Origin of the sequence: Lysinibacillus sp. FSL P4-0201, from assembly GCF_038593425.1 — a bacterium.
Classification (GTDB): domain Bacteria; phylum Bacillota; class Bacilli; order Bacillales_A; family Planococcaceae; genus Lysinibacillus; species Lysinibacillus capsici.
Genome location: NZ_CP151995.1, coordinates 1 through 230686 on the forward strand (window position 1 = coordinate 1; position 230686 = coordinate 230686).

Consider the following 230686-nt stretch of genomic DNA (forward strand, 5'->3'; position numbering starts at 1 on the left):
TTGGAACATTTAGAAGAACTATGGAACAATGTCCTGGCTCAAGTTGAACAAAAAATTTCTAAACCAAGCTTCGAAACGTGGCTAAAGTCTACAAAGTTACTATCTTACAATGGTAGTGGGTCCACTGTGACAATTGCTGCGCCAAATTCGTTTGCTCGAGACTGGCTTGAAAATCATTATATTCATTTGATTACAGGTATATTAACGGAGCTAACAGGCGAAGACTTGCTTATTAAATTTGTTGTTCAAAAAAACCAGGATTCGGACGATTTTGATTTGCCAGCGCCGATTATCCAAGCAAAAAATAATGAACATCATGATATTTCACCAGGTATGTTAAACCCGAAATATACTTTTGACACGTTTGTTATTGGCTCTGGTAACCGCTTTGCACATGCAGCTTCGCTAGCTGTAGCTGAAGCACCTGCTAAGGCATACAATCCATTCTTTATTTATGGGGGAGTAGGGCTAGGTAAAACGCACTTAATGCACGCTATTGGTCATTATGTATTAGAGCATAATCCAAATGCTAAAGTAGTGTACTTATCATCCGAGAAATTTACAAATGAATTTATTAACTCAATTCGTGATAACAAAGCACTTGATTTTCGCAATAAGTACCGCAACGTGGATGTACTGCTAATTGATGATATTCAATTCCTTGCTGGAAAAGAATCAACTCAAGAAGAATTTTTCCACACTTTTAATACTTTACATGAAGAATCCAAACAAATTGTTATATCAAGTGACCGACCTCCTAAGGAGATCCCAACTTTAGAAGATCGGCTCCGTTCACGTTTCGAGTGGGGGTTAATAACTGATATTGCTCCACCCGATTTGGAAACTCGTATCGCTATTTTGCGTAAAAAAGCAAAAGCAGACGGTCTAGAGGTACCAAATGAAGTAATGCTTTATATTGCGAACCAGATTGACTCCAATATTAGGGAGCTTGAAGGTGCGCTTATTCGCGTCGTTGCCTACTCATCTCTTGTAAACAAAGATATTACAGCGACATTAGCTGCCGAGGCATTGAAGGATATCATTCCAAATTCAAAACCGCGAACAGTGACAATATTAGACATTCAAAATGCAGTAGGGGAACATTTTAGTATACGTTTGGAAGATTTCGCTGCTAAAAAACGTACTAAATTAATTGCTTTTCCACGTCAAATCGCTATGTACTTATCACGCGAGTTGACAGATTTTTCGCTGCCCAAAATTGGCGAAGAATTTGGTGGCCGCGATCATACGACTGTCATCCATGCGCACGAAAAAATATCTTCTATGTTGAAAAATGACGTTCAACTTCAACAAGATGTTAAACAAATTCGTAGTATGCTAGGCAAGTAATTGCTGTGGACAAACTAACTATTTAAACACAAACTTATACACAGTCTATCTACATGTGGATAGACTGATTTTATTCATAAAAATATACTTATCCACAAATCCACAGGGCCTATTACTATATCTTTTTATTTTATATAAATAAATAATATAAATATGTGAGGGAAAACGAATGAAATTTGATATTTTACGTGACCGTTTATTAGAAGGTTTAAATGATGTCATGAAAGCAGTAAGTTCAAAAACAACTATTCCGATTTTAACTGGTATTAAAATTGACGTAACAGAGGAAGGGATCCGCTTAACTGGTAGTGATGCTGATATAACTATTCAAACATTTATTCCAGTAGAAGAAGATGGACAACAAATTATTCACATTACAGAAACAGGTTCAATTGTTGTACAAGCACGTATGTTTAATGAAATCGTACGTAAATTACCAACAAACGATGTTGAAATTCAAGTAACACCAGGTTTCCAAACGCATATTCGTTCAGGGAAATCGGAATTCCATTTAATTGGCTCAGATGCAGCAGAGTATCCTTTATTACCAGAGCTTACAGAAAATCAAAAATTTACTATTCCTGCTGATCTCTTAAAAACAATTATCCGTGAAACAGTATTCGCTGTTGCCACTTCAGAAAGTAGACCCGTGTTGACAGGTGTAAACTGGCAGATCAAAAATGAAACATTAATCTGTGTTGCAACAGATAGTCATCGTTTAGCAAGACGTAAAGTGCAACTCGAAAATTTACCAGAAGTTGAACATAGTGTAGTAATTCCAGGGAAAAGTTTGAATGAATTAAATAAAGTACTTGAAGATTCTACAAATCTTGTCCAAATCGTTATTACAAGTCAGCAAGTATTATTTAAAACTGGTGATGTATTATTCTTCTCTCGCTTACTGGAAGGAAATTATCCTGACACAACTCGTTTAATTCCTGAAGAGTATCAAACAAATGTAACAATTAATGGTAAATCTTTATTACAAGCTATTGACCGTGCATCACTTGTTGCACGAGGAGATCGTAATAATGTTGTCCGTTTTGAAATTTTAGATAACCAAGCAGTTGAGGTTTCTTCTAATTCTCCTGAAATCGGAAAAGTACAAGAAGAAATTCCTGTGGAAGCATTAGAAGGGGAAGGTTTGAAAATCTCATTCAGTGCAAAATATATGATGGAAGCATTAAAAGCAATAGATGGACAAGACGTAGTTATTCAATTTACTGGGGCAATGAGACCGTTTATTTTACGTTCCGTTCATGATGATGCTATTTTACAATTAATTTTACCTGTACGAACTTACTAAAGAATAAACGATCTGTTAAGATAGTCGCTCATTGTGACTATCTTTTTTTACTTATGGCGTAATTTTAGGTATGATAGAGAGATAGACAGTCTGTATTCGGAGGGGAACACACTATGCAGGACATTAAAATTGATGAGGAGTTCATCACGTTAGGGCAACTTTTAAAAATTACTGATGCCATTAGTTCAGGTGGAATGGCCAAGTGGTTTTTACAAGAACATGCTGTATATGTAAATGGAGAAGTAGACGATCGTCGAGGTCGTAAATTACGTAACGGAGATATTGTAAATATTCCTGGATGTGGTCGTTTTCAAATCATTGGACCAACTGGACAATAAATTATGTATATTGAGCAAATAAAACTTACAAATTACCGTAACTATGATGCCTTAGCTTTAAACTTCTCTCCAAAAATTAATGTTTTCATTGGTGAAAATGCACAAGGAAAAACAAATGTTATGGAGTCCATCTATGTTTTAGCAATGGCTAAGTCCCATCGAACAACGAACGATAAAGAATTGATACGTTGGGATTCAGACTATGGTAAAATAGAAGGGGCCGTTAAAAAAAGGCATGGTATTTTACCGATCGAACTTACGATTACAAAGAAAGGTAAAAAGGGCAAGATAAATCATATAGAGCAAAGTCGCCTTAGTCATTATATTGGTCAAATGAATGTCGTTATGTTTGCGCCAGAGGATTTGAACGTTGTAAAGGGAAGTCCGCAAATACGTCGGCGTTTTATTGATATGGAGATTGGGCAAATTTCGCCTGTCTATTTACATGATTTATTAACCTTTCAAAAAGTTTTAAAACAACGTAACCATTTTTTAAAAATGAACCAAGGCAAGTCCATGCCAAATGATGTGATGTATGAGGTCTACAATGAACAATATATTCACGCTGCTACCCAAATTATTCGTAAAAGATTTCAATTTATGGATTTATTGCAAGAGTGGGCGGAACCCATACACGCAGGTATATCGCAAGGTAAGGAAACACTGGTTATAAAATATCGTACGGTAGCTGGTATTGAAAAAGAACACTCTACTAGTGAAATTGAAAATACTTTACATCAAAAATTAATTGAAGCGAGAGAACGTGAATTTGATAGAGGCGTGACATTAGTTGGTCCACACCGAGATGATTTACAATTTTTAGTGAATGGCTATGATGTTCAAACTTATGGTTCACAAGGACAGCAGCGTACTACTGCATTGTCTTTAAAGCTTGCTGAAATTGAATTAATTAAACAAGAAACAAATGAAACACCCATACTACTTTTAGATGATGTTTTATCGGAACTCGATGATTATCGCCAATCGCATTTATTAAATACCATTCAGGGTGAAGTCCAAACCTTTGTTACAACCACAAGTGTGGAAGGAATTCATCATGAAACGATGGAACAGGCTCAACTGTTCCACGTGAAACAAGGTGCGATTGAAAGAAGTTAGCCAGGGTAGTTTTTTAGATTACAAAAAGAATGGTAATAGTCAGCTCGGTTGACTGTTCATTCATTTACACACAATGATGTTATGAAGGAGTAGATGAAAGCCGTGGCTATAGAGAACGAAGGTTTACAAAACCAAGCTTATGAGGCCGATCAGATACAGGTATTAGAAGGTTTAGAAGCAGTACGTAAAAGACCAGGGATGTATATCGGTTCAACTAGCTCTAAAGGGCTTCACCATTTAGTATGGGAAATTGTTGATAATAGTATCGATGAAGCACTTGCAGGATTTTGTACAGATATCAAAGTAACAATTGAAAAAGAAAACTGGATTCGTGTAGAAGATAACGGTCGTGGTATTCCAGTTAGTATTCAAGAAAAAATGGGTAAGCCTGCTGTTGAAGTTATTATGACTGTTTTACATGCTGGTGGTAAATTTGGCGGTGGAGGCTATAAAGTTTCTGGTGGTCTTCATGGAGTTGGAGCATCAGTAGTAAATGCACTTTCTGTTGAAACAATTGTTCAAGTACATCGTGAAGGTCATATCCATGAAATAAAATTTGAACGTGGAAAAACAGTTCAAGAGTTAATGGTTATCGGTGACACAGATCATAATGGTACAACAACGCGTTTTAAAGCTGACCCAGAAATATTTAAAGAAACTACTGTTTATGAATATGATATTTTAGCTCATCGTATTAGAGAATTGGCTTATTTAAATCGTGGTATTAAGATTACGATTGCTGATGAACGTGAAGAAGAGATTCGCTCAACAACATACCATTATGAAGGTGGTATTCGTTCTTATGTTGAGCATTTAAATCAATCTAAAGAGCCAATCCATGATCCAATTGATGTTCTTGGAGAGAAGGATGGCATCACAGTAGAAATTGCTATGCAATATAATGCTGGATTCTCTTCTAATATTTTTTCATTTGCTAATAACATTAATACGTATGAGGGCGGTACACATGAGTCAGGGTTTAAAACAGCCCTTACACGCGTTATTAATGACTATGCACGAAAAAGTGGATTACTAAAAGAATCTGACGCTAATCTTACAGGTGAGGATGTACGAGAAGGGTTAACAGCTATAGTTTCTGTGAAACACCCAGATCCGCAATTTGAAGGACAAACAAAAACAAAGTTAGGGAATTCTGAAGTAAGTCAAATTACCAATTCTTTGTTCTCAGATGGCTTTGAGCGTTTTATGTTAGAAAATCCAACGGTTGCACGAAAGATTGTGGAAAAAGGATTAATGGCAGCCCGTGCTCGTGTAGCTGCGAAAAAAGCACGTGAGTTTACTCGTCGTAAAAATGCCCTCGAAGTATCTAGCTTACCGGGTAAATTAGCTGACTGTTCTTCTACTAACCCAGCTGATTGTGAAATTTATATTGTTGAGGGTGATTCTGCCGGCGGTTCGGCTAAATCTGGACGTGATCGACACTTCCAAGCAATTTTACCTTTACGTGGTAAAATCCTTAACGTTGAGAAAGCTCGTTTAGATAAAATCTTATCTAATGCGGAAATCCGTGCGATGATAACAGCATTCGGCACTGGTATTGGTGAGGAGTTTAATTTAGAGAAAGCTCGTTATCATAAAATCATTATCATGACAGATGCCGATGTCGATGGGGCACATATTCGTACATTACTTTTAACATTCTTCTTCCGTTTCCTTCGACCACTTATAGAAGCAGGCTATATTTATATTGCACAGCCACCACTTTATCAAGTGAAACAAGGTAAACATATTGAGTATTGCTATGATGAAGAGACATTAAAAGAAATTTTAGAACGGCTACCAAAAATGCCAAAGCCAAATGTGCAGCGTTATAAAGGTCTTGGAGAAATGAACGCTGAGCAGCTTTGGGAAACAACAATGGATCCTGAGTACCGCACATTATTACAAGTAGAATTAGATGATGCAATTAAAGCAAACCAAGCATTTGAACGTTTAATGGGCGATGAAGTTGAACCTCGTCGTCAATTTATCGAGGAAAATGCCGTATACGCTAATTTAGATATCTAATTTTTCTTGAGAGGAGGTCTACACTTTGTCAGAACAAGAACGCTCCGGTGTTAAAGGAGTTAATATAACAGAAGAAATTGAAACATCCTTTCTTGATTATGCAATGAGTGTAATTGTATCACGTGCATTACCTGATGTACGTGATGGATTAAAACCAGTTCATCGTCGTATTTTATATGGGATGCAGGAATTAGGTAATACAGCAGATAAAGCCTACAAAAAGTCAGCACGTATCGTTGGGGATGTAATGGGTAAGTACCATCCACATGGTGACTCTTCCATCTATGATGCAATGGTACGTATGGCACAGGATTTTAGCTATCGCTACATGCTTGTTGATGGTCACGGAAACTTCGGTTCTGTTGATGGTGATGGCGCAGCAGCCATGCGTTATACAGAATCACGTATGTCTAAAATAGCAATGGAAATGCTCCGTGATATTAATAAAGATACAATTGACTATACAGATAACTATGATGGATCAGAAAAAGAACCAATAGTTTTACCAAGTCGCTATCCAAATCTTTTAGTCAACGGTGCAGCAGGGATTGCTGTAGGTATGGCAACAAATATTCCACCACATCAATTGGGCGAAACAATTGATGCTGTTATAGCACTTTCTGAAAATCCAGCCATTACGACTGAAGAGCTAATGGAAATCATTCCTGGCCCTGATTTTCCTACTGGTGGATTAATTTTAGGACGTAGTGGTATTCGTAGAGCCTATGAAACTGGTCGAGGTTCCATTATCATCCGTGCGAAAGTGGAAATTGAGCAAAAGGCAAATGGTAAGGAAACTATTCTTATTCATGAATTGCCTTACCAAGTGAATAAGGCTAAGCTTATTGAAAAAATTGCAGAGCTTGTACGTGATAAAAAAATAGATGGAATCACAAATTTACGTGATGAATCAGACCGTCGTGGTATGCGTGTAGTGATTGAAGTTCGTAAAGATGCAAATGCTAATGTTGTACTAAATAATTTATATAAACAAACAGCTATGCAATCTAGCTTCGGTATCAATATGCTATCTTTAGTAAACGGTCAGCCTAAAGTATTAGGCTTAAAAGAAATGCTATACCATTATTTAGAACACCAAAAAGTAATTATTCGTCGTCGTACAGAGTTTGATCTTCGAAAAGCTGAAGACCGCGCTCACATTTTAGAGGGCTTACGAATCGCACTCGATCATATTGATGAAATAATCGCTATTATACGTGGTTCACGTAGTGGTGAAGAAGCAAAACCTCAATTAATGGAACGCTTTAACTTATCGGAGCGTCAGGCTCAAGCTATTTTAGATATGCGCCTCGTTCGATTAAGTGGCTTAGAACGTGAAAAAATTGAAGCAGAATATCAAGAGCTTCAAGTTCTTATAGCTGAATTAAAGGCAATCTTAGCAGATGAAGAGAAAATTGTAGATATTATTCGTACTGAAATCTTAGAGTTGAAAGAACGTTTTAATGATACACGCCGTACTGAGATTACATCAGGTGGAATTGAAATGATTGAGGATGAGGATTTAATTCCTGTTGAAAACTCAGTTGTTACTTTAACACATAATGGCTATATCAAGCGTTTAGCTGCGAATACATATCGTAGTCAAAAGCGTGGTGGTCGTGGTGTACAAGGAATGGGTACAAATGAAGACGACTTTGTAGAGCATCTAATGAATACTTCTACCCACGATACAATTTTATTCTTCACGTCTAAAGGTAAAGTATTTAGAGCAAAAGGATATGAAATTCCTGAGTTCGGTCGTACTGCTAAAGGGTTACCAATCGTAAACTTGCTTAATATAGAAAAAGGCGAAAAAGTAACAGCTATGATTCGTGTTGCGTCGTTTGATGAAGATGCTTACTTTATCTTTACCACAAAAACAGGTATTACAAAACGTACCCCTGTATCACAATTTGCTAACATCCGAACAAATGGTTTAATCGCAATCAGCTTGAGAGAAGACGACGATCTTATTTCGGTACGTCTTACAGATGGAGAGAAACAAGTGATTATTGGTACTCGCGATGGTATGCTCGTTCGTTTCCAAGAAGACGACATTCGATCTATGGGCCGTACAGCTGGTGGTGTTCGAGGCATTAAGCTACGTGATGGTGATGAAGTAGTTGGCATGGAGATTGTTGAACCAGGGCAAGAAATATTAGTAGTAACTGAAAAAGGTTACGGTAAACGTACTTCTGAAGAGGACTATCGTTTACAAAGTCGTGGTGGAGTAGGACTGAAAACTATTCAGATTACAGATAAGAATGGTCCAATGGTGGCTGTAAAAACCGTCGATGGTTCTGAGGATTTAATGCTTATAACTATTAATGGTATGCTTATCCGTATGGATGTAAATGATATTTCATTAATTGGGCGCAGTACGCAAGGTGTACGTTTAATTCGACTAGGAGATGACGAATTGGTTGCAACTGTCGCTAAAGTGGAAAAAGCAGAAGAGTCTTTTGAAGACGAAGAGGAAGTCGAAGAATAATATAATCCGATGACGACATTATTGAATGTCGTCATCGGTTTTTTTACGTAAATAATGAAAAATAAGTAATTATTTTGAATTCCATGATAAAATGATAATACCTTATTTTGAAGCAAGAAATAGTGGAGAGGTGTTCATTCTGTGGAAACTATACATGTTCCAATTTCAGAGCTAGGTGTTGGCAAGGTAATTTCTGAAGATATATTTGCTAATACACAGTATCCGATTATTTTCAAAGATACAATGATTTCTTATGTACACTTGCAAGTTTTTCATGCATTTAATATTTTCACCGTCCCCGTTTATAAAAGTGAAAATGATATGCGTGTAGAAAAGAATGAAAGTGATGTCGAAGTTATAATAGAAGAACTTCCGACTTTTAGGAAAATCTATAATCATTCTGTTGAACAGTTTAAAAAAGAATTTAAAAACTGGGAAGCGGGCGCCAAGGTAGATATTGCAAAGGCCAGAACAATTATTTTACCTTTAGTAGAGATGGTACTAGAAGATCGTACTATTATTTTTGATTTAAATGAGTATTCAAATCCAAAAGACTACCTGTATCATCATTGTGTAGCAACTGGTCTGATTGCCTCAGTTATTGCTCAAAAACTTGGTTATGATAGAGGAACCACTATTCAAGTAGCCATCGGTGGTTTATTGGCTGATTGTGGTATGGCTAAAGTACATCCTCGTATCAGGGATAAGAAGACACCATTAACAGAGCAAGAATATGATGAGATATATAAACACCCGATTTATAGCCATAATATGGTGAAAGATTTGACCATTTTAAAAGAAACGATGAAAGAAGCGATCTTCCAACATCATGAACGTTTAAATGGTAGTGGATATCCGAGGAACGAAAAGATCGCCAATATTTCTATATTTGCACAAATCATTGCTGTTGCAGATGTTTTTCATGCTATGACATGTGAACGAGTATATAGAACGAAACAATCTTCATTTAAAGTAATTGAAATGATTAATGAATCTGAGTTTGGTAAATTTGATATTAAAGTAGTACGTGCATTAATTGATATTGTTGCAGATCTTCCGATAGGTACAATTGTAGAGCTTTCTAATTTAGAACGTGGGGAAGTAATGTTTGTAAATAAATTTGCCCCAACACGACCACTTATTAAATTAATTCATTCAGGGGAAATTTTTGATTTAGGGAAAAATCGCAGTTTTTATATTTCACGTATCATAACTAATTTATAGATAGACGGGGCAAACTATATTATGTGGTTTGCCTTTTTTATTAGGTAAGAGATGTACTCTACGCAAGTGCTAATATAATTTTTTCTTAACAAACACTTCGCAATAATAGTAATCAATTAAATAGTGAGCATTTTAACCATAATTGTTTTTTGAAACATTTATATATTGTATTAAAATATTTTTGGAGAAACTGTTGACTTTGTTTTGGAATCTTGATATTATAAATGAGTCGCCAAGAGGTGACAACGAAATAAACAAAATGAACCTTGAAAACTGAACAAGCAAAACGTAATCAATAAAGTTTTAAGTAGCTAGTTTTGCTAGTGAACGAAACATAATTTTGGACATCAAACATGATGCCAGCAAAACAATTTGAGCTAATCAAATTTCTTTTATGGAGAGTTTGATCCTGGCTCAGGACGAACGCTGGCGGCGTGCCTAATACATGCAAGTCGAGCGAACAGAAAAGGAGCTTGCTCCTTTGACGTTAGCGGCGGACGGGTGAGTAACACGTGGGCAACCTACCCTATAGTTTGGGATAACTCCGGGAAACCGGGGCTAATACCGAATAATCTCTTTTGCTTCATGGTGAAAGACTGAAAGACGGTTTCGGCTGTCGCTATAGGATGGGCCCGCGGCGCATTAGCTAGTTGGTGAGGTAACGGCTCACCAAGGCGACGATGCGTAGCCGACCTGAGAGGGTGATCGGCCACACTGGGACTGAGACACGGCCCAGACTCCTACGGGAGGCAGCAGTAGGGAATCTTCCACAATGGGCGAAAGCCTGATGGAGCAACGCCGCGTGAGTGAAGAAGGTTTTCGGATCGTAAAACTCTGTTGTAAGGGAAGAACAAGTACAGTAGTAACTGGCTGTACCTTGACGGTACCTTATTAGAAAGCCACGGCTAACTACGTGCCAGCAGCCGCGGTAATACGTAGGTGGCAAGCGTTGTCCGGAATTATTGGGCGTAAAGCGCGCGCAGGCGGTCCTTTAAGTCTGATGTGAAAGCCCACGGCTCAACCGTGGAGGGTCATTGGAAACTGGGGGACTTGAGTGCAGAAGAGGAAAGTGGAATTCCAAGTGTAGCGGTGAAATGCGTAGAGATTTGGAGGAACACCAGTGGCGAAGGCGACTTTCTGGTCTGTAACTGACGCTGAGGCGCGAAAGCGTGGGGAGCAAACAGGATTAGATACCCTGGTAGTCCACGCCGTAAACGATGAGTGCTAAGTGTTAGGGGGTTTCCGCCCCTTAGTGCTGCAGCTAACGCATTAAGCACTCCGCCTGGGGAGTACGGTCGCAAGACTGAAACTCAAAGGAATTGACGGGGGCCCGCACAAGCGGTGGAGCATGTGGTTTAATTCGAAGCAACGCGAAGAACCTTACCAGGTCTTGACATCCCGTTGACCACTGTAGAGATATAGTTTCCCCTTCGGGGGCAACGGTGACAGGTGGTGCATGGTTGTCGTCAGCTCGTGTCGTGAGATGTTGGGTTAAGTCCCGCAACGAGCGCAACCCTTGATCTTAGTTGCCATCATTTAGTTGGGCACTCTAAGGTGACTGCCGGTGACAAACCGGAGGAAGGTGGGGATGACGTCAAATCATCATGCCCCTTATGACCTGGGCTACACACGTGCTACAATGGACGATACAAACGGTTGCCAACTCGCGAGAGGGAGCTAATCCGATAAAGTCGTTCTCAGTTCGGATTGTAGGCTGCAACTCGCCTACATGAAGCCGGAATCGCTAGTAATCGCGGATCAGCATGCCGCGGTGAATACGTTCCCGGGCCTTGTACACACCGCCCGTCACACCACGAGAGTTTGTAACACCCGAAGTCGGTGAGGTAACCTTTTGGAGCCAGCCGCCGAAGGTGGGATAGATGATTGGGGTGAAGTCGTAACAAGGTAGCCGTATCGGAAGGTGCGGCTGGATCACCTCCTTTCTAAGGATTATTTCGGAATACAAACCTTGGGTTTGTAAGATTACGTTTTGCGTTCAGTTTTGAAGGTTTATGAAATTTAATAAAACTTCCAAGAGGGCCTATAGCTCAGCTGGTTAGAGCGCACGCCTGATAAGCGTGAGGTCGATGGTTCGAGTCCATTTAGGCCCACCATATATACCTCTTGGGGCCTTAGCTCAGCTGGGAGAGCGCCTGCCTTGCACGCAGGAGGTCAGCGGTTCGATCCCGCTAGGCTCCACCATTTTTTTGTTCTTTGAAAACTGGATAAAACGACATTGAAATTGTAACAAACACATTTATTTTTTAAGTTTTTTTATAGGCTTAATAACTTGGTTAAGTTATTAAGGGCGCACGGCGAATGCCTTGGCACTAGGAGCCGAAGAAGGACGGCACTAACACCGATATGCTTCGGGGAGCTGTAAGTGAGCTTTGATCCGGAGATTTCCGAATGGGGGAACCCACTACGTTTAATCGCGTAGTATCTTGACGTGAATACATAGCGTCTTGAAGGCAGACCCAGGGAACTGAAACATCTAAGTACCTGGAGGAAGAGAAAGAAAAATCGATTCCCTGAGTAGCGGCGAGCGAAACGGGAAGAGCCCAAACCAAGAGGCTTGCCTCTTGGGGTTGTAGGACACTCTATACGGAGTTACAAAAGAGCGAGTTAGATGAAGCGACTTGGAAAGGTCCGCCAGAGCAGGTAAAAGCCCTGTAGTCGAAAGTTCGTTCTCTCCTGAGTGGATCCTGAGTACGGCGGAACACGTGAAATTCCGTCGGAATCCGGGAGGACCATCTCCCAAGGCTAAATACTACCTAGTGACCGATAGTGAACCAGTACCGTGAGGGAAAGGTGAAAAGCACCCCGGAAGGGGAGTGAAAGAGATCCTGAAACCGTGTGCCTACAAGTAGTTAGAGCCCGTTAATGGGTGATAGCGTGCCTTTTGTAGAATGAACCGGCGAGTTACGATTACGTGCAAGGTTAAGCTTTAGAAGGCGGAGCCGCAGCGAAAGCGAGTCTGAATAGGGCGAAATAGTACGTGGTCGTAGACCCGAAACCAGGTGATCTACCCATGTCCAGGGTGAAGGTGAGGTAACACTTACTGGAGGCCCGAACCCACGCACGTTGAAAAGTGCGGGGATGAGGTGTGGGTAGCGGAGAAATTCCAATCGAACTTGGAGATAGCTGGTTCTCTCCGAAATAGCTTTAGGGCTAGCCTCGTGATGAGAATACTGGAGGTAGAGCACTGTTTGGACTAGGGGGCCATCCCGGTTTACCGAATTCAGACAAACTCCGAATGCCAGATATTTATACACGGGAGTCAGACTGCGAGTGATAAGATCCGTAGTCAAAAGGGAAACAGCCCAGACCACCAGCTAAGGTCCCAAAGTAATCGTTAAGTGGAAAAGGATGTGGCGTTGCACAGACAACCAGGATGTTGGCTTAGAAGCAGCCATCATTTAAAGAGTGCGTAATAGCTCACTGGTCGAGTGACGCTGCGCCGAAAATGTATCGGGGCTAAACGATTCACCGAAGCTGTGGATTGACATCTACGATGTCAGTGGTAGGAGAGCGTTCTAAGTGCGTTGAAGTCAGATCGGAAGGACTGGTGGAGCGCTTAGAAGTGAGAATGCCGGTATGAGTAGCGAAAGACGGGTGAGAATCCCGTCCACCGTATGACTAAGGTTTCCTGAGGAAGGCTCGTCCGCTCAGGGTTAGTCGGGACCTAAGCCGAGGCCGATAGGCGTAGGCGATGGACAACAGGTTGATATTCCTGTACCACCTCCTCACCGTTTGAGAAATGGGGGGACGCAGTAGGATAGGGTAAGCGCGCCGTTGGTTGTGCGCGTCCAAGCAGTAAGGCGTGTGTGTAGGCAAATCCGCACACTGTAACGTTGAGCTGTGATGGCGAGTCCGTATGGACGAAGTTCCTGATTTCACACTGCCAAGAAAAGCCTCTATCGAGGTGAGAGGTGCCCGTACCGCAAACCGACACAGGTAGTCGAGGAGAGAATCCTAAGGTGTGCGAGAGAACTCTCGTTAAGGAACTCGGCAAAATGACCCCGTAACTTCGGGAGAAGGGGTGCTCTTGAGCGTGCAAGCGCATGAGAGCCGCAGTGAATAGGCCCAGGCGACTGTTTAGCAAAAACACAGGTCTCTGCAAAACCGTAAGGTGACGTATAGGGGCTGACGCCTGCCCGGTGCTGGAAGGTTAAGAGGAGTGGTTAGCGCAAGCGAAGCTGCGAATTGAAGCCCCAGTAAACGGCGGCCGTAACTATAACGGTCCTAAGGTAGCGAAATTCCTTGTCGGGTAAGTTCCGACCCGCACGAAAGGCGTAACGATCTGGGCACTGTCTCAACGAGAGACTCGGTGAAATTATAGTACCTGTGAAGATGCAGGTTACCCGCGACAGGACGGAAAGACCCCGTGGAGCTTTACTGTAGCCTGATATTGAATTTTGGTACAACTTGTACAGGATAGGTAGGAGCCAGAGATCTCGGAGCGCCAGCTTCGAAGGAGGCGTCGGTGGGATACTACCCTGGTTGTATTGAAATTCTAACCCATGCCCCTTAGCGGGGCAGGAGACAGTGTCAGGCGGACAGTTTGACTGGGGCGGTCGCCTCCTAAAAGGTAACGGAGGCGCCCAAAGGTTCCCTCAGAATGGTTGGAAATCATTCGTAGAGTGTAAAGGCACAAGGGAGCTTGACTGCGAGACCTACAAGTCGAGCAGGGTCGAAAGACGGGCTTAGTGATCCGGTGGTTCCGCATGGAAGGGCCATCGCTCAACGGATAAAAGCTACCCCGGGGATAACAGGCTTATCTCCCCCAAGAGTCCACATCGACGGGGAGGTTTGGCACCTCGATGTCGGCTCATCGCATCCTGGGGCTGTAGTCGGTCCCAAGGGTTGGGCTGTTCGCCCATTAAAGCGGTACGCGAGCTGGGTTCAGAACGTCGTGAGACAGTTCGGTCCCTATCCGTCGTGGGCGTAGGAAATTTGAGAGGAGCTGTCCTTAGTACGAGAGGACCGGGATGGACACACCGCTGGTGTACCAGTTGTCTTGCCAAAGGCATCGCTGGGTAGCTATGTGTGGACGGGATAAGTGCTGAAAGCATCTAAGCATGAAGCCCCCCTCAAGATGAGATTTCCCATTACGCAAGTAAGTAAGATCCCTCAAAGACGATGAGGTAGATAGGTTCGAGGTGGAAGTGTGGTGACACATGGAGCTGACGAATACTAATCGATCGAGGACTTAACCAAAAAAGTTTGAAACATTCAATGCGCCGTTTATTCAGTTTTGAAAGAATAAATCTTTCAATTAAATACAAAGTCTAGTGATGATGGCAAAGAGGTCACACCCGTTCCCATACCGAACACGGAAGTTAAGCTCTTTAGCGCCGATGGTAGTTGGGGGCTTCCCCCTGTGAGAGTAGGACGTCGCTAGGCAAACAAAACAGTCAGCTGTGCGCTGACTGTTTTCTTATTGTATATTTTAAAAAACCTTGCTATGCGAGGGGTTCCAAAGAGCTTCTAGCTATGGACAAGAAAAAAACAGACGAACAATCAGGTATGTTGGTGAGTATCCGAGCAAAAATAATTGTTTCATCTTTTGTTGTTTATTTGAAAGGGAAGAGTAGCTTAATGATATTCGATCGGCATGCCAACCTGAATACAAATATGGAAACAGGAAGTTTTGAGTGTGTCTTTTGACACGGACCAGTACCCCAGCGTTTCACGCGAGAGCAAACCACCAGTTAGACTGGTGGTTCTGATTCATTGTAATCTTAGAGAGATATAGAAGGGGTTAGTAAGCTATTAACTAAGTCGGCTAAAATTTTCAAGCCTTCAGTGAAAGAATAAAATTAGAAGTTATGAAAACCCCAGCATTAGTGGATAGCTAAACATTCTGTAACTTTTTTTAAAATTAAATAATATCAATCACCATCAGTACGTTCTTATAAGACATAGTTAATATAGATAAGGGCTGTGATTTAAATTAAATATTGTTGGGGGCTTAGGCCCTTTATTTTTGTTGTTAAAAATATGTTCTACACTAAAAATTTCCGGAACTAAAATTATTGTTGAAACTACATTAGCATTTAAGTAGCTCTTTACATTTCTTAGAATAACGATATTTCGCCGCATATTCTTATATGATACTGTAATCGAATTTTAGCTAGACACTTGGTTAAAGTTTGCTGCTATGTACATAAGTATCGTCAATAAAGTAGAAAATTTAGTTCTATTCGTCATTCTTCATCCTTATACTGTAAAGATTACATCAAAAAGGAGAGGAAATTTTGTGGATTGATGGCGTGTTTTCTGGTGGCGGTTTGAAGGGCTTTGCCTTAGTAGGGGCATATCAAGTATTAGAAGCTGAACATTTTCGATTTAAACGTGTAGCTGGTACAAGTGCAGGTGCCATTTTAGCTGCCTTTATTGCTGCGGGTTATAGTGGAAAAGAGATAGAAATGATGCTAGAAGAGTTAGATGTTCCTTCATTACTTGATCCAAGAAGAACAATTTTACCTTTTCCTTTTATGAAATGGGTAAATGTTTATAATCATTTAGGTCTCTATAAAGGAAAGGCGTTAGAAAAATGGTTTTTCCAAAAGCTAGCTGCAAAAGGAGTATATACTTTTGGTGATCTGCCTAAAGATTCACTTAAATTAGTAGCTTCAGATTTAACGAATGGTAGAATGATTGTTTTACCAGACGATTTGCATAAATATCAAATTGAAGCAAAGAATTTTTCAGTAGCTTGTGCGTTACGCATGAGTTGTGGTATACCTTTTTTCTTTGAACCAGTTACATTAAAGACTGGGAAGGGTGAATCGATTATAGTGGATGGTGGTGTTTTAAGTAATTTTCCACTATGGATATTCGATGATAAAGAAGGTCGGAAAGTACGTCCGATTTTAGGTCTGAAACTGAGTAGAAGAAGAGAAGAACAATGTCCTCAAGAAATTAAGAATGGTCTAAATTTATTTGAGGCACTATTTTCAACTATGAAAGATGCACATGATGAAAGGTATATATCAAGACGACACGAAAGAGACATTATTTTTATTCCTGTAGAAGATTATAGTGCAACCCAATTTGATTTAAATGAAGAAACAAAAGAAACTCTATTAGATATAGGCAGAAACCGTACAATTCAATTTTTACGAAATTGGCCAAGATTGAGGTTGTAATTTTTTAAAAAAATAATTATAAAACTATTGACCAATGACAAATAGGGTGTTATTATATAAAAGTTGCTGTTGAGATATGCAGCTACTAAAATATAAAATAAAATAACTGTTTGACATTAAATATAAAACATGTTATTATATAAAAGTTAACTCTTACAGAAGAGTAAACAAAATGAACCTTGAAAACTGAACAAGCAAAACGTAATCAATAAAGTTTTAAGTAGCTAGTTTTGCTAGTGAACGAAACACAATTTTGGACATCAAACATGATGCCAGCAAAACAATTTGAGCTAATCAAATTTCTTTTATGGAGAGTTTGATCCTGGCTCAGGACGAACGCTGGCGGCGTGCCTAATACATGCAAGTCGAGCGAACAGAAAAGGAGCTTGCTCCTTTGACGTTAGCGGCGGACGGGTGAGTAACACGTGGGCAACCTACCCTATAGTTTGGGATAACTCCGGGAAACCGGGGCTAATACCGAATAATCTCTTTTGCTTCATGGTGAAAGACTGAAAGACGGTTTCGGCTGTCGCTATAGGATGGGCCCGCGGCGCATTAGCTAGTTGGTGAGGTAACGGCTCACCAAGGCGACGATGCGTAGCCGACCTGAGAGGGTGATCGGCCACACTGGGACTGAGACACGGCCCAGACTCCTACGGGAGGCAGCAGTAGGGAATCTTCCACAATGGGCGAAAGCCTGATGGAGCAACGCCGCGTGAGTGAAGAAGGTTTTCGGATCGTAAAACTCTGTTGTAAGGGAAGAACAAGTACAGTAGTAACTGGCTGTACCTTGACGGTACCTTATTAGAAAGCCACGGCTAACTACGTGCCAGCAGCCGCGGTAATACGTAGGTGGCAAGCGTTGTCCGGAATTATTGGGCGTAAAGCGCGCGCAGGCGGTCCTTTAAGTCTGATGTGAAAGCCCACGGCTCAACCGTGGAGGGTCATTGGAAACTGGGGGACTTGAGTGCAGAAGAGGAAAGTGGAATTCCAAGTGTAGCGGTGAAATGCGTAGAGATTTGGAGGAACACCAGTGGCGAAGGCGACTTTCTGGTCTGTAACTGACGCTGAGGCGCGAAAGCGTGGGGAGCAAACAGGATTAGATACCCTGGTAGTCCACGCCGTAAACGATGAGTGCTAAGTGTTAGGGGGTTTCCGCCCCTTAGTGCTGCAGCTAACGCATTAAGCACTCCGCCTGGGGAGTACGGTCGCAAGACTGAAACTCAAAGGAATTGACGGGGGCCCGCACAAGCGGTGGAGCATGTGGTTTAATTCGAAGCAACGCGAAGAACCTTACCAGGTCTTGACATCCCGTTGACCACTGTAGAGATATAGTTTCCCCTTCGGGGGCAACGGTGACAGGTGGTGCATGGTTGTCGTCAGCTCGTGTCGTGAGATGTTGGGTTAAGTCCCGCAACGAGCGCAACCCTTGATCTTAGTTGCCATCATTTAGTTGGGCACTCTAAGGTGACTGCCGGTGACAAACCGGAGGAAGGTGGGGATGACGTCAAATCATCATGCCCCTTATGACCTGGGCTACACACGTGCTACAATGGACGATACAAACGGTTGCCAACTCGCGAGAGGGAGCTAATCCGATAAAGTCGTTCTCAGTTCGGATTGTAGGCTGCAACTCGCCTACATGAAGCCGGAATCGCTAGTAATCGCGGATCAGCATGCCGCGGTGAATACGTTCCCGGGCCTTGTACACACCGCCCGTCACACCACGAGAGTTTGTAACACCCGAAGTCGGTGAGGTAACCTTTTGGAGCCAGCCGCCGAAGGTGGGATAGATGATTGGGGTGAAGTCGTAACAAGGTAGCCGTATCGGAAGGTGCGGCTGGATCACCTCCTTTCTAAGGATTATTTCGGAATACAAACCTTGGGTTTGTAAGATTACGTTTTGCGTTCAGTTTTGAAGGTTTATTCTATCTGAATGAAACACTTCAAAACTTGTTCTTTGAAAACTGGATAAAACGACATTGAAATTGTAACAAACACATTTATTTTTTAAGTTTTTTATAGGCTTAATAACTTGGTTAAGTTATTAAGGGCGCACGGCGAATGCCTTGGCACTAGGAGCCGAAGAAGGACGGCACTAACACCGATATGCTTCGGGGAGCTGTAAGTGAGCTTTGATCCGGAGATTTCCGAATGGGGGAACCCACTACGTTTAATCGCGTAGTATCTTGACGTGAATACATAGCGTCTTGAAGGCAGACCCAGGGAACTGAAACATCTAAGTACCTGGAGGAAGAGAAAGAAAAATCGATTCCCTGAGTAGCGGCGAGCGAAACGGGAAGAGCCCAAACCAAGAGGCTTGCCTCTTGGGGTTGTAGGACACTCTATACGGAGTTACAAAAGAGCGAGTTAGATGAAGCGACTTGGAAAGGTCCGCCAGAGCAGGTAAAAGCCCTGTAGTCGAAAGTTCGTTCTCTCCTGAGTGGATCCTGAGTACGGCGGAACACGTGAAATTCCGTCGGAATCCGGGAGGACCATCTCCCAAGGCTAAATACTACCTAGTGACCGATAGTGAACCAGTACCGTGAGGGAAAGGTGAAAAGCACCCCGGAAGGGGAGTGAAAGAGATCCTGAAACCGTGTGCCTACAAGTAGTTAGAGCCCGTTAATGGGTGATAGCGTGCCTTTTGTAGAATGAACCGGCGAGTTACGATTACGTGCGAGGTTAAGCTTTAGAAGGCGGAGCCGCAGCGAAAGCGAGTCTGAATAGGGCGAAATAGTACGTGGTCGTAGACCCGAAACCAGGTGATCTACCCATGTCCAGGGTGAAGGTGAGGTAACACTTACTGGAGGCCCGAACCCACGCACGTTGAAAAGTGCGGGGATGAGGTGTGGGTAGCGGAGAAATTCCAATCGAACTTGGAGATAGCTGGTTCTCTCCGAAATAGCTTTAGGGCTAGCCTCGTGATGAGAATACTGGAGGTAGAGCACTGTTTGGACTAGGGGGCCATCCCGGTTTACCGAATTCAGACAAACTCCGAATGCCAGATATTTATACACGGGAGTCAGACTGCGAGTGATAAGATCCGTAGTCAAAAGGGAAACAGCCCAGACCACCAGCTAAGGTCCCAAAGTAATCGTTAAGTGGAAAAGGATGTGGCGTTGCACAGACAACCAGGATGTTGGCTTAGAAGCAGCCATCATTTAAAGAGTGCGTAATAGCTCACTGGTCGAGTGACGCTGCGCCGAAAATGTATCGGGGCTAAACGATTCACCGAAGCTGTGGATTGACATCTACGATGTCAGTGGTAGGAGAGCGTTCTAAGTGCGTTGAAGTCAGATCGGAAGGACTGGTGGAGCGCTTAGAAGTGAGAATGCCGGTATGAGTAGCGAAAGACGGGTGAGAATCCCGTCCACCGTATGACTAAGGTTTCCTGAGGAAGGCTCGTCCGCTCAGGGTTAGTCGGGACCTAAGCCGAGGCCGATAGGCGTAGGCGATGGACAACAGGTTGATATTCCTGTACCACCTCCTCACCGTTTGAGAAATGGGGGGACGCAGTAGGATAGGGTAAGCGCGCCGTTGGTTGTGCGCGTCCAAGCAGTAAGGCGTGTGTGTAGGCAAATCCGCACACTGTAACGTTGAGCTGTGATGGCGAGTCCGTATGGACGAAGTTCCTGATTTCACACTGCCAAGAAAAGCCTCTATCGAGGTGAGAGGTGCCCGTACCGCAAACCGACACAGGTAGTCGAGGAGAGAATCCTAAGGTGTGCGAGAGAACTCTCGTTAAGGAACTCGGCAAAATGACCCCGTAACTTCGGGAGAAGGGGTGCTCTTGAGCGTGCAAGCGCATGAGAGCCGCAGTGAATAGGCCCAGGCGACTGTTTAGCAAAAACACAGGTCTCTGCAAAACCGTAAGGTGACGTATAGGGGCTGACGCCTGCCCGGTGCTGGAAGGTTAAGAGGAGTGGTTAGCGCAAGCGAAGCTGCGAATTGAAGCCCCAGTAAACGGCGGCCGTAACTATAACGGTCCTAAGGTAGCGAAATTCCTTGTCGGGTAAGTTCCGACCCGCACGAAAGGCGTAACGATCTGGGCACTGTCTCAACGAGAGACTCGGTGAAATTATAGTACCTGTGAAGATGCAGGTTACCCGCGACAGGACGGAAAGACCCCGTGGAGCTTTACTGTAGCCTGATATTGAATTTTGGTACAACTTGTACAGGATAGGTAGGAGCCAGAGATCTCGGAGCGCCAGCTTCGAAGGAGGCGTCGGTGGGATACTACCCTGGTTGTATTGAAATTCTAACCCATGCCCCTTAGCGGGGCAGGAGACAGTGTCAGGCGGACAGTTTGACTGGGGCGGTCGCCTCCTAAAAGGTAACGGAGGCGCCCAAAGGTTCCCTCAGAATGGTTGGAAATCATTCGTAGAGTGTAAAGGCACAAGGGAGCTTGACTGCGAGACCTACAAGTCGAGCAGGGTCGAAAGACGGGCTTAGTGATCCGGTGGTTCCGCATGGAAGGGCCATCGCTCAACGGATAAAAGCTACCCCGGGGATAACAGGCTTATCTCCCCCAAGAGTCCACATCGACGGGGAGGTTTGGCACCTCGATGTCGGCTCATCGCATCCTGGGGCTGTAGTCGGTCCCAAGGGTTGGGCTGTTCGCCCATTAAAGCGGTACGCGAGCTGGGTTCAGAACGTCGTGAGACAGTTCGGTCCCTATCCGTCGTGGGCGTAGGAAATTTGAGAGGAGCTGTCCTTAGTACGAGAGGACCGGGATGGACACACCGCTGGTGTACCAGTTGTCTTGCCAAAGGCATCGCTGGGTAGCTATGTGTGGACGGGATAAGTGCTGAAAGCATCTAAGCATGAAGCCCCCCTCAAGATGAGATTTCCCATTACGCAAGTAAGTAAGATCCCTCAAAGACGATGAGGTAGATAGGTTCGAGGTGGAAGTGTGGTGACACATGGAGCTGACGAATACTAATCGATCGAGGACTTAACCAAAAAAGTTTGAAACATTCAATGCGCCGTTTATTCAGTTTTGAAAGAATAAATCTTTCAATTAAATACAAAGTCTAGTGATGATGGCAAAGAGGTCACACCCGTTCCCATACCGAACACGGAAGTTAAGCTCTTTAGCGCCGATGGTAGTTGGGGGCTTCCCCCTGTGAGAGTAGGACGTCGCTAGGCAATAAAACAGTCAGCTGTATGCTGGCTGTTTTTTTACTTTCTCTTTTGATAACTTTTAACTCTACTAAAGAGATTGTTCAAAAGTGTTTTCTGAATTTAAAAAATGCAAATAAATGCCTCGAAAATGTAGTTAATTATTTGTATTGTTTATCTTAATTGTTATTTGTTAAAAATCTGAATTGTCTTTCTTTTATAAGTTCCTTGACAGTAGCAGTCCACGTTGTTAATCTTACAATTAATATTCTTTTAACTATAGGAGGAAGTTACGAAAATGTGGGAGACTAAATTTGCCAAAGAAGGTTTAACTTTTGATGATGTATTATTAGTACCAGCTCATTCCGAAGTACTACCGAAAGATGTTGATTTATCTGTTCAATTAACACCAAAGATTAAATTAAACATCCCAATGGTCAGCGCAGGTATGGATACAGTTACAGAGTCTAAAATGGCGATTGCTATGGCACGTCAAGGCGGTATCGGTATTATCCATAAAAACATGGGGATTGATGAGCAAGCTGAACAAGTAGAAAAAGTAAAACGTTCTGAAAATGGTGTTATTACAAACCCATTCTTCTTAACTCCGACACATCAAGTTTTCGATGCTGAGCATCTAATGGGTAAATACCGAATCTCTGGTGTTCCTATTGTTGATAGTATGGAAAATCAAAAGCTAGTAGGGATTATTACAAACCGTGATTTACGTTTTATCTCTGACTACTCTTTAAAAATTGAAGATGTAATGACGAAAGAAGATTTGATTACAGCACCAGTGGGAACGACTTTAGAGGATGCTGAAAAAATTCTTCAACAATATAAAATCGAAAAGCTTCCAATTGTAGATGAAGAAGGTAGATTAACTGGACTTATTACAATTAAGGATATCGAGAAAGTGATTGAATTCCCGAATGCTGCGAAAGATACACATGGCCGTTTATTAGTAGGCGCGGCAGTTGGTGTATCAAAAGATACGATGGTACGTATTGAGAAGCTTGTTGAAGCACAAGTTGACATTGTTGTAATCGATACGGCCCATGGTCATTCAGAAGGCGTATTACAAACAATTCGCTCAATCCGTGAGACTTACCCTGAGCTAGAAATCATCGCTGGTAATGTTGCTACTGGAGAAGGCGCACGTGCATTATTTGAAGCAGGAGCAGATGTTGTTAAAGTAGGTATCGGTCCTGGTTCTATTTGTACTACACGTGTTGTAGCAGGTGTAGGTGTACCACAAATTACAGCAGTATATGATTGTGCTACAGTAGCTCGTGAGCTAGGTAAAACAATAATTGCTGATGGTGGTATTAAATACTCTGGTGATATCGTAAAAGCTCTAGCAGCTGGAGGCAACGTTGTAATGCTTGGTTCTCTTCTAGCAGGTACATCTGAATCTCCTGGAGAAACAGAAATCTTCCAAGGCCGTCGCTTTAAAGTTTATCGTGGTATGGGTTCTATCGGCGCAATGGAAAAAGGTTCTAAAGATCGTTACTTCCAAGAGGATGCAAAAAAATTAGTACCTGAAGGTATTGAAGGCCGTCTTCCTTATAAAGGACCATTAGCTGATACAATCTACCAACTGATTGGTGGTATTCGCGCTGGAATGGGTTATTGTGGAGCTCCACATCTGGAGCACCTACGCGAGAATGCACAATTTGTTAGAATGACAGGTGCTGGTCTTCGTGAATCACATCCACATGATGTACAGATTACAAAAGAATCACCAAACTATTCCATGTAATATATTACTTGCAACTTTTATGCTTTCGCATCGTCTACAAAGATGGCGCGAGAGCATTTTTTTATGGTAGAGAGTCAACACGTTTGTTGTTATCTATGATAAAATGTCGAGGACAAGATTATTTTTTGGAGGGCTTTAAAGGTGAAAAAGAAAATGAACACCGTATTACGCTTACTCCTAATTCCTGTTTTATTATTTAGTATTTTTGCAGGTATTCCTGCAAAGGCAAATGCGGAAACAGATTTAGGATTAACAGTGGATGCTGCGATTTTAATTGATGCAGATTCAGGGAAAATTTTATTTGAACAAAATGCAGATACTTCACTAGGTATTGCAAGTATGACAAAGATGATGACTGAATACCTGTTATTGGACGCGATTGATGCAGGGAAAGTTAAATGGGATCAAGAATATCACGTAACAGATTATACGTATCGTATGTCTCAAAATCGTGCATTAAGTAATGTACCTTTACGTAGAGATGGCTCTTATACGATTCGTGAGTTATATGAGGCAATGGCAATCTATTCAGCAAATGCAGCAACCGTAGCTATTGCTGAAACGATCGCAGGTTCTGAAACTGAATTTTTAAAGTTAATGAATAAAAAAGCAGAAGAACTTGGTTTAGAGGGCTATAAATTTGTCAATTCTACTGGTCTTAATAATGCTGATTTATTTGGTATGCATCCATCAGGCACAGGCCCAGAAGATGAGAATGTGATGCCTGCAAAATCTGTAGCAAAATTAGCATATCATTTATTAAAAGATCACCCAAAGGTATTAGAAACATCTAAAATTGCAAAAAAGACATTCCGTGAAGGAACAGAAGATGCAATTAAAATGTCTAACTGGAACTTTATGTTACCGGGGTTAGTGTATGAATATCAAGGTGTAGATGGATTAAAGACAGGTACAACAAACTTTGCAGGTCACTGCTTCACAGGTACTGCAGAGCGCAATGGTACTCGTTTGATTGCAGTTGTAATGAAAGCTGTTGATGCAAATGGACAAGGGTCCTATGAAGCTCGCTTTGATGCCACAGCGAAATTATTTAACTACGGCTTTTCACAATTCTCAAAGCAAGAAATTTTACCAGGGAACTATACATTCAAAGATCAAAAAACAGTTAAAGTGACAAAAGGTAAAGAAGACAAAGTATCGATTGCAGTAAAAGAACCAATTTCATTTATGATTAAGTCTTCTGATAAAGACTTATATAAACCTACATTGGTTTTAGATAAAAAGAGTTTAGAGGCAGACGTTAAAAAAGGCACTGTTGTAGGAAAGGTCGTTATTGAACGCACAGAAGGCACAGATTACGGCTTTATCGATGGCAAGGATATTTCATCCGATGTTGTCACAACAGAGGCTGTAGAGCGTGCTAGCGGTATCTCATTGTTCTTCCAAGGTGTAGGTAACTTCTTCGGTAATTTATGGGGAGGCATTACAGACTTTGTTGGTGGATTGTTTTAATATTTAAATACGAGCACATGAATGCACTTAAGCATCCATGTGCTTTTTCACATTTTTACACGCTATAGCATACGCTAATAGGCGAAAGGATGTGGCTAAATGTGTGGCATTACAGGCTGGGCTAGTTTTCAAAAGGACTTAAGAACAAGTGACACAATATTAAAATCGATGACGCAAACATTAAATAAGAGAGGGCCAGATGATGAAAATATTTGGTGTAGTGAGCATATTGCATTTGGCCATCGACGGTTGGCTGTTATTGATTTAATCGGTGGCAAACAGCCAATGAAAAAAATCCATGATGGTTTGAACTATGTCATTACATATAATGGCGAACTTTATAATACAGAGGAGCTACGTAAGGAACTTCAAAAAAGAGGGCACAGCTTTACAACACAATCAGATACTGAAGTACTATTAACTGCCTATATTGAATGGAAAGAGCAGTGTGTAGAATTTCTAAATGGTATTTTTGCCTTCGGTGTTTGGGATGAGCAAACACAGTCTTTATTTTTGTGTCGAGACCGACTAGGCGTAAAACCCTTGTATTATACAGAGCAACAAGAAGGTGTACTTTTTGCATCTGAGGTGAAGGCTCTGCTAGCACACCCTACGGTTCAAGCATGTGTAAACGTTGAAGGGTTGGCAAGTATGATGGCTGTAGGACCTTCTAGAGCGCCAGGTAAAACCCTTTTTCAAAATATTGAAGAATTACGACCTGGCTATGCTATGCGATTCTCTAGAGAAGAAGGTTTAAGAAAGTGGCCGTATTGGCAACTACAAAGCCGTAGACATGAAGAAACATTAGGAGAAACAATTGAACATGTTGGTTTTTTGTTAACGGATGCTATAGAACGTCAGCTAGTTTCGGATGTACCCATTTGTACGTTTCTTTCAGGAGGACTAGATTCCAGTATTATTACAGGCATTGCAGCAAATAGATTCCAACAGCAAAACCATCAATTGCATACGTATTCTATTGATTATGAAGATAATGAGCGCTTCTTTAACCCACATTCTTTCCAGACCTCCACGGATACGTACTGGATTCAAAAAATGACAGAAACTTTCAAGACAGCTCACCACGCAGAGGAAATCACTCAGCAACAGTTAATTGATTTATTAGTGGAATCGGTCATTGTTCGTGATTCCCCAGGTATGGCAGATGTAGATTCTTCGTTATTATGGTTTTGTCGTGAAATAAAAAGGGAATTTACTGTAGCGCTATCAGGAGAGTGTGCAGATGAAATTTTTGGTGGTTATCCATGGTTTAAAGATAGGACTACTGGTTTCCCTTGGATCCGTTCATTGTCTGCAAGAAGTGCATTACTCCAAGAGAAGTGGAACAAAAAATTAAAAATTGAAGCCTATGCACAACAACTATATTTACAAACAATAGCTGAAGTTCCTTTGCTAGATGGAGAAGGTCTAGCAGAGGCAAAGCATCGTGAAATGTCCTACTTAAATATGCTATGGTTCATGCAAACATTATTAGAGCGGAAGGATCGTATGAGTATGGGGGCAAGTTTAGAGGTACGTGTCCCTTTTGCAGATCATCGGCTTGTAGAATATGCCTGGAATATTCCGTGGGAAATGAAGAATTTAGATGGAATAGAAAAAGGATTACTTCGAAAATCAATGGCACATCTATTGCCGAATGAAGTGTTATATCGTAAAAAAAATCCTTATCCAAAAACATATCATCCTGTCTATACAGCAGGAGTGCAAAAATGGTTGAAGGAAATTCTACATGATAAAAATTCAATTTTGCATGAACTATTTGAACGACAAAAGCTTGCGGAGTTAATTGAATCGGGAGGTAGCTCTTTTCAGGTTCCGTGGTATGGGCAATTAATGGCAGGTCCCCAGCTTTTAGCTTATCTAGGGCAAATTCATACTTGGTTTGAGCATTATCAAATTCAATTAATTGAGACTTAATATAAAACGACCCATCTACGTAGATGGGTCATTTTTTTGTATACTCCAGCAATCCATCAACTGCTCAATGGATGATTCGATTGCTTGTACGGGAATCCCTCCAAAACCTAATAAAAATTGAGCTTGTGAAGATTCATAATGATCTAGTCTATAGGCTGATAATGGATAAATACCGATCTCTGCTTGAGAGGCAAGCTGTTGTAATTGTTTTTCTGAGAATGTGTGTTGAACCTCTAATAAAATATGCATACCCGCTTGTTCACCAGTAATGTTAATGGATGATGAATATTTTTCTAAAATAGAAGTTAGTTTATCATGTTTTTTACGATAAATTTTACGCATACGATTGAGATGCTTTGCAAAATGCCCATCACCCATAAAATTTGCCACAATATGCTGATCAAAACGAGGCACGGTTGATGAGTAATAATTAAAGACATCGTTATAAGTAGCAAGTAGTTTAGGTGGAAGTACTAAATAAGCTACTCGCAAGGATGGCATTAAAGATTTAGTAAAAGTACTCATGTAAATAACTTTATCGTTTCGATCTAATGCGTGTAGGGCAGGAATTGGTTTTCCAGCATAACGAAATTCCGAATCATAATCATCCTCAATAATATAACGAGAGGTGCTTTGTGCCGCCCAATTTAAAGCTTGTGCTCGTCTTGTAGCAGATAATACAGCCCCAGTTGGGAATTGATGTGAGGGTGTAATATACACAACATTAGCATTTGTTTTTTCCAGATCATGAATAATTATGCCCTCTTCATCAACTGCAATTGGATAAACTTTTCGTTTATGCTGCGAAAACATTCGATGGACGGCAGGGTATCCTGGGTTTTCTAATGCAAAGCTGGTGTCCTCACTAAAAAGACGGAGAATCATAGGGAGGAGCTGCTCCGTCCCTGAACCAATAACAATTTGTTCAGGGTGGCATACAACACCACGGGATTGATATAAATAATTAGCAATCTCTGTGCGTAAAGACAGTTCACCTTGTGGTTCCCCTGTTAATAATAGCTCCTTTGAGGTATCGTCAAAAAGCTCTTTTGCATACTTTCTCCATGTTTGAAATGGAAAAGCATCGATATCAATAGATCCTGGATTAAAATCGATTTTGTAAGACTTTTTCTTAGTATATTCATTAATGGACGCCATAGTATCTTGTTGAATGTAGGGCAGTTCATCTATTTCTTCTACAAAATAGCCAATACGTGATTTGGACATAATATAGCCTTCAGCTAAAAGCTGAGCATAGGCAATTTCAATTGTTGTTTGGGAAATGTTTAAAAAATCAGCTAATTTTCTTTTTGAAGGCAGTTTTTCTCCTACAGTTATTTTTTTAGAAATAATAGCTTCTTTAATACCGTTATAAAGCTGATCATAAAGCGGTTTATCACTATCTCTTTCAAGCTGGAATAAAAGCATATCCATGATCTGGAACCTCCTGACCCTGTAAATATTTTAAAAACTGGATATTTTGATATGGTCAATTTCTATTATACTAAACTTCATCATAAAGGTGGAGGTTAGAAAATGAAACAAACAGGTACAGAGCTAGTAAAGCGTGGAATGGCAGAAATGCAAAAAGGCGGCGTCATTATGGATGTCATTAATGCAGAGCAAGCAAAAATTGCAGAAGCTGCAGGTGCTGTAGCAGTTATGGCATTAGAAAGAGTACCGTCAGATATTCGGAAAGCAGGTGGCGTTGCACGCATGGCCGATCCTCGTATTGTTGAGGAAGTGATGGGGGCTGTAACTATTCCTGTGATGGCCAAAGCACGTATTGGTCATATTGTTGAAGCACGTGTCTTAGAAGCAATGGGTGTTGATTATATTGATGAAAGTGAAGTTTTAACACCAGCAGATGAAGAGTACCATTTATTAAAAAGTGAATACACAGTACCGTTTGTGTGTGGCTGTCGCGATTTAGGGGAAGCAGCCCGTCGTATCGGGGAAGGTGCCTCGATGTTACGAACTAAAGGTGAACCAGGTACAGGGAATATTGTGGAGGCCGTTCGCCATATTCGTAAAGTAAATGCACAGGTTCGTAAAGTCGTAGGAATGACAGAGGATGAAGTAATGACAGAGGCGAAATTACTAGGAGCTCCTTTCGAGTTATTAAGAGAAATTAAACGTCTTGGTCGTTTACCAGTAGTAAACTTCGCAGCAGGAGGAGTGGCAACGCCTGCTGATGCAGCCTTAATGATGGAACTTGGAGCTGATGGCGTTTTCGTTGGTTCAGGTATTTTTAAATCTGAGAACCCTGAAAAATTTGCACGTGCCATTGTAGAGGCGACTACTCATTATAAAGACTATAAGCTTATTGCGGAAATATCAAAAGAGCTCGGAGTGCCAATGAAGGGGATTGATATTGCACAGCTTGGACACAACGAGCGTATGCAAGAGCGAGGTTGGTAGCATGAAGCGAATTGGTGTATTAGCATTACAAGGAGCAGTTCGTGAGCATATACAAATGTTAGAAGCTCTTGGTTGTGAAGCAATTCAAGTAAAACAAAGAAAGGATTTAGGAAACCTAGATGGACTTGTGTTACCAGGTGGAGAAAGCACAACAATGAGAAAATTGCTGGATCGATTTGATCTGCTAGAGTCAATTCGTGGACTTGCACAGCAAGGATTACCGATGCTTGGTACATGTGCGGGATTAATTTTATTAGCCAAGGATCTAATTGAAGATGAACCACATTTGGCTGTGATGGACGTGACTCTAGCAAGAAACTCATATGGACGTCAGGTGGATAGCTTCGAAGTACAACTAGATATTCCTAAAGTAGGTGTTGGGATTCCAGCAGTATTTATTCGTGCACCTCATATTGAAGCGGTAGGTAAAGGTGTAGAAATTCTTGCACAACATGAAGGGAAAATAATCTTGGCACAAGATGGCCATTTATTGGGTTGTTCGTTTCATCCCGAATTAACAGAGGATACACGAATTCTTGAATATTTTGTAACCTCTATGGTATGACTTGCAAAATTTGTTTTCATATAGTACAGTATGGTTAAATTTTAAATAACTGAACACGATGATGGGAAGTAGTAGCAAGCACGTTTTTTTTAGAGAGTCAGCGGTTGGTGGAAGCTGATAAAAGCACTTGTGAATCCGTCCTGGAGTTGCACAGTCGAAGTGAATGAAGTAGGCTGTAGCCGGCTGAAATGCCGTTATGAAATAAGTGGATTAGGCAGAAATATGTCTAGTCAATTAGGGTGGCAACGCGGGTAGCTCTCGTCCCTTTTTAGGGATGAGGGCTTTTTTGTGTTCATTTCGCTGCAACGATTTTCCATCATGAAGAAACTATTGGAGGTATGAAGATGTTAGATATTAAACGCGTCCGTGAGAATTTCACGGAAATTAAAGAGATGTTATTAACACGTAATGAAGACTTGGGAAACTTAGATGACTTTGAAGACTTAGATGCAAAACGTCGTGAATTGATTGCCAAAACAGAAGAATTAAAAGCAGAACGCAATAAAGTATCTGAACAAATCTCAGTTATGAAACGCAACAAAGAAAATGCTGATGAAGTCATTGCTCGTATGCGTCAGGTTGGCGATGAAATTAAAGAATTAGATGTACAATTAAATAATGTTGAAGAACGCTTTAAAGATATGATGATGCGTTTACCAAACATCCCACATGAATCTGTACCAGTAGGCACAACAGAGGACGACAATGTTGAAGAATATACGTGGGGTGAAATTCCGACATTTGATTTTGATATTAAAGCACACTGGGACCTTGCTACGGATTTAAAAATTGTAGACTTTGAACGTGGCGCGAAAGTAACAGGTAGCCGTTTCTTATTCTATCGTGGTCTTGGTGCTCGTTTAGAACGAGCATTAATGACATTCATGATGGATTTACATGCAGAGGAGCATGGTTACGAGGAAATGCTACCACCTGTCATTGTTAATCGAGATAGCCTAACAGGTACAGGGCAACTTCCGAAATTTGAGGAAGATGTATTCAAATTAGAGGAAACAGATTATTTTATGATTCCAACTGCAGAAGTACCAGTAACGAACTTCTATCGAGATGAGATTTTACCGGCTGAAGCTTTACCACAAGGCTTTGCAGCGTATAGTGCTTGCTTCCGTTCAGAAGCGGGATCTGCAGGTCGTGATACACGTGGTTTAATTCGTCAACACCAGTTCAATAAAGTAGAATTAGTACGTTTTGTAAAACCAGAGGAGTCATACGAACAATTAGAGCTACTAACAAGTCATGCAGAAAAAGTATTACAATTACTAGGCTTACCATATCGTAAGTTAAAAATGTGTACAGCTGATTTAGGTTTTACTGCAGCGAAAAAATATGATTTAGAAGTTTGGATTCCTGCACAAAACATGTACCGTGAAATTTCTTCTTGCTCTAACTTTGAGGATTTCCAGGCACGACGAGCAAATATCCGCTTCCGTCGTGAGCCAAATGCAAAACCAGAATATGTGCATACATTAAACGGCTCAGGTCTTGCCATTGGCCGTACAGTTGCTGCTCTTCTAGAAAACTACCAACAAGCTGATGGCAGCGTAGTAATTCCTGAAGTTTTAAGACCTTATATGGGCGGTAAAGAAGTAATCGCACCAAAATAAACAACAGATAAAGCTATTTTAGACAATTCCTTTATGGATGTTCTAAAATAGCTTTTTTGTGTTGCTAAAATTGAAATCTCTCATAATTTTTGAAAATTCGTTATAATGGGTAATATTCATGGGGACAAGGGGGAGAAATTCATGGAATTGCAACAATTTGCACAGGCTTTCAGTGAATTTGATAATGTTTTAATTACAGATGATAAAGGCTGTGCAATCTTTTATGATTTAGCAGATTTAAATATATTATTGGAAATCGGCTTAACACCAGATGAATTTTTTCACAGCACAGTGACTGATAATTATCAAAATTTATCACCTGAGACAAGTACTGTTTTTCAAGTCATACAAACAGGGCAGCCAGTTTTATACTATGAACAACAACTGACAACATTGAACGGTTTTAGTTATTTATCACTGAGTTCGACCTATCCCATTATGGAGCATGGAAAAGCCATTGGTGCCATTGAATTTTCAAAACATTTTTATGAAACTAAGCAAATTAAATACTTAGATAATTTCCTGGGACATAAATTATATCGAGATAATCATACAACCTATCGTTTAGAGGATTACATTACAACAAACGCCGAAATGAAAACTCAACTTGAAAAGGCACGTCGTAGTGCTCAAAAAAGTGCACCAGTTTTACTAACTGGGGAAACTGGAACTGGGAAAGATATAATCGCACAAGGCATACACAATGAAAGTGAACGCTATACAAAGCCGTTTATTACTTTGAACTGCTCAACATTAACAGAGGATAATATATTTACTCAGCTATACGGCTCGGACAATGAAGCAAAAAGTGGAAAGTTACAGGAGGCTAATGGAGGGACGCTACTCATTGACCACCTTAATTTATTGGATATATCTTTGCAAGCGAAACTTTTACATGCGGTAGATATAAAAGTGTTAAATGGTGAGCCCTTGGATATACGGTATATTACTACTGTCAATGAAGATGTGGACAAACTATTAGCTGAAAAAAGGCTACGCGAGGACTTATTTTATCGCTTAAATGTTCTTCAAATTGATTTGCCACCGCTAAGATTAAGGAAGGAAGATATTCCACTTATCCTTGATTTTTATATACAATTTTACAATGAACATACACTACAGAAAAATGTAAGCTATTGTAATGAAGTAATTCAGTTATTTTATGCCTATCATTGGCCGGGAAATGTGCGTGAACTAAAAAATGCCCTTGAATCGGCATATAATAATTTGCTTGGGGATGAAATACTTGTTGAACATGTTCCAGAGAGGATTAAAAAAAATGTTCAACATTCAACTCAATCGATCATGCAAAACAACCAAACTGGACATTTACGAGATTTAACGGAAGCCTACGAGCGTCTAATTATAGCGGAAAAGTTGCGTGAAACTGATGGACGATTAGCGGAAACAGCTAGACGTTTAGGTATTTCTCGTCAATTACTAAAATATAAGTGTTTAAAATATGAATTGTTGTAAAAAAAATTTTACAAAAAGGGGATAAAAATTTATCTCCTTTTTTCGTGTTATTAAATTTTTTATTATTTAGATAAATCTTCTGTAAACGATTATAAAGGGGTTGAGGATATGTCTAAAGTTGTGCAGCATACGATAATCGTGGGGCTAGCCTTATTTGCTATATTTTTTGGTGCTGGGAATTTAATATTTCCGCCATCCATAGGAAATAGTGCAGGGGAATCATGGATCTCCGCTCTGATGGGCTTTAGCTTAACGGGTGTTATTTTACCTGTGCTTGCGGTGTATGCAATTTATAATACTGGGGGAACTGTGGAAGCGCTCACAAGACCAATCGGAAATTGGTTTTATAAAGCCTTTAATACGGTCATGATGGTTTGTATTGGGATGGTTGTCACAATACCGAGGATGTCAGCGACAACTCATGAATTAGGAGTATCACAAATTATTCCGAACGTACCTTTAATTGTGTCAGTATTAGCATTTTTCGCGATTTGCTTTTACTTTGCGATGGACCAATCAAATGTGATTGATAAGATTGGAAAATGGTTGACGCCTGTTCTTGTTCTTATCCTTATTATCCTCATTGGTAAAGGGGTATTAGACCCAATAGGAGCGGCAATTAATACAGGAGCAGAAAGGGTTTTTGCCAACTCCATAATAGCAGCATATCAAACAGGAGATGTGGGAACAGGTATTCTTTGTGCGCCAATCTTTTTAGCAGCAATAGTTGGTTATGGCTATAAAGGGAAACAATCTAAAAAGGTCGCGCTTGGTGGAATGGCTATTGCTGCAATAGGGTTAATTGCAGTATATGGTGGCCTGCTCTATTTAGGGGCTACAAGTAGTGGCATCATCACAAATCCTGGCAGTGATACAGAACTATTAGCGGGCATTGCCTTTAGTGTCATTGGTAATTTGGGTAAAGCGTTACTAGCTATATGTGTTGTTTTTGCCTGCTTAACATCAGCGATTGGCGTCATGGTCATATCCTCACAGTTTTTAAATGAACTAACAAAAGAGAAGCTTGGCTATAGAACGTGGGTCTTTATTATGTGTGTAGTAGGCGCAACTATTGGCTCCTTAGGTGTAGGTGCCATCGTCGAAATTACATTGCCGATTTTTTTGGTAATTTATCCAGTCATTATTGTACTTGTGCTACTGGGTGCCTTTGATCGTTTTGTACCAAATGCAGGAGCCTATAAAGGAACTGTACTATTTGCATTTCTAGTAAGCGTCGTTGAAACATTTGCTAGCTATGAAATTACGATACCTGGTGTGACACAGTTGGTCATGCATTTACCATTGCAGTCTAGTGGATTTGCTTGGATTATGCCATCTATTGTTGGCTTTATTATCGGTACTATTTTGCATAAGGTGCTGAAAGCAGAAGATCCTGAAAAATCTACTTTTGGTATAGAAGAAATAGGAGTTGAAAAATGATGAAAATTATTTGTAACGCAAAGATATATACAGTAGATACTATTCAGCCATCTGCAACTGGTATGGTAATCGAAGGAGGAAAGATACTTTGGATTGGACAACAGGAAGATTTACCCCCCTATCAGGGAGAAATAATAGATGTACAAGGAAAGGTCATTATTCCTGGGATTATTGACGCTCATATGCATCCGATTATGTTAGCGGATGTTATGGAACAAGTGGCTTGTTTACCTCCATATATTTATTCTATTGAGGATATAATTAATGCATTAGCAAACTATGATGCAAGTCAGCGGGGATGGCTATTAGGCTGGGGCTATGATGAAGGGAAACTAAAGGAAAGAAGAGCGCCTTTAAAAGAGGACTTAGACCGTGCCTCTACAGAGTTACCTGTTATTGTTATGCGTACATGTGGTCATATTATATCGGTTAATAGTAAAGCATTAGCAATCGCAGGTATTACGAAGGATACGCTTGATCCACAGGGTGGACAAATCGATCGGGATGAAAATGGAGAACCTACAGGCGTACTGCGTGAAAATGCACGTAATCTAGTACTACAGCATTTACCTACACCATCTGAAGAAGAGATTGTCAAAAGGCTCCTAAAGTTATCACAAACTTTGGCATCCTATGGTGTAACAAGTATTACAGAATTAATGGCCACGGTAGCACCAATTGATTATTTAGGCCTGTATCGTAAAGCCCGAGAAAAAGGCTTTAAGCAACGCGTAGCAGTTTATTATATCTGGGAAGATATTCAACGATATGAGCTGTTGACAGCAAATACTATTGATCGTTCTGCAGGAGCCTATATCGGAGGCATTAAGCTATTTTCGGATGGCAGTGTTTCAGGCCGTACAGCACTTGTTTCTGAGGCATTTTTGGGAAGTGATGAAAAAGGCATAGCGATGACTTCGAAAGAGGAGCTGCTAGCGGCTGCTGCGGTAGCAAAAGAATATGGTATTCAATTAGTGGTTCATGCAATGGGGGACAGAGCCATTGATCTAATTGTCGACACATTTTATCAGGAAAAGGCTTGGTTAACAGATGCACCGTCTGTTCGTATTGAGCATGCAGCCATGCCATCTAAAAGTGCCTTGCAAAAAGCTGCTGAATGGGGGATAGGCTTTGTGCCACAACCCATCTTCTTATTTTGTGAAATTGAGAGTTATTTAGAGAATCTAGGGCTAGAAAAAACACAGACATTATATGGTGTACAAACATTTCTCAAGAGGGGGATTGCGACAGCGCTCTCTTCAGATGCGCCTGCTACATCATGGGCAGAAGCGGCTAATCCCTTTGTTACGATACAAGCAGCTGTTACACGAACAGCCTATGATGGAACAGATTTAGGTACCGCAGAAAAAATCTCTGTAGAGGAGGCATTACAGCTATACACAGTTGATGCCAAGACGATGATTCGTATGGAGAACGTTGGTCAGTTAAAAGAGGGCTATGAAGCTAATTTTGTTGTACTAACAGACGATTTGCTGACGCTTTCACATAACCAGCTTATGCATGTAAAACCATTCGCTACATATATCGAAGGAGAATGTGTTTTTACACAATCCACTATTCAAGCTCAATAAATTAGTTATGAAGATGGTCGCTGCTACGACATATTTCATATATATCGCCATTCCCTTAAATATAAAAGGAAGGTGTCTCATTAGGAGGCACCTTCTTTAATGACCATTTATATCGTTGGAAGCTAATCGTGCTTTTTTCTCAGCTTTTTTACGGTCTCGTAATGCCTTAAAAAAGTCTGTTAAAATTTGACCACATTCCTCGGCTAAAATCCCTTCTGTTACATCACATTCATGATTAAAGCGTTCATCATTTAATAACTGGTAAAGAGAATCTACACAGCCAGCTTTTTGATCTCTTGCCCCATAAACAACTCGGGGTACACGTGATTGGAGAATGGCTCCTGCACACATTGGACAAGGCTCTAATGTAACATAAAGGGTAGTATCCTCCAGTCGCCAACTCCCTATTTTTTTGCAGGCTTCTTGAATCACTAACAGCTCCGCATGTGTTGTTGCATTTTGCGTTGTTTCTCTTAAATTATGCGCACGTGCAATGATTTTTCCTTCATAAACAAGTACTGCACCAATTGGTACTTCCCCAAGTAAGGCAGCCTGTTGAGCTTCCTCTAATGCTTGTTTCATAAATAAACGATCTGTGTCAAAAATATCCACTCATATCTCTCCTTAACAGTAGTGTAGCGTGCTGAATTAGTAATTGCTACTTTTAACTTCTTTTCGGATGTTATATTCATCTAAAATCATTGCAGCCATGCGTAAGCGATTGACCTGTAATATGTCGAAGCATAAATACTTGTTGACATTCCTTATATATCCATATATATTTATATATGAACACATGCTCATATATAAATATTGGAGAATGGGGTAAACTTCTATGGATGAAAAATTAAACAGTTCAGAAATGCAAAAAAATATTGATCAGCATTTAGATGAAGAGACATTATTTGTAGTATCTCAGACTTTTAAAGCATTGAGTGATCCAACTCGAATTCGTATTTTAAACTTACTTTGTTCAGATGAACATTCTGTAAATGATATTGCAGAAATTTTAGATTTAGGCCAATCAACCGTTTCCCACCAATTACGCTTTCTTAAAAATTTACGATTGGTGAAATTTAGAAGAGAAGGAACAACCATATATTATTCTAAGGACGATGATCACATTATGAATTTATTGAAGCAGGCTATTGAGCATGCGGCTCATAACTAAAATGAAATGGGGGAATAACAATGGGACATCAACATGACCATGATCATACACATGGTGCAAATAAAAAGGTATTATTACTGTCGTTTATTATTATTACAGGGTATATGGTAGTGGAAGCCATTGGTGGCTTTTTAACAAATAGTTTGGCTCTTTTATCAGATGCAGGGCATATGTTAAGCGACTCTATCTCTTTAGGCATAGCAATGTTAGCTTTTATGTTTGGGGAAAAAGCTGCAAGCTATAGTAAAACATACGGCTATAAACGATTTGAGATTTTAGCTGCAGTATTGAATGGCATTACATTAATAGGAATCGCATTATTTATTTTCTATGAAGCAATTGAACGATTTACAAACCCACCAGAAGTAGCTACAACTGGAATGCTTATAATTAGCATAATTGGTTTGTTCGTTAACATTTTAGTTGCCTGGATTATGATGCGTGGAAGTGATACAAAGGATAATTTAAATATGCGCGGAGCATTTTTACATGTACTAAGTGATATGCTAGGGTCTGTAGGCGCTATTGTTGCGGCACTATTAATTATGTTTTTTGGCTGGGGCTGGGCAGATCCTCTTGCAAGCGTTATTGTTGCATTATTGGTCGTACGAAGTGGCTACCATGTCACAAAAGCCTCCATTCATGTCTTAATGGAGGGGACACCTTCAAATGTAGATGTTCAGGAGATTATTCAGTTAATAGAGCAGACTGATGGAATAGAAAGTATCCACGATTTACACATCTGGACAATTACTAGTGGAACGAATGCATTATCCTGTCATGCGGTTGTAAATGATCAATTGAAAATAGCTGAGAGTGAGCATATCTTGCGGAAAATTGAACATAATCTTCAACATAAGGGCATTAAGCATGTAACAATTCAATTAGAAACATCCTTACATCGACATGATAATTCTATTTTATGTAAATTAGAAAATGACCATGAACATCATCACGATGAAAAATAAAATTTTTTATGACTTGCATACCCTTCTTGGGTATAGTATGATAATTACAAATAGGAGGTGTAGTGAATGGAGGAGACAGTAAAAGAGGAAGCTGGTCATACAGAGGAAGCTACGTCTTGCCGAAAAAGTCATCACCCTGAGCGTGTGAAAAAGGATTTAACAACTCGCTTAAATCGAATTGAAGGTCAGATTCGTGGTATTAAGGGAATGATTGATAAAGACGTTTACTGTGATGATATTATTACGCAACTATCTGCTACACAATCTGCATTAAATAGTGTGGCAAAAATATTATTAGAAGGTCATTTAAAGGGCTGTGTTGTGGATCGTCTATCAGAGGGCGATGAAGCAGTATTAGATGAGTTAGTAATAACGATTCAAAAGTTAATGAAAAAATAGATTGAAAACATACAAAAGGAGAGATTTTATTATGCAAAACGTAACATTAAACGTACAAGGAATGTCATGTGGTCATTGTGTAAACGCGGTTGAAAAAAACGTTGGTGCTTTAGCTGGTGTTGAACAAGTAAAAGTAAATTTAGCAGAAGGTTTAGTTGATGTTGCATTTGACGATGCACAAGTGTCACTTGATCAAATTAAAGAGACAATTGATGATCAAGGCTATGAAGTAAAATAAAATTTGTAGAGTGCTTCTGTGGCACTCTCTTATTTTCAAAAAAATATACCCCCATTCGGTATAAGGAGAGGTGAATGGTAAATGAGTTCTGCTAGTAAAGAAGCTAATTTGCAAATTACGGGTATGACATGTGCAGCCTGTGCTACTCGTATAGAAAAAGGTTTAAATAAAATGGATGGTGTAGAACATGCAACAGTAAATTTAGCACTTGAAAAATCATCTATTAAATATGACCCAACTAAACTAAGTGAAGCAGATTTTGAAAAGAAAATAGAAGCACTTGGCTATGGTGTTGTTAAACAAAAAGCTGAACTTGATATTACAGGTATGACATGTGCAGCCTGTGCGACTCGCATTGAAAAAGGGTTAAATAAACTAAGTGGTATTTCCTCTGCTAATGTCAACTTAGCACTGGAAAAAGCGATGATTGAGTTTAATCCTTCGGAAGTATCCATCGCAGATATCATTACGAAAGTTGAGAAGCTAGGCTATGGGGCACATCAAAAGGCAGATGAGCAGGAAACAGTGGATCATCGTGAAAAAGCTATCAAACAGCAACAACATAAATTTATTTTATCGGCAATACTTTCTTTACCACTGCTTTGGACGATGGTTGGTCATTTTTCCTTTACGTCATTTTTATATGTTCCAGAATTTCTAATGAATCCATGGGTCCAAATGGTATTGGCTACGCCAGTGCAATTTATTATTGGTAAACAATTTTATGTAGGGGCATATAAAGCATTACGCAATGGTAGTGCAAATATGGATGTGCTTGTTGTGATGGGGACATCAGCGGCCTATTTCTATAGTGTCTATCAAGCGATTGTAACGATAGGATCACACCATGGTCCACATCTTTATTTTGAAACGAGTGCTGTATTAATTACACTTATTTTATTAGGTAAATTATTTGAGGCAAAGGCAAAAGGACGCTCATCTGAAGCCATAAAAAAACTAATGGGACTTCAGGCAAAGACAGCAATCGTTGTACGTGACGGTATAGAAAAGGAGGTCCCATTAGAAGAAGTTATCATTGGCGATGTTATTTTAGTGAAACCAGGTGAAAAAATTCCTGTAGATGGTGAGGTAATAGAGGGGACAACAGCTGTTGATGAATCGATGCTAACAGGAGAAAGTCTACCAGTTGATAAAAAGCAAGGTGATCTATTATTTGGCTCAACTATTAACAAAAATGGTTTTATTAAAATGACTGCAACAAAGGTTGGACGTGATACAGCATTAGCACAAATTATTAAAGTTGTCGAAGATGCTCAAGGATCGAAAGCACCTATTCAACGTTTAGCAGATCAGATTTCGGGTATTTTCGTACCTATTGTTGTGGGCATAGCCATTGTAACCTTTTTAATTTGGATTATTTGGGTCCGTCCAGGGGAATTTACACCTGCTTTAGAGGTATTAATCGCAGTTCTTGTCATTGCTTGTCCATGCGCACTTGGGTTAGCAACACCAACTTCAATAATGGCAGGCTCTGGACGTGCAGCTGAGTTTGGTATTTTATTTAAAGGTGGAGAACATTTAGAGCAAACACAAGGCATAGATACAGTTGTTGTAGATAAAACAGGAACAGTGACACATGGTAAACCTGAGCTTACAGATGTTCTGTTAGCGCCAGAGCAAGATGAAGCACGTTTTTTATCCTTAATCGGGGCAGCAGAGAAGCAGTCAGAGCATCCACTAGCAGAAGCCATTGTTCAAGGCATAGAAAAACGCGGCATAGCTTTAGGTGACGTTCAGTTCTTTGAAGCAATACCGGGTTATGGTGTGCAGGCAACTGTCTCAGGTCAAGGTGTTATCATTGGCACACGTAAATTAATGCAACAATATGATATTCGTATTAATGATATTTTACCAACAATGGAGCAACTAGAACGAAATGGTAAGACAGCCATGTTAGCAGCCATTAATGGGCAATATGCAGGTTTAGTAGCTGTGGCTGATACCGTGAAAGATACATCAAAAGAAGCTATTCGTCGTTTACAGGATATGGGTATTACGGTCATCATGATGACTGGTGATAACGAGCGTACTGCTCAAGCAATTGGAACAGAGGTAGGCGTGAATCATGTTATTGCAGAAGTCTTACCAGAAGGTAAAGCTGATGAAGTAAAAAAACTTCAAGCCCAAGGGAAAAAAGTGGCGATGGTAGGTGATGGTATTAATGATGCACCTGCCTTAGCAACAGCGAATATTGGGATGGCAATTGGTACAGGGACAGATGTGGCAATGGAAGCAGCAGATATTACGCTTATTCGTGGAGATTTAAATAGTATCGCTGATGCCATTCTAATGAGTAGAAAAACAATGCGTAATATTAAACAAAATCTATTTTGGGCATTTGCTTATAATACATTAGGTATTCCAATTGCTGCACTCGGTCTGCTTGCTCCATGGGTAGCAGGCGCAGCGATGGCCTTTAGTTCAGTTTCGGTCGTATTAAATGCACTTCGTTTACAACGAGTGAAATTATAGAAAAAAGTAGTACAGACACAGATACTGAGTTTGTACTACTTTTTTATTAGTATGGGAATTGGATGGATAGTGTAAATCTCGACTTATGCATATTTTTTATAAAAGGGTGTTTTATTGAAGTATTAGTAGGCAGAATTATCTTAGCTTAGATAATTACAAGTTAAATATTCTCGAATTAAATAGCTATCAATGATCTAGAAAAAAATTATCATTCTCTTATAGTATAACGCTAAAAATCTTGTTCAATAAGATTTTTTAATTCTGTAAATCTATAACGGCTTAAGTTAATCATGTGATTACAATGATGTAATTTCACATTGTATGACTTCATGTAGTGATCTGCTTCTATGTATTCAATTTCATTTAAGGATACTAAATAAGATTGGTGTGTACGATAAAAATTAGAGCTATTGAGAATTTCCTCCAATTTATTCAAATTCTCTGAACATTCTATTGGTTCTGTATCTCTTAAATGGATCATAGTTTTCCTACCTTTTTTTTCTATATATAGAATTGAACTGATGTCAATTAAAGAGATTTTACCATTTGTTTTAATACCAATTTTTCTTTTCTTTTTATGTGTATAGCTTAGACGATCGAGAGTCTGTTTTAGTCGTACTATATTAATTGGCTTAATAATAAAATCCTCAGGATAATATTTGTATCCCTGTAAAGCGAAGTCTTGATATGCACTCATAAAAATAATTTTTATTTTTGGATGATTTTCTTTTAAAAATTGTGCAACATCAAATCCGTTAGTAACAGGCATATTAATATCCAATAATATTACATCAATTAGCGTACCTTGCTCTAGGGCAATGAACAACTCACTCACATTTGTTGTACTTAATACTATATCAATATTTGGTGATATTTTTATAATTTCATTTATCTCATTAAGAATTAATTCTTGATCGTCAATAATGGCAAGTTTTACAGACCGCATTTTTTCTAAAATTATTCCTGTTCATCAGGTAGTTCTGGCTCATATGAAAACCAAAAGCAACTACTCACTGTTGTAATAGAATTAAAAAATAATGAGATAATTCCAATGATATAAGTTATTATTTTTATCATAATAAATCTGGCCCCTTTGATGTGATTTTATTTATAAAATACTCTGTAGATAATACAATTTTCTCCCATAACGCTGTTAATGTTATACTTTGGAAAATTAAAGGTAACCAAATGCAATACATTATTGAGTAAGGAAAAAACAAGCTTACACCGGCGAATATTACATATATGGTAATTGCAGTTATTTTTAATCTTAATATACTATCTTTATTAAAAATATGCTTCTTCTTATGCAATACGGGTGCCTTTACCATAGTAATTAAGAAACTCAAAAGTAAGAACAATAATAGTAATTTGTTATGAGATGATAAAAAATCTGTATATTTTACACAAATGATTGTCAGAGAAATAATTTGTATTGTACTAAAAACAAGGCAAAAATAATACCGAGTGAAATGAGAGCCACCAGAAAACATCCTTAATAGAGCACCCGTAAGCAAAGCTACTAAGGTTTCTGGTAAAATTCCAAATGGCCAAACAAGTAAACAAACTATTACAATTTGATTAAGCCCTGATATTATCCATTCTAGGCCATAGCGAATCTTATTTTTACTTTTTTTAAACTGTGGATTTTCAGCAATTACAAGATTTGATAGGTTTGTTGCCAATGTATTTGGCATGAGAAGTTTAAGCATAATGTCCTCCGTATGGTATTTTTACAATAAATGTAATCATGTCATCTATAACTTCTAGATGAATGTGACCTCCGTAATTTAAGACAATATTCTCAACAATGCTCAATCCTTGTCCATTGTTTGAGGCATTATTTTTTGTTGTGAAACCTCTATTGAAAATTTTATTAATACTTTTTTGTAATACTTCTTCAACCATGAAATTACTCAATTCTATTATAAAGAATTTTTTATCTCGATAAATTTTTAAATTAATATATCGCTTTTCCTTATCTAATTGTTCTACAGCTTCAATTGCATTAAGTAGTAAATTACCTAATATTCTATTCGTTTCATAAAACTTACATGGGAAGTTGGATAAATCGTCAGAAATGTGGTAGTAGATATTAATTCCTTTATTAATTGCTTTTTCTTTGTAAGAAAGCAATAACCCACCAATGGCTTCTGATGCTACAGGTAATACATCACTTATATATGAAGTTTCATCCAAAACTGAATTAATATAGTCAATTGATTCTCTATACTTCTCATTATTTAGCATTTTCTTTAAAGCCAAAATGTGATGAATAAAGTCATGTCTAAGCGAACGTATTGTTCCAATCTGTTTTAAAATATCTTCTTCATATTGAATATCTATAGAAGCGGTAAGATTTTCAATTTTAGTAACCATATGATGATGAATTAAATACAACACTGATAATGTAATAATTACTACTAAAATTGTAGATAATAAATGAAAAAATTTTAACTGATTGTACTCAAATATGAAGATATAAAATAAAAAAAGAGTACCGAATAATAAAAATAATACAGACATCATTTTATGGTTTTTATTTTCTATTTTTCTAAACGAAATTGGAAGTTTAAATTTAGTTGTTTTTAGTATTATAAAAATAATTCCCATTATAAGAAGATTAGGTATAAGTCTAACTAAAGGTGAAGTATTTAATGATATGTATGGAACTTCCTTTAAAAGAAGCGATCCTAGTACTTCAGATACTATTAAAGAAATACAACCTAGCAATATAGCGGTAATAGAAGCTAAAAAATTTAGATTAGTGGCAAATGTTAACAAAAATCCAATTATTAAAATTAATATAATTAGGTATAAACCGGGTGACATTACTTCCTTTATCATTACCAAAACAATACTTCCATAGAAGCTAACAACCAATATTGGTATTAATCTAGTTTTGAAAGATATACCAATAAACTTGTATCCTACACAAATAATAAAAAATGTCTCCAAAAACGCCCCAAAAACGCCAAGCACCACTACTATTTCCCTCCTGATTTTACAAATATAACATAAAAACATGTAATTAAGTACATGTTTTTGTCTTTTTTTATATAAAAAGAAAGAAATAGGGTTTTCTTTTTTCTTATTAGTACTAAATACGCCAGAATTGGCACCAACTAAACATTGGTAATTAAATAAATTAGTATATTTGGTAAAATTAAATTGTATTAAACAAAAATTGGGTTTTATGGTAGATGTGCTTTTATATCTGAATCCTAGATACAGAGATAATAAAGTCTATAAAGTATACGTGAAAAAATAGAACGGTTGTCTGGAGTGATCCAAAAGATATTAGTTAAATCCACAAACGATGAGACATTTCAAGTTTCCGATAATGAACTATTCATTAAGGATCGCTGGATTTATATAAGAATTAGCAATATGAGAAGCATTAATATTAATACAGAGGTTATTTATTAATAATGTTGAAAAATGCAAGGCAAAAACATAGAGGTGAAAAATGAAATTATTAATTCAATTTAGCATGAAAAATGCTTTAGTTTTGTTTTTGATAATCCTTCTTATTATATCGGGTGGCATTTATTCGCTAAAAGAGATGAATATGGAAAAATATCCGAAGGTTAATATTCCATATTTAACTGTGATTATACCTTACCCAGGTGCTTCGCCAGAACAATCGATGAATGATATCGGAGAGAAAATGGAAAGAGAATTCCTGAATCTTGAAGGAGCAAAGAATGTTTATACAGATGGAGTTGCTAATGCTGCATATTCAACAATAGAGTTCGATATGTCTATTGATATGGAGCTAGCAGAGCAAACAGTGAGGACAAGTGTGGCTAAGATGCAACTACCAGATTTAGCTGAAGAACCTCAATTTGAAATATCTAGTCCTGATGATAATCCTGTTGTCTTTTCCTTGGGTATTTATAATGCTGGAAATTTTGAGGGTGTTCAAGCTTTCGTAAAAGAAAATATCATTCCTAGTATTGAGGGTATTGAAGGTGTAAGTGAAGTCGAGATCGGTGGAACTATGGAAAGATATGTGTTTGTACGACTATTACCAGAACAATTGGTGATGAGAGGACTTACAATTGATGATGTTAGAGTCGCCATTAAAGCAAACAATCTATCGATGCCAATGGGTGATATTTTAGTATCAAATGAAGTATTGCCAGTTCGAGTAAATAAAGAACTTAAATCAATTGACGATGTTAAACAAATAAAGATTTTCACTGAGGTAGAGAATTGGGACAACGATAAAGCTATACATAAAACTATTACTTTAGGTGAGATTGCTGAAGTTACGTATGAAAGTAAAAATTCAAATAATATCACTCGAATAAATGGAGAACAGGGCGTAAGTGTAGGAATTATAACTAAAAGTGGAGCTAATGTAGTTGATATTGTTGATCAGGTAAAAGAGAAAATAGAGAAACTAGAAATTCCTCAGGATTACGAAATAGAAGTATTACGAGATCAATCCATTGAAATTAAGCAATCAGTATACTCTATGCTTAGAGAAGCTATCTTAGGTTCACTAATGGCTGTTATTGTAACCTTGTTGTTTTTAAAAAACATCCGTTCCACTTTTATTGCTGTTATCTCTATACCAGTATCCATACTTGCATCTTTTCTTCTAATGAAAGCAATGGACTATACTTTAAACATTATGACACTTGCAGGGATTGCAATAGCTGTCGGGCGAGTTGTGGATGATTCAATTGTTGTCATTGAAAATGTATTTAGAAGGGTTAGGTCATCTAAGGAAAGAAATGATCACCTCATACTGCAAGCTACAGGTGAAGTAGCATCTGCTATCACTTCTTCTACTATTACAACCGTAGCTGTTTTTTTACCATTAGCTTTTGTACCAGGAATTGTTGGGAGTTTTTTTAAACCACTTGCATGGACTATCGTAATATCACTATTGATTTCATTAATTGTTGCTGTTACTATTGTTCCGCTCTTGTCAAGAATTTTTCTATTGAAAATTACTCCAAATGAACATAAAGAAAATATACTACAAATTTGGTATCGCAAAATTTTAACTAGAGTGTTAAAACATCGCTTTGTAACCCTATTTGCATCAATATTGATTCTAGTTACTTCTGTCGCATTAATTGTTCCTAAGGTAGGAACAACTTTCCTTCCTCAAGAAAACGTCAATAACTTCGATGTGGAAATTACAATGGAAAAGGGAACTACCCCCGAGGAAACATTGAAAGTCACGAGTAAGGTTGAAAAAATCTTATTAGAACAAAAGGAAATTAATTTAGTAAATACCAGTATTGATGGGAAATCCGAAAAAGCAGAGATTTCATTTGTTGTAAAAGATTCTGTTGAAAATATAGATGACTTTGTTAAGGGTTTACGATCTCAGTTTACAAGTATTCCTGAGCCAGAAGGCATAACTCTGTCTGGTGTGGGAGGAATTATTGGTGGTTCTGAAAGTAGATATGTTCTTGTCGTAAAAGGAGCAAATTCAAAAGATATAGAAGAAGCTAGTGATCAAATTATTGCTTCTTTAAAAAGAGTAGAAGGGATAGAAAATATAGGTTCTTCTTTAGAAGGAGAAGAACCTGAAATAATTATTGATTTAGATGAAGATAAGCTTGCTGAAAAAGGTCTAATGCCAGCTATGGTGGCGCAAAGTCTTCGAACACTAATTAGTGGTGATATTTTAACGACTATGAGGGTAAGAGACGAAATTAATGAAATAAATATAGGGCTAAAGATGGATAACGTAACATCTTTGGAAGAACTTGGTAAACAAAAAATTAATAATATTATGGGGGAACCAGTAGCTCTTAATGAGATTGGCGAATTGAAAAAAGTTGATAATATCTCAGCTATTTCTCATTTGAATGGACATGAGTATATTATGATCTATGGGACAATTGTTGACGAAAAAATTGGAAATGTAATTAAAAAAGCGGATGAAACAATAGATAATTTGGATTTACCGAATAATGTTAATTATTACAAAGAAGGTGTATCTGCATCAATGACAGATGGCTTCACAGAGCTATCTATAGCTATAATTGTTAGTATTTTCCTGGTCTATTTAGTAATGGTCATTGCTTTTAGAGAAGGAAAAGCACCTTTTGTAATTTTATTTGCTATACCATTTTCTATCATTGGAGCACTAATTGGTCTTTACATTGTTAATGAGCCTATTGGTATGCCTGCAATGATCGGATTACTCATGTTGAATGGTATTGTCGTAACAAATGCTATAGTCCTAGTTGATAAGATAAAGAAAAATGAAAGTAGTGGTATGACTAAATATGAAGCCTTAATTGAAGCTGGGGTTGTACGTATTCGACCAATCTTAATGACAGCTATTGCAACAATTGGTGCTTTAATCCCAATGGCTATATCTAATGACACTGGGATGGTTTCTAAATCGCTCTCTGTAGTTGTAATAGGTGGACTATCCACTTCTACATTTTTAACGCTCTTTATTGTCCCAGTACTATACAGCATATTCACACCTAAATTAGAAAATGTAACGAAGTAGATGTAATAGCTAATACAAGTTTTTCTTATATATTGAAGTATTTAATTAACTATATGGAAGAGTGGTAATTTCTATTGTTAGTTGGAAATGGTTTAGACATGGTTGATTTAGATCGCATAGAGAAAATGTTAAAAAAGAATGAGAGATGGATTATTGAGAAAGTACTCTCAAAAAGAGAAAGAGCTTATTACTTAGATCTCAATGGCAGAGAAAATAAATTAGCTTGGGTTGGTAAATGTTTTGCTATTAAAGAAGCAACATTTAAAGCCATTAATCAACTGATTTATGGGAAGTTCAATTTTTTGAATATTGAATTTATAGTTGATGAAAATGGGAAGCCCAACATTTATTCAACCAAAATTGATTTTAAAGAAAAGGGGATCTTTCTACATCACTCGATAAGCCTTACATCCAAAACTGTTACGGCGTTTGTTACTGCTGAAAAATTAAAGGAGGTGAGTACTAATGAAAATTAAAGCGAATCCAATTCAAATTAAGAACTTAAAAAATGTAGACCGTTACAACGCTTGCGGTAAATGCTAAAAGATTGTACAAACCACTTACATTAAAGGAGGTGACCACTAATGAAAATTAAAGCGAATCCAATTCAAATTAAGAACCTAAAAAATGTAGACCGTTACAACGCTTGCGGTAAATGCTAAAAGATTGTACAAACCACTTACATTAAAGGAGGTGACCACTAATGAAAATTAAAGCGAATCCAATTCAAATTAAGAACCTAAAAAATGTAGACCGTTATAATGCTTGCGGTAAATGCTAAAAGATTGTACAAACCACTTACATTAAAGGAGGTGACCACTAATGAAAATTAAAGCGAATCCAATTCAAATTAAGAACCTAAAAAATGTAGACCGTTATAATGCTTGCGGTAAATGCTAATAAGCTAAAAGATCAATATACTTAGTTAAAAAACATAGGGGTAGGAGATAAGAAATTACTCTCTCAGAAAGGAATTTCTTATCTCTCCTTTCCAATCAAAGGGTGACAATATATGTTATATATTGATTACATTGAAACAGGTATTCCCGAAAAAATAGTAGATATTGAGGACCTGCAGGAGTACTTAAATTTAAAGAATTACCAGATTAAAGTTTTTAAAAAAGTACATGGATTGGCAGAAATCAGAAAAGAAGAGGGTTCCTTAACTGAATTATTAAGTGCACCCATTTTAAGGATATTTGAGCGTAGTAATATTTCTAAACAAGAAATTAAATATATAATTTACTGTCATACTATTCAAAATATATATCCTTTTCCGCTAAATATTTTCAATGAAATAAGTGAGATTTGCAATATAAATAATACAGTGAATTTTTCGTTAAATCAGCAAAATTGTGCTTCAAGTCTAGTAGGATTAGAGATTGCAGATAGTTTACTAAGGAATGCAAAAGTAAATGACAAAGTTCTTTTAATAATGGGTGAAAAAGTCTTCAATCCAATTATGCAAGTAATTCAAAATACAACTATTTTAGGGGAAGCTTCAGCTGCTGTCATTCTATCAAATAATAGTAAGAAAAATATAAAATTTATAAAAACATATACGAAAGTACTGGGAAGATATGCAGAAGGAATTGGTATTAATCAAGAGAAACAAAAACAATTCGAAAAAGAGTATATCCCAACACTAACTGCTTTAATAAAGGATATGCTCAATGATCAAAATTTAGATTTGTCAAAAATTTCATTGATACTGCCACATAATGTGAATATATCTTCTTGGAGACAATTGTCTAAATCGTTAGATATCCCAATTCAGAAAATTTACTTAAAAAATGTGAGTAAGTATGGACATTGCTTTTGCGCTGATCCATTTTTAAATCTGGAAAGTGTGATCGAAGAAGGTATTTTAAAAAAAGGTGACTATTTCTTAATGGTTTCAGTTGGTCTAGGAGCTACATTTGCTGTTAGCTTATTTCAGTTTTAGAAAGAGGTGAATTATGGAAGCGGTTAATTATTCTTTTAGTGAGAGTCTTAAAAAGGGACTAGTGAACGATGAAAATGCAACATTTATATATATAAATAACTTTGAAGTAGAACAATATTGGAAAACATCGGATATTGTGGGGATCCCATCAGTTTCAACAGCAAGTGCAAAGATTATGGTTAATAGAATGGAAGAACAAGGTGTATTATTTTCCAGCCCTACAGATATAGTAATTTTAAAACGACCTGTAAGTAACGATTTTTTAAATTATTTACAGCAGGTGTTAGAATGTCCGACAATTATATATGTAGAGAACAGTAATCCAAATCTTAATATTACACAGGATATTCTGAATTGCCAAAAAACTATTTTATATCTTAAAGAAATGAAGGAAAAGAAAAAAAACATTTATTTTATGCCTTATGGTTGTTCAGAGTATGAAGAACAACTCTCAGAATTAACTGGCATTCCTTTAGCTGTACCGAATAGTGATGTGTTTCGTAAAGTAAACACTAAAGTGTATAGTCGATTATTAAACGAAAAAGTAAATATTAGGCAGATACCTGGTGGTGAGTGTGATTCAATTGATAGTTTACAGGAGACTTATCAAACCTTGAAGCATCATCTAACAGAGGGGGGGAAATTAGTTTTAAAGGAATCACTTGGAGTATCAGGAAAAGGATTAGTTATTATTGATTCTGAAGAAAAGTTTCAAAAAGTAATTAAGATGATAAGTAAAAGTCTAAATAAAAAAAATAACGGTAAAGTGAGTTTTATATTAGAAAAGTGGATTAATAAAGTAGCTGATATTAACTATAAGCTTTTAATTGATGTTAATGGAAATATTACATATTACGGTGCGAAGGAATGTATTGTAAAAGATGGTGTTCATCAAGGACATCTCTATCCAACCTATATCACAAGGAAGTTGGATAAAGAACTAAGAATTATTGGAGAAAAAATTTGTACACAATTATATAAAGACGGTTATTTTGGAGTTGTTGGAATAGATGCGATATATGATCAAGTGGGTACACTTTGGCCAAATCTCGAAATTAATGCACGATTAAATATGTCTTCCTACCAAATGAGAATTCAAGAAAACTTTTTGCAAAATGATAAATGCGCCTTAGCAAAATACTATGAGTTGAAGTTAACACGCAAATTAACTTTTAAGGAAGTGTCAACTGTACTTGAAAAATATATGATTAACTACCAGCGTAAAGAAGGTCTTTTAATTAATAATTTTGCAACTGTTAATTCAGGTTTTAGCAAAGAAGGCAAATTGTTTAAGGGGAGATTATACGGAGTTTTAATAGCAAATAATGAGGATTCGTTAATAGAGTTAGACAGTATTATACTGACTCAACTAGATAAATTTCAAGACTGAGAAAGGAAAAGGCAAATGGTATATCAAATACAAGGAATACCAATAATAGATTTAGCAGAAAGATATGGTACACCCCTATATATATATGATGGGAACGAAATTAAAAATGCATTTTTAGAATTAAAAAGTAATATCCCAGATTATTTAGAGGTATTCTTCTCCTTAAAATCCAACCCTAATATTTCAGTCTATAACTTACTAAAGTCTTTGGGTGCAAAAGCAGAAGTTTCCTCATTGACTGAACTAAAGACGGTTCTAATGGCAAATACAAATCCAAACGATATTATCTTTTTAGGACCAGGGAAAAGTGAAGAAGAAATTAAAAATTGTATTGATCATTCAATTTACGCAATTGTGTGTGAATCTTTTCAGGAATTAGAGTTAATTAATGAAATTGCTTCACTTCGAAAAAAAAGAGTACGTGTGGCTATTAGAGTGAACCCAACCTTTACTGTAAAAGGGTCGAGACTTAGTATGGGTGGTAAACCGCGGCAATTCGGAATAGATGAAGAAGAAATATTTCAAAATATAAGTATACTAAATTCATATAAAAATGTGGAAATTATAGGAATTCAAGTATATATGGGAACAAGGATCTTAGATGGTGATGTCATCTGTCAAAACACACAGAATATTTTAAAATTGGCAGAAAAGTTTAGTAAACAAACAGATCAGTATTTACAATTTGTAGATATTGGTGGAGGTTTAGGTGTACCTTATTTCGGTAATGAAGAGGAATTAAATATACAAAGATTAGGTAAACAGCTAGCGCCAATTATTGCCGATTTTAAAGCTAATTTCCCAAATACAAGGTTAGCAATGGAAGCGGGTCGCTATCTTGTAGCAAAGTCAGGAATATTTGTATCCAAAGTGAATTATACAAAAAAATCAAGGGAAGAAAATTTTGTAATAACAGACGGAGGTACAAACTGTCATATGGCAGCTGTGGGGATAGGTAGTTTTGTAAAAAGAAATTTTCCAATGATAAATCTAACAAATTTAAATGAAACTGATATAGAAACTTATAATGTAACGGGTCCGCTATGTACTCCAAATGATATAGTGGGAAAAAATGTGGAACTGTCGAGAGTTCAAAAAGGAGACCTTATAGGGGTTTTACAATCAGGAGCGTATGGGCCAAGTGCCTCCCCAGGTTTATTTTTAAGCCATGGTTTTCCAGCTGAAGTTATGATTCTAAATGGGGAGCATTATTTAATTAGAAGACGTGATCATTCGGATGATATTATAGATAAACAAATAATGGTTAATGAAAAAATAATACGGTAAATAGAAAGGGTTTAGAGAATGTTGAAAAAAAATACTTTTGAGATAACTGTAGCTACATTAAGAGAAGTGTTGGACATTGATACTGCGACAGAAATATTGCCAGAAACCTCATTAGAATCATTGAGCTTGGATTCTACTTCGATTTTTGAACTTTTAATGGTTTTGGAAGACAATATTGATGGATTTTCTGTTGATCCAGAAGATATAGAACCTGAGTACTTTGAATCTGTAGAGACCATTGTTGATTATATTAATAATTCTTTAGTAAGTGCATAAATGAATAGGCATGATAAAGATAAATTCTTATATTCATAAAAGTTTCCCCGAAAAGAGACCTTATAGTTATAGTAGTTTAAATATATCATTTCAAACAGATTTAGCAAGTATATATGGCTTTGAGGTAGATGAATCATTATTAAGTTCAGGGCGGAATAATTCATTTAGTTATATGGGATCTAGTTTAATAGATCATTTGTCAAATATGGGTAACAGAATTGATGATGTAGATTTAGTTGTTTTAGTTTATTGCATCCCAGATATTAATCTCTCCACTTCAAGTGTTAATTATTTTATTGATAAATACGCCTTAGACGCAACAGGTTTTGCCGTATCAGGAGTTGATACTTATGCTCCTTTTGCTGCAATGAAAATCATAAAGGAATTATTTAATACTAAAAAGTGTAAAAAGGCAATATTTTTAATTCTTGATCAATCTACCCTATCTTATCCGGTTACAAGATACGAAGAAATTGAAGATACCGGAATTGCCTTTCTCGTTGAGTCACATGGAACTAGCCCTTGTCTTGAATTAGATGAGTGGGGTTATGATATTATACCTAATCTGCGTGGATGGTTGGATAAAATCACTCAAAAGCAAAAAAAGAATGTATTTATTATTTCTTCTAATTTAGAAGAAATATATGAAGAGATGCCATCCAACTCTACCTTTATTTCCTCTCCTAATCAATTATGTACATCTTTGTTTGCAAAACTTTTAAATCTAATAAGCGAGGATAAAGTTCAGGGAAATTCCTCTATTTATTTGCTAGATGGAAATTTAGTGAGAAATGAAATGTATTATATGAAGTTTAATATATATGGAGGCAAAATGTGAATCTTGGTATTGCAAAAATTGGGACATATATCCCGAATCTAAGACAAAATATTGAAGAAGTAGTAGAGTATTGCGGTGGCAATGACAGAGAAATTAAGCTAATGAAAAGATTACACAACATTCAACAAGTTCCTATTGTAGAAGAGGGACAAAGATTAGATGAGACACTTGGGTATGCCTTATTAGATCTAAAGCTGAATGAAAACATTGATTTAATATTATATGCCCATTCTTTACTTGCTCAAGTGCCTCACGATTATGGGTTATTAAATAAGGTGCTTAAGCCATTTAATTTAAATAACGTAAAAAAATTTGGAATTACTCAAGAGGCTTGTGCTTCTTCCTTTTATGCGATGGATCTTGCAAATTTATATTTTACAAAGAAAGAAAATGTTAACAATGTACTCATAATTTTGGGCGATCAATCCAATATGACTAATCGATTAAGGTATATTGAAGGTTCTACCCTTATAGGAGACTCAGCTGTTGCGATTCTTCTACAAAAGAATTTTGAAACAAATAAATTATTGTCCATAGGTCTTTATAAAGACACTAGATTTAATCAGGGATTTTTTGAAAATCCGCAAAAAACAGCTCTCTTTAATGAGGAATATGTTTCAATTATTATTAAAGCAGTTCATGAAACTTTAAAAAAGGTGAATGTATCTCTCGATGAAGTTCAATATATTCTTCCTTATAATGTTAACAAAATGACTTGGAGGAGATTTTCAAAATTAACCCATTTTCCTTTTGAAAATATTATCCTAGATTTACTTCCAGACATTGGACATACCTATACAACTGATTGTTTTATAAATTTGGCGTATTTACAATCAAAAAATAGATTAAAAAAGGGAGATAAATTTTTAATGATAAGTGTAGGACTAGGTTGTTTTGTTGGATCAGCTCTATTTGAACATTAAGATTTTATTATAGAAGGAGATAAGTAATGACTACTTTTTTATCATCGAAGAATGAGGATTTATTGAACTATATGAATCGCTTTTTTGAAGAAACACGCGGTTTAAGTCCTATTGAAACTTTTGAATGGTATTCAAAAAGCTACACTAACCCTGTCATTGTATCATCCAGCAATTATTTTATTACCCCCAATACTATTTTAGAGAATCCAGCAACTCAGCTCCTTAGGGGAAATACTCTCTACAAAATGGCAGAAGTTAAATTTGAAAAAATTAACGATTTTATTCTAGGATATGAAAAGATTAGCTTATTTAAAATAGATGTCCCGATTAAACAGGATACACGGAATATATCTCAGATAGAGAGTATATTTTTAACAAAAAACCACTTTGCTTTGATAATGCGGTTACGGATTGCTTTGGATTGCCTAAATTATGATAAAAACCTTTTGAGCAACCGCTTTTCAGGGAAATTACCGATTATCCAATATCAAATGGTGAAAGGACAGTTTTCAGAAGCAATTATTAAATTATATTCTATTGTTAACAACTATATCAACGGAGATAGGGCAATAGAAGATAACTCTTTTTATGCATTTCTCCATAGTGAAATAGATGAATGTATGAATACTTTGATTAATCTTACTGGAGGTCATGGAGTCCTATTAGAAACAGTAAGCAGAAAAATTTATTTGTCTTTTGTCATCAAAAATCTGTTTGTAGAAACGGAGTGAAAAGCTTTGAACAGAGAGAGATTAGATGCTTTTGAACTAGCTATTAAATCATATTCTCAAGAATTTAGGGATATTGGTCTTGTTATAGATAAAGAACCAGATAGACTAGGTGAATTTACCAATTTGGACAGTGTTCAATTATTATCACGCATGATGATTCCTCCGGAATATAATGATCGTCCATTTATCGTAAATAATACAAAGTTCTACGGTTTATCTTGCATTGAGAGGGTCATTGGAACAGAGTGGCTTTCCTATGGAGACGCAGGTGTAGTTGTTGGTTGTCCAGGACCTTCCTTATCAGGGATAATTATCCAAGATTTTGCTGATGAGGAGCAAAAAGAGAAGTATTACAGTACTTTGCTTGAAAAGCCATCTTGGACATTTTTTGCCTTAACTGAGCCTAAAAAGGGATCAGATGCCATGAATATAGAAACAAATTTAAAGAAAATAGATGGAAACAGTGGAAAGAAGATGTTGAATGGTGAGAAATATTTCATAGGAAACGGTACTCGGGCAGATATCGGCGTTGTTTTTGCACGTACCACAACTGGCCCTTTAGGAATTGAAATGTGCCTGGTTGAAAAGGGACAAGATGGTTTCTCGGCAGAATCATTGGGTACATTAGGCCTTCGCGGTCCGAAGCTTAGTAAGTTAATGTTCCAAAATGTGTGTATAAATGAGAGTCAGATTATTGGGAGACACTTAAGCCCATTAAAAAGAGGTATGCACGGAGCTATTACTGTTTTTAATAAGATGCGTCCCACAGTAGCAGCTATGGCACTGGGTGTATCACAAGCAGTTTATGATTATATGATAACTAATAAGAAAAATTTATCCTTAGATCAACAACTAAAATTAGAACATTTTCAAAATGAGCTCATAACGGTAAGGAATCTTATTCGACAAGCAGCATTAGAATTAGATATTAATCCTAAAAATGGCTATATTGGTTCAATTGCTAAAATTAGAGCAACGGCATTAGTAAAGAAAATCACTCAATACGCCCTTGATTTGTTTGGTGAAGGATCCTTATTTGACCATCCACATTTAAATAAATGGTTTAGAGATGCATTTGCGTTTGAAAATATGGAAGGTACTTCCAATATATTAAAATTAAATGTTTTTCAAAGTTACATGAATGGAAATATTTCTTATGTATAACATATGTAATTTAAATCTATCATTATCATCTTTAGCTTTTCTCAATATAGATCAAGATAATTATTATATAGATGGAGAAGAGATATCCGATTATTTAAGATTAGAGCCTCATTTACAAATTGAAGCTTACTACAATAATGTTCCTAAAGAATCTGTCGTATCATACTCAATTAAAATTAACAATCAACAGGTAACCTTATCAGAAATGATACATCAATGCCATATAGAACTCTTTCCAAAAGTGAACAACTACCAATGTTTACTGCTTTCAAATTCATTCTCTGATCGTCAACCAGAAATACAAGCCTTACCAAGAATTTTAGAGTGGTCTGATATAAAACCGAAAAATTATTTTGGTATTTCTCATTTAAGTTCAATAGCTTCGATAGAAAGTTTAGAAATTCTAGAACTTTCATTAAATGAAGAGGAAGATGGGATACTTTTATTGGGAGAACAGTTGATTATTGAAAAAAATCGTTATTGTGAAGGTTATTCACCTTTTGCAGATTTTGCTATGGGTATGCACTTTTCAAAAGGTTATGGACCGATTCAAGTCCTTCAAATAGGAAGTTATTTCACTTCTGATAATGAATTAAATAGTAATAATAGCGAGATTATCTTTTCCGAAATTATTAATCAAATTATTGAATTAGTTTCACAACAACATCAACTTAAAAGGGTTATTGTACAAAATTTATTTAGTCATATGGTTTACGAAGAATACGATGCCCTTTATATTCGGCAAATAAATAGTACCAAAGATTATCAAAGCGGTGATGTTTGGTACACATTTCTCGAATTATTATCTACAGAAAAATTAAACAAAGAGGAGAAAATACTTATAATATCGGCGAACCGAGATCTAAGTACTTCTTTTGCAATTCTTCAATTTAATGAACTTCCTATTATAACAAGCATTAAGTGGTAAGGGATGGATAATTTGCAAAAAAAAATTGATTATTTAAATGACAGAATTGTTCCGCTAATTTATAAAACCTTTATTCCAATGGTATTGGCTTCTTCTGTTTCAATTGTCACACAGTTAGCCAATACCTTTTTTATGGGGCATGAGCATAAGGATGCACTTTATATTGTTGGTTTGTATATACCATTTTCCTTTTTTATGACGGCGTTGATTGAAGGATTTCAAATATCGAACGCATCTACAGTAGCATTTGAAAAAGGTAAGGACAATTTGAATAATATTTCTAAAATCATTAATAACCTACTTTTGTATGGAATTATATCTAGTTTAATTATTGCTATTTTTATTAGTTTAGTTATTCCCCAGTTAATCAATTTTTTTAATGTTCATGATGGAGCAATCAATACATTTCTTAAATATACCCGTTTAATGGTTTTTATGACCGTTTTTTCTGTTATTAATGCAATCTTATTATCGAGTATTAGAGGATATGGATTAGTAAAAATTTCGTCTGGAATAAGTGTTTTAGCTTCATTGTCCAATATAATATTAGTTTACATTTTTATTAATTTTTTTAATCTAGGTGTTTATAGCATTGTACTTGCAAATTTTATTGTTATTAGTATTTCAATTTTTTTAAGCGCTTATTTCCTTCTTAAATATAAGATCTTTAATTTTACTAGCTATTTTTTTTCCTTGAAAAATATGAAATTAGAAAAAATAGTGAAAATTAAAATTTTGAATATTGGGATTCCGGTTGCAATTTCTTATTTTCTAATTTTTATTAGTACATTTTTTTTTAACAAAATTTTAATGCCATTTGGTAACGAGGTAATAGCAGGCTTTGGTGCTGCTTACCGTTTACAAACCATTGTCCTACTAGTATCAATATCTTTTGGCAATACATTAGGTCTTATTATGAATCAAAATATGGGTGGTAATAATGCGGAACGCGCTTTTCAAGTCTATAAGAAAGGGCTTATTAATATAGTAGGAATTTATATTATTATTGGCATGGTTATATTTTTAGGAAGAGATCTTATTGCTTCTTTTTTAATAGCTGATGGAGAAGTGAGCGCACATACAGAAAATTATCTACAAATTGTTGCTTTATCTTATAGCATAATGGGACCAATGATGTCTTCCTTGTTAGTTCTTGAGCAAATTGGTAAAGGGCTACGAGCGTTCTTTTTAAATTTTTTATATTTCTTTTTAATTGTTGTTGTAGGATGGCTTCTAACAACTATTTATCAGGTAGAAAGCCTATTCTATTGGACAATTAGCTTAGTGAATACTTTTGCAATTATAGGTATTTTCTATAGTTATGTTGTTATTAAGAATAACTTTAAGATGAAAAAAACGTAGTTTGAAAAAAATTACTAAATAATGACTTATTACTTTAATAGAGTAGAAAAAAGGCATTCATATTGAGAATGCTTCATTTTCGAAGTCTTACTTTGTCTTTAAGTTCGTATATCGGAGAAAAATAAGAGTATAGCTTTTTTAAATAGCTAAATAACAAGTAATGATCACATAATTTAATTTTTTCTTCAATGAAATAGGAAGAAAAAGATGATACCTAAATTATATCAATATGAAATACCTTAATTATTTTGATTTACAAAGGAGAGTGAAAATATTGGATAGTTTTTATGAGTTATATAAGCGATTTTTATCAGAGGAAGAAATGCTGAAAAGTTACTATTATGAGCATGGCTTGTCGATTGATCAGTTTCTTTCGTTGACAAATATGGTTATGGAATTATTACCTCTAGAACTAAATGAACCTTGTGAGAAAATTTGGGCGAAATATTTGAGTCATAACAGACTCATAAATAGAGAGAGGGTAAAACCTAATTTTGAAATTGATAGTTTTGATGAAATATTCGGTGAAGAATATATGATGGAAACACTTAGTGAAGGAGGTGCATTTCTTACTTGGCATTTTGGAGATTATCGGCATAATACTGACCAAATTATTAAAGCTTTGAGATTTAAACTCCAAGATAAAAACAGAAAATTTTTTGTAGTAGTGGACCAGGAATCCTATGAATCAGAAGGAAAACTAGAGGCTTGGGAGAAAGTAAGAGAAGAAGCTGGAGTTAGATTATTAGTTGCAGAATCAAAACTAATTGCTATTAAGTTATTTTACCTTTTAAAAGAGAACAATTCATTTTTATTGTTTTTGGACGGTCAAGCAGGATTTAATGAGGATAATGCAGACATTCGAACGAAATTTCTATCATCAGAAATAAAGGTTAGAAGCGGAATCTTTAGAATTCTTGAAAAAGCTAAGAAAAAAATATGTATACTTATTACTACTATGTCTGAAGATGGAAAGAAACAAATTATCTTCTATAAACCATTTCTTGTTGAGCCAAATAAGATAGATGAAGCAGTTAACAAAGCCTTTTCAATTTTTACTGCTGAACTTATAAAAAAACCAGAACTATGGCGTTTATGGTATCGTCATGATGAACAAGTTTTAAATTGGCATTCATCTGTAAATATTGATAATGGGCGACCAATTCAAATTGATTGGAGAACAAAAGACATACATAGTAATCAAATGTTGGGATTAGATGCTAAAAATGCTCGATTATTTGAGCTTGAAACTGAAGAATTATCACTTAACATGCAACAAATATCTGGTATCAATTATTTTATACACCAAAATGACAAATATATGAATTCTACTATAAGATTATCTCTTTTATATCCATTGAAAAAAGTTATGGCAAGTTCAATTTCTATTTTTTCTGAATTACTAATCCCCCATGATATTCAGGCAAAGTTAGATCATTTGTATGGAGCCACTTTGAAAAGTAATGTATCAAGAAAGGGAGATTATCAAGTTCTAGAATTTGAAATGTCCATTATACAAGATAAGAGTTTGGATTCCGATATATTGTCAAATTCACTAAAACTATTATCAGAAATCATATACAGCTCACTTGAAAACGGATTTAATTCTGAAAGAGTAGAAAAGGAATTTTTAAATCACTATAATCGCATTCAAGAGATAAACGATTATGTGGAATATACAGTTCAAGAAAAGTGTTTATCTATTATGACAGAAGGAGAACCATTCAGTACTTCAATTTTTGGTGATTTGAACACACTTAAAGATTTAAATTCAAAAATATTATTCAAGCATTATCAAGATTTCATAGCTTCAGCAAAAATATATATTCATATAATAGGTCCCAATATTGATGAAAAAAGGATACAAAGTAATATTTGTGATTATTTTAAACGGGAAAAAGAAAGTATCGTTTTGTCTAAGGAAAATATGATTTCTTCAATTAATGAGGAAATTAAATATATTGAACATGAATCCACGACTAAACAAGGAAGACTATTGATTGGATTTAAAACAGGCATTAACTTATCTTCACAAAATTATATCCATTTACTTGTTTTTAATGCGATTTTTGGAAATTTACCCTCATCAAAATTGCAAACGGAAATAAGACACAAAAGAGGATTGGCCTATTATTCAAGATCTGAAATTGAAGATTTGAAGGGAATATTATTAATTCATGTGGCTTTACAAGAGGAAAATTATGAAATGGTGACTAAGATTGTTCTAGATGAGTTAAACAAGATTCGAGATGGAGGTATAACTGAAGAAGAAATTCAAGCAGGTGTAAATGCAGTGAAACATTTTGTTAAATCAGGGTTGGAAACGCCTGCTATCTTAATTGATATTAGTTTAACTGGAGAATTATTAGATTACCAAGATGATGAAAATAAATTCTTTTCTAGATTAGATAATATTTCCAAAAAAAATATTGTCGATGTTGCTAAAGAAATAACGCTGGATACTGTTTTTAAATCCGTGAGAAAGACGGTGGAAATATAAATGGAATGTATTCAATATGATAAATTGGGGCTTTCTATTTTTTGTGAAACATTTAGTAACGGTTTGGAATTACATATGATACCGCTAAAAGGCATGTCGCAAACATTTGCGGTATTAAATGTTAACATTGGTGCTAATGACACAGCATTTATTAATACTACTACTAAGGAAAAAATAGAATTTCCACTGGGTACAGCTCACTTTATCGAACATTTAATGTTTAGGAATAAAAATGCCATCGATCAAATTTGTTCAGAAATAGGTGCAACTATTTCTGCAAAGACTAACTATAATAATACGGAATTTTTAATTTCTTGTTCCGGTAATATAGAAGCTATTATTCCTAAATTATTCACAGCCCTCCTAAACCAAAGTTTTTCAAAGTTTGAAATTGAGAATGAAAAAAGAGTCATTAAAGAGGAAATTTTGGTATATCAAGATGAGCCAAGCTGGATAGTTTATAGGGATCTAGTAATGCAGATGTATCCGGAATTATCTATTTGTACAGATGTATCCGGTACCATAGATAGTATTAAAAGCTTGGATAAAGAATTATTAGAACAGGTGCATAATATTTATTATAAATCTAATAACATGAAATTGGTGGTTGTTGGTGATGTTAATCCAATAAGACTGAATGAATGTATTTTCAATACAATAGAGCGCAATGGACATCATGTTAAAACAAAAGATCATGAAGTTGAACGTTTTTATCCAAAAGCACAAAATGAACCTTATAAAAACATTGCAATTATTAAAAATAAAGCCCAGGATTTATTTTCAATAGGTTTAAGGCGTCAAATACAAGAAGATAATAAAATTGATAATTATTTAGCAACACAAGTGATAATGGAGTCCCTTTTTGGTTTAGGATCCACTCTAACAGTTAATTTAAAGAAAGAAGGTCTAATTACAAATAAATGGAGTTATTCTAATTATACTGGTCCAAACTATGACTTTAGTGTTGTCAGTAGTTCGACGATGAATTTAAACTCATTAGTAATAAAGATATGGGAAGAACTTCAACAGGTGAGAAAAAACGGTTTGATGCCATCAGAAATTGATAGGGCAACAAAAAAAATGATTGGACAGAGATTGTTGCAAATAGATAATATAAAAGAATTTACATTAGCGTATTCAGAAAATCTATTGAATGGCTTTAATTACTTTGATTTTTTGGACTACTTACATAAAGTAGATTGTAATTACATTAACAGTAAATTAGAATCGATTGTTTCCTTTGATCATTTTTTAAATTTGCCTCATGAAATACTGCATGATTCATAAATTGGACTATTTAAAGATAATATGTAAGAAAAATTTATCAAAGAATCCCACATTAAATTTTCCATCTACACACTCTAACTCCCACGGGACTACTAGTTTACCTAGTCCCGTGGGTTTCTATTTATTTTAAGATTGTTTTTTGAATGATCCCACCTTTCTTCCAGCACACTTTTTGATTCATACGTTTTTTTGAATGATTGCCGAAAAGTTATGATTTAAGATGAATGTATCTATTAGATCGCTAGGTATGAGGGTAGTTCTATTTTTCATCTATACAATATGATACAATTAAAAGCACTGACTCATTTGATAGAATGCTATCTAAACCTCTACAAAACCAAGTTACAACCATAGTGTATATTGTATTATTAGAAATAATTCCCTGCGTATTATCCATACGGGGCATAATTATTAAAATAGAATCCATAGAACAAAAGGAGGAGCTTCTGGTGACGGTTCCATTTGTTACGGTAGAAGGTCCGATTGGTGTTGGTAAAACCTCTTTATCGAAAGAGATAGCAGCGACATTTAATTACCATCTATTAAAAGAAATTGTAGACGAAAACCCTTTTTTAAATAAGTTTTATGAAAACATTGAGGAGTGGAGTTTCCAAACGGAAATGTTCTTCCTCTGTAATCGCTATAAGCAACTAACCGATATTAAAAAATTTCGCTTAGCACATGCCAAACCTGTTGTAGCAGACTATCATATTTTTAAAAATTTAATATTTGCGAAGCGTACATTGGCACCAACTGAATACGAGAAGTATGAAGAGATCTATAGAATTTTAACGAAAGACATGCCTGTTCCAAATGTAGTGGTTTATTTATATGCCAGCGTTGAGACATTAATGAAGCGTATCGCCATGAGAGGGCGAGAGTTTGAAAAGATGATTTCACGTGATTACATGGAGCAGCTTGTGGCCGACTATCATTCTTTTATCGAGCATTTTGAAAGCATGCATCCCGAAATTCCAGTTATTCGATTTAATGGAGATCAGCTTGATTTTGTAAAAAATCCAAATGATTTAAATCATGTTTTAAAAATAATTAAAGATACGTTACAACAAAGGAGTTTGCAATAATGAATTTAAGAGAGAAGTACGATATTCCACCACAAACGGTTATTACGATTGCAGGTACTGTTGGGGTAGGAAAATCGACGATGACAAAGGCTTTAGCAGAGGCACTGAACTTTCGTACCTCGTTCGAGAAAGTAGACACAAATCCATACCTTGATAAATTTTATGAGGACTTTGAAAAATGGAGCTTTCATTTACAGGTCTACTTTTTAGCAGAGCGTTTTAAAGAACAGAAGCGTATTTTTGAATATGGTGGAGGATTTGTACAAGATCGTTCTATTTATGAGGATACTGGCATTTTTGCTAAGATGCATTATGATAAAGGAACAATGAGTCCGACAGATTATGAGACTTATACAAATTTGTTTGATGCAATGGTGATGACACCTTATTTCCCACATCCAGATTTGCTTGTCTATCTTGAAGGACCTATTGATGCAGTTATTGGACGTATTCAAGAGCGTGGACGTACAATGGAGCAACAAACACCGAATGATTATTGGATAGAAATGCATGAACGCTATGAAAATTGGATAAATAATTTTAATTCTTGTCCAGTTCTACGTTTAGATATTAATGATTATGATTTATTAAAAAATCCTGATGCCATTGAAGCAATTGTAAGCCGTATCAGTCATATGCTAAAACAAACAAGCCATTTACGAAAATAAAAGTAAAATAAATGACCAAAAAACGTGAGACAATATATAGCCGATTGTTTCACGTTTTTTGAATAGGAGGGATTATTATAAGAATCGCAGTGTATTGCGGATCCGGTTTGGGTAAAAGTCCTATTTATGCAGAGAAAGCTGCAGAGCTTGGTACAGCACTGGCAAAAAACGGTCACGGGGTTGTCTATGGTGGTTCTAAAACAGGCCTAATGGGGAAGGTAGCCGATGCTGTTTTAGCAGCTGGAGGAGAAGTGATTGGTGTGATGCCAACACATTTACAAAAGCGTGAATTGGCCCATGCCTCATTAACAGAAATTCATATTGTAGACTCTATGCATATTCGTAAAGCTAAAATGGCCGAGTTAGCAGATGCTTTTATTGCTCTGCCAGGTGGCGCAGGGACTTTAGATGAATATTTTGAGGTATTTACTTGGGCTCAGATTGGACTTCATACAAAACCTGTCATTTTATATAATGTCCATGGATTCTATGATGCACTTCTACAGCATTTTAAAACAATGCTAGAGGAAGGCTTTATACGTGCAGAGCAAAAGAAGTTCTTACGTGTAGCGGCTACCTCTGAAGGGATTTTACGTTTATTAAAAAAACATGGATGAACATTCTCCATGTTTTTTATCTTGATGCAGCAGGTACACTAACATCTGCTGCAATTACACTGAGGCATAATTAATGTAATATAAAAGTAAAATAATTAAATTTTAAGTAAAAAATTAGTAACGGATGGGGTGTTCTTTATGCATAGTGTAGAGGCTCAAGTAACCGATGATTTAGTAGTACAGGCTATTGAACGCAATATAGCCATTATCCGCTTCGATATGGATAGAAGAGTGGCGTATGTCAATGAACTATTTGCTCAAACATTAGGCTATACAGTGCAGGAAATGCTAGGAAAACATCATAAAGACTTTTGTTTGCCTGATTTCGTTAATAGTATGGAGTACGATAAATTTTGGCGCCACCTAACGGCAGGAAACAGCTATCAGGACAAAATAGAAAGAATTGATGCTAGAGGTAATATAATTTGGCTGGAAGCGACATATATGCCTGTCTTCGCAAATAATACAAGAAAAGTAATAGGTGTATCCAAAATAGCTACCAATATCACCGAACGCCAACATGAGATAGTTAGTGTTGCCGACAAGTTGAAGGGCATGTCTAATAAGCTTTACCAGCGTTCAGAGGCGGGCATTCAAAATAGCCAAGATCTACTAGAAACCATTAAAGTGGTTTCAAAGGAATCAAATGAAAATGTAAGTAATCTTGTACAGCTTCAGAAACAAGCAGATTCTATTAAAGGGATTGTCAAAACTATACAAGAAATTGCCTCACAAACTAATTTATTGGCATTAAATGCAGCTATTGAAGCCGCTAGGGCTGGAGAATATGGTAGAGGTTTTGATGTAGTGGCGAAAGAGGTACGTAAGCTTTCTGTAAGAGTTGAACAATCTATTTCAGAAGTGAAGGATAATGTGGAGGGTATTGAGCGAGAAATTGGTCAGGTGACTGATAGTATTACAAAAATAGCAGAAAAAATAGATAAAACAAATGAACAAATTACTGTCACAGCAAATGACTTTAGTGAAATAGCATCTGCTGCTGAAGCCTTAGACGAGCAATCAAAGCAATTTATTGAAATTATTTAATTCTAATAATGACTACTATTTTCGAGATATATTGAAATAGGATATATTTTTTATTTACAATACTAGTGTAAGTCATTAATCATAATAGGGGTGTTATGTATGACAAAAGTGGAAGTAAGCTTTCAGCATTTACCAACAACAGCTATTTCAGATGCAACTGGCGGGCATACCAATGTGCGAAGTGATATTAAGCCGTTAGCAGACCATTTTAAAGTTGCTGGGCGAGCTGTAACTGTACGTTTACCAGATGGTGAAAATGGGGCAGTTTTGGAAGCGATTAGGGCTGCAAATGAAGGGGATATTTTAGTAATTGATGCAAAAGGAAATACAAACCGAGCTGTTGCTGGAGATTTTGTGATCTCCTTAGCAAAAGGGATAGGTGTACAAGGTTTTGTTGTGGATGGTGTAATCCGTGATATTGCAGCAATTCGCGAATTAAATTTCCCTGTATTTTCGTTGGGCACTACTGTAGCAGCAGGCAATAAAAACGGCGGTGGTCAAGTAAATGTACCGATCGCCATTGGAGGAGTTACGGTTCATCCTGGTGATTATATTATTGGGGATGTGGATGGTGTAATTGTTGTGCCACAGCAAGATGCTGAAAAAATTGCTGTAGCGGCAGAGGCTAAGCTTGAAAAGGATGAAAAACGCGCTCAAGAAGCACATGCCAATGGAAAAGAATCAATTATCGCTTATTTAGATAAAGTGTTAGCAAAATAAAAAAACCCTCACGATGCCATCCAACATCGTGAGGATTTTTTTAAATTACGCTAGATTTTCATTATCATTAAAGTAATTTTTCATCTTTTCTCGATCGAAACGGCCTTCCCATTTAGCCATTACTAATGACGCTAATGAGTTACCAATTACGTTAACAACTGTACGTCCCATATCAAGAATACGGTCAATACCAGCAATGAAGGCTAGTCCCTCAAGTGGAATACCTACAGTACCTAAAGTTGCTAGAAGTACTACGAATGATACGCCTGGTACACCTGCAATACCTTTTGATGTAACCATTAATACAAGCATTAACGTAATTTGTTCACCAATGCTTAGGTGAATACCGTACATTTGTGCAATAAATAATGCTGCAATGGCTTGATATAGTGTTGACCCATCTAAGTTAAAGGAGTAACCGGTAGGTATAACAAAAGATACAATATCCTTTGGCGCCCCTAATTTCTCCATTTTCATCATAATACGTGGTAACACAGCTTCAGAACTTGCTGTTGAGAAGGCTAAAATTAGCTCATCTTTTAATACTTTAATTAAATAGAAGATGCTGATTCCTGCGAATTTTGCCACAAGTCCAAGAACGACAAAGATAAAGAATAGCATTGTTGCATAAACAAGAATTGCTAATTTGGCAAGCGGAACCAGTGAAGCAAACCCATATTTGGAAACGGTTACACCAATTAAACCAAATACCCCTAGTGGCGCGAATTTCATTACGAGGTTTGTTACCCAGAACATAGCATCTGCTACCCCTTGGAAGAAGTCTAAGACTGGTTTCCCTCGATCTCCTACTGCAGCAACCCCTAAACCGAAAATAACTGAGAAGAAGATAATTGCTAGCATATTACCTTCAGCCATTGACTGAATAATATTTGTTGGGACAATGCCTACAATGATATCAAATGGTCCCTCATGCTGAACTTCCTCAGTTGTTGATACATACTTCGAAATATCCCCTTGAGATAATTCATTCATGTTAAGACCTGCACCAGGTTGGAAAATGTTTGCGGAAAGTAATCCAACTACGATTGCAACTGTAGTAATAATCTCAAAGTAAATTATAGATTTCCCGCCTAATCGTCCAAGTTGCTTCATATCTCCAGTACCAGCAACACCAACGATTAATGTCGAAATAATAATCGGTACAACAATCATCTTAATAAGATGTAAAAATATATCCCCTAATGGTTGTAGATATGTCTCAATTTTGGGATTTCCGTAAAAGATACCACCAACAATGATCCCTAAAATCAAACCGATTAAAATCTGAGCGGCTAAACTGACTTTAAATTTCTTTTTCAAATCCTTTGTACCTCCCCTAATATTAAATTTTTAGGACACGCCTTACTTTAATAATACGGAGGACTTATGGAATCCGACAAAATCCGAGAAAATTAATTTACTTTTGTTAAAATGTCTGAATATAACACTTGAATAAACTTCTTAATATTTACCTTTGCTTTACGATTATCGTGATCTTCAATCTGTGTCATGAGCTGACGAATTTCTTTAAAATCAAAGTAGCGAGGGGCATAGTACTCGAATTCTGAGTTTGTGTAATCAACAACCCCTAAATTAGCGAGATTAATCATGGCAGCTAATATTGTACGACGCACACGCTGCTCGATGGCTTTACTCTCTTTTAAAATTTCATCTGGCGTAGCCTTGGTCACAGCTGCAATTTCTTCATAAAGCTCTTTTAATGGAGGAAGGGGGGCAATCTTGTGCTGGTGAGCAAGTAATGTTTCTATAATGGCAATGATATCCTCACTACCAATTTCCCCGACAATCCCCATATCATTCAAAATAGATTGAATATGGTCTCGTGATGTAGCTTTATGAGTCTTTTGTTCACTTAACTCAATATTTGTAAGTGATTGACGTATCACTAATAGTGAATTTTTAAGTCGAAATTGTTCAGTTGTTTTTTTCAAAACATTTTCGACTTCAATACGATTGATTGGTTTATGAATGAAGAAATCAATTCCTTGCTCATATGCTTCGCCAACCATTTCCTTATTCACTACCTGTGAAATCATAATAAATTGTCCCTCAAAACGATTTTGCATAAGTTGTTCCACAGTTGCTATGCCATCAAGCTTAGGCATCAGTAAATCAATAAGCACAAACTCTGGCTGTGTCATTAAAATTTGTGGAATGGCATCCTCACCATTGCGAGCCTCACCAATAACTGTTCCTAACCCGCTATCTTCAATAATTTGCTTTAACATAACACGACTTGCACGATCATCATCTACAATAAAATACCTCATTTAAGTCTCTCCCGTTTGAATAGTTTGCGTAGGAATTATGATTTTAAACGTTGTGTATTGATTGTTTGATTCAACGGTTATTGAGCCTTTTAATTTTTCTACTAGTTCAGCAACATGTGAAAGCCCAATGCCAGTTGCTGCAACACCATCAACATTGAATTTAGTGGTGTATCCAGGTTCAAAAATAACAGAAATATCTGCTTGTGAAATCCCTTGTCCATTATCACATACGGTTATTACAGTATTATCCTCTTGGCGCTCAATAGCAATAGAAATGATCCCTTGCTTTTCAATAGCCTCAACAGCATTGGCTGATAAATTATTTAATAGAGCAAGGAGTGCAATATGATCTTTCGTTTGAAAATCGAAGTCTATACATGTATTAAATTGTATTTCCTTACCGAGTAATTCTGCATATTTCCTATTACCTTCTTCAATATAATGCAATAATTCTGATAATACAAAAGGGCCAAAGCTCTTTTCACCGACAATCTTTGAAATACCAGCATATATCCGTTGAGAATCCTTTTTCACTTCATGGATTTCCTGGGCAATATGAAGTGCTTGTAAACTTTCCGCTCGAAAACCTAGCGTCTTTAACTGACGATATAATTCATAACCACTACCTGTAATTGTTTCAATATGATTCATTGATTTTTTTAAATATAGTGTCTCCACATAGAGATCAGATCCAATATTCAGCATTTCTTGTACTCGTTTTTTTTGTTCAGCTATCAAAATAGAGCTGTAAATCCCTACTACAAAAAAGCTTCGTAATAATGCTACCGCTAATAGGATCAAGAGATCATGGAGAAATAAAAAAGTATATGTTTGGACAAAAAAGCGGAAAATTTGTTCAGCTAAATTACTGATAACCTCACTAAAAGCAACGAGTAAACCAAGTTTTAGTGGTTTTTCTCTGTATTGTTGAATATCTAAAATTTGCAGGCATACTGCAAACAATACATAAAATAAACCAGCTGGTAAATGGTTAAATATACTCTCGGCAATCGGAACATCATGTAATGTCGAATTAATAACCCGAAAAATAGTTGTCACAATACTGGTAGCTACACCGGCTAAAATAATTGGTGTAGGTTTAATTAATGTGCATAAAAAGAAGACAATGGTTCCTAAACCAAAACGGAAAGTTGTATTAGCAAAAGGCATAATTTTAATTTCACTACCTACTGCGGTCATAACAGCAATAATGAAAATCCAAGTAAGGGAAGCACGCGTCATAAGTAATTTCGATTGCAATTCAACAACCTCCCATCATTGATATAATAAAAAATACCACAACCGAGGCGGAAGTGGTATCTAACAAGTAATACATACAATTTGGACAAAAAAAACGGCTACATTCGTAGTCGGAAATTTAAAACTGGAGGAGGTAGAGGGATTCGAACCCCCGCGCGGTGTTACCCGCCTGTCGGTTTTCAAGACCGATCCCTTCAGCCAGACTTGGGTATACCTCCATGTTATATTGCTTTATTGTCTTATCGACAAAAATAAATTTATCATAACTAGAAACGAATGTCAAGATAATTTTTGAAAAAATATATAATGTTTAAATCGTCACTTAGAAATAAATAATTTGTGCATTAAGTTGCATTTTATACAAACAGTCAGTATACTAGTTATTGCCGTGCTAGGTGGGAAGGTAGCGGTGTCCTGTAACTCGCAATCCGCTCTAGCGAGACTGAATTCCTTTTTCGAGGCTGTCCGTATTGTTTGGTCTGCCTTTTGCACGTAGTGTTGACGATTGGGTCCTGCGCAATGGATACCCATGAACCATGTCAGGTCCGGAAGGAAGCAGCATTAAGTGGTCTTATTCATGTGCCGCGGGGTTGCCTAATCTGAGCTAACGACAAGAGTAACGCTTATGTGCGGCTGTCAAGGAAAGGTGCACGGCATTAAATTGCCAATTCAAAGCATCCGTCTATTATAGGCGGATGCTTTTTTATTTTAAATTTAGCATCTTCATTTTCTATATAATGCAGCAAATGCTATAATAAAACTATTCAATTAAATGGAGAAGGAGAGAGGAAATCAGTGACGTATCAAGCATTTTACCGTGTGTATCGACCGCAATCTTTTCGAGAAATGTCTGGTCAAACACATGTCAAAAGAACGCTACAAAATGCTCTCCTAGCAAATAAAACAACACACGCTTACTTGTTTTCTGGGCCCCGTGGTACAGGGAAAACAAGTACTGCTAAAATCTTTGCGAAGGCCTTGAATTGTGAACATGCACCATCGAAAGAGCCTTGTAATGAATGTGCTACATGCATAAGTATTACAGATGGTTCTCATCCAGATGTAATTGAATTTGATGCAGCCTCAAATTCACGTGTTGAAGAGATTAGGGATATCATAGAAAAGGTTCGTTTTGCTCCCGCAAGCAGTAGATATAAGGTGTACATCATAGACGAAGTGCATATGCTTTCTACAAGCGCTTTTAACGCTCTTTTAAAAACGTTGGAAGAACCACCTCCTCATGCTGTGTTTATTTTAGCAACTACAGAGCCTCATAAATTGCCTGCTACGATCATTTCTCGTTGTCAGCGTTTTGATTTTAAACGACTTTCTACTAATGATATTATTGAACGTATGAAGGTTGTTTTGGAAGATATTGACTTGCCATATGAAGAACAAGGTTTAAAGGTGATTGCACAATCAGCCGCAGGGGGAATGCGTGATGCTTTAAGCTTATTGGACCAAGTTGTGTCTTTTAGTGGCGAAAAATTAAAACTTGAGGATACGTTATTAGTTACAGGTTCTATTAGTCAGGATGTTTTTTATGATCTAGCGGAGGCACTTAAAGTAAAAGAGGTTGCGCAAATGCTTGCCCTTTTAGAGCAACTTATAGCTGACGGTAAGGACCCTTTGCGGCTCTCAGAGGATTTAATTACATTTTTCCGCGATTTATTATTACTTCAAACAAGTGATGATTTAGCTGAACTTTTAGAGCTTGTATCTCCTGAGGAACGTGTATTCACTTTAGCACACGAATTTGCACCAAATATGCTTTATGGGTATATTGATATACTGGCAAAGACACAGCAAGAGATGCGTTTCTCTCACCATACCAAAATTTATTTAGAGACGGCTTTGCTTAAAATGGTACAGTTTTCAGGAGGGATAGCCCATCAAACGGTGACTACAAATGAAATGGGAGAAAACCCTGATCTCACTCAAAAAATTGTGGCTCTTGAACAGCTGGTTCAGCAACTATCCTTACAACTGCAAACGGGGACTCCAGTGCAAACGCCGACAGCACAAAAAGAGCAACGGCCCCGAGCTAAAAGTCCGAATGGTTATAAAGCACCTACAGGTCGTATTCAGGAAGTGCTGAAAGATGCCACAAAGCAAGATGTACAACGCATTAAGTCCATTTGGGCGCAGGCCTTAAGTCAAATGCAAAAATCACAATCTGCTCTTTTAGCAGAAGCCGAACCTGTTGCGGCATCTTCAAGTGCTTTTGTGTTAAAATTCAAGTATGATATTCATTGTCAGATGGTTGCCGACAACCAGTCTTTAAAGGCTCACTTTACACAATTAATTGCAGGGCAAACTGGTACAATGTACGAGATGCTATGCATACCAGAAGAATCATGGTTAAAAATGCGTGAAGAGTTTATTCGTGATCATGGTCTGCAGCAAAAGAAATCACAGACTGAATCAGAGCATGGAGAAGAATTATTAGAGCCACCACCGGCAGAAATGCCAGAAGAACCATTTATCGATGATGCCCAACCTCTTGCTTCACAAGATCCACTTGTGACAGAGGCTGAAAAGCTCTTTGGTAAAGATTTTGTTGAAATTATTGAAGATTAAATTTTTAGGAGGAAACATTTATGCGTGGAATGGGAAATATGCAAGGTATGATGAAAAAAATGCAAAAAATGCAAAAGGAAATGATGGAGGCACAAGAAGCTTTAAATGCTGAGCAATTCGAAGGTGTTGCAGGCGGCGGTATGGTGAAAGTAACAGTTTCTGGTCAGCGTGAAGTAGTCTCAGTAAATCTGGATGAATCTGTAGTAGACCCAGAAGACATCGAAATGCTACAAGACCTAATTGTTATTGCAACAAATGAAGCGTTGAAAAAAGTAGAAGAAAAAACAAACTCAACTATGGGTAAATTCACGCAAGGCTTAAACCTTCCATTCTAGGAGGTATTCATATGTACTACCCAGAACCAATATCTAAATTGATCGATAGTTTTATGAAATTGCCAGGTATCGGGCCGAAAACTGCGGCTCGTCTGGCGTTTTTTGTGTTAACAATGAAGGAAGATGATGTATTATCTTTCTCTAAAGCACTGATTGATGCTAAACGAAACCTAAGCTACTGTTCTGTTTGTGGCAATATAACAGATGTAGATCCATGTCACATATGTACAGATAAGCAACGAGATCATTCTATTATTTGTGTTGTACAAGATACAAAAGATGTGATTGCAATGGAAAAAATGCGTGACTACAACGGTATGTACCATGTACTTCAAGGAGCAATTTCACCAATGGATGGTATTGGTCCAGAAGACATTAATGTTGCTTCTTTGCTAGTGCGCTTGCAAGATGAAAGTGTCCAAGAACTTATTTTAGCTACAAATTCAACAATCGAGGGTGAGGCAACCGCTATGTACATTTCTCGCCTTGTCAAACCGTCTGGCATTCGTACAACCCGTATTGCTCATGGATTGCCAGTAGGTGGAGATCTAGAATATGCAGATGAGGTTACGCTATCTAAGGCAATGGAAGGCCGACGCGAGTTATGAGTGAGGGATTAGTATGTTCTTCCGTAGTAAAGGGAAATTAAAAAAAGAATTCGATGATAAGCTTGTGAATCTGATTAAAGAAACAAAAGAGGATTTACAACAGGCAAAGATAATAGAAGAATTAATGGATGATTATGACCTAGGTGTAATTGCTCAACGCAAAACAGCAGAAAGTATTCATTTCTATTTGTTTAAGGAAGCTAGAATTCGTAAGGTATTAATAAAATAGTTCTCTGTAAAATATTCATAGAAGCAAAACAGGAAACATAAACTTTCATAATTATTTAATTGAGGGGGCAACTATATGTCTGGGTTAGTAATTATGAGTATTTGTATTCCTGTCGGGCTTCTTTTTCTTTATGTAATAATAAGACATGCTAAATTGGGTAAAATCTTAGAAGGATTATCGGTGTTCTGGTTTAGATTTGCATTTGCTTTTCTACTATTATTCGTAATCCATTTAGGTATTGGTTATATAGGATATAATGTGCCAATCAATCTGTTTTCGGTCTTAACAATCGCTGTTTTAGGTATTCCTGGTGTCTTAGGAATAACAGCTTTAATATTTATTTTATAAAAGGCTTGCAATATAAAAAGATTATGGTATAGTTATAAAAGTCGCTAATACAACTGATTGAAACGGAAAATAATTTTAAAATTACTGTTGACACAGTTTGTGGCGTGTGGTATTATATAAGAGTTGCTGCTGAAACAGCAGTGAACGATATGAACCTTGAAAACTGAACAAGCAAAACGTAATCAATAAAGTTTTAAGTAGCTAGTTTTGCTAGTGAACGAAACACAATTTTGGACATCAAACATGATGCCAGCAAAACAATTTGAGCTAATCAAATTTCTTTTATGGAGAGTTTGATCCTGGCTCAGGACGAACGCTGGCGGCGTGCCTAATACATGCAAGTCGAGCGAACAGAAAAGGAGCTTGCTCCTTTGACGTTAGCGGCGGACGGGTGAGTAACACGTGGGCAACCTACCCTATAGTTTGGGATAACTCCGGGAAACCGGGGCTAATACCGAATAATCTCTTTTGCTTCATGGTGAAAGACTGAAAGACGGTTTCGGCTGTCGCTATAGGATGGGCCCGCGGCGCATTAGCTAGTTGGTGAGGTAACGGCTCACCAAGGCGACGATGCGTAGCCGACCTGAGAGGGTGATCGGCCACACTGGGACTGAGACACGGCCCAGACTCCTACGGGAGGCAGCAGTAGGGAATCTTCCACAATGGGCGAAAGCCTGATGGAGCAACGCCGCGTGAGTGAAGAAGGTTTTCGGATCGTAAAACTCTGTTGTAAGGGAAGAACAAGTACAGTAGTAACTGGCTGTACCTTGACGGTACCTTATTAGAAAGCCACGGCTAACTACGTGCCAGCAGCCGCGGTAATACGTAGGTGGCAAGCGTTGTCCGGAATTATTGGGCGTAAAGCGCGCGCAGGCGGTCCTTTAAGTCTGATGTGAAAGCCCACGGCTCAACCGTGGAGGGTCATTGGAAACTGGGGGACTTGAGTGCAGAAGAGGAAAGTGGAATTCCAAGTGTAGCGGTGAAATGCGTAGAGATTTGGAGGAACACCAGTGGCGAAGGCGACTTTCTGGTCTGTAACTGACGCTGAGGCGCGAAAGCGTGGGGAGCAAACAGGATTAGATACCCTGGTAGTCCACGCCGTAAACGATGAGTGCTAAGTGTTAGGGGGTTTCCGCCCCTTAGTGCTGCAGCTAACGCATTAAGCACTCCGCCTGGGGAGTACGGTCGCAAGACTGAAACTCAAAGGAATTGACGGGGGCCCGCACAAGCGGTGGAGCATGTGGTTTAATTCGAAGCAACGCGAAGAACCTTACCAGGTCTTGACATCCCGTTGACCACTGTAGAGATATAGTTTCCCCTTCGGGGGCAACGGTGACAGGTGGTGCATGGTTGTCGTCAGCTCGTGTCGTGAGATGTTGGGTTAAGTCCCGCAACGAGCGCAACCCTTGATCTTAGTTGCCATCATTTAGTTGGGCACTCTAAGGTGACTGCCGGTGACAAACCGGAGGAAGGTGGGGATGACGTCAAATCATCATGCCCCTTATGACCTGGGCTACACACGTGCTACAATGGACGATACAAACGGTTGCCAACTCGCGAGAGGGAGCTAATCCGATAAAGTCGTTCTCAGTTCGGATTGTAGGCTGCAACTCGCCTACATGAAGCCGGAATCGCTAGTAATCGCGGATCAGCATGCCGCGGTGAATACGTTCCCGGGCCTTGTACACACCGCCCGTCACACCACGAGAGTTTGTAACACCCGAAGTCGGTGAGGTAACCTTTTGGAGCCAGCCGCCGAAGGTGGGATAGATGATTGGGGTGAAGTCGTAACAAGGTAGCCGTATCGGAAGGTGCGGCTGGATCACCTCCTTTCTAAGGATTATTTCGGAATACAAACCTTGGGTTTGTAAGATTACGTTTTGCGTTCAGTTTTGAAGGTTCATTCTATCTGAATGAAACACTTCAAAACTTGTTCTTTGAAAACTGGATAAAACGACATTGAAATTGTAACAAACACATTTATTTTTTAAGTTTTTTATAGGCTTAATAACTTGGTTAAGTTATTAAGGGCGCACGGCGAATGCCTTGGCACTAGGAGCCGAAGAAGGACGGCACTAACACCGATATGCTTCGGGGAGCTGTAAGTGAGCTTTGATCCGGAGATTTCCGAATGGGGGAACCCACTACGTTTAATCGCGTAGTATCTTGACGTGAATACATAGCGTCTTGAAGGCAGACCCAGGGAACTGAAACATCTAAGTACCTGGAGGAAGAGAAAGAAAAATCGATTCCCTGAGTAGCGGCGAGCGAAACGGGAAGAGCCCAAACCAAGAGGCTTGCCTCTTGGGGTTGTAGGACACTCTATACGGAGTTACAAAAGAGCGAGTTAGATGAAGCGACTTGGAAAGGTCCGCCAGAGCAGGTAAAAGCCCTGTAGTCGAAAGTTCGTTCTCTCCTGAGTGGATCCTGAGTACGGCGGAACACGTGAAATTCCGTCGGAATCCGGGAGGACCATCTCCCAAGGCTAAATACTACCTAGTGACCGATAGTGAACCAGTACCGTGAGGGAAAGGTGAAAAGCACCCCGGAAGGGGAGTGAAAGAGATCCTGAAACCGTGTGCCTACAAGTAGTTAGAGCCCGTTAATGGGTGATAGCGTGCCTTTTGTAGAATGAACCGGCGAGTTACGATTACGTGCAAGGTTAAGCTTTAGAAGGCGGAGCCGCAGCGAAAGCGAGTCTGAATAGGGCGAAATAGTACGTGGTCGTAGACCCGAAACCAGGTGATCTACCCATGTCCAGGGTGAAGGTGAGGTAACACTTACTGGAGGCCCGAACCCACGCACGTTGAAAAGTGCGGGGATGAGGTGTGGGTAGCGGAGAAATTCCAATCGAACTTGGAGATAGCTGGTTCTCTCCGAAATAGCTTTAGGGCTAGCCTCGTGATGAGAATACTGGAGGTAGAGCACTGTTTGGACTAGGGGGCCATCCCGGTTTACCGAATTCAGACAAACTCCGAATGCCAGATATTTATACACGGGAGTCAGACTGCGAGTGATAAGATCCGTAGTCAAAAGGGAAACAGCCCAGACCACCAGCTAAGGTCCCAAAGTAATCGTTAAGTGGAAAAGGATGTGGCGTTGCACAGACAACCAGGATGTTGGCTTAGAAGCAGCCATCATTTAAAGAGTGCGTAATAGCTCACTGGTCGAGTGACGCTGCGCCGAAAATGTATCGGGGCTAAACGATTCACCGAAGCTGTGGATTGACATCTACGATGTCAGTGGTAGGAGAGCGTTCTAAGTGCGTTGAAGTCAGATCGGAAGGACTGGTGGAGCGCTTAGAAGTGAGAATGCCGGTATGAGTAGCGAAAGACGGGTGAGAATCCCGTCCACCGTATGACTAAGGTTTCCTGAGGAAGGCTCGTCCGCTCAGGGTTAGTCGGGACCTAAGCCGAGGCCGATAGGCGTAGGCGATGGACAACAGGTTGATATTCCTGTACCACCTCCTCACCGTTTGAGAAATGGGGGGACGCAGTAGGATAGGGTAAGCGCGCCGTTGGTTGTGCGCGTCCAAGCAGTAAGGCGTGTGTGTAGGCAAATCCGCACACTGTAACGTTGAGCTGTGATGGCGAGTCCGTATGGACGAAGTTCCTGATTTCACACTGCCAAGAAAAGCCTCTATCGAGGTGAGAGGTGCCCGTACCGCAAACCGACACAGGTAGTCGAGGAGAGAATCCTAAGGTGTGCGAGAGAACTCTCGTTAAGGAACTCGGCAAAATGACCCCGTAACTTCGGGAGAAGGGGTGCTCTTGAGCGTGCAAGCGCATGAGAGCCGCAGTGAATAGGCCCAGGCGACTGTTTAGCAAAAACACAGGTCTCTGCAAAACCGTAAGGTGACGTATAGGGGCTGACGCCTGCCCGGTGCTGGAAGGTTAAGAGGAGTGGTTAGCGCAAGCGAAGCTGCGAATTGAAGCCCCAGTAAACGGCGGCCGTAACTATAACGGTCCTAAGGTAGCGAAATTCCTTGTCGGGTAAGTTCCGACCCGCACGAAAGGCGTAACGATCTGGGCACTGTCTCAACGAGAGACTCGGTGAAATTATAGTACCTGTGAAGATGCAGGTTACCCGCGACAGGACGGAAAGACCCCGTGGAGCTTTACTGTAGCCTGATATTGAATTTTGGTACAACTTGTACAGGATAGGTAGGAGCCAGAGATCTCGGAGCGCCAGCTTCGAAGGAGGCGTCGGTGGGATACTACCCTGGTTGTATTGAAATTCTAACCCATGCCCCTTAGCGGGGCAGGAGACAGTGTCAGGCGGACAGTTTGACTGGGGCGGTCGCCTCCTAAAAGGTAACGGAGGCGCCCAAAGGTTCCCTCAGAATGGTTGGAAATCATTCGTAGAGTGTAAAGGCACAAGGGAGCTTGACTGCGAGACCTACAAGTCGAGCAGGGTCGAAAGACGGGCTTAGTGATCCGGTGGTTCCGCATGGAAGGGCCATCGCTCAACGGATAAAAGCTACCCCGGGGATAACAGGCTTATCTCCCCCAAGAGTCCACATCGACGGGGAGGTTTGGCACCTCGATGTCGGCTCATCGCATCCTGGGGCTGTAGTCGGTCCCAAGGGTTGGGCTGTTCGCCCATTAAAGCGGTACGCGAGCTGGGTTCAGAACGTCGTGAGACAGTTCGGTCCCTATCCGTCGTGGGCGTAGGAAATTTGAGAGGAGCTGTCCTTAGTACGAGAGGACCGGGATGGACACACCGCTGGTGTACCAGTTGTCTTGCCAAAGGCATCGCTGGGTAGCTATGTGTGGACGGGATAAGTGCTGAAAGCATCTAAGCATGAAGCCCCCCTCAAGATGAGATTTCCCATTACGCAAGTAAGTAAGATCCCTCAAAGACGATGAGGTAGATAGGTTCGAGGTGGAAGTGTGGTGACACATGGAGCTGACGAATACTAATCGATCGAGGACTTAACCAAAACGTTTGAAACATTTTGTGCCGTTTATCCAGTTTTGAAAGAATAAATCTTTCAATTAAATACAAAGTCTAGTGATGATGGCAAAGAGGTCACACCCGTTCCCATACCGAACACGGAAGTTAAGCTCTTTAGCGCCGATGGTAGTTGGGGGCTTCCCCCTGTGAGAGTAGGACGTCGCTAGGCAGAAAAGTAACCACTGAGAAATCAGTGGTTTTTTTGTATGTTTTGAAATCTAGAAAATGTTAAAGTTTAATAGAGTGATCAAAATATTCAAAGGGGTGCAATGGAATGGCAACAGGACAATATAGTAAGGTAATCAATGTACAGAAAAATAAATTAGAGGGTTTTATTCATAATAAGGAACAATGGGCTGTTTTAATACCAGGTTACTTACATCACGAATTACTAAATGAAGACGATATGATCTGGGTCTTCCAAGGAGACTTTGGTATAATTCAGAAAGCTGTTAAAGTAAAACTTAAAGTAAACAATTCAGATGCTCATCAAATACAGTTTGATTTAGAGGGTTTATCTGATCCTATAAATGGTAATGGTTCTTTTGAAATCATACAAAATCAAAATGAATCACCACAACTGACTGGTAATTTAACAATGAAAGCAAGTGGATTTTTAGCAGGAATGATGAATCCAGTATTAGATAATTTTGTACCTGGGTTGACTGAGCAATTAGTGGAAGCAATGGCCATTCAAGCATTACAAGACTAGTTATATGAAAATAAGTGGTGAGCCGATTATTACAGATAACAGCAATAATCGGTTTTATTTTAATAAGCAACTCTTATTGCTACAAAAATGATGGTTTAGGTATAGATGACTCTTTTTTTGGGTGAGGCGTCAACGATAATGACATCAAGCTGTGATTAACTTTGATGAAAAGGTTTGTTACTAAATAAAAAGTGGATTACCATGCGGAGGGATAGCTTTTTTCTCTCCTTATAATTTCGTATAATTAAAGGAGAATCTAACGAAAATGGGTGTTTGTTTTGCATAAGAAAAAACCAATTATAGAAGGGTTAGAACGTTTTCGACAGCAACAAAATATTTCTTTTCATGTCCCAGGTCATAAGCATGGTGAACTGTCCCACCTTCCACAAGCATTTAAGGATGTAATGCGTTATGATGTAACTGAGTTATCAGGATTAGATGATCTACATTACCCTGAGGAAATGATATTAGAAGCCGAGAATTTATTGGCAGATACATATGGAGCAACGAAGAGTTTCTTTTTGGTAGGAGGGTCTACTGTTGGAAATTTAGCAATGATTTATGCTACTTGTAACAAAGACGATACCATTATAGTTCAGCGTAATGCACATAAATCAATTTTCCATGCTATTGAACTTGTTGGGGCTAAGCCAATTTTTGTGTCGCCGCTATGGGATGAACGGACAATGTCGGCGACACATGTAACTTATAGAGATTTAAAAGAAGCCGTAGAAAATTATTCAGAGGCGAAAGCAGTAGTGTTAACATATCCTACTTATTATGGGATGACTTCGAATGACATACAGCAACAAATTGCTTATTGTCATGAGAAGGGAATACCTGTATTGGTGGATGAAGCACATGGCGCTCATTTTAATGCATGTACGCTATTTCAGCCATCCGCATTGACACTTGGTGCAGACGTTGTTGTTCAATCAGCTCATAAAACTTTACCTGCTATGACGATGGCCTCTTTTATGCATGTTAAGTCGGCATTGATAGAGGCTGATAAAATACATCATTACTTACGCATGTTACAATCTAGTAGTCCATCTTACTTATTATTAGCATCATTAGATGATGCTCGCTATTATGTACAGACATATATGGAGAGTGATGGGGCATATATAATAGAAAAAAAGAATCAATGGGTAGATGCATTACGAGCAATTGGATCATTAGAAGTAATTGAAGTAGATGATCCACTTAAAGTATTGCTACGTGTTAATGGTTATAGTGGCTTTCAATTACAGGAGGCATTAGAGGCAAAGCATGTATATGGGGAACTTGCAGATGCCAATCAGGTTTTATTTGTGTTACCTTTGCTGAAGCAGGGACATACCTACCCATTTGCTGAAATCAGGGTTCGTATAAAAGAGGCCATAACAACGCTATTAAATACAGCTAAAACAGATAGCATAACGGCTTCTCAAACAGCCTATCATTTTGTACCGATTACTGAGCCTATATATACCTTTAATGAGGTTGCATCATTAAAGAAAGAATGGTTACCATATATGCGTACAATGGGGCAAATTTCAGCGAATATGATCATTCCTTATCCACCTGGTATACCATTATTAGTACCAGGTGAAAGAATAACAGTAGCTAAGTTAAGTCAATTGGAAGAGCTACTAGCAGCAGGTGCAACATTCCAGGGGAATCATCGTTTAGCAGATAAAATGATTCAGGTTATTAAATAGTTGGAGGCAATAACAGCATGAATAGCAATTTATTTATTACATTTGAAGGACCAGAGGGAGCAGGAAAAACAACGGTCATTCAAATGATAGCAGAGCGATTAAAAAAAAATAATATTGAAGTTCTAGCAACAAGAGAACCAGGTGGAATTGAGATTGCAGAAAAAATAAGAACGATTATTTTGAATCCTGCACATACTGCTATGGATGAACGAACAGAAGCATTGTTATATGCTGCAGCAAGAAGCCAGCATTATTTTGAGAAAGTACGTCCTGCCTTAGATGCAGGGAAGTTAGTGATATGTGACCGTTTTATCGATTCCTCTTTAGCTTATCAAGGATATGCAAGAGGTATAGGTGTCAATGAGGTACTTTCTATTAATGAATTTGCTATTGGGAAGAAATTACCTGACGTGACCATACTATTTGATCTTGCTCCAGAGGTTGGCTTAGCGCGTATTCATGCAACTGGCAATCGGGAAGTAAACCGCTTAGATGTTGAAAGCTTGCCGTTTCATCAGAAGGTACGTGAAGGATATTTACAATTAGTAGAGCAGTACCCAGAGCGAATACGTGTAGTCAATGCAGATCAAGATATTGAAAATGTTGTTGAAGATGTATGGTTATTATTATTGGAAGCAATGCAGTAAATGCATGAAGTTGTCTACAACAATGTGATATAATGATACTATCCATTAATTTATCTTCACTAGAAGGGCAACAATTGTCGAAGTACCTATTAGGTCAGACACACCTTCGTGTAAGATACATTATGTGTTTAGGGAACCTTGTAGATGTCTCTTTTAAAACTTTCTTATAGAGTTTTTGTATCAACATGATGATGTTCCTCTAGTTCAACAGATGAACTAAGATTAAGTATAGAATTGAAATCTATCTAGGTGAATTTTATAAAAGGGGTGAGTGCGAATGAAGTTAGTCGTAGCTGTAGTGCAAGATCAGGATAGCAGCCGCTTATCAAATGCTTTAACGAAAAATCAGTTTCGCGCAACTAAATTAGCGAGCACAGGAGGATTTTTACGTTCAGGAAATACGACATTTCTTATAGGAACTGAAGACTCTCTCATACCCAAACTTTTAGATATTATTCGGGATAATTGTCGGGCAAGAGAGCAAATGGTTGCACCCGTTTCTCCGTTAGGAGGCAATGCTGATTCCTATATACCTTACCCTGTGGAGGTAGAGGTGGGAGGAGCTACCGTATTTGTTTTACCGATTGAACAATTCCATCATTTTTAAAAAGTAGCCTCCGAAGCTAAATCATTGATTATTTGTTACTATTAAACATTTTATTTAAAATCGATTATGCGTAGGAGAAATAGATGAAAATTGTGGGGGCGAAACCAGCTTGAAGATTAATCAAGATATACGTGTCGGGTTAAATACAAATCGCAAAGAGCCACTACAAAATAATAATCAAAATAACCGATTTGGAGATATGGTCGTCAAGCAAGGTAATAAGCTGCAAACAGAACAACTCACGCGTTTGTTAGGAGATATATCTACTGCAGGGGACCGAGTAGCTAGATCACGTAATTTACGAGAACTTGCTAGGTTTAAAATGCTTGTTAAACGATTTCTACAAGAGACAGTAGAACATGGTATGGAGTTAAAACAATCACATACCTGGAATCGTTTTGGTGAAGGAAGACGTTTGAAAATCATTGAAACCATTGATACACGTCTTGTCGAGCTTGCACAGGATCTCTTAGACGAAGAAAAAGAAGCAATAGATCTTCTTGATAAAATCGGTGAAATTAAAGGCTTACTAATTAATTTATATATGTAAAACCCGTGTCTCGTTCTCATTTAGGCGCGGGCTTTTTTCAAATGTTGATGTGGCTACTCGCCATAAAGTAAACAACTGTAATCTTTACAAGAGTGCAAGAAAGTATCACCTTTTGTTGTAGAGACAGGAAGGAATTTAAATGTATGGCCAAGAATGTTGAAGAGCTACTCACACTGCAACCAGTCGTAATGAAGCAGCTTCAAACAATATTTGACAAGAATAGATTAGCACATGCATATATTTTTGATGGCGAAAAAGGGACAGGCAAGGCAGATATTATGCACTTTTTTGTCAAATTAATGTTATGTGAGCAACCAAGTGGAAATGTTCCATGTGAAACATGTCGAAATTGCAAACGTGTAGATTCGGGAAATCATCCAAATATTCATCAAATTTATCCAGATGGTCAATTCATAAAAATTGATCAGATGCGAGAACTCATCGGAGAAATGAAAATGGTGGGTGTAGAAGAAGGACGTAAGATTTATGTGCTTCATCATGCAGACCGTCTTAATACAGCCTCTGCAAATATGATACTTAAATTTTTAGAGGAGCCAGAAGGAGAAGTAACTGCCATATTACTAACTGAGCAAATGCAGTCAATTCTTCCAACTATCCGTTCTCGTTGTCAACATATCAAATTTCAAAAAATGCCACGTCATGTTTTGTTGAAGCATTTACAGGAAAATAATATTTCATATTCAATGGCCTCAACAGTAAGCATGATGACAAATGAGCTCGAAACAGCGATTTTTTTAGCAAATGATGAGCAGTTTGCACTCGCTCGAAAAACAGTGTTAAAATTAGTAGAGGCTATTCGGCAAAATGTACACGAAGCATTGCTTATTGTGCATGAAGAGTGGTTGCCTCACTTTAAAGAAAAAAGCGAGATGGAGCAAGCATTGGATTTACTACTATTTGCTTACCGTGATATAGTGTCAATAAAAGCTAATCCCGAGGCAGCTTGTACTTATCCAGACATGTTACCACTATTTAAAGAAGTTGCGTTATATTCCACTTATGAAAGATTATCAAATCAGATGGAATCTATTTTACAAGCACGCGCCTCTTTACAGCGTAACATGAATAGGACGTTATTGATGGAGCAGTTAATGCTAAATCTGCAGGAGGGATATACATTTGTATAATGTAGTAGGAGTCCGCTTTAAAAAGGCGGGTAAAATATATTATTTTGATCCGGCATCATTTCTACTAGAGGATAGTCAATATGTTATTGTAGAGACAGCCCGCGGTGTAGAGTATGGAAAAGTAGTTGTCCCTCAAAAAGTTGTGGGTGATAATGATGTTGTATTACCACTAAAACAAGTACTTAGACCAGCAGATGATCGTGATCGTATACAAGTAGAGGAAAATGCAGCGGAATCAAAGCGTGCATTTGAGCTCGCTAGTACTAAAATTATAGAGCATAATTTAGAAATGAAACTTGTAGATGTTGAATATACATTTGATCGTAATAAAATTATTTTTTACTTTACAGCTGAAGGACGAGTTGATTTTAGAGATCTAGTAAAAGATTTAGCCTCGGTTTTTAGAACACGTATTGAACTTCGTCAAATTGGTGTGCGTGATGAAGCCAAGCTTTTAGGTGGTATCGGTCCATGTGGTAGAATGCTTTGTTGTTCCACATTTTTGGGTGATTTTGAGCCCGTTTCGATTAAAATGGCTAAAGATCAAAACCTATCATTAAATCCTTCAAAAATATCTGGCCTTTGTGGACGTTTAATGTGTTGCTTAAAGTATGAAAATGATGAATATGAAGAAGCAAAAGAGGGCATGCCAGATGTTGGTGAGATAACAATGACACCAGATGGCCGTGGGAAAGTAGTAGGGCTAAATGTGCTGGAAAGACTTATTCAAGTATATTTACATGAGCAGGAACGCACAGTTGAGTATACACTAGAAGAACTGCTAGCATGCGAAAAAAATCTTATTTAAGATAGAGAATTTAACGAGGTGGCTTGGGTGAAGGACCGTAATTTCTTAGATACCGTTATGGAGTTCGAACAACAGCTCGAAGCAATGCAGGAGCAATTTGGTGCATTGAAACAATTTGTAGCGTTAATGATGGAAGAGCATAAGGCGCTTGAAACAGAAAATCATCACCTACGTACACGTCTAGAAGAACTACTTTCTAATACAAACTCCGTACAAGCTGCTGAAGTAAAGAAAGAGAGTCCGCTAGATATTGGTGAGGGATATGATAACTTAGCTCGCCTCTACCAAGAGGGCTTCCATGTTTGCCATGTTCATTTTGGAAGTTCACGTAAGGGTGAGGATTGTCTGTTCTGTCTATCATTTTTAAATAAACAAAATGTGTAATAAAAGGCTGATTCCCGCTACGGTGGTGTCAGTCTTTTGTTTTGTAGCGTAGGAGGAGTAAGCATGGAAAAATGGCTAAAAGGTGACGAGCGGTTAGATTATTTGTTGGCTGAGAATTTACGTATTATTCAAAGTCCCTCTGTCTTTTCGTTCTCATTAGATGCAGTATTGCTTTCGAAATTTGTCAGTATTCCTTATCATAAGGGAAAAATCGTTGATTTATGCTCGGGAAATGGTGTGATTCCACTTTTTTTAAGTGCACGTACAAAGGGACAGATAACGGGAGTAGAAATTCAGCCACGTTTATTTGAGATGGCAGAGAGAAGTATCCGTTACAATCAGCTAGAACAGCAAATTCAAATGATTCTTGGAGATGTTAAAGAAATACCAAAACAACTTGGCATTGAAAAGTATGATGTGGTTACCTGTAATCCACCCTATTTTTTAGCACATGAAGCGAGTGATAAAAATCTTAGTGAGCATCATGCCATTGCACGCCATGAATTGTACTTAACATTGGAAGAAGCGATTCAATCCGCAAGTAAATTATTAAAGCAAGGGGGCAAGGCCGCATTTGTTCACCGACCTGGGCGATTATTAGATATTGTGACAGCTATGCGAGCAAATCGCTTAGAGCCTAAACGGATGCAGCTCATTTATCCGAAGGAAGGGAAAGAGGCTAATACATTATTAATAGAAGGAATAAAAGATGGAAAGCCTGATTTAAAAATTCTGCCGCCGTTGTATGTTTATGATGCCAATAATGAATACACGACAGAAGTGAGAGAAATTCTTTATGGAAAAGAGCAATAATCACTACTTTTATGTGTTAGAGTGTGCTGATCAAACTCTTTATGCAGGGTATACAAATAATATAGAAAAACGTGTTGCTGTACATAACGCTGGTAAAGGAGCAAAATATACAAGAGCTAGAGGTCCAGTGAAATGTATTTACAAAGAAATATTCGAGACAAAGCAAGAAGCAATGCGTGCTGAATATGCCTTTAAGCAATTAACAAGAACACAGAAAATTAATTATATAAGGAGGGGTGAATCGTGAAATCACAAAAAAGTACAATACACGATCAGACAGGTTGTTTATATCTGGTAGGAACACCTATTGGTAATTTAGAGGATATGAGTGTGCGTGCACTTCGCATTTTAAAAGAAGCAGATATCATCGCTGCAGAAGATACTAGAAACACCAAAAAGCTGTGTAACTACTTTGAGATTGACACACCACTAATCAGCTACCATGAGCATAATATAGCCGTAGGTGGAGAAAAATTATTAACATTACTACAAGAAGGAAAAACAATAGCATTAGTAAGTGATGCAGGTTTACCTTGTATTTCTGATCCAGGTGCAGATATAGTGGAAAAAGCAATTGCCCAAAACTTTTCTGTTGTACCAGTGCCAGGGCCTAATGCAGCAATTTCAGCATTAATTGCATCTGGGTTATCGCCACAACCATTTTTCTTTTATGGATTTTTGAATCGCGGAAAAAAGGAACGTCGCCAGCAATTAGAACAATTAAAAAAACGCCAAGAAACGATTTTACTATATGAGGCACCACATCGCTTAAAGGATACATTAAAAGATATGGAAGCTATACTCGGAGAACGTCGTATTGTTTTAGCTCGAGAGCTGACAAAGAAGTTTGAAGAGTTTTTACGAGGTACTTTGTCTGAAGCTGTAGTATGGTCACAAACTGAAGAAATACGAGGAGAGTTTTGTATTGTTCTTGAAGGTAATAGCTGTGTAGAAGAGGAAGATCATGAAGAAGCCTATTGGCAAAACATGCCCATTGTTGAACATGTTGATTTCATTATCAATCAATCGAATGTATCTTCAAAAGAAGCCATTAAAGAAGTAGCTAAGTTAAGGCAAGTGGCAAAGCGAGATGTTTATAATGAATATCATAGTGAATAATAGTAAAGAGTTACCTTATTAGGTAGCTCTTTTTTATTTAGTAAATGACGCCGAAACTTATAAGTTGAAAAGTAATAATTTTGAGACACAATTTTAAATTGATAATAATTGTAAATAATAGTAACCTTAAATAGAAAGGTCTGACATGGACATTATAAGGGGTTAAGAAATTGGTTATATTAATAAACAGAAACACCTAAATCACTGTTTTGATTTAGGTGAGAAACTAATTATTTTTTTAAGTTAGATTGAATTTCTTTAACTAACATTTCTGCGCCTTCTGGACTTAAAATTAATTTGCCTCCAACTAGACGGAAGTTATCATCTGAAACTTCACCAGTAACAGCACATGTCATATTAGGCATATATTTTTTTAAGATGATTTTATCATCATCCACATAGATTTCTAAAGCGTCCTTTTCAGCAATACCTAGCGTACGGCGTAACTCGATAGGAATTACTACACGACCTAACTCATCGACTTTACGAACAATCCCTGTTGATTTCATAATAGATTTCCTCCTAATTTATAAAAGTTATATTGGTATTTCGTCAAATTTCGACATTATTTCTTTGTCTGATAGTTATCATACCAAGTAATGCCATAAACGTCAATTAATTAATGCACTAATATTATGGTTTTTAAAAAAAATTTTTGAGAAGAATGCAGGTATTTTAATTTTTTTAAAAGGTTTTTAATAAATATTTTTGTTAATAGTAAAAAAGGTTCTTATTTAAGTCATTTAATGGATTAAATATATTATTCGACAATTTTCGCGTTTAATAAACTTTCATTGAAACGAATTTCGTACTTCGTTAGAATAGAAAGTATATTGTAAAACAATGGAGGCAGTTCTTGTGAGTGAACAACAAAAAACATTCTATATAACAACACCCATTTACTATCCAAGTGGGAAATTTCATATTGGTACGGCATATACAACAGTAGCATCTGATACTATTGCACGCTATAAACGTTTAAAAGGTTATGATGTACGCTTTTTAACAGGAATGGACGAACATGGCCAAAAAATTCAAGAAAAAGCAGCAGAAGCGGGTAAACATCCTCAAGATTATGTAAATGAAATTGCCGATGCTGCGAAAAAACTTTGGGGTTTAATGGATATTTCTTATGATGACTTTATTCAAACAACGCAGGATCGACATACGAAAGCTGTCGAAAAGATTTTCCAAAAGTTTTTAGATAATGGTGATATCTATAAAGGTGAATATGAGGGCTGGTACTGTACACCGTGTGAATCATTCTTTACTGAGACTCAATTAGTTGACGGGAACTGTCCTGATTGTGGTCGTCCGGTGCATAAGGTTAAAGAGGAATCGTACTTCTTTAATATGAAGAAATATGCAGATCGTTTATTAGCTTATTATGAAGAGAACCTTGAATTCATTGAGCCAGAATCACGAAAAAATGAAATGATCAACAACTTCATTAAACCAGGGCTAGAGGATTTATCGGTATCAAGAACATCCTTCGACTGGGGAATTAAAGTACCAGGAGATCCAAAGCATGTTATTTATGTATGGGTTGATGCATTAACGAATTATATTACAGCCTTAGGTTATCTATCAGAAGATGAATCATTATTCAATAAATATTGGCCAGCAGATGTACATGTAGTTGGCAAGGATATTGTTCGTTTCCACACGATTTATTGGCCAATCTTCTTAATGGCATTAGATTTGCCATTACCGAAAAAGGTATTTGCTCATGGTTTTATTATGATGAAAGACGGTAAAATGTCTAAATCAAAGGGCAATGTAATTTATCCTGAAATGTTAATCGAGCGTTATGGTCTAGATGCCACACGTTATTTCCTATTACGAGAATTACCATTTGGCTCTGATGGGGTATTTTCACCAGAATCATTTATTGAACGTACAAACTTTGATCTGGCTAATGATTTAGGGAACTTATTAAATCGTACAATTTCAATGATTAATAAATATTTTGATGGTATTATTCCGACAGAAAATCTTCAACCGACAGAATTTGATGCAGCTTTAAAAGAGCAAGCTGAGTGGGTACGTATTAAATATGAAGAAAGTATGGAAAAAATGCAATTTAGTGTCGTTCTTGCTGACTTATGGACGCTTGTTTCACGCACAAATAAGTATATAGATGAGACACAACCATGGGTGTTAGCAAAGGAGGAGTCAGACAAGCCAAAATTAGGTGCAGTTATGCGAAATTTGGCAGAAAGCTTACACCAAATCGCTGTCATGTTGCAACCATTTATGACAACAACTCCTAAACGTATGATCGATCAGTTAGGATTAGATGACAAATTCTTAGCATGGGATACAATTGCAACATTCGGCAATACTATTCCAGCAAACATTAAAGTGGTAGAAAAAGGGATACCAATTTTCCCACGTTTAGAAAATGAGGTTGAGATTACTTATATTCGTGAGGAAATGCGTGGCTCTGTGAAAACACCACAGGATGAAGAAATTAAAAAGGTAGCAAAAACTGAAGAAAATCCAGAAATTCCTGAAATTACTATTGATGATTTTATGAAAGTTGATTTGCGTGTAGCTACTGTGACTGCATGTGAAACTGTTCCGAAAGCAGATAAATTATTAAAGCTACAAGTTGATCTAGGATATGAGCAACGTCAAGTAGTTTCAGGTATTGCGAAATTCTATACACCAGATGATTTAATAGGTCAAAAAGTGATTGTCGTAGCAAATTTAAAACCAGTAAAATTACGTGGTGAAATATCACAAGGAATGATTTTAGCTGGTGAGAAAGATGGAATTTTAAAATTAGCATCAGTTGATCCTAAACTTGAAAATGGTGCAAAAGTAAAGTAATGAACTTAAGGAAGGCCTGCTGAATATGAATTATTCAGCAGGCTTTTCAAATCTGTTAGAGAAATCGGGATTAAATTATTTTGATATAATTTATGATGCGTGAAAAACTTGGTTTTATGGGCCCAAAGAACTACTTGTGGTAATGTCGATTAAGTGGAATGTCACAATGTCGAATAGTTTGTAATGAAATTGTAATGATCACGAAAAATATGAAATAATAAATTTTAATAAAATCAATGTTAGGAGAATGAAGATGTTTATAGATACACACGTACATTTAAACGCAGATCAGTATGAGGAAGATCTTCAAGAAGTGATTGATAGAGCTCTTGAAGCTAAAGTAGAACGAATGGTAGTTATTGGTTTCGACCGTAAAACCATTGAGAGAACAATGCAATTAATAGAGCAATATGATTTTGTTTACGGTGTCATTGGCTGGCATCCAGTAGACGCTATTGATTGTACTCAACAAGATTTAGAGTGGATTGAGCAATTAGCTTCACATCCAAAAATAGTTGGCATTGGTGAAACGGGATTGGACTACTATTGGGATAAGTCTCCAAAAGACGTTCAACAGGAACTTTTTCGCAAGCAAATTCAATTAGCTCAAAAGATCAATTTACCAATCGTTATTCATAATAGGGATGCAACAGGTGATGTTGTACAAATTTTACGTGAAGAAAATGCTGCATCCGTAGGGGGTGTTATGCACTGCTTTAGTGGAAGTGTAGAAACAGCGCGTGAATGTATAGCAATGAATTTTATGATTAGTCTTGGGGGACCAGTGACATTTAAAAATGCACGTCTACCAAAGGAAGTAGCTACAGAAATAGCTCTTGAACACTTGATGATTGAAACAGACGCTCCTTATTTAGCTCCACATCCACATCGAGGTAAGCGCAATGAACCCGCTTTCGTGCCTTTAGTTGCTGAGGAAATCGCACGTTTAAAAGGGTTGACAATTGAGGAAATTGCACAAGCAACTACAGCCAATGCGAAAAATTTTTTTGGGATTGACAATTAACTAGCTTAGATGCCTCCAATACAGGGTTTGTGGTTGGCAAAAAACAAGAAGTCAATTTTCAGAGAAATACTTTCGGGTTGACAGTGCCAAAACTAGTCCGTATAATCCAACCTTGTATTAAGGAGGCGTTTTTTCATGTCAAATAATTCCATGAAAAACTTGTTCTTAGGATCATTGAGGAGTAAGCAAACAGTGATAAGAATTATCTCACTTGTCCTGTTTGTGTCTGTAATCTCTTTCGTGCTTTATCAAGGTACGAAAAAATCCGTTAAGCTTGAAGCAAATGGAGAAACAATCGAAGTATCAACACATGCCAAAACTGTAGAACAATTATTACAAAATCAAAATATAGATATAGCAGAGCATGACAAAATTTCACCCTCTCTGAACACCAAAATTGTTAATGGATTAGCAATTACATGGGAACAGGCAAAAGAAGTAACTATTTCAGTTGATGGAAATCAGTCAAAAGTTTGGACAACTGAAACACTTGTGAAGGACATTTTGAAGGAAGCAAATATTAAAGTATCTGAACATGACTCTTTAGCGCAAGGTCTAGATACTGAACTAGGAGCAGAAAACAAAATCGATATTCAAAAAGCGTTTCAAGTAGCGCTTGTCGATGGCGTAAATAAAAGACAAGTATGGTCCACTTCGACTACGGTCGCTAACTTTTTAAAACAACAAGGAATTCAGCTAAATGAATTCGATCGTGTCGAAAATAACCTGGAGAACGTTATTACTCCGGAGAGTAAAATCACAGTAGTTCGCGTAGAAAAGGTTATCGATGTAGTGGAAGACTCTTTAGATTTCGCAGTTGAAAAGAAGCAGGATGCTTCATTGCAAAAGGGGAAACAAAAAGTAGTAGCAACGGGCGAGAAGGGTTCGATTTCTCGTACGTATGAGGTTGTCAAAGAAAACGGTAAGGTTGTGGCAAAAAACCTACAATCTGAGAAAGTATTAAAAGAGCCGAAGAAACAAGTGGTTGCTGTAGGCACAAAAACAATTGTTGCAAGTGCAGCAACTGTGTCACGTGGTTCAGCAGAGCCTACTAACGGAAAAGAATTTTATGTAACGGCAACAGCATATACACCATATTGCAACGGTTGTACTGGTACATCAGCAACTGGTATAAACCTACGTTCAAATTCTGGCTTGAAGGTGATCGCAGTTGACCCTTCTGTTATTAAGTTAGGATCAAAGGTTTGGGTAGAAGGCTATGGAACTGCTATAGCTGGGGATACTGGTGGGTCAATTAAGGGTAATAAGATTGACATACTTGTACAAACAGATGCCCAAGCACGTAACTGGGGACGTAAGAAAGTGCGCGTTAAAGTATTAAATTAAAAAAATTGTAAAATTAATCAAAATGTTTTTCACAAATGGAGCTTTCCTGTTTTGACTGGCGGGAAGGCTTCTTTATTATTTTTTAGCAAATGATGTTGTAAGGTATGTAGAGAGTAAGTTGAATAAGATAAGCTCATCTGAACCTTGTATTCCTGTACAAATCGTATAGAGCAGTTGTAAAATGGTCAGAAGATAAGGTAGATAGAAAAGAGGAGCCTTCTTGCAAATTAAAGAAATTATTGTTGTTGAAGGAAAAGATGATACGACAGCTATTAAACGTGCTGTACAAGCAGATACTATAGAAACGAATGGATCTGCAATTTCTGAAGAAACGTTAAAGCGAATTCAGCACGCCCAAGAAAAACGTGGAGTTATTGTATTTACTGATCCAGACTATCCAGGACGTCGAATACGCGCCATTATCGAGGAGCGTGTAAAAGGGGTGAAGCATGCCTTTTTACCAAAAGCGAAAACGATTGCTAAAAACGGTAAAGGGTTAGGGATTGAGCATGCTGCTGATGAGGATATACGTGAGGCATTACAACATGTTTATACCCCTATACATGAGGTGCTAAACGAAGCGGTAATTACACTGGAAGATTTAATGACTGCTCGTTTAATTGGACATCCACAATCAAAGCAGCGTCGTGATAGACTAGGGGAAATTTTAAATATAGGTGCTACAAATGGTAAACAACTTCATAAAAGATTGAAAATGTTTCAGATTACAGAGGAGCAATTTGGTGCGGCTATCGCACAGTTAGATCAGGAGGAAAATGATGCATAAGGATATTGCTACACCAATTCGAACACAAGAAATATTAAAAAAGTATGGTTTTTCATTTAAAAAAAGTTTAGGTCAAAACTTCTTAATTGACCCGAACATTTTAAGAAATATAGTGAGTCACGCCAATTTAACTGAGAATAGTGGCGCAATTGAAGTTGGTCCTGGGATTGGGGCATTAACTGAGCATTTGGCGAGAAGCGCTAAAAAGGTAGTTTCCTTTGAAATTGACCAACGTTTATTACCTGTACTAGAAGATACACTTAGTCCATATAATAATGTGTCTATTATTCACTCTGACATACTTAAGGCAGATGTGGAGAAAGTAATTGCAGATGAGATGCCAGGTATTGATGATATTATGGTTGTAGCAAATTTACCGTATTATGTAACGACTCCAATTTTACTGAAATTACTCAATGACCGATTACCGATCCGTGGTTTTGTTGTGATGATGCAGAAAGAGGTAGCAGACCGTATAACAGCTAAGCCAGGGACGAAAGAATATGGTTCTTTATCAATTGCAATACAATATTACGTGAAAGCAGATATTGCGATGACAGTGCCAAAAACCGTTTTCATGCCGCAACCTAACGTCGACTCTGCAGTAATTCGCCTTATTAAGCATGAGGAACCACCAGTAAAAGTAATAGATGAGGATTTTCTATTTGTTGTAACGCGTGCTTCATTCGTACAGCGAAGAAAAACAATCTATAATAACCTGCAATCTGGTTTACCTAATGGAAAGGCACAAAAGGATCAAATTTTACAGGCATTAGAGTTAGCAAATATTGAGCCAACTCGCCGTGGAGAAACACTTTCAATTCAAGAGTTTGGGAAATTAGCTGATGCACTGCATCCTGTATTTGCAAAGTAAAAATTTTTGTTAACAATTTTTCGGATATGTAAAAAAATATATATTTTTTTATAAAAAATAAGTTGACAAGATTTATAAGAGGCTGATAAAATATTATATTTTGTTGACATTTTTGGGCCATTAGCTTATACTTGTTATTAGTGAGGTGTAAGCGAAAATGCCAAAAACTTTAGCGGACATTAAAAAGTCGTTGGATTGTCATTTGGGTAAACGTTTGCAATTAAAAGCAAACGGTGGTCGCAAGAAAACGGTTGAGTGTGCAGGGATACTACGTGAGACATATCGCGCCATCTTTGTAGTCGAGCTCGATCAAGAAGACAATACGTGCAAGCGCGTATCGTATAGCTACACAGATATTTTAACTGAAGCAGTAGAGATTACATTTTTAGACGAAGCAAAGGCTGCTGTCGCAAAATAGTTTCTAGTACTTATTTCTATATTTTAGAAACACTCATGTATATTAAAAATACATGAGTGTTTTGCGTTTTCACGGGCATACTAAATTCGTCAGTTGTTAAAGGAGGAGTTTATATGCCTAGAAAAGGTATCATGTCACCTCGTTTAAAAGAAGAGATCGCAAAAGAACTTGGATTTTATGATGTTGTGCAAAAGGAAGGCTGGGGCGGCATAAAAGCTCGTGATGCTGGTAATATGGTCAAACGCGCCATAGAAATGGCAGAACGGGCAAGTAGTGAGCAAGAGCGTAAGTAGACTGTTTTTGCTAAAATAGTCATCTTATAAAGTTTCATTCAGCAGGGATGAAAATCCTTACTGACACAACAAATACAACTGACGAGAGAGAGCCGTTACTCCGAATAGGGTAAACGGTTCTTTTTTTCCATTTTCGTATTCTCAATATGGTAAAATAAAATGAATAATCTTGCGCGAAAAAAAGAACTGTTTATACGTGTAGCTATAAGGAGGAAGAAAGATGCTTTATGTAAAGGCGCCTGCAAAAATCAATTTAACATTAGATGTACTTTATAAAAGACCGGATAATTTTCACGAAGTGGAGATGGTTATGACAACAGTCGATTTAGCTGATCGTATCAGTCTTGAATCTCGAGAAGATGGTGTTATTCAAATAATTTCAACAGATAATTTTGTACCAAATGACCATCGTAATTTTGCTTATCAGGCAGCGCGTCTCATTAAAGATACATATGGCATTAGACAAGGTGTATCCATTACGATTGAAAAGGAAATCCCTATAGCAGCAGGACTCGCAGGAGGTAGTAGTGATGCAGCTGCAACATTAAAAGGGCTAAATGAACTGTGGGATTTAGGTTTATCAATAGATGAATTAGCGGAACTTGGTGCTAAAATAGGTTCGGATGTTTCGTTTTGTGTTTACGGAGGCACGGCACTCGCTACAGGACGAGGCGAAAAAATAAAGGAATTACCAGCTCCACCTAATTGTTGGGTTGTACTAGCTAAGCCTAAAATTGGTGTGTCGACAGCAGAAGTTTATGGGGGTCTTAAGGTTGAAGGACTGCAACACCCCAATACACAGCAGATGATACAAGCTATAGAGACAAAAGATTATGAGCTATTATGTTCTTCATTAGGAAATGTTTTGGAAACTGTAACATTTAAGCTACACCCAGAAGTTGTGATGTTAAAGGAACAAATGAAGCGCTTTGGGGCAGATGCCACGCTAATGAGTGGAAGCGGTCCAACTGTATTTGGGCTAGTGGATAGTGAAGCTCGTGTAAGTCGCATTTATAATGGTTTACGTGGTTTTTGTGAGGAAGTTTATGCAGTACGAATTTTGGGTGAGCGAAATACGCTTGCTTAGAAACGCAAATTTGTGTTAATTTTACCTATAAATATTCGTGTTTAGGAGAGGGTCGCATGAAATGGAAGCGTAGTGAACGACTAGTTGATATGACGTACTACTTACTAGAACATCCACATCAGCTGATCCCGCTAACTTATTTTTCAGAACTATATCAATCTGCTAAGTCATCCATTAGTGAAGATTTAACGATTGTAAAAGAAACATTCGAAGAAAAAGGAATCGGGTTATTGATGACAGTGCCGGGTGCTGCAGGAGGAGTAAAGTATATTCCGAAAATGTCCGAGGCTGAAGTACGTTTAGTGATTCAAGATTTAAAAGCAGAGCTAGAACATTCAGATCGATTGTTACCAGGTGGTTACTTATTTATGACGGACTTGCTTGGAAACCCAGATTTAATTAATCGTGTAGGAAAGGTCTTTGCTTCGGCCTTTGCAGATCAACAAATCGATGTCATAATGACAGTAGCAACTAAAGGGATATCCATCGCTCATGCCATTGCAAGACATTTAAATGTACCAGTGGTTGTTGTGAGAAGAGATAGTAAAGTAACAGAAGGTTCTACAGTAAGCATTAACTATGTATCTGGTTCTTCCAGAAGAATTCAGACAATGGTATTATCAAAAAGAAGCATGAAGAGTGGACAACGTGTATTAATTACTGACGACTTTATGAAGGTCGGCGGTACTATGAATGGCATGAAAAATCTCTTAGAGGAGTTTGACTGTCAGCTAGCAGGCATTGCAGTGCTTGTGGAGGCTGAGCATGCGGACGAAACATTAGTAGATGATTATTATTCACTTGTAAAGCTTCATGAAGTTAATGAAAAAGATCGAACAATTGCATTAAGTGAAGGTAACTATTTTTCTAAAAGGGGACATGACAAATGAAAGTAGTAGCAACAACAAATGCACCAGCAGCAATCGGACCATATTCACAAGGTATTATTGTTAACGGAATGTTTTATAGCTCTGGTCAAATTCCATTAACAGCTACAGGTGATTTAGTGGAAGGCGATATAACTGTACAAACAAATCAAGTATTTGCTAATTTAAAAGCTGTTTTAGCGGAAGCTGGAACTTCTTTAGATAATGTTGTAAAAACAACGGTCTTTATGAAAGATATGAATGACTTTGTAGCGATGAATGAAGTTTATGCAAATCATTTCGGTGATCATAAACCAGCTCGTTCAGCTGTAGAGGTAGCCCGTCTTCCGAAAGATGTAAAAGTAGAAATCGAAGTAATCGCAATCGTAAAATAAATAAAACTTATTAAGCTCACTAAAGAGAATCTTTATTCTTTTTAGTGGGTTTTTTTACGCCGACAAACAATTGTCAAAAATTACGTATATAAGAAAAAATATTATTCTAATAAGTATTCAAATTTTTTAGAAAATTTGATAGACTATGAAAAGGAAAATATTCGGTAATTGAGAATATAATATTTTCATTTAGGCATCCAAGAAGAGAGGTGGTGAGAAAATGGAAGTTACTGATGTGAGATTACGTCGGGTACAGACGGATGGTCGCATGCGTGCGATTGCTTCCATTACACTTGATAATGAGTTTGTTGTTCACGATATTCGTGTCATTGATGGAAATACTGGTTTATTTGTAGCTATGCCTAGTAAACGAACACCAGATGGGGAATTTAGAGATATTGCTCATCCAATTAATTCTGATACTCGAAATAAAATTCAGGAGATCATTTTAAACGAGTATCATAACTCTAGTGAAATAGAGGAAGCTGGTAAAGAAGAAGAATTAGAGGGAATCGGTGTGTAATAAATAGTAAATAACTTACTTTTTAAGGATATGTTACAAACTTACGGTAAAAAAGATAGGAAGAACTCTTCTAGTTGGAAGGGTTCTTTTTATTTTGATAAAAAGATAATATGAGCAATTTCAGGATATACTTCATGACATTCGAGCATAAGGTGCATTGGATTTAGGAATTCATGTTTTTGTCAACTCTACATGCCTTGAAAATAGATGAATTTTGCTATATAGTCATAAGAGAAAATGAGCGTATTGGAGGACTTACAGATGAGCAATATTTTTGCTGTCATTTTGGCTGCAGGTCAAGGTACACGTATGAAGTCCAAATTATATAAAGTGCTCCATCCAGTATGTGGGAAACCAATGGTACAACATGTGGTGGATCATATTCAGACGTTAGATGTGAATCGCATTGTAACGGTTGTCGGACATGGTGCTGAAAAAGTGCAACAACAGCTTGGTGATAAAAGTGAGTATGTGCTGCAGGCTGAACAACTAGGTACAGCGCACGCTGTGCAACAAGCAGAGGCCATTTTAGGTAATGAAGAAGGTACAACATTAGTTGTATGTGGAGATACACCACTAATTCGTCCTGAAACGATGCAAGCTCTATTCGAACATCATCAAGCAAAGAATGCTAAAGCAACTATTTTAACTGCAATTGCTGAAAATCCAACTGGCTATGGCCGTATATTACGTGGCAGTAACGGACAGGTGGAGCAAATTGTTGAACAAAAGGATGCTTCAGCAGAGCAGCAATTAGTAAAAGAAATAAACACAGGCACATATTGCTTTGATAACAAATTATTATTTGAAACATTGAAGCTTGTGAAAAATGATAATGCTCAAGGTGAATACTATTTACCAGATGTCATTGAAATTTTACAAAAGCAAGGTGATATTGTTGAAGCATATGTCACTGATGATTTTGAAGAAACACTAGGTGTTAACGATCGCGTGGCTTTATCACAAGCCGAGACATTAATGCGTACAAGAATCAACGAGAAGCATATGCGGAATGGTGTAACAATTATCCATCCTGAAACAACGCATATTAGTGCAGATGCAGTTATTGGGCGTGATACGGTGATTCAACCTGGCTCAATGATTGAAGGTGCTACTGTGATCGGTGAAGATTGCATTATCGGGCCAAACACTCAAATCATAGATAGCCGCGTTGGTGATCGTACAACTATACATTCTTCAGTTGTCCGTGAAAGCGCTATTGCAGAGGATACTGCTATTGGGCCATTTGCTCATATTCGACCACTTTCAGACATCGGTAGTCATGTCAAAATTGGTAACTTTGTAGAAGTGAAGAAAAGCAAGCTAGATAACGGCTCGAAAGTTTCACATTTAAGTTATATTGGCGATGCTGAGATCGGTAGTAACGTCAATATTGGTTGTGGTTCCATTACAGTAAACTATGATGGAAAAAACAAGTTCAAAACAATTATTGAAGATGATGTATTTGTAGGATGTAATACTAACTTAGTAGCGCCAGTGAAAGTTGGAAAAGGTTCATTTATTGCAGCAGGTTCTACAATTACAAAAGAAGTTCCTGAAGATGCACTTGCCATAGCTCGTGCAAGACAAGAAAACAAACCGAATTATGTAAGCAAATTAAATTCAAAATAATTATCAACTAAACAGGAGGCCATCATGCCGTATCATTATGCAAACTCACAATTAAAAATATTTTCACTTAACTCTAATAATCCATTAGCTCAAGAAATTGCGCAGGAAATGGGCGTAGAATTAGGTAAATCTTCTGTTAAGCACTTCAGTGATGGAGAGATTCAAATTAGCATTGAAGAAAGTATTCGAGGTTGTGATGTGTTTATCGTGCAGTCTACTTCTGCACCTGTAAACGAACATTTAATGGAGCTTTTAATTATGGTAGATGCAGTTAAACGTGCATCTGCTCGTACAGTAAACGTTGTAATGCCTTATTATGGTTATGCACGCCAAGATCGTAAAGCAAAAGCGCGCGAGCCAATTACAGCTAAATTAGTGGCAAACCTACTTGAAACTGCTGGTGCAACACGTGTTATCGTATTAGATTTACACGCACCTCAAATCCAAGGTTTCTTCGATATCCTAATCGACCACTTAATGGCAGTACCATTACTATCTGATTACTTCAAATCTAAAGGTATTCCAGGAGATGAGATCGTTATTGTTTCACCAGATCATGGTGGGGTAACACGTGCTCGTAAAATGGCTGAACGATTAAAAGCACCGATTGCAATTATTGACAAACGTCGTCCGAAACCAAACGTTGCGGAAGTGATGAACATTGTTGGTAATGTTGATGGTAAAGTGGCAATCTTGATTGATGATATTATTGATACAGCAGGTACAATTACAATTGGGGCAGATGCGTTACGTGCTGCTGGTGCAAAAGAAGTTTACGCTTGCTGTTCACACCCTGTATTATCTGGTCCAGCAATTGAACGTATTGAAAACTCTGCTATTAAAGAATTAGTGGTGACAAATACAATTCAGCTTTCAGACGAGAAAAAATCTCCAAAAATTACAGAGCTTTCTGTAGCTAAATTAATGGCGGATGCTATCTCTCGCGTTTATGAAAATAAATCTGTAAGTACTCTATTTGATTAATAAATATTGTAAGTATAAGACCAATCTACTCTTTGAGTAGATTGGTCTTTTCTATATAAATTGGACACTATTTCATCAAGACGAAGAAATAGATGAGTGTTTTATGTGTGAGCCTTCTCACAAAGGGGTATAATAATAATGTGTCTTAATAATATTTACTCTACCTTAAACAAATAGAGCTAAGTATTATCATAGCCTACAACGAATTATTGTTGAGGCGTAAATAATTTTCTTGGAAGGGGAATAAAGAAGTATGAGTACAGTATTAAGTGTTACAAAGCGCGAAACTGGGCATCGTTCAACATTAACCCAACTTAGAAAAGGGGGAGCCATTCCTGCAGTTATTTACGGCTACAAAGTAGATTCAACCCCAATTTCTATTGCTGCAAAAGATTTTAAAAAGTCCATTCAAAAAAATGGGCAAAATAGTGTGTTTTCGCTAGAGTTAGAGGGGAAAAAGGTGAATGCTGTTGTGTCAGAGATTCAGCAATGTTCATTGAAAGATGAAGTAAATCATATTGACTTTTTAGCCATTAATATGGCGGAAGAGCTAGAAGCTGATGTCCCGATTAAATTACTTGGACAGTCAGTTGGTGTGAGTGAGGGCGGTATTTTAATGCAGCCTAACTTAGAATTAAAAGTTAAAGTAAAGCCAACAGAGTTACCCGAATCAATTGATGTGGACATTTCATCGTTGAAAATTGGGGAATCCCTAACAGTAGCAGATATTCGCGATGCTACACCTGTTGAAATTATTAGTGAAGATGATTATATGTTAGTAACCATTGTGGCGCCTGTTTCTGTAGAGGAAGAGACTACAGAAAATGAAGAAGGGCAAGAGTCAGTATAAAAGTAAATACGCTTAAGGCTAATAAGAAGGCTATAGCTTTCTTGTTAGCCTTATTTTTTATGCCTTTTAACAATTGTACAAAATGCTTTCTAGGCATGCTATATGGTAAAATAATGACTATTAGATTTGAAAGAAGAGAGGTACTTATGAAAATTATCGTTGGTTTAGGAAACCCAGGTAAACCTTATGAGCATACAAGACATAATATTGGCTTTGATGTTATTGATGCGTTAGCAGAAAAATGGGGAACACCTTTAACAAATTCAAAATTTAACGGGATGTACACAACTGTACATCGACCAGAAGGAAAGGTTCTACTTGTTAAACCATTAACATATATGAATTTATCAGGGGAATGTGTTGGTCCTCTAATGGACTATTTTGACATAGAGGTAGAAGATTTAATTGTCATTTATGATGACTTGGATTTAGAGACAGGTAAATTACGTCTGCGACAAAAAGGGAGTGCAGGTGGTCATAACGGCATTAAATCATTAATTCAACATTTAGGCACTCAGGAATTTAATCGTATTCGAGTGGGCATTAATCGCCCGCCAGCGGGCATGAAGGTAGCAGACTATGTCTTAGCTAAATTTTCGAAGGAAGACCAAGTTCTTATGCAAGACGCCATTGTAAATTCTGTAAACGCTGTTGAAGCATCTCTTTCAAAGCCGTTTCTTGATGTGATGAATCACTTTAACGCAAGCAAATAGATGGAAGTAATAAAATTTCTGTTAAAGTTTTTGGATAATTGGCATGGTGTAAGGTGAGTAATGAACTGCCTTACACTATTATTACAGCTAATATTTGTAGTGAATAGTCTTAGCTACAGGTAAAAATTAATTCTCTAATTTTCAAGTTATTGCAATGAGGATGACAGTGAAAAGTGCATAATCCTTTTTATAAATGTCTATACTTTAAGTAGAAAGTTGCTTAAAGGAGGATGATTTGGAGATGTCAGTTCGCTATCGATGTCGGCATTGTGAAGTAGAAATAGGGACACTACCATTTGATGCAGATGATACAATTCGAAAGCTGCATATTTTCGAATTGGGAGAAGCGGATGATTATGTTGAGAAAGATCAACATGGTCAAACGACTGTGCACTGCATTTGTGAGCAATGTGAGGATTCGCTGAGACAATATCCAGATTATCACGCACTCAATAAATGGATTCAATAATTGGAAGGATGCTTTGATACACTTATGTGTGTTCAAGGCTTTTTCCATTTCATAAAACAGCCATTAATAGAGATATGTAAAATAACACTAGAATAATAGAAATAAAAATATAGAATTTATGCTGAAAGGAGCTTTTGACTGTGGAGGTTTTACGACAGCTTGTGTCGCAAGATAAACATATTACATCATTTTTAAAGGAAATTCAGAGCGGTCAAACTGCATCACAGCTTATAACAGGTTTAACAGGAAGCGCACGCCCAGTAATGGTTGATGTGTTATTTGAATATGTAAAGAAGCCAATCTACATTATCTCTCCTAATCTATTGCAGGCACAAAAAATGGTGGATGAGCTTGCTGGACTATTAGGCGAGGAACATGTTCACTATTACCCTGCGGATGAATTTATTGCAGCTGATCTTTCTGTGGCTTCACCAGAACTTCGCGCGGAGCGAATCGCGACGCTCGATTGCTTAGCTAGAGGGGAGAAAGCCGTATATGTAATACCTGTGGCTGGTCTACGTAAAATAATGCAACCAAAAGAACACTGGCTACATTATTTTTTACAAACCGCATTAGGCGAAGATGTTGAAATTGATAAATGGTTGCAAACGTTAGTTGAGATGGGCTATGTACGGAATTCAATGGTGACATCACCTGGAGAGTTCGCATTACGTGGGGGAATTTTAGATATTTATCCACCTTATTTAGAATCACCAATTCGTATTGAATTATTTGATACAGAGGTTGATTCCATACGAACATTTTCAGCAGATGACCAACGTTCTATTGATAAATTACAAAAAATTCGTATTCTTCCTGCTTCTGAGGTCATTCTTACGAAATCAGAAAGACAGGCATTAGCAGACCGTTTAGAAGTGGCATTAGCAGCCAGCCTAAAGAAGGTGAAAAAGCAGGAGACGAAAGAACTTCTGTATCAGCATATTCAATATGATATTGAGTTGCTACAGCAAGGAAATTTACCTGATTATGTAAACAAATATGGCTCATTATTATACGATAAAACAGCCTTTTTGGGAGATTACTTTGAACATGATGGTATTGTGCTTTTTGACGAACTTGGACGTATTCAAGAGGTAATGGATGCATGGGAACGTGAAGAGGATGAATGGTTTTTATCTTTAATCGAAGAGGGAAAAATGGTTCATGATGTCAAACCTGCCTTCTCATTAAAAGAAATATTGGCGATGTTGTCACAACAAAAGCTTTCATTTTCATTATTTTCGCGAACATTTGCAGGGATTACGTTTACTAAAACAACCAACTTTTCTTGCAAGCCAATGCAGCAATTTCATGGACAAATGTCCTTGCTTCAAAGTGAGGTTGAACGCTGGTTACTTGGCAAATTTACAGTTCTCATCATAGCAAGGGATAAAGAACGAGTGAAAAGAGTTCAGCAAATGCTTGAAGAATACGATATTCATACAGCGATAGGTGAGCCAACAGAACCTGGTATTTATATTGTAGATGGTGGCTTGTCGAGTGGCTTTGAATTGCCTCTGCAGCGTTTAGCGATTGTAACAGAAGACGAGCTCTTTAAACAGCAGGCAAAGAAAAAAGCACGCACACAAAAAATGACCAATGCTGAACGTATTAAAAGTTATACGGAAATTAAGCCAGGTGATTATGTTGTACATGTTCATCATGGGATTGGTAAATATATTGGTGTAGAGACATTAGAGGTTAATGGTACACATAAGGATTACCTGCATATTCGATATCGTGCAGACGATAAATTATATGTACCCGTAGAGCAAATAGACTTAATCCAAAAATATGTGGCGTCAGAGGATCGAGAACCAAAGCTACATAAATTAGGTGGAGCAGAGTGGAAAAAGGCGAAAGCGAAGGTATCCTCTGCTGTACAGGATATTGCGGATGATTTAATAAAGCTGTATGCAAAGCGTGAAGCAGAGAAAGGGCATGCTTTTACACCTGATAACGATGACCAGCGTAATTTTGAAGCGATGTTCCCCTATGAAGAAACAGAAGATCAACTACGTTCAATTGTTGAAGTAAAACGAGATATGGAACGTGAACGCCCTATGGACCGCTTAGTCTGTGGTGATGTAGGCTATGGTAAAACAGAGGTAGCCATTCGTGCCGCATTTAAGGCTATTCAAGATGGAAAGCAAGTGGCATTCCTTGTCCCTACAACTATTCTAGCTCAGCAACATTATGAGACTATTCGTGAGCGCTTTCAGGACTTTGCCATTAATGTTGGATTGTTATCTCGCTTCCGGACGAAAAAGGAGCAAACAGCTACATTAAAGGGCTTAAAAGAGGGCCGAGTCGATATAGTTATTGGAACACACCGTATTTTATCTAAAGATTTAATTTTCCAAGACCTTGGTCTGCTAATTGTGGATGAAGAACAACGCTTTGGTGTGACGCATAAGGAAAAAATTAAGCAGTTAAAGACAAATGTCGATGTCTTAACTTTAACAGCTACACCTATCCCAAGGACACTTCATATGTCCATGGTAGGGGTCCGAGATTTATCTGTTATTGAGACGCCTCCTGCTAATCGTTTCCCAGTTCAAACATATGTGATGGAGCACAGCGGGGCATTAGTACGAGAAGCTATTGAGAGGGAAATGGCACGTGGCGGACAAGTATTTTATTTATATAATCGGGTAGAGGATATGGCTCGAAGGGTTGAGGAGATTCAAGTGCTGGTCCCTGAAGCACGGATAGGCTTTGCTCATGGAAAAATGACTGAGTCAGAGCTAGAATCCGTAATTTTAGCCTTTTTAGAGGGCGATTATGATGTGCTTGTTACAACAACGATTATCGAGACTGGTGTCGATATACCGAATGTAAATACATTAATAGTCCATGATGCTGATCGCATGGGCTTAGCACAGCTCTACCAATTACGCGGGCGCGTTGGACGTTCTAACAGAGTAGCTTATGCATATTTTATGTACCAACGCGACAAAGTTCTGACAGATGTAGCGGAGCAACGTTTACAAGCAATTAAAGAATTTACAGAGCTTGGCTCAGGCTTTAAAATTGCGATGCGAGATTTATCTATTCGGGGCGCAGGAAACTTACTTGGAGCGCAGCAACATGGCTTTATTGATTCAGTTGGCTTTGATTTATATTCACAAATGCTTCAGGATGCCATCGCGGAACGTCAAACGGGCGTGAAAAAAGAAGAAAAGCCAGATATAGAAATTTTGCTGAGTATTGATGCTTATATTCCAGACGCTTACATTCCAGATGGTTATCAAAAGATCCAAATGTATAAACGAATTAAAGCCATGGATCAGGTGGAGGAGTATGACGAAATCATGGAGGAATTAGAGGATCGATTTGGCGATCTTCCAATTGAAACAGAGCGTTTACTTCGAATAGCACGAATGAAAGTTTGGGGCTTAGGTGCGGGAGTAGTATCTGTAAAGGAGAAGCAAAAACTTATTACAATACTATTGTCAGAACAAGGGACGGCAAGTGTCGATGGCAGTAAGATTATTGAAGAATCGATGAAATTCGAGCGTGCTGTTGGTTTTGGTATGGATGGCATGCAGTTAAAATTAACAATAGATGAACGCAAGAGTGGGAAATATGAACCCTTTGATATGTTGGAAGAGCTAATGCAAATTATTGATAAAGCAAAAAAGCAGCAATAGTAGTTAAAAGGCAAATCTTATCTTTTACCGTAAAAGATAAGATTTGCCTTTTTCATGTTGCTTCAGTAATCATCATCTCTAACATATTTGCTCACAGGAATAATTGATTTTTTCCAATATTTTTTATGAATTAATTATAGAAACTTATTCCTTGGGTAATCTAATAAAGAGTTGATTGATGTAATACCGTTTTTTGAAAAAAATTGATTGATGGTTGTGAAATCCTTTTTCTTCAGTTTTTGCATAGATTGCTCAAATAAAAACCATACTATCATTGAATTAAAATTTCATTGTAGCGAAAGCGAGGCATTAGAATGAAGGCAACAGGAATTGTTCGTCGTATTGATGATTTAGGGCGTGTAGTTATTCCAAAAGAAATTCGTAGGACGCTACGTATTCGTGAAGGCGACCCGCTTGAAATTTATACGGACCGTGAAGGCGAAGTCATTTTAAAGAAATATTCTCCCATCAATGATTTGGGGGAATTTGCAAGAGAATATGTTGAAACACTTTATGAAACGATGGGCACACCAGCATTTGTCACTGACCGTGATGAAGTAATCGCTGTTGCAGGGATAGGGAAAAAGGAATATATAAATCGTCGCATTACGTCCTTTGCGGAAAGCTTTATGGACGAACGCTCCACAAAAATAGAAAAAATGGAGACAACGATTGAAATTGTCCCTGGACAATATGAGCAAGTAAAATCATATTGTGCGACACCTATTATGGTGAATGGTGACCCAATAGGCTGTATTATCGTCTTGTCTAAAGTACACTTTGTTGGTGAGGTAGAAGTCAAAGTAGTGGAAACAGCTGCAAACTTCTTAGCAAAACAAATGAATAGTTAATGCATGGAAAAGTTATTGCGATGACCTTTAAGGCTGAACAATAACTTTTTTGCGTACATAAGGATGAATCATTATAGGAACAGTAGTGCCACCTTGCACGTCAAACTTTTGAGATATGCTATACTATTGGCATTGTTAAGAAGGAAAGAGGGCAATTTATGTCGCAACGTTTTGGTATGAAAAGCTACATGAAGGGTGCCGCCTTATTGACGATAGCAGCCCTTATTGTAAAAGTTCTTAGTGCCATTTACCGTGTGCCTTTTCAAAATCTAGTAGGTGATGAAGGCTTTTATATCTATCAACAGGTATATCCAGTTATTTCAATCTTCGTTGTTTGGACATCTAGTGGCTTTGCTATAGCCATTTCTAAAATGCTTGCAGACAATGATTGTATTGTTGATACAATAGAACGTGATGAAAGACGTCGCACTATAACACAGGTAGTTTTCAGGTATTTAACGGTATTATCACTACTGTTTTTTGCCATTTTATTTGGAGGTGCTGAAAAGATTGCCCATTTAATGGGAGATATTCAATTAGCACCACTTATTCGTACAGGCTCCTTAGTAGTATTGGTTATGCCAGCGCTGGCTATTTTAAAAGGTAGCTTTCAATCTAGAGCAATTATGGAGCCTATTGCTTATGCCCAAGTACTTGAACAAGCAGTGAGAGTAACTGTCATATTAGCAGGTACCTTTCTTATTATGACAACGACTAAATCTCTTTATGGTGCAGGAAAAATGGCTGTTATCGGTACAGTAATTGGAGAAATTACAGCCTTGCTATTACTTGCTTATATCTCATATAAACGATTTGGTCTACAGCAAGTTAAACAACATCTACAACGTAATCCAAGTTTACCTATCATTAAAGAGGTCACTTGGCTGAGCTTGAGTGTCAGTATGAGTGGTCTACTACTACTTGGCTATCAATTGGTCGATTCATTTACAATCTATTCTTCATTAATTGATAATGGCATGACTCCTACAATTGCAAAGGAAACGAAGGGTATTTATGATCGAGGACAACCGTTAGTTCAACTAGGTGTTGTCATTGCATCCTCATTGTCGTTGGCCATTGTGCCACTTGTCGCCCATTTGTCGAAAAAACAAGCGGGACGTAGTGCAGTACCATTCATACAATTAACATACAAAGCATCCGTCCTGTTCGGCTGGTCTGCTGCACTAGGCTTAATGCTAGTTATGCCTTATTTAAATGAAATGCTTTTTAAAACCAATTCCTTATCGGAAGTATTGATTGTCTATGTATTTCAAATTGTCCCTTTGTCGATTATCCTTACATTTACAGCAATCTTACAAGGCTATGGAAAATTAAAAAAACCAGCTTTATTTCTCATAATCGGTTTTCTAATAAAAATTATATTAAATGTACGTTTAATTGGTGGATTAGGTGTACTAGGAGCTGCCATCGCAAATGATATAGGATTATTATTAACAGCAACCTTGCTAATTATTTATTTAAAAACATTGACTGGCATTCAATTAGCTTCAGGCGCATTTTATAAAAAAGTAGGTATAGCCTCCTTCAGTATGACAATCGTCGTTCTTATATGGTTACAGCTAGTATCGTCCTTGTTAAACCATTTGATGTCTTCACGTATGATAGCCATGGTGGCGGGTTTGACAGCAGTATCTATTGGGGCGTTTGTTATGCTAACAATTATTGCAAAGAAAAGAGTACTAATAGAAAAAGAATGGTATTTACTGCCGTTTGGACGTAGAATGGCTGTTTACCAACTTTGGCTAAATTCAAGGAAGTAGGTGTAATATTGAATACATTAACAATTATTGGTTTAGGTGCAGGTGACTTTAATCAGCTGCAAATGGGTGTTTATAAAAAATTAAAGGCTGCTAAAAAATTATATGTACGAACAGTGGATCATCCGGTTTTAGAGGAATTAGCAGCAGAGGGTGTGGGATTTGAAAGTTTTGACGACGTTTATGAAAAACACGATACATTTCAACCTGTGTATGCAGAAATAGCTGATTCTCTTATAGAAGCTACCGCTGTTGAGGATGTTATGTATGCTGTGCCAGGGCATCCACTAGTTGCAGAGCAAACAGTGCAATTACTTATTGCAGCCGCAAATGAAGGGAAAATTGAGCTAGTCATTGAGGGTGGTCAGAGTTTCTTAGATCCCATTTTTGGTGCGTTAAAAATAGATCCAATTGAAGGCTTTCAATTACTTGATGGTACTAGTTTTTCAATGCATGACATTAACATGCGTCAGCATATCTTGATCGCTCAAGTATACGATACATTCAGTGCATCAGAAGTGAAGCTAACGTTGATGGAGAAATATGATGATGAGTATCCTGTGACAGTTGTGACAGCGGCTGGATCTTCCCAGGAACAGATTGTCACAGTGCCACTCTATGAACTCGATCAAAGTGTAGAAGTAAATAATTTAACAACAGTCTATGTACCACCTGTAAAATCACAGGAGGAGTCATTAAGAGATTGGACAACATTCCGTCAAATCATTGCAACGCTGAGAGGTCCAAATGGCTGTCCTTGGGATCAAAAGCAAACACATGAGTCGTTGAAAAAATATTTACTTGAGGAAGCACATGAATACTTGGCTGCGGTTGATGCTGAGGATGATTTTGCTATGATTGAGGAACTTGGTGATGTGTTGTTACAAGTATTTTTGCATGCACAAATTGGAGAAGATCAAGGTTATTTTACACTTGAAGATGTGTTAGCTTCGATTAGTAAAAAAATGATTCGCCGCCATCCGCACGTTTTTGGGGATGTTGCAGTAGAAGATGCAGATGATGTTGTGGCTAATTGGGAGGCTATTAAAGCTGAGGAAAAAGAAACTAGCGACAAACCTTTATTAGACGAAGAATATAGAGCATCTTCGGCATTACAGACAGCCTACAATTATCAAAAAAGAGCTGCAAAAGTGGGCTTTGATTGGCCAGATGTGGAGGGAGCATGGGATAAATTTACCGAGGAATGGCAGGAATTTCGCCATGAGGTGACGAAAGGCTCTAATGCGTCCCGTCTTGATGAATTTGGCGATGTATTGTTCACATTAGTAAACTTAGCACGTTTCTATAAATTATCACCAGAAGAAGCCATGCTACATGCAAATGAGAAATTTGCAAGACGTTTCGGCTATGTTGAGCAACAGGTAAAGGCTAGTGGAAAACCATTTTCCGATTTTACATTAGAACAATTAGATGCATTTTGGAATGAAGCAAAGCAACTAGAAAAGGAGTAAGATTATGAGATTAGATAAGTTTTTAAAAGTATCCCGTTTAATAAAACGCCGTACTTTAGCCAAAGAAGTGGCTGATCAAGGACGTATTACAATCAATGAAAAGATTGCAAAAGCAAGTAGTACAGTGAAAGCTGGTGATGAGCTTGCTATCCGTTTTGGTCAAAAAATAGTAACGGCACGTGTAGAAGAAATACGTGATACTGTGAAAAAAGAAGATGCAGCAAAAATGTTTACCATTTTGAAAGAAGAACGACTTGAAAAGATTGAGCCTGAATTTATTGATGATGAGGATTAAAGCTAAATTTATTTTCTAGCCCTCCTATTGTTGTCCTGCCTTTCTTTTTGTAGGTGAAAGTATGACACAACTTAAATAAAGTTGTCATGCTTTGAAGGTTGTCCGCATAAAGTGAACAGAAGCTAGGACGACTAAAGGAGGAAAAAAATGACGCTACATCAAGAAAGTAATCGTTACACAATTCCATCTGGAGAGCATATTTTAACGATTCGTAATCGTAAAAGAATGGACATGACTTCTGTAAAATCAATTGAACGCTTTGATCAGGAAGAGTTTTTCATTAAGACGTCCCAAGGGCACTTGTTAATCCGTGGAGAGGAACTGCATATCGTTCATTTAGATGTTGACAAAGGATTATTGACACTTGAAGGAACTGTAAAAACCTTACAGTACGACGAGGAGGAAAGTGGCTTCTCGAAAGGTTTCCTTCATAAGTTATTTGGATGATTGTCAGTGAACAATTTTATCAATTAATTGTCATGGTTTTGAGCGGTATAGCAGTTGGTTTCATAATTGATAGTATAAGGCTTATTGTTTTTTCAACTCCAAAAAGGTCAAGCCTTCGAAAGTGGATGATGGTTGTTGAGTTAATAACTTGGATTCTACTTGGAGGGTTGACATACTATTTATTATTTTGGCTAAAAGATGGCGCTTGGCGGGCTTACGACCCGCTAGCGCAAATAGCCGGAATTTTTTTGTATCAATCATTTTTTCAAACCTTTTTACGTTTCGTTGCTAGAATTTTGGTGAATATAACATGGAGACCCTTTTGGTTCATTGTGCGTTTCATAATTACGGTTATTCGACAAATTTTGCAATTATTAATAAATATTGTTATGTTTGTTATAAGACCTTTTGTCAAAATTTATTCGTATTTGTCCTACACTTTTTTTAAAAAATTACGATATTTGAAGTATAATAAAAAGCAACAATAATTATCGGAGGTGCGGACATGACTAGACGTCATTCATCAAATGATGAATCCCAAAACTTCACTAAGCTTGATAATGACTATGTCCGTAACACGGATAGAGCTATAAATCGCAAACAACAGGCTCGAAAACGTAAGATGCGTCGTATTGTCTTTTTTGCGATTGTACCAGTCATTATTATTGCTCTTCTCTTAAATGTGCTGTCACATCAGAATGAAACATTAGCAGCAAAAGAGAAATCCAAAGAAGAAGCGAATCGGCATCTCACTGAATTGAAAGAAGAACAAGATACATTAAATCTTAAAATCAAACAATTGCAGGATGATGAATATATCGCGAAGCTATTAAGAAAAGAGTACTATTTATCGGAAAAAGGTGAGATTATTTTCATCATTCCAGATAAGGAAGATAAAAAAGACGACTGAAAAGCTATGTATTGTTGACACTCTTTTATTGTTATATATAATGAAAAGAGAAGCTTATTGCAGTAAAAAGTTTGATTAAATTGATTACATGGCTCAAAAGAGTCGCTTAATTTTTAAGGAGGAGCATTTTTTTTATGTCAATTGAAGTAGGCAGCAAGGTACAAGGTAAAGTAACAGGAATCACAAATTTTGGAGCATTCGTTGAGCTGCCAGATGGCAAAACAGGCTTAGTTCACATTAGTGAAGTTGCTGACAATTATGTAAAAGATATCAATGAGCATCTAAAAGTTGGAGATGAAGTTGAAGTAAAAGTGATGAATGTTGAAGCGGACGGAAAGATTGGTCTTTCAATCCGTAAAGCAAAGCCTCAAGCTGAAAGACCAGAGCGACCAGAGCGTCCAGCACGTCCACGTCGTGATAATCGTTCCAATGATCGCAACGAACGCCACCAGCCAAAAGAAAATTTTGAGCAAAAAATGGCACGCTTCTTAAAAGATAGTGATGAACGTCTAGCAACACTTAAACGTGCTACAGAATCAAAACGCGGAGGTCGCGGAGCTAGAAGAGGGTAGTTTGCTGACTGTTTTAATCGTAGAAAAAGTGTATGAAATAGAGTTGGGAGTGGCTTTTAAAAAAGCTACTCCCTTTTTTAATATACCTATAAAGTAGAAGAAGGTCTCTTTTTCTTTTTTGTGGGTGTTATCGTTTTATTATCGGTAAGACCAATGGATTCTTTCTTCACAGGATGGATAACCATTTTGACAAGTAAAGAAACACCATATACACTCACAGCTAGTCCACCAAGCAATAAGATTATTTGAACAAAAAACGGTAAGTTTATTAGAATTGAAATAAGAATAATCATTGAGCCACTTCCACAAATTAAAGCAGCTTTTGTTAATGCACTCAAGGGAATTAAACCTCCTAAAAACGTTGTTTTTACTAGTATGCCATACTTTTATATTCTGTCACATAGCTTTACTTAAGCGGACGGATAGAATTTGCAAAGAAGTAGATAGATGGATAAATTAAAAATAGGTATCTCAGAATCTAGTTCTGAGATACCTATTTGAGATGACCCGTACGGGATTCGAACCCGTGTTACCGCCGTGAAAGGGCGGTGTCTTAACCACTTGACCAACGGGCCTATATGGTGGCGGCCGAGGGGATCGAACCCCCGACCTTACGGGTATGAACCGTACGCTCTAGCCAGCTGAGCTAGGCCGCCAAATTTAGAAATGGAGCGGAAGACGAGGTTCGAACTCGCGACCCCCACCTTGGCAAGGTGGTGTTCTACCACTGAACTACTTCCGCATGTCGTTTAAGCAACAAGTTAAATAATACAAGCCAATCGTGCTAGTGTCAAGTAGGTTTGAAAAAATATTTAAAGATATTTCAGGACATTTAACTATAGAAGAATATTTTAGCGGATTTTTTGTTCTTACGTAGAAATATATCCTAGAGAAGAGTTGAATCAAACCATTAATAGTACATAAAATCCCTTCAAATTAGGCTTTAAGATGAATAGTAAATAATTATTATATTGATTAAATAATTGAATTTTCTAATATTTCTATTGATCAAAAGCCTTTTACTATAGAAATTGTTGCCAATTCTCGTATTTATGAATAGCTATTAGTCGAAATATTTATATTTTTTTCTGTCAACGTCAGACAATCTTTCCACACATAATTTTTTATAATAACCAAAAGTGCGGAAAGGGGATAGTTAAATGACAAGTATTGAATGGTATAATACAACGAATGTAGATGACCAAAAAATAGGTTTGAAAAAGAAGCAGATCCTAATAGGCTCTCTCTTTTTTTTAACCGCCTTTTTCTTGGCTCAATCTGTTGTATTTGAAGCGGCTGTACCGTTCTCAGTTCCTTTTTGGGCCATTATTCGAACAAAATATAGGGAGTATGCTAAATTCGTATTATTTGGGAGTTTAGCGGGTTGCTTTTTCCTAGGCTTTGGACAAGTCCTAATTCTCGCTTTACAAATTATCCTGTATGAATGTATTATGCGTTTTCGTTACTGGCAACTGCCCCAAAGTATTGCGGTGTCTTTAGCTGTATTACTAGTACAAATAATGTGGCAAGGGGTGATGTATCAAGGCTTACCACCAGTGCTTGTACAATTTTATGTGGGCTGTGAAGCAGCTTTAGCTCTTATTATGACATTGTTTATGCAAGTATTATTTGTTAATTCGTATGAATGGTTTACGACGCATTGGACATATGAAAAGCTAGGTTCAGGATTAGTCGTCTTTGCAGCCATGCTTACTGGAATGCAAACAGTTGTAATAAGCTATTTTTCACTCCCTATTTTTTTACTGCAGCTCTTTATCTGTTTTGGCGCATTGGTTGGAAGTGTGCCCTTAGCAACTGTCATTGGAGCAGTGCTAGGAACGCTTATAGGTGTGGCCAAGCTTTCGTTTACCGGTATGCTTTCGGTGGCTACCTTAACTGGATTATGTGCGGGTATGGGAGCGAAAGGTGGTAGATTTGGCGTTGCTATTGGTAGTATTTTACCTAGTGTATTTTTTTTATTTTATGACGCCACATTGCCCTTGGATAGTGTTTATTTCACCTCAATTGCCATTGGTAGTATTTTATTTCTAACCATTCCAAAGAAATATTCAGATAGGGTAAGGGACAAGCTCTTTCCACAACGAGAAGAGGTTTTACTAGCCCGACAGAATTGGTTAACAGAACATGTAACGTATAAATTAGAGCACTTTCAGCATTTTGTGCAATTCATGAAGGAACTTGTGTTTGATCGCTTTATGACAGCACCAGTTGAAGCGGCAAAGGAAGTCGCACCAATGAATACTTGTTTAAGTTGTTTCCGTTATGATCATTGCTGGGGTGCGCAAAATAATGGTATGGACAAGCTGATGACAGATTGGTTTCATATGAAAGGAGTAGGCAAGGAATCAGCTATTCATCGTGTTGAAGAACAAATACGCTATAAATGTGTGAAATCCACGAAAATCTTTGAGGAATTAGATACAGAACTTTATAGAGAACGAATTAACGGGCAATATTTCCATGGTAAAAAAATGATTGCCCTTCAACTGCGAGATATGAGCAATCATTTAAATCAGTTAATTGCTGAGATGAAGGAAGATACAATTTCTTTTGTAAGTGTTGAGAAGGACATTGTTGAGCGCTTAAAGGAAGCCAATATTGAATGTTTTCAACTTGATGTCTTAAGTAATAAGCCTGGGGCAAGAAAGATTGTTTGTGCCTTAGCACCAGCACGTGTCAATTGGGAGAAAGATACGACATTAGCTGAACGTATGATTTTGCCGATTCTTTATGAAATTTTTGATGAACCTTTTGAAATTGAAAAAGTAGTAGCCTGCGAAATACCATTTCGTCATGTTCAAATTTGCTTTAGATCAGCTATTAGCTTTGAAGTAGAGTATGATATATATAGCATGTCTAAAGATGCAACACTATATTCCGGTGATTCTCATGCCCTTTTCCAATTGCATCCAGGATTATTTGCGATATTGCTGTCTGATGGTATGGGGCAAAGTAAAGAAGCACAACATGAAAGTAGAAAATTGATTCATTTAATGAGAGAGTGTCTAAATTACAATATGAATCCCGAAACTGCGATGCATACGCTCCATTATGTCATGGCATTAAAGCAGCAAGATGATATGTATGCAACCCTTGATTTTGCACTTGTCGATTTACAGCACGGAGATTTGTGGTCGTGGAAAGCGGGTGGAATGTCAACCTACATTTTGCGTGGAAAAGAGGTACTGAAAGTAGAAAGTAATGCAGCACCTGTAGGATTCTTATCTATTTCAGCGGTCGAAGCTGAAAAAAGAAAACTGAAGGCAGGTGATGTTATTTTAATGCATTCAGATGGACTGTTCTCAAGTGTAGCTGATTGGGATGAACAGGAGGAAACATTTTTAGCTTTCGCACAGCAGGTAGCAAGTACAAATAAAACGATTCAAGAAAAGCTAACAACCATTATGCAATCATTCCAAGGATATTTTGAAATAGAGGATGATTGTACAGTATTAATGTTAGAGGTGACACATGTTGTACCGACATGGGCTGTCTTTAGACCAGCTCAGTATTCAATGAGTAAATCATCTTAAACTAACAACGAAAAGGGGAGGAGAAGCGTTTGTCATTTGAATTAAAGGTCAAAACATTTATAGAAGAAGAGCAATTATTACAGCAAGGCGACCATCTTCTCATCGCCGTTTCGGGTGGGATAGACTCTATGGCTTTACTTCATTACTTTATTCAAACACAGGAGCATTGGAACATTCAGGTGGAAGCTGTACATGTTGATCATATGTTGAGAGGAGAAGCTTCTGCTGAGGATAGGGCTTTTGTTCAAAAATATTGTGACGCTAATGATGTTTACTTACATGCCAAGGAAATTCCAATACCTACAATATTGGCACAGGAAAATGGTAATACACAGTTAATATGTCGTAGGGAAAGGTATCAATTTTTCAAAGAAGTTCTGCAAAAAACAAATGCTAATAAGCTTGTAACTGCACATCATGCGGATGACCAACTGGAGTCAGTATTAATGGCCCTTACAAAAAATGCAACAATGAATAGCATGCAGGGCATACGTCCTCAAAGAATTTTTGGAGGAAAATCATTAATTCGTCCGTTTTTAACGGTTACAAAGTCTGAAATAGGGGAATATTTACTTAGAAAAGGTTTAGATTATCGAGAAGATGCTAGCAATTCTAAAGATACCTATGTACGTAATCGTTTTAGACATCATGTGGTGCCTTTATTGGAGGCAGAGAATCCGCGAGTGACTGAACAGGTGACCCATTTCACAAAGCAATTGCAAGAAGACGATACCTTTTTAATGACATTGGCCCAAGATGTATTTTCCCAAATCATCATAAGAAATAATGAAAATACATATCGCATGGAAATTGAGGCATTTCAATTGGTACCACTTGCTTTACAAAGGAGGCTCATTTTAATACTATTAAACTATCTTTACAAAGATTCAAATACGATACAAAGTTATGCCTTATTGACTTCAATTTTAAAGCTTTGTGATACAACAGCAGGGTATGCTGAAATTCACTTACCTGAAGATTTTCTAGCAGTTCGCCGTTATGGAAATTTAACGATTCAGAAAAAGGAGCCGTTAGAAGGCCTAGCTTCTCCTGAGAAACAGGTTATTTCGACTGCTAATGGCTGGACAACACTGACAAATGGTGAGCGCTTACGCGTAGTCAATTTGCATGATTTATCGTCTGAATTGCTGACGGATACTGCACAACTTTTTTATTTTAACGCTAGCAAACTCCACCTACCGTTTTATGTTCGGGCACGCAGGGATGGAGATAGAATGCTGTTAAAAGGAATGGATCAGCCAAAACGCTTATCTCGCCTTTTTATAGATGAAAAGATTCCTTTAAATGAGCGAAATAGCTGGCCGTTACTGATTTCTCAATCTGATGAGGTGGTAGCGGTAATTGGTGTGCGTATGGGAATATTTTTTTCAACCACTCCGCAACCAAACGATGATACAGTGCTCATCGTAGACTAAGGTCTTTGTAAAATATTTCACCGAAATAGGGTGAAGATTTTTTGATACATCACGAGGAGGAATCGATATGTTACAAAACGACATCGAAAAAATTATGATTACAGAAGAACAATTGCAAGAAAGAATTGCAGACTTAGGCGCGCAATTAACAGAGGAATACAAAGATGCATTTCCATTAGCTGTTGGCGTACTTAAAGGGGCAATGCCATTTATGACAGACCTAATGAAACGTTTCGATTCTTTCATCGAACTTGATTTTATGGATGTGTCTAGCTATGGTAATGCTACTGTGTCATCTGGTGAAGTGAAGATTTTAAAGGATTTGAATACAAGCGTTGAGGGACGTGACGTATTAATTATCGAGGACATTATTGATAGTGGTTTAACTTTAAGCTATCTAGTAGATTTATTTAAATATCGCAAAGCAAAGTCCATTAAAATTGTTACATTACTTGATAAACCATCAGGTCGAAAAGTAAATTTATCTGCTGACTATGTTGGTTTCGAAGTGCCAGATGGCTTTGTTGTAGGATATGGCTTAGATTACGCTGAAAAATATCGTAACTTACCTTATATTGGTATTTTAAAGCCTGAGGTATATTCTTTCTAAGAACAAAAGACCAGCTATAAAAAGTAAAGGTCTCCAGCGCAAGTCACGTATTTTTAGTTATGTTTAACATAATTCAAAATCTTGACACAATGTTTAGCTATATCGAGCCCGAGGAACAGGTACAATTACGCTGGGACATATAAAGATGGCCTAAAAACTGTTGTGATAACGGCAATAAGTGAACGAAACATTTTTTAAGTAGGGCTTTTCGTTGTATGATGAAATCATGATATGTTAAGATTTTACTTATAATTTTTCTGTTTGTAATGAGGAGGCTGGAGATGAATCGAATATTTCGATATACCATATTCTATCTACTGATTTTCCTAGTGATTATCGGTATTTTTGGTACTTTCAATGGTGGAAATTCACCAACGAAAGAATTAACTTATCATGAGTTTCAAGAAGCTCTAGATAAGAAAGAAATAACAAGTGCTACAATTCAACCTGATAAATCAGTTTACGTCGTTGAAGGAACACTGAAGGGGTATGAAAAAGGGGAAAGTTTTACTACAAACATCCCTCGTGAAAACCAATCTTTAATGGACCGCATCGATGAGGCTGCTAAGGATAAAAATAGTAATATTAGTTTTTTAGCAGCACCAGAAACAAGTGGATGGATTCAATTCTTTACAGGAATTATTCCTTTCATTATCATCATTTTCTTATTCTTCTTCCTAATGAGTCAATCTCAGGGTGGCGGTAATAAAGTGATGAGCTTTGGTAAAAGTAAAGCTAAACTGTATGATGATCAAAAGAAAAAAGTGCGTTTTACAGATGTAGCAGGTGCTGATGAAGAGAAAGCAGAACTTGTTGAAGTGGTAGAATTCTTAAAAGACCACCGCAAATTCACTGAAATTGGTGCCCGTATTCCAAAGGGTATCTTACTTGTAGGTCCTCCAGGTACAGGTAAAACATTACTTGCACGAGCAGTAGCTGGTGAAGCAGGTGTTCCATTCTTCTCTATCTCAGGTTCTGACTTCGTTGAAATGTTTGTCGGTGTTGGTGCTTCTCGTGTCCGAGATCTATTTGAAAATGCTAAGAAAAATGCTCCATGTATCATCTTTATCGATGAGATTGATGCAGTAGGTCGTCAACGTGGTGCTGGTCTCGGTGGAGGCCATGATGAGCGTGAACAAACATTAAACCAGTTATTAGTTGAAATGGATGGTTTTGGTGCCAATGAAGGGATTATTATCATTGCCGCAACAAACCGCCCGGATATTTTAGATAAAGCATTATTACGTCCAGGTCGTTTTGACCGTCAAATTACAGTAGGTCATCCTGATGTAAAAGGACGTGAGGCAATTCTTAAAGTACATGCACGTAATAAGCCTTTAGCAGATACAGTTGATTTAGCAGCTGTTGCTCAACGTACGCCAGGTTTCTCAGGTGCGGATTTAGAAAATCTACTAAACGAAGCAGCGCTTGTAGCGGCTCGAAAAAGTAAGCGCACTATAAATATGGCAGATATTGATGAAGCATCAGACCGAGTAATCGCTGGTCCTGCAAAAGCCAGTCGCGTATATTCTGCGAAAGAGAAGAAACTGGTATCCTTCCATGAAGCCGGCCACGTAGTCGTTGGTCTTGAGCTAGATGAGGCTGATACAGTACACAAAGTAACAATTGTTCCTCGTGGGCAAGCGGGTGGATATGCGATTATGTTACCGAAGGAAGAGCGCTTCTTTACGACAAAGCAAGAGCTTTTAGATCGTATTGCAGGTCTTCTGGGTGGTCGTGTAGCTGAAGAAATTGTTCTTGGTGAAGTTTCTACTGGAGCACATAACGATTTCCAAAAGGTTACAAGCATTGCCCGTGCTATGGTTACTGAATACGGAATGAGTGAGAATCTTGGAGCTATGCAATTTGGTTCAAGTCAAGGTGGTAATGTATTCCTTGGCCGCGACTTTAATTCTGACCAGAACTATTCTGATTCAATAGCCTATGAAATTGATAAAGAAATGCAAAAAATAATTGATACACAATATGAGCGTACTAAGCGTATCCTTACGGAAAAACGTCACCTGCTTGATTTAATTGCCAATACACTAATGGAAAAAGAAACATTAAATGCACAAGAAATTGAGCATTTACGTGATCACGGTGTGTTACCGGAACCAGAGGCTGCAGAAAAAATTGAGGAGAACACTCCAAAGATTGAAGCAAAGCCTACATTAGATACTATTGGCGAACCAGTTGTTGAAAAAGAGCTACTAAGTAAAGAGTCAAATCCAACAACTTTGGATTTAGCAAAAGAACGTAAAGAACCGAATGATGCACCTAAGGGTATCGATGAAAAACGTGATTAAAAATAGGGAAGACTGTTTACTAGTTCAGTAAGCAGTCTTTTTCTTTGCCTTTTCTTACTAATAAGCATTAGGATAGAGTAGTAAAAAAGACAAGCTGCATGCAACTCTGCCATTTAGAGAGATGTTAGCCAAAAAAGATAGGAGTGTATATGCGTGGGAAATGTTGTATTGAATAATGGTCTTAAAATGCCTTTGGTTGGTTATGGTGTCTTTCGAGTACCCGAAGGAGATGACCTAGCTGAAGCAGTCAAAACAGCTATAGCAAAAGGCTATCGTAGTATTGATACAGCACAAGTATATCGAAACGAAGAAAGTGTTGGACGAGGAATACGAGCAGCCATTGAAGAAGGCTTGGTAACTCGTGAAGAATTATTTATCACATCAAAAGTTTGGAACGATGGACTTTCCTATGAAGAAACACTTGCGGCATATGACAGCAGTCTAGAAAAAATAGGATTAGACTATTTAGATTTATATTTAGTACATTGGCCTGGAATAGACCAAAATTATATTGAAGTTTATAAAGCACTAGAAAAGATTTATCAAGATGGTCGAGTACGTTCAATTGGTGTTAGTAATTTCCACGTACACCATTTGGAAAGCCTTTTGAAGGAAACGACTGTCGTCCCTGTTATAAATCAAATTGAATTCCATCCGCATTTAATACAGGAGGAAGTACGTGCCTACTGTAAGGATAAGGGCATACAGGTAGAGGCATGGTCTCCGTTGATGAATGGTTCTCTACTGGAAGAGGCATTGATTCAAGAGCTAGCATCTAAATATGGCAAAACGCCTGCACAGATTGTATTACGCTATGATGTGCAACATGATGTTGTCACGATTCCAAAAACGATGACACCTGCACGTATGACTGAAAACCTAGCTGTTTTTGATTTTACGTTAACTGAGCAAGAAATGACACAGTTAGATGCAATGAACGATGGACTACGTTGTGGTCCAGATCCAGAAAAATTTAATTTCAAATGATTGTAAGAGAGGCTACCATATTTAAGGGGCCTCTTTTTAAAGAAGGATGATAACATGTATAGGTATTTATCTCCACCTGTAGTAGAAGGTGATGTACTTAAGACTATCCCTCCAGTACAAACAACATCTGCTGAATCAAGATAAAAAGTATGGTATCATTTTCTAAAGTGTTTTATCCTCATTCCAGTTAGAGAGAATATTGTAATATGGGGATTGTGAAAGTTACAATGACGACATGGGAGGTGTCATTCTTGATTTTAGTTTTAGATGCAGGGAATTCCAATATTGTATTAGGTGTCTATGATGACAACGATCAATTAGCCTTCCATTGGCGTATGGTGACGGATCTTCATAAAACAGAAGATGAATATGCCATGCAAGTTCTTTCATTTTTTAATCATGCAGGCATTTCATTTGAACAAATAACAGGCATTATTATATCCTCAGTTGTGCCACCAATTATGTTTTCACTAGAGGCGATGTGCCAGAAGTATTTTCGAAAAAAGCCATTGATAGTAGGACCAGGTGTGAAAACAGGTTTAAATATTAAATACGAAAATCCTCGTGAGGTTGGGTCTGATCGCATAGTGAATGCCATAGCAGCTCTAGATTTATATAAGGCCCCTTGTATCATAGTTGATTTTGGGACAGCAACAACCTATTGTTATTTGAACGAAAAGGGCGATTACATGGGTGGAGCTATTGCGCCAGGCATCACTATTTCTACAGAGGCTCTTTATACACAGGCTGCAAGATTGCCGCGTATTGAAATCGTTCGACCTACACATATCGTGGGGAAAACGACCGTTTCTGCCATGCAGGCGGGAATTTTTTATGGCTTTGTCGGGCAAGTTGAGGGCATTGTTAATCGTATAAAAGCACAAAGTAAAGAGGAGCCATTAGTTATTGCTACAGGTGGATTAGCAAATCTAATTGCAGGGGAGACACAAATTATAGATGTTGTAGATCCATTTTTAACGTTAAAGGGTTTATATAAGCTCTATAAACGTAACCAATAGGAAATGAGGGACATTCCATTTATGAGTGATTATTTAGTAAGAGGTTTAGGATTTAATGGACAAGTTCGTGTGTTTGCAGCACGTACAACAGCCACAGTAGGAGAAGTGCAACGCCGTCACGATACATGGCCAGTTGTATCAGCAGCTTTAGGTCGTTCAATGACAGCGGCAGTTATGATGGGAGCCATGCTAAAAGGTGAAGAGAAAATCACTATTAAAATTGAGGGCAACGGTCCAATTGGCCCAATGGTAATTGATAGTAATGCACATGGAGAAGTGCGTGGATTTGTGACAAACCCTCATGTACACTTTGATTTAAACGAGCAAGGTAAGCTAGATGTTCGAGCAGGTGTTGGAACAGAAGGTGCTCTTACAATTGTTAAAGACCTTGGTTTAAGAGATATGTTTTCAGGACAAACACCAATTGTTTCAGGCGAAATTGCTGAAGATTTTACTTATTATTTTGCTACATCTGAGCAAGTACCATCATCTGTAGGTTTAGGCGTATTAGTTAATCCAGACAACACTATTCTTGCAGCTGGCGGATTTATACTTCAATTAATGCCAGGTTGTGAGGAAGAAACGATAACTGAAATTGAGCAACACCTTGCTACAATAGAGCCTGTTTCCAAAATGATTGAAAAAGGCTTTACACCAGAGCAAATTTTAGAAGCTGTATTAGGAAATGGACATCTACAAATTTTAGATTCCATGCCAGTTGAATTTAAATGTCAATGTTCAAAAGAGCGGTTTGGTGCGGCAATTTTAGGTCTAGGAACAGCAGAGATTAGAGAAATGATTGATGAGGACGGCGGTGCAGAGGCACAATGTCACTTCTGCTTAGAGACATATAGCTTTTCTAAAGATGAGCTAGAAGGGTTTATCGATGAGCTCAACGCGTAATCGGCGACCTTCAACCAATGTAACACCAAACCAAACTCCTTTATTGCAACGTCGTTTAAAGACAAAGCCTGCTTTAGCTGTCATAGCCGTTTTGTTATTAGGAAATGTATTATGGTTCATTAGTTGGTTGATCCCGAACAAAGGTCAGGAAATTGGTAGCGACGAACAAGTCGCTGCCATTGACGGGGATGTTATCACACGCCAAGAGTGGATGATTGCTATGGAAGAACGATATGGTAAAGAAACACTCCAAAATTTAGTAAATGAAACGGTAATGGAAAAGGCCGCAAAAACATATAAAATTAAAGTTACTGATAAAGAAATTGATCTTGAATTAGCGTTAATGCGATCTGCTCAAGATAAGTATGATACAGCCATGCAAAATCTTTCGGCAGAGCAACTACGCCAAAAGATTCGATCACAGCTTATATTGGATAAGGTACTCACTAAAGATGTAGTGATAGAGGAAGAAAACGTTGAAAAGTATTATGAGGAAAATCAAGGCTTATATAATACAAAAACAAGCTATCGTACGAATTTTATTGAGGTCGATTCAAAAAAAGCTGCTGATGAGGCACTGGGTGAATTAAAAAATGGCTCTGATTTTACAGTGCTGGCACGAGAAATTTCTGTTGATAGTGCTTCAGCGAGTTTAGGAGGGGATATTGGTTTCCTTACAGAAAATCAGGAAAATGTAGACCCTGCAATTATTAATACTGTAAAATCACTAAAGGCAGATGAGGTAAGTAAAGCCTTTAAGTTAGATAATGGTCATTATGGCATTGTTCAAGTACAAGAGATATTAGAAGGACAATCCTTTACATATGACGATGTGAAAGAACATATTGAGCGAGAATTAGCTTTAGAGCAATTACCGCAATCTGTTACGCCAGAAGCATTTTGGTCGGAATTTAATGCTACTTGGTATTATGGAGAGACTAAAAAAGAAAAATAATACATGAAGAGAGTCTGCAGGTTTTGCGGGGTAAAATGAGTCTGATCAAACTTACAGGCATTCGTAGTGAATTACCCAATAAATGCAGGTTCTTTTTCTTTAGTGAGGATAAGATTTTTCCTTTTCATAGCAATGATAAATATTCTGAAAATATTAGTTTTATTTATTGACAATCGAATGGAAAAATTGATAAAATACAAAATAAGTAAAACCTATAAAAATAGTAGGGATTGGGAGTGGATTAGTAAATGAGTAGATTAGCAAACTCGGTAGCTGAATTAGTTGGTAAAACACCAATTGTAAAATTAAATCATGCAACAAGTGAAAATGAAGGTACTGTGTATGTAAAATTAGAATATTTTAATCCGGGAAGCTCGGTGAAAGACCGTCTAGCTTTAGCTATGATTGAAGCTGCGGAAAAAGACGGGACATTAAAACCTGGTGGTACGATTATTGAGCCGACATCTGGTAATACAGGTATTGGTCTTGCAATGATTGCAGCTGCTAAAGGTTATAAAGCCATTCTAGTTATGCCAGAAACTATGAGCTTAGAGCGTCGTAATTTATTACGTGCTTATGGTGCAGAGCTTGTATTAACACCTGGTCCAGCAGGTATGAAAGGTGCAATTGCTAAAGCAGAAGAACTATCTGAAGAACATGGCTACTTCCTACCACAACAATTTACAAATCCTGCGAACGCGGTAATTCACCGTTTAACAACAGGCCCAGAAATTGTAGAAGCATTTGATGGCCTGGCACTCGATGCTTTTGTAGCTGGTGTCGGCACTGGTGGTACAATTACTGGTGCTGGTGCGGTCTTAAAAGAAAAGTATCCAAACATTGAAATCATTGCAGTTGAACCAAAGGATTCACCAGTTCTTTCTGGTGGTCAACCAGGGCCTCATAAAATTCAAGGAATTGGCGCTGGATTTGTACCAGCAGTTTTAGATACAGAAGTCTATTCTTCAGTATTCCCTGTTGAGAATGAGGTTGCTTTTGAAGTAGCACGTAAAGTAGCACGTGAAGAAGGAATCCTATGTGGTATTTCATCTGGTGCTGCAATCTATGCTGCAATTGAAGCGGCAAAACGTTTAGGTAAGGGTTCGAATGTCCTTGCTATTGTACCTTCTAATGGTGAACGTTATCTATCAACACCTTTATATCAATTTGAAGACTAATTCAATTTTTTTATGTAAGGGCTCCTTTATAAAGGGGCCCTTTTTTAGTGTGAAAACTAGGGCACTATGAAAATTATAAAAACATTCGCTTCTATGTAATAATCAAGTTAAGATGGAATCACATCATATGTTTAAAGGGGAAAAATAACTTGAAAACAATACTTACAAAAACATTAACGATGGATGCAGATTCATTTTTTTATAGCTATAAAAGGCAGACAGAGACGCAGCAAGCGCATGTGTTTTTAGAGAGTGGACGTGGTGGACATTTTTCAATAGCTGCGTGGAATCCATTAGCTACCGCACGATCAGTAGAGGGTGGGCTTTTCGTAAATTGGAGAAACGGCAGACAGGAAGTTTTACAAGGGGAGTCCCTCGACTTACTGGAAGAGCTTGTGGCGGAATATCAGGTTTCTTATAATGCAGAGCTACCTGTTTTTCAGGGAGGGGCTATTGGATTTGTGTCGTATGATTATGCTCGTAAAATCGAGGAGCTTCCTAATACGGCAACAGATGATTTACAAGTGCCTGATATCTATTATTATATCTTTGATTGCTGGGCCGTACATGATGTGAAAACGAATACAGTGACACTTATGAAGTTAGAAGAGAATGAGGTTAACTTGGAAGAATGGGCTAACATCTGGCAGGTTGCTGCACAGGCTGGATTAGACGCGCGCAAATTTGAGAAAACAACTGCTATAGAAGTTAAGAATGATGAAAATGAGTTGCTTGTTTCATTTGCGGGCGGCGATTTCAAGGCAGCAGTTAAAAAAATCCAAACGTATATCGCACAAGGCGATGTCTTTCAGGTGAATTTATCTGTTCGTCAGTCTAAGAAACTCAATGCAAATTCACTAGATGTCTATGAGGCACTACGAGCGTTTAATCCGTCGCCATATATGGCTTATATTGAAGCACCTGATTTTTCTGTTGTTTCTGGATCGCCAGAGTTACTAGTCAAGCGTCAAGGCAATGAGTTGTCGACGAGACCAATCGCTGGCACTCGACCAAGAGGGAAGTCGGAAGAGGAAGATTTAGCGTTGGCTCAAGAATTAATTGATAATGATAAAGAGCGTGCTGAGCATGTGATGTTAGTGGATTTAGAGCGCAATGATTTAGGACGCGTATCCACCTATGGAACAGTGGAAGTGGATGAGTTTATGGTCATTGAGCGCTATTCACATGTTATGCATATCGTTTCGAATGTGCGTGGAGAAATAGCAGAAGGTAAAACGAATGCAGATGTTATTCGTGCGATGTTCCCAGGTGGGACAATTACAGGAGCGCCAAAAATTCGCACTATGGAAATTATTGAAGAATTGGAGCCTGTACGACGTGGTTTATATACAGGCTCAATCGGCTGGCTAGGCTTTACAGGTGATATGGAGTTTAATATTGTAATCCGTACAGCGTTTGTAAAAGATGGGGTTGCGCATATTCAAGCTGGAGCAGGCATTGTCATTGACTCTGTTCCGGAAAGAGAGTATCAGGAATCTTTAAATAAAGCGAAGGCAATGTGGCAGGCAAAGGCAATGGCAGAGGAGCGAGTATTATGATTTTGATGATCGATAACTATGATTCATTTATTTATAACATCGTCCAATATTTGGGTGAATTTGGTCATGACATAGTAGTAAAACGTAATGATGTTATTACAGTAGAAGAAATAGAACAACTTTCGCCAGATATGATTGTTATTTCTCCAGGGCCATGTAGTCCAAATGAGGCGGGGGAAAGCCTGAACATTATTAAATATTTCGCGGGAAATATTCCGATTTTAGGAGTTTGTCTTGGACATCAGGCGCTTGCACAAGTGTTTGGTGGTCATGTCATACAAGCGGAACGTTTAATGCATGGGAAGACATCACCCGTGCTGCATGCTGAAGTGGGTTTGCATAAAGGCATGCCAAATCCATTCCAAGCAACTCGCTATCATTCTCTTATTGTAGAAAAGGAGACATTACCAGCGTGTCTAGAAGTAACAGCTTGGACAGAAGAAGGAGAAATTATGGGTTTACGTCATAAGGAATATCCTATTGAGGGTGTACAATATCATCCGGAATCCATTATGACAGAGCAAGGGAAACAACTTCTTCGCCAATTTATAGAAATGTATATAGAAGGAGTGAAATAGATGCAGTGCTGGATGAACGGAAACTATATGGCGGCCCAGGATCTGAGAATTTCGCCATTTGATCATGGATTTTTATATGGATTAGGATTTTTTGAAACGTTCCGAACATATGGTGGTCAGGTATTTTACTGGGAAGCACATATGGAAAGATTACAGCATGCTTTATCACAATATCACATTCATTTAAACTATCCTGAAAGTGTATTACTTGAGGCTGTGCAACAACTAAATCAACTTGCTGGCGGTCAGGATGGTTACTTCCGTTTAAATGTATCTGCGGGTGAACATAATATTGGATTACAGCCAACAGAATATAGACAACCTAATACCATCATTTTTCGCAAGGAACTTCAAGACACACCGCGTGGTACTGAAAAGTTTGCACAATGGCTTACCATACCACGCAATACACCTGAACAAGCATTTCGTGTTAAATCGCACCATTACGGCAATAACGTGCTTGGTCGCTTTGAAATGCCATCACTGGCTCAACAAGAAGGTTTCTTTTTAACAGAATCAGGCTATGTAGCTGAAGGTGTGACATCAAATATATTTTGGATAAAAAATGATATACTATATACGCCTTCTTTGGAGACAGGTATTTTACCAGGAATTATTCGTGCATGGGTTATAGAAAAGGCTAGTGCGCTAAACCTTGATGTACAGGAAGGCTTTTATACAAAAGAGGATTTACTACAAAGTACGGAATGCTTCATTACCAATTCAGTACAAGAACTTGTGCCTATTAGTAGCTTGGCGAACCAGCGATTTTTAGGCAATAAAGGACCTATTTATTCCATTTTGCATAGCGCATTTGTTCAAGAAGTGGAACGAGGATAGAAGGAGCGTTTACATGCTAGAAAAATATACGAAACCATTAACGATTAATGGTATTACATTAGACTATAGACAAGAAACATTTGTTATGGGGATTCTAAATGTTACACCGGACTCCTTCTCTGATGGAGGAAAGTATAACAATGTGGAGGCTGCAGTTACTCAAGCAAAAAAAATGGTGGCTGAAGGAGCAAAAATTATCGATGTAGGTGGAGAGTCTACACGTCCTGGGTACGAACGAATTTCAGATGAAGATGAAATTGCACGCATCGTTCCTGTTATTCGAGCGTTAGCACAAGAAGTAAAGGTCATTATTTCAGTTGATACGTATAAAGCAAGTGTGGCGCGTGCCGCAATTGAAGCCGGCGCACATATTATCAATGATATTTGGGGAGCAAAGGCAGAACCAGAAATTGCTCAGGTTGCTGCAGACTTACATGTTCCAATCATTTTAATGCATAACCGTGAAAATATGGATTATGGTGTTGATTTTTGGACGACTGCAAAGGCAGATTTAGAAAAAAGTATTGCCATTGCACAGCGAGCGGGAGTTCCCGATCATCATATCATCTTAGACCCAGGTATCGGCTTTGCTAAAAATACTGCACAAAATATAGCCATGATGCAACACTTATCGGATTTAGTGGCTATGGGCTATCCCGTATTATTAGCAACATCACGTAAATCAATGATAGGTAATGTCTTGAACTTACCTGTTGAGGAGCGTCTGGAAGGGACAAGCGCCACAGTGGTTTATGGAATTGAAAAGGGTTGTCATATGATAAGAGTTCATGATGTAAAGGAAATGGCGCGGGCAACGTATATGACGGATGTATTAGTGGGTAAACGTTTGTTTAAGGAGGAAGCGTGATGGATTATATTCATTTAAAGGACATGCAGTTTTATGGTTATCATGGTGTATTAGCAGCTGAAACCACTCTAGGCCAACGCTTTCGAGCAAATGTTTCGCTTGCAGTAGACATGACAAAAGCCGGTGAAACGGATGATCTTTCTTATACCGTAAATTATGCAGAGGTATATGCGTTATGTCGGGATATTGTAGAGGGTGAACCGTTTAAGCTTATTGAGGCTCTTGTTGTGAAAATAGCAAATGTGATTTTAGCAACCTATCCTGATAAAGTAAAAGGAGTTCGTGTAGAGCTTATTAAACCAGACCCACCTATTCATGGTTATTATAAAGAAGTCTCTGTTGAGGTTACGAGGGGGGATTTCTAATGAAGGATGTCTATTTATCTATCGGAACAAATATGGGGGAGAGATATGAGAATCTTCAGCATGCAGTAGACCTTTTAAAAGAAAAGAAGGAACTAGAGTTGATTCGTGTTTCATCTGTTTTTGAAACAGCTGCTGTAGGTTATACGGATCAGGCAGATTTTTTAAATATAGCTGTTCATCTAAAAACAGCTATATCGTCTGTTGAGATGTTGAATATTTGCCAAGAAATCGAACGGGAATTAGGGCGTGTAAGAGAATTCCGCTGGGGCCCAAGAGTTATTGATCTTGACATTTTACTTTACAATCAAGAGAATATTGAAACGGAGAACTTAATTGTTCCTCATCCAAGAATGTACGAGCGAGCGTTCGTCCTAGTACCACTTGTAGAGATCACACCATCACCTTTCGATGAACAGCTACAACAAGCGCATGATCTGTTACGGCAAATGGATTGTGAAAAGGAAGGTGTAATCTTCTGGAACCACTTTAATGAGCCGTCAGCGGTGAATTAAGTATTTGTATAGGTATGATTTATCAGCGTATAGCATTAACGATAGATAGAGAAAATAGGTAAAGCCTATAGAGGAGGAAGAAAAACGTTGGGTCAGTCAACAGAGAAGCCATTTCAAATTGGCGATATTGTCATGGACAACCGAGTAGTATTAGCGCCAATGGCTGGGATTTGTAACTCTGCTTTCCGATTAACGGTTAAGGAGTTTGGGGCAGGTCTCGTATACGCTGAAATGATTAGTGATAAGGGCATTGTCCAAAAAAATGAAAAAACATTAGGTATGCTTTATATCGATGAACGTGAAAATCCTCTTTCACTGCAAATCTTTGGTGGAGATAAAGAAACCTTAGTGGAAGCAGCGAAATATGTGGATGAAAATACGACTGCTGATATTATTGATATCAACATGGGGTGTCCTGTTAATAAAATTATAAAATGTGAAGCGGGAGCACGTTTACTACTTGATCCTAATAAAGTATATGAGATGGTAGCGGCTGTTGTGGATGCTGTTAAAAAGCCTGTTAGCGTAAAAATGCGTATTGGTTGGGATGAAGAACATATCTTTGCGATTGAAAACGCTCAAGCTGTTGAGCGTGCAGGTGCAGCTGCAGTAGCAGTTCATGGTCGTACACGTGTACAAATGTATGAGGGTAAAGCGAACTGGGATTATATTCGTCAAGTAAAGGAAAATGTCAGCATCCCTGTGCTTGGTAACGGTGACGTGGAAACACCCCAAGATGCTAAACGTATGCTGGAAACTACAGGTGTAGATGCAGTAATGATTGGACGTGCTGCTTTAGGTAATCCATGGATGATCTATCGTACGGTTCAATACCTAGCAACTGGTGAATTAAAAGAAGAGCCAAGTGTACGAGAAAAAATGGACGTATGTTTACTGCACTTTGAACGACTTCTTCAATTAAAAGGGGAAGGAATTGCAGTACGGGAAATGCGCAAGCATGCATCATGGTATTTAAAAGGAATTCGAGGTAATGGTAAGGCCCGCAACGCTATTAACCAAACAGAAACTGCGGCAGAACTTCGGGTACTATTAAATAGTCTTGTACAGGAGTATGAAGAAAGCGAATCTAAATTAATTGTTCCAGAAGTTAAAGAATTAATGATATAGTTTTTATTATGGGCGTCTCTATAATTTGATAGAGGCGCCTTTTCAGCAGCACTTTTAATTTTTAGAATTATTAATTATTTTGTGTTGGATTGAAAATAAATTGAAACAGATGATTACAGCACTAAAATTGTGTACAATAGAAATATTATGGACGTAAACGCGGACAATTTACTTAAGGAGTGAAACAAGTGTCAAATATAGAAGAATTAAATGATCAACTATTGGTGAGACGCCAAAAGATGACAACGATACTAGAAAATGGACAAGACCCATTTGGAAGCCGTTTTGAGCGTACACATTTATCAACAGAAGTACGTGATCAATTTGCAGATCAAACAAAAGAACAGCTTGAGGAAAACCTTCAAGAGGTAATTATTGCGGGCCGTATTATGACGAAACGTGGTAAAGGAAAAGCTGGCTTTGCACATATTCAAGATTTAAATGGTCAAATTCAAATTTATGTTCGTCAAGATCATGTAGGCGAAGAAGCGTATGAATTATTTAAACAAGCTGATTTAGGAGATATCGTGGGTGTGCGTGGTAACGTGTTCCGTACACAAGTGGGAGAACTTTCTGTAAAGGCTGAGGAATTCACATTCCTTACAAAAGCGCTACGTCCTATGCCAGAGAAATTCCACGGCTTACAGGATGTTGAGCAACGTTATCGTCAACGTTATCTAGATTTAATGACAAACGAAGATAGCAAAAAGACATTTATCACGCGTTCGAAAATTATTCGTGCAATCCGAAATTATTTAGATAATGCTGGATACTTAGAAGTAGAAACACCAATGCTTCACACAATTGCAGGTGGCGCAGCAGCTCGTCCATTTATTACGCATCACAATGCCCTTGATATGGAATTATATATGCGAATTGCCATCGAATTGCATTTAAAACGTTTAATAGTTGGTGGTTTAGAGAAAGTTTACGAGATCGGACGTGTGTTCCGTAATGAAGGGATTTCTACACGCCACAACCCTGAATTTACAATGATTGAACTATATGAAGCATATGCTGATTATCAAGATATCATGTCTCTAACTGAAAACCTTATTGCACATGTTGCTCAAGAAGTTCTCGGTACAACTTCTGTTCAATATGGTGAAGATGAAATCAACCTTGCTGTAGGCTGGAAACGAGTTCATATGGTTGACGCTGTAAAAGAGGCAACAGGTGTAGACTTCTGGCAGCCGATGACAAAAGAACAAGCACAAGCACTTGCTAAAGAGCATGGAGTTGAAGTGAAGGATGTTCACGAAGTAGGTCATATTATCAATGAATTCTTCGAACAGAAAGTAGAAGAGACGCTTGTACAGCCTACATTTGTATATGGTCACCCTGTAGAAATCTCACCTCTTGCAAAGAAAAATCCAGAGGACGAGCGTTTTACAGATCGCTTTGAGTTATTTATCGTTCGTCGTGAGCACGCCAATGCCTTCACAGAGTTAAATGACCCTATCGACCAACGCCAACGCTTTGAAGCACAATTAGCAGAAAAAGAAGCAGGTAATGATGAGGCACATGAAATGGACAATGATTTCATTGAAGCATTAGAATACGGTATGCCTCCAACAGGTGGTTTAGGTATAGGTATTGACCGTTTAATTATGCTACTAACAAATTCACCATCAATTCGTGATGTATTATTGTTCCCAACAATGCGTCATATTACAAAATAAATTACTGCGTAGGCTCTTTATAGAGCTGCTAAAGAGCATTCAATGAATTAAGAGGAGAATTCACAGGATAGGTGAGTTCTCTTCTTTTTGCTCAATGAAAAAAATTAAGTTGTTTAAACGTAGATTATATTTAGGTTATACTTTTATAGTTCTATGTTTTTCAAATCAAATACAATAAGTATAAAAAGAAGTATTTTATTGGGGGCTTATAATGAATTACAAAATTATTAACAAACAAGTATTTGAACAGGCACAATTACGTTCTGTTTCTGATGTTCCATTTACGGAGGAAGAGCTCGAGCATGGTATGAAATTAGTCGTTGCTAAAAAAGACGAGAATCTTACTTTATATTTAGTAGAAATAGATGGCCATAAGAAATTTGATGTTCGTTGGGACGATTCTTCTGAAATCTTTAGTGGCTGGTATTCTGCATGGGATAACTTCTTGTGGTGCTTAAATATAGTTGACCCTCAAGGTAATGAAATAAAATAGGGACTATTAGAAATAAGCAGGCGCTAAAGTACTTCTACTTTAGCGCCTGCTTATTTTCATAATGCAATTTTTAAAAACCTTCTTTGACCTAAACAACTAATTAGATTTGTAGTTTTATTTAGGAAGTAATTTTACACTAAGTTTTATGAGCTATATTTAACTTGAAAAGTAAGTAGTATTTTAATTTAAGATATTGAGATTTAATAGAAAGAGATGTATAGTAAAACAAATAATAAATAAGGAAAGATACTATGATTTACGATTCTCGTAAATACACAAATTTGCTTATTAAAGCAAGTTTGTTAAATTAAATTAGATTTTGTATAAAAAACACTTGCGAAGTTTTTTCTAACGTGATAAATTATTACTTGTCGTTAAGACGATGCAATTAACAACATTGAACTTCAAAAACAATTTGAAAAAAAGATGTTGACATGAATAATTGATTATAATACAATTTAAAAGTTGTCTCCGCTGATTTGAAAAAACATTTTAAAAAAAGTGTTGACAACAAAGTGAAGAAATGTTATAATTTAAAAGTTGCTGTCGAGAGATGGTTGCTAAATGAACCTTGAAAACTGAACAAGCAAAACGTAATCAATAAAGTTTTAAGTAGCTAGTTTTGCTAGTGAACAAAACAAAAATTTTGGACATCAAACATGATGCCAGCAAAATTTGAGCTAATCAAATTTCTTTTATGGAGAGTTTGATCCTGGCTCAGGACGAACGCTGGCGGCGTGCCTAATACATGCAAGTCGAGCGAACAGAAAAGGAGCTTGCTCCTTTGACGTTAGCGGCGGACGGGTGAGTAACACGTGGGCAACCTACCCTATAGTTTGGGATAACTCCGGGAAACCGGGGCTAATACCGAATAATCTCTTTTGCTTCATGGTGAAAGACTGAAAGACGGTTTCGGCTGTCGCTATAGGATGGGCCCGCGGCGCATTAGCTAGTTGGTGAGGTAACGGCTCACCAAGGCGACGATGCGTAGCCGACCTGAGAGGGTGATCGGCCACACTGGGACTGAGACACGGCCCAGACTCCTACGGGAGGCAGCAGTAGGGAATCTTCCACAATGGGCGAAAGCCTGATGGAGCAACGCCGCGTGAGTGAAGAAGGTTTTCGGATCGTAAAACTCTGTTGTAAGGGAAGAACAAGTACAGTAGTAACTGGCTGTACCTTGACGGTACCTTATTAGAAAGCCACGGCTAACTACGTGCCAGCAGCCGCGGTAATACGTAGGTGGCAAGCGTTGTCCGGAATTATTGGGCGTAAAGCGCGCGCAGGCGGTCCTTTAAGTCTGATGTGAAAGCCCACGGCTCAACCGTGGAGGGTCATTGGAAACTGGGGGACTTGAGTGCAGAAGAGGAAAGTGGAATTCCAAGTGTAGCGGTGAAATGCGTAGAGATTTGGAGGAACACCAGTGGCGAAGGCGACTTTCTGGTCTGTAACTGACGCTGAGGCGCGAAAGCGTGGGGAGCAAACAGGATTAGATACCCTGGTAGTCCACGCCGTAAACGATGAGTGCTAAGTGTTAGGGGGTTTCCGCCCCTTAGTGCTGCAGCTAACGCATTAAGCACTCCGCCTGGGGAGTACGGTCGCAAGACTGAAACTCAAAGGAATTGACGGGGGCCCGCACAAGCGGTGGAGCATGTGGTTTAATTCGAAGCAACGCGAAGAACCTTACCAGGTCTTGACATCCCGTTGACCACTGTAGAGATATAGTTTCCCCTTCGGGGGCAACGGTGACAGGTGGTGCATGGTTGTCGTCAGCTCGTGTCGTGAGATGTTGGGTTAAGTCCCGCAACGAGCGCAACCCTTGATCTTAGTTGCCATCATTTAGTTGGGCACTCTAAGGTGACTGCCGGTGACAAACCGGAGGAAGGTGGGGATGACGTCAAATCATCATGCCCCTTATGACCTGGGCTACACACGTGCTACAATGGACGATACAAACGGTTGCCAACTCGCGAGAGGGAGCTAATCCGATAAAGTCGTTCTCAGTTCGGATTGTAGGCTGCAACTCGCCTACATGAAGCCGGAATCGCTAGTAATCGCGGATCAGCATGCCGCGGTGAATACGTTCCCGGGCCTTGTACACACCGCCCGTCACACCACGAGAGTTTGTAACACCCGAAGTCGGTGAGGTAACCTTTTGGAGCCAGCCGCCGAAGGTGGGATAGATGATTGGGGTGAAGTCGTAACAAGGTAGCCGTATCGGAAGGTGCGGCTGGATCACCTCCTTTCTAAGGATTATTTCGGAATACAAACCTTGGGTTTGTAAGATTACGTTTTGCGTTCAGTTTTGAAGGTTTATTCTATCTGAATGAAACACTTCAAAACTTGTTCTTTGAAAACTGGATAAAACGACATTGAAATTGTAACAAACACATTTATTTTTTAAGTTTTTTATAGGCTTAATAACTTGGTTAAGTTATTAAGGGCGCACGGCGAATGCCTTGGCACTAGGAGCCGAAGAAGGACGGCACTAACACCGATATGCTTCGGGGAGCTGTAAGTGAGCTTTGATCCGGAGATTTCCGAATGGGGGAACCCACTACGTTTAATCGCGTAGTATCTTGACGTGAATACATAGCGTCTTGAAGGCAGACCCAGGGAACTGAAACATCTAAGTACCTGGAGGAAGAGAAAGAAAAATCGATTCCCTGAGTAGCGGCGAGCGAAACGGGAAGAGCCCAAACCAAGAGGCTTGCCTCTTGGGGTTGTAGGACACTCTATACGGAGTTACAAAAGAGCGAGTTAGATGAAGCGACTTGGAAAGGTCCGCCAGAGCAGGTAAAAGCCCTGTAGTCGAAAGTTCGTTCTCTCCTGAGTGGATCCTGAGTACGGCGGAACACGTGAAATTCCGTCGGAATCCGGGAGGACCATCTCCCAAGGCTAAATACTACCTAGTGACCGATAGTGAACCAGTACCGTGAGGGAAAGGTGAAAAGCACCCCGGAAGGGGAGTGAAAGAGATCCTGAAACCGTGTGCCTACAAGTAGTTAGAGCCCGTTAATGGGTGATAGCGTGCCTTTTGTAGAATGAACCGGCGAGTTACGATTACGTGCGAGGTTAAGCTTTAGAAGGCGGAGCCGCAGCGAAAGCGAGTCTGAATAGGGCGAAATAGTACGTGGTCGTAGACCCGAAACCAGGTGATCTACCCATGTCCAGGGTGAAGGTGAGGTAACACTTACTGGAGGCCCGAACCCACGCACGTTGAAAAGTGCGGGGATGAGGTGTGGGTAGCGGAGAAATTCCAATCGAACTTGGAGATAGCTGGTTCTCTCCGAAATAGCTTTAGGGCTAGCCTCGTGATGAGAATACTGGAGGTAGAGCACTGTTTGGACTAGGGGGCCATCCCGGTTTACCGAATTCAGACAAACTCCGAATGCCAGATATTTATACACGGGAGTCAGACTGCGAGTGATAAGATCCGTAGTCAAAAGGGAAACAGCCCAGACCACCAGCTAAGGTCCCAAAGTAATCGTTAAGTGGAAAAGGATGTGGCGTTGCACAGACAACCAGGATGTTGGCTTAGAAGCAGCCATCATTTAAAGAGTGCGTAATAGCTCACTGGTCGAGTGACGCTGCGCCGAAAATGTATCGGGGCTAAACGATTCACCGAAGCTGTGGATTGACATCTACGATGTCAGTGGTAGGAGAGCGTTCTAAGTGCGTTGAAGTCAGATCGGAAGGACTGGTGGAGCGCTTAGAAGTGAGAATGCCGGTATGAGTAGCGAAAGACGGGTGAGAATCCCGTCCACCGTATGACTAAGGTTTCCTGAGGAAGGCTCGTCCGCTCAGGGTTAGTCGGGACCTAAGCCGAGGCCGATAGGCGTAGGCGATGGACAACAGGTTGATATTCCTGTACCACCTCCTCACCGTTTGAGAAATGGGGGGACGCAGTAGGATAGGGTAAGCGCGCCGTTGGTTGTGCGCGTCCAAGCAGTAAGGCGTGTGTGTAGGCAAATCCGCACACTGTAACGTTGAGCTGTGATGGCGAGTCCGTATGGACGAAGTTCCTGATTTCACACTGCCAAGAAAAGCCTCTATCGAGGTGAGAGGTGCCCGTACCGCAAACCGACACAGGTAGTCGAGGAGAGAATCCTAAGGTGTGCGAGAGAACTCTCGTTAAGGAACTCGGCAAAATGACCCCGTAACTTCGGGAGAAGGGGTGCTCTTGAGCGTGCAAGCGCATGAGAGCCGCAGTGAATAGGCCCAGGCGACTGTTTAGCAAAAACACAGGTCTCTGCAAAACCGTAAGGTGACGTATAGGGGCTGACGCCTGCCCGGTGCTGGAAGGTTAAGAGGAGTGGTTAGCGCAAGCGAAGCTGCGAATTGAAGCCCCAGTAAACGGCGGCCGTAACTATAACGGTCCTAAGGTAGCGAAATTCCTTGTCGGGTAAGTTCCGACCCGCACGAAAGGCGTAACGATCTGGGCACTGTCTCAACGAGAGACTCGGTGAAATTATAGTACCTGTGAAGATGCAGGTTACCCGCGACAGGACGGAAAGACCCCGTGGAGCTTTACTGTAGCCTGATATTGAATTTTGGTACAACTTGTACAGGATAGGTAGGAGCCAGAGATCTCGGAGCGCCAGCTTCGAAGGAGGCGTCGGTGGGATACTACCCTGGTTGTATTGAAATTCTAACCCATGCCCCTTAGCGGGGCAGGAGACAGTGTCAGGCGGACAGTTTGACTGGGGCGGTCGCCTCCTAAAAGGTAACGGAGGCGCCCAAAGGTTCCCTCAGAATGGTTGGAAATCATTCGTAGAGTGTAAAGGCACAAGGGAGCTTGACTGCGAGACCTACAAGTCGAGCAGGGTCGAAAGACGGGCTTAGTGATCCGGTGGTTCCGCATGGAAGGGCCATCGCTCAACGGATAAAAGCTACCCCGGGGATAACAGGCTTATCTCCCCCAAGAGTCCACATCGACGGGGAGGTTTGGCACCTCGATGTCGGCTCATCGCATCCTGGGGCTGTAGTCGGTCCCAAGGGTTGGGCTGTTCGCCCATTAAAGCGGTACGCGAGCTGGGTTCAGAACGTCGTGAGACAGTTCGGTCCCTATCCGTCGTGGGCGTAGGAAATTTGAGAGGAGCTGTCCTTAGTACGAGAGGACCGGGATGGACACACCGCTGGTGTACCAGTTGTCTTGCCAAAGGCATCGCTGGGTAGCTATGTGTGGACGGGATAAGTGCTGAAAGCATCTAAGCATGAAGCCCCCCTCAAGATGAGATTTCCCATTACGCAAGTAAGTAAGATCCCTCAAAGACGATGAGGTAGATAGGTTCGAGGTGGAAGTGTGGTGACACATGGAGCTGACGAATACTAATCGATCGAGGACTTAACCAAAAAAGTTTGAAACATTCAATGCGCCGTTTATTCAGTTTTGAAAGAACAAGTAAGTTTAAAAAAAGCTTGCATTTATACTGAAATATGGTATAATAAATCTTGTCTTTTAATAAGTCTAGTGATGATGGCAAAGAGGTCACACCCGTTCCCATACCGAACACGGAAGTTAAGCTCTTTAGCGCCGATGGTAGTTGGGGGCTTCCCCCTGTGAGAGTAGGACGTCGCTAGGCATAATACCCAGGAGGATTAGCTCAGCTGGGAGAGCATCTGCCTTACAAGCAGAGGGTCGGCAGTTCGAGCCCGTCATCCTCCACCATATGCCGGTTTAGCTCAGCAGGTAGAGCAACTGACTTGTAATCAGTAGGTCGTGGGTTCGATTCCTATAGCCGGCACCATTTTTTCGAGCCATTAGCTCAGTTGGTAGAGCATCTGACTTTTAATCAGAGGGTCGAAGGTTCGAGTCCTTCATGGCTCACCATTTATAAATAATAATAAGCGGGTGTGGCGGAATTGGCAGACGCACTAGACTTAGGATCTAGCGCCGCAAGGCGTGGGGGTTCGACTCCCTTCACCCGCACCATTATTTTAATTGCCAGATAAAAAAACTTATGCACATGCGGAAGTAGTTCAGTGGTAGAACACCACCTTGCCAAGGTGGGGGTCGCGAGTTCGAACCTCGTCTTCCGCTCCAAATGTGCCGGGGTGGCGGAACTGGCAGACGCACAGGACTTAAAATCCTGCGGTAGGTGACTACCGTACCGGTTCGATTCCGGTCCTCGGCACCATTTTAAATGCGCCCGTAGCTCAATTGGATAGAGCGTCTGACTACGGATCAGAAGGTTATGGGTTCGACTCCTGTCGGGCGCGCCATAAGAACAACGGGAAGTAGCTCAGCTTGGTAGAGCACTTGGTTTGGGACCAAGGGGTCGCAGGTTCGAATCCTGTCTTCCCGACCATTTCCTAAAATAAAAATATGGGGCCTTAGCTCAGCTGGGAGAGCGCCTGCCTTGCACGCAGGAGGTCAGCGGTTCGATCCCGCTAGGCTCCACCAATTCAATTACATGAACCTTGAAAACTGAACAAGCAAAACGTAATCAATAAAGTTTTAAGTAGCTAGTTTTGCTAGTGAACAAAACAAAAATTTTGGACATCAAACATGATGCCAGCAAAATTTGAGCTAATCAAATTTCTTTTATGGAGAGTTTGATCCTGGCTCAGGACGAACGCTGGCGGCGTGCCTAATACATGCAAGTCGAGCGAACAGAAAAGGAGCTTGCTCCTTTGACGTTAGCGGCGGACGGGTGAGTAACACGTGGGCAACCTACCCTATAGTTTGGGATAACTCCGGGAAACCGGGGCTAATACCGAATAATCTCTTTTGCTTCATGGTGAAAGACTGAAAGACGGTTTCGGCTGTCGCTATAGGATGGGCCCGCGGCGCATTAGCTAGTTGGTGAGGTAACGGCTCACCAAGGCGACGATGCGTAGCCGACCTGAGAGGGTGATCGGCCACACTGGGACTGAGACACGGCCCAGACTCCTACGGGAGGCAGCAGTAGGGAATCTTCCACAATGGGCGAAAGCCTGATGGAGCAACGCCGCGTGAGTGAAGAAGGTTTTCGGATCGTAAAACTCTGTTGTAAGGGAAGAACAAGTACAGTAGTAACTGGCTGTACCTTGACGGTACCTTATTAGAAAGCCACGGCTAACTACGTGCCAGCAGCCGCGGTAATACGTAGGTGGCAAGCGTTGTCCGGAATTATTGGGCGTAAAGCGCGCGCAGGCGGTCCTTTAAGTCTGATGTGAAAGCCCACGGCTCAACCGTGGAGGGTCATTGGAAACTGGGGGACTTGAGTGCAGAAGAGGAAAGTGGAATTCCAAGTGTAGCGGTGAAATGCGTAGAGATTTGGAGGAACACCAGTGGCGAAGGCGACTTTCTGGTCTGTAACTGACGCTGAGGCGCGAAAGCGTGGGGAGCAAACAGGATTAGATACCCTGGTAGTCCACGCCGTAAACGATGAGTGCTAAGTGTTAGGGGGTTTCCGCCCCTTAGTGCTGCAGCTAACGCATTAAGCACTCCGCCTGGGGAGTACGGTCGCAAGACTGAAACTCAAAGGAATTGACGGGGGCCCGCACAAGCGGTGGAGCATGTGGTTTAATTCGAAGCAACGCGAAGAACCTTACCAGGTCTTGACATCCCGTTGACCACTGTAGAGATATAGTTTCCCCTTCGGGGGCAACGGTGACAGGTGGTGCATGGTTGTCGTCAGCTCGTGTCGTGAGATGTTGGGTTAAGTCCCGCAACGAGCGCAACCCTTGATCTTAGTTGCCATCATTTAGTTGGGCACTCTAAGGTGACTGCCGGTGACAAACCGGAGGAAGGTGGGGATGACGTCAAATCATCATGCCCCTTATGACCTGGGCTACACACGTGCTACAATGGACGATACAAACGGTTGCCAACTCGCGAGAGGGAGCTAATCCGATAAAGTCGTTCTCAGTTCGGATTGTAGGCTGCAACTCGCCTACATGAAGCCGGAATCGCTAGTAATCGCGGATCAGCATGCCGCGGTGAATACGTTCCCGGGCCTTGTACACACCGCCCGTCACACCACGAGAGTTTGTAACACCCGAAGTCGGTGAGGTAACCTTTTGGAGCCAGCCGCCGAAGGTGGGATAGATGATTGGGGTGAAGTCGTAACAAGGTAGCCGTATCGGAAGGTGCGGCTGGATCACCTCCTTTCTAAGGATTATTTCGGAATACAAACCTTGGGTTTGTAAGATTACGTTTTGCGTTCAGTTTTGAAGGTTTATGAAATTCAATAAAACTTCCAAGAGGGCCTATAGCTCAGCTGGTTAGAGCGCACGCCTGATAAGCGTGAGGTCGATGGTTCGAGTCCATTTAGGCCCACCATATATACCTCTTGGGGCCTTAGCTCAGCTGGGAGAGCGCCTGCCTTGCACGCAGGAGGTCAGCGGTTCGATCCCGCTAGGCTCCACCATTTTTTTGTTCTTTGAAAACTGGATAAAACGACATTGAAATTGTAACAAACACATTTATTTTTTAAGTTTTTTTATAGGCTTAATAACTTGGTTAAGTTATTAAGGGCGCACGGCGAATGCCTTGGCACTAGGAGCCGAAGAAGGACGGCACTAACACCGATATGCTTCGGGGAGCTGTAAGTGAGCTTTGATCCGGAGATTTCCGAATGGGGGAACCCACTACGTTTAATCGCGTAGTATCTTGACGTGAATACATAGCGTCTTGAAGGCAGACCCAGGGAACTGAAACATCTAAGTACCTGGAGGAAGAGAAAGAAAAATCGATTCCCTGAGTAGCGGCGAGCGAAACGGGAAGAGCCCAAACCAAGAGGCTTGCCTCTTGGGGTTGTAGGACACTCTATACGGAGTTACAAAAGAGCGAGTTAGATGAAGCGACTTGGAAAGGTCCGCCAGAGCAGGTAAAAGCCCTGTAGTCGAAAGTTCGTTCTCTCCTGAGTGGATCCTGAGTACGGCGGAACACGTGAAATTCCGTCGGAATCCGGGAGGACCATCTCCCAAGGCTAAATACTACCTAGTGACCGATAGTGAACCAGTACCGTGAGGGAAAGGTGAAAAGCACCCCGGAAGGGGAGTGAAAGAGATCCTGAAACCGTGTGCCTACAAGTAGTTAGAGCCCGTTAATGGGTGATAGCGTGCCTTTTGTAGAATGAACCGGCGAGTTACGATTACGTGCAAGGTTAAGCTTTAGAAGGCGGAGCCGCAGCGAAAGCGAGTCTGAATAGGGCGAAATAGTACGTGGTCGTAGACCCGAAACCAGGTGATCTACCCATGTCCAGGGTGAAGGTGAGGTAACACTTACTGGAGGCCCGAACCCACGCACGTTGAAAAGTGCGGGGATGAGGTGTGGGTAGCGGAGAAATTCCAATCGAACTTGGAGATAGCTGGTTCTCTCCGAAATAGCTTTAGGGCTAGCCTCGTGATGAGAATACTGGAGGTAGAGCACTGTTTGGACTAGGGGGCCATCCCGGTTTACCGAATTCAGACAAACTCCGAATGCCAGATATTTATACACGGGAGTCAGACTGCGAGTGATAAGATCCGTAGTCAAAAGGGAAACAGCCCAGACCACCAGCTAAGGTCCCAAAGTAATCGTTAAGTGGAAAAGGATGTGGCGTTGCACAGACAACCAGGATGTTGGCTTAGAAGCAGCCATCATTTAAAGAGTGCGTAATAGCTCACTGGTCGAGTGACGCTGCGCCGAAAATGTATCGGGGCTAAACGATTCACCGAAGCTGTGGATTGACATCTACGATGTCAGTGGTAGGAGAGCGTTCTAAGTGCGTTGAAGTCAGATCGGAAGGACTGGTGGAGCGCTTAGAAGTGAGAATGCCGGTATGAGTAGCGAAAGACGGGTGAGAATCCCGTCCACCGTATGACTAAGGTTTCCTGAGGAAGGCTCGTCCGCTCAGGGTTAGTCGGGACCTAAGCCGAGGCCGATAGGCGTAGGCGATGGACAACAGGTTGATATTCCTGTACCACCTCCTCACCGTTTGAGAAATGGGGGGACGCAGTAGGATAGGGTAAGCGCGCCGTTGGTTGTGCGCGTCCAAGCAGTAAGGCGTGTGTGTAGGCAAATCCGCACACTGTAACGTTGAGCTGTGATGGCGAGTCCGTATGGACGAAGTTCCTGATTTCACACTGCCAAGAAAAGCCTCTATCGAGGTGAGAGGTGCCCGTACCGCAAACCGACACAGGTAGTCGAGGAGAGAATCCTAAGGTGTGCGAGAGAACTCTCGTTAAGGAACTCGGCAAAATGACCCCGTAACTTCGGGAGAAGGGGTGCTCTTGAGCGTGCAAGCGCATGAGAGCCGCAGTGAATAGGCCCAGGCGACTGTTTAGCAAAAACACAGGTCTCTGCAAAACCGTAAGGTGACGTATAGGGGCTGACGCCTGCCCGGTGCTGGAAGGTTAAGAGGAGTGGTTAGCGCAAGCGAAGCTGCGAATTGAAGCCCCAGTAAACGGCGGCCGTAACTATAACGGTCCTAAGGTAGCGAAATTCCTTGTCGGGTAAGTTCCGACCCGCACGAAAGGCGTAACGATCTGGGCACTGTCTCAACGAGAGACTCGGTGAAATTATAGTACCTGTGAAGATGCAGGTTACCCGCGACAGGACGGAAAGACCCCGTGGAGCTTTACTGTAGCCTGATATTGAATTTTGGTACAACTTGTACAGGATAGGTAGGAGCCAGAGATCTCGGAGCGCCAGCTTCGAAGGAGGCGTCGGTGGGATACTACCCTGGTTGTATTGAAATTCTAACCCATGCCCCTTAGCGGGGCAGGAGACAGTGTCAGGCGGACAGTTTGACTGGGGCGGTCGCCTCCTAAAAGGTAACGGAGGCGCCCAAAGGTTCCCTCAGAATGGTTGGAAATCATTCGTAGAGTGTAAAGGCACAAGGGAGCTTGACTGCGAGACCTACAAGTCGAGCAGGGTCGAAAGACGGGCTTAGTGATCCGGTGGTTCCGCATGGAAGGGCCATCGCTCAACGGATAAAAGCTACCCCGGGGATAACAGGCTTATCTCCCCCAAGAGTCCACATCGACGGGGAGGTTTGGCACCTCGATGTCGGCTCATCGCATCCTGGGGCTGTAGTCGGTCCCAAGGGTTGGGCTGTTCGCCCATTAAAGCGGTACGCGAGCTGGGTTCAGAACGTCGTGAGACAGTTCGGTCCCTATCCGTCGTGGGCGTAGGAAATTTGAGAGGAGCTGTCCTTAGTACGAGAGGACCGGGATGGACACACCGCTGGTGTACCAGTTGTCTTGCCAAAGGCATCGCTGGGTAGCTATGTGTGGACGGGATAAGTGCTGAAAGCATCTAAGCATGAAGCCCCCCTCAAGATGAGATTTCCCATTACGCAAGTAAGTAAGATCCCTCAAAGACGATGAGGTAGATAGGTTCGAGGTGGAAGTGTGGTGACACATGGAGCTGACGAATACTAATCGATCGAGGACTTAACCAAAAAAGTTTGAAACATTCAATGCGCCGTTTATTCAGTTTTGAAAGAATAAATCTTTCAATTAAATACAAAGTCTAGTGATGATGGCAAAGAGGTCACACCCGTTCCCATACCGAACACGGAAGTTAAGCTCTTTAGCGCCGATGGTAGTTGGGGGCTTCCCCCTGTGAGAGTAGGACGTCGCTAGGCAAAAGAAAGATCAGAGAATTTATTCTCTGGTCTTTTTGTTGTCTCAAATTAAGAAGATATTAAAGTAGGCTGTCCCCGGAAAAGGACAGCCCTATATACTAAAACTCAAGAGCACTCCGAAGATTATTTAGATAAGATTGACTAACTGGTAACTCACTTCCATCAATTAAAGTGACAATAAAATTTGACGTTAAATCACGTGCCATTTTTTTTATGAAATGTATATTTACAATGTAAGATCTATGGATACGAATAAAATATGATGGTAATCGTAATTGAAGTTCTTTAAGTGTAATACTTGTTTTATACTGATCCCCCTCTACATAAAACCATGTTTTTTTCTGTAGGCTTTCAATATGAGATATTTTATTAATTGCTACAGGATTCCATTCCTCCTCTTGCTTTCCAGTTAAAAATTGAAATGGTTCTGCTCTTTTTGCTGTAAATGATGACGGTAGGACAATGACGAGAGCAGCAGGCTTATTTTGAATGTATATGGGATAACCAATGCCATAATATGGCGTATCGAAAAGGGAATTATCTAAAATAGCATCTGTTTTTTTTTGAGTCTGTAACACTTGGTCGGCAATACTCCCAGGTAATACTTGTTGACCTATCTCTAAATGAATACTTTGGTGACCAGAGTGAAAATAAACATAAGCATTTTCAACAGCAATAGCAATGGATGAATCAGCAGGTATCCAGTCTTTCAACATAAAAATATATTGTTGTGAAATATCTTTTACGAAAGAATTTAACTCATTGTTCATTGTGAATATCCCCCTTGTTTGTAAACAGTCTTCCAAATTTCATCGTCAAAAAAGGTAGTTTTATCCTTAAAATTTGATCTTTTATCGAAAAATAATGAAAATCCAAATAGTCTGTTATATATTAATTTACAACAAATAAACCTGTTATGGAACAGATAATTAAAAGTTTTTTAACAGAGTATATTGTACACAAAGGGGAAGGTGGAATTTCAATATGTCAACTCGTCAAGAAAGAATCGAAGCTTTAGAAAAACAATGGGCTGAAAACCCACGTTGGGCTGGTATTGAACGCACATATTCAGCTGAAGAAGTTGTTAAATTACAGGGGACAGTAGTAATTGAACAAACACTAGCACAAAAAGGTGCTACTCGACTTTGGAATTCATTACATGAGGAACCGTTTATCAATGCATTGGGGGCATTAACGGGGAATCAGGCAGTACAACAAGTAAAAGCTGGATTAAAGGCTATCTATCTATCAGGCTGGCAAGTAGCTGCTGATGCAAACCTGTCTGGTCAAATGTATCCTGACCAATCATTATATCCAGCTAACTCTGTACCAGCAGTAGTAAAACGAATTAATCAAGCGCTTCAACGTGCAGATCAAATTGATCATGCTGAAGGACGTGTTGATCAATTTGATTGGTTCGCGCCAATCGTAGCAGACGCAGAAGCAGGTTTTGGTGGGCCTCTAAACGTATTTGAGCTTGTAAAAGGTATGATTGAAGCAGGAGCAGCGGGTGTTCACTTAGAAGATCAATTAGCATCTGAAAAGAAATGTGGACACCTTGGAGGTAAAGTATTACTTCCAACACAAAATGCTGTTCGTAACTTAGTAGCTGCACGTTTAGCAACAGATGTAATGGGTGTAGATACAATTTTAATTGCACGTACAGATGCTGATGCTGCTGATATGGTTACATCAGATATTGATCCACGTGATGCAGAGTTCATCACTGGTGAACGCACACCTGAAGGCTTCTTCCGTACAAAAGCTGGAATCAAACAAGCAATTGCTCGTGGTTTAGCTTACGCTCCATATGCAGATTTAATTTGGTGTGAAACTTCTAAACCATCACTTGAAGAAGCTAGAGAATTTGCTGAAGCTATTCATGCTGAGTTCCCAGGTAAAATGCTTGCATACAACTGCTCACCTTCATTCAACTGGAAGGCAAATCTTTCAGAAGAAGAAATTGCAGAGTATCAACGTGAACTTGGTAAGTTGGGTTACAAATTCCAATTCGTTACTTTAGCAGGTTTCCATGCACTTAACCATTCTATGTTTGAACTTGCTCATGACTATAAAGATAATGGTATGGCTGCATATTCTAAGCTACAACAAGCAGAATTTGCTTCTGAGTCTAAAGGCTATACAGCTACACGTCACCAACGCGAAGTAGGTACTGGATACTTTGATGAAATCTCTCAAGTTATCTCTGGCGGTACTTCTTCTACAACAGCAATGGCAGGTTCTACGGAAACAGAACAGTTTGTATAAGTCGTAGTTTAAATACGTGTTTTCCTAAATTTATAATCATAGAATAGTCTCCTCCGCTCCTCCTAAAGCGGAGGATGACGAAACTAAAATGGCAAAGGTGGGTAAACAGCTAATGGAACAAGCAACGACAGGTAAGCTTAAAATTGTTGGAGAACAAAATGAGCAAACTAATGAAATTTTGACACCTGAAGCTCTTGAATTTGTTCTTGCTCTGCACGAAAAATTTGATGCTCGTCGCAAGGAGCTGTTGGAGGCTCGACAAGAACGCCAAAAACGACTTGATGCGGGAGAGAAGCTGGATTTCCTACCAGAGACAAAGCATATTCGGGAAGGTGATTGGGTAATCGCACCACTTCCAAACGACTTACAAGATCGCCGTGTTGAAATTACAGGGCCAGTTGATCGGAAAATGGTTATTAATGCGTTAAATTCTGGAGCAAAAATGTTCATGGCATGCTTTGAAGATGCATCTTCTCCGACATGGGAAAATATGATTGGCGGTCAAATTAATATGCGTGATGCTATTAATAAGACGATTGAGTTTACACAAGAATCCAATGGTAAAACATATAAATTAAATGATGAGACAGCAGTGCTGTTAGTTCGTCCACGAGGTCTACACTTGCTTGAGAAGCATGTCCTGGTGGATGGAGAGCCGATTTCTGGCAGTTTCTTTGACTTCGGTTTATATCTATTCCACAATGCCAAAAACGCACTTGCACAAGGTACAGGGCCATATTTCTATCTACCAAAACTTGAAAGTCATTTAGAGGCTCGACTATGGAATGATGTCTTTGTGTTTGCTCAAGATTATATTGGTATTCCACAGGGGACAATAAAAGCTACTGTATTAATCGAAACGATTTTAGCAGCGTTTGAGATGGATGAAATTTTATATGAGCTACGTGAACATTCAGCTGGTTTGAATTGCGGTCGTTGGGATTATATTTTCAGCTATATTAAGCGTCTACGCAATCAAGCTGATGTTATTTTGCCAGACCGTGGGCAAGTAACGATGACAGTACCTTTTATGAAAGCCTATACATCTTTATGTATTCAAACATGTCACAAGCGAAATGCACCAGCAATGGGCGGAATGGCAGCTCAAATTCCAGTTAAAAATGACGATGAGGCGAATGCAGTGGCATTTGCAAAGGTGGCAGAAGATAAACGTCGTGAGGCAACAGAGGGGCACGACGGTACATGGGTAGCACATCCTGGTATGGTTGCAACAGCGATGGAGCAATTTGATGCAATTATGACAACGCCTAACCAAATTCATAAAAAGCGTGAGGATGTACAAGTATCTGCCGAAGATTTAGTAGCTGTACCAGAAGGAACAATAACAATTGAAGGTCTACGTATTAACTGTAGTGTTGGTGTACAATATATTGCTTCATGGCTTCGAGGTAACGGAGCTGCACCAATTAATAACTTGATGGAGGATGCTGCAACAGCAGAAATCTCTCGTACACAAGTATGGCAATGGATCCGTCATCCGAAAGGAATCTTAGATGATGGACGTGGTATTACACTAGCATTTGTTTTAGAAATATTGGAAGAAGAACTTGTGAAAATTAAAGAGGCTGTTGGGGAACAAGCTTATAACAGTGGTCGCTATGAAGAAGCTGCTGAACTGTTTAAATCCTTAATTGAACAAGATGAATTTGCGGAATTCTTGACACTTCCAGGGTATGAAAAATTAGCGTAAAATACAAGTCTACTATCCAACATATCAAACTTTCCTAATAACTATCTAAGGATTGCACTCGGGTACAATCCAGCCTATTCCACTAACATAACTTGACGGGGTCTGTTCCCCCGTTTAAAGAGATGAGCACGATTGAATTAAAAGGGGTCTATAAATAAAAGTTAAGAGATTTTAAGGGGTAAAGATGTCTTACTAGCTTAGATGGGGAGCAGTAAGGCATCTTTTATATAGTACATCCGCGTAACTGCTTTTTTAGTTACGCGGTTTTTCTATGCTAATTTACTACGGCTATTACAACGCCATCATACCCTTTGACACCAACTGTTTGTATAGCTGTTGCTTCAATTCTCGGGTTTGCTTTTACTAAATCCATAAATTCTTGTACGCCTCTAACACGTTCATCCTCACTATTTTCATTAATTACCTCACCATTACGTACAACATTATCTGCAATAATAAGAGCGCCAGAGTTTGCTAATTTTAACGCCCACTTCAAGTAAGCGGGGTTATTAGGTTTATCAGCATCAATAAAGATAAAGTCAAATAATAGTCCAGCATTTTTTAAATTTGGTAATGTATCTAAGGCATTTCCTACAATGACCTCAACCTTTGGTCCATACCCTGCATTCTCTATATTTTGCTTGGCAACTTTGGCGTACTCTTCATTAATTTCTAATGTCACAACTTTTCCTGCCTGAGGAAGAGCTTGGGCTAAACAAATACTGCTATAGCCTCCAAGTGTGCCGATCTCTAAAATATTTACCGCACTTTTCATTTTTGCGAGTAAATATAATAGTCTCCCTTGAGTAGGAGATACATCAATCTCTGGAATACCTGCAGCTTTATTAGCCTGTAGTGCAGTATTAAGATGTTCGTTTTCTGGAAGGAGCTTAGTCATGAAATAGTCATCTACGTATTGCCAAACATTTAATTCTGTCATTATACAGTCCTCATTTCATTATGCTTTAAAGTGCAAGCTTGCCAATAAAGTGTATGATAGAATGAATCATAATAAAAATATATTATTATTATTAATACATAACTAAAGATTATGAATTGAGGTTAAATCATGAATAGTCATGGCTTAAAATTGTTTTATCAAGTTGCGGTTACAGGCAGTTTTACAAAAGCTGCAGAAATGCTATGCATAAGTCAACCTGCAGTTTCAAGTCAAATCAAACGTTTTGAACATGAAATTGGAGTCCAGCTATTTCAACAACAGGGACGTGGTGTAGTACTTACTGAATTCGGTGTGACACTAGCAGAAAAAGCTCAAAATCTTATTGCTCTTGAGCAACATATTGAAACATTTATAGAAGATTATCGACTTGCAAGAACTGGGAATTTACACATTGTTGCAACTTTCTTACCTGCTAATTTTTTAATTCCTAAATGGGCGGCTACTTTCAAGGCTGCTAATGAACAGGCGAATTTAATGATTACAACAACCAACACAAAGGATGCCTTTGAACAGTTAATAAACTATAAAGCGGATATGGCTATTTACGGTGGGGGAATGTCTGAAAGACCTAAGGAAATAGAGTGGGAGGAATTATATGAGGATGAATTATGGTTTGTAGTATCGCCAAATCATCGCTATGCACATCAGTCTATTACATTAGTTGAAATGTTTCAGGAGCCTTTTATTATGAGAGAAGTAGGTAGTTCGATGAGGGAGCATCTTTTCTCATTATGTCAAACATACCAAGTGAGACCACCAAATATCGCACTCCAATTTAATGGTATTCATGAAACCATTCGCTCAGTCATGGCGGGCTATGGTGCAAATTTTATTTCTTCTCTTGCGGTTAGAGAGTATGTAGAGAGTGGGCAATTGGCGAGAGTTTATGTGAAGGATATACATGCCATTAAACATAAAATTGCAATTTGTACAAGGAATAATGAGAAGCAGAATTTACTTGTGCAAAGATTTATTGAAACCATAAAAAATTCCCCTATTTAAACATTTGAATCTCATGCAAGGTGGAGAGAAATTTGTTATATTAGTTGTATAACAAATATGGAGCTGATAAACATGTTTATTCAAATAGAATTTCAATCAGACGTACCTATTTATGAGCAGGTAACACGTCAAATTATCGAAGGAATTGCTAGAGGAGAAATGAAGCCAGGTGATACTTTGCCGTCTGTGCGGAGTTTAGCTGCCGATTTAGGTGTTAATATGCATACTGTTAATAAGAGTTATCATGAATTAGAGGCGAAAGGGATTATTACCATTCGGCCAAAGTCTGGAGCTATTATAAGTTCAGCAGAGGCGAGAGCTTTATCACCTGAGCAACTTCGACAAATCGAAAAGAATTTGAAACCTGTTGTGGCAGAAGGGATGGTGCTCGGCGCAACAGCTGAACAAATTGAGCACATGATGAAAAAAGTATTTGCTGATTTGCAAATTCCAGCAGAGGGAGTGTAGCAAAATGCTACTTGGCGTTTTTATAACCATTTACATCATGACATTAGCTTTGCAAATAGTCGTTCCCTATATTGTAAGAGAGACTATCGTTTTTGGAGTCACAGTGCCTGATCAAATTATTAAGCATCCCATCTTAGCTCAGTTGAAAAAACAGTATGTGCGGTTCGTAGGGGGAACAGGGATAGTTTTTCTAATCATCATGATTATAAGTTACAATCAATTTGCTCCTTCTGAAGCTATTCAAAGTATTGTTTTATTAAGCTGTTTGTTTAGTATGCTTACAGTAAGTATGGCGTTGTATTGGATAAATCATCAAAAGGTATCGAAGTTGAAAAAACAAGAGCAGTGGGGTGCAAATATTAAACAAGTACGGGCAGTGGATTTAACTGCAAGAAGCCGTGATGAAATGCTTCCTTGGTCTTTTTTTGCTGTACCATTAGGAATATCCGTATTTTTGATTATTTACACATACCTTCATTACGATCTCATGCCAAATGATATAGCAGTACATTGGGGGCCGAGTGGTGAAGCCGATGCCTGGAGAAACAAGACCTATTTTACGGCTATTTCACTGCCACTGGTAATGCTAATGATGCAATGTATGATGTGGGGAATTACCGACTCCATTAAACGTTCTGCAATTAAATTAGCTGTAAATCGCAAAGAGGAATCGTTGGAGGATCAGCTAAAAACACGAAAATACATGAGTTGGCAAATACTACTGATAAGTTCTGCATTAACAGCTTTATTAACAATTTTACAATTAAGCAACATCTATCCTTCTATGACAGTAGGCTATAAGCTATTACCAGTATTTATTTTGTTCTTAGTTGTTTTGCTGGGTTCATTACTGATATATGTGGTGAAAAAATATAAACATAAAGTACGCTATGAAGCAAATATAGATTCCAAGGTAATGGACGTGGATGAGGATCGTTATTGGAAGGGCGGCTTAATTTATATGAATCGACAAGACCCATCCGTTTTTGTGGAGAAACGCTTCGGGGTAGGATGGACCATGAACCTTGCCAATCCTAGAGGCTATATTGTGATTGGTTTACCTTTTGTCTTATTGCTGTTGATTTCTATATTTTCGTTATAAAATAATAGTAATTTGTGATGAAAAAATTCGTTCTATATGATCGGATTTTTTCTTATTAACTGGAGGTGGGCAGATGAAGATCCTTGTTGTCGATGATGACGTTCATATTTTACAGCTAGTCAATATTTATCTTACAAAGGAAGGCTACCAAGTGCTACTTGCTGAAAATGCAAAGCAGGCACTAGCCTTACTCGAAGGGAATCTGCCTGATTTAGCTGTTGTCGATGTGATGATGCCAGGAATGGATGGTTTTACACTAACAGAGTATTTAACTCAAGATTATGATATTCCTGTTTTATTATTAACAGCAAAAGGTGAGCTAGAGGATAAAGAACGTGGCTTTTTAGCAGGATCTGACGATTATGTTGTAAAGCCCTTTGAACCAAAGGAATTATTATTTCGTATAGCTGCAATTTTGAGGAGATTTGATAAAAAAAATCAAGTAACCATTCAAGCAGGTAAACTAGTAATTGACCGACGAAGCTTTGAGGTTGTAATAGGGGAAAATACACTTATATTACCTTTAAAGGAATTTGAATTACTGGCTTTGTTAGCATCACGCCCCCATCAAGTATTTACTCGTAGCTATATTATGGAACAAGTATGGGGCTATGACTATGATGGAGATGAGCAAACGTTAAATACGCATGTGAAGCGGATTCGTGAAAGATTAAACCGATATGACACGGCTGTTGAAATTACAACAGTAAGAGGTGTTGGCTATAAGCTAGAGGAAACAACATGAAAACGTTATATAGTAAATTTGTTGTAACAACAATGCTAGTAATGATCGGAAGCTTATGTATGGGCTTTTTGGTAACGAATACCTATTACCATCAAGTTGTAAAAGAAAAAAATGATGCGAAAAATGTTAGCATAGCACAGGATATTGTGCATTATATTGAGACAAACAAACCAGAAGATTTAAATAGCTATCTAACAACCTTGGGTGAAATCGGCTATCAAATATATGTGACAACTGGTGAGGAGGGGCATTTTTTTGGCGGTCCATATCGTGATAAAACATTGTCAACATCTGTTGTGGAGCATGTTTTAAATGGGCAAACCTATCATGGTATGCGAGATTTTCCTAAAGAAACCTTTGTAACAGGATTTTTTGCTAACGAACTGAATAATACAATTGGTGTGCCATTTACCTATGAAAGCAAGTCCTATGCACTATTCATAAGACCAGATATTCGTTTATTGTTTTCTGAGGTGCATACAATACTTGCAGGATTAATGTTGGTTATGACAGTACTGAGTCTTCTTGCCATGCTACTATTTGCTAAAGCATTAATTCGCCCCATTACGAAGTTAACAGCAGCCACTCAACAGCTAGCGCATGAAAAATTTGATACAGTTCTAGATATTGATCGTGCAGATGAAATTGGTCAATTAGCATCAAGCTTTAATAGGATGACCGAGAGATTACAGGAAAATGATCGTACACGGAAGGAATTTATTAGTAATGTATCACATGATTTTCAGTCGCCTTTATTAAATATTCAAGGGTATGTAGATTTACTGAAAAATCCTTCCCTTACTGAACAGGAAAGACAGGAATATGCAGCAATCATAGAGCTAGAAACAAAACGCCTATCTATATTAACCAAGCAATTATTATTATTAACTTCCCTTGACCAATCGACAAGAATTGTAAAACGAGAGTCTTATCGTTTAGATGAACAGTTAAAGGAAACCGTACGAAAGTATCGTTGGCAAATGGAAGAGTCACAGCTTCAAATATCATATAAGCTTGAGCAAATTATTTTTGATGGCGATGCAGGGCTTTTACAAAATGTATGGGATAATTTACTGACAAATGCCATTAAATATAATGTAGAGGGTGGGCAAATACATTTGTATTTACAGAAAAAGTCCACCTCACTTGAAATCCTAGTTCAGGACAGTGGGATAGGAATGACTGAGGATCAATTAGCGAAAGCATATGACCGTTTTTATCGCGCCGATGCGTCTAGAACCAAGCAAGGGACAGGGCTAGGCTTAGCGATTGTCAAACAAATTGTTGAGCTACATGGAGGGACCATACAGATGCAAAGTACGATGCATGCTGGCACAAAGGTTTATATCCATCTACCAATTTTGTCATAAGAAGTTCATATAAAGTTCATGTTCACACGATAAACTGCTACTTAGTTGAAACACAACTAGGGGGAGTTATCGTATGGAACAAAAGTGGAGCATACGTCTTATTCGATTAGCGGCAATTTTTGCTTTAATCGGCACATATTTAGGTTCACATATGTCGGGATCAGGTAGCTATGAATATAGACCGATACATGCACATATTTTACTGGTCGGGTGGCTTAGTATGTTTGCCTGGGGTATTTTTTATAGAGCCTTCAAAGTGAAATCACAAAAATTAGTAACCATTCATGGTTGGACAGCTATTGTGGGTGTTCTGGGCTTAACGTTAGGCATGTGGTTTTACAATATAAATCCATTTAATTTTGGTAGCACTTTTACATTAGTCTTCTTTATTGTAGGAGGAACTACACTATTAATTAGCTTTGCTTTATTTATTGTTGTAACATTTATGATTCAACAACAAAAGGATACTAGCAGTCTTTAATAAAACCTACCGTGTCTTATATGATGCGGTAGGTTTTAAAATATTTATTTAATTTCTTCAAGTGACTTTTTTAGCCATCTTGTCGCCTCTTGATAGTCTTGTGCAACACCATGCCCTTTTTTGTAGAGCATACCAAGCTGGAATTGGGCTTTTTGATGCCCTTGATTAGCAGATAGTCGATAAAGCTGGGCTGCCTTTGCAAAGTCCTTTGGTACACCCTGTCCATGAATGTGCATTTGGGCTAATTGGTATTGTGCTTTCATATGTCCTTGTGACGCAGCCTGTTCAATCCATTTAGCTGCCTCTGTGTAATCCTGCTCTACCCCTTTACCTTTATCAAATATATTGCCGAGTTGATACTGCGCACCTGCATGGCCTTGAATGGCTGCTAGGCGATAACATCTGCGCGCCTCTTCAAGATTTAAGGCTACCCCTAATCCCTGTTGATATAGTAGACCTAATTGATATTCAGCTTGAATATGCGATTGATCGGTTGCTGCTCGCCACCATATCACGGCCTCCTTATAATTTATAGGAACACCATTTCCAGATGTCAGTAATAGGCCAAGCTCATACTGAGCATCTGCATAGCCTTTTTCTGCCGCTGACCTAAAATATGACATTGCTTTGGCTGGATCTTGAAGCTGATATACATATAGACGTCCTAGCTCGAAGCCAGCGCTGATATGGCCATTGTCAGCAGCTAGCAGTAGCCACTTTTCTGCTGACACAAGATTCTGTTCTTTTTCATACAGCAGGCCAAGACAGTATTGAGCATTTAAATGTCCTTTATGTGCCGCTAGCTTGAACCATTTTAAAGCTTCTATATGATCTTCTATCATTCCTTGCCCAGTATTATAGAGCATGGCCAGTTGAAACTCTGCGTTCACATGGTCCTGTAAAGCAGCCATATGAAACCATTTTGCCGCTTCTTCTTGGTTTTGGGGAATACCACGCCCTTTTAGATGCATATAGCCGAGATTGTATTGAGCACTTGCATCTCCAGTTAAGGCAGCCATTTTGAAATAAGCAACGGCCTTATCATAGCTTTGCTCCACACCCGTACCATTATGATAAAGGAAGCCTAGATTGTTTTGGGCACTTGTATTACCTTGATTGGCTGCTAAGGTATACCACTTGGCAGCTTCGTTAAAATTTTGAGATAGGCCTAAGCCTTGATTATAGAGTACACCTAAATTGTATTGGGCGTCAGCATTCTCTAAATCAGCAGCTATTTGGTAATGTCGTGCAGCCTCTAGATAATCCTGTATAACACCTTGGCCTAAATGATAAAGTACACCGAGGCTATAGTGAGCATTTGCGTCATTTTGTGCGGCATCTCGTTCATACCATATTTTTGCAAGCCTATAGTCCCTTTCCACCCCTCGACCATGATTGTAAAGAGCACCTAAGTTATATTGAGCACTTGCATCTCCGTTCTGGGCAGCTACTTCAAACCATTTGACAGCATGTTCGTAAGCCTCTCGTGACTGCTCATGTTGAAGTATATTTTTATCAAATATAGAAGGAAGTTCTGTGACATGAGAAGACAGGCGGTTCGACTTGAAACTACGATCATAGCGCTTCATAAACCATTCGACAATATCGCTAAGATAGTCTAAAACAATTTTAGCTGCTTTGGCTTCTACAATGTCATTACTAGTATGGCTTGTCATTTTATGAATTAGATTCATCAATAAATAAATCCGACGAGGATGAATTTGAGCCACAAAACTTCGATTATTTAATAGCATTCGAACATTTTTGAGTTTGGGTTCGGTATGCATTTCCAATCGGTAAATCTCATATAAAATTTCCTCTAATACAAGAAATGACTTCTGTAAGGATTCTGCTGGGGTTGAAATGGCGAGCAAACTAGCATCCTGTAAATTTTTAGCTAATATTGTGAAGGACAGCTGTCTTAATTTTTGACATTGTTCTTCAAGATTTTCATAATGCATGACGAAAGTACTCACCTCTTTCAGTTAATTACCTCGGCGTCGTTGCAAGCAATTTCCTATTCAACCTTTTTACAAAGCGCCTCTTCATCTCTTTGTTCATATATCGGAGAAAAATCGATATTATTGATATGTTTTAATGGGATTCATCAGTTGAATTGTTGCTGTTACATGATACTATTTGATATAAGGGAGATTCGTAGCTACGGAGAACCTGTCAGCCTTTAGGTGGGGGATCGAAATGAAAAATATTGCAGCTATTATACCAGCATATAATCCACAACAATCACTCATTACCTATGTACATCAATTGCTAGCAACGACTATTACACAAATCATCATTGTCAATGATGGGAGTGATCAAAAATATAAAGATATTTTTGAAAACCTAGATAAAATTGAACGCTGCCAAGTACTACAGCATGATTGCAATATTGGTAAGGGTGGCGCACTTAAGACCGCCTTTGCATATATACGAGAACAACAAGCGAGGTGCCATGGTATCCTTACAGTTGGGGCCCATGGGCAACATACTTTACAAGATGTGAAGCTTGTTTTAACGATGACAAAGGTGTTTTCTGAAGGGATTGTGCTAGGTGTACGTAACTTTCGTTCAACTGATAGTACATTTCTTTCTTACTGGGGAAATCGTGCAACAAGCTTATTTTTCGAGATACTATATCATAAGAAATTAATGGATACACAAACAGGTTTACGTTATATTTCCATCAATGAGTTGCCTTGGTTAATGAAAGTAAAAGGTGAACGCTATGATTATGATACAAACATGTTAGTTGCTGCACTTAAAAGAAAGTGTCCAGTTTTCGAAGTTGAAATTGGGCAATTACGTATAAAGAAGAATTCAATAATTCAGTACGATGAAATAACAAACGCTGGTACCATTATTACGAGAATGCTCATAAATTATCTAAAGCCAAGGAATAGTAATGGCTAGGTTTAAATTTAAAACAATGAGCTAGGATAAAGAATAACGATCACTCATTAGAGCGTAGCGAGTATAAGAGAAGGAGCAATGTATATGGAATATTCAGATCAAGTGAAAAATCGTGTGAAACGGATGGAAGGACAGCTACGTGGCATTTTGAAAATGATGGAGGAGGAAAAAGACTGTAAGGCAGTCATTACACAATTATCAGCAGTACGCTCTGCTGTAGACCGTACAGTTGGGGTTATTGTTAGTACAAACCTATTGGAATGTGTACAGAATGCTGAAGGGGATGGCGAAAAAATGAACGAAGCCATTCAGGAAGCAGTTAATTTAGTGGTGAAAAGTAGATAATTTTCTAAATTCCTGAACAATTACAGAATCTAAATCGAAATAAAACTCACTATTAATTAGGTGAGTTTTATTATTTTGCAAAAAAATAGTTATATTCGCTAATTATATTTTATTATTAGGTATTTTATATTATATAAAATTTAATATATTTTTAGTTAAAAGTCTTAGTTAGTGAACTTGTATGATAGCTTAGTAGGTACATTCTTTGCTATGCTAAATAGTGAAGAAAGAATCAAAGGGAAGGTGATGAGTGATGAAAAAATTATTGTTATGTGGTGCGGCTTTATTGATATTAAGTCCAACTGCAGTCTATGCAAAACAAACAGAAAATACCTCCCAAATTTATCCTATGGTAGCTAACTCAACAGTAGCAAATTGGGATCAATTAATAGAAGAACTTGCAAAGCAAATACAAAACTTTGAGACCGATATAAAAATTACGTATACAGGCAAAATAGGCGACCTCAAAAAAGAAATGATGGACGCACTTGAAAAAGCTAAGCAACAAGCCGTTTATGCAAGTGGACATATAGAAAGTACCATGGTTTCCGCAGATTCTCTAGGGAATGTAACGTATAAAATGAAGTACCTGACAAGTCAAACTCAAGAAGTAGCTGTACAAAAAAAGATTAATCTAATATTGAAAAATATTATCAAACCTTCTATGACAGATTTCCAAAAAGTAAAAGCTATTAACGATTATATTGTATCCAATACTATGTACGGGACTAAAACTAAGGCAAGTCCACATAGTGCTTATGCTTTGTTTTTTGAAGGACAAGCTGTATGTCAGGGTTATGCATTGGCAGCACATGCTATGTTAGAGCAGTCTGGGATAGAGACAAAATATGTTGTAGGTTTTGTAAATGGGAATGAGGCACATGCTTGGAATTTAGTAAAGGTTGATGGGAAATGGTATCATTTGGATACAACATGGAACGATCCTTTGCCAAATCGCGTTGGTGCGGCGTCCTATGACTATTTTTTAGTGTCGGACAATCAAATTAGCAAAGATCACACTTGGATTAAAGGAAATTATCCTACTGCTACAAGCACTAAATACAGTTATATGCTTAATGTTCATTTCGCACATCAGTTAAATAATATTGTTTATTTTAGTAATACTGCAGATAACGATAAACTGTATAAGCTTGATATGACTAGTGGTAGCAAGTCAAAGGTATTAGATAAACGTGCGTTGTATATTACAGGGACTAATCAAAACCTATATTATAGTGATTACAGTAACGGTGGGTATTTGACAAAGCTAGATTTAAAAACGTTAAAAGCTGAGGTGCTAGTGAAGCAGCCAGTAACAAATTTAAAGGTTAGTGACAATTATTTACTGTATAATGTCCAGACAAAAGAACATAAACTTAAAATTAATTAAGTCAACAAACAAATATTAACAGGCACAAATGGACCCTTAAGTGAGTTCTTTGTGCTTTTTTTGTATATAATGTAAAGAAGACAGTTGGAGGTGAGGAGTTTGTGGAAGAAATTAGCTATAATTGCCATTATTATTATTTTTATTGATCCTATTTATACGGCTGGTAAGGCTGTTGTTCAGCAGGTGGTCGATTGGACAAATAATGATGAAATAGAAACTATGCTACTTTCAACTAAAGAGAAGATTGTAGATGTTACTGCAAGACTTTCAGATAATGCCTCAATTGAAACAGCCCTACCTATAGAAGATGTCCATGAAGCGGAGGTAGCCCCTACAGCTCCACCTATTCAGAAACCTGAAACAAAGTTAGTCGTGACAAATGCCAAGGAACTGGCTGATGCGATGTATGCGTATTATAATAGCTTTTCACCAAAGTTTGAAATTCAATATAAAGGGAATACACAGCGAATTGAACAAATTGTAGAAGAGGCCTATAACAATGCTATCAAACGCGATGACTATGTTTACGGCCATGTAAGTAAACATTCAATTCGATATGAATATGGGCGAAATAAAGCAACTATTTTTGGAGAACAGAGCTATTTAATGACGCCAGAGCAGGCGGCATATGTAGAGATGAATGTTCAAGAAATTATTGCTAAGATTAGTAAAAAATCTATGACGGATGTAGAAAAGGTACGAGCTGTCAATGACTATATTGTTGCCAATACTTCCTATACAGAACAAACGAATTCTAGCCCACACAGCGCTTATACCGTTCTTGCCGAGCACGGGGGAGTATGTCAGGGATATGCTTTACTTGCCCACTCTATGCTTCAAAAATTGGGTATTGAAACAAAATATATCGTAGGCTATGTAGGTCAAGAGGGACATGCTTGGAATCTAGTCAAGCTGGATGGACAATGGTATCATCTCGATACGACATGGAATGATCCAGTACCAGATCGTAAGGGCGCAATACGCTACCAATACTTTTTAGTAGATGACCGTACAATGGCGAAGGATCACACGTGGATTGCTGAAGACTATCCAAAAGCAACAAGCACACTGTATAGTTATTATCATGATATAGACTTCCCAGCACAGGTTGGAGACCAATTGTTTTATAGTAATATTGCAGATGACAATAAGTTATATGTACTAGATATGAAAACTGGTAAAACGAAGCGTGTCACAAATTCCCGTGCACAATATATCGTTTATTCGGATGGTTGGCTCTACTTTAGTAATTATTCACGAGGGGCGTATTTAACAAAGATTCGTCCAGATGGTAGTGGAGAAGAGGTACTTAATAGGGAGGATTCGAAGGATTTATTTATAAAGGATGGGTATCTCTATTTTACGACGAATGAATTGAAGAGACTGGCACTTTAAAAACAAGAAAAGGGCAATGACTTATAAACAGTCATATGCCCTTTTTGTTCGTTCAATTAAATAAGTAATAGGCTGATGCTGACAAAGGGTAATGTCCACTTGAGGATACATGAAGGTTATTTCCTCTGTAAACATCTTTAAAATGAGTGGATTATGTTTGATGGCACCACCATTACAATATAGAGTAAATGGTGTATTCTGATAGTTAATTTTTTTCAATACAGCGTTTGCTAGAATAGCTAGTTCGTGGGCTGCTTGTTGAGATATTTCGATGGCACAAGCATCTTCTTGCTCGACTGCCTTTGCCACAAAGGAACCCATCTTGGCCAGTTGTGCATTGGTATAGGAAGGGCGGAAGAGCCATTCAGCGAGCTCTGTAACATCTTGTATACCTAAAGATTGATAGACGGCTTCCTTTAAGATTGTTGGTTTCCCACGACCATCCTCCATTTTAAATATAGCTCTTACGACTTCCTGCCCTAACCAATACCCACTTCCCTCATCGCCAGCCCGATGTCCCCAACCCCCTACACGTACAATTCGTTGCCCATCAAAGGCATAGGCAATAGCTCCTGTTCCAGCGATGAGTAGTGCACCTGCCTGTCCAGCAGTCACACCTAATAGTGTGGCCTCCGCATCATTTTCAATAATCAGCGTATCGATTTGTAGCTGTGTGGTCTGAAGAGCATTTTGAACAATGGCCACGACGGTTGAATGATCCTTCGGAGAATCAATGCCAGCTAAAGCAAAGGTAGCTACAGCAATTTGAGAATTAGGATACTTTTGCAAAAATGTTTCAACATTTGCTAAAAGCTCTTGTAAGATTGCTGTAGCTGATTCAACACCAATGGCTTGATAATTAGAGCCTTTAGCGGATATAGAATATTCAATGTCACCAGATTCAGCATGAACAACAGCACATGCTGTTTTTGTCGCCCCACCATCAATAATTAATAACCATTGCTTCATTGATTCCATTCCTCTAGAAAGGCTGTTAGTTCTTTTTCTGCTTCAATAATGGAACTTTCCTTTAAGCGAATCCATTCATAAAAATCATGGGCATTCAGTTTGGAGCGTTCAAGAGCAGCTTTCATAGTGGCTGGAGCGGGTCCACCGAGTAATGTTCGTACACCAACAAAAGATTCTGGTTTTAATGTTTTATAGAAATCCTCTTCTGAAATAGTTAATTCCTTGCCCGTGATCAATTTCGATTGTGTATTTGCAAGTCCCCATGTAAGACTAGCTAATGATTCCTCTCCATGAGCAAGTAGAACCTTAATACATTTACTAACAATACTATGTGCTTGACGGAAGGAAATGCCCTCTGAACGGACTAATGTATCAGCTAGCTCAGTGACATTCGCAAAGCTATTTTCAGCGCGATTTTTTAACTTCTTCTTATTGACATCCATTGTAACAACAAGCGAACCAAACAACTTATAAATACCAATTAAGCGGTCAATGGCACGCCATAAATAAGGCTGCATATCATCCTCAGTGTCTACGATATCGCCAAAAGGTGTATTATGTACCATCTGTAATACTGTACTTGCATCTCCTACAACCGCAGATAGTAATGAGCGTGTATGTTCTATAGAAACAGGATTACGCTTTTGAGGCATAATAGAGCTTATTTGCACATATGGACTTGCGAGTGTAAACGCATTAAACTCCTGAGTAGCCCATAATAGAAAATCTTGAGAAGTACGGCCAAGATTAAGTGCTGCAAGCTGTACAATACTTGCAGCCTCAGCTATATAATCTGCTCCTGCAACCGCATCCCATGCATTTTCGATAATATCATCAAAGGCTAGTAGATCACGCATACGTTCTCTACTAATATTAAAGCCTGTCGTTGTTAAGGCAGCGGCTCCCATACTGCTACGATTGACGGTTTTATAGACATGCTGCATTCGTTCAAAATCACGCTCTAGCTGATCGATCACGGCCTTTAAATAATGGGCGAAGGTTGTAGGCTGGGCCTGCTGTGTATGTGTGTAGCCAATCATAATGGTATCGATATGTTCCTCTGCAGCAGCGATTAAATCATCACGTAATGTTAGTAACTCTCGCATTAATAGTAATAATTTTTTTCTTAATGTCATTCGATAGATGGCAATACCCATATCATTTCGGCTTCTGCCAATGTGAAGATTTCCAGCAACATCTCCAGCAAGCTCTATTAATTTATTTTCAATGCGGAAAAATAAATCCTCATATTGGGGACTGTAATCCTCTAAACGATAATAATTTAAGTCAATTTTTTTTAGAGCTATCCCAATTTGCTTTGCTTCATCTTTTTTTACAAGTCCTTGTTCTTCTAACATTTTTAAATGAGCAATATTGATTTGTAGCATAATTGTTAAAAAATTTTTCTTTGCCTCATCATAAGCTGGCTGTAAAACGATTTTTCGATAGATGTTAGAAGGGAATATCATCCCATCTTCCAGCTGTGTTTTATTGCGAAAATCTTCAAACATTGTCATGGCCCCCTAATAGATTGGCAGCTAGATGGCTGTTCCAGCACTGCCTTTTGATAGTTTTTCAGAAATAATAAGGACAACTAAAATTAAACAAATTTGTAAGACACCATAAGCACAGGCGGTCCCAAATTTAAATGCATACAATTTTTGGAATATCGCTACAGACAATGGAATAGTGGATGTACTGTAAATTAGAATGGATGCAACAAATTCACCAAAGCTTTGCACGAGGGCTAAGAGTGTCCCTGCTAAAATCCCGGTGAATGTTAAAGGCACGACAATACGTCTAAATGTATACCACCAGTTGGCTCCTAAGCCACGTGATGCCTCTTCAATCGATTGATCTAGCTGTACAAGAGAGGCGGATGTTGATCGAAAAACAAGTGGTAAATGTCGAATAAAGTAGGCTAATGGCAAAATCCAAAATGTCCCGATCAATACTTGATTAAAACTAAAGATACTTTCTGTACTAAAAGCAGCAATTAAATTAACAGCAACAACTGTTCCTGGCAAAGCCCAAGGTACCATTATCAAAATATCGAGCAAGGTTTTCCCTTTAAAATTTAAGCGCACCATAGCATAAGCAGCCGCGACACCAAAGATGATATTGCCCAGTGTTGCAATGACACCCATTTGAATGGAGTTCCAAATAGGCCGCCATGTGCGCTCATCGGTAAAAAGGGCAATATAATGATCAATTGTATAGTCGGTCGGGAGAATTTGCGTTTTCCAAGCGCCATCCACAGAAAAAGAGATCAATATCAGCACTAAAATAGGCAGTATCAATATTAATGTGCCAACAAAAGAAGCAATTGTTGCTATAATTTTTACCTTTTTTGAGGATACCTCTGAACGATGAACACTAATTCCCTTACTTAGATTTTGATAATTTCTGCGATTTTGATACCAGCGCATAATGATTAAAAAAGTGATAGATACAAAAGATAATATCATCGACTGTGTTGCAGCCATCTCAAGATTCCCATTTGTACGTGATAAATAAATTTGCATCGTCATAGTACGCTCTACACCAAACATCAAAGGTGCAGTATAAGAAGCCATAGAAATCATAAACACCAATAAGGATGAGGCAACAATAGAAGGTGTGAGCATTGGTAAAATAACCTTTGTCCATACGCGAATACGCCCTGCACCCAGACTAGTAGCTGCCTCTTCAAGAGCAGGATCAAGCCCCTTAATGGCAGCAGAGGCAGTCAAATAGAAGTACGTATACATTGTGAATGTATGAACAACGATGACACCCCATATTCCCTTCAAGGCAAAAGGAACGTGATCCAACCCAAATAGATGCTGAAAAATTCGTGGAAAAATCCCGCTATCACCATATAAAAATGAAAAGGACAAAACACCTACTAGAGGAGGAAGTGCCATTGGAACCAAAACTAAAACAGACAATATCCGTCTCCCAGGGAAATTATAGCGTTCTAGTAAAAAGGCCATTGTTACCCCAACAAGTGCACAGCAAATAACACTGATGAATGAAATATAAATACTGGTCCACAAGGCCTCTAAATTTGCTGGACTAGCTATATCAAAAAATTTCTTATAGTGCAAGAATGCTTCATCGCCAGCAAAGCTTTGGATGAAAGTTTGATAGAAGGGGTAAACCACATAGGCGAATAACACTAAAAATAATGGCGATATTAAAACATAGACAAACCAATTGGCATGAAAAATTCGCGTCCACGTACTTTCAGACTGTCTCTCCATATTGGCTTCCTCCTATTCCCCTAAAAAGTATAGTGAATCTTGTGCCATATGGATTGTAATATCTTCACCGATCTTTTTGATTTGGTCATAAGAATTAATAAGCATTACTTTAAGTGAGAACGCAGTAAAATCTACAATGTAATTAACGCTAATACCTGTGAATTCAACAAATGTAATTTTTCCTGTTAATGTGTTTTCACCAGTACCAAGTCGAATCGATTCTGGACGAATAGAAATAAATGCTTTGTCTCCAATCATATGCGTTAAAGAGGGAGAGCTTTGTTGCTTTCGCCCAGTTAAATTATGTCCATTCACTGTTCGTACTTGTACATTTTCCCCATCAATAGCTTGGATTGAGCATTCAATTAAATTAGTTTCACCAATAAAATTTGCCACAAAACGATCCTTGGGTTGATGATAAATTTCCTGAGGAGTACCAATTTGTTTGATATAGCCATTTTCCATGACCATAATTCGATCCGACATAGACATGGCCTCCATTTGATCGTGAGTAACGTATATCGTTGTGACTCCAAGCTCAGATTGGATTCGTTTGATTTCAATACGTGTTTCCTCACGCAATTTTGCATCTAGATTGGATAGAGGTTCATCAAGCAATAAAATATCTGGCTCTATCACGAGTGCTCTAGCTAAAGCAACACGTTGCTGCTGTCCACCAGATAGCTCATTTATTTTTCTGTTGCCGTAAGCAGCAAGATGCACTTGGCCTCTAATTCGATCAACCTTGTGCTGAATCTCAGCTTTTGAAAATTTTCGAACTTGTAAACCAAATGCAATATTCTCATCAACTGTCATATGGGGGAAAAGGGCATAATTTTGAAATACCATGCCGATATTGCGCTTATTGGGCTGAAGTCGAGTGACATCTCGCTCATCAAAAAGAATTTTGCCTTTAGTAGGGTAATAAAAGCCTGCAAGCATCCTTAAAGTGGTTGTTTTGCCACAGCCGCTAGGACCGAGAAAGGTAAAAAATTCACCAGCTTTTATTTCAAGATTTAAGTCTTTCACGCCATACACTTGACCAAATTGCTTCGAGACATTTTCAATTCTGACACTTCTCAATCATTAGCTCCTCTCTAACAAAGAATCTAGATGATACAGGAAGGTAAAAATTCGCTGTATAAGCCGAATTTTTACCCGTTCTACTATTTACCGCGCCCTTTAATATTGTTATCCCAGTATTCCATCCATTCTGCTTCTTTGTCAGACATTAGCTGCCAATCAATATCAAATGTTTTTAAATCTAATTCCTGATACCATTCTGGCATGGAGGCTTTGTCGATATCAGAACGTGTAGGAATTTGATAGTAATCATTAGCTAATTGTGTTACCATCTCTTTTTCAAATAAAAACTCTACAAATAGTTTCGCATTTTCTAGGTTTTTCGCATTGTTTACAACTGCTACACCGTCTACTAAAATAGGTGCTCCACTTTTAGGATAAATATAATCAAAAGGATAATCTGTCGTATATTTTTTTAACAAAATATCTTGTAGATTCCATAGGGAGACACTGCCTTCTTGACGTGTTAGCTTTAAATACAAGGCATTAGGGTCTTGTGTGTACTCCTTTGTATTGGCATCTAATTGTAGTAACCATTCATAGCCTTTATCTGGTGAATCTGCATCTTGCCGTACAATCATGGAAGAATAAATCGTACGCATTGTGCCTGACGCCAGTACACCTCTGATTAAAATTTGATCCTTCCATTTAGGATCTAATAAGTCATCCCAGTCCTGTGGACCAGTTTCTTTTGTTAGTAAATCACTATTAATCATAATTACTTCTGGTAACAGCATCTCGCCGAACCATCGTCCTTCAACATCTTTGTGTGTGGTATCAATAGCGTCAATAAAGCTCGGCTGCCAAGCATGTAGTAAGTCTTCATTGGCGCCAACAATGAGCGCTGATTGGGTTCCGCCCCACCAAAAATCTGCTTGAGGATTGGCTTTCTCTCCACGAAGACGTTCTAAAATTTGTTGAGCACCCATCGTTAGAAATTCTACTTCAATGTCTGGATATTTTTCATTAAACTGATCGATCACATTTTGCACCATTTCTTCGTCACGTCCAGTGTAAATTACTAGCTTGCCTGAAGGCGACGTTGCTGCTACTTCTGTTTTTTTACCATCCGATGCCTCGTCATTATTTGCTGCATCATTTGTAGAATTTTGCTGATCTTTGCCATTACAAGCAGCTAAAACGAAAAGCATTAACATAAGGAAAAAACCAAGAATATAGGCTTTTTTCATCAACTTCCCCTTTCTTAAAGTAAGTTACTTGCATATTGCAGTATAATACCGAAGGGGAACATTAATGTTAGAATTATTAAAAAATTACATTTGCATTCATCATAGCGAAGTGCATAATGGTAAGCAATGGCATTTCATTAAAGTTCAAAAAAACTCCTTAAAAAGGAATCATTCCATTTTTAAGGAGTTTTTTGTCGTTTTATGAATGTGCTTCTAATAAGCTATCCTTTTGTTGACGTTGTGCAACAATGGTTGGCAGCATCATACCAGCAATCACCAGTACAATCCCGATAATTTGTACAGCAGTTAAAGGTTCATGCAAAACAATAACAGAAACAGTAACAGCCACTGGTAATTCAATGGCACTTAAAATAGAAGCAAGCGCACCACCGATTTTAGGGATAGCAATTGAAAATAGATAAATCGGTAAAATGATACCGAAAAGACCTAGTGCTAGTCCGTATTTCCACAGGCCGTGCATGAATAGTTTACCGTTCCAAATAACCTCGGGGCTTAGGAAAATACTGATCAAAATAAGGGCTACAGAGGAAACGATTAATACCCTTGATGTGGTAGTCACGCCCTCGACGGGTCGAGAATTAAATTGAATAAAACATGCAAAAGTAACGGCTGCTGTAAAACCGAATAGCCATCCTTGAATAGGAATGTCACTTAAATCTACATTTAATACACCTGCAGCTAGAATCGTTCCTATAAATAAGATAACGATTGAAATTACTTCAGGTCTACTTGGTAATCTTTTATGGAGGGCACAATCAATCAGTAGACCAATCCATGTAAATTGGAATAACATGACTACTGCAAGAGAAGCAGGAAGATACTTTAAAGATTCTCCGTACACGATACCTGTTGTCCCTGTAAAAATTCCCGCGCATATTAAAATAAGTAAGCCCTTCTTGGACGGTTTTGGTAATTTTCTGTCAGTAAAAATAAAGATGGATATTACGAGTAAAAAGCCAATAATATATTGGCTTGATACAGCCTCCGCTGATGTAAAGCCATGCTGCATAGCTACTTTGACAATAGTTGACAAGATCCCGTAACTACTAGATGCAATAACAATCAAAAGAGGGTAAATCAAATTGTTTTTCATATATTAGTTATTCACTTCCTAAAACTGTTTAACCATATGGTGAAAAGGCTCATCAATAATTGACCAAGGCTCCGTAATAACAAAGCCTAGTCGTTCATAAAGACGGCGAGCTTCTTCTTTTTGGGTTTCAACATTTAAAGATAATTTTGTATAGCCACGCTGCTTTGTCAGCTCTTCAGCAAATTGTAATAGCAATGTTCCGATTCCTTTACCACGTGCAGCTGGTGCAACACAAACTGTATCAATGTAAGCCTCATCTTCATGGGCTTCTTGGTCAATAACAATGGATGGCGCATTTTTTGCTTCAAGCCATTTAACAAGGTTAGCGTCCATGTGAACGGCTTGTTCGCCGTGATAATAAACGAGAATCCCCAAAATCTGTTCATTTTCAGTAGCGACAAAAGTATTTAAATAAGAATGTCGATTGTCTTCTTGGTGAAAAAGAACAGTCAGCTCTTGTATAACAGCCTCCGTTGATTGCTCACCAGTTAAGCGATTAGCAATATCGCCAATGGCGTCGATAATTAAAGGCACAACGGCATGGGCATCTTGTGGTTGCGCTTGTCGAATTGTAATACTCATTTTGATAATCCCTACCTTTCTATAGGCAAGTATAACAAAGATAGGGGATGACTCAAGTTATCCATCCTCTCATAAAGAAATCCCAAAAGTAAAAACCTTTATAGAATGACAATTTTCGTGTTAATCTATAATGACTAGACTTTCAGGAGGACTATCATGACAAAGCAAGAGAAGGATTTTATATTAGTCTATGGAGATGCTTTTATTGACTATATTGCTGATGATGTAACAAACACATCATTTACTAAATATATGGGTGGCGCAACGGTCAATGTTGCAGCGGGTATTAGCCGCATTGGTGCGCCTTCCGCATTAATTACAATTACGGGGGATGACGAGGGCTCGCAATTTGTGCGAGATGGGCTTGCCCAAGAGGGTGTGAAACTGGATTATGCCGTATTTGATCCAGCAAAACGAGTAAGTGGTGTATATGTGCATCTAACAGAAGCATGTGAGCGAATTTTTAAGGATTATGTTGATGAAACACCTGATTTACAAGTTGAACCATCACAGCTAAATGAAGCAGCTTTTAAGCATGCCTCTGCTTTAACGGTGTGTTCAGGCACAATGTTCCATCCAACAGCTCTTGCTACAACACGAGCAGCAGTAGAAATGGCTAAGGACAAGGGTGCGATTATTGCAATGGATGCAAATATTCGTCCTTTACGTTGGAGTAGTGAAGAAATTTGTCGAGATACGATTACATCATTTTTCGAGGATGTCGATATTTTAAAGGTGACGGATGATGAGCTATTCTTCCTAACAGAGACAAGTAGCTTAGAAGAAGGTATCGAGCAATTAAATAGCTATTTAGTGCCTATTATTTTAATTACCGTAGGAGAAAACGGGACTTATGCAGTCCTTAATGGTGAAGTTATCCATGTACCTACTGAGAAAGTAGTGCCTGTGGATACAACAGGTGCGGGAGATGCATTTATGGCAGGTGTCCTACGTGATGTCCATTACAATGGTTTACCTACAACAAAAGAAGAACTAGTGCGTTGTACAAGCTTTGGCAACAAATTAGGAGCTTTTGCCGCAACAAAAGCAGGTGCTTTAACGGCTCTACCATATTATGAGGATATTAAGCATTTACTAAAATAAAACATGTGAGGCGTGGAGAATATGGGGAAAGACTACGATGTTTTAGTAAAGGATCAACTGTTCTTTGGCGGTGCAAAAGATGCAGAGGCTGCATTTACACAAGAATCCGTTGATGTTGTGATAGATGTTCGTGTTCAAGGACTATCCCCTCAAGACCAGGAGACAGTTCCTTATTCTTATAAACATATGCCTATAGCAGATGAAGATAGTGAGGTAGCATCATCCATCCAACAAGTCGCGCAAGAAGTTGCTATAGCCTTTGAGACAGGGCAGAAAGTATATGTCCACTGTGGAAGTGGTGGTGGACGTGCAGGTGTTGCAGCTACTGCTATATTAATGGAGTTGGGTATGGCTGATTCATTAGAAGCAGCACAGGCAGCTGTCAAAAAAGCTCGTCCAGTGGTGACGATACGCCCTAAAATGGAAGACGCGCTGCAAAAACTTTATAAATAATTGAGAAGATGTACTAATTAAGGTACATCTTTTTTTATGATGTAAGAGATACTTTGTTCTATACATATTAGAACAAAGTTGTTATAGTTAATGTATAACAACTAATGAGGTGATCTGTATGATGGAGGAATTAGCAAAAGTTCCATGGGCAGTAATAGCACCGCTCATCATCGTTCAAATTATTTTGATGATTGTAGCACTTATTGATTTACGAAAAATTCATGCAACAAACGGCCCTAAAATTCTTTGGGTGTTTATTATTCTTTTTGCTAATCTATTTGGATCAATTGCGTACTTTATAGTGGGGAGAAAGCAGTCATGACAACTTTACTTCAAGTTATAGGTTTGACCAAGCAATTTGCAGAGCACAAAGTTGTAGATGCTATTCATTTTAACTTAGAGGAAAAAACTTCTACGGCTTTAATTGGTCCAAATGGAGCTGGCAAGACAACCACTTTATCTATGTTAACGGGGCTTTTAAGACCGACTGCTGGCAATGTAAAGATGCTAGGTAATGATTTACGTGCGAATATAGGTTTTTTACCCCAATATCCACAATTTCATCCTTGGTTAACTGCGTTAGAGTTTACAGAAATGGCTGCAAAATTGAATGGTGTAGCAGCCAAAAAGGCTAAATTAGAAGCACAAAAAACCTTAGAATTTGTAGGGTTAGGGGACGTCCAACATAAAAAAATAGCCTCTTTTTCAGGTGGAATGAAGCAGCGACTGGGTATTTCCCAAGCAATAGTGCATAAGCCTAAATTACTGCTATTAGACGAACCTGTTTCAGCTTTAGATCCAGTCGGCCGTAGAGAAGTACTTGATTTATTAAAAGGACTACAGCAAGAGACGACTATTTTATACTCAACGCATATTTTAAATGATGCTGAAGAAATGACAGATCAACTATTATTCTTGCAAAATGGAAAACTAGTAGAGCAGGGAACATTACGTGAAGTACGGCAACGTTTTGATGAGCAAAATTATGTCATTGAATTTGGCAGTGAAGAAGAGGCTAAGCTTTTTGCAAATTCCTCTAATCATGTAATAGGTTGTAATGTGTATATTGAGATCGTGAATGAAGAGCCGACGATGAAAATGTTGCTTCAACGGTTAAGTGAATGTCCTTATACAATTAGAAAGGTAGAGCGACAGACAGCATCTTTGGAAGAAATTTTCATGAAGGTGGCGAAAAAGGCATGAGAGGATTCAATGTACTTCTGCAAAAGGAATTTAGAGAAGCATGGCGGAGTTGGAAGTTTCTATGGATTCCTCTAGTGTTTGCTCTGCTTGGAATGAGTGATCCACTAACAAACTATTATATGATGGATATTTTAAATGCTGTTGGAAATGTTCCAGAGGGCTTTGAAATGTTGATGCCAGAATTAATGCCACTGGATTTAATTCAAGCTTCTATCGGGCAATTTCAAACAATTGGCTTGTTGGTGATGGTGGCTTCGTTTGTAGGAGCTGTCAGTAAGGAACGTGCTAATGGTATGGCAACATTACTATATGCTCGGCCTATATCATTTGGCGCATATTTTTTGAGTAAATTTGTTGTTATGAGCACCATTTGTTTTGTTAGTATTTTAGCTGGGTTTGGTGCAAGTGTCTATTATACAACTATTCTATATGGAACGTTGGACGTGGGTGCACTGTTAGTAAGCTTTTCTACGTACTATATTTGGTTGCTATTTGTGATAGCTGTTACGTTAATGATGAGTGCCAGCTTTAAAACAGTTATTGCTACAACATGTGCATTTACAGTGATCTTTGTTGGGCAAATTATCGATATGATTATAGGAATCTTTTGGACAATATCACCGTGGAAACTAGCAAGCTACGGAATTGCAAAATTTCGAGGGACAATAGATATGTCAGATTACTGGTGGAGCTTAGTCATTACGCTAGCATTGACAATTATCTGCATCGGCATTGGTATCGTGATGATGAAAAGAAATGCGTCTATGACAAAAATCTGAAGAGAAAACGGTAAAAATGGATTTTTACCGTTTTTTATTTTAAATCATCCTACCATTTATAAGCAAAATCAATCCTACAAAGAACATAATCCAAGAAAGGGTCGAGCTTGTTCTTTGATCAAAAAGCGTTTGAATTTTTCTTAAAGGTTTATTCATAAATCGGCGGAATAATAGATGTAAGCATAGTAGGATGATCCCTGGTGCAATCATTACTAAATTGTATCCTGCCAATAAAGGTAACCATTCATAAAACACTATTTGATTACTCGTTAAAATACCTATTGCCGCGAAATAAGGAAGAGCGGTTGCAACTTCTAAAATAGAAGTTGTGAAACCTAAAGCTACCATAGAGCTGACATGTAAAGATTTTGGTTTAGGGGATCCATTTGCCTTTCTTTTTGGAACTAACCAACTGCCAATAAATAAAATTCCCCCTACCATGGTCATGATTAATCGAGCTGAGTAACTATCTAGCAAATTAGAAATAGGGTTGAATATGACACCTAGACCTAACATTAAAAAAATCCCAGTACTAAAGTAAAACAAACCAACAGTCATTAAATAGGTTAATAAAAGGCGGATCTGCTGTTTTTTAGCCACAAGCAATACATAGACTGATACACCAATTATAGAAGGACTAAACATGTCTAACAAAGCTAAGGTACCAATCAGTAGCAACATTTCTATGTTCATGATTGTGACTTTCCTAACGCCTGTTTTTTTGTTTCATAAACATGAAAAGCCTGCTCTATAAAATGTAGAAATTCTTCCTCTAAAGGATATAATCCTATTTGTTCAGATTTATAAGTAGATTTTCTTATCGTCCACATCTTCTCTAAAAATTCATCATTTCCGTTATATTCTACCTCGGCTTTTTCCATCATTCGTTTAATAATAAACTGCACGGAATCGGCTTCAGGGCTTTCCTTATGAAGCTGCTTTAATTGACCTAATAAACCAATCCACTCTAAAGAATTAGGATCATTTTTATTTAAATTGGGTAATTTTGCAAATAATTCCATTTCTGTAGCTGCAAAAATCTGCTGGCGGAAGGCTTGCTTATTATCTCGTTCTTGATTTGAAAGCTTAATGTACTTTTGGATAAGGGACTCTGTCAACCCACCTTCGATAGACGAAGCATTCTTTAATCCAAGAATAGTGTTCTTCATTTGCTGTAGTTTCTTTTGCTCTTCTGCTACAAAAGCTAACTGATGGTCTAAACTTGCTTCCCAGTTCCATGAATTATTGATAAGCGTCTGAATTTCTTTCAACTTGAAGCCCAATGCCTTTAAAAATACAATCTGTTGTAACGTTTTGAGTTCGTTCTCTCCGTAAATCCTATGTCCCCCCTCAGTCTTTGCTATAGGAAGTAACAAGCCGATCTCCTCATAGTAACGTAACGTTCGAACAGAAATGCCAGTTTGTTTTGATACATTGTGAATCGTAATCAAGGTAATCACTCCTCCTCTCTGTTAATGACATTATATAAAATGACGTAACGTCACTTTCAAGAGGGATTGTAAAACTCCTTTCTTGGAATCTCTATAACTTAGGAATATAATGGGTGTGTAACTCGAAATTTGTCAAATAACTCGGAAAATATATAGACTACTATAGAAAGAAGGGACATGAAAAGTGGGAACTGAAAATTCCGATCGTTTCCTGACAGCGTTTAATCGAATAGATCATAGACTGAGAGATATTGTAGGTGCGAAGGATTTTATGCCTTTTTATCGGCTGATTGATCAAGCAAAGAAAAAGGATGTCTTGGTGAAGAAATATGAAGATGATCTCCGCTCATATGCAGACTTACGAAATGCGATTGTGCATCATCGTACATCATTACATTATGTGATTGCAGAGCCACATACTGATGTTGTAGAACGAATTGAATACATAGATGCTACCCTTGCTAAGCCAACGCTTGTGGGGCAAATGTTCCGTAAAAGAGTATTGATTTTTCAAGAAAATGATTCTTTAAAACATGTTTTAAAAGTGATACGTCAGCGCAAATATACACAATTTCCTGTTTATTATAATAAGCAGTTTAAGGGGCTCATCACAACAGTAGGAATCACAAATTGGCTTGCGTCAAAGATGGGTGGTGATCATTTACCGAAAAGAATACCAACACTGCATGATATCTTATTGCATGAGAAAAATAGAGTGAATTACAAATTTGTCAGTAGAACGATATCCATCTATGAGGCTGAGGAAATATTTAAACAAGGAGTCGAAAGAGGGAGACGCTTTGAGGCATTATTAATAACGGAGCATGGTCAACCACATCAAAGATTACTCGGTATTATTACGCCCTTAGATATTGTCAAAATTGATTAACAAAAAAACGAGACTAGACAAGCAATTAAGGGCTTGAATGTCTCGCTTTATCTTTTAAGCTGATGTACAAGGAACCATTTGTTTGGACTTGAGCAAAATAAACTTCTTCTACAGAATGCACATTTTGCTTTTTCAATTTCTTTATTACCCAGTCTTCTGTCAGCTCAAGTTCAACAATATTCTCGGTAATAAGTTGACCATCAGAAATAACTTCTGTAGGAAGGTAGGTAGGTGGTGATACATCGGCTTTAACATCCTGCTTTGTAGCCACTTGTTCAGAGGTTTTTTGTAGCACACTGAGCTTTCCATTCGTTTCTAGTAAAGCATACTCAACGTCCTGTACGGAGAAAATGGCTTGTTCACGTAACATCATTGTAAGCTCATCTAGATGAAGACGGTTTTTTTGTAGTGCTGATTCTAATATAAGACCCTTTTGAATAACAATTGTTGGTTTATCATCAATGAGAACGCGTGCTTTTTTAGATTTAATCGTAATAACGGTCATCAAATACGTTAAAGCACTCCACCAAACGAGAGAAATCAAACCATCTAAAAATGGTGTTTCTTCCTGAGAGGCAATTTCTGAAGCGATCGACCCAAATGTAATACCTGTAATGTAATGGAAAAACGTTAACTGGCCTAATTGTTTTTTACCAAGTAGACGTGCCAGAATTAGTAAGGCAAAAAACGAAAGTGTTGTTCGTAGAATCATTTCCCAAAAGTGAGCATGAATAAAGCTTTCCATGCATATATCAACTCCTTTTACAGCTGTCGAACTATAGCTTGTGCAAAATGGTCGATAGTATGCGACAATCATTTTTAAACAAAATAAGAGTGAGGTGGCAACATGAATAAACAATTAAATGTAACCAATCCAATCTATCCAATAATGATTGCAATCGGTGTTGCTCACCTAATCAATGATACGATGCAAGCTGTTATCCCAGCGATGTTTCCGATATTTAAGAGTGAATTAGGATTGACCTTTACACAAATTGGAATGATTTCTTTTGTATTAAACATATTTGCTTCTGCATTGCAGCCTGCGGTAGGCTTTATTAGTGATAAAAAACCAATGCCTTATGCTTTACCTATCGGTATGATTAGTTCATTTATAGGGATTGCTATTATAGCGTTCACAACGCAGTATTGGATTATTATTATTGCGGTATTATTTATAGGCTTCGGGTCAGCTATTTTTCACCCTGAGGGATCGAGAGTTTCCTTTATGGCAGCTGGATCTAAACGAGGACTTGCGCAGTCAATTTATCAAGTGGGGGGAAATTCAGGGCAAGCACTAGCACCATTAATTAGTGCTTATATCTTTGATATTTTAGGGCAACGTGGGGCTGCGATCATATTAGTAATTGCAACGTTTGGTATCATTTTATTAAGTAAAATTGCTACATGGTATAAAAAACAATTGGAGCAGGAGCGTGCAACTAAGAAAAAGCGTGTACTCGTCTCAACATTGCCTCCATTAACAAAGAAACAAGTAGGAATCGCATTAACATTATTATTTACAATTATTTTTGCACGATCATTTTATACAACAAATATAACAAGTTTTTATGTGTTTTATCTAATGGATCACTATGAGGTCAGCCTTCGACTAGGGCAAATATTAATATTCACCTTCATGGCATTTGGTGTAGTAGGTACCTTTTTCGGAGGTTCTTTATCAGACCGTATTGGTAGGAAAAATGTCATTATCCTTTCTGTAGTTGGCCCTATGCCATTTTGTTTAGCATTGCCATATGTACCATTATGGGCGGCTATGATATTTTTAGTTATTATTGGTACGTTGATTATGATTAGCTTCTCCGTAACGGTGGTCTATGCGCAAGAGTTAGTCCCAACAAAAATTGGCACCATGGCAGGTTTAACAACAGGATTTGCTTTTGGAATGGGCGCAATAGGGGCAATGGTTATCGGCGTTTTAATGGATCATAAAGGCATTGATTTTACAATGATTGTTGTTTCATTATTACCTTTATTATTACTAGTTGCCTTCTTCTTACCGAAAGATAAACCTGCTTCAGCTGCTGTCTAATAAAAAAAACGCGTATCTACGCGTTTTTTTATTGTCTTAATGGAGCTAAAAATTCTGCTGGCAATTTTTCCTGATCAATTACATAGCCCTCTGAAATATGAACTTCATGCATTTTATCGTTGTAAGTAAATTTAAAGATGCCATTGTCAAAATCTGTGCCAATTTCTTTGAAGAATATACCTTCAATCGATACATACTTAGGACATGTAAATGCTACTTTAAAGTTCTCCTGTTCTTTAATTAAGTAAGCACGTACTCCTTTTTCATATGTTTCATTTGCATCATCATCGGTTGGGCGTTGAACAGCTACGATATGAAAATCAACAAAAGGAACTTCCTTTAACAGTACGTTTAAGAACGAACCTTTAGTGATTTCCTCCCAACGGCTTTGTGCGCTTTGCCCTACGATAATTTGTGAAATACTATAATTCTTCGCGACCTCTGCAATAACCTTTTGTATGGGGCGTTTTTCATTATCTTGCAAAATAAATTTTTCAACCTCAAGTTCATCTGATAACTTTTTCCATTGCTCTATATAACTAGATTTCTCTGCGTCAAATGCATCAAGGGGTTGCGAATCGACTGAAAGAATATAGAGTGGGCAATCAAGCATTGTGGCCATCTTATGACCACGACGAATCAAACGTTCGCCATTTAAGCCGTAATAAACACAAACTAATATACTTTCATCCAAACGCCCTTTTACATGCTTCATAAAAAATGTACACCTCTTATCTGTTGGTATTTTGTTAATTTCACTGTTGATTTTGAAAAAATTATCCTAAAACAGCTAAAATCGATGCTGTTACAGTGCATTATGCTCATTTATATTGTATACTTAAAAATGTATAAAAGTTAACGAAAATGTATTGGAAAACCCTTGAAGGATTAAGCTTAAATCGATAATTAGAGATTATTTAATTTATGCATTCTGTGCATCTATGCTAATTTGCTTTCATATGCCACACTATTATGCAGTGAGTTAAATAGATAGTCAAGTGTCTTCATTATGCTGATATTAACTGAGTTGTAACTGTATAAATTATCTGATTTTCCACAAGTTATTTAGGCTTGCATCGGGTTAGAAGTGACTAAATAACTAAAATAACCGTTTTTATAAACAATTAGGCACTTTAATACCCCACCACATTCCATTAATAAATTTCAAGAATACATCTAATATGTTCCTTAGCTTGAACAAATTTCTAAAGTCTTAGCACTTTACATGCCCATCACCACAAAAATTTGCTAGATGATTTAGATAGTAGGAGGTTTTCATTTGGTCACAGTTCTCATTGCGATACTTTTGCCATTTGTTTGTGCTGCTCTAATTCCATTGCTTTACAGGCGACTAAGGCGTGTCACACATCTTGGCTGGTTTGTTTTATCTGTTCCATTCATCTTGTTTCTTTTACTCGCTCGCTATATTCCTCAATTAGCCGAGGGTAAAACCTTTATTCATACATATGAGTGGATTCCCTCTTTTAATATAAATTTCACAACTTACCTAGATGGACTCAGTATGATTTTTGGTCTGCTGATTACAGGTGTAGGTAGTTTAGTCATTTTATATTCTATTTTTTATTTATCAACGAAAGAATCTCTTCATCATTTTTACTGCTATTTATTACTATTCATGGGCGCTATGCTTGGCGTTGTTTTTTCAGATAACCTAATGGTATTATACACATTTTGGGAATTAACAAGTGTGTCATCATTCCTATTAATCGCATTTTGGCATCATAGAAAGGCTTCTCGGGCAGGTGCTAAAAAAGCGATGATGATTACCGTCTTTGGCGGACTCTCAATGCTTGCGGGTTTCTTAATGCTCTATGTAGCTTCTCATACATTTAGTATTCGTGAAATTGTAGCTAATGTAGAGGTTATACGAGATCATACCTTATTTACGCCAGCGCTTATTCTAATTTTACTAGGGGCTTTTACAAAATCTGCACAATTTCCATTCCACATTTGGTTGCCTGATGCTATGGAGGCCCCAACACCTGTTAGTGCTTACTTACATTCCGCAACAATGGTGAAGGCAGGCATTTATTTAGTTGCTCGTTTTTCACCGGTTTTTGGAGGAGAGGCAGTATGGTTCTGGCTAGTTAGTGTTATCGGCCTAGTTACATTATTCTGGGGCTCCTTTAATGCTGTCCGTCAGACGGATTTAAAAGCATTATTAGCCTTTTCAACAGTGAGTCAGCTTGGTTTAATTATGAGTCTCTTTGGTCTTGGGTCTGTTGGTCATTATTATGGCTATGAGGAAAACTCAATTCTTTACACCCAAGCAAGCTTTGCAGCGCTATTTCACCTTGTGAATCATTCGACCTTTAAAGGAGCTTTATTCATGATGGTTGGAATTGTCGATCATGAAGTAGGTACTCGTGATATTCGTCGTTTAGGTGGCTTAATGTCTTTCATGCCTATCACTTTTACAATTGCTGTGATTGGTAGCTTCTCAATGGCAGGACTGCCACCATTTAATGGCTTTTTAAGTAAGGAAATGTTTTTTGCAGCAGTATTGGCTATTCGTGATGTAGAAGCATTCTCTATTGCTGATATAGGGCTGTTTTTCCCTATAGTAGCATGGGTGGCAAGTATCTTTACCTTTGTCTATAGTTTGATTTTAATTAGTCGTACATTTTTGGGTAAACTACAGCCAGAGAAGATTGATAAAAAACCACACGAAGCTCCACTTGGCATGTTAATATCGCCAATTATTTTATGCTTGTTGGTAGTTGGTATCTTTTTCTTCCCTAATATATTAGGTCATTATATTTTAGAGCCTGCTATGGCTAGTATTTATCCAACATTCCCAACTACAAGTGAGTTAACACCACATATTCATGCATGGCATGGCATCAATGCAGAGTTATTGATGACAGTAGGTGTCATTATTATTGGAATTATCTTATTTAAAACATTAAAAAGCTGGAAGCCACTTTATCGTCTATTTTCACAAAAGTATACGTTTAATACGTATTACAATCGAATGATAGAGATGAGTGAAAATGGCTCACAGAAGCTTACCAATAAATATATGACAGGTAATTTAACACATTATTTTGTCTATATATATGTATTTTTTGTTGCACTTATCGCTGGTTATTTTGTTTGGTCAGATGCCATGACCTTTAATTTTGACAAAGATTCCGCTATAGAATCCTACGAGTTAATCCTTGTGTTTGTCATGATTTTTGCTGCTGTTTGGATGATTTTCGCAAAGGGTCGGGTGACAGCCATGTTGCTAAATGGTGTACTAGGCTATTCTATTGCCTTCTTCTTTGTTATTTTCCGTGCACCAGATCTAGCTTTAACACAATTAGTTGTTGAATCAGTCACAACAGCTTTATTCCTTTTATGTTTTAAATATTTGCCAGATTTAATGCCAGAGCTACCACGTAAAAGGGTTCAATGGTCAAAAGCATTGATTTCTATTTTTGTTGGTGCAACCGTAACAATTGTTGGCTTAGCCGTCGTACACTATGATCGCTTTGAACCAGTGGCTACTTACTTCAATGATGCCTATGAATTGGCTGGCGGTTCCAACATCGTTAATACCATACTAGGGGATTTCCGTGCTTTTGATACGATGCTAGAGGTTGTTGTTCTTCTGATTGCTGGCTTAGGGGTCTATGCTCTGACAAAGCTTAAGCCACGAAAGGAGGAAGCAGATCATGAAAATTAATGATGTGATTTTAAGGACCGTCACCAAAGCGGTCGTGTTCATTATTTTAACACTCGGCGTGTATTTATTCTTTGCTGGGCATCATGCTCCTGGTGGTGGCTTTATAGGTGGTCTGGTGTTAGCCTCAGGCATTGTTTTGTTATATCTAGCCTATGATATTGAAACTGTTCATAAAGGAATGCCTTTCGACTTTAAAAAGGTTGCAGCTCTTGGTGTATTGCTTGCAACTGGAACAGCAATAGGTTCGTTGTTTTTCGATGTCCCATTTTTAACACAAGCACATACGTATATAGATGTTCCTATCTTTGGGAAAATGGGCTTTTCAACTGTCACTATTTTTGAAGCAGGTGTGGCTTTAACAGTGGTGGGGGTTGTTGTAACAATTATTTTAAGTATAAGTGAGGATGAGTAGCCAATGGAGTCTTTAATACTTGTTTTAGTAGGTATATTAGTAGCTGTTGCGACGTACTTAATCCTCTCGAAGCAGTTATTGCGTGTTATTTTAGGCACCGCTGTTTTATCTCATGCTGCCCACTTACTGATTTTGACTATGGGAGGTTTAAAAAAAGGGGATGTCCCGTTATTAGGAGAATCAGAGGGACCATATACAGATGCATTACCTCAAGCATTAATATTAACAGCGATTGTGATTAGCTTTGCTGTCACTGCTTTTGTTCTCGTTTTAGGGTATCGCGCGTACAAAACAAATGGTTCAGGGAATTTTGATGAATTGAGAGGTACGCCTGATGAGTAATATGATTGTTTTACCATTAATTGTACCAGTAATTACGGCTATTTTACTGGTGTTTTTAAAAGAGCATGTGACGCTACAACGTATCATCAGTTTATTGACATTGAGCTTTATTATTATCATTAGCGTCATTTTATTAGTAGAGATTCAAGAACAGGGTGTGATGCGCATTGATTTTAGTGGATGGGCACCACCATTTGGAATCTCATTTGTAGCCGATTCATTTGCGACACTATTAGTGTTAGTTGCAAATATTGTAGCTCTCATTTGTATGCTATATGCAATTTTTACAATGGAGCTAAGATATGAAAAAATGTATTTTTATCCATTTACCTTGCTGATGATAGCAGGTGTCAATGGCTCATTTTTGACGGGCGATATTTTTAACTTATTTGTGTGTTTTGAAGTAATGTTGCTCGCTTCCTATGCATTGATTAGCTTAGGTGGCGAAAAAATTCAGCTACGTGAAGCATTGAAATATGTGCTCATCAACATTGTTGCCTCTTGGATTTTCTTAGTGGCACTAGCTTTTCTGTATGGAACGGTAGGCACATTAAATATGGCCCATATTTCAGTTCGTGTAATGGAGGCAGGAGCTAATCCTCTTATTACAACAGTAGCGCTTATTTTCTTAATCGTCTTTAGCTTGAAGGCTGGACTTTTATTATTCTTCTGGTTGCCAGGATCTTATAGTGTACCACCAACTGCCATTGCTGCTTTATTTGCTGCTTTATTAACAAAGGTAGGGATGTATGCACTTGTACGTTCCTTCACATTGCTGTTCCCTAACAATCCTGAAGTCACACACACAGCTCTGGGCATCATGGCTGGACTCACAATTATAGCAGGCTGTATCGGTGCACTTTCAGGTCGTGATGTTAGAACAATAGCCTCTTACAATGTACTAATTGGCGTTGGTTTTATAATAATTGGGCTAGCTGTAGGCACAGAGTCAGCCTTACAAGGTGTTATCTACTATTTAATGCACGATATGATAGCTAAGGCTATGTTGTTCTTAGCTGTTGGCATGATGATCTATCTCACTAGGGAAACAGTAATTGATAAGATGAGTGGACTTATTCGTAACTACCCCTTTTTTGGATGGTTGTTCTTTATAGCAATGTGTTCATTAGCTGGTATACCCCCACTGAGTGGTTTTTTAGGAAAGGTTTTAATTGGACAAGGTGCGATAGAAGGTGGCCATTTCGTTCTATTAGGTCTAGGGTTTTTCTCTAGTTTAATTGTTTTATATTCATTGTTAAGGATATTTCTTTCTTCCTTTTTCGGCGAAACCATTATTAGCTTAGAGGATGAAAAACCTTTAGCTAAACGTATATTGTTGCCATTAACATTACTAGCTATTTGCACATTTGGGTTAGGTATTGGGGCAGAAAAACTGGCACCATTTGTCACAGATGCAGCTGAAACACTTTATACACCATCTATCTATATCGATGCAGTTTTAGATGGCGAACAATGGCAAGGTGAGGTGAATAAATAATGGCGATGCAGTTTATTTTAAATTTATTTATCGCTACACTTTGGTTACTTTTACAGGATGAAGTGACACCACAATTTTCGACATTTTTAATGGGTTTTGTTGTAGGTATGGGTATTCTATATGCGATGCATCGCTTTTATGGTACTCAATTTTACATGAGGAGAGTCTTTTCCATTATCAAGTTATTATGGCTGTTTAACTGGGAGCTATTTTTATCAAGCTATAGTGTATTGAGACAAATCACTACACCTAAGCTAAATATTACACCGGGTATTTTCACATATAAAACTGTATTAGAGGGTGATTGGGAGATTACAGCTCTTGCCTTACTGTTAACGTTAACACCTGGCTCTGTCGTCATGGAGGTATCGGAAGAGGGAGATGTCTTTTATATTCATGCTATGGACATCGAACAGTCAAAGGATGCTGTTATACGCTCAATTGGGAAATTCGAACAAGCAATAATGGAGGTGACACGCTAATGATTAACAATATATTACTTCTTGCACTTGCTTTCTTCAGTATTTCCATTGCGCTGTCGTTATATCGTGTTATCCGTGGTCCGTCAATGCCTGATCGAGCGATAGCTCTCGATACAATTGGTGTTAATTTATTATCGGCTATTGCGATTGTCTCTATTATATTGAAGACTAAAGCATATTTAGAAGCTATTCTTATTTTGGGCATTTTAGCGTTTATCGGAACGATTGCATTTACAAAATATATAGAAAGAGGTGTGATTGTTGAACGTAAATCAAATGATTGAATGGGCAGCAGTTATCCTTATTCTTATAGGTTCCATTGTGAGTGTTATTAGCGCATTTGGGATGATTCGCCTACCAGATGTATATACACGATCACATGCTGCTACTAAAAGCTCTACATTATCGGTTTTAACCTGTTTGTTAGGAGCGTTTATCTATTTCTGGGTGCATGACGGTTTTGTTAGTGTACGGCTCATTTTAGGTATTCTTTTCGTCTTTGTGACAGCACCCGTTGCAGGGCATTTAATTTGTCGTGCTGCCTATCGTTCTCGCGTTCCATTAGCAAAGGACTCTGGTGAAGATGAATTAAAGTCAAAATTGTTCCCTGAAGAGCATACGATAAAATAGGAGGAGGACTGTTTGCCCTAAAGCAAACAGTCTTTTTAGTGCAAAATAATGAAAATAGTAGAACTGCATAATTGATGAATAGATTGTTCAAAGAGAGTGGTGAAATCCCTGCACAAAAGATGAGAGAGCACTGGCTTAAGGTAGTAAACATTGGACATTTCTTAACATTCAAGTGGATTCTAAATAAGTGAAAGGGAAGTTGATTGGCTTAATCAACTCCCCTTTCAAATTATTCTTGAAAAACTAATTGATACCCAGAGCCTCTTACCATAACGATTTTAGCTGTATGACCTGGAATCGTTTCAAGTTTTTTTCTTAAATTGCTGATATGAACTCGTAAGGCTTGTGTTTGTCCAAAGCTATCCTCGTCCCAAATAAGTCGGTACAGCTCAGCAGCGGGAAAAGCTTGATTGCAATGCTGTGCTAAAAAGAATAAAATTTGGAATTCCTTTGTTGATAAAGTTAATACAGTATCACCAATTGAAACTCTTCCTGAGTGTATATGGAAGTGTAATGTATGAATAATTTTGATTCCTTCATTTACGGAAGTATGTTCAATTGGTTGCATCAACTTTTTATGTTGCCTTCGTTCAAGTAGCCGCTCAATTGTTTTTAAGAGTCGGTTGTGGTCAATGGGCTTTAAAATATAATCTATAGCCTGTACATTAAAGGCCTCTAAAGCATAATTTTCGTAAGCTGTAACAAAGACAATATCTATATAGCTTGAGACATCTTCTATTTTAGAAGCAAATTCAAGTCCAGTCATTTCAGTCATTTCAATGTCTAAAAACAATATATCAGGTTTTAACATATCAATATTTACTAAACCATCTTTTGGATTCTGAAAGGTTCCAATAATCTCAATAGAGCCACTTGCCTTTAGCATGGATTCTAATAAACGAATGGCTAAAATTTCATCATCTATAATAACTGCTTTTAACAAGCTGCTCACATCCTCTATAAAGTAATTATTGGAAATCTTATTTCAACAGTCGTTCCTTTGTTTTCGTGGCTATCAAAATGGATAGTAGCGTTGTCGAATTTTTTTAATCTTTTGGAAATATTTAAAATACCAATGCCTTGACTAGCTGTTTTTTCACCGTTTTGAATTTGCCTTAAAAGCTCTGAAGATATCCCAATGCCGTTGTCAATCAGTTGGAAAATCATCATATGCTCTTCCTGCCTTATAACTAATAGTAGCTCGCTAACCTCTTTTCTGACTTTCAAACCATGAAGAAGGGCATTCTCTACTAAAGGCTGAAGCAGTAAAGGAGGAATAAGACATTGGATAGGCTCATCCATGCAAATATTAAATTCTAATTGCTCAGGATATCTAGTACGATGAATATTTACATATGCCTCAATAAGACTAAGCTCCTTTTCCAAAGGGACAAGACTATTGGCATTTTCAAAGGCAAAACTGTTACGTAAAAATGTAGCAAAATCTGTAATCATTGCCCGTGATTTATCTAAGTCTAAATAGCTTAGGGACAGAATGGAATTTAAGACATTATAAATAAAATGCGGTTTTATTTGTGCTTGTAAAAACGCAGTTTCCATTTTCACAGCTGTTTCTGCAGACTCCTTCAATAAAAGAAGATTACGAACCCTTGTCATTAGCTCGGTAGCATCTAAAGGTTTATGTAAAAAATCATTTGCTCCAGATTGAAAGGCTGCAATCATATCCTCTGGGCGAACCGCCGCAGTCAACATTAGAATAGGTAGCTCTGTAGACGTGTAATGTTGCCTAACCTGTTGACAAATCTCATAGCCAGAGATAGTGGGCATCATTATATCTAAAATTAATAAATCAATACTAGGTTGTTGTGTAAGGTACTCAAAAACATGGTGTCCATTATCAATTGCTATAATGGAATAGTTTTCTTGTGTCAATATATCTATTAGTACCTTTAAATTAACAGCATCGTCATCTACAATAAGAATTTTTTTCTTTCCTATTTTCTCAACAATATGTGGGAATGTTAGGAAAGGATGCTGGTATGTTTGGATTGGCATTGATGGTAATTCCTCATTTGTCGGCTGACCTTTTCGTAATTTGAATGAAAAGGTAGCGCCTTGTCCGACAATAGAATCAACAAATATTTCCCCACCCTGCCGTTCGACAAGCTCCTTTGTAATATGTAAACCTAATCCACTGCCACCAATTGAATAATTGAATTGTTGGAACGGGTTAAAAATGGTTTTTAAATTTTCAGGTGCTATCCCACACCCAGTATCCTTAACTTCAATCACAAGGAATGACTGTTTCTCATAACAAGTTATATCAATTTTTCCTTCATTTGTATACTTCACTGCGTTATGAATTAAATTATATAAAATTTGGCGAAGACGGTTTTCATCAGCTTGGACAAAGGTTCCCCGTTCTATATGATTATAAATTTTGACATTCTTACTAATCGTGTAGGAAAGCACTTCTACAGTCATATGTGTAATGGCATATAAATCAACAGATGCCATCCGCAATGTTAATTCATTCTCCTTCAGCTTTGAAAAATCAAGTAAATCATTGACTAAATAGGATAGACGTTCTGCAATATTGAAAATAAGTGATACTTTTTCTTTTTGTTCGTCCGCTGAGATAGGTAAACTATTATCCTTCAGCATAGATTGTGAAATGCCTATAATGCCATGTAAGGGCGTTTGGAATTCATGAGATGTTTTAGCGAGAAACTCATCCTTTAATTTATCTACACGTATCAGTGCCTCCGTTAGCTTGCCTTTTTCTAAATAAGAATCTGCAAAACGATGAGAAATATATAGGGAAAGCATTGTCAGGCAAATAAATGGCAACAATGGTGGTAGAGCACTCAGTTCAAGATTAATATTTGTATTTAAAGTAGCAACGATAAAATAAAGCAAAATGGCTAGAGAGCTTAATGTTAAATACATTACTCCAGTAGCACGTTTGTAAATTGCTATAATTTGTACATAGAAGATATAAACAATATTTGCGAATACATACAATGAATTGATATTCTGAAATAGTGAATTAATGGATGTTGGAAGTAATGCAACCAGCATTAGAAGGGTACCTATTGCGCAAAACACTTTCACAACTAAACGATTCATATGTTTTATTAGAGCACGGTAAAAATACAACAATATAAAAAGGCCTACAGCTATACTAGAGATCATTTGCATTTTCTGAAATGGAGCATAGGAAATATTTATAAAGTCTAGTAATAACTTTTCGCCATGAGTAAGGGTGTAAACCCCACTTGCGAAACAAAATATAGAGAAGTAAAGCTGTTCTATACCAAATTTTGAATAAAGATATGAGCCAAAAAAGTAGATAAACATTGTTAAAAAACCTGCTAAGGTAATTAAATCGTAGAATATGGCACCCTCTCGAAGCTTTGCAATACTAGATTGATCCCCCAAAAAAATGGAGCTAATAATTCCTCCTCCTGGTGCATAATCAAAATTGGCTACATGAACAATCAATTCAAGTTCTTTTTTATCAGGCGAAAAATAAGCGGTATATGGGGTATTGTGGGGTATATAGCTGCTATCCTCAGCTGGCTCTCCACTATGTCCAACTCGCTTTCCGTTAATATACAATGCGTTCGACATTCGAATGTTACTCGTTTTAATTCCTAAAATATCTTCGGTATCATCGATTAAAACCTTGAGACGATAAGTCCCACTTTCAAATACAGGTATTTGTTGCCCATCAATTGTATATTTTGTCCAAGCTGAAGGGACATTAACAAGATAGCTTTGATAGGAATCAAAGGCTTCACCGTCCACTAAATGATTCGGGATAAATTCCCACTCTCCATCTAATTTGATAGGCGTATTATCGTGAAATGAATGATGACGTAAATCCATCACACCTTCAATCGCTTGCGGCCCATGCGACTTTGGTTGAGTTAAGAAAAAGGTAATGCCTGCTATCAGCACTGAGCCAATAATAATTGCGAACAATAACGATAATTTTTTCATCGTAAAAATCCCTTTCAAATGATTTATTTGGATTATACAAGATAACTTACGGCATTAATACAAAATTCCTACTAGCGATGAAATCTAAATATTGCGAGCTTAAAGGATGGCAATAATCTCTATCTCTGAACTGTTGAAATTAAGTTGTTTTTATGATGGAGGAATAAATAATGCTAAAACGGAAAATAGTAAAGTTACTTTGTAAAATGAATGAAAACAAAAATAAATTGACTTATCAGAAAATTATGCATATAATATTTAGCTAAAATTTTTTTAGTTTATCTTGATTATTATTTCAAAAGAGTATATCTTAATTAGCAGATAGATTTTTTATTCTTCAACATGAATAAATATCCAATCAACTATATTCGAGAAATGTATTCTCATACACAATAAATTATAAATAAAAGGAGTTACAATTTATGAAGAACAAGTTATTCATCATGATGCTGGCACTAGTAATAGGTGTACTTGCAGCATGTGGCACTAAAGACAATAATGCAAGCGATACAGGATCTACTACGGATACAGAGGGTAAGCAAGTATTAAAAGTTGGTACATCAGCCGACTATGCGCCATTTGAATATGTGGATGCAGCAAAAGGCGAAGAAATTATTGGATTTGATATTGATCTAATCAAATTAGTTGGAGAAAAAATAGGCGTTGATATGCAAGTGCAAGATATGGACTTTAACAGTTTAGTGCCAGCACTACAAGCAGGGAAAATTGATGTCGTTATTTCGGGTATGACACCGAATCCAGAGCGTGAAAAAGTGGTAGATTTCTCAGATAAATATAATGAAACAGAGCAAGTAATCCTTGTTAAAAAGGATAGCGGTATTAAAAAAGAAGCTGACTTAGCTGGTAAAAAAATAGGTGTACAAACTGCATCTATTCAGGAAAACTTAGGTAATGAAATTGCGAAAAAGGTTGATGTAACAGTAGAAGGACGTACGCGAATCCCTGAGATTGTGCAAGATATGATGTCTAAACGTTTAGACGCAGGTATTTTAGAGGGTGGCGTTGCGAAAGGCTATTTAAAAACGAATGATCAATTAGAGGCTTTCCCAGTGGAAGAACAGCCTGAAGATTTCAAAGCAATCGCTGTTCCAAAAGGAAGCGATTTAAAAGATAAAATTAATAAAGCTTTAAAAGAGCTAGCTGAAGAAGGCAAAATCAAAGAGTTAGAAGAAAAATGGTTAGAAAAAGTTGAATAATAATTGCGTGCGATAGCTCTACTTTTGGGCTATCGCTTATGCTTTTCATTATTATCCTTTAAGCCTCTTCTAAATTTGTGTTTGGTACAAAAAACAAAGCTACATCATGATGAAAAAGAAAGGAGGGAGCGCTGTGAATTTAGATTTTACAGCTATCGTTCCCTCTATTCCTTATATTTTAAAAGGGATAGGTGTTACACTTCAAATTGCAATCGGTGCATCCATCATTGGTTTTATCGTAGGTATACTTTTAGCATTATGTAAAATTGGTAAAGTGAATTTTTTACGTTGGTTTGCTGATTTCTATACGTCGATTTTCCGCGGTACACCTCTTGTATTACAATTACTAATTATTTATTATGCAGTACCGCAATTACTAGATATCCAAATTGAGCCTATTCCAACAGCTATTATTGCTTTTGGTTTAAACTCAGGTGCATATATTTCAGAGATTATCCGTGCTGGTATCAATGCAGTTGATAAAGGACAAATGGAAGCTGCACAAGCATTGGGGATTCCATATGCAAAAATGATGAAGGATATTATTATTCCGCAAGCAGTAAAAAATATTTTACCATCCTTAGTAAATGAATTTATTACATTAAATAAAGAAACAGCAGTTGTGACAGTAATCAGTGCATTAGATATTATGCGTCGTGCCTACATTGTAGGAGGTTCGACATACCGTTATCTTGAGCCATTACTTTTTGCAGGGGTAATCTATTACATCATGACGCTTGTTTTAACGTTCCTTGGTAAACGAATCGAGAAAGGAATGAGAAAAAGTGATTAAAATTGAAGATTTACACAAATCTTATGGGCAGAATGAAGTATTAAAGGGTATATCAACTGAAGTTAATGAAAAAGAAGTAATTGCTATTATTGGACCTTCAGGATCAGGTAAATCGACATTTCTTCGTTGCTTAAATTTATTAGAAACTCCGACAAGTGGGAAGGTAACGATTGCAGGGGATGTCCTGACAGATAAAGGGACAAATATAATGAAAATACGTGAAGAAGTAGGTATGGTATTTCAGCATTTTCATCTTTTCCCTCATAAAACTGTGCTTGAAAATTTAACATATGCGCCAATCAATGTGAAGGGTTTGGATAAGGCTACAGCTATCAACAAAGCAGAAGAGTTACTAAAGAAAGTAGGTCTGTTTGAGAAGCGTCTAGAATATCCAAATCGTTTATCGGGAGGACAAAAGCAACGTGTTGCTATTGCGCGAGCACTTGCCATGGACCCTAAAGTTATATTATTTGATGAGCCTACATCGGCACTTGACCCTGAAATGGTTAAAGAGGTATTGGCTGTTATGAAAAACCTCGCAGATTCTGGGATGACCATGTTGATTGTGACACATGAGATGGGCTTTGCTCGTGAGGTTGCTGATCGTATTCTTTTCCTTGATGGCGGCAAGCTCATTGAGGATGCTCCTCCAGAACAGTTTTTTTCAGCGCCATCAACACAGCGTGCAAAGGATTTTTTAGAAAAGGTTTTATAATAAAACAACAGGCATTTAGCTTCTCCGTTAGATGAGAGCTAAATGCCATTTTTATTGAAGGGACATATCAAATTGAGTCTGAAAGGTGTCTAATGTAAATAATTCCTCAATATGATAGGCTCCTGCTGGATGTTTATTGTTAAGAAACTCGTTAGCTATAAATGCTGCAACTTTCGCTGTTACAAGTGATTCATCGCGATCAAGAAAGTCTAATGTGAAGCTTACTTCTTTGTGATGTTTTGTCCCAATGGCTTCTATTTGTATGCCACACACATCTGAACCAATTTTAATTTTTGGAATAAGTGAAGCGAGCAAGATTTGTATACCGTTAAATTTTAATAGGCAAGCAATTCTACTCTTTTGTAAAAAGGATACAAATTTATTGAGTGGCTCAACATCAAAGCCTAATCTTGTGACGATAGGAATAGAAGGGAAATGCTTTGTTAATGTATGCTGGTCAGAGAAATTAAATTGATACACACTTCGTTTCCCAATCTTTTTAAATTTCACGGTTCTCTTATTAGTAAAATTAGCAACCTTATGATTGTTGTAGCTACTAAAGGGTTTATTTAATTGTTGCAATATCCAAAGAATTGCCGCGGTGCCATGTGTATCGCCTGCCCCAAGTAAGATGGAAATATGCATCTTCTCGAGGGAGGATAATTGCCTTGCAGCATGCATGGCCATTAAGTTGGTCAATCCTGGAGCCATACCAACACTAAAAATGGCTGTAGAATGTTTTTGTACAGCTAGTGAGTGGAGTGCCTCTAACTTTTTAAGGAAGGTATAGCTTGCAGTAATATCGATATAGATAATCCCTTCATTTAAGCAGAGCTGTGCAAATGCAGTATCCTTTTGCTCTAGACACATAATGACCAGTGCTACATTTTCTAATTGCTCTGGATGCACTTTTTCTGACACATCCAATTGAAGAGGTCTTACTAAATTTTTGTGCTGGACACAGAAATCCTTAGCCTTTTCTATATTTCTTCCGGCAATCCATATTCTGTTGGGATAGTTTTGCAACAATAATTTTGCAATTTTCCCTCCCACTTCACCATAGCCTCCGATGATTAAGATATTCCCATTTTTCATATAGTAGTTTCTCCTTTAATAGCGACTAAAGCGTCAATCATATGTGTTTTAAAATAGGGAAGGATTGTTGTAAAGCCAGCCTCTTTCAGTAAATTAATAAGCAATTCAAGATTAATCGGATGGGTTGTGACGCTAAAGGATTGCTCAAAGCGTTGCCAATGATCCTCACCTATTCCGTTATGAAGCATGGAGCTTCGCCAATAACAAAGCTCATGTTTGAACGTTTGTGAAGTTAAATCAGCATTTATCGATGAAATAAATAACACTCCATTTTCTTTTAAGCTATCCGCAATCTTTTGAAGCATTGTTCTCTTTTGATCAAGGCTTTTTATGAAATGCAAAACCAAATGACAACTAACTACATCGAAAACCTCATTTACTCTTAAGGATAGTAGATCCTTCTCAACCCACATAATAGTAGGTCGATGTGGTAGCGATTCAATTTGTTTAGCAGCCAGCTCCAGCATTTCCTTTGAGGAATCGACTGCTGTGAAATGGGCAGAAGGAAATGATTTGCCTAAAGTGAGTAATTCCTGTCCACCTCCAGCACCTACCACTAAAAATTTATTTGCAGGAGTGAAATTCTGAAGTATATTGACCATCATGTCATAAATAAGATCATAGCCTATGATTTTTTGTCGAATGGACTGTTGATAATTGTTGACAGAAGGACTGTCCCAGCTATGTATAGATCTATTCATTAAAATACCTCCAAAGCAATTTATTTTTATACGTTAAAATTTCGAGAGCAATTCCTTCATCTTTAAGCAATCATTCTGATGAAAGGCTGATGACTGTTTAGTGAAGTCACCTAGTATCTGTGTAGGACTATTCCCTAAAAATATCTGGTGGACCACCTTAACTAGGTATGAAAATAGTTTGATGTGCTAGACCTCCTATAAGTTGTAATGGCACTCTTTTTGCATATAGATTAGCTCCCATATTAAGAGGAAGTACCATAAATTGTGCTTGGTTTTTTTGTATTTGAGCTAAAAGGGTATCTACTGTTTCCCAGGTAATAAGTTCAATATCCTCTTTTGTTCTGCCAACAGGATGCTTGGAAAAATAGCAGACGAGTTAGGGGCACTAATAGTAGCTTTAATCTGAATTCACACCACCCACAATTGCTTGAGACGATTTCTCTGAGCAGCCACTAATAACGGAAGTAGCTAGCAAGAAAATAAAAAGTAAAAATTTTCTTCAAAATAGTATTCCTACTTGTTGAACTTCTGTACAATTCAATTAAGAATTATTCTCAATTATAAACTTTCGGAAAAAAAGAACTATCCCATATTTCTGGGGGGAGGTAGGTGTTTATGAAGGAAGCACAATATTGGCAACGAAAATCTGACCAATGCTTAAAGCACAGCAAAAATTCGTTTGAATATCGTCAATTGATGATCGAAGCTCTACGAACACATATAAATTTTGATGCGTATTGCTGTACATTAACGGATGTACATACTCTTTTTTCGGTAGGAGCAGTTACTGAACAATCAATAGAGGCGATTCATCAGGAGATTATGGAATTGGAATATACGACAGAAGATGTAAATAGATATGGATTCTTAGTTCAAAGTGGGCAAAACATAGGCAGGTTAAGCGATTCCTCAAGTCGAAGCTTTCGCTATAGAGAAGTTTTAATGCCCAATGGTTTTAGTGATGAAATAAGAGCTGCATTAATTTATCAAGGACAATGCTATGGTTTTTTAACACTATTCAAAAGAGCTGAAAATGAACAGCCTTTATTTAAAGATCAAGATGTGATGCTTATAAAAAGACTGATGCCAATTATGGGTGAATCATTAAAGAAGTTCTATCATTATATTATTGAGGAGAGGATTCCAGCTGTAGAACGAGAACAAGGCATTGTTATTTTTGATAAAGGGTTAAAAATTCTTTCAAGTAATACCAAAGCTTGTGAATTGCTATCTATTTTAAGAAAGTATGAAAGTTTAGCAGAAACTCAAGTTCCTAAGCCTATTCAAGCTATCTGTGCAAAACTACTTGCTGACAAGTACAATTCAAATACTTCTTTAATAGTACCTATCAAAGATACAGGCTATATTGCTATTCGGGCATCACTTTTGCTGACAAGCCAACAAGAACAGCAAATTGCTTTATTAATAAATGAAGCATCCTCAAGAGAAATGCTCAATTTCTTAATAACAGCGTATAATCTTACCCCTAGAGAAAAGGAAGTAGTATTTGAAGTTATTAAAGGGATTCCTACAAAAGAGATTGCTTATAATCTTGATATTTCAATCTACACGGTACAAGATCATTTAAAGGTAATTTTTCAAAAAGTAAATGTCTCAAATCGAAATGAGCTAGTATGGAAGATCTTCTCCCGCTTCCAATTAGATTAAAGGTGGACTACCAAAAGAAACTGCTATCTTTCTAGCAGTTTCTTTTGTTTATTAGCATTTTAATCAGTAGATTTGTATTAGAAGTTAAAAGGTTAAGAAAAATTAACCTAAAAAAGGGAATGAACTCATAGCGGAATCTATGGACCTATAATATAATGAAAAAAAGTTATAAAGAACCAAAAAAATGTAACCTTTAGATTTTTTATTAGGTAATAAGAATTATTTGTTTTACATAAATTAATTTCTGAATATTAAAATATTTTAATTGGAGGTATCACACTTATGGCATGGACATTTAGTTTTAACGTTACAAATGACACAGATCGAGATTTAGAATTGGTGGAATCACAATTGCACTGGGGATACTGGAATACAAATGGTGAAGAGGATAAAGGACCCCAATCAATTAAAGCAGGACAAACAATACAGGCCGTTGGGGTCAAATCTGCCTTTGGTCCGAATGGTTACGAATTTTCTTGTTCATGGAAGGATAATAACAAGAATCATGAAGGAAATATGCAGGAACCATATGGTGTTGTAAGCCTTTATGTTAATGTGCCATATAACAATCCCAATGAAGCAACTTGCAGAGCGAATGGGTATTTTGAAGTGAATGAATGGAAGGGTATTACTCATGATGGACATAACTTTGTTCGAGATATACGGATTTCGAATAAGATGGACAGGATTAGAAAAAAGGAAGTACCTAATAGTTTATATACAGATTGGTCCAAAATAGACACATTAAAGGTTGTTGAGAATGTAGAAACTATTGATCTAAATCAGTATATTCCTAGTGGAGTTAACTTTGAAAAGAAAGCAATATTTAAAACGTCTATATTTAAAATTTCGAAAAAACTTTGGGATGGGGTTAATGATGTAGATTTTGATAGCCTTTATTTGAAAAAGCGTGAAGTGAATGATTATTTTTCTGTTGAGGTTACTTGCATAAGAGCAGATGCTTCAAAAGTTGAAACTGTCACTAGAAGAGGAAAAATAAAAGTAAAAGATGAACAGTTTATATCGACTACAAGTAAAAAAGTAGTAGAAAAGGTTAGCACGATTGAAACCGCACTGAAATTTTCGGAAAAAGCTTCAGTTTCTGAAGAAAAGATAGTGAAGGCGAGTGTTGAGCAAGAATTACAGACGGAATTAAGAGCGAAGTTTAATATATTAAATTCTGTGACCAAAGAACAACAACAAACAGAAAGAAAGTCAATTGATAGAGAATTTGAAGCACCAAACGATAAAGATATGGATGTTGTACCTTGGATTTTTAGTAAAATGATTCTTTTATATCGAACTGATAAAGATAATGTGACAACATTAATCGGAGCATCCGAATGGGATTACGCAATTTTGAACCGTACACATGAATTCGATGTTATGGATAATGCAAAGATAAAAGTAACAACAGGAGGGGAGAATTAAAATGGCAACTTGGACTTTTTCATTAATGATAACAAATGCAACAGATCGTGAATTAGAAGTTTTTCATAAGGAGAGAACTTGGGGTATTTGGAATACAGAGGATATTGAAGGCAAAGAGCCTATGAATGTTCCGCCTAATACAACTATTCAGGCTTTAGGAATTAAGGCTTCAACAGGGCCTAATGGCTATGAATGTTCTTGCTCTTGGCGAGATAAGGTACCGCCAGGTGAAAAATCCTATGGTATTATCTCGTTATCATTAGACGTACCGCAAAAAAGTCAAAATAGAGCTGAATGCTTGGCTGATCATCAATTTCATATAGATAGCTGGGAAAAACTACCGGAAAAAGGGCATAACTTTGTGCGTTCCATCATTGTTACAAACAAGAACTCCTAAGCGCAATTAATATTTGTATGGTGATAAATATGAAACGAATTACATGTGATTTTTCTGACGATTTGATAAATTTTGATGAAATAAGCTTACGTCTCGCTACAAAGGAAGACCAAGCGGTATTATATCGAATATTTGAAGAATCACGAATGGAGTTATCTTTTATAGAGGATGAAAATGTAAGGAAAAGTATTGTACAACAACAATATGAATTAGATAATGTGCAGACTAAGAAGATGTTCCCAAGGGCAGAAAAGATAATTGTTCAATATAAAGGGAAGCCAATCGGGAGATATACCATTGATAAAACAAATATAAACTATCGATTAATTTGGATAGGATTCCTTCATACGTGGAGAAGCAAAGGTATTGGGAAGTATATTATACAATCTATGATGAAGGAAGCAACCCATTATTTGAAGGGCATGGAACTTGAAGTGGCTAAATTTAATATAGCTGCCTATCAGTTATATAAAAAGCTAGGGTTTAAGATTGTAATGGATAAAGAAGCAACATTTGAGATGTACTGGAGAAAATAAACTTAAGGAGAGATATTTATGGAAGCATTTATAGGAGTAATTTTACCTTGGGCAGGAACATACGCTCCAAGAGGATGGTTGTTTTGTAATGGACAACAATTACAAATTAATCAATACCAAGCTTTGTATGCAGTGATTGGATTCCAATACGGAGGGGATGGAAAAACGGTTTTTAATTTGCCAAATCTTAATGGCCGCGTTCCAGTAGGTGCCGATATGGGGGGACAAAGAGATGCAGGAATATCATCTTATTCGAATGGTAGTAAGGGTGGTACAGAGCAGACGACTTTAAGTATAAATAATTTACCAAGACACAATCATCTTTTTAGTAGCGCAGGTGGTATCCTTAAAAACGCTAATGCTACTGTTGCTATTCCCGTTGTAAATAATGATGGTACGACTAATATTCCAGATGATAACAGTACCCTCGGAAAAGGCATTTCTAATGGCAGGGACGCTAATATTTATAGTAAGAATACTTCAAACGGCACTCTAAAGTCCTTTGATGCTCCAGTAACTGGTGATGTATCAATTAGTGGGATAATAGGAGAGACAGGTAGTGGTACTTCATTTGATAATCGCCAACCTTATTTAGCAGTGAACTATATTATTTGTATCGAAGGACTATATCCACCGAGACCTTAGTAATTGAGGGGCGTGTTATGATGAAAATATTTTCTAGGTTAAAGATAGGCATTCTGTGTATTTGTATGATAGTACTAAATCTTTCTTCGATGACAATTGTGGAGGTTCCAAGAGTTTCAGCAACTACCTTTCCATCAAGCGAGGATTTTGAATCTAGTGACGGCGTGGGTACAAATCCCCGTATTATAGGGGATTGGGAATTTGCATTATTAAAAATTGATGGTACTTTGGATGATTCAAATAATAGTAACAATGATATTGACGATTTTTATCCAACTGATAAAAGTTTAGGGATGTCGGGTTACCCTGGTATTGTTACTACAGCTTCTATTAAGTCCATTAAAGGAAATTTCAAGCTAAACTCATTACGATTAGAAAGTGCGGTTAATGAAATTGTAGAACTCAAAATAGAAGGATATAGAGATAATACATTTGTTACCGGAGCTGTAGTTATAAATCAGTACATGCCTTTTGAAAAAATTGATGTCCCATTAACGGGGGAACCATGGCAAAACATCGATGAAATTAGAATTAGTAGAACAGATGGAGTTGCAGATATATTTGTGAGGATTTATCATTTGGATGTAAGTGCATCAGTTACGAGTACAGAAGATTTAATACCTCCAGAAATAAGCAATCCATCTATTAATGTTATGAATATTAGTAATAATAGCGTGACATTAAACTGGCTAAAAGCAACAGATAATATTACTTCTACAGAAGATTTAGAATATCAAATCTATCAATCTACAAGTAACAATATTGATACAGTTAGTCATATAGAGACAAATGGCATTGCTTTAGGAAACTATTCAAAGGATATCGCAACATTTGATATACCTGATTTATTACAAAATACAACCTACTATTTTAACATCATAGTGAAGGATGCAGCAGGAAATAAAACAGCCTATACTATGGTGAATGTAACTACACTTAAAGCGTATTCTGTAAGTTTTAGTGTGGACGGAGGAAGTACAGTCCCAGCACAAACAATAGCTCATGGAGAAAAAGCAACGGAGCCACCTCCACCAACGAAAGCAGGATATACATTTGTCGGCTGGTACACAAGCAGTAGTGGGAATACACCATTTAATTTTGATACTACGATTACAGGAGACATAACGATTTATGCGAAATGGAGTCCTGTGACGCATACAGTGAGCTTTGATGTAGATGGAGGAAGTACAATCTCAGCACAAACAATAGCTCATGGAGAAAAAGCAACGGAGCCACCTCCACCAACGAAAGCAGGACATACATTTGTCGGCTGGTACACAAGCAGTACGGGAAATACACCATTTAATTTTGATACTGCGATTACAGGAGCCACAACGATTTATGCAAAATGGAATCCTGTGACGCATACAGTGAGCTTTGATGTAGATGGAGGAAGTACAATCCCAGCACAAACAATAGCTCATGGAGAAAAAGCAACGGAGCCACCTTCACCAACGAAAGTAGGACATACATTTGTCGGTTGGTACACAAGCAGTACGGGAAATACACCATTTAATTTTGATACTACGATTACAGGAGACATAACGATTTATGCGAAATGGAGTCCTGTGACGCATACAGTGAGCTTTGATGTAGATGGAGGAAGTACAATCCCAGCACAAACAATAGCTCATGGAGAAAAAGCAACGGAGCCACCTCCACCAATGAAAGCAGGACATACATTTGTCGGCTGGTACACAAGCAGTATGGGAAATACACCATTTAATTTTGATACTGCAATTACAGGAGACACAATGATTTATGCAAAATGGAATCCTGTGACGCATACAGTGAGCTTTGATGTAGATGGAGGAAGTACAATCCCAGCACAAACAATAGCTCATGGAGAAAAAGCAACGGAGCCACCTTCACCAACGAAAGTAGGACATACATTTGTCGGTTGGTACACAAGCAGTACGGGAAATACACCATTTAATTTTGATACGGCGATTACAGGAGCCACAATCGTTTATGCAAAATGGAATCCCTTGACGTATACAGTGAGCTTTGATGTAGACGGAGGAAATACAATCCCAGCACAAACAATAGCTCATGGAGAAAAAGCAACGGAGCCACCTTCACCAACGAAAGCAGGACATACATTTGTCGGCTGGTACACAAGCAGTATGGGAAATACACCATTTAATTTTGATACTACGATTACAGGAGCCATAACGATTTATGCGAAATGGAGTCCTGTGACGCATACAGTGAGCTTTGATGTAGATGGAGGAAGTACAATCTCAGCACAAACAATAGCTCATGGAGAAAAAGCAACGGAGCCACCTTCACCAATGAAAGCAGGACATACATTTGTCGGCTGGTACACAAGCAGTATGGGAAATACACCATTTAATTTTGATACTACGATTACAGGAGCCATAACGATTTATGCGAAATGGAGTCCTGTGACGCATACAGTGAGCTTTGATGTAGATGGAGGAAGTACAATCTCAGCACAAACAATAGCTCATGGAGAAAAAGCAACGGAGCCACCTCCACCAATGAAAGCAGGACATACATTTGTCGGCTGGTACACAAGCAGTAGTGGGAATACAGCATTTAATTTTGATACTGCAATTACAGGAGCCACAATGATTTATGCGAAATGGAATCCCGTGACACATACAGTGAGCTTTGATGTAGATGGGGGAAGTACAGTCCCAGCACAAACAATAGCTCATGGAGAAAAAGCGACGGAGCCACCTCCACCAACGAAAGTGGGACATACATTTGTTGGCTGGTATACAAGCAGTACGGGAAATACACCATTTAATTTTGATACTGTGATTACAGGGGACACAACGATTTATGCAAAATGGAATCCCGTGACACATACAGTGAGCTTTGATGTAGACGGAGGAAGTATAGTCCCAGCACAAACAATAGCTCATGGAGAAAAAGCAACGGAGCCACCTTCACCAACGAAAGCAGGACATACATTTGTCGGCTGGTACACAAGCAGTACGGGAAATACACCATTTAATTTTGATACGGCAATTACAGGAGCCACAATCGTTTATGCAAAATGGAATCCCGTGACACATACGGTAAGCTTTGATGTAGACGGAGGAAGTATAGTCCCAGCACAAACAATAGCTCATGGAGAAAAAGCAACGGAGCCACCTTCACCAACGAAAGCAGGACATACATTTGTCGGCTGGTACACAAGCAGTAGTGGGAATACAGCATTTAATTTTGATACTGCAATTACAGGAGACACAATGATTTATGCGAAATGGAATCCTGTGACTGTGACACATACGGTAAGCTTTGATGTGGCTGGCGGTAGTGCTGTCTCCAATCAGATGGTGGTACACGAAGGAAAAGCAAGTCAGCCAACAAAAGCGCCAACGAAAGCTGGCTATACATTTGGTGGCTGGTATACAAATAATGCCTACACAACACCATATAACTTTAATACTGTAATTACAGCAAACACAGTGATCTATGCAAAATGGATTAGTAATAATACAGGTGGCGATAATACTGATCCTTCACCAAATCCTGATTCAGGTTCATCAACACCTTCAACCAATGTAGAGGAAATTGTAGTAGATGTAGAATCTGGAAATGGTGATGTAGTTTCAAAAACAACGATAAAACGAGCAAAAAATGTAGATAACACGATGAATGATGATGTCACATTAACAGCAGCAAGCGCAACAGAGACAATTAGGAAATTAAAGGAACAAGGGAATGATAAAGCAAGGATTATCATCCCAGACGAGAAGGATCAAGTAAATCAAGTCCAAGTGTCCATTCCGAAAAATGTGCTGTCACTTCTGCAAAATGGAGCAGTCCATCTCGAAATTGTTACCGATAACGTTAGAATTGAAGTGCCAAAAACTTCATTGGAAATGTTTAATGAGAATCTATACTTCCGACTGGTTCCTATAAAAGAGTATGATAAACAGCTAGAGATTGAAGAACAAGCCAAAAGAGAAACCGTTGTGCAGCAATTGGTAGAAGGTAGGGTTGTAAAGTTGCTTGGTCGTCCGATGACCATCGAAACTAATATGCAAAGCCGTCCTGTTAAATTAACATTGCCGTTGCCTACAGATTTAACAGATGAACAACTTGCCAATTTGGCGATCTTTATCGAGCATAGTGATGGCACAAAAGAAGTTGTACGTGGGAAGGTTGTAGAATATCAAAAGGGAATAGGTTTACAGTTTGAGGTGAATAAATTCTCCACCTTCTCCATTCTCTACTTACCAGAGAAGGAAGAAGTGAAGGAGCCAATTACTGAGGGTGTTACCCATCTACCTTACATTCAAGGCTATCCAGATGATACCTTCCGTCCAAATGCTCCTGTTACAAGGGCACAGATGGCAAGTATGTTTGCTCGTCAATTAACAGGTAACGCCATACCGCAAGCAAAGGCAACCTATACAGATACATTCCAACATGATGCTAAAGATGCAATCGAATTTGCGAAGGAAAAGGGTCTGTTTAAAGGGGTTACAGCAACGAACTTTAATCCAAACGGCTTTATTACGCGTGCACAGATGGCTACAGTGGCAGCCCGCTGGATAGAACAGCAATGTGTAGAACGTCCTGATGCAGATTTCTGTTCACCAACCTCACAAAGTGCAGTATTCAAAGATGTGAGTGTCCATCATTGGGCAAGGCAAGCAATTGATACTGTCAATGCAGCGGAAATTATGACAGGAATAACAGCAGATACATTCAATCCAGATGGATTGTTAACACGTGCACAAGCAGTGAAGGTATTAAATCGACTGTTTGAACGTCAAGTTCTCATTGAAGATCAAACACCATTATTTAAAGATGTTCCAAAACACCATTGGGCATTTTATGAGATTCAAGAAGCCGCAAAAAAATAACCAAAAAGAGGGTACGCGATTCGTAATGTAATCGCAGTGCCTTCTTTTTCATGGCTCGAAATGGAATTTATATCCCGAACCCCTCACTGTTATAATCTTTGCTCTATGGCCAGCAACGGATTCTAGCTTTTTTCGTAAATTACTAATATGAACCTTCAATGCCTGTGTATGCCCGATACTTTCCTCTGCCCAAATAAGCTTATACAGCTCTGATGGGGGAAAAATTTGTCCTGATCGTTGTGCTAGAAAGAAAAAAATTTGAAATTCCTTTGTAGATAGGGCTAATGCTGTGTTACCGATATATACTCTTCCAGAATGAACATGAAAGTGAAAATCCTCTATTATATGAGCTTCTTCCTCTATGTGGTGTACAGCAGCTTTAACTTGAAATTGCTTTCTACGCATGGATATTCTCTTGATTGTCTTCATTAAACGCTCTTTCTCAATAGGCTTTAAAATATAGTCAACAGCCTGTACATTAAAAGCTTCTATTGCAAAACGTTCATATGCAGTGACAAATACAATGTCCATTAAAAAAGGAAGGTCTGCAATCTTACTAGCAAATTCAATACCATTCATTTCGGCCATATCTATATCTAAAAAAAGAATATCAGGTTTGAGTGTAGGGATGTTTGCAATAGCTTCTAGTGGATTTACGAATTTTCCGATAATAGTAACATCGCTATTATCATGTAACGTGGCTTCTAATAAATTGATTGCTAAAATTTCATCATCTACTATGATGGCTTTCAACATTTTTTCACCTCTTATCATCTAAATTTAGAATATTATGTAGCCCAACTGTACTAAATAAATTTTTCGTCATCAGTTTTATACTTGCCTGTAGCAATGGAAGCTGGATTCTGAAATTATTCGATTCTGTAAATTATGTAATTTATTAGTATGTAAAACACATTTATCGTCCAATCTAACTGGATCATTACTTACAATAAAGCAATTCTTTTCTCCTTTAACTGATTTAAGTTTATTAGTATTCTCGCACTTTAGTAAATGAGATGCATTTCCCATATCGTGATGTATTATGAGGGGATAATAAAATATGCCTTTCTACCCATAGTATAGCATGCCAATAGTTAACAAAAAATAGATTAAAGCGTGTATATAATCTAATGATAAAAATTTTAAGCTAAGTGTATTTGTGCATTTTGTGTATTTAAAGTGCATATACTTACAATCACTCTGTTTTTTGCTTATAATGAGAAAGTCAGAATTATTTCTGAAAAAAGTAGCCACAAAGTGAGCGATTGCGATTGAAAAAATTATTATATGGTATCTTCTTTGTTGTTTTTATAGTCATTTTTTTGTACGTAAACAATCACTGGCTAGTCGTAAGTAAACATGTGTTTGAATCAGATAGTGTGCCTGACAGCTTTGATGGGCTACGCATTGTACAAGTTTCGGATTTACATGACGCTGTCTTTGGTGACAAGCAACAAAAATTGATTGCTAAGGTAAAGGATACAAAGCCTGATTATATTTTTATCACAGGTGACGTGATCGATAGTAATCGCTATAATTTAAAACAAAGCCTACAAGCAGTGGAAGGACTAGTTAAAATAGCGGATGTTTATTATGTACTAGGAAACCATGAGGTAGCGACGAATAAGGTGAATGAAATTTATGAGGCGCTGTCATCGTTAGGGGTACATATTATGGCCAACGAATCGACCGTGTTAGAGCGCGACGGGGAGCGCTTGGCGATTGTTGGTATTGAGGATCCGTTAATGGGTAGAACAACAGAAGATATGCTGGACATTGCAACGGCCTATTTGCCAGACGATATGTTTAAGTTGTTACTAGCACATAGACCAGAATTATTTAATACGTATGTAAATTATCACATAAATTTAGTATTTTCGGGACATGCGCATGGTGGGCAAGTTCGTATTCCTGGGCTTGGAGGACTTGTGGCACCAGGACAGGGGCTGTTCCCAAAATATACAGCTGGTGTCTACGAAGCAGGCGCGACGAAAATGGTAGTTAGTAGAGGGTTGGGTAATAGCACAGTACCATATCGTATTTTTAATCTACCAGAAATTATTGTGATGGATCTAAAGAAAAAATAAGCACTGCGTAAAATTTACGCAGTGCTTTCAATTTGTTTGCGTTCTATACGTTTAACGAGGTAAATACTTATTTCATATAAAATAATCATCGGTATTAATACGAGTAACTGACTTATAAAGTCTGGTGGCGTGATAACAGCGGAGCCTACGCCCATTGCGATATAAGACCAGCCTCGTATTTTTTTCATGGATTCAGCAGTCAGTACACCAATGGCTGATAAGAATAGGGCAACAATCGGTAACTCAAATAATAGACCAAGCGGTACAGTCGTCATGATTAAAAAGTGCATATATTCATTTGCTGATACCATGACATCGAAATTGGTAGCCCCAATGCTTACTAAGAATGTATAGCTAAGTGGGTTAACGACGAAATAGCCAAAAGCTACGCCTACTAAAAATAGAACTAACATGATTGGTGCATAGAGGCCTAAAAAGCGACTTTCCTCTTCTTTTAAGCCTGGTTTAATAAAGCTCCAAAGAAAGTGGACGAGGAAAGGCATTGCAAGACCAAAAGCTAAAGTTGTTGAAATCGTCATGTAAAATTTAACTACTTCTAGTGGTCCTAAAATAACGAGTGAGTGACCTCGCGTTATGAATGGAAACCAAATATTAATAGTAGAAAAGACAACAATGAAAAATAAAATAAAAACCGTTAACCCTTTGATAATTTGCTTACGTAAATCACTAAGATGCTCCAATAATGAGGTAACAGGTATCAGGGGTTCATCTGACACATGATCCTCTTCAATTGCTACCGTAGGTATTTCAACTAAAGCCTCCACTGGCTTTGGAGGCTCGGCTTGTGGTTTATCTAGAGGGCTTAAATATTTTCTTTTTCCGTCTTCATATGGATCCATAGGAAACCCTCCTACGAAGCATCAGATTTTTTTTCGACCTTTTTCACGGTATCATCTTCATCATCCATAAGTCCCTTAGTAGACTTTTTAAATTCTGCAAACGTTTTGCCAACCGCTCCACCGATTTCTGGTAATTTTTTTGGGCCAAATACAATTAATACAATCACTAAAATAATGATTAATCCAGGTACTCCAATTGCTCCTAGACCTCCCATAAGTCTTGCCTCCTTTAGAATAATTTTTTTATACTAATGAACCACCTGATTGACTGTATTTGATGACTCCCTCAGCACAACGGTAGGCAAGTGCCCCTAATGTGCCTGTTGGATTATAACCACTATTGTGTGCAAAGTTGCCTGCACTTACTGCGAAAAGGTTGTCAACATCCCAGTGCTGTAAATAATTATTCACAACCCCTTGTTCTGGTGTTAAGCTCATCACCGTACCACCTGTATTATGCGTTGTTTGGTAAGGCACGATATTGTAATCGGTAATTTCCGCGTTAGGGACAATTGTTTTAGCACCCATTTCCTTCATAATGTCAGCTGCACGTGCAGAGATATATTTATGAAGAGCTCGATCCTGATCAGTAAAATTGTATGTTAACTGAGTTAATGGCAGCCCGTAAGCATCCTTATAGGTAGGGTCCAGTGATATATAGTTTTCCTTATGTGGCATAGATGCTCCTTGCGCACCAATCCCAAATGAACGTGTATAGTAATAAATAGATTGCTTTTTAAATTCTGGTCCCCAAGTAGGCGTATCAGGCGGAGTTGGATTTGAGCCGATTGGTCGCGTACCTGTCTGTGTAAGTGCAATATTACCTCCGTGAATAAAATCTAAATCACTATGGTCAAAATTATCACCATTGTAATCGTCTATACACATGCCTAACGAACCTGCACCCATAAATGTATTGTATTGTTCCTCGAAGAACCCAGCAGCACCAGGCAAAATTTGATAGCAATAGTTTCTGCCAAGTGTTCCTTTGCCAGTAGTAGGGTCATATCTTTCACCAATGTCAGAGACCATTAATAGCTTGGCATTATTAAAGACATAACTAGTTAATACAACAGCATTAGCTGGCTGAATGAATTCTTCTCCCGAAACAGTATCGATATATCTTACACCTGTAGCCTTGTTACCCTGCTTTAAAATTTCAACAACATTGGAATTAAAGCGTAAATCAAAATTTCCTGTCTTCAGGGCTGTAGGGACAACAGTAATTTCTGCGGACGACTTTGCACCATATTCGCATCCAAAGCGTTCACAAAAACCACAATATTGGCAAGCGTTGATCGTTTCGCCATCTGGGTTTTTATAAACCTCTGATACATTAGCTGATGGAACCATATAAGGCGTTAGCTTCAGGTTTGTTGCAGCTTTTTCGAATTGTGCAAGCATAGGCGTTTTTTTCATAGGCGGTGTTGGATAGGGATTCGAACGCTTTCCACTAAATTTATTTTTATCATCACCCGAAATACCAGCTGTTTTCTCGAACTTATCGAAATAGGGCTCAAGCTGATCATATGTTAATCCCCAATCCTGAATCAGATAATCTGGTCCAAGCTTATTTGGTCCATAACGTTTTTCTGTTAATGTCTTAATTTGAAAATCATAGGGTAAAAATCGATAAGTCATTCCATTCCAATGTGTTCCTGATCCACCCAGACCCTCTCCAAGTAAGAAGGAGCCAAGCTGACGCATTGGTAATGCCTTCATATTGCGATCATTACGAAAGCTTACGGTCTCTTTAGAAAGATTTTGCATTAAATCATATCGGATGGCATAACGGTATTCGTCATGAACATTTAAATAATCCTCGGTCCCACGCTTTTGACCTCGCTCTAAACCGACTACCTTTAAGCCAGCTTTAGCACATTCAGCAGCGACGATACCGCCAGTCCAACCTACACCAACTGTTACAACGTCTACACTCGGTAATGTTTTAGCCATTTTGTATCCCCCCTTAGTGGTTGCCTAATGGATTAGGCTCAATTTTTTGGAACTTGGCATCTTCTATTTGTGTAATATAAGCCATCTGGTGACCAGGGAAGCCCTTCATACGCCAGCCATCCATATTGCGATTTCCTCCATACATAGGGTCAGAATAAGCTCCCTCTAATGTAGCTGCTCGTAATAATGTAAAGAAGAACGCGGAAGTAACCCCAACCATTTCTATGTCACCTTTTTGGAAGGCAGTTAATATTTCATCCATTTGTTTGCCATCTAAATCGTTAAAGCTTTTCTTATAACGCTTTTGTGCTTCATCCTCCATTTTTTGAATACCCTGTCTAAAAATTTCCGCTCGCGTTAAACGGCTCTGATAGCCTTGAGTTGGGGCACCAACATCAAATGGACCTTGCATATATTCTTTAGAGTTACTTCCATAATTTCCTGCAAGTTGATGATCGATAAAATAGGGAACGTCTAAACCAATAGCTCCTGGTCCCAAATCGTCCTCTGGGAAGATACGTTCCGTGGCCTTTGATAAGATACTAAAATCTTTTTCATTTCTGAAGAACATCTTAGCTTTTGGTGAGCCTGTGGCCTCATTCGTTGTTTCATGACCACCATGCTCTAGGGTAGAAGTACCTTTACCATGGATGTTGTAACCAACTAATCCTCCAATTAAACCACCACCGACTAATGTACCAGCAGCAATACCTGTAGTTTTTAAAAAGTCTCGACGAGAAACATTATTTTTGTCTGAACTCATGGAAATCCTCCCCTCAAAATGTGTTAAACGGATCCTATCTTTAATAATCAGCAAAAAATGTGAATTATAATCAATTTTTGTTGGAAAATGTTTTAATTACCTCTATTAGCATGGTGTACTCTCCTTTTTAATGACAAGGGGGATCTATGAATTGAAAATTTTGTAGAAAATTGTTAGCACTATAAAGGTAGTGTAAATGGTATTATTATACATTTATTAATCATATTGGAAAACTTTTGTTGACTTCTACTTTTAGTGACTTTACTCTGAAGTTATGCAAAAATATGCGGATTGTATAGCTAAAAATGGAAGAAGTGAGAAAAAGAGAAATGTGGTTAAAAGGTATTGGTGGTAAATTAATTGTTGCAATTATAGCTCTTGTATTTGTAACATGTGGCACGCTTGGGCTATCTACTTGGATAAATAGTACAAAAGCTGTGAATGAGCAAGTGGAATCTAATTTGGTATCTAGAGCAGAGGATGTTTCCCAATACATAGAAGAACACTTCCAATTAACACTAGTGGAGGTGGAAGCCATTGCAGAGCAAGAGGCAGTTCGGAGCATGGACTTTGAAAAGCAGAAGCAGTATCTCTCGAAACGTCTTGCCAGTAATGAAAATTACTTAGGTTTTGGCATTATCAATGCTAATGGAGTTGCCCATTATCTGGATGATACAACAGCTGATCTAGGGGATCGTGATTACGTAAAAGAAGGTTTTACTGGTAAGTCTGTCATGTCTGACATTACGATTAGTCGTGTAACAGGTGAACCAGTCATTTTAATCGTTTCTCCAATTGACACAGTGACAGGTGAAAAAGCTTTATTATTAGCACGTATTGACGGCTATTACCTATCTAAAATTGTAGAAGGCATTAAGGTTGGAGACAGTGGCTATGCATTTATGTTAGATGCTAACGGAACAATTATTGGACATAATAATCATTCGTATGTGAAGGAGCAATACAATCCAATTAAGGCAGCAGACGAAACAGGTATCAAGACAGGCAGAGCAATGGCTGCTAAAGAAATGATTGCTAATGATAACGGTTATTTTTCTTTTGAAACGGAAGATACAGGAACTAGTCTAATGGGCTATCATACCCTCGATAATGGTTGGAAAATGGGGGTTATCGCATTAGAAGATGAGATGTTTTCAGGGCTTTCTAAGCTTAAGACGAACTTCATTGTCACTACGATCATAGTTTCAATACTTGGGCTATGCATCTCATTTGCCATTTCTCGCTCTGTTAGTAGACCACTTCGACATGTACTTCGCATTAGTGAGGGCTTATCGGGAGGAGACTTTACACAGGAAATTCCAGAAAAATATTTGAAACGTATTGATGAAATGGGAACGATGGCACGTGCATTAGATCGCATGACTGATAATATGCGGGAAATGATAGCCAAAGTGAGTCGAGAAGCAACGGCAGTGAATGAAGCTGCGTGTGATTTAATGGGAGATGTAAATGGAGTAACAAAGCGTTCAAAGCAAATTGCTGGTGCAATAAGTGAAGTAGATCGAGGGGCACAAAGCCAAACTGTGATGGCAGAGGAAAGTGCCTCAGCAATGGAACAAATGGCGATAGGGATACAAAATGTAGCTGAAGTTGCCTCCACAATTGCTTGTAATACAGATTTTATTTCCCAGAAAATTAGTGAAAGCAATCATGCAGTTGGACAATCCGTTTTACGTATGAATGAGATTCAGCAAGGCACAACAGATGAACTATCAATTATTCACAAGCTAGAAAAAGAGTCAGAAGAAATTAGCTTAATTTCAAAAATGATTACCGATATCTCCGATCAAACAAATTTATTGGCATTGAATGCCTCTATAGAAGCAGCACGGGCAGGAGATGCTGGTAAAGGCTTTGCCGTTGTAGCAGAAGAAGTTCGCAAGCTATCGGAGCAAACAGCAGAATCAGCTACTAAAATTAATGTGCTCATTGAAAGAGTTCAACTTTATACATTAGAAGTAGTAAAAGCAGCTGAATTTGGTGAAGATAATGTTGAACGTGGTTTAGCTTCTATTGAGGCAGTGGGAGAACGCTTCGAGGAAATGGTTCGAGCAGTAGGAGAAATAGCAGGTCAAATTGAAGAAATGAATGCTTCAGCTGAACAAATGTCTGCCAATACGGAGGAAGTTTCCGCGTCTATGGAAGAAATGGCAGCTACTGCACATGCGGCAAGTGATTATGTGCATGAGGTAACAGATGCAACAGCGGAACAGTTGAAGACGGTAGCAGTAATGAACAATCAAACTGAAAAACTATCAGAAATGGCAAAACGTTTATATGAAGCCATTCAAAAATTTAAATATTAAATTAGAGAAGAGCTGTCTATTAATGACAGCTCCTCTCAGAGTGTTGAAAAACAAAGCCCTTCATACAATTTTTGTGAAAGGTGAAGATGGATTACCGCTCCATACACTCCACCTCATAATAATGTTACCTTTTTTGCAAAGGCTTAATTGAAGGTGTTCACTACTCATTTTATGGAGAGGTATGGTCAATCATCATTTCTCCCATTGAAATTGAGAGTCTATCCTTTCTCGAATTATACATTTGCTATTTTGTTCACAACGACTGTATGAAAGATAAGGAAAAGCCACTTTTACAGAATGGTTAATTGAAGTGGAGTCAGTGTCACTCCTAGGGGATTTATGATCTGACCCCAAAAATATAAACTTTTTTACGAAGCTTTTCGATACTCAACGGGACTTTTTCCGTTGAGTTTTCTTTTAATCCGCTCATGATTGTAATAGTAAATATAATCTGCTAATGCTTTTGTAAATTCTACATAGTTTTTAAACGTAGTTGTGTACAGAAATTCTGATTTCAGAATACCAAAAAAGCTTTCTATTACGGCATTATCTAAACAATTTCCTTTCCGTGACATACTTTGCTTGATTTCATGCGTTATTAATAACGCTTTAAAACGGGGTATTTGATATAACCATCCTTGATCAGAATGAATGATTAAGCCACTCTTTTTCGATAACTTTGTATACGTAAACGCCTTTTTAAAAGACTGTTGAACTAACTCAAAATTAGGTGATTTTGATACCTCATATCCAACGATTTCTCGATTGAATAAATCTAATACAGCCGATACATAGATTTTTTGACCGTTTATTTTAAACTCTGTGACATCGGTTACCCATTTCTGATTGGATGCAGTGGCTTCAAAATCACGTTGGATGACATTCTCTGCGACATAGCCGACTGTCCCTTTATACGAACGGTATTTTTTAGGGCGTACCGTCCCTTTTAAGCCCAATTCTTGCATCAATCGTTGTACCGTTTTATGGTTGATGAAAAAACCTTCATTTCGGAGGGCAAGACAAATACGACGATAGCCATAACGCCCCTTATGGTGATGAAAAAGTGTCTGGATTCGTTCTTTGATCGCCTGATATTTATCTGGTTTTACCCATTTTTGAAGATGATAATAATACGTACTTTTCTTGATTTTTGCCACTTTTAATAGAGCTTGAAGTGGAAATTCCAGCCTTAGCTCATACACAGCTCTCATTTTTTCTTCGGTTTGAATGCTTCCTTTTCTTGAACTAAGGCTTTCAACTTTTTTAAATAGGCATTTTCCATCCGTAAATACTCAATTTCCGCTTTTAACTCTTCCGTTGTTTTTTCATTTAAATCGGACGAAGGTGGTTGTTTTTTTGGCATTGATTGGTGCTCCTTTTCTATTTGATAGAGCACCTTTCCAGCCTTGGACATCCACTGTTTTTTCCATCTCCGAATGGTTTCACGAGAAGGAATATTAAACTTCGCAGCAGTCTGAAGGAGCGAATCGCCCGTCTCTATCAGGTGTTGAATTACTTTTATTTTAAAAGAATCTTCGTAATTCGTGAACCCTTGAGGACGAATAATTCCTTCAATGCCATGGTATCGATATAATTCAATCCATAATCGAACGTACTGTCGATCCCTCTGTAATCTATTGGCAATCTGATACGTACTTTCCTTTTCTTCAATGTAAGCTAGAACTGCGGCTAACTTTTGTTCATCAGAAATCACTAACTGCACCCCCTGTATTAGATTTTTTAAGTCCAATATTTTGGGTGCAGTTCATTAGTCACAGATGAGACACTGGAGCGAACGTAAGTGAGTGAAGCGACTCATCGGACGCCCCCTGGAAAGGACACTGGCGGAACGGAAATCAACCCCTCGCCTAGTCAAGAAGTCTTTTTCTGCTAGCGACATTTTCTTTTTTCAACAACATAGTAGGAGCCGTCTTTTAATAACAGCTCCTCTATTATAATGCAACTAAGCGTCTTGCATCGCTGCTAGTAATTCTTCTTTCGAAACGGTGCAATCGCCACCGCCTTGTACCATTTGGTCACTTCCGCCACCCTTACCATTAATAAGAGGCAGTGCCTTTTGGGCAACATCCTTCATGCTTTTTGAAACATTATTACCTCTTGCTGCAACGAATTGTAGTTTGCCTTCATTTTCAGACACAAGTAGAGCTATTACATCTTTCTGTTCCGTAACAATCATACGGGCTATTTTTTGTAGCTCTTGCATTGTTCGCTGATTAAAAGCAGCCGTTACGACACCTTCGCTATTAACAAGTGCCTTTGCTTCATACGTGAGTAATTCCTCTTTCGCAGCAGCGAGTGCTTTTTCTGTAGTTTTTTGAGTAGATAAAACTTTTGTAAGTGCTGTGGCAGCATCAATTTCAGGTACACTTAATTGACGAGCAACGTCCGCTAATACTTTTTTTCGCATGCCAAGCTCAGTCAAAACGCGTTGACCACACACAAAAGAAACGCGCACATTGCCCTTCATTTTTTCGGTCCCTAATATTTTGATGGTACTAACTTGCCCTGTGGATGTAGGGTGAGTGCCACCACAACCGTTGTAATCAAAATTAGGGATAATCACAAGTCGAATGTCTCCCGTCACTGCGACCTCTTTACGAAGATTATAGTTGCCCAGCTCTTGTTCTGTAACCCAGGTAGTTTGAATGTGGCGGTTCTCTAGAATAATGTCATTGGCTCTTGCTTCTGCTGCTGCAAGCTGTTGCTCAGAAATCGTTTCTATAGCAAGATCAATTGTTACTTGCTCACTGCCTAGATGAAAGCTTACAGTCTGCGCATTAAAAAGCTCTACAAAAGCAGCTGTTAAAATATGTTGCCCAGCATGCTGCTGCATATGATCGAATCGTCTTGGCCAATTTAACTTGCCATGTACCACACCATCTAAAGTCGATAGATCACCTTCAATATAGTGACGAATTTCATCATCCACTTTTTCAACATCTATGACCTCCAACGCATTCAATGTACCTGTATCGTGAGGTTGACCACCACCAGTTGGATAGAAAGCGGTGTTCGATAGTACAACATAATTACGGTCGGATTCGTCAGTTCCTTTACTAATAATAGTTGCATCAAACTCTTGTAACATAACGTCTTGATAATATAATAGCTCTTTCATGAAAAAGCCTCCTCGTATGTAGGGAAATTTAGTTCTAAATTAATTCCATTTCATTGTGGCATAATTACTTACAGGTGTATACGAGTTTTCTAGTTGACCCATGCTGAAATTGATTTAATATAGAAAAGAACAGCTAAAGAAAAAGGAGCAAATATAATGGAAATTACACAATTCTCAATGGAAGAGATTTTAGACCCAACAAATATTATTGAGGGTAAGCGTTATGAATTTATTTTGGATGTAGAAATTGATGAAGAGGATGAGCTTTACCACGAAGCTGGCATTGAAATTCGTGTCCTAATTGGTGAAAAAGACGAAGAACCATTTATATTAAATTACTTCATCATGGAAAAGGCTGAAGGTGAATATTTAGACTTTGCATTAGAGGATGATGAACTAGAAGAAATTTTGACATTCTGTAAAGAAGAAATAGCGAAAGCATAGTAAGTAACAGGTAGAGAGTATAGATTCTTTACCTGTTTTTTTATTGAATTAAGGATTATGTAAGCTTGATGAAATATACATGTAGTATTGAAGGTCTAAACTTAGTTTTAGTGTTCAGAAAATAGGGCAATTTAAAGAGAGAGGTGTTTCTATGTCAACGTACACGCAATCCATTTTTATAGCATTTTTCATAACTATTATTTTATCTTTTGTACTATTTATACCATGGCTGATTTATACGTATCGTAAGTATGGATACTTATCGATGTCCAAAACCATTATCATGTTCTCATTTATTTTTTACTTTTTATCTGCGCTTTGTTTAGTATTACTACCATTTCCGTCTACAAGAGATACTTGCTCACTTCAATCCGCGGACACCGTTCATACTAATTTGCGACTTTTTCAATTTGTTGATGATGTTTTAAAGGATAGTGGCGTTGTTGTCACAAATCCATCTACATGGCTTGCTATCACAAAACAGCAGGCATTTTTTCAAGCCTTCTTTAATTTCTTACTACTAATGCCATTCGGCGTTTACTTGCGATATTTTCTTAAAGAAAGAAGGTACTGGAAACGTGCATTTTTAATTAGCTTTTTGCTAACATTGTTTTATGAGGTCACACAAAGAACAGGCATTTATGGCATCTTTAATTGCGCATACCGAATCTTTGATGTCGATGACTTATTACTAAACAGTGTAGGTGCGCTCCTAGGTTTCTTCTTAGCACCAATTGTTTGGGCATTATTTCCCTCTCATGAAGAGGTTGAGGCTAAAGCTGCTGAAATGGAAAAAAATGATATTGTTAAGCCGATTTCTATTTTACTAGCATTGGCCATTGATTTATTTATCGTCCAATCAGTTTGGATGATTATTGGTGTTCTGACAGGGTATAGCGGTACTTTTGAATTCTTAGTGAAAATGGCTCTGTACGTGGTACTCTTTGGGGTGTTACCAAGTATGATGAATGGTGCAACACTCGGTATGAAGGTGATGCGTTTTACAATGGTCAACAAGAATGGCAAAAGTATTGTAAAGCAATCATGGCGTCGTTGTATTGCTATTATCGCTACCTTGTGTTTATCAGAAGCCATTACAACATTAGGTGACATCCAATTAGATATGGATTCACCATTTTATGTTCTACAAATTGTCATTTCTCTACTTGCCGCAATAGCAGGTTTTGCACTTACAATGATAATAGCTATTCATGTGGTACGGGTCATCGTAAGTGGTGGAAAACGACGTTTGTATATCGATCAATATGCAGATTTAATGGCAACAAGGAAAAAATAAGGGGGCTTGTAGAATGAAATACGTCATCATTGGTGGAGATGCTGCAGGTATGTCTGCAGCAATGGAAATCTATCGGAATGTTCCAGGAGCAGAAATAACTACTTTAGAACGTGGTTTTATTTATTCATATGGGCAATGTGGATTGCCTTATGTTGTAGATGGTCGTATTTCATCAACCAAACGTTTAATTGCAAGAGATGTCGAAACTTTTCGAGATAAGTATGGCATTGATGCAAGAGTTGGCTATGAGGTAGAGAATGTAAACATAGAGAAGAAGGTTATTACAGGTACACAAGCAAGTGGTGATAAATTTGAGATTACCTACGATAAACTTCTTATTGCAACGGGGGCTAGTCCAGTCATGCCTGTGAAAAGGGGGAATGAGCTAGATGGTATCCATACGGTAAAAACAATTCCTCAACTGGAAGATTTGATGGCAGATTTAACATCAGAGATTGAGCAGGTAACAATCATAGGTGGTGGCTATATTGGTTTAGAAATGGCTGAAACCATACATGCCTGTGGGAAAAAGGTAAGGCTTATTCAGCGCGGAAGTCATGTGGCCCGTATTTTAGATGAAGAACTTGCTCAGCATGTTCATGAGGAAGCGAAAAGGAACGATGTAGAGCTGTTATTAAATACGAGCGTTGAAGCTTTTGAAGGAAATAAACGAGTGGAACGTGTTATTACAGATAATGGCGTTCTAGAGACGGATTTAGTCATTGTCGCTTCAGGCATAAAACCAAATACACAGTTTTTAAAGAATACTGGGATTGCACTTGCAAAAAATGGAGCGATCATTGTAAATCGCCATTTAGAGACTTCCCTTGAAAATATTTATGCAGCTGGCGATTGTGCAACTCACTTTAATATTGTGAAAGAACGTTTAGATTATATACCTTTAGGAACGACTGCTAATAAGCAAGGTCGTTTAGCAGGTCTCAACATGTCAGGCAAATTTGCTCCGTTTAGAGGAATTGTGGGCACTTCTATTTTAAAATTTTTCAATTTAACTATTGCTACAACAGGTATTAATGAGCGCGATGCTAAAGAGCTTGGTTTTGACTATGAGGCATTTAAATTATCTGCACGCCATATAGCCGGCTATTATCCAGGTGCACAACGTATGTTTATAAAAGTGGTCGTTCGCAAGCGTGATCAATTGTTATTGGGTGCACAAATCGTGGGACCAGCGGGTGTTGATAAGCGTATCGATGTGTTTGCGACAGCATTATATAGTAAAATGACCTTACCTGATTTGCTAGATTTAGATTTGGCCTATGCACCACCATTCAACGGTGTTTGGGACCCTTTGCAGCAGGTGGCAAGAATGAATGGACGTTTATAATAGGAGGTAGAGAGATGAGCATTTATGATATTAATGTAACTTTAGAAGATGGTACTATCTATAGCCTTGAACGTTATAAAGGAAAGCCGATGCTAATTGTTAATACAGCTTCCAAATGTGGCTTTACACCACAATTTGAAGAATTAGAAGGTCTCTATGAAAAATATCAGGAGCAAGGTCTGGTTGTACTTGGTTTTCCATCAAATCAATTTAAACAAGAGCTAGCGTCAGCTGAAGAAGCGGCTTCCCAATGTCGACTAACATATGGAGTGACGTTCCCGATGCATGAGATCGTGAAGGTGAATGGTAAAGAAGCACATCCTATTTTCGATTATCTTACTTCCCATTCCAAAGGATTTTTAGGCAATAGTGTTAAATGGAACTTTACAAAATTCCTTGTAAACCGTAATGGAGAGGTTGTTGGACGATACGCCTCAGCAGATAAGCCAAGTAGCTTTGAGGAAGATATTCAAAAAGTATTAGCACAATAGATTAGAAAAGATTCATGCACAGTTTGTGTATGAATTTTTTTTGTCTACACATTTCAAAAAGCAGATGATTTAAGGTTGCTGTAAGCTTGCGACAAATTTGCTGTAAGTTTGAGGTCGTATACTAAAGTCAGAAAGAAGAGGTGAGCGTATATGACGCCATTATTAAAGGTACAAAACGTTGGGAAAAATTACGGCAAAGGCGCAAATACTTTTACAGCGCTATCGAATATATCATTTGAAGTAGAAAAGGGAGAGTTTGTTGGGGTAATGGGTCCTTCTGGGGCTGGAAAATCTACGCTTCTTAATGTATTAGCAACGATTGATACGCCAACAACTGGTGAAATTATTATTGAAGATACTAATTTGGCACGTATGAAGGATGCTGAATTAGCGGATTTTCGTCGAGATAATTTAGGGTTTATTTTCCAGGATTATAACTTGCTCGATTCTTTAACAGTGCGAGAAAATATTGTTTTACCACTAGCGATTGCAAAAATGCCGACAAAGGCTATTAATGCAAGAGTTGATCGAATTGCTGCATTGTTTGGAATTAGTGATTTATTAAACAAATATCCTTATCAAATTTCAGGTGGGCAAAAGCAGCGTACAGCCTCGTCGCGAGCATTAGTGACAGAACCAAAACTAATTTTTGCCGATGAGCCTACAGGTGCGCTAGATTCAAAATCTGCAACCGATTTATTAGAAAGCTTAAGTGATTTAAACCAATCTCAAGCCGCAACGATTATGATGGTTACACATGATGCCTTTGCAGCTAGCTTCTGCCAGCGCATTCTATTTATTCAGGATGGACAGCTATCTAAGGAAATTCAACGTGGGACTCTAACGAGGAAGCAATTTTTCCAAGAGATCTTGCAGGTGCTATCTAGCATCGGGGGTGGAGTAAATGACGTTATTTAGTTTAGCGCGTAAAAATATTCAACGCAATTTATCGAATTACTTTTTATATATTGCCTCAATGGTATTTAGTATCGTTATTTACTTTACGTTTGTGACGCTCAAATATAATGATGATCTTTCAGCCTTAAAGCAATCGTCACAACAAATTAAAGGATTGATGAGTGCCTCGTCAGTCGTACTTCTGTTCTTCATTGTCATCTTTATGGCCTATTCCAACTCGTTTTTTATGAAGAAGCGGAAAAAGGAAGTAGCCCTTTACTCGTTACTAGGTGTACGTAAGCAAAAAATTGGCTTAATGCTCTTTTTTGAAAATTTAGTCATAGGGCTTGTCTCTCTTGTGTTTGGTATCCTTCTAGGTTTCTTTATGTCCCAAGGGCTATTAATGATACTAGTACGCTTAATGGGCTATGAAGTGGTTGGTAGCCTGACATTTTCAATGGAGGCACTAATTAATACAACGGGCATTTTTACACTACTGTTTTTATTCACATCCTTACAAGGTTACCGTGTGATTTATCAATTTAAACTAATTGATTTATTCCATGCAGACAAACAGGGAGAGCAAATTCCACGTGCATCATTAGTAGCTGCTTTACTTGGCACTGTACTTATTGCATTTGGTTATTATACAGCTGCCTCTGATATGTTTACGAGTGAAATATGGAGATTCTTTACGGTATTAGGTACGCCATTAATGGTTATAGGGGTAACAATTGCAGGGACATACCTTCTATTCCATAGTGTGAGTGTCTTTGTATTAACAGCATTAAAGAAAGCAACATCATGGTCCTGGAAGGGTTTAAATTTAATCGGTGTTTCTCAATTATTGTATCGTATTCGAGCTAATGCCAAATCGTTGTCAATCATTGCAATTTTAAGTGCCACTACGATTACAGCAGGTGGCGGTGTCTTCGGTATGTATTATAATGCAGAAGCTTCTGTACGTCAGATGCTGCCAAACACATTTATGTGGAAAGGCGAGACAGTAGAATTTTCACAACAGGATGTCTTATATAATGAAGCACTGGCTGTGAAAAATTTACGTGTGGATAATGAATTCTCATTTTTCGAATATACATTACTTAAGGAATCGGACTATAATCGCTTAGCGAAATTACAAGGCAAGGATAAAGAGCTACACATTGCAGAGGGTTCTACGGTTTTACTGGATGCAGCCTACGATGAACGATTTTCACATGATTTTACAGGTGAGGACTTTAAGCTACAAAACGGAGAATCCTTCCATGTAGAAAAGATGTACACGGAAAGCGTGTTAAACTTTATAGCAGCTGGAACAGTTCTCGTTGTGAATGATCAAGAGTTTAAAGCTACTGATGCCGATGAGATTATGATGCAGGTTGTTGGATTGGACAATGATTTGAAACAACAGGACGTGTCGAAAGACATTTACCAGCAGTTGTCTTCTGAACAACAAGAATCATTTTCTAGTGTACCGCAAAGCTATGAGGATAGTTTAGCAACAGTTGGTGCCCTATTGTTTGTGGGAAGCTTCCTAGGATTGGTCTTCCTAGCGGCAACAGGCAGTATTATCTACTTCAAAATTTTAACGGAAGCCGAAGAAGATCAGGCAAAATATGCTATTTTAAATAAAATTGGTGTAAATAGTAAGCAAATCTTAAAGACAGTAGCAGGGCAGGTCGCTGTTATCTTTAGTGCGCCACTTATTGTGGGTATTGCACATAGTGTGTTTGCATTACTAGCATTTTCACAGCTATTTAACATGAATATTACAAAACCAGTCATCTTGTGGATGATTGCTTATTCAGCTATTTACTTTATTTATTATATCTTTACCGTTCGTTCGTTTTATAAAATAGTGAGACAGGGGAATTAATATGAAAAAAGTATTTTTCGGAATAGGTGCATTGTTTATCTTATTCGTAGCAGGGTTAATTGTATTGATGACTGTAGATTTTAACCGATTAAATAAAGATACCTACTATGTTCATATCACGGCTGATGGTGAGGTAGAGGAGTATAAAGCAGATAGTGGTGAAATCTTTAAAATGTATTGGTACGAGCTACCTACTTACGATAAAAATGGGGAAGAGAAAACATTAAAGTTTTCTGCTCATAAAAATTTACGCCAGGATGCTTATTTAAAGCTTTACGTGAAAAAGGAAACAGAAGTTACTTCATTTGATGAAGTGAAATTCCATGAATTACCTGCTAAAGTACAGGATCAAATGAAATAGCACAAAGAAGGAGTCTCAAATTTTGAGACTCCTTCTTTTCCACACGAAAGTTCAGTGCAAAGTATTTAGCGTTTAAATTCAACTGGTTAAATTTAGTTTATTTAGTATTCCTTTTGTAGATCAATAATAACGCATGTACCTTTTCCTTTTTCCGAGGTGATGGTCACTGTTCCTCCATGGGCCTCAATGATATCTCTAGCAATAGCTGTACCTAAACCAGTCCCAGCAGTATTGTCCGTATTTGTGCCTCGGTAATAGCGTTCAAAAATATGTTCTAGATCCTCTGGGTCTATCCCCTTGCCATTATCAGAAATTGTAAGAGTATGCTCATCAACAGACACATGGACAGATACATCGGGAGCATTATGAAGCAATGCATTGTGTAAAAAGTTCATGATAGCTCTGCGCATAAAATGTTCATCGATTTGATGCAGACTTTTCTCGGTTGTCGCCTCAAACATAAGATTAGCTTGTTCATATTGTGGTGTATTTAATGTTTCAATCACTATCTCTCGAATAAAAGGCACCATGTTCACTTCATTTAGTGTAAGTGGAAGCTGTTGATGTCTTAAACGCATCGTTAAATTTAAGTCATCCAGTAGATTTTGCATATGCAATGATTGTTTTTCTATAATTTGTGCGTACTCCATTTGCTCAGTATTTGTTATTTGTGCATCATTCAATAGTTCTGCATAACCTCGAATAGAGGCAAGTGGTGTTTTCATATCGTGTGAGACATTACTAATCCATTCTTCACGCATAATCTCTAGTCTCTTTCGCTCCTGTTCATGGGCTGCCAATTCTCGTGATACTTCATTTAAGTTTTCAAAAACCGGCTTGTAGACACCACCAGGAGACTTAATAGACGTATGATCATGATTCTTTAAATGATGAATGCGATCTATCATCGCATAAAGAGGTTTCGTTAATGTACGACCAAAAAGCCACCCTACTAATGTAGCTACTAACAAGTCCGCAATCACGATGAACAAGCCAAATTTCCCTATAAACTGTAAGAGTGATGTGCCAGAAACATGCGTAACAAACCTTGTAACACCGCTACCTTTAATACCGATTAAATAACTAATGGAATCCTTACTGCCAATATACACCGTAGTATCAGAATCGAATTCTTTATATTTATATACTTGAATTAAGTCGATAGGTGCATAGTGCAATGGTGCTTTATCTGGTGCAAAATGAGCATCAATCACTTGACCATTTTCATCAAGCAATTGTATCCACGCATTTCTTTGATGCAATTGTTCGATTCCTTCTGCACGTATGGAAGTTGCTCCATTTTTTATCTCGATATATTTTTGAAATTCCCGCACAAAGTGTTCCTCTTCTGTGGCAGAAACGCCTTCAGAGTCAGTTGCTAGCCGATAAGTAAGGAGTCCCATGAAGATAGCTGTATTGACGAAAATAACAATGATGACGATAGAAAGTACGGAAAGGAGAAAGCGAGCAGTTAATTTCCACTTCATTCTTGTGCCTCTTTTGGCATGACAAACTTATAGCCAAGTCCTTTTACAGTTGTGATATATAGAGGATTAGAGGCATCCTCCTCAATTTTTTCACGCAATCGGCGAATATGCACCATAACAGTGTTATCAGAACCGAAGAAATCCTCTCCCCATACACGTTCAAATAATGTTTCTTTACTTAAGATACGATTGGGATTGTGCATAAAGCACGCCATTAATCCAATTTCCTTAGCTGTTAACTCCAATAGTACGCCATTTTTATGGACTTCAGTTTCATCGGCATTCAACTGAAATGGTCCAATTTGGAGTGCTTTTTCAACAATATTCGTTATGGTATCTTGTGTTTGATAGCCAGCTCTACGTAATTGCGCCTTCACACGATAGGCTACTTCTTTCGGGCTAAAAGGTTTTGTAATATAATCGTCTCCGCCAATGGCTAGTCCTAAAATTTTATCAATTTCCTCATTTTTAGCAGACATAAAGAGCACAGGGACATGGGATACTTCACGGATACGTCTACATAAATCGTAGCCCTCACCATCGGGAAGCATGACATCTAGAAGTATAATATCGGGTGTTGTTTGTTGAAAGCTTGTCCAAGCATCGTGAATGGTACCAGCTGTATAAATTTGTTTGTAGCCCTCTTTTTGTAAGCTTACTTTTAGTAGATTCGCTAAATCTGCCTCATCATCCACTACTAAAATGGTTGGTTCTTGCACTTGTTCACACGACCTTTCGATTTGGAAGAATCTTTACTGACAATTATTATAAATGAAATGTATAGAAAAGAGGAAATGTTGGGTTGTATAGCTTAACCAGTAAATGCTTTTATTCTACAAGAGAAGAAGTACATTTTTTATATAAATCAATACATGGTGAAACCTTTACAGATTCTAAAGCGTAAAAAGAGTATTACAAATTAGGAGGAATGACGATGTTTAAAAAAATAGCAGCAGATGCACTTGGACTTTCAGATATTGGTGTGGTTGTGCCAAGAGAGGACTATGATAAGACAGATGCAGATGATTTTATCTTACATGAAATTGATGAAAAAATTTACTTTTTAATTAAAACGAAGGCTGATGAGTATTGCTTTACAAATCGTGCAATTATTCATGTAGATGGCGAAAGTGCTATGAGCAAGAAACGATTACTGCGACGCTATGACTATTCAATGTATACTGTGACAGAAGTTTTTCTCGAAACAGCAGGAACAATCGACCTTGATGTCGAAATTAAGTTTACAATCGGCAATTCCCCACTATCCATCGACATTCATAAACGCTTTATTGATGACATTAAAGATTTATATAAAGCACTACATGCCATTAGCTATGAACAAAAGAACAATGCTTATAAGCTAGAAGTAGCGGAAAAAAGTTTAAACATAGCATCATCATCACTTGGTCGAATTGGCAATGACAATATATCTCCTGCGTCGTCATTCAAAGAAATTACAAGCTTTGCGAATACTTGGATGATCGATCATAAAGATAAGTATAAAAAAGAAGACTTCTCACATATTTTTGATTTATATATGAACAATTGATAAAAATAGCTCTCTGCAAGTGTAGAGAGCATTTTTAACATATAACGATATACATAAAAATTATTCTAGGAGCGTGATTAGAAAATGACAAACGACATGCATGTGCTAGAAAAAGAAGAGGTAGAAAGTGATGATTTTATACAGCAACCTCAAGCCGCTGAAACATTGTTCGTAAATGAGTTTATTGATGGTATTTTAGATCCGTCACAGAAGATGTTAGGACCGCTTAAGGATGGTGGAACGATTATTGCCAATACAACACCTGGATGTTGGGGACCCATGCTTACTCCTACTATTCGTGGAGGACATGAAGTAACGAAGCCCGTGTTTGTAGAAGGTGCAGAGGTAGGTGACGCCATTGTTATAAAAATTAAATCTATTCAGGTCACATCTCTTGCAACTTCGTCTGGCCATGATGAAGCAATTGTAGATCGATTCATTGGTGATCCGTTTGTTTCAGTAAAATGTCCAGGCTGTGGCAAGCTTCATCCAAGCACAGTTGTAAAAGGAATAGGCCCACATGCAATTCGATGTTCTACATGTGATACAGAAACGGCACCCTTTAAAATGACAAACGGCTATACGATGGCACTCGATCATAAAGGGCAAATGGGTGTAACTGTTGGACGAGAGGGTGCTAGACGAATTGCACTTGATGCTAGAAACTACATGAGAACACCTGAAAATTCTGTACAAAATCCTGTTGTTGCATTGGCTCCAAGCGACTTAGTAGGTGTATTGGCGAGAATGCGACCATTTTTAGGTCAGCTTGGGACAACCCCTTCTAAAGCGATGCCTGATTCACATAATGCAGGTGACTTTGGTTCATTTTTAATTGGAGCACCACATGAATATGCTTTTACTCAAGAAGAATTGGATTTACATCGTACCGATGGACATATGGATATCAGCCGAGTACGAGAAGGTGCGACTATTATTTGTCCAGTCAAGGTACCAGGCGGTGGTGTATATATTGGAGACATGCATGCTATGCAAGGGGACGGCGAGATTGCAGGACATACAACCGATGTAGCGGGTATTGTGCAGCTTCAAGTTAAGGTATTGAAGAAAGTAGCTTTGGAAGGCCCAATTTTACTACCAAATGTAGAAGACTTACCTTATACAGCCAAACCCTTTACAAAGGAAGAAAAACGTCGCGCACGTGAGCTAGCGGAGGAGTTTGGTGTTAAACAGGTAGAGGATGCATTCCCAGTGTCGGTGATTGGTTCTGGTAAAACGTTAAATGAGGCGACTGATAACGCGATTAGTCGAGCTGCGAAGCTATTTGAGATGAGCGAACCAGAGGTTTTAAATAGAGCAACTATCACAGGCTCCATTGAAATCGGACGCCATCCAGGGGTTGTCACAGCCACTTTCCAAGTACCTAAAACTGTATTGAAAAAGGTAAGAGTATATAAAACTATTAAAAAACAATATGACTAATAATGATTTCTTGAAAAAGCAAACTTTTAAAAGTTTGCTTTTTTGTATGAGCTACAAGTCAGATAAGTAAATGTTTGTCTGAAATTTGAAGTTTGGATTGAAATCTATTGTTGTGTTGATATAATAGTTAAAGTTTAAAAATGAATAAAAGGACCTTATATAAAACAGATGAGTATAGAAGAGAAAAGTTGGTGTCTAATGACAGAAATTATAGGTGTGGAAAACAAAATAGAGAAAAAGAATAGTATAAAACCTTTTATATTAAAAATGAGAGGAGGAGGTCATGCTCCATCTCGAACAAATTTCGCTGATGCCTTTACTGGAGCAATGGGAGGATTAATATGCATTTTTGTGTTGCTATGGTTAACTAACATTACCAATTCACCTTGGTTAATGGCATCATTAGGCGGTAGCTGCGTTCTTGTATTTGTCGTCTGGAATGCACCTTTGTCCCAGCCCCGAAATATAATTGGAGGTCATTTTATTTCGGCATTTATCGGGTTGGCCATGTATTCATTACTAGGCTCCAATATATTGTCTATTAGTCTTGGTGTCGGATTAACTATATTTTTTATGGCCTTTTTAGGTGTCATACATCCTCCAGCAGGGGCCAATCCTATAATTATTATTTTAGGAGGTTATGGTTGGAGTTATTTACTAACCCCTGTATTAATTGGAGCAGTCATAATTGTATTTTTCGGTTTGTTGATCAATAATTTACGAGAAAAAAGAAAATATCCGTTGTTTTGGTAAAGATGATATCCATCTATAAAGTGTGTTCACTTATATAGGTGGTTTTTTATATTGTTAACGTTTTTGCTATGCATACCCATATTTTTTTAGCATATGTTAGTTAAGATTTGTTATATTGAAGAAAGAGTGTAAAAATCATGTATTTGAATGATAGGGGAAGATCTTTGTTGGTAGAAATTGATGGGAGGATCCATTTTTATGCTGTTGGACTGTGATGAGCAATTATTCATGGCTTATAAACAAAGAAGTAAAAAGGGTGCTGAAAATATACTAGCAACTTGGCTGGAGGCAGAGTCAAATCTACAAGAGGATCCAAAAATACTCGGTACTTCGCTTTCACCCAATCTATTTTTAGTAAACGAAGAAACGGCTAAGAATATTGCCTTTTCCACAGCACGTAAATATTGGGGTCATGTATCAACAGAAATGCAAATATATTTTGACAAATATGGTTTAGATTCGAAATTTGTGAATGAGCGTCTCAGTGCTTTTTTCTATACACAAAAAGGTAAAGATACTTTTTTTGAGCAGCTTTTTGCACAACATACAATAGACTTAGAACGATTAATTTGGTTAGTCTTTGGGAAACGAATGCAAATAGCTATGCCAGTTAATGAGCTACAATCAATTATTTTATATAAATTTCAAGATGAATATTTAGTGCATATGATGTATAAAGAGCATGCATCTTTTTGGCATTGGCTTTTCACAAAAAAAGTTTATTCACTGCTTATCCACAAACCTTTAGAGCAATTCACATTTCTTTATGAAATAATGGGACATTTCGAGCATTCTGTGAGAGAAAATTGTGAACATGTGGATAACTTTGTGAATAACTATAAAGCGATACTGGATAAGTGTATAACTCATGTGGATAAGCATAATGCTAGCTGTTTGGCAAAGAAACAGTTACGTCTTTATCAAATTGTTACTCATTATTGCTTATCAGAAGGTGATTTTAATAGTGTCAAAGCGTTTATTACCTCATTTGAAGCGGAATGGCGCTACTCAATGTATGCATTATCAGAGAAGGAAAAAGTGTTAATTGCCTATATTTTATTTCATATAGCAAATAGAGAACAGCAGAGTGAAAAGGTTATACATTATGGTGAATATTTATTAGAGGATGAACGAATAAATAATTATGCCATTGAAATATTACTAGAGTATAAAGAGCTATTACCAAATCGTAAACCAACACCACCTGCCATTATTAAAAATTATCAGTTAAATTATTTAGAAAATTTATATGCCATTTTACTAGAGCACTATGTAAAAATGGCACGTTATGAGGATGGCTTACTTCTATTAAAAGAGCATGTTTTAGCATCGAATAAAAAAATTAATTCTTCATTAGTACAAAAAAACTTTAGTAGTGAACAGCTTATTGCAATTGAAGCATATGTTCAACAGGATATAGCACTTCATGTGAATAACTCTCTACAACATATTGGTTTGTCTGTGGAGGAGTGGCGACGCAATTATCGTCAACCAAATGCACCATACTATGTTGTAGCACAAAGTGCCTCCCTGCATATGTTAAATATTTTAAGAGTTTTGTTTGTAACAGAGCAGTACGAGCTTTTTGAAAAGTTAATGGAGATTTACAAAAAATATCTACTAATAGATGATCATTTTGAAAACCTACGTATGTTTATTAGTGCGTATGTATAAAAAAGGTGTCTAATACATCACAGTATTAGACACCTTTTTTACTCTAAAACACCTTTTTCCTTCAAAGCCTTGATTTGTTCAGCATTAAAGCCCAGAGATAGTAAAACTTCCTCATTATGCTCGCCTAATTTAGCACCAACATGCTTGTATTCAGGCTGCGTACCATCAAATTTAAACGGAGAGGCAATTTGTTTTTGCATAGTGCCATCGCTTTTGGGTATAGTCACAATCATTTCTCGTGCCTTTAGCTGTGGATGTTCACATGCTTCAGGAAATGTTAGAACTGGCTCTACACAACCTTCAAAATCCTCGTTAAACACTTCAAGCCATTCTTCATATGTCTTGGACAAGAAGGCATCGTGAACAGCCTCTTTAAAACGAATTTGCGTATAGTAGGAGTCATTGAAGGTATTATCGATCAATTCGGGAATATCGAGTGCTTCACAGAGCAATTTGCGAAATTGAGGCTCTAAACTACCGACAGAGAAAAAGCGCCCATCCTTTGTTTTGTAAAAATCATAGTAACTGCCTCCATTTAAAATTTCTTGCTCTGGCTGTGGTACACGTCCACCTCCAATAAATGCTGCACCATACATAGCATTAAGTGAAAAGACAGCATCTGTCATACTAATATCGATGAACTGTCCTTCTCCTGTTTTTTCACGATGAAGGGCAGCAGCCAGCACACCTATTGCTGCATGCATTGTCCCTCCAGCTATGTCGGCTAGTTGAACGCCCATGGAAACAGGCTTTTTATCCTTATGGCGGGAATAGTCGAGTAAGCCAGCTAAGGATAGATAGTTATTATCATGTCCTGGTCGATTACTATAAGGCCCTGTTTGTCCGTAGCCAGTAATCGCACAATAAATAACCTTAGGATTTATTTCTTTAAGCGCTTCATAGCCGATGCCAAGTCGCTGCATTACACCAGGTCGAAATCCTTCGATAATAACGTCATACTCCTGTACAAGTGATTTAACAATGTCGATAGCTTCTGGTGATTTTAAATTTAGCGTTATAGATTTTTTTGATCGATTTAAATGTTGATGGATATATGCCTCATGATCATCGTCATAGGGAGGCATAATTCGCGTTAAATCAACCCGCTTTGAAGATTCAACATGGATGACATCTGCTCCTAAATCAGCAAATATCATTGTCGCCATTGGTCCTGGTAGTAATGCAGAAAAATCGAGAATTTTTAACCCCTTTAAAATGCCCAAATCTTCCAACCCCTTTTTGTGTAGGCTACACAACCATCTGGATGATGATGGCGAGTAGCGCTTTTCTCATAATCCCCATTGTGTGAAAAGCGTATTCTATATACTGTATTATTACAGTATATTATATTTTAATGAGTATTATAACAGATTAAATCTTAACTTGCCTATGCTAATTTTTATTATAAAATAAACGCTTCAACTTTTATATGTCAGAATAACAATAAAAGTAAAAAAATTTAGAATTTAGATTTTCTATCAAATTTCAGATAATTAGCGTCAGCTGTTGCAATCTTTAATCTAAATAACTAAAATGTTGGAATTTTGTTTGCCAGATTCTATATGATACATCCACGTTTATTGATACAATCCTAGAGGTGTGTTGGATTCTTCTTACACAATTAATACATGTTACTTTTACCTATAGGAGTCTTTGCTTATAATAGGCACTAATTGTTTAAGAATCTCTCAAAATATACATATAAAAAATCATAAATAGGAGGGGAAAAATGAAATCGCACCGATTAAAATTAAAGCATCTTATAATGGGCGTAGCAATGGCAGCATTCTTTTTAACAAGCATAGGTAGTGTTTGGGGCGGCTATAGGATGAACATTGATTCCATTAAGGAAAATACGCTAGAAACGAATAGAGTTTATGCTCAAAAATTGGCCTCAACTGCTGATTCCTATCTCCACGAAGCTTTCCAAATATTAGGATATAGCGCGGATCAGGTTAGGACGAAAATGGATGATGAACAAGTATTGAATCAGGAAACAGAGCGTTTGAGATTGCAAAATCAAATGTTCAATTCGGTGGTTATAACAAATGCAAAGGGACTTGTTTTATCTGTCTCTCCGCCATCTATAGAAATTAAAGGAGAGATTTTAACATCAATTGGCGCTAAAGAGGCATTAGCCAAAAAGACACCAATTATTTCTAAGCCATATGAGGCGATGACAGGGCGGCTCATCATTTTTATATCGCATCCTATTTTCTCGGAGTCCAATGAATATCTAGGAATGATTGCTGGCACTATTTATTTAAAGGAACCTAATGCCTTTAAAACCTTGTTGGGAGAACATTATAGTAAGGATGGTTCTTACGTATATGTAGTTGATTCAGAAGGACGAGTTATCTATCATCAAGATCCAAGTCGTATTAATGACATTGTAACGAAAAATAAAGTCGTTCAAGCTGTTACATCTGGCAAGGATGGTGCCCAACTGGTTGAGAATACAAAAGGAGTGAAAATGCTAGCTGGCTATAGTGCAGTGGCATCGACAGGGTGGGGAGTTGTTGCGCAGAAACCTTTAGAAGTAGCATTAGCCCCTTCATTTGATCGTGTACAGGAGGTCATTATAAAATCTGTGCCTCTTATGTTTGTTTCCATTATCATTGTACTTTGGGCTGCAGCACGTATTGCGAATCCCTTACAACAATTAGCATCATTAACAGAAGAAAGTTTAGATAAGAAAAATGTAGAAGGTTTAAAATCTGTTAGTGGATGGTACTTTGAAGCCTATTCTTTGAAGAATGCATTGGTTCGAAGTTTATCGTTTCTACATGGACAGGTCTCCTTTTTCAAAGATCAATCTACTGTTGATCCACTGACGGGGATTACGAACCGACGTACAATGGATTCAATGCTTGCTGAATGGTTAGCAAGTAAGGTACCACATGCCATTATTTTGTTAGATTTAGACCACTTTA

General features: G+C 38.2%; 188 protein-coding genes, 17 tRNA genes, 15 rRNA genes, 1 other RNA gene, 1 pseudogene and 1 other annotated feature (1 of these 223 cut by a window edge). Of the genes and pseudogenes, 179 read left to right on the top strand and 43 right to left on the bottom strand.

Translation table 11 applies throughout. The annotated features are described in order from the left end of the window. The 20 genes and pseudogenes from dnaA to asnB all read left to right on the top strand — a co-directional run bounded on the left by dnaA (position 1) and on the right by asnB (position 27307). On the top strand, positions 1–1350 hold the full coding sequence (dnaA, locus tag MKY76_RS00005; RefSeq protein WP_004233307.1) for a chromosomal replication initiator protein DnaA: 1350 nt from the start codon (positions 1–3) through the stop codon (positions 1348–1350). Positions 1351–1519: 169 nt separating this feature from the next. Further along, positions 1520–2656, top strand: a complete 1137-nt coding sequence (gene dnaN / locus MKY76_RS00010; RefSeq protein WP_342557231.1) for a DNA polymerase III subunit beta — start codon at positions 1520–1522, stop codon at positions 2654–2656. 113 nt (positions 2657–2769) lie between these two features. Then, a complete protein-coding gene (gene yaaA / locus MKY76_RS00015; RefSeq protein WP_004233303.1) occupies positions 2770–2994 on the top strand; it encodes a S4 domain-containing protein YaaA in 225 nt (74 codons plus the stop codon). A gap of 3 nt (positions 2995–2997) precedes the next feature. Continuing rightward, on the top strand, positions 2998–4113 hold the full coding sequence (gene recF, locus MKY76_RS00020) for a DNA replication/repair protein RecF (protein WP_048395200.1): 1116 nt from the start codon (positions 2998–3000) through the stop codon (positions 4111–4113). 93 nt (positions 4114–4206) lie between these two features. Beyond that, positions 4207–6141, top strand: a complete 1935-nt coding sequence (gyrB, locus tag MKY76_RS00025; RefSeq protein WP_048395198.1) for a DNA topoisomerase (ATP-hydrolyzing) subunit B — start codon at positions 4207–4209, stop codon at positions 6139–6141. Between the two features lie 25 nt (positions 6142–6166). Beyond that, positions 6167–8632, top strand: coding sequence for a DNA gyrase subunit A (gene gyrA / locus MKY76_RS00030; protein WP_048395196.1), 2466 nt, complete (start codon positions 6167–6169; stop codon positions 8630–8632). Positions 8633–8773: 141 nt separating this feature from the next. Continuing rightward, positions 8774–9856, top strand: a complete 1083-nt coding sequence (locus MKY76_RS00035; RefSeq protein ID WP_103117219.1) for an HD-GYP domain-containing protein — start codon at positions 8774–8776, stop codon at positions 9854–9856. A gap of 391 nt (positions 9857–10247) precedes the next feature. Continuing rightward, positions 10248–11799, top strand: a 16S ribosomal RNA gene (locus tag MKY76_RS00040). 94 nt (positions 11800–11893) lie between these two features. Beyond that, a tRNA-Ile gene (locus MKY76_RS00045) sits at positions 11894–11970 on the top strand. A gap of 12 nt (positions 11971–11982) precedes the next feature. After that, positions 11983–12058: transfer RNA gene (locus tag MKY76_RS00050), tRNA-Ala, on the top strand. Between the two features lie 90 nt (positions 12059–12148). After that, positions 12149–15076 (top strand): 23S ribosomal RNA (locus MKY76_RS00055). 70 nt (positions 15077–15146) lie between these two features. Continuing rightward, positions 15147–15262 (top strand): 5S ribosomal RNA (gene rrf, locus MKY76_RS00060). Together the 16S, 23S and 5S rRNA genes with 2 tRNA genes alongside form the textbook arrangement of a ribosomal RNA operon. 123 nt (positions 15263–15385) lie before the next feature. Next, positions 15386–15510 (top strand): annotated as a pseudogene (locus tag MKY76_RS00065) (IS200/IS605 family transposase); the annotation flags it as partial. 606 nt (positions 15511–16116) lie between these two features. Then, positions 16117–17010: a patatin-like phospholipase family protein gene (locus MKY76_RS00070; RefSeq protein WP_342557232.1), complete on the top strand. Its 894-nt coding sequence runs from the start codon at positions 16117–16119 to the stop codon at positions 17008–17010. Positions 17011–17314: 304 nt separating this feature from the next. Next, positions 17315–18866: ribosomal RNA gene (locus MKY76_RS00075) — 16S ribosomal RNA — on the top strand. Between the two features lie 181 nt (positions 18867–19047). After that, positions 19048–21975: ribosomal RNA gene (locus MKY76_RS00080) — 23S ribosomal RNA — on the top strand. A gap of 70 nt (positions 21976–22045) precedes the next feature. After that, positions 22046–22161: ribosomal RNA gene (gene rrf, locus MKY76_RS00085) — 5S ribosomal RNA — on the top strand. Positions 22162–22432: 271 nt separating this feature from the next. Beyond that, complete coding sequence (guaB, locus tag MKY76_RS00090) at positions 22433–23896, top strand: IMP dehydrogenase (protein WP_004233999.1); 1464 nt, start codon at positions 22433–22435, stop codon at positions 23894–23896. A gap of 141 nt (positions 23897–24037) precedes the next feature. After that, a complete protein-coding gene (locus tag MKY76_RS00095) occupies positions 24038–25369 on the top strand; it encodes a D-alanyl-D-alanine carboxypeptidase family protein (RefSeq protein ID WP_081010913.1) in 1332 nt (443 codons plus the stop codon). A 99-nt stretch (positions 25370–25468) separates the two neighbouring features. After that, entirely contained in the window at positions 25469–27307 is a 1839-nt protein-coding gene (gene asnB, locus MKY76_RS00100) for an asparagine synthase (glutamine-hydrolyzing) (protein WP_281217522.1), read from the top strand. Between the two features lie 15 nt (positions 27308–27322). Here the strand turns inward: asnB and MKY76_RS00105 are convergent, their stop codons facing one another. Beyond that, complete coding sequence (locus tag MKY76_RS00105; RefSeq protein ID WP_342557233.1) at positions 27323–28741, bottom strand: PLP-dependent aminotransferase family protein; 1419 nt, start codon at positions 28739–28741, stop codon at positions 27323–27325. 102 nt (positions 28742–28843) lie between these two features. On the opposite strand from MKY76_RS00105, the gene pdxS reads away from it, so the two are divergent. The 6 genes from pdxS to MKY76_RS00135 all read left to right on the top strand — a co-directional run bounded on the left by pdxS (position 28844) and on the right by MKY76_RS00135 (position 36426). Continuing rightward, on the top strand, positions 28844–29728 hold the full coding sequence (pdxS, locus tag MKY76_RS00110) for a pyridoxal 5'-phosphate synthase lyase subunit PdxS (RefSeq protein ID WP_257962305.1): 885 nt from the start codon (positions 28844–28846) through the stop codon (positions 29726–29728). A 1-nt stretch (position 29729) separates the two neighbouring features. Further along, complete coding sequence (gene pdxT / locus MKY76_RS00115; protein WP_342557234.1) at positions 29730–30293, top strand: pyridoxal 5'-phosphate synthase glutaminase subunit PdxT; 564 nt, start codon at positions 29730–29732, stop codon at positions 30291–30293. Positions 30294–30342: 49 nt separating this feature from the next. Then, positions 30343–30562, top strand: a binding site (T-box leader). Between the two features lie 75 nt (positions 30563–30637). After that, on the top strand, positions 30638–31918 hold the full coding sequence (gene serS / locus MKY76_RS00120) for a serine--tRNA ligase (protein ID WP_103117223.1): 1281 nt from the start codon (positions 30638–30640) through the stop codon (positions 31916–31918). Between the two features lie 141 nt (positions 31919–32059). Then, entirely contained in the window at positions 32060–33394 is a 1335-nt protein-coding gene (locus MKY76_RS00125) for a sigma 54-interacting transcriptional regulator (protein WP_103117224.1), read from the top strand. 108 nt (positions 33395–33502) lie between these two features. After that, the gene (gene brnQ, locus MKY76_RS00130) at positions 33503–34834 is read left to right on the top strand and encodes a branched-chain amino acid transport system II carrier protein (protein WP_054548497.1); all 1332 of its coding nucleotides are present in this window, start codon (positions 33503–33505) and stop codon (positions 34832–34834) included. Beyond that, entirely contained in the window at positions 34831–36426 is a 1596-nt protein-coding gene (locus MKY76_RS00135; protein ID WP_342557235.1) for an amidohydrolase, read from the top strand. The genes brnQ and MKY76_RS00135 overlap by 4 nt, the downstream gene beginning before the upstream one ends. A 96-nt stretch (positions 36427–36522) precedes the next feature. On the opposite strand, the gene tadA is transcribed toward MKY76_RS00135, so the two are convergent. Then, on the bottom strand, positions 36523–37038 hold the full coding sequence (gene tadA, locus MKY76_RS00140; RefSeq protein WP_342557236.1) for a tRNA adenosine(34) deaminase TadA: 516 nt from the start codon (positions 37036–37038) through the stop codon (positions 36523–36525). Positions 37039–37261: 223 nt separating this feature from the next. Between tadA and MKY76_RS00145 the strand changes: the two genes are divergently transcribed. The 5 genes from MKY76_RS00145 (at position 37262) to MKY76_RS00165 (ending at position 41695) form a co-directional block, all read left to right on the top strand. Further along, positions 37262–37597, top strand: coding sequence for a metalloregulator ArsR/SmtB family transcription factor (locus tag MKY76_RS00145; RefSeq protein ID WP_004233978.1), 336 nt, complete (start codon positions 37262–37264; stop codon positions 37595–37597). A gap of 20 nt (positions 37598–37617) precedes the next feature. Next, positions 37618–38565, top strand: coding sequence for a cation diffusion facilitator family transporter (locus MKY76_RS00150; protein ID WP_342557237.1), 948 nt, complete (start codon positions 37618–37620; stop codon positions 38563–38565). Positions 38566–38631: 66 nt separating this feature from the next. Continuing rightward, positions 38632–38964, top strand: coding sequence for a metal-sensing transcriptional repressor (locus MKY76_RS00155; RefSeq protein ID WP_342557238.1), 333 nt, complete (start codon positions 38632–38634; stop codon positions 38962–38964). A 31-nt stretch (positions 38965–38995) separates the two neighbouring features. After that, a complete protein-coding gene (gene copZ, locus MKY76_RS00160; RefSeq protein ID WP_036121975.1) occupies positions 38996–39202 on the top strand; it encodes a copper chaperone CopZ in 207 nt (68 codons plus the stop codon). An 81-nt stretch (positions 39203–39283) separates the two neighbouring features. Beyond that, entirely contained in the window at positions 39284–41695 is a 2412-nt protein-coding gene (locus MKY76_RS00165; RefSeq protein ID WP_342557239.1) for a heavy metal translocating P-type ATPase, read from the top strand. Positions 41696–41924: 229 nt separating this feature from the next. Here MKY76_RS00165 and MKY76_RS00170 read toward each other — a convergent pair whose 3' ends face one another. The 3 genes from MKY76_RS00170 to MKY76_RS00180 all read right to left on the bottom strand — a co-directional run bounded on the left by MKY76_RS00170 (position 41925) and on the right by MKY76_RS00180 (position 44680). Continuing rightward, positions 41925–42641, bottom strand: a complete 717-nt coding sequence (locus MKY76_RS00170; protein ID WP_319839772.1) for a LytTR family DNA-binding domain-containing protein — start codon at positions 42639–42641, stop codon at positions 41925–41927. Between the two features lie 127 nt (positions 42642–42768). Beyond that, positions 42769–43407, bottom strand: a complete 639-nt coding sequence (locus tag MKY76_RS00175) for an accessory gene regulator B family protein (RefSeq protein ID WP_066037881.1) — start codon at positions 43405–43407, stop codon at positions 42769–42771. Beyond that, positions 43400–44680, bottom strand: coding sequence for a GHKL domain-containing protein (locus MKY76_RS00180; protein ID WP_319839773.1), 1281 nt, complete (start codon positions 44678–44680; stop codon positions 43400–43402). Before MKY76_RS00180 ends, MKY76_RS00175 begins: the two co-directional genes overlap by 8 nt. A gap of 484 nt (positions 44681–45164) precedes the next feature. On the opposite strand from MKY76_RS00180, the gene MKY76_RS00185 reads away from it, so the two are divergent. The 19 genes from MKY76_RS00185 to MKY76_RS00275 all read left to right on the top strand — a co-directional run bounded on the left by MKY76_RS00185 (position 45165) and on the right by MKY76_RS00275 (position 66956). Continuing rightward, positions 45165–48188: an efflux RND transporter permease subunit gene (locus MKY76_RS00185; protein WP_342557240.1), complete on the top strand. Its 3024-nt coding sequence runs from the start codon at positions 45165–45167 to the stop codon at positions 48186–48188. A 74-nt stretch (positions 48189–48262) separates the two neighbouring features. Further along, the gene (gene acpS / locus MKY76_RS00190; protein ID WP_066037884.1) at positions 48263–48664 is read left to right on the top strand and encodes a holo-ACP synthase; all 402 of its coding nucleotides are present in this window, start codon (positions 48263–48265) and stop codon (positions 48662–48664) included. Between the two features lie 536 nt (positions 48665–49200). After that, positions 49201–50133: a ketoacyl-ACP synthase III family protein gene (locus tag MKY76_RS00195; protein WP_066037885.1), complete on the top strand. Its 933-nt coding sequence runs from the start codon at positions 49201–49203 to the stop codon at positions 50131–50133. A 13-nt stretch (positions 50134–50146) separates the two neighbouring features. After that, on the top strand, positions 50147–51523 hold the full coding sequence (locus MKY76_RS00200) for an ATP-grasp domain-containing protein (RefSeq protein WP_103117234.1): 1377 nt from the start codon (positions 50147–50149) through the stop codon (positions 51521–51523). 15 nt (positions 51524–51538) lie between these two features. Continuing rightward, positions 51539–52810 carry a diaminopimelate decarboxylase gene (lysA, locus tag MKY76_RS00205; protein ID WP_066037887.1) on the top strand — a complete coding sequence of 424 codons (1272 nt, stop codon included), beginning with the start codon at positions 51539–51541 and terminating at the stop codon, positions 52808–52810. Between the two features lie 18 nt (positions 52811–52828). Next, positions 52829–53086: a phosphopantetheine-binding protein gene (locus MKY76_RS00210; RefSeq protein ID WP_083225391.1), complete on the top strand. Its 258-nt coding sequence runs from the start codon at positions 52829–52831 to the stop codon at positions 53084–53086. A gap of 10 nt (positions 53087–53096) precedes the next feature. After that, a complete protein-coding gene (locus MKY76_RS00215) occupies positions 53097–53924 on the top strand; it encodes a hypothetical protein (protein ID WP_103117235.1) in 828 nt (275 codons plus the stop codon). Further along, positions 53921–54847: a 3-oxoacyl-[acyl-carrier-protein] synthase III C-terminal domain-containing protein gene (locus MKY76_RS00220; RefSeq protein WP_066037889.1), complete on the top strand. Its 927-nt coding sequence runs from the start codon at positions 53921–53923 to the stop codon at positions 54845–54847. The genes MKY76_RS00215 and MKY76_RS00220 overlap by 4 nt, the downstream gene beginning before the upstream one ends. A 26-nt stretch (positions 54848–54873) precedes the next feature. Further along, entirely contained in the window at positions 54874–55578 is a 705-nt protein-coding gene (locus tag MKY76_RS00225; RefSeq protein WP_066037890.1) for a hypothetical protein, read from the top strand. 6 nt (positions 55579–55584) lie between these two features. Beyond that, positions 55585–56742, top strand: a complete 1158-nt coding sequence (locus MKY76_RS00230) for an acyl-CoA dehydrogenase family protein (RefSeq protein ID WP_342557241.1) — start codon at positions 55585–55587, stop codon at positions 56740–56742. Then, positions 56735–57670, top strand: coding sequence for a hypothetical protein (locus MKY76_RS00235; protein ID WP_066037892.1), 936 nt, complete (start codon positions 56735–56737; stop codon positions 57668–57670). The genes MKY76_RS00230 and MKY76_RS00235 overlap by 8 nt, the downstream gene beginning before the upstream one ends. 3 nt (positions 57671–57673) lie before the next feature. Then, positions 57674–59032 carry an MATE family efflux transporter gene (locus MKY76_RS00240; protein ID WP_066037893.1) on the top strand — a complete coding sequence of 453 codons (1359 nt, stop codon included), beginning with the start codon at positions 57674–57676 and terminating at the stop codon, positions 59030–59032. 274 nt (positions 59033–59306) lie between these two features. Beyond that, positions 59307–61532, top strand: a complete 2226-nt coding sequence (locus MKY76_RS00245; protein ID WP_342557242.1) for an insulinase family protein — start codon at positions 59307–59309, stop codon at positions 61530–61532. Beyond that, positions 61533–62819 (top strand): pitrilysin family protein, encoded by a 1287-nt coding sequence (locus MKY76_RS00250; RefSeq protein WP_342557243.1) that lies wholly within the window; start codon positions 61533–61535, stop codon positions 62817–62819. Between the two features lie 449 nt (positions 62820–63268). After that, complete coding sequence (locus MKY76_RS00255; protein WP_048391001.1) at positions 63269–63904, top strand: deoxynucleoside kinase; 636 nt, start codon at positions 63269–63271, stop codon at positions 63902–63904. Further along, a complete protein-coding gene (locus MKY76_RS00260; RefSeq protein WP_048391003.1) occupies positions 63904–64572 on the top strand; it encodes a deoxynucleoside kinase in 669 nt (222 codons plus the stop codon). Before MKY76_RS00255 ends, MKY76_RS00260 begins: the two co-directional genes overlap by 1 nt. Positions 64573–64646: 74 nt before the next feature. Further along, positions 64647–65189, top strand: a complete 543-nt coding sequence (locus tag MKY76_RS00265; RefSeq protein WP_198510743.1) for a TIGR00730 family Rossman fold protein — start codon at positions 64647–64649, stop codon at positions 65187–65189. 138 nt (positions 65190–65327) lie between these two features. Beyond that, on the top strand, positions 65328–66236 hold the full coding sequence (locus MKY76_RS00270) for a methyl-accepting chemotaxis protein (protein ID WP_016995248.1): 909 nt from the start codon (positions 65328–65330) through the stop codon (positions 66234–66236). Positions 66237–66335: 99 nt separating this feature from the next. Further along, positions 66336–66956: an RraA family protein gene (locus tag MKY76_RS00275; protein ID WP_048391009.1), complete on the top strand. Its 621-nt coding sequence runs from the start codon at positions 66336–66338 to the stop codon at positions 66954–66956. Between the two features lie 45 nt (positions 66957–67001). Here MKY76_RS00275 and MKY76_RS00280 read toward each other — a convergent pair whose 3' ends face one another. The 4 genes from MKY76_RS00280 to MKY76_RS00295 all read right to left on the bottom strand — a co-directional run bounded on the left by MKY76_RS00280 (position 67002) and on the right by MKY76_RS00295 (position 70725). Continuing rightward, on the bottom strand, positions 67002–68276 hold the full coding sequence (locus tag MKY76_RS00280) for a cation:dicarboxylase symporter family transporter (protein WP_016995246.1): 1275 nt from the start codon (positions 68274–68276) through the stop codon (positions 67002–67004). Positions 68277–68368: 92 nt separating this feature from the next. Then, positions 68369–69247, bottom strand: coding sequence for a response regulator (locus MKY76_RS00285; RefSeq protein WP_048391012.1), 879 nt, complete (start codon positions 69245–69247; stop codon positions 68369–68371). Next, positions 69248–70507: an ATP-binding protein gene (locus tag MKY76_RS00290; RefSeq protein WP_328012820.1), complete on the bottom strand. Its 1260-nt coding sequence runs from the start codon at positions 70505–70507 to the stop codon at positions 69248–69250. A gap of 125 nt (positions 70508–70632) precedes the next feature. After that, positions 70633–70725 (bottom strand) — tRNA-Ser (locus MKY76_RS00295). A gap of 168 nt (positions 70726–70893) precedes the next feature. Here MKY76_RS00295 and ffs point away from each other — a divergent pair. The 20 genes from ffs (at position 70894) to rsmI (ending at position 88054) form a co-directional block, all read left to right on the top strand. After that, an RNA gene (ffs, locus tag MKY76_RS00300) (signal recognition particle sRNA large type) lies at positions 70894–71161 on the top strand. Positions 71162–71302: 141 nt separating this feature from the next. Then, positions 71303–73087, top strand: a complete 1785-nt coding sequence (gene dnaX / locus MKY76_RS00305) for a DNA polymerase III subunit gamma/tau (RefSeq protein ID WP_342557244.1) — start codon at positions 71303–71305, stop codon at positions 73085–73087. A 20-nt stretch (positions 73088–73107) separates the two neighbouring features. Further along, a complete protein-coding gene (locus tag MKY76_RS00310; RefSeq protein WP_004233957.1) occupies positions 73108–73422 on the top strand; it encodes a YbaB/EbfC family nucleoid-associated protein in 315 nt (104 codons plus the stop codon). 11 nt (positions 73423–73433) lie between these two features. After that, complete coding sequence (gene recR, locus MKY76_RS00315) at positions 73434–74030, top strand: recombination mediator RecR (protein ID WP_048391017.1); 597 nt, start codon at positions 73434–73436, stop codon at positions 74028–74030. A 13-nt stretch (positions 74031–74043) separates the two neighbouring features. Next, positions 74044–74259 carry a YaaL family protein gene (locus MKY76_RS00320; RefSeq protein WP_004233954.1) on the top strand — a complete coding sequence of 72 codons (216 nt, stop codon included), beginning with the start codon at positions 74044–74046 and terminating at the stop codon, positions 74257–74259. Between the two features lie 75 nt (positions 74260–74334). Further along, complete coding sequence (locus MKY76_RS00325) at positions 74335–74607, top strand: pro-sigmaK processing inhibitor BofA family protein (RefSeq protein WP_048391019.1); 273 nt, start codon at positions 74335–74337, stop codon at positions 74605–74607. A 281-nt stretch (positions 74608–74888) separates the two neighbouring features. Then, positions 74889–76440: ribosomal RNA gene (locus MKY76_RS00330) — 16S ribosomal RNA — on the top strand. A gap of 181 nt (positions 76441–76621) precedes the next feature. Continuing rightward, a 23S ribosomal RNA gene (locus MKY76_RS00335) occupies positions 76622–79549 on the top strand. 67 nt (positions 79550–79616) lie between these two features. Next, positions 79617–79732: ribosomal RNA gene (gene rrf / locus MKY76_RS00340) — 5S ribosomal RNA — on the top strand. 105 nt (positions 79733–79837) lie between these two features. Next, on the top strand, positions 79838–80275 hold the full coding sequence (locus MKY76_RS00345) for an SRPBCC domain-containing protein (RefSeq protein WP_342557245.1): 438 nt from the start codon (positions 79838–79840) through the stop codon (positions 80273–80275). Between the two features lie 269 nt (positions 80276–80544). Further along, complete coding sequence (locus tag MKY76_RS00350; RefSeq protein ID WP_342557246.1) at positions 80545–81978, top strand: aminotransferase class I/II-fold pyridoxal phosphate-dependent enzyme; 1434 nt, start codon at positions 80545–80547, stop codon at positions 81976–81978. A 17-nt stretch (positions 81979–81995) separates the two neighbouring features. Then, a complete protein-coding gene (gene tmk, locus MKY76_RS00355; protein WP_269897533.1) occupies positions 81996–82625 on the top strand; it encodes a dTMP kinase in 630 nt (209 codons plus the stop codon). A gap of 277 nt (positions 82626–82902) precedes the next feature. Then, entirely contained in the window at positions 82903–83232 is a 330-nt protein-coding gene (locus MKY76_RS00360; RefSeq protein WP_004229230.1) for a cyclic-di-AMP receptor, read from the top strand. Positions 83233–83341: 109 nt separating this feature from the next. Next, a complete protein-coding gene (locus tag MKY76_RS00365) occupies positions 83342–83782 on the top strand; it encodes a YaaR family protein (RefSeq protein ID WP_004229228.1) in 441 nt (146 codons plus the stop codon). Between the two features lie 143 nt (positions 83783–83925). Further along, the gene (gene holB, locus MKY76_RS00370) at positions 83926–84930 is read left to right on the top strand and encodes a DNA polymerase III subunit delta' (protein WP_054548598.1); all 1005 of its coding nucleotides are present in this window, start codon (positions 83926–83928) and stop codon (positions 84928–84930) included. Next, positions 84923–85738, top strand: a complete 816-nt coding sequence (locus MKY76_RS00375) for a stage 0 sporulation family protein (protein WP_048395431.1) — start codon at positions 84923–84925, stop codon at positions 85736–85738. Before holB ends, MKY76_RS00375 begins: the two co-directional genes overlap by 8 nt. Positions 85739–85765: 27 nt before the next feature. Next, positions 85766–86122, top strand: coding sequence for a DNA replication initiation control protein YabA (yabA, locus tag MKY76_RS00380; RefSeq protein WP_004229222.1), 357 nt, complete (start codon positions 85766–85768; stop codon positions 86120–86122). Positions 86123–86185: 63 nt separating this feature from the next. Beyond that, on the top strand, positions 86186–86935 hold the full coding sequence (locus tag MKY76_RS00385; RefSeq protein WP_054548597.1) for a tRNA1(Val) (adenine(37)-N6)-methyltransferase: 750 nt from the start codon (positions 86186–86188) through the stop codon (positions 86933–86935). Next, positions 86919–87182, top strand: coding sequence for a GIY-YIG nuclease family protein (locus tag MKY76_RS00390; RefSeq protein ID WP_004229219.1), 264 nt, complete (start codon positions 86919–86921; stop codon positions 87180–87182). The genes MKY76_RS00385 and MKY76_RS00390 overlap by 17 nt, the downstream gene beginning before the upstream one ends. Further along, the gene (gene rsmI, locus MKY76_RS00395; RefSeq protein WP_342557247.1) at positions 87179–88054 is read left to right on the top strand and encodes a 16S rRNA (cytidine(1402)-2'-O)-methyltransferase; all 876 of its coding nucleotides are present in this window, start codon (positions 87179–87181) and stop codon (positions 88052–88054) included. Before MKY76_RS00390 ends, rsmI begins: the two co-directional genes overlap by 4 nt. A 230-nt stretch (positions 88055–88284) precedes the next feature. On the opposite strand, the gene MKY76_RS00400 is transcribed toward rsmI, so the two are convergent. Beyond that, a complete protein-coding gene (locus MKY76_RS00400) occupies positions 88285–88563 on the bottom strand; it encodes an AbrB/MazE/SpoVT family DNA-binding domain-containing protein (RefSeq protein ID WP_004229214.1) in 279 nt (92 codons plus the stop codon). A 349-nt stretch (positions 88564–88912) separates the two neighbouring features. Between MKY76_RS00400 and metG the strand changes: the two genes are divergently transcribed. The 25 genes from metG (at position 88913) to MKY76_RS00525 (ending at position 113129) form a co-directional block, all read left to right on the top strand. Then, positions 88913–90889 carry a methionine--tRNA ligase gene (gene metG, locus MKY76_RS00405; RefSeq protein ID WP_342557248.1) on the top strand — a complete coding sequence of 659 codons (1977 nt, stop codon included), beginning with the start codon at positions 88913–88915 and terminating at the stop codon, positions 90887–90889. A gap of 253 nt (positions 90890–91142) precedes the next feature. Further along, positions 91143–91913 carry a TatD family hydrolase gene (locus MKY76_RS00410; RefSeq protein WP_048395439.1) on the top strand — a complete coding sequence of 257 codons (771 nt, stop codon included), beginning with the start codon at positions 91143–91145 and terminating at the stop codon, positions 91911–91913. A gap of 135 nt (positions 91914–92048) precedes the next feature. Beyond that, the gene (locus MKY76_RS00415; protein WP_048395441.1) at positions 92049–93260 is read left to right on the top strand and encodes a G5 and 3D domain-containing protein; all 1212 of its coding nucleotides are present in this window, start codon (positions 92049–92051) and stop codon (positions 93258–93260) included. Between the two features lie 220 nt (positions 93261–93480). After that, positions 93481–94047 (top strand): ribonuclease M5, encoded by a 567-nt coding sequence (rnmV, locus tag MKY76_RS00420; RefSeq protein WP_257962298.1) that lies wholly within the window; start codon positions 93481–93483, stop codon positions 94045–94047. Continuing rightward, positions 94040–94921, top strand: a complete 882-nt coding sequence (gene rsmA, locus MKY76_RS00425; protein ID WP_048395444.1) for a 16S rRNA (adenine(1518)-N(6)/adenine(1519)-N(6))-dimethyltransferase RsmA — start codon at positions 94040–94042, stop codon at positions 94919–94921. Before rnmV ends, rsmA begins: the two co-directional genes overlap by 8 nt. Positions 94922–95078: 157 nt before the next feature. Next, entirely contained in the window at positions 95079–95339 is a 261-nt protein-coding gene (locus MKY76_RS00430; protein WP_004229199.1) for a Veg family protein, read from the top strand. Positions 95340–95452: 113 nt separating this feature from the next. After that, the gene (locus MKY76_RS00435; RefSeq protein ID WP_004229193.1) at positions 95453–95632 is read left to right on the top strand and encodes a small, acid-soluble spore protein, alpha/beta type; all 180 of its coding nucleotides are present in this window, start codon (positions 95453–95455) and stop codon (positions 95630–95632) included. Positions 95633–95852: 220 nt separating this feature from the next. After that, the gene (gene ispE / locus MKY76_RS00440; protein ID WP_048395447.1) at positions 95853–96719 is read left to right on the top strand and encodes a 4-(cytidine 5'-diphospho)-2-C-methyl-D-erythritol kinase; all 867 of its coding nucleotides are present in this window, start codon (positions 95853–95855) and stop codon (positions 96717–96719) included. A gap of 56 nt (positions 96720–96775) precedes the next feature. After that, on the top strand, positions 96776–97609 hold the full coding sequence (purR, locus tag MKY76_RS00445; RefSeq protein WP_004229190.1) for a pur operon repressor: 834 nt from the start codon (positions 96776–96778) through the stop codon (positions 97607–97609). After that, positions 97606–97980: a RidA family protein gene (locus MKY76_RS00450; protein WP_004229189.1), complete on the top strand. Its 375-nt coding sequence runs from the start codon at positions 97606–97608 to the stop codon at positions 97978–97980. Before purR ends, MKY76_RS00450 begins: the two co-directional genes overlap by 4 nt. Positions 97981–98200: 220 nt before the next feature. Beyond that, positions 98201–98503 (top strand): septation regulator SpoVG, encoded by a 303-nt coding sequence (spoVG, locus tag MKY76_RS00455; protein WP_048395448.1) that lies wholly within the window; start codon positions 98201–98203, stop codon positions 98501–98503. Between the two features lie 261 nt (positions 98504–98764). Then, positions 98765–100135, top strand: a complete 1371-nt coding sequence (glmU, locus tag MKY76_RS00460) for a bifunctional UDP-N-acetylglucosamine diphosphorylase/glucosamine-1-phosphate N-acetyltransferase GlmU (protein WP_103117249.1) — start codon at positions 98765–98767, stop codon at positions 100133–100135. Between the two features lie 24 nt (positions 100136–100159). Further along, on the top strand, positions 100160–101119 hold the full coding sequence (locus MKY76_RS00465) for a ribose-phosphate diphosphokinase (RefSeq protein WP_004229183.1): 960 nt from the start codon (positions 100160–100162) through the stop codon (positions 101117–101119). 253 nt (positions 101120–101372) lie between these two features. Next, positions 101373–101969, top strand: a complete 597-nt coding sequence (locus MKY76_RS00470) for a 50S ribosomal protein L25/general stress protein Ctc (RefSeq protein ID WP_066038161.1) — start codon at positions 101373–101375, stop codon at positions 101967–101969. Positions 101970–102115: 146 nt separating this feature from the next. Next, entirely contained in the window at positions 102116–102682 is a 567-nt protein-coding gene (gene pth, locus MKY76_RS00475; RefSeq protein ID WP_016993791.1) for an aminoacyl-tRNA hydrolase, read from the top strand. Positions 102683–102923: 241 nt separating this feature from the next. Then, a complete protein-coding gene (locus MKY76_RS00480; RefSeq protein WP_016993788.1) occupies positions 102924–103151 on the top strand; it encodes an anti-sigma-F factor Fin in 228 nt (75 codons plus the stop codon). Between the two features lie 140 nt (positions 103152–103291). Continuing rightward, positions 103292–106804: a transcription-repair coupling factor gene (mfd, locus tag MKY76_RS00485; RefSeq protein ID WP_342557249.1), complete on the top strand. Its 3513-nt coding sequence runs from the start codon at positions 103292–103294 to the stop codon at positions 106802–106804. Positions 106805–107118: 314 nt separating this feature from the next. Further along, on the top strand, positions 107119–107655 hold the full coding sequence (spoVT, locus tag MKY76_RS00490) for a stage V sporulation protein T (RefSeq protein WP_004229174.1): 537 nt from the start codon (positions 107119–107121) through the stop codon (positions 107653–107655). Positions 107656–107813: 158 nt separating this feature from the next. Beyond that, a complete protein-coding gene (locus MKY76_RS00495) occupies positions 107814–109436 on the top strand; it encodes a polysaccharide biosynthesis protein (RefSeq protein ID WP_257962295.1) in 1623 nt (540 codons plus the stop codon). An 8-nt stretch (positions 109437–109444) separates the two neighbouring features. Further along, complete coding sequence (gene mazG / locus MKY76_RS00500; protein ID WP_054548592.1) at positions 109445–110905, top strand: nucleoside triphosphate pyrophosphohydrolase; 1461 nt, start codon at positions 109445–109447, stop codon at positions 110903–110905. A 4-nt stretch (positions 110906–110909) separates the two neighbouring features. Continuing rightward, positions 110910–111200 (top strand): RNA-binding S4 domain-containing protein, encoded by a 291-nt coding sequence (locus MKY76_RS00505; RefSeq protein ID WP_048395337.1) that lies wholly within the window; start codon positions 110910–110912, stop codon positions 111198–111200. A gap of 147 nt (positions 111201–111347) precedes the next feature. After that, positions 111348–111647, top strand: coding sequence for a sporulation protein YabP (gene yabP, locus MKY76_RS00510; RefSeq protein ID WP_004229167.1), 300 nt, complete (start codon positions 111348–111350; stop codon positions 111645–111647). Then, a complete protein-coding gene (yabQ, locus tag MKY76_RS00515) occupies positions 111644–112135 on the top strand; it encodes a spore cortex biosynthesis protein YabQ (RefSeq protein WP_048395335.1) in 492 nt (163 codons plus the stop codon). The genes yabP and yabQ overlap by 4 nt, the downstream gene beginning before the upstream one ends. Before the next feature lie 17 nt (positions 112136–112152). Then, entirely contained in the window at positions 112153–112557 is a 405-nt protein-coding gene (locus tag MKY76_RS00520; protein ID WP_048395333.1) for a septum formation initiator family protein, read from the top strand. 134 nt (positions 112558–112691) lie between these two features. After that, the gene (locus MKY76_RS00525; protein ID WP_048395331.1) at positions 112692–113129 is read left to right on the top strand and encodes a S1 domain-containing RNA-binding protein; all 438 of its coding nucleotides are present in this window, start codon (positions 112692–112694) and stop codon (positions 113127–113129) included. 86 nt (positions 113130–113215) lie between these two features. On the opposite strand, the gene MKY76_RS00530 is transcribed toward MKY76_RS00525, so the two are convergent. The 4 genes from MKY76_RS00530 to MKY76_RS00545 all read right to left on the bottom strand — a co-directional run bounded on the left by MKY76_RS00530 (position 113216) and on the right by MKY76_RS00545 (position 113871). Further along, complete coding sequence (locus tag MKY76_RS00530) at positions 113216–113467, bottom strand: hypothetical protein (protein ID WP_313870871.1); 252 nt, start codon at positions 113465–113467, stop codon at positions 113216–113218. Positions 113468–113632: 165 nt separating this feature from the next. Further along, a tRNA-Glu gene (locus tag MKY76_RS00535) sits at positions 113633–113704 on the bottom strand. Between the two features lie 4 nt (positions 113705–113708). Then, positions 113709–113785 (bottom strand) — tRNA-Met (locus MKY76_RS00540). Positions 113786–113796: 11 nt separating this feature from the next. Further along, positions 113797–113871 (bottom strand) — tRNA-Gly (locus tag MKY76_RS00545). A 418-nt stretch (positions 113872–114289) separates the two neighbouring features. On the opposite strand from MKY76_RS00545, the gene MKY76_RS00550 reads away from it, so the two are divergent. From MKY76_RS00550 to rrf (MKY76_RS00720), 35 genes are all read left to right on the top strand, one after another. Next, on the top strand, positions 114290–116683 hold the full coding sequence (locus tag MKY76_RS00550) for a SpoIIE family protein phosphatase (RefSeq protein WP_004229149.1): 2394 nt from the start codon (positions 114290–114292) through the stop codon (positions 116681–116683). Between the two features lie 29 nt (positions 116684–116712). Continuing rightward, entirely contained in the window at positions 116713–118119 is a 1407-nt protein-coding gene (gene tilS / locus MKY76_RS00555) for a tRNA lysidine(34) synthetase TilS (protein WP_066038166.1), read from the top strand. 67 nt (positions 118120–118186) lie between these two features. Then, a complete protein-coding gene (hpt, locus tag MKY76_RS00560; protein WP_004229145.1) occupies positions 118187–118729 on the top strand; it encodes a hypoxanthine phosphoribosyltransferase in 543 nt (180 codons plus the stop codon). Between the two features lie 281 nt (positions 118730–119010). Next, positions 119011–121038, top strand: a complete 2028-nt coding sequence (gene ftsH / locus MKY76_RS00565; protein ID WP_048395325.1) for an ATP-dependent zinc metalloprotease FtsH — start codon at positions 119011–119013, stop codon at positions 121036–121038. A 153-nt stretch (positions 121039–121191) separates the two neighbouring features. Beyond that, a complete protein-coding gene (locus MKY76_RS00570) occupies positions 121192–122025 on the top strand; it encodes an aldo/keto reductase (protein ID WP_081010921.1) in 834 nt (277 codons plus the stop codon). Positions 122026–122276: 251 nt separating this feature from the next. Further along, complete coding sequence (locus tag MKY76_RS00575) at positions 122277–123044, top strand: type III pantothenate kinase (RefSeq protein ID WP_048395343.1); 768 nt, start codon at positions 122277–122279, stop codon at positions 123042–123044. 21 nt (positions 123045–123065) lie between these two features. Then, positions 123066–123947: an Hsp33 family molecular chaperone HslO gene (gene hslO / locus MKY76_RS00580; RefSeq protein ID WP_009373570.1), complete on the top strand. Its 882-nt coding sequence runs from the start codon at positions 123066–123068 to the stop codon at positions 123945–123947. After that, on the top strand, positions 123931–124902 hold the full coding sequence (locus MKY76_RS00585) for a peptidyl-prolyl cis-trans isomerase (RefSeq protein WP_048395323.1): 972 nt from the start codon (positions 123931–123933) through the stop codon (positions 124900–124902). The genes hslO and MKY76_RS00585 overlap by 17 nt, the downstream gene beginning before the upstream one ends. A 248-nt stretch (positions 124903–125150) precedes the next feature. Then, entirely contained in the window at positions 125151–126080 is a 930-nt protein-coding gene (gene cysK, locus MKY76_RS00590; RefSeq protein WP_259951240.1) for a cysteine synthase A, read from the top strand. Between the two features lie 179 nt (positions 126081–126259). Further along, on the top strand, positions 126260–127639 hold the full coding sequence (pabB, locus tag MKY76_RS00595) for an aminodeoxychorismate synthase, component I (RefSeq protein ID WP_342557882.1): 1380 nt from the start codon (positions 126260–126262) through the stop codon (positions 127637–127639). Next, positions 127636–128217, top strand: coding sequence for an aminodeoxychorismate/anthranilate synthase component II (pabA, locus tag MKY76_RS00600; RefSeq protein WP_048395320.1), 582 nt, complete (start codon positions 127636–127638; stop codon positions 128215–128217). Before pabB ends, pabA begins: the two co-directional genes overlap by 4 nt. Then, the gene (gene pabC, locus MKY76_RS00605; protein ID WP_103117256.1) at positions 128218–129057 is read left to right on the top strand and encodes an aminodeoxychorismate lyase; all 840 of its coding nucleotides are present in this window, start codon (positions 128218–128220) and stop codon (positions 129055–129057) included. It begins immediately after the preceding gene. Between the two features lie 13 nt (positions 129058–129070). Next, positions 129071–129925: a dihydropteroate synthase gene (gene folP / locus MKY76_RS00610; protein ID WP_112116970.1), complete on the top strand. Its 855-nt coding sequence runs from the start codon at positions 129071–129073 to the stop codon at positions 129923–129925. Further along, positions 129925–130290 (top strand): dihydroneopterin aldolase, encoded by a 366-nt coding sequence (gene folB / locus MKY76_RS00615; protein ID WP_004229125.1) that lies wholly within the window; start codon positions 129925–129927, stop codon positions 130288–130290. Before folP ends, folB begins: the two co-directional genes overlap by 1 nt. Continuing rightward, complete coding sequence (gene folK, locus MKY76_RS00620; protein ID WP_342557250.1) at positions 130290–130802, top strand: 2-amino-4-hydroxy-6-hydroxymethyldihydropteridine diphosphokinase; 513 nt, start codon at positions 130290–130292, stop codon at positions 130800–130802. Before folB ends, folK begins: the two co-directional genes overlap by 1 nt. Positions 130803–130889: 87 nt before the next feature. After that, complete coding sequence (gene dusB / locus MKY76_RS00625; RefSeq protein WP_319839799.1) at positions 130890–131930, top strand: tRNA dihydrouridine synthase DusB; 1041 nt, start codon at positions 130890–130892, stop codon at positions 131928–131930. Between the two features lie 179 nt (positions 131931–132109). Beyond that, positions 132110–133612: a lysine--tRNA ligase gene (lysS, locus tag MKY76_RS00630; protein ID WP_175400778.1), complete on the top strand. Its 1503-nt coding sequence runs from the start codon at positions 132110–132112 to the stop codon at positions 133610–133612. A 211-nt stretch (positions 133613–133823) separates the two neighbouring features. Continuing rightward, entirely contained in the window at positions 133824–134105 is a 282-nt protein-coding gene (locus MKY76_RS00635) for a hypothetical protein (RefSeq protein WP_048395308.1), read from the top strand. A gap of 694 nt (positions 134106–134799) precedes the next feature. Further along, positions 134800–136351 (top strand): 16S ribosomal RNA (locus tag MKY76_RS00640). Positions 136352–136532: 181 nt separating this feature from the next. Then, positions 136533–139460, top strand: a 23S ribosomal RNA gene (locus MKY76_RS00645). Between the two features lie 114 nt (positions 139461–139574). Next, a 5S ribosomal RNA gene (gene rrf / locus MKY76_RS00650) occupies positions 139575–139690 on the top strand. Between the two features lie 10 nt (positions 139691–139700). After that, a tRNA-Val gene (locus tag MKY76_RS00655) sits at positions 139701–139776 on the top strand. A 3-nt stretch (positions 139777–139779) separates the two neighbouring features. Further along, a tRNA-Thr gene (locus MKY76_RS00660) sits at positions 139780–139855 on the top strand. Between the two features lie 7 nt (positions 139856–139862). Beyond that, positions 139863–139938: transfer RNA gene (locus tag MKY76_RS00665), tRNA-Lys, on the top strand. Between the two features lie 17 nt (positions 139939–139955). Then, a tRNA-Leu gene (locus tag MKY76_RS00670) sits at positions 139956–140040 on the top strand. A 36-nt stretch (positions 140041–140076) separates the two neighbouring features. Next, positions 140077–140151: transfer RNA gene (locus MKY76_RS00675), tRNA-Gly, on the top strand. Positions 140152–140156: 5 nt separating this feature from the next. Then, positions 140157–140245, top strand: a tRNA-Leu gene (locus MKY76_RS00680). Between the two features lie 8 nt (positions 140246–140253). Next, positions 140254–140330, top strand: a tRNA-Arg gene (locus MKY76_RS00685). 9 nt (positions 140331–140339) lie between these two features. Continuing rightward, positions 140340–140416 (top strand) — tRNA-Pro (locus tag MKY76_RS00690). A 19-nt stretch (positions 140417–140435) separates the two neighbouring features. Next, positions 140436–140511 (top strand) — tRNA-Ala (locus MKY76_RS00695). A gap of 140 nt (positions 140512–140651) precedes the next feature. Next, positions 140652–142203 (top strand): 16S ribosomal RNA (locus tag MKY76_RS00700). Positions 142204–142297: 94 nt separating this feature from the next. Beyond that, positions 142298–142374 (top strand) — tRNA-Ile (locus tag MKY76_RS00705). A gap of 12 nt (positions 142375–142386) precedes the next feature. Beyond that, positions 142387–142462 (top strand) — tRNA-Ala (locus MKY76_RS00710). Positions 142463–142552: 90 nt separating this feature from the next. Beyond that, positions 142553–145480 (top strand): 23S ribosomal RNA (locus tag MKY76_RS00715). Positions 145481–145550: 70 nt separating this feature from the next. Next, positions 145551–145666: ribosomal RNA gene (gene rrf / locus MKY76_RS00720) — 5S ribosomal RNA — on the top strand. 98 nt (positions 145667–145764) lie between these two features. On the opposite strand, the gene MKY76_RS00725 is transcribed toward rrf (MKY76_RS00720), so the two are convergent. Then, the gene (locus tag MKY76_RS00725; protein WP_342557251.1) at positions 145765–146436 is read right to left on the bottom strand and encodes a LytTR family DNA-binding domain-containing protein; all 672 of its coding nucleotides are present in this window, start codon (positions 146434–146436) and stop codon (positions 145765–145767) included. 214 nt (positions 146437–146650) lie between these two features. Between MKY76_RS00725 and aceA the strand changes: the two genes are divergently transcribed. Continuing rightward, a complete protein-coding gene (gene aceA / locus MKY76_RS00730) occupies positions 146651–147934 on the top strand; it encodes an isocitrate lyase (protein WP_004233046.1) in 1284 nt (427 codons plus the stop codon). 112 nt (positions 147935–148046) lie between these two features. Beyond that, positions 148047–149645 (top strand): malate synthase A, encoded by a 1599-nt coding sequence (gene aceB, locus MKY76_RS00735; protein WP_048395937.1) that lies wholly within the window; start codon positions 148047–148049, stop codon positions 149643–149645. A gap of 274 nt (positions 149646–149919) precedes the next feature. On the opposite strand, the gene MKY76_RS00740 is transcribed toward aceB, so the two are convergent. Further along, the gene (locus tag MKY76_RS00740) at positions 149920–150585 is read right to left on the bottom strand and encodes an O-methyltransferase (protein ID WP_342557252.1); all 666 of its coding nucleotides are present in this window, start codon (positions 150583–150585) and stop codon (positions 149920–149922) included. Between the two features lie 129 nt (positions 150586–150714). Between MKY76_RS00740 and MKY76_RS00745 the strand changes: the two genes are divergently transcribed. From MKY76_RS00745 to MKY76_RS00770, 6 genes are all read left to right on the top strand, one after another. Next, positions 150715–151608, top strand: coding sequence for a LysR family transcriptional regulator (locus MKY76_RS00745; protein ID WP_054548490.1), 894 nt, complete (start codon positions 150715–150717; stop codon positions 151606–151608). 72 nt (positions 151609–151680) lie between these two features. Further along, entirely contained in the window at positions 151681–152076 is a 396-nt protein-coding gene (locus MKY76_RS00750; RefSeq protein ID WP_257962185.1) for a GntR family transcriptional regulator, read from the top strand. Between the two features lie 4 nt (positions 152077–152080). Then, positions 152081–153178: a DUF5808 domain-containing protein gene (locus MKY76_RS00755; protein WP_054548489.1), complete on the top strand. Its 1098-nt coding sequence runs from the start codon at positions 152081–152083 to the stop codon at positions 153176–153178. A gap of 73 nt (positions 153179–153251) precedes the next feature. Continuing rightward, a complete protein-coding gene (locus MKY76_RS00760; protein ID WP_328025651.1) occupies positions 153252–153923 on the top strand; it encodes a response regulator transcription factor in 672 nt (223 codons plus the stop codon). Continuing rightward, positions 153920–155293, top strand: a complete 1374-nt coding sequence (locus MKY76_RS00765; RefSeq protein WP_115673084.1) for a HAMP domain-containing sensor histidine kinase — start codon at positions 153920–153922, stop codon at positions 155291–155293. Before MKY76_RS00760 ends, MKY76_RS00765 begins: the two co-directional genes overlap by 4 nt. 73 nt (positions 155294–155366) lie before the next feature. After that, the gene (locus tag MKY76_RS00770; protein WP_115673083.1) at positions 155367–155774 is read left to right on the top strand and encodes a hypothetical protein; all 408 of its coding nucleotides are present in this window, start codon (positions 155367–155369) and stop codon (positions 155772–155774) included. Between the two features lie 44 nt (positions 155775–155818). On the opposite strand, the gene MKY76_RS00775 is transcribed toward MKY76_RS00770, so the two are convergent. Next, on the bottom strand, positions 155819–157735 hold the full coding sequence (locus MKY76_RS00775) for a tetratricopeptide repeat protein (protein WP_342557253.1): 1917 nt from the start codon (positions 157733–157735) through the stop codon (positions 155819–155821). Between the two features lie 238 nt (positions 157736–157973). Between MKY76_RS00775 and MKY76_RS00780 the strand changes: the two genes are divergently transcribed. From MKY76_RS00780 to MKY76_RS00795, 4 genes are all read left to right on the top strand, one after another. Further along, complete coding sequence (locus tag MKY76_RS00780) at positions 157974–158687, top strand: glycosyltransferase family 2 protein (protein ID WP_048395935.1); 714 nt, start codon at positions 157974–157976, stop codon at positions 158685–158687. Between the two features lie 84 nt (positions 158688–158771). Next, entirely contained in the window at positions 158772–159032 is a 261-nt protein-coding gene (locus MKY76_RS00785; RefSeq protein ID WP_004233098.1) for a metal-sensitive transcriptional regulator, read from the top strand. Positions 159033–159285: 253 nt separating this feature from the next. Further along, positions 159286–160422, top strand: a complete 1137-nt coding sequence (locus MKY76_RS00790) for a transglutaminase domain-containing protein (protein WP_342557254.1) — start codon at positions 159286–159288, stop codon at positions 160420–160422. A gap of 90 nt (positions 160423–160512) precedes the next feature. Continuing rightward, complete coding sequence (locus tag MKY76_RS00795; protein WP_233436279.1) at positions 160513–161817, top strand: transglutaminase domain-containing protein; 1305 nt, start codon at positions 160513–160515, stop codon at positions 161815–161817. Between the two features lie 21 nt (positions 161818–161838). Here the strand turns inward: MKY76_RS00795 and MKY76_RS00800 are convergent, their stop codons facing one another. The 7 genes from MKY76_RS00800 to MKY76_RS00830 all read right to left on the bottom strand — a co-directional run bounded on the left by MKY76_RS00800 (position 161839) and on the right by MKY76_RS00830 (position 170000). Next, positions 161839–162786 carry a BadF/BadG/BcrA/BcrD ATPase family protein gene (locus MKY76_RS00800; protein ID WP_342557255.1) on the bottom strand — a complete coding sequence of 316 codons (948 nt, stop codon included), beginning with the start codon at positions 162784–162786 and terminating at the stop codon, positions 161839–161841. Next, positions 162783–164297 carry an argininosuccinate lyase gene (gene argH, locus MKY76_RS00805; RefSeq protein ID WP_054548557.1) on the bottom strand — a complete coding sequence of 505 codons (1515 nt, stop codon included), beginning with the start codon at positions 164295–164297 and terminating at the stop codon, positions 162783–162785. Before argH ends, MKY76_RS00800 begins: the two co-directional genes overlap by 4 nt. Before the next feature lie 27 nt (positions 164298–164324). After that, the gene (locus tag MKY76_RS00810) at positions 164325–166031 is read right to left on the bottom strand and encodes an iron ABC transporter permease (protein ID WP_342557256.1); all 1707 of its coding nucleotides are present in this window, start codon (positions 166029–166031) and stop codon (positions 164325–164327) included. A gap of 12 nt (positions 166032–166043) precedes the next feature. Further along, entirely contained in the window at positions 166044–167114 is a 1071-nt protein-coding gene (locus MKY76_RS00815) for an ABC transporter ATP-binding protein (RefSeq protein ID WP_342557257.1), read from the bottom strand. 83 nt (positions 167115–167197) lie between these two features. Next, positions 167198–168304, bottom strand: coding sequence for an extracellular solute-binding protein (locus tag MKY76_RS00820; RefSeq protein WP_112117038.1), 1107 nt, complete (start codon positions 168302–168304; stop codon positions 167198–167200). Positions 168305–168503: 199 nt separating this feature from the next. Then, a complete protein-coding gene (locus tag MKY76_RS00825; protein WP_257962174.1) occupies positions 168504–169418 on the bottom strand; it encodes a DMT family transporter in 915 nt (304 codons plus the stop codon). An 18-nt stretch (positions 169419–169436) separates the two neighbouring features. Then, positions 169437–170000, bottom strand: a complete 564-nt coding sequence (locus tag MKY76_RS00830; protein WP_066038452.1) for a GNAT family N-acetyltransferase — start codon at positions 169998–170000, stop codon at positions 169437–169439. A 156-nt stretch (positions 170001–170156) separates the two neighbouring features. On the opposite strand from MKY76_RS00830, the gene MKY76_RS00835 reads away from it, so the two are divergent. The 5 genes from MKY76_RS00835 to MKY76_RS00855 all read left to right on the top strand — a co-directional run bounded on the left by MKY76_RS00835 (position 170157) and on the right by MKY76_RS00855 (position 173539). Beyond that, on the top strand, positions 170157–171104 hold the full coding sequence (locus MKY76_RS00835) for a carbohydrate kinase (RefSeq protein ID WP_054548551.1): 948 nt from the start codon (positions 170157–170159) through the stop codon (positions 171102–171104). 21 nt (positions 171105–171125) lie between these two features. Further along, on the top strand, positions 171126–171557 hold the full coding sequence (locus MKY76_RS00840) for a dual specificity protein phosphatase family protein (RefSeq protein WP_066038453.1): 432 nt from the start codon (positions 171126–171128) through the stop codon (positions 171555–171557). Between the two features lie 118 nt (positions 171558–171675). Further along, complete coding sequence (locus tag MKY76_RS00845; protein WP_081010918.1) at positions 171676–171879, top strand: PLD nuclease N-terminal domain-containing protein; 204 nt, start codon at positions 171676–171678, stop codon at positions 171877–171879. Further along, positions 171876–172760 carry an ABC transporter ATP-binding protein gene (locus MKY76_RS00850; protein ID WP_048395781.1) on the top strand — a complete coding sequence of 295 codons (885 nt, stop codon included), beginning with the start codon at positions 171876–171878 and terminating at the stop codon, positions 172758–172760. The genes MKY76_RS00845 and MKY76_RS00850 overlap by 4 nt, the downstream gene beginning before the upstream one ends. Then, positions 172757–173539 (top strand): ABC transporter permease subunit, encoded by a 783-nt coding sequence (locus tag MKY76_RS00855; protein ID WP_281217389.1) that lies wholly within the window; start codon positions 172757–172759, stop codon positions 173537–173539. The genes MKY76_RS00850 and MKY76_RS00855 overlap by 4 nt, the downstream gene beginning before the upstream one ends. Before the next feature lie 39 nt (positions 173540–173578). Here MKY76_RS00855 and MKY76_RS00860 read toward each other — a convergent pair whose 3' ends face one another. Both MKY76_RS00860 and MKY76_RS00865 read right to left on the bottom strand, forming a co-directional pair. Then, the gene (locus MKY76_RS00860; RefSeq protein ID WP_066038455.1) at positions 173579–174232 is read right to left on the bottom strand and encodes a GAP family protein; all 654 of its coding nucleotides are present in this window, start codon (positions 174230–174232) and stop codon (positions 173579–173581) included. Beyond that, a complete protein-coding gene (locus tag MKY76_RS00865) occupies positions 174229–174999 on the bottom strand; it encodes a MerR family transcriptional regulator (RefSeq protein WP_342557258.1) in 771 nt (256 codons plus the stop codon). The genes MKY76_RS00860 and MKY76_RS00865 overlap by 4 nt, the downstream gene beginning before the upstream one ends. A gap of 175 nt (positions 175000–175174) precedes the next feature. Between MKY76_RS00865 and MKY76_RS00870 the strand changes: the two genes are divergently transcribed. After that, complete coding sequence (locus MKY76_RS00870; protein WP_048395772.1) at positions 175175–175879, top strand: CBS domain-containing protein; 705 nt, start codon at positions 175175–175177, stop codon at positions 175877–175879. A gap of 25 nt (positions 175880–175904) precedes the next feature. On the opposite strand, the gene MKY76_RS00875 is transcribed toward MKY76_RS00870, so the two are convergent. Beyond that, positions 175905–176624: a DUF421 domain-containing protein gene (locus tag MKY76_RS00875; protein ID WP_082148191.1), complete on the bottom strand. Its 720-nt coding sequence runs from the start codon at positions 176622–176624 to the stop codon at positions 175905–175907. Between the two features lie 102 nt (positions 176625–176726). Here MKY76_RS00875 and MKY76_RS00880 point away from each other — a divergent pair, with 102 nt between their 5' ends. Next, positions 176727–177932 carry an MFS transporter gene (locus MKY76_RS00880; RefSeq protein ID WP_048395769.1) on the top strand — a complete coding sequence of 402 codons (1206 nt, stop codon included), beginning with the start codon at positions 176727–176729 and terminating at the stop codon, positions 177930–177932. A 28-nt stretch (positions 177933–177960) separates the two neighbouring features. Here MKY76_RS00880 and MKY76_RS00885 read toward each other — a convergent pair whose 3' ends face one another. Next, positions 177961–178647 (bottom strand): histidine kinase, encoded by a 687-nt coding sequence (locus MKY76_RS00885; protein WP_036075307.1) that lies wholly within the window; start codon positions 178645–178647, stop codon positions 177961–177963. Between the two features lie 564 nt (positions 178648–179211). Between MKY76_RS00885 and MKY76_RS00890 the strand changes: the two genes are divergently transcribed. The 7 genes from MKY76_RS00890 to MKY76_RS00920 are packed head-to-tail and all read left to right on the top strand — an operon-like array spanning position 179212 to position 184987. Beyond that, positions 179212–181623, top strand: coding sequence for a Na+/H+ antiporter subunit A (locus tag MKY76_RS00890; RefSeq protein WP_048395768.1), 2412 nt, complete (start codon positions 179212–179214; stop codon positions 181621–181623). Then, positions 181613–182035, top strand: coding sequence for a Na(+)/H(+) antiporter subunit B (locus tag MKY76_RS00895; RefSeq protein WP_004233141.1), 423 nt, complete (start codon positions 181613–181615; stop codon positions 182033–182035). The genes MKY76_RS00890 and MKY76_RS00895 overlap by 11 nt, the downstream gene beginning before the upstream one ends. A 3-nt stretch (positions 182036–182038) precedes the next feature. Beyond that, positions 182039–182377 carry a Na(+)/H(+) antiporter subunit C gene (locus MKY76_RS00900; protein WP_004233143.1) on the top strand — a complete coding sequence of 113 codons (339 nt, stop codon included), beginning with the start codon at positions 182039–182041 and terminating at the stop codon, positions 182375–182377. Then, positions 182370–183875 carry a Na+/H+ antiporter subunit D gene (locus MKY76_RS00905; RefSeq protein WP_342557259.1) on the top strand — a complete coding sequence of 502 codons (1506 nt, stop codon included), beginning with the start codon at positions 182370–182372 and terminating at the stop codon, positions 183873–183875. The genes MKY76_RS00900 and MKY76_RS00905 overlap by 8 nt, the downstream gene beginning before the upstream one ends. Continuing rightward, entirely contained in the window at positions 183875–184357 is a 483-nt protein-coding gene (locus MKY76_RS00910; RefSeq protein ID WP_048395764.1) for a Na+/H+ antiporter subunit E, read from the top strand. Before MKY76_RS00905 ends, MKY76_RS00910 begins: the two co-directional genes overlap by 1 nt. Continuing rightward, complete coding sequence (locus MKY76_RS00915) at positions 184357–184641, top strand: Na(+)/H(+) antiporter subunit F1 (RefSeq protein ID WP_004233151.1); 285 nt, start codon at positions 184357–184359, stop codon at positions 184639–184641. The genes MKY76_RS00910 and MKY76_RS00915 overlap by 1 nt, the downstream gene beginning before the upstream one ends. After that, complete coding sequence (locus MKY76_RS00920) at positions 184619–184987, top strand: Na+/H+ antiporter subunit G (RefSeq protein ID WP_048395761.1); 369 nt, start codon at positions 184619–184621, stop codon at positions 184985–184987. Before MKY76_RS00915 ends, MKY76_RS00920 begins: the two co-directional genes overlap by 23 nt. 229 nt (positions 184988–185216) lie before the next feature. On the opposite strand, the gene MKY76_RS00925 is transcribed toward MKY76_RS00920, so the two are convergent. Beyond that, the gene (locus MKY76_RS00925) at positions 185217–185930 is read right to left on the bottom strand and encodes a DNA-binding response regulator (RefSeq protein ID WP_342557260.1); all 714 of its coding nucleotides are present in this window, start codon (positions 185928–185930) and stop codon (positions 185217–185219) included. A gap of 14 nt (positions 185931–185944) precedes the next feature. Next, positions 185945–188953, bottom strand: coding sequence for an ATP-binding protein (locus MKY76_RS00930; RefSeq protein ID WP_342557261.1), 3009 nt, complete (start codon positions 188951–188953; stop codon positions 185945–185947). A gap of 422 nt (positions 188954–189375) precedes the next feature. Between MKY76_RS00930 and MKY76_RS00935 the strand changes: the two genes are divergently transcribed. From MKY76_RS00935 to MKY76_RS00945, 3 genes are all read left to right on the top strand, one after another. Continuing rightward, positions 189376–190170 carry a transporter substrate-binding domain-containing protein gene (locus MKY76_RS00935; protein WP_257962167.1) on the top strand — a complete coding sequence of 265 codons (795 nt, stop codon included), beginning with the start codon at positions 189376–189378 and terminating at the stop codon, positions 190168–190170. Between the two features lie 133 nt (positions 190171–190303). Next, positions 190304–190963: an amino acid ABC transporter permease gene (locus MKY76_RS00940; RefSeq protein ID WP_036075291.1), complete on the top strand. Its 660-nt coding sequence runs from the start codon at positions 190304–190306 to the stop codon at positions 190961–190963. After that, positions 190956–191678 carry an amino acid ABC transporter ATP-binding protein gene (locus MKY76_RS00945; RefSeq protein ID WP_257962166.1) on the top strand — a complete coding sequence of 241 codons (723 nt, stop codon included), beginning with the start codon at positions 190956–190958 and terminating at the stop codon, positions 191676–191678. The genes MKY76_RS00940 and MKY76_RS00945 overlap by 8 nt, the downstream gene beginning before the upstream one ends. Positions 191679–191729: 51 nt before the next feature. Here MKY76_RS00945 and MKY76_RS00950 read toward each other — a convergent pair whose 3' ends face one another. Together MKY76_RS00950 and MKY76_RS00955 are read right to left on the bottom strand one after the other, a co-directional pair. Next, complete coding sequence (locus MKY76_RS00950; protein ID WP_342557262.1) at positions 191730–192773, bottom strand: saccharopine dehydrogenase NADP-binding domain-containing protein; 1044 nt, start codon at positions 192771–192773, stop codon at positions 191730–191732. Then, positions 192770–193474 carry a class I SAM-dependent methyltransferase gene (locus MKY76_RS00955; RefSeq protein ID WP_257962164.1) on the bottom strand — a complete coding sequence of 235 codons (705 nt, stop codon included), beginning with the start codon at positions 193472–193474 and terminating at the stop codon, positions 192770–192772. Before MKY76_RS00955 ends, MKY76_RS00950 begins: the two co-directional genes overlap by 4 nt. Before the next feature lie 615 nt (positions 193475–194089). Between MKY76_RS00955 and MKY76_RS00960 the strand changes: the two genes are divergently transcribed. The 6 genes from MKY76_RS00960 to MKY76_RS00985 all read left to right on the top strand — a co-directional run bounded on the left by MKY76_RS00960 (position 194090) and on the right by MKY76_RS00985 (position 203001). After that, positions 194090–195142, top strand: a complete 1053-nt coding sequence (locus tag MKY76_RS00960) for a helix-turn-helix transcriptional regulator (protein WP_342557263.1) — start codon at positions 194090–194092, stop codon at positions 195140–195142. A 282-nt stretch (positions 195143–195424) separates the two neighbouring features. Then, a complete protein-coding gene (locus tag MKY76_RS00965; protein ID WP_048390798.1) occupies positions 195425–196573 on the top strand; it encodes a hypothetical protein in 1149 nt (382 codons plus the stop codon). 1 nt (position 196574) lies between these two features. Then, on the top strand, positions 196575–196970 hold the full coding sequence (locus tag MKY76_RS00970; protein WP_342557264.1) for a hypothetical protein: 396 nt from the start codon (positions 196575–196577) through the stop codon (positions 196968–196970). A 29-nt stretch (positions 196971–196999) separates the two neighbouring features. Beyond that, positions 197000–197506, top strand: a complete 507-nt coding sequence (locus tag MKY76_RS00975; protein ID WP_048390794.1) for a GNAT family N-acetyltransferase — start codon at positions 197000–197002, stop codon at positions 197504–197506. An 18-nt stretch (positions 197507–197524) separates the two neighbouring features. Continuing rightward, on the top strand, positions 197525–198151 hold the full coding sequence (locus MKY76_RS00980) for a tail fiber protein (RefSeq protein ID WP_048390792.1): 627 nt from the start codon (positions 197525–197527) through the stop codon (positions 198149–198151). Positions 198152–198168: 17 nt separating this feature from the next. Beyond that, the gene (locus tag MKY76_RS00985; protein ID WP_342557265.1) at positions 198169–203001 is read left to right on the top strand and encodes an InlB B-repeat-containing protein; all 4833 of its coding nucleotides are present in this window, start codon (positions 198169–198171) and stop codon (positions 202999–203001) included. Positions 203002–203049: 48 nt separating this feature from the next. On the opposite strand, the gene MKY76_RS00990 is transcribed toward MKY76_RS00985, so the two are convergent. Further along, entirely contained in the window at positions 203050–203757 is a 708-nt protein-coding gene (locus MKY76_RS00990; RefSeq protein ID WP_103117278.1) for a DNA-binding response regulator, read from the bottom strand. 515 nt (positions 203758–204272) lie between these two features. Between MKY76_RS00990 and MKY76_RS00995 the strand changes: the two genes are divergently transcribed. Beyond that, positions 204273–205088, top strand: a complete 816-nt coding sequence (locus MKY76_RS00995; protein ID WP_054548899.1) for a metallophosphoesterase — start codon at positions 204273–204275, stop codon at positions 205086–205088. A 14-nt stretch (positions 205089–205102) separates the two neighbouring features. On the opposite strand, the gene tatC is transcribed toward MKY76_RS00995, so the two are convergent. Genes tatC through MKY76_RS01015 form a run of 4 tightly spaced genes read right to left on the bottom strand, consistent with a single transcriptional unit; the run spans position 205103 to position 208667 of the window. After that, complete coding sequence (tatC, locus tag MKY76_RS01000) at positions 205103–205948, bottom strand: twin-arginine translocase subunit TatC (protein WP_048390786.1); 846 nt, start codon at positions 205946–205948, stop codon at positions 205103–205105. 11 nt (positions 205949–205959) lie between these two features. Continuing rightward, complete coding sequence (gene tatA / locus MKY76_RS01005) at positions 205960–206163, bottom strand: twin-arginine translocase TatA/TatE family subunit (protein ID WP_048390784.1); 204 nt, start codon at positions 206161–206163, stop codon at positions 205960–205962. A gap of 28 nt (positions 206164–206191) precedes the next feature. Next, a complete protein-coding gene (locus MKY76_RS01010) occupies positions 206192–207904 on the bottom strand; it encodes a GMC family oxidoreductase (RefSeq protein ID WP_054548900.1) in 1713 nt (570 codons plus the stop codon). Between the two features lie 13 nt (positions 207905–207917). Further along, complete coding sequence (locus MKY76_RS01015) at positions 207918–208667, bottom strand: gluconate 2-dehydrogenase subunit 3 family protein (protein WP_054548901.1); 750 nt, start codon at positions 208665–208667, stop codon at positions 207918–207920. Between the two features lie 329 nt (positions 208668–208996). Here MKY76_RS01015 and MKY76_RS01020 point away from each other — a divergent pair, with 329 nt between their 5' ends. Further along, entirely contained in the window at positions 208997–210994 is a 1998-nt protein-coding gene (locus tag MKY76_RS01020; RefSeq protein ID WP_342557266.1) for a methyl-accepting chemotaxis protein, read from the top strand. A gap of 368 nt (positions 210995–211362) precedes the next feature. On the opposite strand, the gene MKY76_RS01025 is transcribed toward MKY76_RS01020, so the two are convergent. The 3 genes from MKY76_RS01025 to MKY76_RS01035 all read right to left on the bottom strand — a co-directional run bounded on the left by MKY76_RS01025 (position 211363) and on the right by MKY76_RS01035 (position 214133). Continuing rightward, the gene (locus tag MKY76_RS01025; protein WP_342556801.1) at positions 211363–212205 is read right to left on the bottom strand and encodes an IS3 family transposase; all 843 of its coding nucleotides are present in this window, start codon (positions 212203–212205) and stop codon (positions 211363–211365) included. Continuing rightward, the gene (locus tag MKY76_RS01030) at positions 212202–212708 is read right to left on the bottom strand and encodes a helix-turn-helix domain-containing protein (protein WP_066038258.1); all 507 of its coding nucleotides are present in this window, start codon (positions 212706–212708) and stop codon (positions 212202–212204) included. The genes MKY76_RS01025 and MKY76_RS01030 overlap by 4 nt, the downstream gene beginning before the upstream one ends. A 249-nt stretch (positions 212709–212957) precedes the next feature. Further along, the gene (locus tag MKY76_RS01035) at positions 212958–214133 is read right to left on the bottom strand and encodes a DHHA1 domain-containing protein (protein WP_342557267.1); all 1176 of its coding nucleotides are present in this window, start codon (positions 214131–214133) and stop codon (positions 212958–212960) included. A gap of 156 nt (positions 214134–214289) precedes the next feature. On the opposite strand from MKY76_RS01035, the gene MKY76_RS01040 reads away from it, so the two are divergent. The 7 genes from MKY76_RS01040 (at position 214290) to MKY76_RS01070 (ending at position 220847) form a co-directional block, all read left to right on the top strand. Next, positions 214290–214577, top strand: a complete 288-nt coding sequence (locus MKY76_RS01040) for a DUF6509 family protein (RefSeq protein WP_036075918.1) — start codon at positions 214290–214292, stop codon at positions 214575–214577. 151 nt (positions 214578–214728) lie between these two features. After that, on the top strand, positions 214729–215874 hold the full coding sequence (locus tag MKY76_RS01045) for a VanZ family protein (protein ID WP_048390777.1): 1146 nt from the start codon (positions 214729–214731) through the stop codon (positions 215872–215874). A 13-nt stretch (positions 215875–215887) separates the two neighbouring features. Further along, entirely contained in the window at positions 215888–217222 is a 1335-nt protein-coding gene (locus MKY76_RS01050; RefSeq protein WP_048390775.1) for an FAD-dependent oxidoreductase, read from the top strand. 14 nt (positions 217223–217236) lie between these two features. After that, positions 217237–217713, top strand: a complete 477-nt coding sequence (locus MKY76_RS01055) for a glutathione peroxidase (protein WP_048390772.1) — start codon at positions 217237–217239, stop codon at positions 217711–217713. A gap of 150 nt (positions 217714–217863) precedes the next feature. Further along, positions 217864–218631, top strand: a complete 768-nt coding sequence (locus MKY76_RS01060) for an ABC transporter ATP-binding protein (RefSeq protein WP_054548905.1) — start codon at positions 217864–217866, stop codon at positions 218629–218631. Continuing rightward, complete coding sequence (locus tag MKY76_RS01065) at positions 218618–220486, top strand: ABC transporter permease (RefSeq protein WP_103117286.1); 1869 nt, start codon at positions 218618–218620, stop codon at positions 220484–220486. The genes MKY76_RS01060 and MKY76_RS01065 overlap by 14 nt, the downstream gene beginning before the upstream one ends. A gap of 1 nt (position 220487) precedes the next feature. After that, complete coding sequence (locus MKY76_RS01070) at positions 220488–220847, top strand: YxeA family protein (protein WP_004233888.1); 360 nt, start codon at positions 220488–220490, stop codon at positions 220845–220847. A gap of 101 nt (positions 220848–220948) precedes the next feature. Here the strand turns inward: MKY76_RS01070 and MKY76_RS01075 are convergent, their stop codons facing one another. Next, positions 220949–222334, bottom strand: a complete 1386-nt coding sequence (locus MKY76_RS01075) for a HAMP domain-containing sensor histidine kinase (protein ID WP_054548907.1) — start codon at positions 222332–222334, stop codon at positions 220949–220951. Next, positions 222331–223053, bottom strand: coding sequence for a response regulator transcription factor (locus MKY76_RS01080; RefSeq protein WP_048390763.1), 723 nt, complete (start codon positions 223051–223053; stop codon positions 222331–222333). Before MKY76_RS01080 ends, MKY76_RS01075 begins: the two co-directional genes overlap by 4 nt. A gap of 215 nt (positions 223054–223268) precedes the next feature. On the opposite strand from MKY76_RS01080, the gene MKY76_RS01085 reads away from it, so the two are divergent. From MKY76_RS01085 to MKY76_RS01100, 4 genes are all read left to right on the top strand, one after another. Beyond that, complete coding sequence (locus MKY76_RS01085) at positions 223269–223883, top strand: PH domain-containing protein (protein WP_048390761.1); 615 nt, start codon at positions 223269–223271, stop codon at positions 223881–223883. Between the two features lie 84 nt (positions 223884–223967). Next, a complete protein-coding gene (locus tag MKY76_RS01090) occupies positions 223968–225326 on the top strand; it encodes an acetamidase/formamidase family protein (protein WP_315061518.1) in 1359 nt (452 codons plus the stop codon). A 198-nt stretch (positions 225327–225524) separates the two neighbouring features. Next, positions 225525–226079, top strand: coding sequence for an HPP family protein (locus MKY76_RS01095; RefSeq protein WP_103117290.1), 555 nt, complete (start codon positions 225525–225527; stop codon positions 226077–226079). 198 nt (positions 226080–226277) lie between these two features. After that, positions 226278–227753, top strand: a complete 1476-nt coding sequence (locus MKY76_RS01100; RefSeq protein WP_313870922.1) for a hypothetical protein — start codon at positions 226278–226280, stop codon at positions 227751–227753. Between the two features lie 38 nt (positions 227754–227791). Here the strand turns inward: MKY76_RS01100 and MKY76_RS01105 are convergent, their stop codons facing one another. Then, positions 227792–228976, bottom strand: a complete 1185-nt coding sequence (locus MKY76_RS01105; protein ID WP_048390754.1) for a CaiB/BaiF CoA-transferase family protein — start codon at positions 228974–228976, stop codon at positions 227792–227794. Between the two features lie 506 nt (positions 228977–229482). On the opposite strand from MKY76_RS01105, the gene MKY76_RS01110 reads away from it, so the two are divergent. Further along, a protein-coding gene (locus tag MKY76_RS01110) for a sensor domain-containing diguanylate cyclase (RefSeq protein ID WP_257962155.1) crosses the window boundary here: on the top strand, positions 229483–230686 show its 5' portion. 365 nt of this gene lie beyond the right edge of the window; the window shows 1204 of its 1569 coding nt (coding positions 1–1204); it begins with the start codon at positions 229483–229485; its stop codon lies beyond the right edge, outside the window.

Coding starts and splice junctions, on each gene's coding strand:
- dnaN (WP_342557231.1), top strand. CDS start 1,520: ATGAAATTTGATATTTTACGTGACCGTTTATTAGAAGGTTTAAATGAT.
- yaaA (WP_004233303.1), top strand. CDS start 2,770: ATGCAGGACATTAAAATTGATGAGGAGTTCATCACGTTAGGGCAACTT.
- recF (WP_048395200.1), top strand. CDS start 2,998: ATGTATATTGAGCAAATAAAACTTACAAATTACCGTAACTATGATGCC.
- gyrB (WP_048395198.1), top strand. CDS start 4,207: ATGAAAGCCGTGGCTATAGAGAACGAAGGTTTACAAAACCAAGCTTAT.
- guaB (WP_004233999.1), top strand. CDS start 22,433: ATGTGGGAGACTAAATTTGCCAAAGAAGGTTTAACTTTTGATGATGTA.
- asnB (WP_281217522.1), top strand. CDS start 25,469: ATGTGTGGCATTACAGGCTGGGCTAGTTTTCAAAAGGACTTAAGAACA.
- MKY76_RS00105 (WP_342557233.1), bottom strand. CDS start 28,741: ATGGATATGCTTTTATTCCAGCTTGAAAGAGATAGTGATAAACCGCTT.
- pdxS (WP_257962305.1), top strand. CDS start 28,844: ATGAAACAAACAGGTACAGAGCTAGTAAAGCGTGGAATGGCAGAAATG.
- pdxT (WP_342557234.1), top strand. CDS start 29,730: ATGAAGCGAATTGGTGTATTAGCATTACAAGGAGCAGTTCGTGAGCAT.
- serS (WP_103117223.1), top strand. CDS start 30,638: ATGTTAGATATTAAACGCGTCCGTGAGAATTTCACGGAAATTAAAGAG.
- MKY76_RS00125 (WP_103117224.1), top strand. CDS start 32,060: ATGGAATTGCAACAATTTGCACAGGCTTTCAGTGAATTTGATAATGTT.
- brnQ (WP_054548497.1), top strand. CDS start 33,503: ATGTCTAAAGTTGTGCAGCATACGATAATCGTGGGGCTAGCCTTATTT.
- MKY76_RS00135 (WP_342557235.1), top strand. CDS start 34,831: ATGATGAAAATTATTTGTAACGCAAAGATATATACAGTAGATACTATT.
- MKY76_RS00145 (WP_004233978.1), top strand. CDS start 37,262: ATGGATGAAAAATTAAACAGTTCAGAAATGCAAAAAAATATTGATCAG.
- MKY76_RS00150 (WP_342557237.1), top strand. CDS start 37,618: ATGGGACATCAACATGACCATGATCATACACATGGTGCAAATAAAAAG.
- MKY76_RS00155 (WP_342557238.1), top strand. CDS start 38,632: ATGGAGGAGACAGTAAAAGAGGAAGCTGGTCATACAGAGGAAGCTACG.
- copZ (WP_036121975.1), top strand. CDS start 38,996: ATGCAAAACGTAACATTAAACGTACAAGGAATGTCATGTGGTCATTGT.
- MKY76_RS00165 (WP_342557239.1), top strand. CDS start 39,284: ATGAGTTCTGCTAGTAAAGAAGCTAATTTGCAAATTACGGGTATGACA.
- MKY76_RS00170 (WP_319839772.1), bottom strand. CDS start 42,641: ATGCGGTCTGTAAAACTTGCCATTATTGACGATCAAGAATTAATTCTT.
- MKY76_RS00175 (WP_066037881.1), bottom strand. CDS start 43,407: ATGCTTAAACTTCTCATGCCAAATACATTGGCAACAAACCTATCAAAT.
- MKY76_RS00185 (WP_342557240.1), top strand. CDS start 45,165: ATGAAATTATTAATTCAATTTAGCATGAAAAATGCTTTAGTTTTGTTT.
- MKY76_RS00195 (WP_066037885.1), top strand. CDS start 49,201: ATGTTATATATTGATTACATTGAAACAGGTATTCCCGAAAAAATAGTA.
- MKY76_RS00200 (WP_103117234.1), top strand. CDS start 50,147: ATGGAAGCGGTTAATTATTCTTTTAGTGAGAGTCTTAAAAAGGGACTA.
- lysA (WP_066037887.1), top strand. CDS start 51,539: ATGGTATATCAAATACAAGGAATACCAATAATAGATTTAGCAGAAAGA.
- MKY76_RS00210 (WP_083225391.1), top strand. CDS start 52,829: ATGTTGAAAAAAAATACTTTTGAGATAACTGTAGCTACATTAAGAGAA.
- MKY76_RS00215 (WP_103117235.1), top strand. CDS start 53,097: ATGATAAAGATAAATTCTTATATTCATAAAAGTTTCCCCGAAAAGAGA.
- MKY76_RS00225 (WP_066037890.1), top strand. CDS start 54,874: ATGACTACTTTTTTATCATCGAAGAATGAGGATTTATTGAACTATATG.
- MKY76_RS00235 (WP_066037892.1), top strand. CDS start 56,735: ATGTATAACATATGTAATTTAAATCTATCATTATCATCTTTAGCTTTT.
- MKY76_RS00240 (WP_066037893.1), top strand. CDS start 57,674: ATGGATAATTTGCAAAAAAAAATTGATTATTTAAATGACAGAATTGTT.
- MKY76_RS00250 (WP_342557243.1), top strand. CDS start 61,533: ATGGAATGTATTCAATATGATAAATTGGGGCTTTCTATTTTTTGTGAA.
- MKY76_RS00260 (WP_048391003.1), top strand. CDS start 63,904: ATGAATTTAAGAGAGAAGTACGATATTCCACCACAAACGGTTATTACG.
- MKY76_RS00270 (WP_016995248.1), top strand. CDS start 65,328: ATGCATAGTGTAGAGGCTCAAGTAACCGATGATTTAGTAGTACAGGCT.
- MKY76_RS00275 (WP_048391009.1), top strand. CDS start 66,336: ATGACAAAAGTGGAAGTAAGCTTTCAGCATTTACCAACAACAGCTATT.
- MKY76_RS00285 (WP_048391012.1), bottom strand. CDS start 69,247: ATGAGGTATTTTATTGTAGATGATGATCGTGCAAGTCGTGTTATGTTA.
- MKY76_RS00310 (WP_004233957.1), top strand. CDS start 73,108: ATGCGTGGAATGGGAAATATGCAAGGTATGATGAAAAAAATGCAAAAA.
- recR (WP_048391017.1), top strand. CDS start 73,434: ATGTACTACCCAGAACCAATATCTAAATTGATCGATAGTTTTATGAAA.
- MKY76_RS00320 (WP_004233954.1), top strand. CDS start 74,044: ATGTTCTTCCGTAGTAAAGGGAAATTAAAAAAAGAATTCGATGATAAG.
- MKY76_RS00325 (WP_048391019.1), top strand. CDS start 74,335: ATGTCTGGGTTAGTAATTATGAGTATTTGTATTCCTGTCGGGCTTCTT.
- MKY76_RS00345 (WP_342557245.1), top strand. CDS start 79,838: ATGGCAACAGGACAATATAGTAAGGTAATCAATGTACAGAAAAATAAA.
- tmk (WP_269897533.1), top strand. CDS start 81,996: ATGAATAGCAATTTATTTATTACATTTGAAGGACCAGAGGGAGCAGGA.
- MKY76_RS00360 (WP_004229230.1), top strand. CDS start 82,903: ATGAAGTTAGTCGTAGCTGTAGTGCAAGATCAGGATAGCAGCCGCTTA.
- holB (WP_054548598.1), top strand. CDS start 83,926: ATGGCCAAGAATGTTGAAGAGCTACTCACACTGCAACCAGTCGTAATG.
- MKY76_RS00385 (WP_054548597.1), top strand. CDS start 86,186: ATGGAAAAATGGCTAAAAGGTGACGAGCGGTTAGATTATTTGTTGGCT.
- MKY76_RS00390 (WP_004229219.1), top strand. CDS start 86,919: ATGGAAAAGAGCAATAATCACTACTTTTATGTGTTAGAGTGTGCTGAT.
- MKY76_RS00400 (WP_004229214.1), bottom strand. CDS start 88,563: ATGAAATCAACAGGGATTGTTCGTAAAGTCGATGAGTTAGGTCGTGTA.
- MKY76_RS00410 (WP_048395439.1), top strand. CDS start 91,143: ATGTTTATAGATACACACGTACATTTAAACGCAGATCAGTATGAGGAA.
- MKY76_RS00415 (WP_048395441.1), top strand. CDS start 92,049: ATGTCAAATAATTCCATGAAAAACTTGTTCTTAGGATCATTGAGGAGT.
- rsmA (WP_048395444.1), top strand. CDS start 94,040: ATGCATAAGGATATTGCTACACCAATTCGAACACAAGAAATATTAAAA.
- MKY76_RS00430 (WP_004229199.1), top strand. CDS start 95,079: ATGCCAAAAACTTTAGCGGACATTAAAAAGTCGTTGGATTGTCATTTG.
- MKY76_RS00435 (WP_004229193.1), top strand. CDS start 95,453: ATGCCTAGAAAAGGTATCATGTCACCTCGTTTAAAAGAAGAGATCGCA.
- ispE (WP_048395447.1), top strand. CDS start 95,853: ATGCTTTATGTAAAGGCGCCTGCAAAAATCAATTTAACATTAGATGTA.
- purR (WP_004229190.1), top strand. CDS start 96,776: ATGAAATGGAAGCGTAGTGAACGACTAGTTGATATGACGTACTACTTA.
- MKY76_RS00450 (WP_004229189.1), top strand. CDS start 97,606: ATGAAAGTAGTAGCAACAACAAATGCACCAGCAGCAATCGGACCATAT.
- spoVG (WP_048395448.1), top strand. CDS start 98,201: ATGGAAGTTACTGATGTGAGATTACGTCGGGTACAGACGGATGGTCGC.
- glmU (WP_103117249.1), top strand. CDS start 98,765: ATGAGCAATATTTTTGCTGTCATTTTGGCTGCAGGTCAAGGTACACGT.
- MKY76_RS00465 (WP_004229183.1), top strand. CDS start 100,160: ATGCCGTATCATTATGCAAACTCACAATTAAAAATATTTTCACTTAAC.
- MKY76_RS00470 (WP_066038161.1), top strand. CDS start 101,373: ATGAGTACAGTATTAAGTGTTACAAAGCGCGAAACTGGGCATCGTTCA.
- pth (WP_016993791.1), top strand. CDS start 102,116: ATGAAAATTATCGTTGGTTTAGGAAACCCAGGTAAACCTTATGAGCAT.
- MKY76_RS00480 (WP_016993788.1), top strand. CDS start 102,924: ATGTCAGTTCGCTATCGATGTCGGCATTGTGAAGTAGAAATAGGGACA.
- spoVT (WP_004229174.1), top strand. CDS start 107,119: ATGAAGGCAACAGGAATTGTTCGTCGTATTGATGATTTAGGGCGTGTA.
- MKY76_RS00495 (WP_257962295.1), top strand. CDS start 107,814: ATGTCGCAACGTTTTGGTATGAAAAGCTACATGAAGGGTGCCGCCTTA.
- MKY76_RS00505 (WP_048395337.1), top strand. CDS start 110,910: ATGAGATTAGATAAGTTTTTAAAAGTATCCCGTTTAATAAAACGCCGT.
- yabP (WP_004229167.1), top strand. CDS start 111,348: ATGACGCTACATCAAGAAAGTAATCGTTACACAATTCCATCTGGAGAG.
- yabQ (WP_048395335.1), top strand. CDS start 111,644: ATGATTGTCAGTGAACAATTTTATCAATTAATTGTCATGGTTTTGAGC.
- MKY76_RS00520 (WP_048395333.1), top strand. CDS start 112,153: ATGACTAGACGTCATTCATCAAATGATGAATCCCAAAACTTCACTAAG.
- MKY76_RS00525 (WP_048395331.1), top strand. CDS start 112,692: ATGTCAATTGAAGTAGGCAGCAAGGTACAAGGTAAAGTAACAGGAATC.
- MKY76_RS00550 (WP_004229149.1), top strand. CDS start 114,290: ATGACAAGTATTGAATGGTATAATACAACGAATGTAGATGACCAAAAA.
- hpt (WP_004229145.1), top strand. CDS start 118,187: ATGTTACAAAACGACATCGAAAAAATTATGATTACAGAAGAACAATTG.
- ftsH (WP_048395325.1), top strand. CDS start 119,011: ATGAATCGAATATTTCGATATACCATATTCTATCTACTGATTTTCCTA.
- hslO (WP_009373570.1), top strand. CDS start 123,066: ATGAGTGATTATTTAGTAAGAGGTTTAGGATTTAATGGACAAGTTCGT.
- MKY76_RS00585 (WP_048395323.1), top strand. CDS start 123,931: ATGAGCTCAACGCGTAATCGGCGACCTTCAACCAATGTAACACCAAAC.
- cysK (WP_259951240.1), top strand. CDS start 125,151: ATGAGTAGATTAGCAAACTCGGTAGCTGAATTAGTTGGTAAAACACCA.
- pabB (WP_342557882.1), top strand. CDS start 126,260: ATGGATGCAGATTCATTTTTTTATAGCTATAAAAGGCAGACAGAGACG.
- pabA (WP_048395320.1), top strand. CDS start 127,636: ATGATTTTGATGATCGATAACTATGATTCATTTATTTATAACATCGTC.
- pabC (WP_103117256.1), top strand. CDS start 128,218: ATGCAGTGCTGGATGAACGGAAACTATATGGCGGCCCAGGATCTGAGA.
- folP (WP_112116970.1), top strand. CDS start 129,071: ATGCTAGAAAAATATACGAAACCATTAACGATTAATGGTATTACATTA.
- folB (WP_004229125.1), top strand. CDS start 129,925: ATGGATTATATTCATTTAAAGGACATGCAGTTTTATGGTTATCATGGT.
- folK (WP_342557250.1), top strand. CDS start 130,290: ATGAAGGATGTCTATTTATCTATCGGAACAAATATGGGGGAGAGATAT.
- MKY76_RS00635 (WP_048395308.1), top strand. CDS start 133,824: ATGAATTACAAAATTATTAACAAACAAGTATTTGAACAGGCACAATTA.
- MKY76_RS00725 (WP_342557251.1), bottom strand. CDS start 146,436: ATGAACAATGAGTTAAATTCTTTCGTAAAAGATATTTCACAACAATAT.
- aceA (WP_004233046.1), top strand. CDS start 146,651: ATGTCAACTCGTCAAGAAAGAATCGAAGCTTTAGAAAAACAATGGGCT.
- aceB (WP_048395937.1), top strand. CDS start 148,047: ATGGAACAAGCAACGACAGGTAAGCTTAAAATTGTTGGAGAACAAAAT.
- MKY76_RS00740 (WP_342557252.1), bottom strand. CDS start 150,585: ATGACAGAATTAAATGTTTGGCAATACGTAGATGACTATTTCATGACT.
- MKY76_RS00745 (WP_054548490.1), top strand. CDS start 150,715: ATGAATAGTCATGGCTTAAAATTGTTTTATCAAGTTGCGGTTACAGGC.
- MKY76_RS00750 (WP_257962185.1), top strand. CDS start 151,681: ATGTTTATTCAAATAGAATTTCAATCAGACGTACCTATTTATGAGCAG.
- MKY76_RS00755 (WP_054548489.1), top strand. CDS start 152,081: ATGCTACTTGGCGTTTTTATAACCATTTACATCATGACATTAGCTTTG.
- MKY76_RS00760 (WP_328025651.1), top strand. CDS start 153,252: ATGAAGATCCTTGTTGTCGATGATGACGTTCATATTTTACAGCTAGTC.
- MKY76_RS00765 (WP_115673084.1), top strand. CDS start 153,920: ATGAAAACGTTATATAGTAAATTTGTTGTAACAACAATGCTAGTAATG.
- MKY76_RS00770 (WP_115673083.1), top strand. CDS start 155,367: ATGGAACAAAAGTGGAGCATACGTCTTATTCGATTAGCGGCAATTTTT.
- MKY76_RS00775 (WP_342557253.1), bottom strand. CDS start 157,735: ATGCATTATGAAAATCTTGAAGAACAATGTCAAAAATTAAGACAGCTG.
- MKY76_RS00780 (WP_048395935.1), top strand. CDS start 157,974: ATGAAAAATATTGCAGCTATTATACCAGCATATAATCCACAACAATCA.
- MKY76_RS00785 (WP_004233098.1), top strand. CDS start 158,772: ATGGAATATTCAGATCAAGTGAAAAATCGTGTGAAACGGATGGAAGGA.
- MKY76_RS00790 (WP_342557254.1), top strand. CDS start 159,286: ATGAAAAAATTATTGTTATGTGGTGCGGCTTTATTGATATTAAGTCCA.
- MKY76_RS00800 (WP_342557255.1), bottom strand. CDS start 162,786: ATGAAGCAATGGTTATTAATTATTGATGGTGGGGCGACAAAAACAGCA.
- argH (WP_054548557.1), bottom strand. CDS start 164,297: ATGTTTGAAGATTTTCGCAATAAAACACAGCTGGAAGATGGGATGATA.
- MKY76_RS00810 (WP_342557256.1), bottom strand. CDS start 166,031: ATGGAGAGACAGTCTGAAAGTACGTGGACGCGAATTTTTCATGCCAAT.
- MKY76_RS00820 (WP_112117038.1), bottom strand. CDS start 168,304: ATGAAAAAAGCCTATATTCTTGGTTTTTTCCTTATGTTAATGCTTTTC.
- MKY76_RS00825 (WP_257962174.1), bottom strand. CDS start 169,418: ATGAAAAACAATTTGATTTACCCTCTTTTGATTGTTATTGCATCTAGT.
- MKY76_RS00830 (WP_066038452.1), bottom strand. CDS start 170,000: ATGAGTATTACAATTCGACAAGCGCAACCACAAGATGCCCATGCCGTT.
- MKY76_RS00835 (WP_054548551.1), top strand. CDS start 170,157: ATGACAAAGCAAGAGAAGGATTTTATATTAGTCTATGGAGATGCTTTT.
- MKY76_RS00840 (WP_066038453.1), top strand. CDS start 171,126: ATGGGGAAAGACTACGATGTTTTAGTAAAGGATCAACTGTTCTTTGGC.
- MKY76_RS00845 (WP_081010918.1), top strand. CDS start 171,676: ATGATGGAGGAATTAGCAAAAGTTCCATGGGCAGTAATAGCACCGCTC.
- MKY76_RS00850 (WP_048395781.1), top strand. CDS start 171,876: ATGACAACTTTACTTCAAGTTATAGGTTTGACCAAGCAATTTGCAGAG.
- MKY76_RS00855 (WP_281217389.1), top strand. CDS start 172,757: ATGAGAGGATTCAATGTACTTCTGCAAAAGGAATTTAGAGAAGCATGG.
- MKY76_RS00860 (WP_066038455.1), bottom strand. CDS start 174,232: ATGAACATAGAAATGTTGCTACTGATTGGTACCTTAGCTTTGTTAGAC.
- MKY76_RS00875 (WP_082148191.1), bottom strand. CDS start 176,624: ATGGAAAGCTTTATTCATGCTCACTTTTGGGAAATGATTCTACGAACA.
- MKY76_RS00880 (WP_048395769.1), top strand. CDS start 176,727: ATGAATAAACAATTAAATGTAACCAATCCAATCTATCCAATAATGATT.
- MKY76_RS00885 (WP_036075307.1), bottom strand. CDS start 178,647: ATGAAGCATGTAAAAGGGCGTTTGGATGAAAGTATATTAGTTTGTGTT.
- MKY76_RS00895 (WP_004233141.1), top strand. CDS start 181,613: ATGAAAATTAATGATGTGATTTTAAGGACCGTCACCAAAGCGGTCGTG.
- MKY76_RS00900 (WP_004233143.1), top strand. CDS start 182,039: ATGGAGTCTTTAATACTTGTTTTAGTAGGTATATTAGTAGCTGTTGCG.
- MKY76_RS00905 (WP_342557259.1), top strand. CDS start 182,370: ATGAGTAATATGATTGTTTTACCATTAATTGTACCAGTAATTACGGCT.
- MKY76_RS00910 (WP_048395764.1), top strand. CDS start 183,875: ATGGCGATGCAGTTTATTTTAAATTTATTTATCGCTACACTTTGGTTA.
- MKY76_RS00915 (WP_004233151.1), top strand. CDS start 184,357: ATGATTAACAATATATTACTTCTTGCACTTGCTTTCTTCAGTATTTCC.
- MKY76_RS00930 (WP_342557261.1), bottom strand. CDS start 188,953: ATGAAAAAATTATCGTTATTGTTCGCAATTATTATTGGCTCAGTGCTG.
- MKY76_RS00935 (WP_257962167.1), top strand. CDS start 189,376: ATGAAGAACAAGTTATTCATCATGATGCTGGCACTAGTAATAGGTGTA.
- MKY76_RS00950 (WP_342557262.1), bottom strand. CDS start 192,773: ATGAAAAATGGGAATATCTTAATCATCGGAGGCTATGGTGAAGTGGGA.
- MKY76_RS00955 (WP_257962164.1), bottom strand. CDS start 193,474: ATGAATAGATCTATACATAGCTGGGACAGTCCTTCTGTCAACAATTAT.
- MKY76_RS00960 (WP_342557263.1), top strand. CDS start 194,090: ATGAAGGAAGCACAATATTGGCAACGAAAATCTGACCAATGCTTAAAG.
- MKY76_RS00965 (WP_048390798.1), top strand. CDS start 195,425: ATGGCATGGACATTTAGTTTTAACGTTACAAATGACACAGATCGAGAT.
- MKY76_RS00970 (WP_342557264.1), top strand. CDS start 196,575: ATGGCAACTTGGACTTTTTCATTAATGATAACAAATGCAACAGATCGT.
- MKY76_RS00975 (WP_048390794.1), top strand. CDS start 197,000: ATGAAACGAATTACATGTGATTTTTCTGACGATTTGATAAATTTTGAT.
- MKY76_RS00980 (WP_048390792.1), top strand. CDS start 197,525: ATGGAAGCATTTATAGGAGTAATTTTACCTTGGGCAGGAACATACGCT.
- MKY76_RS00985 (WP_342557265.1), top strand. CDS start 198,169: ATGATGAAAATATTTTCTAGGTTAAAGATAGGCATTCTGTGTATTTGT.
- MKY76_RS00990 (WP_103117278.1), bottom strand. CDS start 203,757: ATGTTGAAAGCCATCATAGTAGATGATGAAATTTTAGCAATCAATTTA.
- tatC (WP_048390786.1), bottom strand. CDS start 205,948: ATGGATCCATATGAAGACGGAAAAAGAAAATATTTAAGCCCTCTAGAT.
- tatA (WP_048390784.1), bottom strand. CDS start 206,163: ATGGGAGGTCTAGGAGCAATTGGAGTACCTGGATTAATCATTATTTTA.
- MKY76_RS01010 (WP_054548900.1), bottom strand. CDS start 207,904: ATGGCTAAAACATTACCGAGTGTAGACGTTGTAACAGTTGGTGTAGGT.
- MKY76_RS01015 (WP_054548901.1), bottom strand. CDS start 208,667: ATGAGTTCAGACAAAAATAATGTTTCTCGTCGAGACTTTTTAAAAACT.
- MKY76_RS01020 (WP_342557266.1), top strand. CDS start 208,997: ATGTGGTTAAAAGGTATTGGTGGTAAATTAATTGTTGCAATTATAGCT.
- MKY76_RS01025 (WP_342556801.1), bottom strand. CDS start 212,205: ATGAGAGCTGTGTATGAGCTAAGGCTGGAATTTCCACTTCAAGCTCTA.
- MKY76_RS01035 (WP_342557267.1), bottom strand. CDS start 214,133: ATGAAAGAGCTATTATATTATCAAGACGTTATGTTACAAGAGTTTGAT.
- MKY76_RS01040 (WP_036075918.1), top strand. CDS start 214,290: ATGGAAATTACACAATTCTCAATGGAAGAGATTTTAGACCCAACAAAT.
- MKY76_RS01045 (WP_048390777.1), top strand. CDS start 214,729: ATGTCAACGTACACGCAATCCATTTTTATAGCATTTTTCATAACTATT.
- MKY76_RS01050 (WP_048390775.1), top strand. CDS start 215,888: ATGAAATACGTCATCATTGGTGGAGATGCTGCAGGTATGTCTGCAGCA.
- MKY76_RS01055 (WP_048390772.1), top strand. CDS start 217,237: ATGAGCATTTATGATATTAATGTAACTTTAGAAGATGGTACTATCTAT.
- MKY76_RS01060 (WP_054548905.1), top strand. CDS start 217,864: ATGACGCCATTATTAAAGGTACAAAACGTTGGGAAAAATTACGGCAAA.
- MKY76_RS01065 (WP_103117286.1), top strand. CDS start 218,618: ATGACGTTATTTAGTTTAGCGCGTAAAAATATTCAACGCAATTTATCG.
- MKY76_RS01070 (WP_004233888.1), top strand. CDS start 220,488: ATGAAAAAAGTATTTTTCGGAATAGGTGCATTGTTTATCTTATTCGTA.
- MKY76_RS01075 (WP_054548907.1), bottom strand. CDS start 222,334: ATGAAGTGGAAATTAACTGCTCGCTTTCTCCTTTCCGTACTTTCTATC.
- MKY76_RS01085 (WP_048390761.1), top strand. CDS start 223,269: ATGTTTAAAAAAATAGCAGCAGATGCACTTGGACTTTCAGATATTGGT.
- MKY76_RS01090 (WP_315061518.1), top strand. CDS start 223,968: ATGACAAACGACATGCATGTGCTAGAAAAAGAAGAGGTAGAAAGTGAT.
- MKY76_RS01095 (WP_103117290.1), top strand. CDS start 225,525: ATGACAGAAATTATAGGTGTGGAAAACAAAATAGAGAAAAAGAATAGT.
- MKY76_RS01100 (WP_313870922.1), top strand. CDS start 226,278: ATGCTGTTGGACTGTGATGAGCAATTATTCATGGCTTATAAACAAAGA.